Annotated in this window: 214 protein-coding genes, 1 tRNA gene, 1 rRNA gene, 3 pseudogenes and 1 riboswitch (1 of these 220 cut by a window edge); of the genes and pseudogenes, 129 read left to right on the forward strand and 90 right to left on the reverse strand. The window is 64.5% G+C overall.

The features are described 5' to 3' along the window. The 3 genes from rrf to DFR67_RS00015 all read left to right on the forward strand — a co-directional run. Positions 1-88 (forward strand): 5S ribosomal RNA (rrf, locus tag DFR67_RS00005); the annotation flags it as partial. Positions 89-213: 125 nt separating this feature from the next. After that, positions 214-1,743 (forward strand): flavin monoamine oxidase family protein, encoded by a 1,530-nt coding sequence (locus DFR67_RS00010; RefSeq protein WP_245937624.1) that lies wholly within the window; start codon positions 214-216, stop codon positions 1,741-1,743. A 142-nt stretch (positions 1,744-1,885) separates the two neighbouring features. Beyond that, positions 1,886-3,859, forward strand: coding sequence for an HAD-IIA family hydrolase (locus DFR67_RS00015; RefSeq protein WP_110467411.1), 1,974 nt, complete (start codon positions 1,886-1,888; stop codon positions 3,857-3,859). A gap of 2 nt (positions 3,860-3,861) precedes the next feature. On the opposite strand, the gene DFR67_RS00020 is transcribed toward DFR67_RS00015, so the two are convergent. Next, positions 3,862-4,707: a shikimate 5-dehydrogenase gene (locus DFR67_RS00020; protein WP_110467412.1), complete on the reverse strand. Its 846-nt coding sequence runs from the start codon at positions 4,705-4,707 to the stop codon at positions 3,862-3,864. 36 nt (positions 4,708-4,743) lie between these two features. On the opposite strand from DFR67_RS00020, the gene DFR67_RS00025 reads away from it, so the two are divergent. The 16 genes from DFR67_RS00025 to DFR67_RS00100 all read left to right on the forward strand — a co-directional run bounded on the left by DFR67_RS00025 (position 4,744) and on the right by DFR67_RS00100 (position 20,750). Beyond that, the gene (locus DFR67_RS00025; protein WP_245937625.1) at positions 4,744-5,016 is read left to right on the forward strand and encodes a hypothetical protein; all 273 of its coding nucleotides are present in this window, start codon (positions 4,744-4,746) and stop codon (positions 5,014-5,016) included. A 44-nt stretch (positions 5,017-5,060) separates the two neighbouring features. Then, the gene (locus tag DFR67_RS00030; RefSeq protein ID WP_110467413.1) at positions 5,061-5,879 is read left to right on the forward strand and encodes a TlyA family RNA methyltransferase; all 819 of its coding nucleotides are present in this window, start codon (positions 5,061-5,063) and stop codon (positions 5,877-5,879) included. Continuing rightward, positions 5,876-6,865, forward strand: coding sequence for an NAD kinase (locus DFR67_RS00035; RefSeq protein ID WP_281268287.1), 990 nt, complete (start codon positions 5,876-5,878; stop codon positions 6,863-6,865). Before DFR67_RS00030 ends, DFR67_RS00035 begins: the two co-directional genes overlap by 4 nt. Beyond that, complete coding sequence (gene recN / locus DFR67_RS00040) at positions 6,865-8,634, forward strand: DNA repair protein RecN (RefSeq protein ID WP_110467415.1); 1,770 nt, start codon at positions 6,865-6,867, stop codon at positions 8,632-8,634. The genes DFR67_RS00035 and recN overlap by 1 nt, the downstream gene beginning before the upstream one ends. Before the next feature lie 94 nt (positions 8,635-8,728). Then, positions 8,729-9,916: a putative cytokinetic ring protein SteA gene (steA, locus tag DFR67_RS00045; RefSeq protein WP_110467416.1), complete on the forward strand. Its 1,188-nt coding sequence runs from the start codon at positions 8,729-8,731 to the stop codon at positions 9,914-9,916. 27 nt (positions 9,917-9,943) lie between these two features. Continuing rightward, entirely contained in the window at positions 9,944-10,867 is a 924-nt protein-coding gene (locus DFR67_RS00050) for a copper transporter (RefSeq protein WP_110467417.1), read from the forward strand. A 179-nt stretch (positions 10,868-11,046) separates the two neighbouring features. Then, positions 11,047-12,804, forward strand: coding sequence for a CTP synthase (locus DFR67_RS00055; protein ID WP_110467418.1), 1,758 nt, complete (start codon positions 11,047-11,049; stop codon positions 12,802-12,804). After that, positions 12,801-13,430, forward strand: coding sequence for an NUDIX domain-containing protein (locus DFR67_RS00060; RefSeq protein WP_110467419.1), 630 nt, complete (start codon positions 12,801-12,803; stop codon positions 13,428-13,430). The genes DFR67_RS00055 and DFR67_RS00060 overlap by 4 nt, the downstream gene beginning before the upstream one ends. Positions 13,431-13,464: 34 nt before the next feature. Continuing rightward, a complete protein-coding gene (gene xerD / locus DFR67_RS00065) occupies positions 13,465-14,391 on the forward strand; it encodes a site-specific tyrosine recombinase XerD (protein WP_110467823.1) in 927 nt (308 codons plus the stop codon). A 111-nt stretch (positions 14,392-14,502) separates the two neighbouring features. Continuing rightward, on the forward strand, positions 14,503-15,399 hold the full coding sequence (locus tag DFR67_RS00070) for a ParA family protein (RefSeq protein ID WP_110467420.1): 897 nt from the start codon (positions 14,503-14,505) through the stop codon (positions 15,397-15,399). A 3-nt stretch (positions 15,400-15,402) separates the two neighbouring features. Beyond that, complete coding sequence (locus DFR67_RS00075; protein ID WP_110467421.1) at positions 15,403-16,302, forward strand: segregation and condensation protein A; 900 nt, start codon at positions 15,403-15,405, stop codon at positions 16,300-16,302. Further along, on the forward strand, positions 16,289-17,002 hold the full coding sequence (gene scpB, locus DFR67_RS00080; protein ID WP_110467422.1) for an SMC-Scp complex subunit ScpB: 714 nt from the start codon (positions 16,289-16,291) through the stop codon (positions 17,000-17,002). The genes DFR67_RS00075 and scpB overlap by 14 nt, the downstream gene beginning before the upstream one ends. 48 nt (positions 17,003-17,050) lie before the next feature. After that, positions 17,051-18,406, forward strand: a complete 1,356-nt coding sequence (locus DFR67_RS00085) for a pseudouridine synthase (RefSeq protein ID WP_110467423.1) — start codon at positions 17,051-17,053, stop codon at positions 18,404-18,406. An 11-nt stretch (positions 18,407-18,417) separates the two neighbouring features. Beyond that, positions 18,418-19,104, forward strand: coding sequence for a (d)CMP kinase (gene cmk, locus DFR67_RS00090; RefSeq protein WP_211324915.1), 687 nt, complete (start codon positions 18,418-18,420; stop codon positions 19,102-19,104). Continuing rightward, positions 19,101-20,528 carry a ribosome biogenesis GTPase Der gene (gene der / locus DFR67_RS00095; RefSeq protein WP_110467425.1) on the forward strand — a complete coding sequence of 476 codons (1,428 nt, stop codon included), beginning with the start codon at positions 19,101-19,103 and terminating at the stop codon, positions 20,526-20,528. The genes cmk and der overlap by 4 nt, the downstream gene beginning before the upstream one ends. A gap of 148 nt (positions 20,529-20,676) precedes the next feature. Continuing rightward, positions 20,677-20,750: transfer RNA gene (locus DFR67_RS00100), tRNA-Pro, on the forward strand. A gap of 137 nt (positions 20,751-20,887) precedes the next feature. On the opposite strand, the gene DFR67_RS00105 is transcribed toward DFR67_RS00100, so the two are convergent. From DFR67_RS00105 to DFR67_RS00125, 5 genes are all read right to left on the reverse strand, one after another. After that, on the reverse strand, positions 20,888-22,222 hold the full coding sequence (locus DFR67_RS00105) for a flavin monoamine oxidase family protein (RefSeq protein ID WP_110467426.1): 1,335 nt from the start codon (positions 22,220-22,222) through the stop codon (positions 20,888-20,890). 74 nt (positions 22,223-22,296) lie between these two features. Further along, entirely contained in the window at positions 22,297-23,115 is an 819-nt protein-coding gene (locus tag DFR67_RS00110; protein ID WP_110467427.1) for a DNA-formamidopyrimidine glycosylase family protein, read from the reverse strand. A gap of 96 nt (positions 23,116-23,211) precedes the next feature. Then, positions 23,212-23,562: a hypothetical protein gene (locus DFR67_RS00115; RefSeq protein ID WP_110467428.1), complete on the reverse strand. Its 351-nt coding sequence runs from the start codon at positions 23,560-23,562 to the stop codon at positions 23,212-23,214. A gap of 109 nt (positions 23,563-23,671) precedes the next feature. Then, positions 23,672-24,679, reverse strand: a complete 1,008-nt coding sequence (locus DFR67_RS00120; RefSeq protein WP_110467429.1) for a MerR family transcriptional regulator — start codon at positions 24,677-24,679, stop codon at positions 23,672-23,674. Between the two features lie 2 nt (positions 24,680-24,681). Beyond that, positions 24,682-25,359: a HEAT repeat domain-containing protein gene (locus DFR67_RS00125; protein WP_245937626.1), complete on the reverse strand. Its 678-nt coding sequence runs from the start codon at positions 25,357-25,359 to the stop codon at positions 24,682-24,684. Between the two features lie 124 nt (positions 25,360-25,483). On the opposite strand from DFR67_RS00125, the gene DFR67_RS00130 reads away from it, so the two are divergent. The 3 genes from DFR67_RS00130 (at position 25,484) to DFR67_RS00145 (ending at position 28,972) form a co-directional block, all read left to right on the forward strand. Beyond that, on the forward strand, positions 25,484-26,386 hold the full coding sequence (locus tag DFR67_RS00130) for an alpha/beta fold hydrolase (protein WP_110467430.1): 903 nt from the start codon (positions 25,484-25,486) through the stop codon (positions 26,384-26,386). A gap of 94 nt (positions 26,387-26,480) precedes the next feature. Then, complete coding sequence (locus tag DFR67_RS31345) at positions 26,481-28,118, forward strand: hypothetical protein (protein WP_158539861.1); 1,638 nt, start codon at positions 26,481-26,483, stop codon at positions 28,116-28,118. Positions 28,119-28,207: 89 nt separating this feature from the next. After that, positions 28,208-28,972 (forward strand): VOC family protein, encoded by a 765-nt coding sequence (locus DFR67_RS00145; RefSeq protein WP_110467431.1) that lies wholly within the window; start codon positions 28,208-28,210, stop codon positions 28,970-28,972. Positions 28,973-28,982: 10 nt separating this feature from the next. On the opposite strand, the gene DFR67_RS00150 is transcribed toward DFR67_RS00145, so the two are convergent. Beyond that, positions 28,983-30,290 (reverse strand): TerD family protein, encoded by a 1,308-nt coding sequence (locus tag DFR67_RS00150; protein ID WP_110467825.1) that lies wholly within the window; start codon positions 30,288-30,290, stop codon positions 28,983-28,985. Positions 30,291-30,448: 158 nt separating this feature from the next. On the opposite strand from DFR67_RS00150, the gene DFR67_RS00155 reads away from it, so the two are divergent. The 4 genes from DFR67_RS00155 (at position 30,449) to DFR67_RS00170 (ending at position 35,665) form a co-directional block, all read left to right on the forward strand. After that, the gene (locus tag DFR67_RS00155) at positions 30,449-31,123 is read left to right on the forward strand and encodes a response regulator transcription factor (protein ID WP_110467432.1); all 675 of its coding nucleotides are present in this window, start codon (positions 30,449-30,451) and stop codon (positions 31,121-31,123) included. Continuing rightward, positions 31,116-32,477 carry an ATP-binding protein gene (locus tag DFR67_RS00160; RefSeq protein WP_110467433.1) on the forward strand — a complete coding sequence of 454 codons (1,362 nt, stop codon included), beginning with the start codon at positions 31,116-31,118 and terminating at the stop codon, positions 32,475-32,477. The genes DFR67_RS00155 and DFR67_RS00160 overlap by 8 nt, the downstream gene beginning before the upstream one ends. Before the next feature lie 131 nt (positions 32,478-32,608). Beyond that, entirely contained in the window at positions 32,609-33,196 is a 588-nt protein-coding gene (locus DFR67_RS00165; RefSeq protein WP_110467434.1) for a PepSY domain-containing protein, read from the forward strand. 87 nt (positions 33,197-33,283) lie between these two features. Continuing rightward, entirely contained in the window at positions 33,284-35,665 is a 2,382-nt protein-coding gene (locus DFR67_RS00170; RefSeq protein ID WP_110467435.1) for a Tex family protein, read from the forward strand. Between the two features lies 1 nt (position 35,666). Here DFR67_RS00170 and DFR67_RS00175 read toward each other — a convergent pair whose 3' ends face one another. Further along, positions 35,667-36,464 (reverse strand): MBL fold metallo-hydrolase, encoded by a 798-nt coding sequence (locus DFR67_RS00175; protein ID WP_425451221.1) that lies wholly within the window; start codon positions 36,462-36,464, stop codon positions 35,667-35,669. Positions 36,465-36,501: 37 nt separating this feature from the next. Here DFR67_RS00175 and DFR67_RS00180 point away from each other — a divergent pair, with 37 nt between their 5' ends. Then, positions 36,502-38,475 (forward strand): phage holin family protein, encoded by a 1,974-nt coding sequence (locus DFR67_RS00180; protein WP_110467826.1) that lies wholly within the window; start codon positions 36,502-36,504, stop codon positions 38,473-38,475. Positions 38,476-38,483: 8 nt separating this feature from the next. After that, positions 38,484-39,635 (forward strand): endonuclease/exonuclease/phosphatase family protein, encoded by a 1,152-nt coding sequence (locus tag DFR67_RS00185; RefSeq protein ID WP_146240335.1) that lies wholly within the window; start codon positions 38,484-38,486, stop codon positions 39,633-39,635. A 3-nt stretch (positions 39,636-39,638) separates the two neighbouring features. Here DFR67_RS00185 and DFR67_RS00190 read toward each other — a convergent pair whose 3' ends face one another. The 4 genes from DFR67_RS00190 to DFR67_RS31030 are packed head-to-tail and all read right to left on the reverse strand — an operon-like array spanning position 39,639 to position 44,217. After that, positions 39,639-40,460 (reverse strand): hypothetical protein, encoded by an 822-nt coding sequence (locus tag DFR67_RS00190; protein WP_110467438.1) that lies wholly within the window; start codon positions 40,458-40,460, stop codon positions 39,639-39,641. A 7-nt stretch (positions 40,461-40,467) separates the two neighbouring features. Then, the gene (locus tag DFR67_RS00195) at positions 40,468-41,667 is read right to left on the reverse strand and encodes an MBL fold metallo-hydrolase (protein WP_110467439.1); all 1,200 of its coding nucleotides are present in this window, start codon (positions 41,665-41,667) and stop codon (positions 40,468-40,470) included. 13 nt (positions 41,668-41,680) lie between these two features. Further along, a complete protein-coding gene (locus DFR67_RS00200) occupies positions 41,681-42,976 on the reverse strand; it encodes a M23 family metallopeptidase (protein WP_110467440.1) in 1,296 nt (431 codons plus the stop codon). Then, entirely contained in the window at positions 42,973-44,217 is a 1,245-nt protein-coding gene (locus DFR67_RS31030; RefSeq protein ID WP_158539862.1) for an alpha/beta hydrolase family protein, read from the reverse strand. The genes DFR67_RS00200 and DFR67_RS31030 overlap by 4 nt, the downstream gene beginning before the upstream one ends. A 190-nt stretch (positions 44,218-44,407) precedes the next feature. Between DFR67_RS31030 and DFR67_RS00210 the strand changes: the two genes are divergently transcribed. Then, on the forward strand, positions 44,408-47,281 hold the full coding sequence (locus DFR67_RS00210) for an AfsR/SARP family transcriptional regulator (RefSeq protein ID WP_158539863.1): 2,874 nt from the start codon (positions 44,408-44,410) through the stop codon (positions 47,279-47,281). 179 nt (positions 47,282-47,460) lie between these two features. After that, the gene (locus DFR67_RS00215; RefSeq protein ID WP_211324902.1) at positions 47,461-48,633 is read left to right on the forward strand and encodes a serine hydrolase domain-containing protein; all 1,173 of its coding nucleotides are present in this window, start codon (positions 47,461-47,463) and stop codon (positions 48,631-48,633) included. 60 nt (positions 48,634-48,693) lie between these two features. Here the strand turns inward: DFR67_RS00215 and DFR67_RS00220 are convergent, their stop codons facing one another. From DFR67_RS00220 to soxR, 3 genes and pseudogenes are all read right to left on the reverse strand, one after another. Continuing rightward, positions 48,694-49,389, reverse strand: coding sequence for a cation efflux transmembrane domain-containing protein (locus DFR67_RS00220; RefSeq protein ID WP_110467828.1), 696 nt, complete (start codon positions 49,387-49,389; stop codon positions 48,694-48,696). Beyond that, on the reverse strand, positions 49,389-49,718 hold the full coding sequence (locus tag DFR67_RS00225; protein ID WP_110467443.1) for an ArsR/SmtB family transcription factor: 330 nt from the start codon (positions 49,716-49,718) through the stop codon (positions 49,389-49,391). The genes DFR67_RS00220 and DFR67_RS00225 overlap by 1 nt, the downstream gene beginning before the upstream one ends. A gap of 121 nt (positions 49,719-49,839) precedes the next feature. Beyond that, a pseudogene (gene soxR, locus DFR67_RS00230) lies at positions 49,840-50,279 on the reverse strand (redox-sensitive transcriptional activator SoxR). 63 nt (positions 50,280-50,342) lie between these two features. On the opposite strand from soxR, the gene DFR67_RS00235 reads away from it, so the two are divergent. Beyond that, positions 50,343-51,809 carry an MFS transporter gene (locus tag DFR67_RS00235; protein WP_110467444.1) on the forward strand — a complete coding sequence of 489 codons (1,467 nt, stop codon included), beginning with the start codon at positions 50,343-50,345 and terminating at the stop codon, positions 51,807-51,809. 72 nt (positions 51,810-51,881) lie between these two features. Here the strand turns inward: DFR67_RS00235 and DFR67_RS00240 are convergent, their stop codons facing one another. Both DFR67_RS00240 and DFR67_RS00245 read right to left on the reverse strand, forming a co-directional pair. After that, on the reverse strand, positions 51,882-52,703 hold the full coding sequence (locus tag DFR67_RS00240; RefSeq protein ID WP_110467445.1) for an alpha/beta fold hydrolase: 822 nt from the start codon (positions 52,701-52,703) through the stop codon (positions 51,882-51,884). Between the two features lie 198 nt (positions 52,704-52,901). Beyond that, on the reverse strand, positions 52,902-55,322 hold the full coding sequence (locus tag DFR67_RS00245; RefSeq protein WP_110467446.1) for an ATP-dependent Clp protease ATP-binding subunit: 2,421 nt from the start codon (positions 55,320-55,322) through the stop codon (positions 52,902-52,904). 211 nt (positions 55,323-55,533) lie between these two features. On the opposite strand from DFR67_RS00245, the gene DFR67_RS00250 reads away from it, so the two are divergent. The 4 genes from DFR67_RS00250 to DFR67_RS00265 all read left to right on the forward strand — a co-directional run bounded on the left by DFR67_RS00250 (position 55,534) and on the right by DFR67_RS00265 (position 57,819). Beyond that, a complete protein-coding gene (locus DFR67_RS00250; RefSeq protein WP_211324903.1) occupies positions 55,534-55,884 on the forward strand; it encodes a cupin domain-containing protein in 351 nt (116 codons plus the stop codon). Positions 55,885-55,958: 74 nt separating this feature from the next. Next, a complete protein-coding gene (locus DFR67_RS00255; RefSeq protein ID WP_110467447.1) occupies positions 55,959-56,303 on the forward strand; it encodes an ArsR/SmtB family transcription factor in 345 nt (114 codons plus the stop codon). Further along, a complete protein-coding gene (locus tag DFR67_RS00260) occupies positions 56,300-56,770 on the forward strand; it encodes an SRPBCC family protein (protein WP_110467448.1) in 471 nt (156 codons plus the stop codon). The genes DFR67_RS00255 and DFR67_RS00260 overlap by 4 nt, the downstream gene beginning before the upstream one ends. A 62-nt stretch (positions 56,771-56,832) precedes the next feature. Further along, positions 56,833-57,819 carry an LLM class F420-dependent oxidoreductase gene (locus tag DFR67_RS00265; protein ID WP_110467449.1) on the forward strand — a complete coding sequence of 329 codons (987 nt, stop codon included), beginning with the start codon at positions 56,833-56,835 and terminating at the stop codon, positions 57,817-57,819. 16 nt (positions 57,820-57,835) lie between these two features. Here the strand turns inward: DFR67_RS00265 and DFR67_RS00270 are convergent, their stop codons facing one another. Further along, positions 57,836-58,072 carry a hypothetical protein gene (locus DFR67_RS00270; RefSeq protein WP_110467450.1) on the reverse strand — a complete coding sequence of 79 codons (237 nt, stop codon included), beginning with the start codon at positions 58,070-58,072 and terminating at the stop codon, positions 57,836-57,838. A 77-nt stretch (positions 58,073-58,149) separates the two neighbouring features. Here DFR67_RS00270 and DFR67_RS00275 point away from each other — a divergent pair, with 77 nt between their 5' ends. After that, a complete protein-coding gene (locus tag DFR67_RS00275; RefSeq protein ID WP_245937627.1) occupies positions 58,150-58,644 on the forward strand; it encodes a DsbA family protein in 495 nt (164 codons plus the stop codon). A gap of 80 nt (positions 58,645-58,724) precedes the next feature. On the opposite strand, the gene nhaA is transcribed toward DFR67_RS00275, so the two are convergent. Next, positions 58,725-60,035 carry a Na+/H+ antiporter NhaA gene (gene nhaA / locus DFR67_RS00280; RefSeq protein ID WP_245937628.1) on the reverse strand — a complete coding sequence of 437 codons (1,311 nt, stop codon included), beginning with the start codon at positions 60,033-60,035 and terminating at the stop codon, positions 58,725-58,727. Positions 60,036-60,307: 272 nt separating this feature from the next. Between nhaA and DFR67_RS00285 the strand changes: the two genes are divergently transcribed. From DFR67_RS00285 to DFR67_RS00295, 3 genes are read left to right on the forward strand one after another with little or no spacing between them, the layout of a single operon-like run. Further along, on the forward strand, positions 60,308-61,852 hold the full coding sequence (locus DFR67_RS00285) for a carboxylesterase/lipase family protein (protein WP_110467453.1): 1,545 nt from the start codon (positions 60,308-60,310) through the stop codon (positions 61,850-61,852). Between the two features lie 22 nt (positions 61,853-61,874). Continuing rightward, positions 61,875-62,363: a PH domain-containing protein gene (locus tag DFR67_RS00290; RefSeq protein ID WP_110467454.1), complete on the forward strand. Its 489-nt coding sequence runs from the start codon at positions 61,875-61,877 to the stop codon at positions 62,361-62,363. Beyond that, positions 62,360-63,928 carry a PH domain-containing protein gene (locus tag DFR67_RS00295; RefSeq protein ID WP_110467455.1) on the forward strand — a complete coding sequence of 523 codons (1,569 nt, stop codon included), beginning with the start codon at positions 62,360-62,362 and terminating at the stop codon, positions 63,926-63,928. The genes DFR67_RS00290 and DFR67_RS00295 overlap by 4 nt, the downstream gene beginning before the upstream one ends. 24 nt (positions 63,929-63,952) lie before the next feature. On the opposite strand, the gene DFR67_RS00300 is transcribed toward DFR67_RS00295, so the two are convergent. Continuing rightward, on the reverse strand, positions 63,953-64,783 hold the full coding sequence (locus DFR67_RS00300) for an HAD family hydrolase (protein WP_211324904.1): 831 nt from the start codon (positions 64,781-64,783) through the stop codon (positions 63,953-63,955). A 141-nt stretch (positions 64,784-64,924) separates the two neighbouring features. Between DFR67_RS00300 and DFR67_RS00305 the strand changes: the two genes are divergently transcribed. Continuing rightward, positions 64,925-65,893 carry a sterol desaturase family protein gene (locus DFR67_RS00305; protein WP_211324905.1) on the forward strand — a complete coding sequence of 323 codons (969 nt, stop codon included), beginning with the start codon at positions 64,925-64,927 and terminating at the stop codon, positions 65,891-65,893. Positions 65,894-66,011: 118 nt separating this feature from the next. Continuing rightward, positions 66,012-66,302 (forward strand): annotated as a pseudogene (locus DFR67_RS00310) (globin domain-containing protein); the annotation flags it as partial. A 99-nt stretch (positions 66,303-66,401) separates the two neighbouring features. Here DFR67_RS00310 and poxB read toward each other — a convergent pair. Further along, positions 66,402-68,135, reverse strand: coding sequence for a ubiquinone-dependent pyruvate dehydrogenase (gene poxB / locus DFR67_RS00315; protein ID WP_110467457.1), 1,734 nt, complete (start codon positions 68,133-68,135; stop codon positions 66,402-66,404). Positions 68,136-68,230: 95 nt separating this feature from the next. Here poxB and DFR67_RS00320 point away from each other — a divergent pair, with 95 nt between their 5' ends. Continuing rightward, the gene (locus DFR67_RS00320) at positions 68,231-69,739 is read left to right on the forward strand and encodes an ATP-dependent DNA ligase (protein ID WP_110467458.1); all 1,509 of its coding nucleotides are present in this window, start codon (positions 68,231-68,233) and stop codon (positions 69,737-69,739) included. 7 nt (positions 69,740-69,746) lie between these two features. On the opposite strand, the gene DFR67_RS00325 is transcribed toward DFR67_RS00320, so the two are convergent. The 4 genes from DFR67_RS00325 to DFR67_RS00340 all read right to left on the reverse strand — a co-directional run bounded on the left by DFR67_RS00325 (position 69,747) and on the right by DFR67_RS00340 (position 73,353). Beyond that, complete coding sequence (locus DFR67_RS00325; protein ID WP_110467831.1) at positions 69,747-70,388, reverse strand: NAD(P)H-dependent oxidoreductase; 642 nt, start codon at positions 70,386-70,388, stop codon at positions 69,747-69,749. 22 nt (positions 70,389-70,410) lie between these two features. Then, the gene (locus tag DFR67_RS00330; RefSeq protein WP_425451233.1) at positions 70,411-71,625 is read right to left on the reverse strand and encodes a multidrug effflux MFS transporter; all 1,215 of its coding nucleotides are present in this window, start codon (positions 71,623-71,625) and stop codon (positions 70,411-70,413) included. A gap of 95 nt (positions 71,626-71,720) precedes the next feature. Then, complete coding sequence (locus DFR67_RS00335) at positions 71,721-72,473, reverse strand: dienelactone hydrolase family protein (RefSeq protein ID WP_110467459.1); 753 nt, start codon at positions 72,471-72,473, stop codon at positions 71,721-71,723. A 43-nt stretch (positions 72,474-72,516) separates the two neighbouring features. Then, positions 72,517-73,353 carry an alpha/beta fold hydrolase gene (locus tag DFR67_RS00340; protein ID WP_245937630.1) on the reverse strand — a complete coding sequence of 279 codons (837 nt, stop codon included), beginning with the start codon at positions 73,351-73,353 and terminating at the stop codon, positions 72,517-72,519. Positions 73,354-73,425: 72 nt separating this feature from the next. Here DFR67_RS00340 and DFR67_RS00345 point away from each other — a divergent pair, with 72 nt between their 5' ends. The 5 genes from DFR67_RS00345 (at position 73,426) to DFR67_RS00365 (ending at position 78,210) form a co-directional block, all read left to right on the forward strand. Continuing rightward, positions 73,426-74,034, forward strand: a complete 609-nt coding sequence (locus tag DFR67_RS00345; protein WP_110467834.1) for a TetR/AcrR family transcriptional regulator — start codon at positions 73,426-73,428, stop codon at positions 74,032-74,034. A 64-nt stretch (positions 74,035-74,098) separates the two neighbouring features. Beyond that, entirely contained in the window at positions 74,099-75,157 is a 1,059-nt protein-coding gene (locus DFR67_RS00350) for a FecCD family ABC transporter permease (protein ID WP_245937631.1), read from the forward strand. Next, the gene (locus tag DFR67_RS00355; protein ID WP_158539864.1) at positions 75,154-76,245 is read left to right on the forward strand and encodes a FecCD family ABC transporter permease; all 1,092 of its coding nucleotides are present in this window, start codon (positions 75,154-75,156) and stop codon (positions 76,243-76,245) included. Before DFR67_RS00350 ends, DFR67_RS00355 begins: the two co-directional genes overlap by 4 nt. A 25-nt stretch (positions 76,246-76,270) precedes the next feature. Next, positions 76,271-77,140, forward strand: coding sequence for an ABC transporter ATP-binding protein (locus DFR67_RS00360; protein ID WP_110467462.1), 870 nt, complete (start codon positions 76,271-76,273; stop codon positions 77,138-77,140). 47 nt (positions 77,141-77,187) lie between these two features. Continuing rightward, complete coding sequence (locus tag DFR67_RS00365; RefSeq protein ID WP_110467463.1) at positions 77,188-78,210, forward strand: ABC transporter substrate-binding protein; 1,023 nt, start codon at positions 77,188-77,190, stop codon at positions 78,208-78,210. A 60-nt stretch (positions 78,211-78,270) separates the two neighbouring features. Here the strand turns inward: DFR67_RS00365 and DFR67_RS00370 are convergent, their stop codons facing one another. Continuing rightward, positions 78,271-78,633: a YybH family protein gene (locus tag DFR67_RS00370; protein WP_110467464.1), complete on the reverse strand. Its 363-nt coding sequence runs from the start codon at positions 78,631-78,633 to the stop codon at positions 78,271-78,273. 99 nt (positions 78,634-78,732) lie between these two features. Between DFR67_RS00370 and DFR67_RS00375 the strand changes: the two genes are divergently transcribed. From DFR67_RS00375 to DFR67_RS00385, 3 genes are all read left to right on the forward strand, one after another. Continuing rightward, on the forward strand, positions 78,733-79,611 hold the full coding sequence (locus DFR67_RS00375; protein ID WP_110467465.1) for a LysR family transcriptional regulator: 879 nt from the start codon (positions 78,733-78,735) through the stop codon (positions 79,609-79,611). Positions 79,612-79,672: 61 nt separating this feature from the next. Then, the gene (locus DFR67_RS00380) at positions 79,673-80,023 is read left to right on the forward strand and encodes a GntR family transcriptional regulator (protein WP_110467466.1); all 351 of its coding nucleotides are present in this window, start codon (positions 79,673-79,675) and stop codon (positions 80,021-80,023) included. 1 nt (position 80,024) lies between these two features. Further along, positions 80,025-81,023 (forward strand): DUF1648 domain-containing protein, encoded by a 999-nt coding sequence (locus DFR67_RS00385; RefSeq protein WP_110467467.1) that lies wholly within the window; start codon positions 80,025-80,027, stop codon positions 81,021-81,023. A 72-nt stretch (positions 81,024-81,095) separates the two neighbouring features. Here the strand turns inward: DFR67_RS00385 and DFR67_RS00390 are convergent, their stop codons facing one another. Both DFR67_RS00390 and DFR67_RS00395 read right to left on the reverse strand, forming a co-directional pair. Beyond that, the gene (locus DFR67_RS00390) at positions 81,096-83,270 is read right to left on the reverse strand and encodes a glutamine synthetase III family protein (RefSeq protein ID WP_110467468.1); all 2,175 of its coding nucleotides are present in this window, start codon (positions 83,268-83,270) and stop codon (positions 81,096-81,098) included. Between the two features lie 211 nt (positions 83,271-83,481). Further along, entirely contained in the window at positions 83,482-84,021 is a 540-nt protein-coding gene (locus tag DFR67_RS00395; protein WP_110467469.1) for a GNAT family N-acetyltransferase, read from the reverse strand. 110 nt (positions 84,022-84,131) lie between these two features. Here DFR67_RS00395 and fadD8 point away from each other — a divergent pair, with 110 nt between their 5' ends. Beyond that, complete coding sequence (gene fadD8 / locus DFR67_RS00400; protein WP_110467470.1) at positions 84,132-85,757, forward strand: fatty-acid--CoA ligase FadD8; 1,626 nt, start codon at positions 84,132-84,134, stop codon at positions 85,755-85,757. A gap of 7 nt (positions 85,758-85,764) precedes the next feature. On the opposite strand, the gene DFR67_RS00405 is transcribed toward fadD8, so the two are convergent. The 4 genes from DFR67_RS00405 to DFR67_RS00420 all read right to left on the reverse strand — a co-directional run bounded on the left by DFR67_RS00405 (position 85,765) and on the right by DFR67_RS00420 (position 89,109). Further along, entirely contained in the window at positions 85,765-86,367 is a 603-nt protein-coding gene (locus DFR67_RS00405) for an energy-coupling factor transporter transmembrane component T family protein (protein ID WP_110467471.1), read from the reverse strand. Beyond that, positions 86,364-87,062 carry an energy-coupling factor ABC transporter ATP-binding protein gene (locus DFR67_RS00410; protein WP_110467472.1) on the reverse strand — a complete coding sequence of 233 codons (699 nt, stop codon included), beginning with the start codon at positions 87,060-87,062 and terminating at the stop codon, positions 86,364-86,366. The genes DFR67_RS00405 and DFR67_RS00410 overlap by 4 nt, the downstream gene beginning before the upstream one ends. After that, the gene (locus DFR67_RS00415; protein WP_110467473.1) at positions 87,055-87,687 is read right to left on the reverse strand and encodes a biotin transporter BioY; all 633 of its coding nucleotides are present in this window, start codon (positions 87,685-87,687) and stop codon (positions 87,055-87,057) included. The genes DFR67_RS00410 and DFR67_RS00415 overlap by 8 nt, the downstream gene beginning before the upstream one ends. A gap of 222 nt (positions 87,688-87,909) precedes the next feature. Beyond that, on the reverse strand, positions 87,910-89,109 hold the full coding sequence (locus DFR67_RS00420; protein ID WP_110467474.1) for an RtcB family protein: 1,200 nt from the start codon (positions 89,107-89,109) through the stop codon (positions 87,910-87,912). 123 nt (positions 89,110-89,232) lie between these two features. On the opposite strand from DFR67_RS00420, the gene DFR67_RS00425 reads away from it, so the two are divergent. After that, entirely contained in the window at positions 89,233-89,796 is a 564-nt protein-coding gene (locus DFR67_RS00425) for a DUF1990 domain-containing protein (RefSeq protein ID WP_110467835.1), read from the forward strand. Here DFR67_RS00425 and DFR67_RS00430 read toward each other — a convergent pair. Both DFR67_RS00430 and ppk2 read right to left on the reverse strand, forming a co-directional pair. Beyond that, positions 89,789-90,232, reverse strand: a complete 444-nt coding sequence (locus DFR67_RS00430; RefSeq protein WP_110467475.1) for a VOC family protein — start codon at positions 90,230-90,232, stop codon at positions 89,789-89,791. The genes DFR67_RS00425 and DFR67_RS00430 overlap by 8 nt on opposite strands. Positions 90,233-90,266: 34 nt before the next feature. Next, the gene (gene ppk2 / locus DFR67_RS00435) at positions 90,267-91,103 is read right to left on the reverse strand and encodes a polyphosphate kinase 2 (protein WP_110467476.1); all 837 of its coding nucleotides are present in this window, start codon (positions 91,101-91,103) and stop codon (positions 90,267-90,269) included. Between the two features lie 155 nt (positions 91,104-91,258). Here ppk2 and DFR67_RS00440 point away from each other — a divergent pair, with 155 nt between their 5' ends. Both DFR67_RS00440 and DFR67_RS00445 read left to right on the forward strand, forming a co-directional pair. Next, positions 91,259-92,317 (forward strand): LLM class flavin-dependent oxidoreductase, encoded by a 1,059-nt coding sequence (locus tag DFR67_RS00440; protein WP_110467477.1) that lies wholly within the window; start codon positions 91,259-91,261, stop codon positions 92,315-92,317. A 57-nt stretch (positions 92,318-92,374) separates the two neighbouring features. After that, positions 92,375-93,517, forward strand: a complete 1,143-nt coding sequence (locus DFR67_RS00445) for a hypothetical protein (RefSeq protein WP_110467478.1) — start codon at positions 92,375-92,377, stop codon at positions 93,515-93,517. A 39-nt stretch (positions 93,518-93,556) separates the two neighbouring features. Here DFR67_RS00445 and DFR67_RS00450 read toward each other — a convergent pair whose 3' ends face one another. Beyond that, a complete protein-coding gene (locus tag DFR67_RS00450) occupies positions 93,557-95,125 on the reverse strand; it encodes a hypothetical protein (RefSeq protein WP_146240337.1) in 1,569 nt (522 codons plus the stop codon). 177 nt (positions 95,126-95,302) lie between these two features. Between DFR67_RS00450 and secA2 the strand changes: the two genes are divergently transcribed. The 8 genes from secA2 (at position 95,303) to gcvP (ending at position 105,044) form a co-directional block, all read left to right on the forward strand. Further along, on the forward strand, positions 95,303-97,750 hold the full coding sequence (secA2, locus tag DFR67_RS00455; RefSeq protein WP_110467836.1) for an accessory Sec system translocase SecA2: 2,448 nt from the start codon (positions 95,303-95,305) through the stop codon (positions 97,748-97,750). 52 nt (positions 97,751-97,802) lie between these two features. Next, positions 97,803-98,435 carry a CDP-alcohol phosphatidyltransferase family protein gene (locus tag DFR67_RS00460; protein WP_110467480.1) on the forward strand — a complete coding sequence of 211 codons (633 nt, stop codon included), beginning with the start codon at positions 97,803-97,805 and terminating at the stop codon, positions 98,433-98,435. Positions 98,436-98,544: 109 nt separating this feature from the next. Then, complete coding sequence (gene gcvH, locus DFR67_RS00465; protein WP_110467481.1) at positions 98,545-98,949, forward strand: glycine cleavage system protein GcvH; 405 nt, start codon at positions 98,545-98,547, stop codon at positions 98,947-98,949. A 218-nt stretch (positions 98,950-99,167) separates the two neighbouring features. Beyond that, complete coding sequence (gene garA, locus DFR67_RS00470; protein ID WP_342766698.1) at positions 99,168-99,626, forward strand: glycogen accumulation regulator GarA; 459 nt, start codon at positions 99,168-99,170, stop codon at positions 99,624-99,626. Positions 99,627-99,661: 35 nt separating this feature from the next. Beyond that, positions 99,662-100,351 (forward strand): transcriptional regulator FtsR, encoded by a 690-nt coding sequence (gene ftsR / locus DFR67_RS00475; protein WP_110467837.1) that lies wholly within the window; start codon positions 99,662-99,664, stop codon positions 100,349-100,351. A 111-nt stretch (positions 100,352-100,462) separates the two neighbouring features. Continuing rightward, positions 100,463-100,981: a bifunctional nuclease family protein gene (locus tag DFR67_RS00480; protein ID WP_110467483.1), complete on the forward strand. Its 519-nt coding sequence runs from the start codon at positions 100,463-100,465 to the stop codon at positions 100,979-100,981. A gap of 248 nt (positions 100,982-101,229) precedes the next feature. Next, positions 101,230-101,901, forward strand: a complete 672-nt coding sequence (locus DFR67_RS00485) for a MerR family transcriptional regulator (protein ID WP_211324906.1) — start codon at positions 101,230-101,232, stop codon at positions 101,899-101,901. 51 nt (positions 101,902-101,952) lie between these two features. Further along, positions 101,953-102,047, forward strand: a riboswitch (glycine riboswitch). 180 nt (positions 102,048-102,227) lie between these two features. Continuing rightward, the gene (gene gcvP, locus DFR67_RS00490; RefSeq protein ID WP_110467839.1) at positions 102,228-105,044 is read left to right on the forward strand and encodes an aminomethyl-transferring glycine dehydrogenase; all 2,817 of its coding nucleotides are present in this window, start codon (positions 102,228-102,230) and stop codon (positions 105,042-105,044) included. 72 nt (positions 105,045-105,116) lie between these two features. On the opposite strand, the gene DFR67_RS00495 is transcribed toward gcvP, so the two are convergent. The 10 genes from DFR67_RS00495 to DFR67_RS00540 all read right to left on the reverse strand — a co-directional run bounded on the left by DFR67_RS00495 (position 105,117) and on the right by DFR67_RS00540 (position 117,280). Then, positions 105,117-106,289, reverse strand: a complete 1,173-nt coding sequence (locus tag DFR67_RS00495; protein WP_245937632.1) for a substrate-binding domain-containing protein — start codon at positions 106,287-106,289, stop codon at positions 105,117-105,119. 117 nt (positions 106,290-106,406) lie between these two features. Further along, the gene (gene lppU, locus DFR67_RS00500) at positions 106,407-106,973 is read right to left on the reverse strand and encodes an LppU family putative lipoprotein (RefSeq protein WP_110467484.1); all 567 of its coding nucleotides are present in this window, start codon (positions 106,971-106,973) and stop codon (positions 106,407-106,409) included. A 119-nt stretch (positions 106,974-107,092) separates the two neighbouring features. Continuing rightward, complete coding sequence (locus DFR67_RS00505) at positions 107,093-109,276, reverse strand: malate synthase G (RefSeq protein WP_110467485.1); 2,184 nt, start codon at positions 109,274-109,276, stop codon at positions 107,093-107,095. 45 nt (positions 109,277-109,321) lie between these two features. Continuing rightward, positions 109,322-110,287: a 3-methyladenine DNA glycosylase gene (locus DFR67_RS00510; RefSeq protein WP_211324907.1), complete on the reverse strand. Its 966-nt coding sequence runs from the start codon at positions 110,285-110,287 to the stop codon at positions 109,322-109,324. Further along, positions 110,284-111,360: a hemolysin family protein gene (locus DFR67_RS00515; RefSeq protein ID WP_110467486.1), complete on the reverse strand. Its 1,077-nt coding sequence runs from the start codon at positions 111,358-111,360 to the stop codon at positions 110,284-110,286. Before DFR67_RS00515 ends, DFR67_RS00510 begins: the two co-directional genes overlap by 4 nt. Further along, complete coding sequence (locus tag DFR67_RS00520; protein WP_110467487.1) at positions 111,353-112,741, reverse strand: hemolysin family protein; 1,389 nt, start codon at positions 112,739-112,741, stop codon at positions 111,353-111,355. Before DFR67_RS00520 ends, DFR67_RS00515 begins: the two co-directional genes overlap by 8 nt. A gap of 110 nt (positions 112,742-112,851) precedes the next feature. Continuing rightward, positions 112,852-114,294, reverse strand: coding sequence for a GMP reductase (guaB1, locus tag DFR67_RS00525; protein WP_110467488.1), 1,443 nt, complete (start codon positions 114,292-114,294; stop codon positions 112,852-112,854). 105 nt (positions 114,295-114,399) lie between these two features. Continuing rightward, positions 114,400-115,842: an NADP-dependent phosphogluconate dehydrogenase gene (gene gndA / locus DFR67_RS00530; protein WP_110467489.1), complete on the reverse strand. Its 1,443-nt coding sequence runs from the start codon at positions 115,840-115,842 to the stop codon at positions 114,400-114,402. Between the two features lie 65 nt (positions 115,843-115,907). Continuing rightward, positions 115,908-116,855 carry a M56 family metallopeptidase gene (locus DFR67_RS00535; protein WP_110467490.1) on the reverse strand — a complete coding sequence of 316 codons (948 nt, stop codon included), beginning with the start codon at positions 116,853-116,855 and terminating at the stop codon, positions 115,908-115,910. An 8-nt stretch (positions 116,856-116,863) separates the two neighbouring features. Beyond that, a complete protein-coding gene (locus DFR67_RS00540; RefSeq protein ID WP_110467841.1) occupies positions 116,864-117,280 on the reverse strand; it encodes a BlaI/MecI/CopY family transcriptional regulator in 417 nt (138 codons plus the stop codon). 298 nt (positions 117,281-117,578) lie between these two features. Here DFR67_RS00540 and DFR67_RS00545 point away from each other — a divergent pair, with 298 nt between their 5' ends. From DFR67_RS00545 to DFR67_RS00580, 8 genes are all read left to right on the forward strand, one after another. After that, positions 117,579-118,010, forward strand: coding sequence for a PaaI family thioesterase (locus DFR67_RS00545; RefSeq protein ID WP_110467842.1), 432 nt, complete (start codon positions 117,579-117,581; stop codon positions 118,008-118,010). A gap of 7 nt (positions 118,011-118,017) precedes the next feature. Further along, entirely contained in the window at positions 118,018-119,268 is a 1,251-nt protein-coding gene (locus DFR67_RS00550; RefSeq protein WP_110467491.1) for a DUF6986 family protein, read from the forward strand. Positions 119,269-119,385: 117 nt separating this feature from the next. Further along, the gene (locus DFR67_RS00555) at positions 119,386-119,688 is read left to right on the forward strand and encodes an urease subunit gamma (RefSeq protein WP_110467492.1); all 303 of its coding nucleotides are present in this window, start codon (positions 119,386-119,388) and stop codon (positions 119,686-119,688) included. A 31-nt stretch (positions 119,689-119,719) separates the two neighbouring features. Beyond that, complete coding sequence (locus DFR67_RS00560) at positions 119,720-120,028, forward strand: urease subunit beta (protein WP_110467843.1); 309 nt, start codon at positions 119,720-119,722, stop codon at positions 120,026-120,028. 1 nt (position 120,029) lies between these two features. Next, complete coding sequence (locus tag DFR67_RS00565) at positions 120,030-121,751, forward strand: urease subunit alpha (protein ID WP_110467493.1); 1,722 nt, start codon at positions 120,030-120,032, stop codon at positions 121,749-121,751. 74 nt (positions 121,752-121,825) lie between these two features. Then, a complete protein-coding gene (locus DFR67_RS00570; RefSeq protein ID WP_110467494.1) occupies positions 121,826-122,446 on the forward strand; it encodes an urease accessory protein UreF in 621 nt (206 codons plus the stop codon). A gap of 73 nt (positions 122,447-122,519) precedes the next feature. Then, positions 122,520-123,218 (forward strand): urease accessory protein UreG, encoded by a 699-nt coding sequence (gene ureG / locus DFR67_RS00575; RefSeq protein WP_110467495.1) that lies wholly within the window; start codon positions 122,520-122,522, stop codon positions 123,216-123,218. A 13-nt stretch (positions 123,219-123,231) separates the two neighbouring features. Then, a complete protein-coding gene (locus DFR67_RS00580) occupies positions 123,232-123,909 on the forward strand; it encodes an urease accessory protein UreD (RefSeq protein WP_110467496.1) in 678 nt (225 codons plus the stop codon). Positions 123,910-123,969: 60 nt separating this feature from the next. On the opposite strand, the gene DFR67_RS00585 is transcribed toward DFR67_RS00580, so the two are convergent. After that, complete coding sequence (locus tag DFR67_RS00585) at positions 123,970-125,484, reverse strand: NAD(P)/FAD-dependent oxidoreductase (RefSeq protein ID WP_110467497.1); 1,515 nt, start codon at positions 125,482-125,484, stop codon at positions 123,970-123,972. Positions 125,485-125,618: 134 nt separating this feature from the next. Continuing rightward, a complete protein-coding gene (locus DFR67_RS00590) occupies positions 125,619-126,269 on the reverse strand; it encodes a GNAT family N-acetyltransferase (RefSeq protein WP_245937633.1) in 651 nt (216 codons plus the stop codon). Positions 126,270-126,537: 268 nt separating this feature from the next. Here DFR67_RS00590 and DFR67_RS00595 point away from each other — a divergent pair, with 268 nt between their 5' ends. The 4 genes from DFR67_RS00595 to recD all read left to right on the forward strand — a co-directional run bounded on the left by DFR67_RS00595 (position 126,538) and on the right by recD (position 135,498). Continuing rightward, positions 126,538-126,981 carry an acyl-CoA thioesterase gene (locus tag DFR67_RS00595; protein ID WP_110467845.1) on the forward strand — a complete coding sequence of 148 codons (444 nt, stop codon included), beginning with the start codon at positions 126,538-126,540 and terminating at the stop codon, positions 126,979-126,981. A 69-nt stretch (positions 126,982-127,050) separates the two neighbouring features. Beyond that, entirely contained in the window at positions 127,051-130,347 is a 3,297-nt protein-coding gene (recC, locus tag DFR67_RS00600) for an exodeoxyribonuclease V subunit gamma (protein ID WP_110467498.1), read from the forward strand. 7 nt (positions 130,348-130,354) lie between these two features. Beyond that, complete coding sequence (locus DFR67_RS00605) at positions 130,355-133,651, forward strand: UvrD-helicase domain-containing protein (protein WP_110467499.1); 3,297 nt, start codon at positions 130,355-130,357, stop codon at positions 133,649-133,651. After that, the gene (gene recD / locus DFR67_RS00610; RefSeq protein WP_110467500.1) at positions 133,648-135,498 is read left to right on the forward strand and encodes an exodeoxyribonuclease V subunit alpha; all 1,851 of its coding nucleotides are present in this window, start codon (positions 133,648-133,650) and stop codon (positions 135,496-135,498) included. Before DFR67_RS00605 ends, recD begins: the two co-directional genes overlap by 4 nt. Here recD and DFR67_RS00615 read toward each other — a convergent pair. After that, positions 135,491-136,291: a PIG-L family deacetylase gene (locus DFR67_RS00615; RefSeq protein WP_110467501.1), complete on the reverse strand. Its 801-nt coding sequence runs from the start codon at positions 136,289-136,291 to the stop codon at positions 135,491-135,493. The genes recD and DFR67_RS00615 overlap by 8 nt on opposite strands. 133 nt (positions 136,292-136,424) lie before the next feature. On the opposite strand from DFR67_RS00615, the gene DFR67_RS00620 reads away from it, so the two are divergent. From DFR67_RS00620 to DFR67_RS00640, 5 genes are all read left to right on the forward strand, one after another. After that, on the forward strand, positions 136,425-136,667 hold the full coding sequence (locus tag DFR67_RS00620) for a LapA family protein (protein ID WP_110467502.1): 243 nt from the start codon (positions 136,425-136,427) through the stop codon (positions 136,665-136,667). 99 nt (positions 136,668-136,766) lie between these two features. Beyond that, positions 136,767-138,395, forward strand: coding sequence for an alpha/beta hydrolase (locus DFR67_RS00625; RefSeq protein WP_245937634.1), 1,629 nt, complete (start codon positions 136,767-136,769; stop codon positions 138,393-138,395). 57 nt (positions 138,396-138,452) lie between these two features. Next, positions 138,453-139,046 carry a sulfite oxidase-like oxidoreductase gene (locus DFR67_RS00630; protein WP_110467503.1) on the forward strand — a complete coding sequence of 198 codons (594 nt, stop codon included), beginning with the start codon at positions 138,453-138,455 and terminating at the stop codon, positions 139,044-139,046. Continuing rightward, positions 139,043-139,759: an FAD-binding oxidoreductase gene (locus tag DFR67_RS00635; protein ID WP_425451224.1), complete on the forward strand. Its 717-nt coding sequence runs from the start codon at positions 139,043-139,045 to the stop codon at positions 139,757-139,759. The genes DFR67_RS00630 and DFR67_RS00635 overlap by 4 nt, the downstream gene beginning before the upstream one ends. After that, positions 139,756-140,820 (forward strand): threonine aldolase family protein, encoded by a 1,065-nt coding sequence (locus DFR67_RS00640; protein ID WP_110467504.1) that lies wholly within the window; start codon positions 139,756-139,758, stop codon positions 140,818-140,820. The genes DFR67_RS00635 and DFR67_RS00640 overlap by 4 nt, the downstream gene beginning before the upstream one ends. A 9-nt stretch (positions 140,821-140,829) precedes the next feature. Here the strand turns inward: DFR67_RS00640 and DFR67_RS00645 are convergent, their stop codons facing one another. Both DFR67_RS00645 and DFR67_RS00650 read right to left on the reverse strand, forming a co-directional pair. Continuing rightward, positions 140,830-142,170 carry a TIGR01777 family oxidoreductase gene (locus tag DFR67_RS00645; RefSeq protein ID WP_110467505.1) on the reverse strand — a complete coding sequence of 447 codons (1,341 nt, stop codon included), beginning with the start codon at positions 142,168-142,170 and terminating at the stop codon, positions 140,830-140,832. A gap of 53 nt (positions 142,171-142,223) precedes the next feature. Further along, positions 142,224-142,811: a TIGR03086 family metal-binding protein gene (locus DFR67_RS00650; protein WP_110467506.1), complete on the reverse strand. Its 588-nt coding sequence runs from the start codon at positions 142,809-142,811 to the stop codon at positions 142,224-142,226. A gap of 167 nt (positions 142,812-142,978) precedes the next feature. Here DFR67_RS00650 and DFR67_RS00655 point away from each other — a divergent pair, with 167 nt between their 5' ends. Both DFR67_RS00655 and DFR67_RS00660 read left to right on the forward strand, forming a co-directional pair. Beyond that, on the forward strand, positions 142,979-143,815 hold the full coding sequence (locus DFR67_RS00655; RefSeq protein ID WP_158539865.1) for a helix-turn-helix domain-containing protein: 837 nt from the start codon (positions 142,979-142,981) through the stop codon (positions 143,813-143,815). 165 nt (positions 143,816-143,980) lie between these two features. After that, positions 143,981-145,642, forward strand: coding sequence for an FAD-binding dehydrogenase (locus DFR67_RS00660; protein WP_110467508.1), 1,662 nt, complete (start codon positions 143,981-143,983; stop codon positions 145,640-145,642). Between the two features lie 12 nt (positions 145,643-145,654). On the opposite strand, the gene DFR67_RS00665 is transcribed toward DFR67_RS00660, so the two are convergent. Continuing rightward, positions 145,655-146,704, reverse strand: coding sequence for a hypothetical protein (locus tag DFR67_RS00665; RefSeq protein ID WP_245937671.1), 1,050 nt, complete (start codon positions 146,702-146,704; stop codon positions 145,655-145,657). A 142-nt stretch (positions 146,705-146,846) separates the two neighbouring features. Between DFR67_RS00665 and DFR67_RS00670 the strand changes: the two genes are divergently transcribed. From DFR67_RS00670 to DFR67_RS00690, 5 genes are all read left to right on the forward strand, one after another. Further along, positions 146,847-147,596, forward strand: coding sequence for a class I SAM-dependent methyltransferase (locus tag DFR67_RS00670; protein ID WP_245937635.1), 750 nt, complete (start codon positions 146,847-146,849; stop codon positions 147,594-147,596). A gap of 29 nt (positions 147,597-147,625) precedes the next feature. Continuing rightward, entirely contained in the window at positions 147,626-148,087 is a 462-nt protein-coding gene (locus DFR67_RS00675; RefSeq protein ID WP_110467509.1) for a cupin domain-containing protein, read from the forward strand. A 69-nt stretch (positions 148,088-148,156) separates the two neighbouring features. Further along, positions 148,157-148,975: an SDR family NAD(P)-dependent oxidoreductase gene (locus DFR67_RS00680; protein ID WP_110467849.1), complete on the forward strand. Its 819-nt coding sequence runs from the start codon at positions 148,157-148,159 to the stop codon at positions 148,973-148,975. Between the two features lie 39 nt (positions 148,976-149,014). After that, positions 149,015-150,238 (forward strand): acyl-CoA dehydrogenase family protein, encoded by a 1,224-nt coding sequence (locus DFR67_RS00685; RefSeq protein WP_110467510.1) that lies wholly within the window; start codon positions 149,015-149,017, stop codon positions 150,236-150,238. Then, entirely contained in the window at positions 150,235-151,266 is a 1,032-nt protein-coding gene (locus DFR67_RS00690; RefSeq protein ID WP_110467511.1) for a phosphotransferase family protein, read from the forward strand. Before DFR67_RS00685 ends, DFR67_RS00690 begins: the two co-directional genes overlap by 4 nt. A gap of 63 nt (positions 151,267-151,329) precedes the next feature. Here the strand turns inward: DFR67_RS00690 and DFR67_RS00695 are convergent, their stop codons facing one another. Beyond that, on the reverse strand, positions 151,330-152,004 hold the full coding sequence (locus DFR67_RS00695) for a winged helix-turn-helix transcriptional regulator (RefSeq protein ID WP_110467512.1): 675 nt from the start codon (positions 152,002-152,004) through the stop codon (positions 151,330-151,332). Positions 152,005-152,171: 167 nt separating this feature from the next. Between DFR67_RS00695 and DFR67_RS00700 the strand changes: the two genes are divergently transcribed. Further along, positions 152,172-152,993 (forward strand): class I SAM-dependent methyltransferase, encoded by an 822-nt coding sequence (locus DFR67_RS00700; protein ID WP_110467513.1) that lies wholly within the window; start codon positions 152,172-152,174, stop codon positions 152,991-152,993. 17 nt (positions 152,994-153,010) lie between these two features. Here DFR67_RS00700 and DFR67_RS00705 read toward each other — a convergent pair whose 3' ends face one another. From DFR67_RS00705 to DFR67_RS00730, 6 genes are all read right to left on the reverse strand, one after another. Beyond that, positions 153,011-153,973 carry an alpha/beta hydrolase family protein gene (locus tag DFR67_RS00705; protein ID WP_110467514.1) on the reverse strand — a complete coding sequence of 321 codons (963 nt, stop codon included), beginning with the start codon at positions 153,971-153,973 and terminating at the stop codon, positions 153,011-153,013. A 54-nt stretch (positions 153,974-154,027) separates the two neighbouring features. Beyond that, a complete protein-coding gene (locus DFR67_RS00710) occupies positions 154,028-155,182 on the reverse strand; it encodes a polysaccharide deacetylase family protein (RefSeq protein WP_110467515.1) in 1,155 nt (384 codons plus the stop codon). Between the two features lie 234 nt (positions 155,183-155,416). Next, positions 155,417-155,611, reverse strand: coding sequence for a hypothetical protein (locus DFR67_RS00715; RefSeq protein ID WP_084838203.1), 195 nt, complete (start codon positions 155,609-155,611; stop codon positions 155,417-155,419). 74 nt (positions 155,612-155,685) lie between these two features. Continuing rightward, positions 155,686-156,372 carry an HAD family hydrolase gene (locus DFR67_RS00720; protein WP_110467516.1) on the reverse strand — a complete coding sequence of 229 codons (687 nt, stop codon included), beginning with the start codon at positions 156,370-156,372 and terminating at the stop codon, positions 155,686-155,688. Next, positions 156,369-157,097, reverse strand: a complete 729-nt coding sequence (locus DFR67_RS00725; protein WP_211324908.1) for a rhomboid-like protein — start codon at positions 157,095-157,097, stop codon at positions 156,369-156,371. Before DFR67_RS00725 ends, DFR67_RS00720 begins: the two co-directional genes overlap by 4 nt. 18 nt (positions 157,098-157,115) lie before the next feature. Next, positions 157,116-157,733, reverse strand: coding sequence for a TetR/AcrR family transcriptional regulator (locus DFR67_RS00730; protein ID WP_110467517.1), 618 nt, complete (start codon positions 157,731-157,733; stop codon positions 157,116-157,118). Between the two features lie 60 nt (positions 157,734-157,793). Between DFR67_RS00730 and DFR67_RS00735 the strand changes: the two genes are divergently transcribed. After that, entirely contained in the window at positions 157,794-159,026 is a 1,233-nt protein-coding gene (locus DFR67_RS00735; protein ID WP_110467518.1) for an acyl-CoA dehydrogenase family protein, read from the forward strand. Continuing rightward, complete coding sequence (locus DFR67_RS00740; RefSeq protein ID WP_110467519.1) at positions 159,026-160,171, forward strand: acyl-CoA dehydrogenase family protein; 1,146 nt, start codon at positions 159,026-159,028, stop codon at positions 160,169-160,171. The genes DFR67_RS00735 and DFR67_RS00740 overlap by 1 nt, the downstream gene beginning before the upstream one ends. Positions 160,172-160,174: 3 nt before the next feature. On the opposite strand, the gene DFR67_RS00745 is transcribed toward DFR67_RS00740, so the two are convergent. After that, positions 160,175-160,459 (reverse strand): 4a-hydroxytetrahydrobiopterin dehydratase, encoded by a 285-nt coding sequence (locus DFR67_RS00745; RefSeq protein ID WP_110467520.1) that lies wholly within the window; start codon positions 160,457-160,459, stop codon positions 160,175-160,177. A gap of 83 nt (positions 160,460-160,542) precedes the next feature. After that, positions 160,543-161,973 carry an MFS transporter gene (locus DFR67_RS00750; protein ID WP_110467521.1) on the reverse strand — a complete coding sequence of 477 codons (1,431 nt, stop codon included), beginning with the start codon at positions 161,971-161,973 and terminating at the stop codon, positions 160,543-160,545. Positions 161,974-162,094: 121 nt separating this feature from the next. On the opposite strand from DFR67_RS00750, the gene DFR67_RS00755 reads away from it, so the two are divergent. Further along, positions 162,095-163,333, forward strand: coding sequence for a lipase family alpha/beta hydrolase (locus DFR67_RS00755; RefSeq protein WP_110467522.1), 1,239 nt, complete (start codon positions 162,095-162,097; stop codon positions 163,331-163,333). Between the two features lie 3 nt (positions 163,334-163,336). Here the strand turns inward: DFR67_RS00755 and DFR67_RS00760 are convergent, their stop codons facing one another. After that, positions 163,337-164,815, reverse strand: coding sequence for a flavin-containing monooxygenase (locus DFR67_RS00760; RefSeq protein WP_110467523.1), 1,479 nt, complete (start codon positions 164,813-164,815; stop codon positions 163,337-163,339). 94 nt (positions 164,816-164,909) lie between these two features. Here DFR67_RS00760 and DFR67_RS00765 point away from each other — a divergent pair, with 94 nt between their 5' ends. From DFR67_RS00765 to DFR67_RS00780, 4 genes are all read left to right on the forward strand, one after another. Continuing rightward, positions 164,910-166,031 (forward strand): beta-mannosidase, encoded by a 1,122-nt coding sequence (locus tag DFR67_RS00765; protein ID WP_425451225.1) that lies wholly within the window; start codon positions 164,910-164,912, stop codon positions 166,029-166,031. Between the two features lie 53 nt (positions 166,032-166,084). After that, the gene (locus DFR67_RS00770; protein ID WP_110467524.1) at positions 166,085-166,576 is read left to right on the forward strand and encodes an SRPBCC family protein; all 492 of its coding nucleotides are present in this window, start codon (positions 166,085-166,087) and stop codon (positions 166,574-166,576) included. A gap of 118 nt (positions 166,577-166,694) precedes the next feature. Then, complete coding sequence (locus DFR67_RS00775; RefSeq protein WP_110467851.1) at positions 166,695-167,192, forward strand: MarR family winged helix-turn-helix transcriptional regulator; 498 nt, start codon at positions 166,695-166,697, stop codon at positions 167,190-167,192. Beyond that, a complete protein-coding gene (locus DFR67_RS00780; RefSeq protein ID WP_425451226.1) occupies positions 167,185-168,777 on the forward strand; it encodes an MDR family MFS transporter in 1,593 nt (530 codons plus the stop codon). Before DFR67_RS00775 ends, DFR67_RS00780 begins: the two co-directional genes overlap by 8 nt. A gap of 81 nt (positions 168,778-168,858) precedes the next feature. On the opposite strand, the gene DFR67_RS00785 is transcribed toward DFR67_RS00780, so the two are convergent. Beyond that, positions 168,859-169,194 (reverse strand): putative quinol monooxygenase, encoded by a 336-nt coding sequence (locus DFR67_RS00785; RefSeq protein ID WP_342766699.1) that lies wholly within the window; start codon positions 169,192-169,194, stop codon positions 168,859-168,861. A gap of 82 nt (positions 169,195-169,276) precedes the next feature. On the opposite strand from DFR67_RS00785, the gene DFR67_RS00790 reads away from it, so the two are divergent. Beyond that, the gene (locus DFR67_RS00790) at positions 169,277-170,137 is read left to right on the forward strand and encodes an alpha/beta fold hydrolase (protein ID WP_110467525.1); all 861 of its coding nucleotides are present in this window, start codon (positions 169,277-169,279) and stop codon (positions 170,135-170,137) included. 3 nt (positions 170,138-170,140) lie between these two features. Here the strand turns inward: DFR67_RS00790 and DFR67_RS00795 are convergent, their stop codons facing one another. After that, positions 170,141-170,584, reverse strand: coding sequence for a MarR family winged helix-turn-helix transcriptional regulator (locus DFR67_RS00795; RefSeq protein WP_110467526.1), 444 nt, complete (start codon positions 170,582-170,584; stop codon positions 170,141-170,143). A gap of 79 nt (positions 170,585-170,663) precedes the next feature. Between DFR67_RS00795 and DFR67_RS00800 the strand changes: the two genes are divergently transcribed. The 4 genes from DFR67_RS00800 (at position 170,664) to DFR67_RS00815 (ending at position 176,414) form a co-directional block, all read left to right on the forward strand. Beyond that, positions 170,664-171,035: a cupin domain-containing protein gene (locus tag DFR67_RS00800; RefSeq protein ID WP_110467854.1), complete on the forward strand. Its 372-nt coding sequence runs from the start codon at positions 170,664-170,666 to the stop codon at positions 171,033-171,035. A gap of 114 nt (positions 171,036-171,149) precedes the next feature. Continuing rightward, positions 171,150-172,619 (forward strand): FAD-binding oxidoreductase, encoded by a 1,470-nt coding sequence (locus DFR67_RS00805; RefSeq protein WP_110467527.1) that lies wholly within the window; start codon positions 171,150-171,152, stop codon positions 172,617-172,619. Positions 172,620-172,728: 109 nt separating this feature from the next. Then, the gene (locus DFR67_RS00810) at positions 172,729-174,462 is read left to right on the forward strand and encodes an ABC transporter ATP-binding protein (RefSeq protein WP_110467528.1); all 1,734 of its coding nucleotides are present in this window, start codon (positions 172,729-172,731) and stop codon (positions 174,460-174,462) included. Next, positions 174,459-176,414 carry an ABC transporter ATP-binding protein gene (locus tag DFR67_RS00815; RefSeq protein WP_110467529.1) on the forward strand — a complete coding sequence of 652 codons (1,956 nt, stop codon included), beginning with the start codon at positions 174,459-174,461 and terminating at the stop codon, positions 176,412-176,414. The genes DFR67_RS00810 and DFR67_RS00815 overlap by 4 nt, the downstream gene beginning before the upstream one ends. Before the next feature lie 289 nt (positions 176,415-176,703). On the opposite strand, the gene DFR67_RS00825 is transcribed toward DFR67_RS00815, so the two are convergent. The 3 genes from DFR67_RS00825 to DFR67_RS00835 form a co-directional block, all read right to left on the reverse strand. Then, complete coding sequence (locus DFR67_RS00825) at positions 176,704-178,170, reverse strand: alkaline phosphatase D family protein (RefSeq protein ID WP_245937636.1); 1,467 nt, start codon at positions 178,168-178,170, stop codon at positions 176,704-176,706. Between the two features lie 262 nt (positions 178,171-178,432). Continuing rightward, positions 178,433-178,858: an SRPBCC domain-containing protein gene (locus DFR67_RS00830; RefSeq protein ID WP_110467530.1), complete on the reverse strand. Its 426-nt coding sequence runs from the start codon at positions 178,856-178,858 to the stop codon at positions 178,433-178,435. After that, positions 178,855-179,259: a RidA family protein gene (locus DFR67_RS00835; RefSeq protein WP_110467531.1), complete on the reverse strand. Its 405-nt coding sequence runs from the start codon at positions 179,257-179,259 to the stop codon at positions 178,855-178,857. The genes DFR67_RS00830 and DFR67_RS00835 overlap by 4 nt, the downstream gene beginning before the upstream one ends. Before the next feature lie 61 nt (positions 179,260-179,320). Between DFR67_RS00835 and DFR67_RS00840 the strand changes: the two genes are divergently transcribed. Next, a complete protein-coding gene (locus DFR67_RS00840; RefSeq protein WP_110467532.1) occupies positions 179,321-180,265 on the forward strand; it encodes a helix-turn-helix transcriptional regulator in 945 nt (314 codons plus the stop codon). Positions 180,266-180,335: 70 nt separating this feature from the next. On the opposite strand, the gene DFR67_RS00845 is transcribed toward DFR67_RS00840, so the two are convergent. Both DFR67_RS00845 and DFR67_RS00850 read right to left on the reverse strand, forming a co-directional pair. Continuing rightward, positions 180,336-181,361 (reverse strand): LLM class flavin-dependent oxidoreductase, encoded by a 1,026-nt coding sequence (locus tag DFR67_RS00845; protein ID WP_110467533.1) that lies wholly within the window; start codon positions 181,359-181,361, stop codon positions 180,336-180,338. A 2-nt stretch (positions 181,362-181,363) separates the two neighbouring features. Further along, complete coding sequence (locus tag DFR67_RS00850; RefSeq protein WP_110467534.1) at positions 181,364-181,993, reverse strand: TetR/AcrR family transcriptional regulator; 630 nt, start codon at positions 181,991-181,993, stop codon at positions 181,364-181,366. Between the two features lie 69 nt (positions 181,994-182,062). Here DFR67_RS00850 and DFR67_RS00855 point away from each other — a divergent pair, with 69 nt between their 5' ends. From DFR67_RS00855 to DFR67_RS00865, 3 genes are all read left to right on the forward strand, one after another. Then, positions 182,063-183,223 carry a phosphotransferase family protein gene (locus DFR67_RS00855; RefSeq protein ID WP_110467535.1) on the forward strand — a complete coding sequence of 387 codons (1,161 nt, stop codon included), beginning with the start codon at positions 182,063-182,065 and terminating at the stop codon, positions 183,221-183,223. Next, positions 183,220-184,335, forward strand: coding sequence for an Rv3169 family protein (locus DFR67_RS00860; protein ID WP_110467536.1), 1,116 nt, complete (start codon positions 183,220-183,222; stop codon positions 184,333-184,335). The genes DFR67_RS00855 and DFR67_RS00860 overlap by 4 nt, the downstream gene beginning before the upstream one ends. A 74-nt stretch (positions 184,336-184,409) precedes the next feature. Further along, positions 184,410-184,958, forward strand: a complete 549-nt coding sequence (locus DFR67_RS00865; protein WP_110467537.1) for a dihydrofolate reductase family protein — start codon at positions 184,410-184,412, stop codon at positions 184,956-184,958. 2 nt (positions 184,959-184,960) lie between these two features. Here DFR67_RS00865 and DFR67_RS00870 read toward each other — a convergent pair whose 3' ends face one another. Beyond that, entirely contained in the window at positions 184,961-185,431 is a 471-nt protein-coding gene (locus DFR67_RS00870; RefSeq protein WP_110467856.1) for a MarR family winged helix-turn-helix transcriptional regulator, read from the reverse strand. A 114-nt stretch (positions 185,432-185,545) separates the two neighbouring features. Here DFR67_RS00870 and DFR67_RS00875 point away from each other — a divergent pair, with 114 nt between their 5' ends. The 4 genes from DFR67_RS00875 to DFR67_RS00890 all read left to right on the forward strand — a co-directional run bounded on the left by DFR67_RS00875 (position 185,546) and on the right by DFR67_RS00890 (position 188,711). Beyond that, positions 185,546-186,007, forward strand: a complete 462-nt coding sequence (locus tag DFR67_RS00875; RefSeq protein WP_110467538.1) for a DoxX family protein — start codon at positions 185,546-185,548, stop codon at positions 186,005-186,007. An 80-nt stretch (positions 186,008-186,087) separates the two neighbouring features. Further along, the gene (locus DFR67_RS00880) at positions 186,088-187,314 is read left to right on the forward strand and encodes a low temperature requirement protein A (protein WP_110467539.1); all 1,227 of its coding nucleotides are present in this window, start codon (positions 186,088-186,090) and stop codon (positions 187,312-187,314) included. A 53-nt stretch (positions 187,315-187,367) separates the two neighbouring features. Continuing rightward, the gene (locus tag DFR67_RS00885; RefSeq protein WP_245937637.1) at positions 187,368-187,847 is read left to right on the forward strand and encodes a nitroreductase family deazaflavin-dependent oxidoreductase; all 480 of its coding nucleotides are present in this window, start codon (positions 187,368-187,370) and stop codon (positions 187,845-187,847) included. A gap of 18 nt (positions 187,848-187,865) precedes the next feature. Continuing rightward, complete coding sequence (locus DFR67_RS00890; protein ID WP_110467540.1) at positions 187,866-188,711, forward strand: hypothetical protein; 846 nt, start codon at positions 187,866-187,868, stop codon at positions 188,709-188,711. A gap of 97 nt (positions 188,712-188,808) precedes the next feature. On the opposite strand, the gene DFR67_RS00895 is transcribed toward DFR67_RS00890, so the two are convergent. The 6 genes from DFR67_RS00895 to DFR67_RS00920 all read right to left on the reverse strand — a co-directional run bounded on the left by DFR67_RS00895 (position 188,809) and on the right by DFR67_RS00920 (position 194,259). Then, on the reverse strand, positions 188,809-190,020 hold the full coding sequence (locus DFR67_RS00895; protein WP_170135183.1) for a cation:proton antiporter: 1,212 nt from the start codon (positions 190,018-190,020) through the stop codon (positions 188,809-188,811). Positions 190,021-190,116: 96 nt separating this feature from the next. Then, the gene (locus DFR67_RS00900; protein ID WP_110467542.1) at positions 190,117-190,506 is read right to left on the reverse strand and encodes a DUF732 domain-containing protein; all 390 of its coding nucleotides are present in this window, start codon (positions 190,504-190,506) and stop codon (positions 190,117-190,119) included. A gap of 54 nt (positions 190,507-190,560) precedes the next feature. Continuing rightward, positions 190,561-191,934: a hypothetical protein gene (locus DFR67_RS00905; protein ID WP_110467543.1), complete on the reverse strand. Its 1,374-nt coding sequence runs from the start codon at positions 191,932-191,934 to the stop codon at positions 190,561-190,563. A 114-nt stretch (positions 191,935-192,048) separates the two neighbouring features. Next, on the reverse strand, positions 192,049-192,528 hold the full coding sequence (locus DFR67_RS00910) for a carboxymuconolactone decarboxylase family protein (protein ID WP_110467544.1): 480 nt from the start codon (positions 192,526-192,528) through the stop codon (positions 192,049-192,051). After that, the gene (locus DFR67_RS00915; protein WP_110467545.1) at positions 192,525-193,619 is read right to left on the reverse strand and encodes an NAD(P)H-dependent amine dehydrogenase family protein; all 1,095 of its coding nucleotides are present in this window, start codon (positions 193,617-193,619) and stop codon (positions 192,525-192,527) included. The genes DFR67_RS00910 and DFR67_RS00915 overlap by 4 nt, the downstream gene beginning before the upstream one ends. 79 nt (positions 193,620-193,698) lie before the next feature. Continuing rightward, the gene (locus DFR67_RS00920; RefSeq protein WP_110467546.1) at positions 193,699-194,259 is read right to left on the reverse strand and encodes a YdeI/OmpD-associated family protein; all 561 of its coding nucleotides are present in this window, start codon (positions 194,257-194,259) and stop codon (positions 193,699-193,701) included. 136 nt (positions 194,260-194,395) lie between these two features. On the opposite strand from DFR67_RS00920, the gene DFR67_RS00925 reads away from it, so the two are divergent. The 3 genes from DFR67_RS00925 to DFR67_RS00935 all read left to right on the forward strand — a co-directional run bounded on the left by DFR67_RS00925 (position 194,396) and on the right by DFR67_RS00935 (position 196,788). After that, the gene (locus DFR67_RS00925) at positions 194,396-195,346 is read left to right on the forward strand and encodes a helix-turn-helix transcriptional regulator (RefSeq protein WP_110467547.1); all 951 of its coding nucleotides are present in this window, start codon (positions 194,396-194,398) and stop codon (positions 195,344-195,346) included. 245 nt (positions 195,347-195,591) lie between these two features. Beyond that, positions 195,592-196,068 carry a hypothetical protein gene (locus DFR67_RS00930; RefSeq protein WP_146240338.1) on the forward strand — a complete coding sequence of 159 codons (477 nt, stop codon included), beginning with the start codon at positions 195,592-195,594 and terminating at the stop codon, positions 196,066-196,068. Positions 196,069-196,356: 288 nt separating this feature from the next. Then, entirely contained in the window at positions 196,357-196,788 is a 432-nt protein-coding gene (locus tag DFR67_RS00935; protein WP_110467549.1) for a DUF309 domain-containing protein, read from the forward strand. Positions 196,789-196,805: 17 nt separating this feature from the next. On the opposite strand, the gene DFR67_RS00940 is transcribed toward DFR67_RS00935, so the two are convergent. After that, positions 196,806-197,600, reverse strand: a complete 795-nt coding sequence (locus DFR67_RS00940) for a HugZ family pyridoxamine 5'-phosphate oxidase (RefSeq protein ID WP_110467550.1) — start codon at positions 197,598-197,600, stop codon at positions 196,806-196,808. Between the two features lie 43 nt (positions 197,601-197,643). On the opposite strand from DFR67_RS00940, the gene DFR67_RS00945 reads away from it, so the two are divergent. From DFR67_RS00945 to DFR67_RS00970, 6 genes are all read left to right on the forward strand, one after another. After that, entirely contained in the window at positions 197,644-198,330 is a 687-nt protein-coding gene (locus DFR67_RS00945; protein WP_110467551.1) for a VOC family protein, read from the forward strand. A 252-nt stretch (positions 198,331-198,582) separates the two neighbouring features. Beyond that, entirely contained in the window at positions 198,583-199,446 is an 864-nt protein-coding gene (locus tag DFR67_RS00950) for a UbiA family prenyltransferase (protein ID WP_158539866.1), read from the forward strand. A gap of 68 nt (positions 199,447-199,514) precedes the next feature. Next, complete coding sequence (locus tag DFR67_RS00955) at positions 199,515-199,781, forward strand: DUF1905 domain-containing protein (RefSeq protein ID WP_110467553.1); 267 nt, start codon at positions 199,515-199,517, stop codon at positions 199,779-199,781. A 70-nt stretch (positions 199,782-199,851) separates the two neighbouring features. Further along, positions 199,852-200,733 carry a DUF1295 domain-containing protein gene (locus tag DFR67_RS00960; protein WP_245937638.1) on the forward strand — a complete coding sequence of 294 codons (882 nt, stop codon included), beginning with the start codon at positions 199,852-199,854 and terminating at the stop codon, positions 200,731-200,733. Beyond that, positions 200,730-201,890, forward strand: coding sequence for an FAD-dependent oxidoreductase (locus tag DFR67_RS00965; RefSeq protein WP_110467554.1), 1,161 nt, complete (start codon positions 200,730-200,732; stop codon positions 201,888-201,890). The genes DFR67_RS00960 and DFR67_RS00965 overlap by 4 nt, the downstream gene beginning before the upstream one ends. 525 nt (positions 201,891-202,415) lie before the next feature. Next, positions 202,416-202,799 (forward strand): STAS domain-containing protein, encoded by a 384-nt coding sequence (locus DFR67_RS00970; RefSeq protein ID WP_110467555.1) that lies wholly within the window; start codon positions 202,416-202,418, stop codon positions 202,797-202,799. Between the two features lie 9 nt (positions 202,800-202,808). Here the strand turns inward: DFR67_RS00970 and DFR67_RS00975 are convergent, their stop codons facing one another. From DFR67_RS00975 to DFR67_RS01000, 6 genes are all read right to left on the reverse strand, one after another. Beyond that, positions 202,809-203,981 (reverse strand): metallophosphoesterase, encoded by a 1,173-nt coding sequence (locus DFR67_RS00975; RefSeq protein WP_110467556.1) that lies wholly within the window; start codon positions 203,979-203,981, stop codon positions 202,809-202,811. 141 nt (positions 203,982-204,122) lie between these two features. Then, positions 204,123-204,707, reverse strand: a complete 585-nt coding sequence (locus DFR67_RS00980; RefSeq protein WP_110467557.1) for a TetR/AcrR family transcriptional regulator — start codon at positions 204,705-204,707, stop codon at positions 204,123-204,125. A 7-nt stretch (positions 204,708-204,714) separates the two neighbouring features. After that, entirely contained in the window at positions 204,715-205,818 is a 1,104-nt protein-coding gene (locus DFR67_RS00985; protein ID WP_110467558.1) for an NAD(P)-dependent alcohol dehydrogenase, read from the reverse strand. Between the two features lie 106 nt (positions 205,819-205,924). After that, positions 205,925-208,309, reverse strand: coding sequence for an ATP-binding cassette domain-containing protein (locus tag DFR67_RS00990; RefSeq protein WP_110467559.1), 2,385 nt, complete (start codon positions 208,307-208,309; stop codon positions 205,925-205,927). A gap of 156 nt (positions 208,310-208,465) precedes the next feature. Then, positions 208,466-208,876, reverse strand: a complete 411-nt coding sequence (locus DFR67_RS00995; protein ID WP_110467859.1) for a VOC family protein — start codon at positions 208,874-208,876, stop codon at positions 208,466-208,468. Between the two features lie 5 nt (positions 208,877-208,881). Beyond that, entirely contained in the window at positions 208,882-209,331 is a 450-nt protein-coding gene (locus DFR67_RS01000; RefSeq protein WP_110467860.1) for a helix-turn-helix transcriptional regulator, read from the reverse strand. Between the two features lie 323 nt (positions 209,332-209,654). On the opposite strand from DFR67_RS01000, the gene DFR67_RS01005 reads away from it, so the two are divergent. From DFR67_RS01005 to DFR67_RS01015, 3 genes are all read left to right on the forward strand, one after another. Then, positions 209,655-210,356 carry a class I SAM-dependent methyltransferase gene (locus DFR67_RS01005; protein WP_245937639.1) on the forward strand — a complete coding sequence of 234 codons (702 nt, stop codon included), beginning with the start codon at positions 209,655-209,657 and terminating at the stop codon, positions 210,354-210,356. Between the two features lie 74 nt (positions 210,357-210,430). Beyond that, complete coding sequence (locus DFR67_RS01010; RefSeq protein WP_110467561.1) at positions 210,431-211,054, forward strand: FMN-binding negative transcriptional regulator; 624 nt, start codon at positions 210,431-210,433, stop codon at positions 211,052-211,054. 134 nt (positions 211,055-211,188) lie between these two features. After that, positions 211,189-211,572, forward strand: coding sequence for an SRPBCC family protein (locus tag DFR67_RS01015; RefSeq protein ID WP_110467861.1), 384 nt, complete (start codon positions 211,189-211,191; stop codon positions 211,570-211,572). A 40-nt stretch (positions 211,573-211,612) separates the two neighbouring features. Here the strand turns inward: DFR67_RS01015 and DFR67_RS01020 are convergent, their stop codons facing one another. The 5 genes and pseudogenes from DFR67_RS01020 to DFR67_RS01040 all read right to left on the reverse strand — a co-directional run bounded on the left by DFR67_RS01020 (position 211,613) and on the right by DFR67_RS01040 (position 217,211). Further along, entirely contained in the window at positions 211,613-212,596 is a 984-nt protein-coding gene (locus DFR67_RS01020; protein WP_110467562.1) for an ornithine cyclodeaminase family protein, read from the reverse strand. A 26-nt stretch (positions 212,597-212,622) separates the two neighbouring features. Next, positions 212,623-213,549, reverse strand: a complete 927-nt coding sequence (locus tag DFR67_RS01025; RefSeq protein ID WP_110467563.1) for an ABC transporter permease — start codon at positions 213,547-213,549, stop codon at positions 212,623-212,625. Continuing rightward, positions 213,546-214,649 (reverse strand): annotated as a pseudogene (locus DFR67_RS01030) (ABC transporter permease). Before DFR67_RS01030 ends, DFR67_RS01025 begins: the two are co-directional and overlap by 4 nt. 29 nt (positions 214,650-214,678) lie before the next feature. Beyond that, positions 214,679-216,199 (reverse strand): ABC transporter ATP-binding protein, encoded by a 1,521-nt coding sequence (locus DFR67_RS01035; protein ID WP_110467564.1) that lies wholly within the window; start codon positions 216,197-216,199, stop codon positions 214,679-214,681. A gap of 13 nt (positions 216,200-216,212) precedes the next feature. Next, positions 216,213-217,211 (reverse strand): BMP family protein, encoded by a 999-nt coding sequence (locus tag DFR67_RS01040; protein ID WP_245937640.1) that lies wholly within the window; start codon positions 217,209-217,211, stop codon positions 216,213-216,215. A 167-nt stretch (positions 217,212-217,378) separates the two neighbouring features. On the opposite strand from DFR67_RS01040, the gene DFR67_RS01045 reads away from it, so the two are divergent. Then, positions 217,379-218,110: a GntR family transcriptional regulator gene (locus DFR67_RS01045; protein ID WP_245937641.1), complete on the forward strand. Its 732-nt coding sequence runs from the start codon at positions 217,379-217,381 to the stop codon at positions 218,108-218,110. A gap of 20 nt (positions 218,111-218,130) precedes the next feature. Here DFR67_RS01045 and DFR67_RS01050 read toward each other — a convergent pair whose 3' ends face one another. Further along, positions 218,131-218,619: a nucleoside deaminase gene (locus DFR67_RS01050; RefSeq protein ID WP_110467565.1), complete on the reverse strand. Its 489-nt coding sequence runs from the start codon at positions 218,617-218,619 to the stop codon at positions 218,131-218,133. 186 nt (positions 218,620-218,805) lie between these two features. On the opposite strand from DFR67_RS01050, the gene DFR67_RS01055 reads away from it, so the two are divergent. Together DFR67_RS01055 and DFR67_RS01060 are read left to right on the forward strand one after the other, a co-directional pair. Continuing rightward, on the forward strand, positions 218,806-219,231 hold the full coding sequence (locus DFR67_RS01055; protein ID WP_245937672.1) for a DoxX family protein: 426 nt from the start codon (positions 218,806-218,808) through the stop codon (positions 219,229-219,231). A gap of 112 nt (positions 219,232-219,343) precedes the next feature. Further along, a complete protein-coding gene (locus tag DFR67_RS01060) occupies positions 219,344-219,976 on the forward strand; it encodes a dihydrofolate reductase family protein (RefSeq protein ID WP_110467567.1) in 633 nt (210 codons plus the stop codon). Positions 219,977-220,038: 62 nt separating this feature from the next. Here DFR67_RS01060 and DFR67_RS01065 read toward each other — a convergent pair whose 3' ends face one another. After that, positions 220,039-221,223 (reverse strand): serine hydrolase domain-containing protein, encoded by a 1,185-nt coding sequence (locus DFR67_RS01065; RefSeq protein ID WP_110467864.1) that lies wholly within the window; start codon positions 221,221-221,223, stop codon positions 220,039-220,041. A 245-nt stretch (positions 221,224-221,468) separates the two neighbouring features. Here DFR67_RS01065 and DFR67_RS01070 point away from each other — a divergent pair, with 245 nt between their 5' ends. Continuing rightward, on the forward strand, positions 221,469-223,094 hold the full coding sequence (locus DFR67_RS01070) for a long-chain fatty acid--CoA ligase (protein WP_110467865.1): 1,626 nt from the start codon (positions 221,469-221,471) through the stop codon (positions 223,092-223,094). 47 nt (positions 223,095-223,141) lie between these two features. On the opposite strand, the gene DFR67_RS01075 is transcribed toward DFR67_RS01070, so the two are convergent. Beyond that, positions 223,142-223,759, reverse strand: a complete 618-nt coding sequence (locus DFR67_RS01075; RefSeq protein ID WP_110467568.1) for a TetR-like C-terminal domain-containing protein — start codon at positions 223,757-223,759, stop codon at positions 223,142-223,144. Positions 223,760-223,808: 49 nt separating this feature from the next. Between DFR67_RS01075 and DFR67_RS01080 the strand changes: the two genes are divergently transcribed. From DFR67_RS01080 to DFR67_RS01100, 6 genes are all read left to right on the forward strand, one after another. Next, on the forward strand, positions 223,809-224,924 hold the full coding sequence (locus DFR67_RS01080) for an Rv3169 family protein (protein ID WP_110467569.1): 1,116 nt from the start codon (positions 223,809-223,811) through the stop codon (positions 224,922-224,924). Positions 224,925-224,933: 9 nt separating this feature from the next. Next, the gene (locus DFR67_RS01085; protein ID WP_110467570.1) at positions 224,934-225,932 is read left to right on the forward strand and encodes a TIGR03617 family F420-dependent LLM class oxidoreductase; all 999 of its coding nucleotides are present in this window, start codon (positions 224,934-224,936) and stop codon (positions 225,930-225,932) included. Beyond that, a complete protein-coding gene (locus tag DFR67_RS01090; RefSeq protein ID WP_110467571.1) occupies positions 225,929-228,319 on the forward strand; it encodes a PEP/pyruvate-binding domain-containing protein in 2,391 nt (796 codons plus the stop codon). The genes DFR67_RS01085 and DFR67_RS01090 overlap by 4 nt, the downstream gene beginning before the upstream one ends. Positions 228,320-228,447: 128 nt before the next feature. Beyond that, positions 228,448-230,052 (forward strand): fatty-acid--CoA ligase FadD5, encoded by a 1,605-nt coding sequence (gene fadD5, locus DFR67_RS01095; RefSeq protein WP_110467572.1) that lies wholly within the window; start codon positions 228,448-228,450, stop codon positions 230,050-230,052. A 79-nt stretch (positions 230,053-230,131) separates the two neighbouring features. Next, complete coding sequence (locus DFR67_RS30735) at positions 230,132-230,293, forward strand: hypothetical protein (RefSeq protein ID WP_170135184.1); 162 nt, start codon at positions 230,132-230,134, stop codon at positions 230,291-230,293. A 45-nt stretch (positions 230,294-230,338) separates the two neighbouring features. Next, on the forward strand, positions 230,339-230,686 hold the 5' portion of the coding sequence (locus DFR67_RS01100; RefSeq protein ID WP_110467866.1) for a DUF5996 family protein. 540 nt of this gene lie beyond the right edge of the window; the window shows 348 of its 888 coding nt (coding positions 1-348); its start codon is at positions 230,339-230,341; its stop codon lies off the right edge, out of view.

The following is a 230,686-nucleotide window of genomic DNA, read 5'->3' on the forward strand; positions in this document are numbered from 1 at the left end:
CGGTCCCATTCCGAACCCGGAAGCTAAGCCCACCAGCGCCAATGGTACTGCACCCTAATCAGTGTGGGAGAGTAGGACACCGCCGAACACAATTTGCGAATACCCCGTATCCGAAGTCTCGCGACTTCAGATACGGGGTATTTTGCTGTCTCCAGCGCCTCAAGTGGGTCAAACGACCCACTTGATCGGCCGGAAGCGGCTACGATTCCTGCCATGTCGAGTTCGCCGCACAACATCGCTTCACCCATGCTGACTGTGTCGTCCTTGAGTCGTCGCCGACTTCTCGGTGGTGCGGCGATCGGAGCTGCAGGGCTCGCCCTGGGGAGCCGCTTTGTTGGATCCGGCGTCGCGTCGGCCGCGTCAGGAGGCAGCATCGGCGCTCAGACGTATGACACGGTCGTCGTCGGCGGCGGGCTGTCCGGTCTCTCAGCAGCGAAGAAGCTCGCGCAGGCGGGCCGGTCGGTGGTGGTACTCGAGGCACGAGAGCGGGCCGGCGGTCGCGTCCACAACATCTCGACCCCGAAACTCGGTGTGACGCTCGACGCCGGCGCGGAGTTCATCGGTCCGACTCAGACGCACATCGCCGCATTGGCGCAGGAGTACGGCGTCGTCTCCTTGCCGACCTACAACGAAGGCGAGAGTGTCTATTGGAACAGTGGGCGGCGTTCGACGATGCCCGCTGCCCTCGGTCTACCCATCGACCCGGCTTCACCTGAGGCAGCGTTGGCCTTGTCCCAGCTCGAACTCGAACCACTGCTGGGGTTCCCGGTGGGTGAGCCTTGGAAGCATCGAGATGCGGAGTATCTGGATTCGGTGACCTGGCAACAGTGGCTGGAGTCGCGGACGATCTCGCCGACAGCGCGAATGCTCCTGAGCCTGGCCAGTTCTGCCGCGCTGTCGGTGGAGGCGAACGAGTTGTCGGCACTGTACTTCTTCAACTACGTGGCGTCGGCGGGTGACGAGACCAATCCCGGCAGCCTGATTCGCTTACTGAGCACCGCCGGCGGCGCGCAGGAACGCTTGTTCGTCGGTGGCGCTGCCCTCATCCCGTTGCGGATGGCGAATGAACTGGCTGAGCGGGTTGTATACAACGCCCCGGTGCGGTCGATCAACTGGACCGATGAGGTGGTGACAGTTGTCACCGACTCGGGAGTCGTGAAGGCGAAGAAGGTCATCGTTGCCATGTCACCGGCGATCAGCGGCGGCATCGACTACGGCTCGGGTCTCACGCCCGCTCGCGCAGGCCTGCACGCCGGATATCGCATGGGCGCGATCAGCAAGTTCGCCGCCGTGTATCGCGAGCCCTTCTGGCGAAAGAAGGGGATGTCGGGACAGGTCATCGGCAACGGTGAACCCATCGACGTCTGTTTCGAGAACTATGCCGAGGGAAATCACGTACTGATGGGTTTCATCTCCGCCGACTCGATGCGTCGCCTAGATCAGGCACCGGACGAGCAGATCACCGCGGAGTGCACCCAGAACTTCGTCGACTACTTCGGTCCAGAGGCCCGTGACCACGTAGACCACGGCATCTTCAAATGGGACCTGGAACCGTGGTCACAGGGCGGCCCGGTGGCCGTCAGCAGGCCCGGCACGCTGACCCGCTACGGGACTGCGCTGCGAGCTCCCGTCGGCCCGGTGCACTGGGCGGGTACCGAGACCTCTGATTACTGGACCGGCTACATGGATGGCGCGGTCCGATCGGGATACCGGGCGGCGAAAGAAGTACTCGGCGCACGGTAGCGGAGCTCGACCAATTCGCGCGCTGGTGGTTCCGGCGGTTACTCTGGCGGCTGGCCGATCGGCCAGGACAGGCAACTACATAGCGTGAATCCATCGGCTCCGTCAACGGCGTGAGTGGTGCGATCGTGACGAAGAGGCAGACGTGAACGACAGAAACAATCGTGGTGGCAGTGGACGTGGCAACTCGGGCGGTGGACGACCTACTGATCGCCGCGACGGCCCCGGCGGTCGCAATTTCCGCAACGACTCCGACGCGCGCCGTGGTACCGGATCCGCGAACCGCCCGCCTGAGCCTCCACTGCCCGACGATGTCCTCCCGCAGGATCTGGACACGGAGGTTCGCCGCGATCTGCTGAGTCTCGACCGCACCAACGCCGATACGGTCTCACGCCACCTCATCATGACTTTCAAGCTCCTCGACGAGGACCCGGTACTCGCGCTCGAGCACGCCCGCGCTGCTCGTCGCCGGGCCGGCCGTATAGCAATGGTCCGCGAAGCCGCAGGGATTGCCGCGTACACCGCACACGAGTGGGCCGAGGCCTTGTCGGAGTTGCGGGCCGCGCGGCGAATGTCCGGCGGGAACGCCTTGCTGCCGATGATCGCCGACTGCGAGCGTGGGCTCGGACGGCCCGAACGTGCGATCGATGTCGCACGCAGCGAAGAGGGTCGAGCCCTGACAGACGAGGACGCCGCCGAGATGCGGATAGTCGAATCGGGTGCGCGCCTCGACCTCGGAGAATACGACAAGGCGATCGTCACCCTCCAGACCAAGGACCTCGACCCAGCTCGCGTCGGCACGGACGCGGCGCGGTATTTCTACGCGTACGCCGCTGCACTGCTCGCAGCAGGCCGGCGCGAGGACGCGATCACCTGGTTCATGAACGCAGCTTCTGCGGACGACGACGATGTGACCGACGCCGAAGACCGGTTGATGGAATTGGCCGAGCCCGAATCGGCCGCCGGCGAACCCGACAGCGGTCTCGAGGACGAGACCGAACTGCTTGCTCCGGTCCACGCAGAGACCCCGAAGGCAGTGTCCGAGGTCAGCGCGGCGCCTGTCACGCAGAATGCTCCGAAACAGGTTGTGCCGCAGCTGGTACCGGCTGCTCCCGCCGAACCCGGTGCGCGCCTGCGGGACGGATACGATGTGTTGCTTCTCGATCTGGACGGGACCGTGTACGCGGGAAAGAACGAGATCCCCGGAGCGAAGGAAGCACTCGATGCCGGCGAGCAACGCAACTATTATGTGACGAACAATGCGAGCCGTTCTCCCGTCGATGTCGCAGAGCATCTGCAAGAGCTGGGTTTTCGGGCCGAGCCCGATGAGGTCGTGACCAGTGCGCAATCGGCAGCGCGACTGCTGGCCGAACAGCTGCCGATGGGATCGCGTGTCCTGGTAGTGGGAACCGACGCGCTGGTGCACGAGGTCAGATCCGCAGGCCTCGGGGTGACCCGGAGCGCCGACGACCGACCGGCCGCTGTCGTTCAAGGACATTCACCCGAGACGGGCTGGGCGATCCTGTCCGAGGCGGTTCTCGCGATCCGTGCGGGTGCGCTCTGGGTGGCGTGCAATGTCGACGCGACGCTGCCGACGGAGCGCGGTCTCCAGATGGGCAACGGCTCGATGGTGGCCGCCGTCGCGAATGCGACGGGACAGCAACCACAGGTTGCCGGTAAGCCCGCGTCGCCGCTCATGGTCGACGCCGTGAACCGGAGTGGGTCGAAGACGCCGCTCGTGGTGGGAGACCGCCTCGACACCGACATCGAGGGCGCGAACGCCATCGAGGCCGACAGCCTGCTGGTATTGACGGGCGTCAGCACCGTGGTCGATGCCCTCAACGCTCCGGAGGCCCAGCGTCCGACGTTCATCGCGTCGGATCTGCAAGGCCTCAATGCTGCCGCTGACAGTGTCATCGTCGGCCCGCGGCCCGGTTGGCATGTCAGCGTGCTCGACCACACCCTCACGGTCGTGGCCCAGGACGGCGCAGATCCCGCAGCCGTGTTGTACGCCGTACTGCACGAGGCCTGGTCTCGCGAAACCTCGACGAAGTGGGTCATCGAGGCTGCAGAAGAAGGGGCGCAGTCGGCGTTGATGAGCGCCGGCCTGCTGGTCTGATATCAGCTGCGGGAGAACTCGGACGCCGCCGTGATCTGGGCGTCTGAGGGACGCACGCCGGTATAGAGGACGAACTGCTCGGCCGCCTGCAACGCGATCACCTGGGCGCCCGTGATCACCGGGCGGCCGTCGAATGCACTGATGAGTGGGGTTCGGGCGGGCATCGCTACGACATCGAACGCGGCCTTGGCCTCGTCGATGGCGGCAGGCGGAAACGGCAGACCGTCGGCGTCCGGACCTCCGGCCATACCCACCGGAGTCGTATTGACCAGCAGGTCCGGGCGTGCGGCACCCAGCTCGGGTTGCCAGGTGAACCCGTAGCGCTCGGCGAGTGCCCGCCCGGTCTGCTCGTTGCGGGCGATCACCGCGGTGTCGGTGTATCCCTCGTCGCGGAGCGCAGCGACCACTGCCTTGGCCATACCGCCGCTGCCGGAGACAACGACCGAATAGTCCCTCGGCAGGGCGCGCTCTCGCAGCAGGTTCGCCGCCGCTTGATAGTCGGTGTTGTAGGCGTGCAGGATGCCGTCCTCGTTCACGATGGTGTTGACCGAGTCGATGGCCGCTGCCGAGTCGTGCATGACGTCGACGAGTTCGATGACGTCCTCTTTGAACGGCATCGAGATGCCGGCACCTCGAATGCCCAGGGCGCGGATCCCGGCGACCGCTGCGGGAAGATCCGCCGTGCTGAAGGCCTTGTAGACGAAGTCGATCCCGAGCTCGTTGTAGAGGTAATTGTGGAACTTCGTCCCGATGTTGCTCGGTCGTCCCGACAGCGAGATGCACAGCTGGGTGTCGCGTCGTAGAACTCGGGCATCCGGTGCGCCGGCGCCCGCGGTGGTGGAGGTCATCACTAGACGCTAACAATCGACTAGCCTTGGCAGGCAATGAACCAACCTCTGCCCGGACCCCGCCCGACACCCGGTCCGGTCCCCGGACCCCGCCCCACCGCGCCGCTCGACGAGTCGGCCCACACCGTGGATCCCGATGAGATCCGGCGCCAGGTTTCCGAGCTGCTGGAACAGGCCGACGACATCGCGGCAGCGGTCGGGGACACCGCCGACAGTGAGGCGCTCGCGCGCCTGGCCCGTCAGGCCCACCTGCTCGAGAAGGCGCACGCAGTTCTCACCGATGCCCTGGAGAAGGTCGACCGTGCCTGAGTCCGTGCAATCGAGAGGACCGGGCGCGCGACGTCGTCCACGTCATGGCGCGTAGAGCCCGCCTCGACGCCGAGCTGGTGCGCCGCGGCGAAGCGCGGTCGCGGGACCACGCTCGCGAACTCATCGAATCGGGTCGGGTGAAGGTCAATGGCACCGTCGCGAGTAAACCGGCCACCAACGTCGATCTCGGTGCGCCGATCGTGGTGGCCGAGGGCGACGACGAGGGGTGGGCCTCCCGGGGCGCTCACAAGTTGCTCGGCGCCCTCGCTGCATTCGAGCCGCAGGGCGTCAGCGTGGCGGGGCGGCGCTGCCTCGATGCCGGCGCATCGACGGGCGGATTCACCGATGTCCTGCTGCGTCGCGACGCCCAGCAGGTGGTGGCGGTCGACGTCGGGTACGGCCAGCTGATCTGGCGGCTGCAGAACGACGACCGCGTCGAGATCCACGACCGGACCAATGTGCGGAGCCTGACTGCCGACCAGATCGGGGGTCCGGTGGACCTGGTGGTCGCCGACTTGTCGTTCATCTCCCTTAACCTTGTCCTCGAGGCGTTCGCCAACTGTGCGAAGCCCGGCGCAGACCTACTACCGATGGTCAAGCCGCAGTTCGAGGTCGGCAAGGATCGGGTGGGATCGGGGGGTGTGGTGCGCAGCGGTGAGTTGCGGGCCGAAGCGGTGACCGCGGTGGCCGAGACCGCCGCGACCTACGGGCTCGCGACGCTCGGTGCGGTGGCGAGCCCATTGCCCGGCCCTTCCGGCAATGTTGAATACTTTCTCTGGCTGCGGAAACAGCCGGAACCGGCATCGGTGGACGACACTGTGCGGGCAGCGATAGCGGACGCGATCGAGAAAGGGCCCCAGTGACGAACCCAGTGGGTGGCACGGCTTCGACGGCGGGGCATCAGGGACGGGAGTTCCTTGTGGTCGCTCACACCGGCCGGGACAACGTCCACGAGACGATGGCCGTCATCGCGCGGTCATGTGCCGAAGCCGGGATCGCCCTTCGGGTAGTCGATCACGACACGATGCCCAGTCATCCGGGCCCGCAGTATCTGAGCACGGTGTATCCGCTGGATCCGGCGGAGTTGCGCGAGATCGGTGCCGATGTCGCAGTGACGGCAGGGAACGAAACCTCCGCGGCCGGATGTGAGGTGGTCATCGTGCTCGGCGGTGACGGGACCTTCCTGCGCGCCGCCGAGCTCGCCCACCCCGTCGAGGTGCCGGTGCTGGGTATCAACTTGGGTCACATCGGATTTCTGGCCGAAGCAGAAGCAAACCGCGTCGACGAGGTGATGGCCAAGCTCGTCAACCACGACTACGAGGTCGAGGATCGCATGACGCTCGACATCACCGTGCATGTCGACGGACAGGTGGTGGCGAAGAGCTGGGCGCTGAACGAGGCCAGCATCCAGAACTTGTCGCGGCAGGGGGTGTTGGAGCTGATCACCGAGGTGGACGGCCGGCCGGTCTCCGCCTTCGGCGCCGACGGCATCCTGGTGTCCACTCCGACGGGGTCCACCGCGTATGCGTTCTCGGCCGGCGGCCCGGTGATGTGGCCCGACCTCGAGGCGATCCTCTTGGTCCCGTCGAACGCCCATGCCCTGTTCGCCCGGCCCATGGTCACCAGTCCGCGGTCGCTGGTCGCGATCGAGGTCTTGGCCCGCGGACAGGATGCCCTGCTCGCCTGCGACGGCCGCCGCAACATCGAGGTCCCCGCCGGGGGTCGCGTGGAAATCGTCAGAGGCGCAAGACCGGTGCACTGGGTCCGTATCGATTCCGACCCGTTCGCAGACCGATTGGTGCGCAAGTTCGAACTGCCGGTAACCGGTTGGAGGGGAAGGCAACTCTAGTGCTCGAAGAGATCTCGATCAGCGGACTCGGCGTCATCGACAAGGCCGGCGCAGAGTTCCATGAAGGACTGACCGTGCTCACGGGTGAGACAGGTGCGGGCAAGACGATGGTCGTGACGAGTCTGCACCTGCTCTCGGGTGCGCGCGCCGACGCGGGCCGCGTCCGTTCGGGTCAGAGTCGCGCTGTTGTCGAAGGACGTTTCCGGACGACGGGTGCCGATGCCGCGGAGGTGTTGGACGCCTCCGGTGCCGAGCTCGACGAAGACGGCACCGTCATCGCGGTGCGCACCGTGAACGCCGACGGTCGCTCACGTGCACATCTGGGTGGCCGGTCGGTGCCCGTCGGGCTCCTCGGCCAGTTCACCAGTGGACAGCTCGCGATCCACGGACAGAACGACCAACTGCGGCTGCTGCGTTCGGAGCATCAGCGCGACGCGCTGGATCGATTCTCGGCCGAGGCGATCACGAAGCCGCTCAAGACCTATCGCGAGGCGCGCGAGCGCTGGATCACCTTGGCCGACCAACTCCGTGATCGACAGGCCAACTCCCGTGAGATCGCTCAGGAATCGGATCGCCTCAAGTTCGGGCTCGACGAGATCGACAAGGTTGCGCCGCAACCACACGAAGATGAAGAAATCGCCGCGACGGTCCGTCGGCTCAGTGACCTCGAGACCATTCGTACCGCGGCGGTCTCCGCGCTCGACGCGGTCACCGGGGCGGGCCCCGACGCCGATGTCGCGAGTGGTTCATCGGTTCTCGACGGACTGGGTGCGGCGCGGACGATGTTGGAGACCCAAGCCGACGACACGCTGCGGGCCCTGCTGCCTCGGATCGAGGAGGCGCTGACGGTGGTGGGCGACATCGGGGAAGAACTCAGTTCGTTTGTCTCCGGACTGCCGGTCGATGCGGCCGAGTTGGAGCAATTGCTGCAACGCCAAGCCGAGCTCAAGTCCTTGGTGCGTAAGTACGCCCCCGACATCGACGGGGTCATCGGGTGGGCGGACTCGGCGCGGTCCCGGTTGGCCGAGATCGGTGACTCGTCCGAGTCGCTCGACGAGCTCGCGGTCCGCGTCACCGCCGCACGCGAGGACGTCGCCGCCGCGGCCGTGAAACTGACCAAGGTGCGCGTCAAGGCCGCCAAATCGCTTGCTTCCAAGGTGAGTTCGGAACTCACCGGGCTCGCGATGGGGGATGCACAGCTCGAGGTCTCCGTCGTGCCAGACGACTCGGCCGACTCCGGCCGCCGCGCAATCGATATCGACGGCCGTACATTGCATGCTGGTTCACACGGTGTCGACAAGGTCGAATTCGGACTGACCGCACACGCCGGTGCGCAGGCGCGACCGATTGCGAAGTCGGCGTCCGGCGGCGAACTGTCGCGCGTGATGCTTGCGCTCGAAGTCGTACTCGCCGGTCCGGGCGGCGGATCGACGATGGTGTTCGATGAGGTCGACGCGGGGGTCGGTGGCCGGGCGGCCGTCGAGATCGGGCGGCGGCTCGCCAAGTTGGCGCGTGCGCATCAGGTCATCGTCGTCACTCACCTGCCTCAGGTCGCGGCCTTTGCCGACAATCACCTGCTGATCGGGAAACAGACATCGGCCGGCAAGTCCAAGTCGAGCCGCGTGACGAGTTCGGTCGAAGTTCTCGACCGTGACGAGCGGGTGGCGGAACTGGCCCGGATGCTGGCCGGCCTCGGCGATTCCGACACCGGCCGCGCGCATGCGGAGGAGTTGCTGAGTACCGCGGAAAACGAGAAAACCGCCTTCTGACGGAATGACACGGATGTTACTCATGTGACAAAAGTGGCGTGTGTTACGGCGCGCCTCCACCAAAACTGTCGAGTGGTGGTTCAGTGTTTCTCGCATGAAGATGCCTGCCCTGCTGTCACGCACAACCGAAACTCTGCCTGGGATCAGCGGTATCGCCAGGATCGACAAGAACACCAAACGACTCCTTTCCAGAGTCGGCCCCGGGGACATCGTGATCCTCGATGAGGTCGACCTCGACAGGGTCACCGCCGACGCCCTGGTGGCCGCCGACGTCCTGGTGGTGGTCAACGCCTCGCCGTCCATCTCCGGGCGTTACCCGAACCTCGGACCCGAGCTGCTGGTGGCATCGGGCATCACCCTGATCGACGATGTCGGTGTCGAGGTGTTCAAGCGCATCAAGGACGGCGCCAAGATCCGCGCAGACGAGGGCGGCCTGTACACCGGTGAGCGGCGGCTGGCCAAGGGCACCGAACTGGGGGAGCGTGAGATCGCCGACCTCATGATCGACGCCAAGACCGGCCTCGTCGATCATCTGGAAGCGTTCTCGGGCAACACCATCGAGTTCATCCGGAGTGAGTCGCCGCTGCTGATCGACGGCGTCGGCGTACCTGACGTCGACGTGCGCATCGAAGGCCGCCACGTGGTGGTGGTCGCCGATGGCGCCGATCACGTCGCAGATCTCAAACGGCTCAAGCCGTTCATCAAGGAGTATCAGCCGATCATGGTGGGCGTCGACGGAGGCGCCGACACCCTGATGGATCTGGGCTACCGACCGGACCTGATCGTGGGCGACCCCGAAGGTATGAAGTCGGCGACGCTGAAATCCGGCGCGCAGGTGGTGCTGCCCGCCGATCCCGACGGTCACGCCCCGGGCCTCGAACGAATCCAGGACCTGGGGATCGGGGCCATGACGTTCCCCGCCGCCGGTTCGGCAGCCGACCTCGCGCTGCTACTGGTGGACCATCACGAAGCCGCGTTGATCGTCACCGTGGGACACGCCGCGTCGCTCGACGAGTTCTTCGACCGCAGCCTGCGGGAGTCGAACCCGTCGACGTTCCTCACCAGGCTCAAGGTCGGCCCCAAGCTCGTCGATTCCAAGGCTGTTGCCACGCTGTATCGCTCGCGGGTGTCCGGAGCCGCCATAGCTCTGCTGATCCTGGCGGGCCTCGTCGCGTTGATCGTCGCGGTCCTCATGTCCAGTGCCGGGGGCGAGGTCACCGATTGGATCGTCGATCAGTGGAACCGGCTGACCGAGTGGGTCCAGCAGGTCTGGAATGAGTGAGCCCGTCAGGGCTGGATCGGATAAGTAGTGATTTCGCTTCGCCAGCATGCTATTTCGCTGGTCGCGGTGTTCTTGGCTCTTGCTGTGGGTGTGGTGCTGGGATCCGGATTTGTCGCTGACACATTCGGATCGTCCAGCGACGCACAGGACAAGCGTGAGCAAGAATTGCGTGACGAGAATCAGCAGCTGACCAACAACGTCAACGCAGCCAACAACTTCGATACGGCGATCGCGGGTCGTCTGCTCGAGGGCACCTTGCGCGATCGGCCGGTGCTGATCGTCACCACACCCGGTGCCGACGAAGGCGACGTGGCCGCGGTCAAGGAGAATCTCAACAAGTCGGGTGCGGTCTTCAACGGTCAACTCGCTCTCACCGATGAGTTCGTCAGTGACCAGAGCGCCGAGAAGGTCAGGTCGATCATCGACCAATCGATCCCACCGGGCAGCACGCTGCGGACCGAGTTGACCGACTCCGGTGGCCGCACCGGTGACCTGCTCGGTCTGTTGTTGCAGCTGTCGCCTCGAGATGCCGAGCCGCAGGTGTCGGGGAGTGAGACCGACGCCGGGCTCGCCGCCCTCAAGCAGGGCGGCTTCGTCGACTACGCCGACGGTGCCGTATCCCCAGCGCAGCTGGCTATCATCGTGACCGGCAACAAGTTTGCCGAGGATTCGGGCGCACGGGGGCAGGTTGTCGCGCGGTTCGCGGCGGCTTTCTCCGAGCGCGGCGCAGGGACGGTTCTCGTCGGGCGGACCGGTTCTGCCGAGGGCTCGTCGCCGATCGCCGTGGTGCGCGCGGATCCTGCGCTGAACGCACAGGTGTCCACGGTGGACAACGTCGACCAGGCGACCGGCCGGATCACCACGGTGCTCGCCCTGTCCGACGAGTTGGGCGACAAGCACGGCGCGTACGGCACCGGCCCCGGTGCCACCGCGATCGCACCCGAGAGCTGACCGGAGGCGACCACCCGCCGGCGTCACCGGATCGCCGGTGGGTGATCACCCGTGTCAAGGCCGAGAATTCGGCTCAGTGGTGTTACCGTGGAGTCCCGTAGGTAGGCAAGGTTTTCTTGCCTGCGTTGCCGGTGGCGGGTTCCTCCGCCGGCTTCGTCTCCAGCCGAACGGGAGAAGCGTTGCGACCATTACGCCATGTGCGATCAGGCACCAAGCACATATTCGTCACCGGGGGCGTCGCGTCCTCGCTCGGAAAGGGTCTGACGGCCTCCAGCCTCGGCCAGTTGCTCACCTCCCGCGGACTGCGGGTGACGATGCAAAAGCTCGATCCCTATCTCAATGTCGACCCGGGAACGATGAACCCGTTCCAGCACGGTGAGGTGTTCGTCACCGAGGACGGCGCAGAAACCGACCTCGATGTCGGTCACTACGAACGTTTCCTGGACCGTGATCTGTCCGGATTCGCGAATGTCACCACAGGGCAGGTGTATTCGACGGTGATCGCGAAAGAGCGGCGCGGTGAGTACCTCGGCGACACAGTCCAGGTGATCCCGCACATCACCGACGAGATCAAGAACCGGATCCGGGCGATGAGCCAGGCAGACGCCGACGGCGAGATCCCCGATGTGGTGATCACCGAGATCGGCGGCACGGTCGGCGACATCGAATCGCAGCCGTTCATCGAGGCGGCCCGGCAGATCCGGCACGATGTCGGTCGGGACAACGTCTTTTTCCTCCACGTGTCGTTGGTGCCGTATCTGGCGCCATCGGGCGAGCTCAAGACCAAGCCCACCCAGCACTCCGTCGCCGCACTGCGAAACATCGGCATCCAGCCCGATGCCCTGATCCTGCGGTGCGATCGTGACGTGCCCGAACCCCTCAAGAACAAGATCGCGCTGATGTGCGATGTCGAGGTCGAAGGTGTCATCTCGACTCCCGATGCCCCGTCGATCTACGACATCCCCAAGGTGTTGCATTCGGAGCAACTCGACGCCTACGTCGTCCGCAAGCTGGGTCTGCCGTTCCGCGACGTCGACTGGACGGTGTGGGGTGAGCTGCTCAAGCGGGTGCATGAACCGCGCGAAGAGGTCACAATCGCGCTGGTCGGCAAGTACGTCGAACTACCCGATGCCTACCTGTCGGTGACCGAGGCGATCCGGGCCGGCGGGTTTGCCCACCGCGCGCACGTCAAGCTCGTGTGGGTGCAGTCCGACGATTGCATCGAGGACGCCGGGGCTCTGGCAGCACTGGCCCAGGCCGACGGCATCCTCATACCCGGTGGGTTCGGCATCCGCGGTATCGAGGGCAAGGTCGGTGCCATCAGGTACGCCCGCACCCACGGAGTACCGCTGCTCGGGCTGTGTCTCGGTCTGCAGTGCATCGTCATCGACGCGGCCCGCCAGGCCGGCCTCGACGACGCGAGTTCGACGGAGTTCGACCCCGAGACCCCGTTCCCGGTGATCTCGACCATGGCCGACCAGGAGCAGGCAGTGGCCGGCGAAGCCGATCTCGGCGGCTCGATGCGACTCGGCGCCTATCCGGCCAAGCTCATTCGCGGGTCCGTGGTCGCAGGCGCCTATGGATCTGTGGACGTTTCCGAACGGCATCGTCACCGCTTCGAGGTCAACAACAGCTACCGCGACAAGGTCGCCGAAAGCGGTCTGGTCTTCTCCGGCACCTCGCCGGACGGGCACCTCGTCGAGTTCGTCGAATACCCGCGGGAGGTGCACCCGTTCCTGGTGGGCACACAGGCGCATCCTGAGCTGAAGAGCCGGCCTACGCGACCGCATCCGCTGTTCAGTGCGTTCGTGCGGGCGTCCCTGCGCTACAAGGCGGCCGAACGGTTGCCGGTGAACGTGCACGGCGACGACGACAGCGATCCAGACCTCGATGACGTCACCGGCGCCGAAGCCGGTGTCGTGGAGGCCGGGGCTTGAGCGAGCCGCACGAGTTCCGGACCGTGGGTACCGACGTCCGCTACGACGGGGCGATCCTGGCCCTGCGGGTGGACGAGGTCGTGATGCCCGGTGGGCGGACCGCGCACCGTGAGGTCGTCGAACATCACGGCGCGGTGGCCGTCGCCGCGGTCAACGAACGCGACGAGATAGCCCTGGTCTTGCAGTACCGGCATCCGATCGGTCGGCGACTTCTCGAATTGCCCGCCGGTCTCCTCGACGGCGGTCCGGACGAGGCCCCGGTCGAGGCGGCGCGGCGTGAGCTGGTCGAGGAAACCGGATTGGCCGCCGAACACTGGAGCACGCTGGTCGACGTGGCGGTCTCGCCGGGATTCACCGACGAGGCCCTGCGGGTGTATCTGGCGACGGGGATCAGCGCCGCCGACCAACCCGACCGCGAGGACGAGGAAGCGGACATGACCGTGCACTGGGTGCCGATAGGGGATGCGGTGCAGAAAGTGTTCTCCGGGGAAATCGTGAACGCGACCGCGGTTTCCGGGATCCTGGCACTCGTCGCACACAGAGCGGGTTCGGTCCCGCTGCGCGACGTCGACGCGCCCTGGACCGACAAGCCGACGGCATTCGCTGCCCGGCACGCCGGGTCATGAGCTCGACCGGACCGTCGTGAGCTCGACCGGACCGATGACCTTGGCCGACCAGGTGCAGATGTACCTGGATCACCTCGAGGTCGAACGCGGTTCGGCTCGCAACACCCTGCAGTCGTACGCCCGAGATCTGCGCCGGTACCAGGAGTATCTGGCGGATCGGGGCATCGATGCGCTCTCACAGGTGCACGAATCCGACATCAGGGAGTTTTTGGTGGCGCTGCGACGCGGTGACGCAGACAACGACCGCCCACCTCTGGCGGACAGCTCGATTGCACGAACGCTCGTGGCCACCCGGGGTTTTCACAAGTTCGCCGCTGCCGAGGGGATCGTCGTCGCCGACGTCGCCCACGCGGTGGCGCCTCCGAAGGCCCCGCGTCGTCTGCCGAAGAGCCTTCCGGTGGACGAGGTGCTGGCGATTTTGGCCGCGAGCGGGGGTGACGACGTCTCCGACGGACCCAGGGCGTTGCGCGACCGGGCGCTGCTCGAACTGCTCTACAGCTGCGGCGCACGTATCTCCGAGGCAGTCGCCCTCGATGTCGACGACATCGAGACCGACTCACGTTCGGTGCTGCTGCGGGGCAAAGGCGGCAAAGAGCGCATCGTTCCCGTGGGGCGGCCTGCCATCGCCGCCCTCGATGCGTATCTGGTGAGGGGGCGGCCTGCGCTGGTGTCGCGGTTCAATCCTGCGCTGTTCTTGAACACCCGCGGCGGCCGCCTCAGCCGGCAGAGTGCGTGGCAGGTGCTCGTCGACGCGGCGGCGCGCGCAGGATTGGACAAATCGGTCTCGCCGCACACGCTGCGGCACAGTTTCGCGACGCACCTGCTCGACGGCGGGGCGGACGTGCGCGTGGTGCAGGAGCTCCTGGGTCATGCCTCGGTCACCACCACGCAGGTATACACGCTGGTGACAGTCGGAACCATGCGCGAGGTGTACGCGTTGGCGCACCCACGTGCGCGGTAGAACGTCTGGTGACGGTGAGCCTCCACAGTCGCGCCACGCCGACGCACTAGGCTCGCAAGGGTGACAACGCCACAGCCACCTCATCGGCCCGGGCGTGATGCGAATCAGTTGATGATCACCACGCCGCAACGTGGCGATGACGACCATGAACGCGAGAAACCGGGCACCCCCGGCGAGCTCGGCCCAACAGGTCGACCACTGCGCGAGGTACCTGAGCCGACGCCGCTCGACCGGCACGGGCCGGCGACGGTTGTCGCGATCTGCAATCAGAAAGGCGGCGTCGGCAAGACGACGTCGACCATCAACCTCGGTGCCGCGTTGGCCGAGTGTGGCCGCCGAGTGTTGCTCGTGGATCTCGATCCGCAGGGCGCGCTGTCGGCAGGCTTGGGCGTACCGCACCATGAACTGGACTTGACCGTGCACAACATGCTCGTCCCGCCGCAGGTGTCGGCGGATGAGGTGCTGATGCGCACCCGTGTCGACGGTATGGATCTGTTGCCGTCGAACATCGACCTCTCGGCGGCGGAGATCCAGCTCGTCAACGAGGTCGGCCGCGAACACACCCTCGGCCGCGCGTTGCACCCGTTGCTCGACCGCTACGACTACGTGCTGATCGATTGCCAGCCCTCGCTGGGCCTGCTGACCGTCAACGCTCTCGCGTGCGCGGACACCGTCGTCATCCCGATGGAATGTGAGTACTTCAGTCTGCGTGGCCTCGCGCTGTTGAGCGACACGATCGACAAGGTGCGCGATCGCCTCAACCCCCGGCTCAAGCTCGGTGGAATCCTCGTGACCATGTTCGACGCCCGCACCCTGCACTCCCGTGAGGTGATGGCGCGGGTCGTCGAGGTGTTCGGTGACAAGGTCTACGACACGGTGATCAGCCGGACGGTCCGTTTCCCGGAGACCAGCGTTGCGGGTGAGCCGATCACGTCGTGGGCACCGAAGTCGGCCGGGGCCAGGGCATATCGGGCCCTTGCCCGCGAAGTCATCTTTCGCACCCGCTAACCGATGACCGAGACGTCACCACCGGAGCTGGACCCCACCACCCCGTCGACCGCAGCAGACGCCCCGGCGCTCGCGGCCGCGCCGGTGGACGCCCAGGCCGACGACCCGCCCGCGAAGACCGGATTCCAGGTCAAGCTGACGAACTTCGAGGGCCCGTTCGACCTGCTGCTGAACCTCATCGGGCAGCATCGCCTCGACGTCACCGAAGTGGCTCTTCACGAGGTCACCGACGACTTCATCGCCTACACCAAGCTTCTCGGCGCCGAGATGGATCTCGACCAGACCACTCAGTTCCTGGTGGTCGCGGCGACACTGCTCGACCTCAAGGCGGCGCGTCTACTGCCGTCGGGTGAAGTGGAGAACGACGAAGATCTGGCCCTGCTCGAAGCCCGCGACCTGCTCTTCGCGCGACTTCTGCAGTACCGGGCATACAAACAGGTCGCCGTGTTGTTTGCCGAACTCGAAGCCGCGGCGCTACAACGCTATCCGCGAGCCGTCTCGCTGGAGCAACGATTCGAGTCGCTGCTGCCCGAGGTGACCATCGGTGTGTCGCCGGGTGTGTTCGCCGAGGTCGCGGTCGCCGCGATGACGCCCAAACCGGTGCCTCAGGTCGGACTCGGACACCTGCATGTATCAACGGTGTCGGTGCCTGAGCAGGCGTTGCGGATCGGGGAGATCCTCCGCGATGCCGGCGCGGGTGCGTGGGTCAGTTTCACCGACCTGGTGACCGAATGCGACAACGGCCTGGCAGTCGTCGCTCGCTTTCTGGCACTGCTCGAGTTGTACCGGGAACGCGCGGTCGCGTTCGAACAGCCCGAGGCCCTCGGAGCCCTCATGGTCAGCTGGACCGGCGAGCGTGACGAGGCCGCAGTGACAATCGACAAGGCAGATGACTATGGATGAACCGGATACCGAGACCACACCTGCCGACGACCCCGAGATGCTGTTCGACGCGGAGGCCGACACTCTCGACGACGACGAGCTGCGGTCGGCACTCGAGGCGATGCTGCTGGTGACCGACAGTCCCGCGACCACCGACCAGTTCGCCGCGGCGCTCGACGAAAGCCCGGTGCGGGTCGAGGCGATGCTCCGACAGATGACCACCGAACTCAACCAGCGTCGCAGCGGCATCGATCTGCGCTTTGCCGGCGATGGGTGGCGCTACTACACCCGGAACGAGTTCGCGCCCTACGTCGAGCGTCTGCTCCTGGATGGCGCGCGCTCGAAGCTGACGCGTGCGGCCCTGGAGACGCTGGCTGTCGTGGCCTACCGGCAACCCGTCACCCGCTCGCGCATCAGCGCCGTTCGAGGGGTGAACGTGGACGGCGTCATCAGGACCCTGGTGGCCCGTGGGCTCATCAGCGAGGCGGGCACCGATGTCGACTCGGGGGCCGTGATGTACAACACCACGGAACTTTTTCTGGAGCGACTGGGGTTGGCATCGTTGAGCGAACTACCGGATCTGGCGCCCCTTCTGCCGGACGTCGACCTCATCGACGCCCTCGGCGATGAGATAAACGCCGATCCGCGATTCGCCAAACTGGCAGGTAACACGTCAGACTTGAACAACAAAACACACAACATCACCGTCGACGACGACTGATTGCGCAACTGCGGATCAGCTGTTCGACCGGGAATTAGGGATACGAGCATGGCACCCGCTAGCCGAGACGGCAGACCGGACAGAAACAAAGACAAAGGCAAGAGGCGCGGACCGCGTGAGGAAACGAACTCCTCAGGCGATCGCGATCGGAAGCCTTATGGAGACAGAGGCGCCAGAGCCGACAGTCGTGGCGGCAGGCCCGCGCAAGACCGCGGAGGCCGCCCCACGGGCGATCGGCGTGGTGCACCGTCCCGCGATCGCGGTGGTCGGTCATCTGAGGAACGTGGCGGACCCCGGCATGCGGAGCGAGGTGAACGCCGAGGCGAAACTTCTGGCCGTCCCACCGGTGACCGCGGTCGTCCCAGCACTGAGCGTGGTCGTCCCGGCGCCGAGCGTGATCGTCCGAACGGCGATCGCGAACGGCCCGCAGGTGCAGATGCCGGCGGCAGGCCCACCGGTGGCAAGCCGACTGGCAAGCCCACCGGCGGAAAGCCCACAAAAGGCGCCGCCACCGAGCGTTTCCGTAAAGCCCATCGCAAGGGTCCCGGACCCGAGGGCAAACCCAAGTCGGCTCCCGATGTGAAGAGCGGTCAGGTACGGCTCAACAACGCCAAGCCCGCCCGCGACCAGAACCCGCTCGATGTCGGCGGCGACGGAGCGACATACGTCAAGGGCGGCACGCGCCTGCAGAAGGTGCTGGCCCAGTCCGGCGTCGCATCACGTCGTGGCGCCGAAGAGCTGATTGCTGCCGGCCGCGTCGAGGTCGATGGCGAGGTCGTCACCGAGCAGGGCTTGCGTATCGATCCCGAGACCGCTGTGGTCCGTGTCGATGGCGCTCGCGTGGTGGTCAACGAAGAGCATCAGTACCTCGCTCTGAACAAGCCCAAGGGCTGGCAGTCGACGATGGCCGACGAGTTCGGGCGTCCGTGCATCGGTGATCTGGTCGCCGAGCGGGTCATGTCCGGGCAGAGGCTCTTTCACGTCGGCAGGCTCGACGCCGACACCGAGGGACTGATCCTGCTCACCAACGACGGTGAGCTCGCGCATCGCTTGATGCATCCCTCCTTCGAGGTGCCCAAGACCTACATGGCGACTGTCCGTGGTGAGGTCAACCGCAGCTTGGGTCGCACGCTGCGCGAGGGAATCGAACTAGACGACGGACCGGCGAAGGTCGACAAGTTCGCTCTGCTGGACGTGAACGAAGGCATCTCCTTGCTCCGGCTGACGTTGCACGAGGGCCGCAAGCGAATCGTGCGCCGCATGCTCGACGAGACAGGCCATCCGGTGATTCGTCTGGTGCGCACCGACATCGGCGCCGTGAACGTCGGCGAGCAACGTCCCGGCACCCTTCGGGTCATGGGCAACGACGAGATCGGCGCGCTCTACAAGGCGGTGGGAATGTGACGAACCGTGCAGTGATCGCGATCGACGGGCCCGCGGGTACCGGAAAATCGAGTGTGTCGCGCCGAGTGGCAACAGCGTTGGGCGCCAACTACATCGACACCGGTGCGATGTACCGCGTGGCGACGTTGCGCGTTCTGCGTGCCGGGGTCGATCTGGACGACGCAGAGGCGATCGACAACGCGACCGAGGGGTTGACGATCTCGGTCACCAACAGTCCGGTCAAGCAGATCGTCCTCATGGACGGCGAAGACGTGAGCGCAGAGATTCGCGGCGACGACGTCACCCGCGCCGTGTCGGCGGTGTCGGCAGTTCCGGCGGTCCGCACCCGTTTGGTGCAGGCACAGCGGGATCTGGCCCAGAGCGGGCTCAGCGTGCTCGAAGGTCGCGATATCGGAACCGTTGTGTTCCCTGACGCCGAACTGAAGGTGTTCTTGACCGCGTCGCCCGAGGCTCGCGCCCAGCGGCGGCACGATCAGAACACCGCTGCAGGCAGAGACAGTGAGTACGCGACGGTGCTCGAGGACGTGATCCGTCGAGACCATCTGGATTCGACGAGGTCCACCTCGCCGTTGCGAATGGCCGATGATGCCGTGCAGGTCGACACCACCGATCTGGGCATCGAAGAGGTGATCGCCGAGCTGGTCGAGTTGGCGCGTCGCCGCATTCACGTAAACAGCTCGAACGAGGTAAAAGCATGAGTGACAGTTTTGATGGGGCAGGCGTCGGCGACGACGGCCTGTGGACAGACGAATCCGACTGGGACATCAGCGAATTCACCGAGCTGGGCGATGAGGGATCCGCGGTGGCGGTGCCCGTTGTCGCCATCGTCGGGCGCCCCAACGTTGGCAAGTCGTCCCTGGTGAACCGCATCCTCGGACGGCGTGAAGCCGTCGTCGAGGACATCCCGGGCGTGACCCGCGACCGCGTCTCGTACGACGCGTCGTGGGCGGGCAGGCGCTTCATGGTGCAGGACACCGGCGGCTGGGAACCGGACGCCAAGGGTATGGCGCAGTCGGTGGCGAGGCAGGCCGAGGTCGCCATGAAGACCGCCGACGCCATCGTGCTCGTCGTCGATGCAACCGTCGGCGCCACCACCACCGACGAAGCAGTCGCGAAGGTGTTGCGCCGCTCGAAGACCCCGGTGTTGCTGGCGGCCAACAAGGTCGACGACGAACGCATCGAATCCGAAGCCGCCGCGCTGTGGTCGCTGGGTCTGGGGGAGCCGTACTCGGTCTCTGCCGCCCACGGTCGCGGAACCGGTGATCTGCTCGACAAGATCCTCGAGGCGTTGCCCGAGACACCGCGGGAGACAACGCTCACCGGTGGTCCGCGCCGGGTGGCGTTGGTCGGCAAACCGAACGTCGGCAAGAGCTCGTTGATGAACAAGCTCACCGGTGAGGACCGCGCGGTGGTCGACAACGTCGCGGGCACCACCGTCGACCCGGTCGACGAGCTCGTCGAACTCGGCGGGAAGATCTGGAACTTCGTCGACACCGCCGGACTGCGCAAGAAAGTTCAGCAGTCGAGTGGACATGAGTTCTACGCGTCGCTGCGGACGAGGTCGGCGATCGAGGCGGCCGAGGTATCGGTGCTGCTGATCGACGCGTCTGAACCCATCACCGAGCAGGATCAGCGCGTGCTGACGATGATCATCGATGCCGGTCGTGCGTTGGTGATCGCCTTCAACAAATGGGATCTGGTCGATGAGGACCGCCGCATGCAACTCGAAAAAGAGGTCGACCGTGACCTGTCGCGGGTGCCCTGGGCGCGGAAGGTGAACATCTCGGCGCACACCGGCCGGGCGGTTCAGCGGCTCGTACCGGCGCTCGAGACAAGCCTGGCGTCCTGGGACAAGCGGGTCTCCACCGGGCAGCTCAACACCTGGCTCAAGGCCGTCATCGCCGAGACCCCGCCGCCGATGCGTGGCGGTCGGCTGCCACGTGTCCTGTTCGCCACCCAGGCCGCAACACGGCCGCCGACGTTCGTCTTCTTCACCACGGGCTTCCTCGAGGCCGGCTACCGCCGCTTCCTGGAACGCAAACTGCGCGAAGAGTTCAACTTCGACGGGTCGCCGGTGAAGGTGAACGTCCGAGTGCGCGAAAAGCGTGAACGCAAGAAGTAGTGATGTCAGAAGTCGGCCCCGGTCAGAAATGACCGGGGCCGACTGTTTTTCTGTCATCGGCGCGTGCTCGTTAGCTCATCTGCCAGGCGATTTTCGGACCGGGACGACTCTGAGGTAATCTCATGCAGCGGCTCGAAAAGAGCCGCAACGGGCTGTGGCGCAGTTTGGTAGCGTGCTTGACTGGGGGTCAAGTGGTCGCAGGTTCAAATCCTGTCAGCCCGACAGTATGGCCAGGTCGATATAAATCGATCTGGCCATTGTCGTCTCGCGAGGCAGAGCCCGCACAAACCCACTCGCTCCAGGCAAACCCACGTGCAGCAGCACCTGGGTTTGCCTGGACGAGCTGGGTTTGTGGCAACTCAGTCGCTGTGGTCAGCCCACAGCGTGTTGTACGGGACCGGGCGACCCAGAACCTGTTCGGCTGTTCGATGTCCCGACTTCAGGGCGCCGGTCACCGTCGAGGGGTCGTCGGTCCAGGTCGCCGCACCGGCGAGGTACAGCACATCCTCGATCGGGGCCGACAGCGCATCGTGATCGCTGCGATCTGAACCGACCGTCATGTAGGAGTAGGAGCCCCGCGAATAAGGGTCGTCCTGCCAGCGGGTCACGTGCACGAGATCAGGTTCGACGACCCGATCGCCGTACAGCCCCCGGAGCGCCTCGAGGACTGAGTTCGCGATCCGCTCATCCGACCAGGTGCGGGTTTCCTTGGCGCAGGGTCCTGCGGCGAAGGTCAGCAGCATAGGCGCGCCGTGCACGCTGGTCAGGTCGTACCAGGAATGCCACCACCGGCCTGCATCGCCTTGCCTGCGGATGGCGTAGACGTCCTCGTCCCAGAACTTGCGGGGAAACCGCAAGAACACCTTCTCGAACGCGTTCATCTCCAGCCCGCTCAAAGCCCTCGCGTGAGGCTCGGGCATCGGTGGATCGATGACGAAGTCTGGCGACGTCAGCACCCCGATCGGGACGGTGACGACAATCCTTCCCGCGGAGAACGAGCCGTGGGCGGTCTCGGCGGTTCCGCCGTCCGGCGTCCAGCGCACCCGTGTCACCTCATGTTCGAGTCGCACGTCCAGCCCGTCCGCAAGGTGCGCGGCGAGTTGGTCGTAGCCGTCGGGGAACACCACTTCGGCCCCGTCGATGGCATCGTCGTCGAGGCCGTGCGCGTCGAGGTCGTCGAGCCACACACCGAGCTGCTCCTCGGTCCGGTGGCGCAGGAACTCCCGGACGCGCATCGCGCGGTCGTCATCCCACTTCAGTTGGTTGAAGGTCGCTTCCACTGCATCGCCGAACGAGGTGTTCGGCCCAGATGCAGCGACGGTCGACGCGAACTGCTCGTTGAACGAGTAGATGTCCGAGACGAACCGGGCGGCGGCTTCGTCGCTCAGTCGGGCGCCGGTCGGTGAGTAGTAGGCGATCGGTCTCCCATCCGGCTGATAGCTCCCGACGGTGAACTCCGCAGTCCGCATACCGAGAGCGTCGACGGCATCGGCCACCGGGTTGCCGTCGATCCCGTGAATCCAAGACGCGCCGACATCGAGTACACCGTCGTCGCTGCGCGACGTCCAGACCCGGCCACCCACCCGATCACGCGCTTCCAGTACAGCGACCCGCTGTCCCTCGCGGGCGAGGATTCGCGCGACGGTGAGCCCGGCTATCCCTGCACCGACGATCAGTGTGTCGACATCTGTCACGGTCGATCCGATCTATCCGCAGTTCGTGGATGCGGCTCGTAGACGTGCCGCTCATCCCATCGAAGCACGGCTGGTCACGCCTGTTCGCGCGAACACCACCATGTCGTTCGACCGCCGACAGTCCCACGCGACATGGGCGAATCGCATCGAGGGCACGTGGCGTCCGTCTTCCGATACGGGATGATCTCGCCGGTGTGGACGCCGCCCTTCTTGATCGCGGATCGGATGGCGCGGCGCAAGACGACCCGGAGTTGGTCGAGTTCGTCGGTGGTCAGTGTCTTGGCGCGGCGCGACGGTGACAGCTCGCTCTGCCAGAGCACTTCGTCGGCGAGCAGATTACCGATGCCCGCGATGGCTGCCTGATCGAGCAGCCTCGCTTTGAGAGGCGCTCCGCTGGAACCGATGCGGCGCCGGAAGTCATCGCGGGTGATCTCCGCGGCGTCTGGCCCGAGGGCGTCGATATCCGGTTCGAGGCGCACCCTGCCCAGACGCCGTTTGTCGAAGAGTCGGAGCCCGCCTCCGTCGTCGAACGTCATGGCGAAACGCGTCCACTCGGGTTTGTCGGTATCACGTTCACCTACATGCGGATCGCCGCCGCCATACCGCGAGGTCTGCTCTCCGTCGGGTGCGGTGACGATGATTCGCCCGCCCATCCCGAGGTGAATACCGATCGTCGGACCCGGTGTCCCGTCGGCAGTCACGGTTTCGCACCACATCGCTTTGCCGCGGCGGTTGGCCTCGGTGAGCATGCCGCCCTTGAGCGCGTGGGCGATCTCACCCGGCCGGTGTGGGCGGCACTCGAACGTGTCGGTGTCGTCGATGTCGACGATGACTCGATTCAATGCTTTTTCGACGACTTGTCTGGCGTTCTCGACTTCGGGGAGTTCGGGCATTGCTCAGCTGTACCCCGTGCAGCGGCGCACCACGCGCGAATCGTCACCGGTGCAACGCCCGCCGGGCGATCGGTGCACTTTCTGAACTTTCGGGTGTCAGTTGGGCTGCAATCGGCGGAGGCGTTCGCGTAGAGCGAGTGCGGGCTTGCGCCTGCCGGATCGGTGCTTGGACCACGTCCACGGTCGCCCGGACGCGGCCAGTGCGTGGGCAACCGCGTCGAACACCGACACGGAGTCGTGGATTTTCGGGACCGATGTCATCGTGATGCCGGAGCAGCCGCCGAGGTTCGCGATCACGAACTCCCAGACGTCGTGCTCGGGCGGAAATACGACGTGCAGGTGCGATCCCGCCGGCGTCGACTCCACCGCATCCCAGATCTGCCCGAACCATTGATCGTGCGCGCCTGACCTCGTCAGCTGCACGATGGTCACCTGTTCTTCCTGCATGTTGTTCCCTCGGCACACCCAGTAGTGACGCTCGTCACGTCACGTTTCGTCCGTATTGTGCCGTATGCCACACCGAAACGACGAACTTCGGCAATGTCATCGGCTCGTGTCAGGACTTCGCTCGGCCTCGGGCGCTCAGCACCGCTCGTGCGGTCAGGGCGACCACGCGGTCCTCATGGTCGACGAGAGAGGTCAGGGCCAGGTGCGCGGCGGGACCGTGTATCTCCGACAGCGCCTGCGTCAACCTGGACCGGCTGGCCGGATCGCCGGACACGTCGAGTGCTGTCGACAGCATCGCAGTGATCATCTCGGCGATCTTCCCGGAGTGTGCGAGACTGCTCAGCGCTTCGCCGGCCTCCACATCGCGAGCCCCCGCGACCACCGCGTCGATGAGCGCAGGCACCGCACCGATCTGGCCTCTGGATGCCAGTTCGATGGCTGCGCGACTCCGCACGGTGACGTCGGCGTCGGCCAAGGCCTGTTCGAGGAGAAGGGTTGCCTCAACGCCCGGAATTGCAGTGATCGCCAGGACAGCCTGCCGGCGCACTTCGACGTCCGGCGCGTTCACACCGGCGGCGAGCGCGGCGACCCCATCGCCACCCAGTCGCGCCAGCGACCACCGAAGAGCCCCGGAGACGTTGGGGTCGGCCTCGGCGAGCAGTGCCTCCGCGAGGAGCTGAGCGGGCACCGGCCGGTGGTCGGCCGTGCTGAGCACGGCCCGATACCGACGGTCCGGGTGATCAGAACCCAGATCACGCACGAGCTGCACCAAACCCAGCACATCGCTCCATGTGTCCGGGTCTGTCTGGTCGACCTGGCGAAGCCTTGTCAACAACTCCTTCTCACGCTCCAGCCTGTGCTCTGTCTGCTGAATCAGTTCGCCGACAAGCCCTGCAGGGGTGAAGCCGGGATCATCGAGCGCGCGTTGAACATCACGAAGAGACATCCCGAGCGAGCGGAGGCTTTCAACGCGAAAAATTCTGACGATGTCGTCATGGGAATACTCGCGATACCCTCCGTCACTCCGCGCGGTTGGACTCACAAGGCCCAGTGAGTCGTAGTGCCGGAGCATGCGCGCGCTGACGCCTGTTCGCCGCGCCAGTTCGCCGATCAACATTGCTACTCGTCCCGACTCGCGTTGCCCGTGTTGGCAATCCGGCGGGCGTCCTCGGCGGTGATGGTGAACTCGCTGTCGGGGTCGGCCATCAGCCGTTCGGTGGCGTGTGCGTGAGCGCGGATGGCTGGGTCGTTGCTGTTCATCGCGGCGGTCAAGAGCGGATGGATCGCGTCGTCCAGTGCGATCAACGCGCGACTCAGACTGCGCTTGAGGTCGCGATCCCCGCGCCCGAGCTCGGTGATGAGTTCTGCCGCGAGGACTTTTTCTTCACCGTGTGGCACCAGGACAACGGCCGTGCGCCACGCCGTCCGCGCGACCTCGTCGTCGGCGTCATGCATCAGGCTCTTCGGAACCTTCCGCCACAGGTCCTTGTCAGCGAGCTTCGACAAGGTGTGCAGGGATTGACTGCGGGACTGCGGGTTGCCCGAGTACAGCTCGGTGAGCAGTTCCGGGACTGTCAGTTCCGTCGGGTGCCGGATCAAGGCCCAGGTCAGCATGTCGCGGACGAAGAAGTCGGGTTCGATACCGCAGCGCGCGATCAGCGGGTGTACCAGCGTGGGGTCGGGTGTCGTTCCTGCGGCGAGAGCAGCCCGCAGTCGGGTCGACGCGTTGGGTGCGCGGAGGGCATCGATCAGACGTGCCTGCTGATCCGCGTCATGTGGCTTGCTGATGTGAACCACCTCCTTGCCATCAGTCTCGACCTTGTCACAGTGTCAAGGTCAAGTGTTCGTGTGCTATTCGAAGGCCCTGGCGCCTGGTCGCCACTAGGATTCTCACGATCACCCCCCGAACGTAGGACCCACCATGGCAGCTCGCGAACTCGATGACGTGACACCTCGGATCGCCGAGACGGCCGCGGGGCCGGTCGAATACGTCGATCTCGGTGGCGGGCCGCCCATCGTCTTCATCCATGGCTCACCCGGCGGCTGCGACCAGGGTGCGCTGATGACCCAGTTCATGACGTCGAACCACCGCGTCGTCTCGATCTCACGACCCGGATACCTCCGTACGCCCCTGACGGAGCAAAATCGGTCGCCGCAGCAACAAGCAGCTCTGGTGGCGGCGTTGCTGTCCGAGTTGGAGATCGAGCGATTCGCGCTGATGTGCTGGTCGGGCGGGGGACCGGTGACCTATACCTTGGCCGCGCGGTATCCGGAACGCGTCACGGCGGTAGTCGCCGTAGCCGCGGTCAGCACCGAGTTCAACCCTGCGAAGACGATTCGCGGACGGCTCGAACTCGGGGAGGAGAAAATGCTCTTCGGCCGCCTCGGCACGTGGTTCGCCACCACCCTGGCCGAGAGGGCGCCGGCGACGGCAATCACCACACTGTTGTCGGGCGAGGGCGATCTCACGCGGTCGCAGGCGAAACAACTGACGGCTGAGATCATGTCGGACGACATTCAGCGGGCGTTCGCGACCGCACTGTTCGACACGGTGACCGGGCCGCGAAAGCCGGGCTTCGAGAACGACTTCGAACAGTTCAAGCACCTCGATCTGCCTTTGGCCGCGGTGAGCGTCCCGGCACTGTTGGTTCATTCCAGAACCGACGCGGATGTGCCGTATGCGCAAAGCGTTCATGCAGCGGGAGCGATACCGAACTCGCAACTCATCACTGTCGACGTCGGCACGCATCTGTCGGCGTGGTTGGGTCCAGACGCTGCCGACATCCAGTCGGCGATCATCGAGCATTTCAGCGCGCGGGGGTAAAGCGCTGGTCGGAAACAGGCTGCGTGGAACGTTTGTGAGTTAGATTTGCTCCGGGTCGGACCAACTCTGCTGCAGCAGGGCTCAAGGGGGCGGCATGTCCAGAAGTCGTACGGCAGTCATCGGGATCTCTGCGCTGGCCCTCGCCGGCGGATTTCTGCTCTCCCCGAGTACTGCCACTGCCGCACCAACCGCCTCGAATTGTGTGCTGAGCCCAGGGCAAAGTTGCACCTACGCGACTCCGGGTGAGCAGGCGACGGTCGTCGTGCCGGCGGGCGTCACCTCGATCGTCGCGGTGGTCACCGGTGCACAGGGTGGGACACCACTGGACAACCGCGGCCGACCGAACGGCGGTAAAGGCGGCGGCGGCGGCCAAATCGTTGCGCAATTGACCGTCCAGAACGGAGAACAGTTCAAGCTCTACGTGGGTGGTCGTGATCCGCGGGTCGGCTACACCAAAGGTGGCGGTGGCGGTACAGCGCTGGCCGGCCAAAGTGGGGCGTCCGGTGGTGGTTCGAGCGCAATCCTCCGCGGCGATCGTCCACTTGTGGTCGCCGGCGGCGGCGGGGGTGGGGGTGGCCGCGGGAACGGGCCGGGCTCCGAACGAAGTGTTGGTGGCATCGGTGGGTCCGGCGGTGAAAAGGCGGGCAGCGGTTCCAACGGCGAGGGGTCTTTCAGCGAGGGCACACGACGGGCGAAGTTGTTGTGCTATCCGGGCTTCGGCGGCGGCGGGGGCCGGTCAGGAAGCGGTACCGGAGTGGGAGGGTCCGGGTCGGTTCTGAGCGGCGCCGGTGGCGGCGGAGGCGGCGGCTACCGGCACGGCGGTAACGGGGGCTCGGGTGGCGCAGGAAACCTCGGATGTGGAGCAGGCGGCGGGGGCGGTGCCGGCGACTCGTTCGTGGGCAACGGCGCCCGGCCGGTGGCCATCGGTGGCGTGCAGGACAACGGACCCGGATCGATCGTGCTGCATGCCAACTTCACGGCGCAGTCCTTTTCCTGCGTTCGCGGCGAGAGTTCGTGGCGAGTCCCCGGCGGGGTCACCGAGGCCACCGCGATCGTCGTCGGCGCGGAAGGTGGACATCCATCGGACCCGAGCGTTTCAGGTCATCCTGGTTATGGCGCGAGGGTCGAGGGAACGCTGACCGTGACCCCGAATACCGACGTGCGCGTGGTGGTCGGATGCAATGGCAATTCAGGGTCGGGCTACGGAGAGGGAGCGGGCGGGAGCCGCGGGATCGCATTCAGTTCGGCCGCGGACAACGGCGGGGGCGGTGGCGGAGCGTCTGTTGTCTCCGATGTGAACGGCACCCCACTGATCGTCGCGGGTGGCGGTGGCGGTGGCGGGGGCGGCGCCGGCAAGTACACCTACTTCAACGGAACTCGCAACGGCGGCAACGGTGGCTCGGCCGGTTTCGGGCCGGGCAGAGCGGGTGCCCAGGGCGGTCAGCGTGGCGACGCCGACGGCGGCGCGGGGGCCAACGCACCCCGAGATCGCGGCGGCAACGGAGCAAATGGATCCCGCGTTCCCGTGGTCGGCAGCGGTGGTGGGGGCGGTGGAGGTGGTGGCTATCAGCACGGCGGCGACGGGGGACACAGCCCGGGATCGATCGGTGGTGGTGGCGGTGGTGGCGCCGGGGAGTCGTATCACGACGCGGGACGCGTGGCAGGGGAGTCCTATCAGCCGAGTGCCCGCGAGGGTGACGGCTTCATCGTCATCATTCACCGGACAGGCTGAGATGTGAGGCTGCACTGAAACCCGCTGGGCGTCGCGGCTGATCAGGAATCGAGAAGCTTTCGAACAGCGGCAGCAATAGGGTCATTCGCATGACCAACCGGAAGCTGTCACTGGACATCCTGACCCTTGCCGTGCCCACGATCGACGACGCACGCGCTTTCTACACATCGACATACTCACTCGGCGGTACCTCTCTCGACTTGCATGGCGCAGGTCAACTGGACCTCGTCGCTGCAGTGAGTTCAGTTGCGAGCACGGAGTTTCCAGGGCTCGTCGTCAGTTACATCGTCGATCAGCCCAGCGAGGTGGAGTCTCTGCTCGCTGCTGCTGCCGCGGCAGGCGGGGAGGTCCTCAAGCCCGCGAAGAAGGGTTTCTTCGGCGGATTCACCGCAGTCTTCCGCGCACCCGACGGTGCGATCTGGAAGCTCGCCACCGACAAGAAGAAGAATTCGGGCCCGGCAGCCGAGCCCCCGACGCCCACCGAGACCGTCTGCATCCTGGGCGTCGACGACCCGAAAGCGTCGAAGGCGTTCTACACCGCGCTCGGGATGACAGTTGACCGTGACTACGGCAAGAAGTTCATCGACTTCGAGTTCGACGCGGGTACGTCGAGGCTGGGCCTGCTGCGCCGCTCGGAGTTGGCGAAAGATGCGGGTGTATCGGATTCGGGTCGCGGGGGCGGCACGTCGGTGCTGGTGAGCCGACAGCAGTCCCGCGCCGACGTCGACACTCTGCTGGCAGCGGCCACCTCGGCTGGTGGTCAGGTCACCGCCCCGGCTGGAGTCGTCGACGGTGGCTACGCCGGACAGTTCACCGATCCCGACGGCTTCATCTGGAGGGTTGCGTCCAACTGACGGCGAGGGGCTACGGCTGGCACATCCCGCTGTACTTGCTCAGCCCTAGTCCCTTGTTCGCTTTCTTGCTCCGACCTCGCGGACCGTCTTTGGGTGCGCGTACCCACGTGCTCTTGGCGTCGAGGCCCGGCATCTTCTCGCTGCCGATCCGGCTGTAGCGGGTCTCGCCGTCGACGGTGAGTACGCCGTCCTGCACGTCGATGTGGGCCACGGTCGCCCAGAACGAGTTCTTGCTGTTCCCGACATAGACGAGGATCTCATCTGCGTCGGGTCCCGGCAGTCCGTCCTTTCCAGCGCGGCCGTACCTGATGGCGACGCGTGGTTTTCCGAACTTGTCCAGCGCGCCGGCACCGTTGTCAACGCTCTGATAGATGTTGACGAGGAGGTCGCCATTCTCGTTGGGGAGTACGCGAACCTGTTCGGCTGCAGGCTTGTTGCCCTTGCCGGGGCCTTTGCTGTCACCGTAGTGATGCATGTACGGCCAGGTCTTCAGATCACCCTGGTGACCTTTGTCGCCGCTGATGACGACGTACTCGTTGGTCTCCTCGTTGCGGCAGAAGAAGTAGACGTCGAGGTCGCCCGTGCCGTATTTGGTGACCCTGCCGTCGTCAGCGTAGGTGGCGCCTCGACCGTCCCACTCCAGACCCACGGTCAGCACCCAACTGGGGTCGCCTTGCGATTTACGCAGATCGATTCGTGCAGTCTGGCTGGGAGAGTCCTTGGTCAGGGCTACTTTCACCTTGTCGAACGAGATGGACGGCGTCTGCTGGATGGGTGATGGCGGCGCCGGTGCTGTTTGTTCGGCAACCTCCGGAGTCGGCGGGGCGGAGGAGTCGTCGACGTCGATGCCGAACTCGGTGGCAAGTGCCGCCAGTCCTTGGCTGTATCCCTGCCCGATTGCGTCGATCCGCCAGCCGGAGCCGCGACGGTAGAAGGCGACAGCCTGGAGCACTGTCTCGGTGGACAGACCGGTGGGCGCGAATCGGAGATGTTGCGAGTCGCCTGCGATCTCGATCTGTAGTTGTGGCACCGACCCGAAGTCTGTGCTCTGGGCCTCAGTGCTTGCGGTGAGCAAGATCCTCTGGACGTCTGCCGGTACCGCGGTGAGATCGATGGAGATGCTGTCGTCGGAGGTCAGCGCCACACCGGGCGCTTGTGGGTTGTTGAAGAAGACGAAGTCGTTGTCTGACCGCACTTTTCCGCTCGTGTTCAGCAGTACGGCTGCGATGTCCACCAGACCCGGTTGGGTTGAGCGCGTGCGCACGAGGTACCGGCCGTCGGACAAGTCGGTCTTCGAACCCTTGGCTACGTCCAGCACAGATCGAGCCTCATTTCGTGTGTGCATTCCCGCCGACTGTCGACTTCGACCATGGTGGCATATCTGCCGTGGCTGATGATTCAGCTGAGGTTCAGCGATGGTTGACGACACTAGGGTGGAGTACGCGTGTGCGCGCCTGACGTTCTAAGGAGATCGGTATCCGCATCCTCGTGGTCGATGACGAAACCGGATTGCTCAGGGCCATCGCAGCCGGTTTGCAGGCCGAGGGTTTCGCAGTCGACACCGCGACCAACGGCACCGATGGACTGTGGCTGGCGCAAGAGAACGACTATGCGGTGATCGTGCTCGACATCATGCTCCCTGGAATGAACGGCTACCAGATCTGCGCACAGCTGCGGTCCGCGCAGAATTGGACGCCGGTCATCATGCTCACCGCGAAAGATGGTGACCTCGATCAGGTCGAAGCCCTCGACACCGGCGCCGACGACTACCTCACCAAACCGTTCTCGTTTCCGGTGCTGCTTGCGCGGCTGCGTGCCCTGATCCGACGTGGCGGTGGCGAACGCCCCACGGTCCTCACCGTCGGAGATCTGGTGATCGACCCGGCGGCCAAACGGGTGACCCGCGCCGATACCCCGATCGACCTCACCACGCGGGAGTTCAGCGTCCTCGAATTCTTGGCATCCAAGAAGGATGCGGTGGTTTCGAAGTCGGAGATTCTCGGCGCGGTGTGGGACTTCGACTTCGACGGTGACCCGAACATCGTCGAGGTCTACATTCGCCACCTACGCAACAAGATCGACCGGCCATTCGGGCGAACGTCGATCGAGACGATGCGGGGAGCGGGCTACCGGGTGGTCGACGATGCGTGACAAAAAGCGGCCACGGCTGCGGTCGGTACGAGCCCGCATCACGCTCATCGCCACGGCGGTGGTGGCGCTCGCGCTTGTCGTCGGGGGTCTTGCTTTCGTCATGATCCTTTCAGCCACGCTGCGTGACTCCGCCGAATCAGCCGCCAGCAGCGAAGTATCGCGGTTCGAAGCGATCGTGGAGCAAGCCGGGTCCACGACGCAGGCGGCAACTGCGCTCGCGGACCTCGATGGGTATGCGCAACTCGTATCTGCAGGCGAAGTCGTCGGTGCGACCGAGGACCTCGACGACGCCGCACCGCTGGCCACCCGCGACCTCGATGACCCGGCTGCCGTGACAGTCGCCGAGTCCGACGGCGACGAGGGAGAGCGGTTGGTCATCGTCACGAAAGAACTGGATGACGGCACGGTGTTGGTGGCGGGCGTCGACGACGAAACCCGAGCCGATGCCGTCGATGCCACGCGAACCCTGCTCTTCTTCGCGGTGCCGGTCGTTGTGGTCTTCGTCGGGCTGACGTGCTGGATCGTCGTCGGACGTGCGTTGCGGCCGGTCGAGCGGTTGCGCCGGGAAGCCGAACAGGTCACCGCCGCTGATCTGAGCCGGCGGGTCGGCATCCCGGGTTCTGGGGATGAGATCGACCGGTTGGCCTCGACCCTCAACGGCATGCTCGGCAGGCTCGAGACATCGCAGGTGCGCCAGCAGCGTTTCGTCTCGGATGCATCGCACGAATTGCGTTCGCCCATCAGCTCACTGCGGCAGAACGCGGAGGTCGCGTTGTCCTACCCCGGACAGATTCCGCCGGATGAGTTCGCGGCGACGGTGAAAGCCGAGTCCGAGCGAATGGGTGGCTTGGTCGATGGCTTGCTGCTGCTGGCCCGCGCCGATGAAGCCACTTTGCACCTGGCCTTGCGTGAGGTCGATCTCGATGATGTCGCGCTCCGAGAGGTGAGTCGCGTCCGCGCCGATGCGGGTGAGCTGATCATCGACGGGTCAAAGATCGAGGCTGCCCGGATAAACGGGGACGAGGCGATGCTCGGCCGTGCCGTGCGCAATCTGGTCGACAACGCCGTGCGCCACGCACGTGGGCGAGTCGCGGTCTCGACGCATGTGGTCGGAGGCCATGAACCGGTCGCCGTGGTCGTCGTAGAGGACGACGGGGCAGGCGTGCCGGAGGACCAGCGCGAGCGTATCTTCGAACGCTTTGTGCGCATGGATGAATCACGGGCCCGGGACGCCGGCGGCGCAGGCCTGGGGCTGGCGATTGTGGCTGAGATCGTTGCGGCACATGAAGGTTCGGTTCATGTGGTCGACAGCCTGCTCGGCGGAGCGCGATTCGAGATCAGATTGCCCCGCTGAGGGCGGAGCGTGTATTCGTTGCGCCATTGCCCGAGGGGGTTTCGCGACTACTACACGCTGGGCGGCTTCAGGTTGGATTCAGCGACTGCGCGAGAAGGTGATGCCACCACCCCATCGAGAAGGAGCAACACATGCCCAAGAAGACCATCGTCATCGCCGGAGTCGCCAGCGCAGCAGTCCTGGCTCTCGGTGGCACCGGCATCGCTTACGCGGTAACGGACGGCTTCGGGGAATCAGATGACCTGAGCGGCAGCGACCTCGACCGGGCCACCAGTGCGGCCATCGCCGAGGTCGGCGGCGGATCGGTGACCAGCGCCGACAAGGACGACGACGGCGGAGTCACCACCTACGACCTGGACATGGTCGGTTCGGACGGCGTCGAATACGAGATCACCCTGGACGAAGGCTTCAAGGTCGTGAAGGTCGACCGGGATGACGACGATGCCGCGCCGACGAACGGCGAGGAGACCGCGCCTGCCGCGGCGCCCACCCCCGCACCGCCGGTCGCCGCACCGGTGGACCCCGACGATCTTGTCGGCGAAGAACTTCAGCGGGCCTCCGATGCCGCGATCGCAGCTGCCGGCGGCGGAACGGTCACTGACGCAGAACGCAGCGACGACCCCGGGCACGCCTTCGACGTGGAAGTCCGGCTCGCCGATGGCTCCGAGGTGGATGTCGATCTAGACGCGAACTTCGGCGTGTTGTCGGTAGGGCGGTGACCGCTGATCGCAGCACCACTTGGGCGAGATGGCGCCGGTGGCCGCCAGGTCCCGGCGCTGTCGGCGCCCTTGGGTAGGGTTCATCGGGTGAATTCGATCGCAGCTGTGAAGTCCGTGAACGCCCGTATCGCCGAGGAACTGTCTGTTGCAGAATCGCAGGTGGCGGCAACTGTTCGACTGCTCGACGAGGGTTCGACGGTGCCGTTCATCGCGCGATACCGCAAGGAGGTGACGGGCAGTCTCGACGACGCCCAGCTGCGGTTGCTCGACGAGCGGCTGCGCTACCTGAGAGAACTCGACGAGCGCCGCACCGCGGTCCTGGCGTCCATCGAGGAGCAGGGCAAGCTGACGGACGAGCTGAAGGCTGCGCTCAACGCTGCGGAGACCAAGTCGCGGGTCGAGGATATCTATCTCCCGTACAAGCCCAAGCGGCGGACCAAGGCGCAGATCGCACGGGAAAACGGACTCGAACCGCTGGCGGACCGGCTGCTCGCCGACCCGTCGTTGGTGCCGGAGGACGTGGCAGCCGAGTACGTCGCGGGTGAGGTTCCCGATGTGGACAAGGCGCTCGAGGGCGCACGCCACATCTTGATCGAGCGGGTCTCGGAAGACGCAGAGCTCGTCGGTGCAGTACGCGAGAAGTTCTGGGCCGAAGGTGCTCTGCGGACACAACCGCGCACCGAAGAAGTCGGGAAAAGTGCTGCCGCACAGAAGTTCCGTGACTACTTCGACTTCTCCGAACCGCTGGAGAAGATGCCGTCGCATCGCGTGCTCGCCGTGATGCGCGGCGAGAAGGAGGAAGTGCTGTCGCTGAGTCTCGACGCCGGCGAGGACGAGGCCTACCAGGCGATGGTGGCCCAGACGCTGGGCGTCGACACCACTGCGGCCGGCCCGACCACCCCCTGGCTCCTGGGCACCGCCCGGCTGGCGTGGCGAGCAAAACTGATGATCACCGCCACCTTGGACGCCCGAGTGCGCCTGCGCAAGCGTGCTGAAGACGATGCGGTCGCCGTGTTCGCGGAGAACCTTGGCGATCTACTGCTGGCTGCGCCCGCAGGTGCCCGGACCACCCTCGGACTGGACCCGGGCTTCCGAACAGGCGTGAAAGTGGCCGTGGTCGATGGCACGGGCAAGGTGCTCGACACCGCGGTCATCTACCCGCATCAGCCCCAGAAGCAGTGGGATGCCGCCCGAGCGACCCTCGGCGCCCTTGTCGCCCGCCACGGCATCGAGCTGATCGCGGTGGGCAATGGCACGGCCTCCCGCGAGACCGACGCCCTGGCGACCGAATTGATCGCCGACGTTCAGAAGTCCGGTGGCACGCTCACCAAGGCAATGGTCAGCGAGGCCGGCGCCTCGGTGTACTCGGCCTCGGAGTATGCCTCCCGCGAGTTTCCGGACATGGATGTCTCACTGCGCGGCGCGGTCTCCATCGCCCGTCGCCTCCAGGACCCGCTGGCCGAACTCGTGAAGATCGAACCCAAGTCGATCGGTGTCGGTCAATACCAGCACGACGTGACGCCAGGCGTGCTCGCCCGTAGCCTGGACGCCGTCGTCGAGGACGCCGTGAACGCGGTGGGCGTCGACCTCAACACCGCGTCCGTTCCATTGCTCGCCCGCGTCTCCGGGGTGACGACAACGCTGGCCGAAGCCATCGTCGCGCATCGCGACAGCACCGGACCCTTCACGAGCCGCAAGGCCCTCCTGAAAGTTCCGCGTCTGGGACCCAAAGCGTTCGAGCAGTGCGCAGGGTTCTTGCGTATCCGTGAAGGCGACGACCCTCTCGACGCTTCGGGCGTGCATCCGGAGGCATATCCGGTTGTCCGGAAGATCCTGGACCGTTCGGGGGTGTCGTTGGCCGAGCTGATCGGGAACGAACGCACCCTACGGACACTGCGCCCTGCCGAATTCGCTGACGACCGCTTCGGTGTTCCCACAGTCACCGACATCCTTGCCGAACTCGAAAAGCCGGGCCGCGACCCGCGACCCGCGTTCGCGACGGCGACCTTCGCCGCAGGCGTCGAGAAGGTCGCCGACCTCAAGCCCGGCATGGTGCTCGAAGGTGTGGTCACCAACGTCGCCGCGTTTGGCGCGTTCGTGGATGTCGGTGTTCATCAGGACGGTCTGGTGCACGTGTCCGCGATGGCCAACAAGTTCGTTTCCGACCCGCACGAGGTCGTGAAGTCCGGTCAGGTCGTTCGGGTCAAGGTGATGGAGGTCGATGTCGATCGACAGCGAATCGGTCTCTCGCTGCGCCTCGACGATGAACCCGGAGCTGGCAAGGCCAAACCCGAACAGCGGTCGAACAACGCGGGGCAGCGTCCCGGTAAGCGGCCCGACAAGCAGAATCAACCGAACCAGCGCAATCAACCCCGGCGCGACAACAACGCAGGACGTAGAGCAGCCGCCGCGCCAGCCGCGAACGGTTCGCTGGCCCAAGCGCTGCGCGACGCGGGATTCAGTAAGTAACTCACAGGTGGAGCGCGTCGCCGGGGGCGATCTCGGTGGCGCGCACCCCGCCCCGGTCGGCGAGCGCGACGAACTCGCTGCCTGGGCCGAAGAACCGCGAGGGCCTGATCCTGTCGAAGCCGATCGGCCACAACGTGCCGAAGTGAATCGGCACCACATGGCGGGCCGCGACCTGTTGTGCGGCGAGCACCGCTCGTGCCGGATCCATATGCCCCACACCGAGAGTGGGACCCCAGCCACCGACCGGCAGTAGCGCCAGATCGATGTCGGAGGCCCAGTCACCCAGATCGGGATAGAGGTCGGTGTCTCCGGCGAAGTAGGTGCGCCGGTCGCCGGCGATCACATATCCGAGGGCAGACGTCGTCGCCGGGCCGCGGCGCCACCGTCTGCCGTCGTGGTCGGCGGGCACAGCTCGGATGGTGACATTGCCGATCGGTACCTCATCGCCGGCGCGCACCTCGATCAACCGATCGCCGACGGCACGCAGCGACGCCAGGGCATCGGGAGCTCCGGCGGGCACCACGATCGGGACGTCCCGGGACAGCTGACGCAGCGACGGTAGGTGCGTGTGGTCGGCGTGCAGGTGCGAGAGCAGCACCACATCCGGTGCCCGCACGTCCGCGCCGGTGGGGTTCGGGCCGCGTCTTCGTCGCAGATGCGCCACCCGCGAGGTCAGGACAGGGTCGGTCAGCACGACGGTTCCGCGATCTCTGATCAACACGCTCGCGTGCCCGAACCACCGCACAGCGGGTCGCGCGCCGGTGTCGTCTGCGTCGTTGTCCCCGGACATGGCGGTCATGGGCACTACGATTCCAGAGATCAGCAAAGGGGGTGCCATGCACACCACAACCAAAGTCGTCCGGTTGTTCATCGAGTTCGTGGTGTTGTGGCTTTCGTCCGCTGCGGCGATCCTCGTCCTTGACGCCGTGTTCGACGGGATCTCACTGCACTCGGCCGACTTCGGGATACCGGCACTGTCGACCCTGCCGTCCGCACTGGTCGTCGCGCTCGTGTTCGGGGTACTCAGCGCAGTGCTCTGGCCGGCGGTGGTACGGCTGATGTCGTGGGTGGGACCGGCCGTGCTGTTCTTGCTGGTCTTCTTCGCGAGCGGTGCGATCATGTGGTTGACGCTCAACATCGTGCCGATGGCCTCGATCGACAAACCCTGGGATGCCGTCGTGATGGCGGCGCTGCTGTCGCTGTTCAGTTCCTTTGTCGGAGGGGCGATTGCGTCACGCTCGGACACCTCCTACCGGTTGATGCAGGTACGCAGGCAACGGTTCCGATTTCGGCACAGCCCGAGTGGTTCCGGGGCAACACCCGGGCTACTGTGCATCCAGATCGACGGCCTGGGCCACGATGTCCTACGGCGTGCGATCGCCGACGGCGTCACTCCCGGACTCGCCTCGATGGTGCGGCAGACACACTCGCTGATCCCATGGCACACAGACTGGAGCAGCCAGACCGGTGCGAGCCAACTCGGCATACTGCACGGCTCCAACCACAATGTGCCCGCATTCCGGTGGTACGACAAGACATCCGGGAAGATCGCAGTCTTCAGCAATCCCCGGGACAACGAGGATCGCGAAATCGAGCGTGCGGAGATCCCCGGCCTGCTCTCGACCGACGGAGCGAGCCGTGGCAACCTGTTCACCGGCGGCGCAGACGACAACGTTCTGGTCGTGAGCCGGATGCGTGGAGCCCGGGTCGGCGGCGGGGCCGGGTATTCGTCGTACTTCTCCGATCCCTCGAGCACCTTGCGCACCGTGATCCGTATGGGCGCCGAAATACAGCGCGAACTGAGGCAGGCGTGGCACCAGCGTCGTGCCGACGTGCGGCCCCGTGTTCCTCGCGGCGGGTCCTATCCACTGGTGCGGGCTTTCGCGAATGTGCTGGCAACCGACGTCACGGCGGCGGCGGTCGTCCGCGACCTCATTCAGGGCCGCAGCATCATCTACGTCGACCTGATCGGCTACGACGAGGTGTCCCACCATTCCGGCATCTCCCGGCCCGAGACGCTGTCGGTGTTGACCAAGATCGATGAGGTCATCGCGATGCTGCGCAAAGTGATCGAGCAGGCCGACCGGCCCTACCGGGTCGTGGTGCTCTCCGACCACGGACAGAGCCAGGGCGCGACGTTCCTCCAGCGTTACGACGAGAGCCTGGAACAACTCGTCTTGCGGTTGTGCGGTGCCGACGGCCTCGCTTCACCGGCAGACCCCAAGCCGGGAGCCGAGGGGTTCGAATACGCGGCGGCAAGCGTGCGTCCGCCGAAACCGGAGCAGGAGCCCGGCACACCTGCAGGAGTTCCGGTGGTCCTGGGCTCGGGCAATCTGGGACTGGTCAGTTTTCCGTGGTTACCGGGTCGCGCGACGGTCGAGGCCATCGCCGCCGACTGCCCGGGGTTGGTGGACGCCCTGCGCGTCCATCCCGGAATCGGGTTCGTGTTGCTCGCTCGCGCCGAGGGGGGATCGGTGGTACTCGGCGCCGAGGGCTCTGTGGACGTCGACACCGGTGCGGTCGACGGAGTCGACCCCCTCGCGTACTTCGGTCCGGACGCGCTTCAAAAGATCCGCAGGACAGATGCTTTCGATAACGTCGCGGACATCATGGTAGGTGGTTCTTACTGGCCGGAAACGGACGAGGTTGCTGCCTTCGAGGAGCAGGTCGGCTCGCACGGTGGAATGGGCGGACCGCAGAGCACGCCGTTTCTCCTCTACCCTGACGATGTACCCACGCCGCCGCAACCCCTGCATGGTGCCGAGCAAGTGCATGCAGTTCTCGTCGGTTGGCGCGATCGCGACGACTAGGAGTACATGTGGGACCATCCGTCGATAGGAATGTGCACACGGTCTCGGGTTCGCCCGTCGCCAACGGGCCACGACTGCCCACGCTGGACGCGCCCGACCATCAGCCGGCGGGGATCGATCGGGTGGGCGCCGTGGTGCGCACCTACGCAGCGCCTCTCGTCGCAGGTACCGCAGTGGGTGCCATGATCGGCGGCATCACCGGAGTCGGCGGGGGAGCAGGGGCGCTCGCTGGTTCGGCGGCAGGTCTGGTCGGTGGATATATGCGAGGCCGCATCGGGGCCGGGGCTCACGTGCCGACATCCACGGTGGCGCGTCCGGTGGCCGACGAGCGGCTGCGCGTCATGGAGTTCAACGTCCACGGCGGAATGGGCGGACCGGGAAAGTTTTTCGCTACCCCGACGACGTTGGCTCACCTGGCCGACACGATCAGACAACAGAACCCTGACGTAGTGCTGTTGCAGGAACTCGATCACTTCGCCACTCGGTCGAACTACACCGACACACTTCGTCAACTGGCGAAGCGACTGCATGCCGACGGGGCCGTGATGTCGCCGGCCATCGACAAGGGCACCGGGCGACGGGAGGGGACCGGCGTCCTGACGTTCAACGGCAACCTCATCACCGACGCACGGAGTCTGCGCATCGGCGACGTGCTCGGCGACGACTCGGGGCGACGCCTGCGGGCGACCGTCGACGCGTGGGCCGGTGTCGTCACGCCCAGACTCGGCGGACGCAAACTGCCTTTCGGCGGTGTCATCGAGTACCAGCCACGCGTCGCCACCGACGTCATGATCCGCACCGCCGGCCACAACTCGATCAGGGTGTTGTCGGGACATTTCAGTCCGCCACACGACGGTGTCGACGAGCCGCGCCGCCAGGTGGACCCGATAGTCGCGACCCTCGAGACGTGGATGGGCCCGACGATCTTCGGGGCCGATTTCAATGTACGCGACGGTTCGGCCGAATTCGACAGGGAACACGAGGTTTTCGCGGCAGCTGGGATGACCGAGGCGACTGCGGGCGCACCACCCAACAGTGACCGGGTATATGTTTCCGACCACTTCGCCGCCGAAAATCCTCAGAAGTTGGATACGCCCAAAGGCGCGGTTCCGGCCAGTGACCATTCGCCGGTCGTCGTCGAGCTCACACTTCGCACGTGACTCTCATGTCACTGCTGACGCCATCCAGCTGAAGCCCGCAAGCACCGACAAAGCCGGAGGCAGCAACATCGACGGGCACCGGAGTTCCGGGAGCAGCGCGCACACTGCGACGACATCAGCGGCGTCCGGACAACACAGGACACCTCGGAGCCCTTGACGGTGGCGAACGACAGCCACCGCGCGCGGAGCCATCGCGCTCCAGCCCAGCACGAATACCCGAGATGTTCTCAGTGTCAACCAGTTCAGGGCCGCCTCCATCATCGCCGTGTCGGCGTCCACGGAAAGATCGATCACCAGGCAACGCACCCCCACAACACCGGCGGTCGGTGCGAACAGTGCGTAGGCGTCTTCGGCCGACTCCTCGGCCCCGACCGGGATCACGACGTAGGTGCCGCCGGGATCTGCTCGACCGAACAGATAGCCGTCGCAAGGACTCGTGTGCCCCGGCACCACGAGAACTTCACACTCGTCGGGTAGCAACGGCATCGCCGCCCGAAACGCACAGATCTGAGAAGCGCGATTCGTACGCCAGGTCTCGCAGGCCGGATCGGCCCGATAGAAATGCGCTGCCTGGCCGTATGCCCAGGATGCGCACAACAGGGTCCGCCGTGCTCCGGCCACGTCGTCGACGGCCAACCGTTGATCGGCGCGTTCGATGGCGCGGTCGCCTGCGCGGCGCCAGTATCGTTCCCACGACACCACATCACCGGGCGCGACCCGGGCCCCGGCGCCTGCGATGGTGGTGGCGTCGGCGAACCCGTTGGCAGCCACCGACAGTGACCGCAGCAGGAGTCGATCGAAAGTCGGGTCGGAGTGCAGCTGCATCACAAGCTCAGCGAGGACGAAAGGTCGGACGGCCGAGGGCGTCGGTGCCGACCGGATACGCTTCCAGGCGGCAGTGGTTGAGAAGCGTCAACTTCAGAAACGTCGCGAAAACAGGGAACTGCAGGCCGGCCGAGATGGTGATCACGGAGTTCGGCGTGGCCTCCGCGATGAGGACATCGTAGAGGTCATCGACGGACAGCCCACCAGGGTTGCGCTCGATGACGGCATTGACGGCACGAGTGAATTCGACGCCGACGTCAACGATCTGCTGCAGCTGGGCGCGTGCTGCGTCCCCCGAGACGGGCAGCATGGGTTTGTGGCCGGCGCAGAGTTGCTGCAGATGACCTTCGTCGATCATGCGTATCGCCCGTGATGCGGTCTGGGCGGTGTGGTGCGGATTCGAGTCGGTCCAGATCGGCAGTGCAGATGTCTCGTCGGCCAGCATCAGAAATTGACGTGCGGGCAGGAAGAAGACAACCCCACCGGCCGAGTGACCTCCTGATTGCAACACCTGGACCTCGATAGCGCCCGCGTCGTCGGTGAACGACCACCCGGTCCACTCGGTGCTTCCGATCGAGATGGCTTGGGCGGGGCCGAGTTCCTCATAGTCGGTCATGGTGTCGATGCTCAGGCACACCTCGGGATATGTCTGCAGAAGAATGTCCACGACCAAGGAGGGGATGAACGCGCCGAGTGCCCGGCTGATACCGAGGGCAGCGAGCTCTTCCCCCACGCTCGCGACGTCGTCGGAGGTCAACGCCGGCGACGCCCCCAGGGATCGCAGTAGGTCGGCGATCCGATCAGTGTCGAGGTCGAGTCCGGCGAGGTAGTCGAAGTAGGGAATGCCTGACTTGTACATCCTTGCGAAGAAGGCCTCGTAGTCGAGCGCGGGACGCGCCGCACGCGGTATGAAGTGTCGTCGCCGAGCAACGTTGATGGACTGCAACACATGGTTGTTGCCCAGATGATCCACGTGTCCGTGGCTGTTGAGCAACAACACTTCCTCGATCCCGTCGAAACGACCCGCGACGTCGACAATCGCACGGTATTGATCTTCACCGACGCCGCTGTCGAGTAGGTACAGCCGTGGGCCTCGTCGGTAGATGGCGATGGTCGGAAGGTCTGGGTCATCCCACAGGGTGTGGGGATGGTGACCCTCGATGAGAAATAGATCCCCGGTGATCTCGTGAATGGTGCCCGTGGACATCCGCTCGGTCCTCTCAGTTCTCGGGGAAGTTGACGATCGCGAGATTCAGGGGGAGTTGATCGTTGCGGGCCTGTGGCTCAGGGAGTTTGTCCTGCAGGAAATCTCCGGTCAAGTAGTCGTCGGCGGCCATGATCGTTTCCACCGGGACCTGACCGGCATAGTCGAAGTCGTCGAAGACGTAGGGGACCCCGTCGGACCCGAGCAAGGTAGGACCGTTCATGAGCTGAAAATGTAGGTGAGAGGCGTTGGCGTTACCGGTGTTTCCGAGTTTCGCGATGACCTGTCCGTCCTTGACCTTGTCTCCGGGTTTGACCAGTAGTGACCCCTCGATGAGGTGGGCATACATGGCAAAGACGCCGTCGCCGAGATCCAAGACGATGTGATTGCCGTCGACGTTGAGTGCCGTGAGCTTCGCCGCCAGGACGGGATCTTGCGCGGGGAGGACGCCGGGCGCGTTTGCTGCCATGTTGTCGAGGACCGACACCACGGTCGCATCGGCGACCGCGTGGATCTCGGTTCCGTAGTCGACATAGCTCGTGTTCTGGGTCTTGTCGCCGACGTAGAACGCACCGGAGTCGTCAGTACGTTTCCAGTCGATGGCAAATCGCTCGCTGTTGTTCAGCTTGCCGTCGACCGGCAACGTCGAGCCGCGGTGCGGGAACCCGGGTTCGCAGCAACCGTTCAGAGCGATCCAGTTGTCGCCGCGCAGAGGCGGGGAGATGACCCGGGGCGTGCTCGCGGCGAGGTCGATCGGAGTGACCACATAGTCGATCGGAGCGGGCTCGCGTGAGGCGGGGGAGTCGGCTCCGGTGCCCCGTAGGTGGTGCAGAACGGCTTTCGGAACCTCGCTCTGATTGTCGAAGGTGTAGTCGAGGAACAGGACGCGGCTCTCTCGAGGCGGGATGATCGAAGTCTCGAGGCGGCCATGCGGCACGGCCTGCAGACGGTTGCAGTCGCCGTAAGCACAATTCGGGTCGACCAGTGCTGCGCCGGCGAAGCTGGTGATGACCTTCGTAGGGTCGGTTCCGTCCACCACGTCGACCACTTCGATGGTGGCCGGGACCGGAGATGCGTTGGTCAGCTGCAGATCGTAGGCGACGTGGTACTTGCCGTCGGTCCCGAGGAACGGGAAGGTCGGGTCCCCGATCTGGGTCATGGTCACGCTCGTGAACGCTTCCGGCACCACGACGTTGTCGAACGCTGCGGTGTTCGTCGGTGCGGTCTCAGGGTCTTCGCCACTGGTGCACCCCGCGATGACGAGGGTGAGCGCCGCGACCGCGATCACGCCGACGTGGGTACGCCTGATCACTCCTGCCCTCGGCCTGCGAGGACGTCGTCGAGCCAGTCGAAAACGCGCTGTTCGAAAAGGGCGGCTGCACCGGCCTCGTCGTGTTCGCCCGCGCCTTCGGCGTTGGTGAACTCGATATGCCTCTTGTCTGATGTCAGGGCGTCGAACAGCGGTTTCGCGCCTCCGCCCCTCGTGTCGTTCTCGCCCGAGCACAGCAGGGTCGGACATGTGATGTTCTCCGCGTACCCGCGCAACGTGTACCGCTTGGCATCGCGCAGATAGTCGAGCGGGTGTGCCAACCCGTGCGTCAACATGCCGCGGTTCAGGCCGAAGTCGAGTACTGCGTTCTTTGACATCGATTCTGTGAGAACAGTATTGAGAATCTCAGGGTCCCCCGTGTGTAATTGATCACGGTACTCGGGAGGCAACATGAATGCCGCGCCCTCGCCGGGAGCGAACTGGGGGGCGTCCGCGACAAGCGCTGCGACCCGATGGTCGGCCGCCGCGGCACGGGGTGCGAGATAGCCGCCCCAGCTGCGACCGAGAAGGACGATCCCCTGATCATCGACCTCGGGACGCGACTGTAGCCAGTCGATCTGAGGGGTGACCACCGCCTCCCAATCAGGCCGGAACACCAGTCCCTGTTCGATGAGTGCTCCACCCTGACCGGGCCCGTCGATCATCAACACCGCGTATCCGCGGCGCAGTGCTGCTTCACCCCCGGCGAAGTACGACTCCTCCTTGGTGCCGTCGTAGCCACCGATCAGGATCACCGTCGCGAAGGGCCCATCTCCGTCGGGCGTGGCGAAGTAGGCGGGCAGTTCAGTCTCCGCGTACGGTACCGATACTCGTTCGATGTTCCACTCCGAGAGTGCTGCGGCCTGCCAGAAGGACTCGCGCTGCCGCCGGTAGGACTCGACGAAACGCGGGTCCACGGGTGGGCGATAGAAGAACACGCCGCTGGTGCGGTAATACGTCACGGCCCGGAGGAACGCGTCGTGCGCGCTGACCCGGTGGCCGGCAGCCAGACTCTCCTGCGCCGCGGCGTAGATCCGGTCGGCGGTCGCGGTCCACTCGCGATGCCAGCTGTCGTGATCGCCGGCAACAATTCTTCTGGCCGTCACAAAACATTCGCCGATGTCGGCTCCGCCACTGGGAACGGCGTCCAGCGCGCGCAGGAACTGGCCGTCGAACTCGGGCTCGGAGAAAGCGATTCCTCGTAGGTCCACTACTCGGGTGGTGCTGTCGTGTGTCGTCGTCATGGCGTGCGCTCTCTTCCGGTGGACTCGGGCCGTGGCAGGTCTGGAGTGATCGGTCTCCATGGTCTCGGCCGGTGGTCTCACGGCGCTCAAATGCCGACGGATCCCACAGCGAAGACTGCAGTCCATACTTTTGGTTCGTCCTGCTCAGGATCCGGCGACGGAATCGGACATCCCCGGTACTGTTCTGGGGGTGGAGTTTCGGGATCTCGGGTCGCTGCTCATCGAGTCGGACGGGTTGTCGAGGCCTCCAGGCGGGGCTCGTCTGTCGACTGCGCTGGCGGTGTTGTTGGCCCGGGCCGGGGAACCGGTGACCACCGCGACGTTGATCCACGCGATTTGGGGCGACGACGCTCCCGAACGCAGTGTGAAGGTTCTGGAGTCGCACATCTGGCGACTACGGAAGGTCCTCGAACCGGGCCGCGGACCGCGGGGTGCGCCGACCGTCCTGCTCACCGATCAGACCGGATACCGGCTGGCGGTCTCACCGGACAAGATCGACTCGCGGATGTTGGAGAGCGCCAGCGTTTCGATGCGCAGACTGTTGGGCGAGAACAACCTCGCTGAGGCGTTGGCAATCAGTGAGAAGGCACTGTCACGGTGGCGTGGCCCTTACTGCGACGACGTCGCAGACACCGGATGGCTGACCCCGATACGCGCCCGCCTGTCCGACATCCGACTCGACCTCATCGAGTGCCGGGCCGCGGCTCTGCGGGAGGCGGGTCAACCGGAACTGGCAGTAAACGAACTCGCAGCTGTGATCGCCGAGAACCCTCTGAGAGAACGCCTGTGGGTGCACCGAATCCTCGGGCTGTATCAATCCGGCAGACAGGCAGCCGCTTTGGATGCGTTCGAGCACATCCGGCGGGTCCTCGCCGATGAGCTAGGCATCGACCCGGGTCCTGAGCTCACGCAAGTGCATCATCAGATCCTGAATCAGGACGATCAGCTCCGGCCGCGAACCGGTCAGCAAATCGGGAACAGACCGGTCGAGGTGCGATTGCCCAGTCGGCGTTCGACGATCATCGGTCGTGCGGACGATCAAGCAGCGGTGACAGCGTCGCTCGACGCAGCCCACCTGGTGACAGTGCTCGGCCCGGGCGGGGTCGGAAAGACCCGGCTGGCAACGGAGGTCGCATTCAGTGTTCGCAATGACTACCCGGAAGGCGTCTGGTTCGTGGACCTCGCGCCCGTCGACCAACCCGAGTCCGTACCGGCCGTGGTCGCCAACACGCTCGGGCTCCGTCCCGTCGCGGATACGCCGACAACTCAGCTGATCGGCGACCACCTGACGTCGCGGCGACTGCTGATGGTGCTGGACAATTGCGAACACCTACTGGCCGGCGTGGCCGGTTTCGTCGACCAGATACTCGAGGTGAGTGAACGGTCCAAGGTGCTCGCCACCAGCCGGGAGCCGCTGGAGGTGCCCGGTGAGCGGCGGTACCAGCTCGCACCACTCGACGTTCCCACGCCTGACAGCACCCCCGCCGAGTTCAGTGAGTCGGCGGCGGTACAGCTGTTCGTCGACCGGATGGGTGACGCGCTCGATCGCCCCGATCGGAGCGGTCGCGAAGGTGCCACCATTGCCCGGATCTGCGCGGCTGTGGGCGGTCTGCCGCTGGGAATAGAACTGGCTGCGGCCCGCGCGCGCGTCTTCGACCTCGGCGAGATCGCGGACAGTCTCGACGGGGCGCCGGGCCAACTGACGCGTAGTGGGCATGGCGCGAGGCGTCATTCGAACTTGCTCGAGACCGTTGATTGGGGATACCGACTCGCAGGCAATGATGAGCAGATCCTGCACCGGCGACTGGCTGTGCTGCCAGGACCGTTCACACTCGAAGCGGCGGCACGGCTGTGCAGCATCGCCCCGCTGAGTGCTGAGCACGCCCTCGACCTCGTCGGCGGTCTGGTCCACCGATCGATGCTGGTGTCGACACGACCGACCACGCCCGATCGCACGACCTCTTTTGTCCAGTTGGTGCCGATCAGAGCACATGCCGATCGTGAGCTGGCCGAGGCCGAACGCAGGCAGGCCTGTGCGGTGAGAGATCGCTGGGTGGTCGGGCGAATCACAGATTCGCCGGACCCGGGACGAGCAGAACAGTCGGCGTACTACCAGTGGCTCGAGGACAATCAGGCCTCGGTGCGTGCGGTACTGCGTTCAACTCTCGTTGATGCACCTCACGTCGACGGGCTCGCCATGCTGTGGCGATTGATCTTCTTCTGGCACGACCGAGAAGAGACCGTGGAGTTCCTTCGCTGGGCCGAGCTCGCCGACGCTGCCATGGCGCAGATGAGGCCCAATGCGTTCGACGCGGCGGTTGGCCAGGCCGTCACTGGTTGCGCACAGGCGTTGGCTCACAACACCGACGCGGCGGAAAAGGCTTTGGCGCAGGCGATCCCGATCTTGTCGCACCCGCCTGAGGATCGTGTCGCCGACGCCGTCCGAATCCTGCTGGTGGTGTCGGTGTGCGCCTGGACCGGCGACGTCTTCGATTGGGCGCTGAAGGCGGCCTCGTCGGTGCCCGCGCTCGCGGAGCCCGCCGACGAGCACACCGTGTTGGTGGCGCGCAGCATCCTGGCCGCCAGTGCACTCGTCGGGGGAGACGGTGCGACCGCGCTCGCCCAGGCTGACGCAGTGCTGGCCGACAACATCGCTGTCGGCAACAACATGGCCGCTCTGTTTGCCAACGTCACCCACTCGATCGCGGCGAAGTTCTCCGGCGACGGAGTTCTGGGTCTGAAATATTGCGACGAAGTTCTGCGCACGCAGAAGTTGCTCGGCACGCACAACTTCTCCGAGAGCTTCGAGACCCGCGGCAGCCACTTCGCCAACGCCGGTCTGCCCGATGAGGCTGCGCGTAACTACGGGCTCTCGTACGCGCTGAGCATGCGCCAAAGCCGGGAATGGCCCTGGCACCCCGGCACGGATGAACTGCTCGACGAGGTCAGGGCGCACCTCGGTGTCGAGTTCGAACGGCATTGGGACAGCGGGATCCGGATGGGCGAGGTAGACCCTGTCCGGCTCATCGACGACCTCGACCTGCGCGGCGCGATCAGCACATGAAGACCTCATGGGCCGCGAATGCGACCGTCGTCACCTCATCGTTAGATCACGGTGAGACCGCCTCACGGGACTGTTTACTCGTGACACGCGCCAACCCTGGGCACGGCGGACTCGATGAGCGCTCAGTGTCCGATCGGATCGACGACAGCATCACACGCAACTGAGTCGAAGAGGTAGGTATGAAGATCAAGAAACGAGTTCTGGCAGTTGTCACCGCGGTAGCAATCGTCTCCCTGGTGGCGGGCGGGTGTTCGTCATCGAACGACGACGCGGCTGCCTCATCGTCGTCCGCCGCCCCGGCCGTGGCGGCGGACAAGGCCGCGCAGTTTCAACAGGTCCTCGACGACACCCGGGCCAAGGCCGGGTTTCCCGGTGTGATCGCGCAGGTTACCTCGCCGGAGGGAACGTGGACCGGAACGTCGGGAGTCGTCGGGGAAGGCAAGACCGAACCGCCGACCGTCAGCGACAAGACCCGCATCGGTTCGTTGACCAAGACCATGACGGCGACCGTGCTGCTGCAGCTCGTTCAAGAGGGCAAACTGTCGCTCGACACCCCGATCGGTGAGTACGTCCCCGGTCTACCCAACGGCGACCTGGCAACGTTGGCGCAGCTGGCGGACATGACCAGCGGGATTCCGAGTTACACGGAGTCGGACGCAGTCGTGACCAAATACTTCGCGGACCCCGAATATGACTGGCCGCCGCAAGAACTCGTCGACGCCGTGAAACCGCTGCCTGCCGATTTCGCACCGGGGCAGGGGTGGAGTTACTCGAACACCAACTACGTCCTGCTCGGAATGGTGATCGAACAGGTACTCGATCAACCGATTGCCGAGGTCTTCGAGTCGCGACTGTTCAAACCACTCGGCATGTCCGACACGACCTTTGCGGGAGGATCCACCGAGATCGGCGATCCGCACATGGACGGCATGACCAACCAAAATCAGCCTCCCGGCCGGAATGTCGACTCGACGCACTGGAATCCGTCGTTCGCATTCACGGCAGGTGCGGTCATCTCCACCCTCGACGATCTGAAGAAGTGGGGACACGCGTTGTTCACCGGCGACGGCGTCCTCGATGAGGCCACGCAACAGCTGCGTCGCGATTCGATCGTCCGCGACATCCCGCCGAACACTGCCACGTTGGGTTACGGATTCGGCATCGGTGACCGCAACGGCTGGTGGGGTCACGACGGGGACATTCCCGGCTACAACAGTGTCTTGTTCCACAACTACGATGCCGACACCACGATCATCGTGTTGACCAACAGCGACAACACCTTCAGCGTCGACGGAAAAGATGTGTTCCCGGCTCCGGCGGTGTCGGCGGGACTGCAAGCCGCGGTCGGCTAACTGCTTCGGATCGCAGGACTCCCGCGGTGAGGGCAGCACTCTGTGAGGGGCGGCCTGCCGTCAGTCGCAGCAATCGCAATTGTGAGTGGCGGCGGCAAGTGCGGGTTGGTGTGGTGCCGCACAGCAAGTGTCACCCTTCCACGCATTGACGCCCTCCTTCACCGCGATCACCGCGATGACCAGGGCGGCGATGGGGTCAGCCCACGACCATCCGAGCAAGGAATTGAGCAGTAAGCCGACCAGGAGGACGGCTGAGAGATATGTGCACAACAGCGTCTGCTTCGAGTCCGCTACAGCTGACAACGAGCCCAGCTCGTGGCCCGCTCGCCGTTGCAGCCACGACAGGATGGGCATGATGGCCAGGCTCACTGCAGCCAGGGCGATTCCGATGGACGAGTGCTCGGCATCGTCGGTGCCGGTCAATGATCGGATGGCGTCGACGGTTACGTACAGTGCAAGACCGAAGAACGAGAACGCAATGATCCGGAGCGCGACCTTCTCCCGCGATTCGGGGTCCTTGCCGGCGAACTGCCAGGCCACTGCGGCAGCGGAGGAAACCTCGATCACTGAATCCAGGCCGAAACCGATCAGGGCTGTCGATGACACCCTGACCCCTTCGCTGAGCGCGATGACGGCCTCGAGGACGTTGTAGGTGATGGTGGCAGCAACGAACCACTGGATCCGACGTGCGAGGAGCTGCCGCCGAGCCATCGTCATGCGTGGCCGCAGATCAGGCGCACCCGCGCCGGCGGCCATCAGCAGCACCCCTCATCCTGCGCATCCGAACAGCACGCCGGGTCAACCGCCAGAACCAGACCCATCAGATCGTCCAAGGCGCGACCAATGCGTTGATCGGCCAACTCGTACCGAGTTCGGCGCCCCTCGGGAACCGCGACCACCAACCCGCAACCCCGCAGGCAAGCAAGGTGATTCGACAGAATCTGGCGCGACACACCGATCTGCTCCGCCAGGTCGGACGGATACCCCGGGCCCGATCGCAGGCGCAGCAATATCTGGCTGCGGGTCCCATCCGAGAGTGCGTAGCCGAACCGGGCCAGCGCCTCCCGGTGAATCAAGGTCTCCATGTGAGGATGGTACATCCATACCTGAATTCAGGAAAATCTGTACTAAGCGCTGCCGGTCGGCGACTGTGCTGTGATGAAATCGCCGAGGCGTGGCACGGCGCGTTCGGGACGTCCCTCGCAGCTAGATGCGCCGGGCGCCAGGGCCCTCTCGGCCGCGCTCGTCACCCGGGTTGAGGAGATTGCAGGTCTTCAGGGACAGGCACCCACAGCCGATACATCCAGTCAGTTCGTTCTGCATTCGCCCGATTGCTTGTTTGCGCTCCTCCAGGCGTTCATTCCACCCGTGCGAGGTCTTCTGCCAGTCCTTCTTGTTCGGAGTTCGACCGTCGGGCAGCGATGCGAACACCTCCGCGACCTCGGCCAGAGGTATGCCGAACCTGACCGCCAGCTGGATCAACGACACCCGTCGGATCGTGTGTCGTGGAAACTTCCGCATGTTCCCGCGGTACGCACAGCGGGAATGAGACCCAGTGTTTCGTAGTAGCGGACCGCGGAGACGGCAACGCCGGTGCGCGCCGCCACCTGCCCGATCGACAAGAGTTCGTCGCTCTTCCGGATCATTTTGCCTTTCAACGGGTGTGCACTGTTGATCTAGAGTGCACTTGAGATCTTACAGTCGTCACCATGCACCTTCCCAACGACTCTCCATCCGGCACCTGGAGACAACTACTGAGGGGCCCGTACCTCGGCACCGCCACAGTCCTCGCCGGGGGCGTCGCGCTGTACGCGACCAACGTCTACCTCACGACAAGTCTGCTTCCCACTGCCATCGAAGAGATCGGCGGTCAACGGTATTACGCCTGGACGACGACGGTATTCCTCGTCGCGTCGGTGATCTCGTCGATGTTGGTCACCAACCTCCTGACCGCCCGCGGACCACGAGGGGCCTACCTGATCGGCCTCGCAGTCTTCGCAGTCGGCACGGCAGCGTGTTCGGTCAGCCCGACGATGGAACTCTTCCTGGCCGGTCGAATGATCCAGGGGCTGGGAGGGGGCCTTTTGGCAGGGCTCGGTTATGCCGTCATCAACGCCGCTCTCCCGAAACACCTTTGGACGCGCGGCGCGGCACTGGTATCGGCAATGTGGGGGGTCGGCACCTTCGCCGGCCCCGCGATCGGCGGAGTATTCGCGCAACTGAGCATCTGGCGCTGGGCCTTTGGCATTCTGATCATTGCGACGGTCGCCGTCGCTGTCCTTGTCCCCAGCGCACTCCCGCCCCACACAGCCGGCGTCGCCACCGAGACCCCGGTCCCGGCTCTCTCGCTGGCATTGTTGACCGCGGCAGCGGCGATGGTGAGCATTGCCGGCATTCTGTCGAACCTCATGGTCACCGCGGCGATGGTGGGCTCTGCAGTCATGATTCTTGTCGCCTTCGTCGCAGCAGACCGCCGCGCCGCTCACGGCATCCTTCCGCCTTCGACGTTCAGCGGTTCATCGCTCAAATGGGTGTATCTGACCATCGTCGTCCTTGCTGTTGCCTCAACGGCAGAGATGTTCATACCCCTGTTCGGTCAGCGACTCGCCGGCCTGTCACCCATTGCCGCTGGATTCCTCGGTGCGGCACTGGCTTTGGGATGGACTCTGGGTGAAGTGCCGAGCGCATCCGCCACCGCTCCTGGTGTGGTGCGGCGCATCGTTGTCTGCGGACCGATTCTCGTTGCCGTCGGACTGGGCATCATGGCGGCGTTTGTCGCCGATCACGCCGGAGTCGGCGTCCTCATCGCGTGGACCATCGGTTTGCTTGTCGCCGGCGTCGGAATCGGCATCGCCTGGCCGCATCTGGCAGTCGCCGCGATGACCTCGGTCGCCGAACCCGGGGAAGGACCAAGGGCGTCCGCAGCGATCAATACCGTGCAACTCATCGCCAACGCATTCGGCGCTGCCCTGGCCGGCGTGCTGGTCAACATCGGAGAACCGTCAGTGCTGCGATCTGCGCAATTGCTTCTCTTCTCGTTCGCGGCCATCGCGATCATCGGCGCGGCATTCGCAGGTCGCGCCCTTCCACGGCGCCGGACGACAGCCGACAACCGCGAAGCCGGCCTGAGCGGCGTCGCGAACGGCCCACGGCCTGACCGACCAACCCGAGCCTGAAATCCCACGATCACAGACGGACCGCGCGTCATCCGGGCCGGCGAGCGCAGCCGGACCCCGGATGGACGTGGGTCATTTCTTGATGAACTCGAGGATGTCCTTGTCGAGTTCCTGCTGATAGGCGCCGAAGATGCCGTGCGGCGCTCCGGGGTAGACCTTCAGCGTTCCGTCCTTGACGAGGTCGATCGATTTCTTGGCGGCGGCCTCGATCGGAACGATCTGGTCGTCGTCGCCGTGGGCGATGAAAACTGGCACGTCGAGCGCTTTGAGATCTTCGGTGAAATCGGTCTCGGAAAACGCCTTCACGCAGTCATATGCTGCTGCGAGGTTGACGAGCATGCCTTGACGCCAGAAGTCGTCCTTCGCACCCTGCGATACGTTCGATCCCTCGCGGTTGGCTCCGAAGAAGGGCACCGTCAGATCTTGGTAGAACTGCGAGCGGTCGCCGAGGACGCCCGCCCGGATACCGTCGAACGCTTCGATCGGGGTGCCTTCGGGGTTTGCGTCGGACTTCACCATCACCGGTGGCACTGCGCCCGCGGTGATCACCTTGACGACACGACCCTTGCCGTACTGCGCTGCATACCGGACGACCTCGCCGCCGCCGGTCGAGTGGCCGATCACCACGAGGTCTTTCAAGTCGAGCGCCTCGACCAGTTCCGACAGATCTTTGGCGTAGGTGTCCATGTTGTTGCCGTCGTAGGTCTTCGACGAGCGGCCATGCCCGCGCCGATCGTGGGCGACGGCCCGATAGCCGGCGTCGGCGAGGATCTTGAGCTCGGTTTGCCAGGCGTCCGAAGACAGCGGCCAGCCGTGGCTCAACAGAACCGGCTGTCCGGTGCCCTGCTCGGTGTAGTAGATCTCGGTTCCGTCAGAAGTAGTGATGTAAGGCATGTTCTGCTGTTCACCTCAGTGCATATCGGGTGCTGCTCGGATGGCTCGTCGAAATCATTGCGCGAAACCGACTCAGGTAGAGACAACCGTAGGTAAAACTCTCGGCAATTGTCGGCGATCACCGGAACTGAGAACGGCCCATGAACGGCGAGATCCCCGGCTCGGAACCCGAGCCGGGGATCTCGCAAACAGTTTCTATCAGGCGACGACGAGGTCGAGTTCGTCATCGGTGACGCTCACCGACACCTTGCCGCCCTCTGTCAGGATCTCGTCGAGCAACAGATCTGCGATCCGGTCGTCGACAGCGCGCTGGATCGACCGCCGCAACGGCCTGGCGCCGAACTCGGGCTGATGGCCGTGCTCAGCGATCCAGTCCACAGCAGCGGAGCTGAACTCGATCTCGATACCCTTGGCTCCAAGCCGCTTACGGCTGTCGGCCAGGAGTAGGTCAGTGATCTCGTGCAACTGCACGGCGTCGAGCTTACGGAAGATCACGATCTCGTCGATCCGGTTCAGGAACTCAGGCCTCATCGACTCGCGGAGTCGACCCATGATCTTCTCGCGCATCGGCTTCTCGGCCGCCGTGGTGTCGCCGGAGTTGAACCCGAGGCCACCCGACTTGCTCGAGATGATGTCTGATCCCAGGTTGCTGGTCATGATCAGCACCGTGTTCTTGAAGTCGACAGTGCGACCCTGTCCATCGGTCAGCCGCCCGTCGTCGAGGACCTGTAGCAGCGTGTTGAACACGTCCGGGTGCGCCTTCTCGATCTCATCGAGCAAGATGACCGAGTACGGGTTGCGCCGGACCTGTTCGGTCAGCTGGCCGGCCTCGCCGTAACCGACATAGCCGGGAGGCGCTCCGATCAGCCGGCTCACCGTATGGCGTTCGCCGAACTCGCTCATATCGAGTCGCAGCAGCTTCTTCTCGTCGCCGAACAGCGACGTCGCCAAAGCCTTTGCCAGTTCGGTCTTCCCGACGCCGGTGGGTCCGAGGAACAGGAAGCTGCCCACAGGACGATCCGGATCGGCCATTCCGGTGCGGCTGCGGCGCACCGCTCGCGCGATTGCTTTGACCGCATCATCCTGGCCGACGACCCGCTGATGCAGTTCGTCTTCCAGACGGCGTAGTCGTTCCTTCTCCTGCTGGGTCATCTGGCTCGCGGGGATCCCTGTTGCACGAGAGACGACGTCGGCGATGTGCTCGGCGGTCACCTCCGATGCGGATGTCGACGCGTCCGGATTGCCGTCGAGACGGGCCTGCACCGCAGCCGTCTCGTCCCGCAACGACGAAGCCTTCTCGTAGTTCTCCTGCGCGACAGCTTCTTCCTTCGCGGTCTCGAGCGCGGCCAGCTTCTTGCGCAGGGCCTCGGTGTCGATTGCCGGTGAGGCCAGCTGCATCCGTGCCCCCGCCTGGTCGATGAGGTCGATCGCCTTGTCCGGCAGGAAGCGGTCCCCGATGTAGCGCGACGACAGTTCGACCGCGGCAGTGATCGCCTCATCGGTGTATCGGACGCCGTGATGTTCCTCGTAACGACCGCGTAGGCCCGTCAGGATCGCAATGGCATCGTCGATGCTCGGCTCGGGCACCGTCACCGGCTGGAAACGCCGCTCCAGAGCGGGATCCTTCTCGATGTTCTTGCGGTACTCGTCGAGCGTGGTCGCGCCGACGATGTGCAGTTCACCGCGTGCCAGCTTGGGCTTGAGGATGTTCGAGGCGTCCATGGACCCCTCTGCACCTGCACCCGCGCCCGCGATGGTGTGCACCTCGTCGATGAAGACGATCAGTTCGTCCGAGTGCGCGACGATCTCGTCGATGACGCCGTTGAGACGTTCCTCGAAGTCGCCGCGGTAGCGCGTACCCGAGACCATGCTCGACAGATCGAGCTGCACGATGCGTTTGCCGGACAGTCGTTCGGGCACCTCGCCGTCGACGATTCGCTGGGCCAGTCCTTCGACGATGGCGGTCTTGCCGACGCCCGCCTCACCCACGAGGACCGGGTTGTTCTTGGTCCGTCGGGACAAGATCTCGATGGTTTGCGCGATCTCGTCGGCGCGACCGATCACGGGATCGACTCCGCCCGTGCGGGCACGTTCGGTGAGGTCGAAACCATATTTGTCCAGGTTCGGGGTCTCGCTCTGGGTGATCTCGTCGGCCGAGCCGCCCTGCAATGCGGTCTGCAGACGTTCGGGGGTGAGTCCGGCAGCAGCGAGCAACCGGCCTGCCGCCCGGTCCTGGTCTCCGGCGAGTGCGACGAACAAATGTTCGGGGTCGATGTAGGTCGATCCCAGCGCCTGCGCGAGCTGATGCGCTTCGAAGACCGCGGTTCGCACGGCGGCGCTCAATGTGGTGGTGCCGAATCCCGCGGACGGACTTCCGCTGGGAAGGCGCTGCTCGACGGCCGCCGCCACCGCGGCAGGGTCGGCGCCGGCGCGCTGCATGAGACCGCGCGTCGGATCGTTGTCTGCCATGACGTGCAGAACATGGAGTGCATCGAGTTCGGCGTCGCCGCGACCTGCGGCGAACTGTGCCGCCTCCGCGATGAGGTCCTGGGTGGACTTGCTCATCAGACGACTGATGTCGATGCGCCGCGGGCCGTCGGGCCCGAAGAATGCTGCCATTCGGGAAAGCCTCCTGTGAAGAGTTGAGTGCATACGGCTCAATCAACATGAGTGGGGTGCTATCAATTCCCGCGGAGGCTCATTTTCGAGAACATGCTGGCAGGAGTAGGCGTGATTGCACGGCTGCTCGTTGTTGTCGAGCCCGGCCACGTGGACGCCCGCGAGTCGCTAGCGTTGGACCAGCGGGGGCTGACGGAAAGGGATACCAGCAATGGTCGACACCGATTCGAACTTGAATGACTCTGCGGCGAAGCATCTGCAACTGGCTCACGATGATCCGCACGGTCGCAGTGCCGACATCCTCGTCCACGACGGTCCGCTCCGTCAGACCCTGATCGCCATGGTCGGCGGAACAGAGCTCGGCGAGCACAATTCGCCGCCCGCGGCGAGCGTCCTCGTGTTGTCCGGGGCCGTCACCGTCATCGCCGGTGACGATGAGGTGACGTTGCGGGCAGGGGAGTTGCGGGGTCTCAGCCACCATCGACACAGTGTTGCCGCCGTAGAGGACTCCGTGTTCATCCTCACCACGGTGACGGGAACCGGCGAGCCCTCGCGTCGGTAGATCCCACCCGATCGGTGTTGGACCGACCTTTACTTAGCCCTTGCGCTAAGTGTTGACTGCTGATACTTTTCCTTATGGCTCAGTATCAGCAAGAGCAAGAGTTGGACAGCGTTTTCCAGGCGCTCGCAGACCCCACCCGCCGCGCAGTACTGGGCCGTCTCGGGCAGGGGCCCGCGAGCATCAGTGAGCTGGCAAGGCCGTTCGACATGGCCCTGCCGTCTTTCATGAAACACATTCGGCTGCTCGAGGCGAGCGGCTGGATCCGCACGGCCAAGGCCGGGCGGGTGCGCACCTGCGCGATCGAGAAACAGAAGTTCGCGGTCGCCGAGTCATGGCTCACGCAGCAGCGCGCGATCTGGGAGGGCCGGACCGACCGGCTCGAAGCGTTCGTCACCACATCAGAGGAGAACAACCAATGACCATGTCCATCGACACCGACCGTGACCTGATGGTCTCGCGCATCATCCGAGCACCGAGGGCGGTCGTCTGGTCTGCCTGGACGGAGCCCACGAAGTTCGAACGGTGGTGGGTCCCGGCCCCCGCGAAATGCAGGGTCGCAGCAATGGATCTGCGTCCCGGAGGTGCGTTCTCGACCGAGATCAGCGAAGACGGCGGCGACTATGCCGGCCATATCGATGGTTGCTTCCTTGCCGTCGACCATCTCGAACGCATCGTGTTCACCACTGCGCTGGTCGGCGGATGGCGCCCGGCGCCCAATCCGTTCATGACGGCCACCATCACGTTCGCAGAGCATCCAGAGGGCACCGAATACACCGCCACGGCACTCCACAAGGACTCTGCTGATCGAAACATGCACGACGAGATGGGATTTCAGGACGGATGGGGAACCGTCACCCGGCAACTCGCCGAACTCGCCGAGGCCTGAGGGACAGCCGGCCACCGTCGCTGTCCGGGAAACGTCGGTGACCCGAGTCTAGGATCGAGTTCATGCGATTCGGATTGTTTGTTCCTCAGGGTTGGCGTTTGGACCTGGTCGGTATCGACCCCGCAGATCAGTGGGCGGTGATGCGTGACTTCTCGGTGCGGGCCGATCAGGGGGCGTGGGATTCGCTGTGGGTCTACGACCATTTCCACACCGTCCCGGCTCCGACCGAGGAGGCCACACACGAGGCGTGGACCCTGATGTCGGCTCTCGCGGCGTCGACATCGCGGATCAGGCTCGGCCAGATGTGCACGGCGATGAGTTACCGCAACCCGGCGTATCTCGCCAAAGTGGCCGCGACCACCGACCTGATCTCGGGCGGACGAGTTGAGATGGGCATCGGTGGCGGGTGGTACGAGCACGAATGGCGTGCATACGGTTACGGATTCCCGTCCGCCGGAGAGCGTCTGGGCCGCCTCGACGAAGGTGTCCAGATCATGAAGCAGGCCTGGACGACCGGCTCCGCGACGCTCGACGGCAAGCACTACCAGGTCGACGGCGCCATCTGCCGTCCACTTCCGTTGCAGGACGGCGGTATCCCGATCTGGATCGCCGGTGGTGGGGAGAAGGTGACGCTGAAGATCGCCGCGAAGTACGCGCAGTACACCAATTTTGATGGCACCCCCGAGGGCTTCACCCAGAAGTCGGAGATCCTGCGAGCGCATTGCGACACGGTCGGCACCGACTTCGGCGCCATCGTTCGCTCTGCCAACTACAACGTGGCCATCGGGTCAACCGAGGCCGAGGTCGAGCAGCGACTGGCGACCTTGGTGGAGCGTCTGACTCCGCACGTTGGCGCGGAGAAGGCCGAAGCTGCGCTGGGGGCATTCCGTGATCTGCCCGGCGTGGGAACGCCGCAACAGATCATCGAGAAGCTGTCAGTGCTGAAGGACAAGGGAATGTCCTATGGCATCTTCTATTTCCCGGAAGCTGCCTATGACCTCTCGGGCATCGAGCAGTTCGAATCGGAAGTGATGCCCGCGCTGCGCTGATCGACTCGTCGACGGATCAGCCCCGGTCGACCCGATCCCTGAATTGTTCGACCTGTCTGCGAAGACGGTCGATGTCGCCGGTGAGTGCTGCCGCGCGTTCTTCTGTTCGTCTCGCGGCCTCCTCCGACTGTGTATCTGCATCGGGGGAGGCGGCACCGAGTTCACTGATCAGACCGTCCAGCGCTGCCTCGGCGGCAGCAAGCGCCTCGCGAACTCGCTGAATCTCTGCTGCGTCCGATTCCGATGCTGCCATCACACCAGTCTATGGGGATGCGCCCGGATCGGCCGGCGAGCTGCGCCTGTCCGCACGCGCTTTGTGACAATGTACGGGTGAGCGACATCCACCCCGATCGGCATCTCTACGGGAACCCCGATGCGCCTGTCCGCATCGTCGAGTACGGAGATTTCGAATGTCCGTACTGTGGGGCGGCAGCTCCCGTCCTCACCCAGGTGGTGGACGAGTCGAATGGCCGGGTGTGTCTCATCTTTCGGCACTTCCCGCTGTTCGAGGTGCACCCGTTCGCGCTCACCGCAGCGTTGGCGGCGGAGGCTTCCGGGGATCGTTTCTGGAACATGCACGCCGAACTGTTCGCCCACCAGGATCACCTCGACGATTCGCACCTTGCGGAATATGCGTACCGGGCCGGCGTGGTCGACTCGGTGATCGGTCTGGCGGCGCAGCCGTACAAGGCAGCGGTCGAAGCGGATTACAACCGGGGAATCGGTGAAGGCGTTAGGGGAACACCGAGCCTCTTCGTCGATGGTGTCCGGTACACCGGCGACATCGAGCTCGATGCGCTGCGCGCAGCGACTGGCTCGGGGTAAATACGCGCAAACGCGCCGCCTTTACGAGGACGCGACGGTTATATGTGGAGCGTCTTCGTAAATCCGGCGCGTCTATGGCGTCAGCGGAGGGTGGGGTCGATCCACGGCCCGGCAGGCAGGCTCGGTGGGTTGTCGGCGTCGGCGAGGCTGCACAGCGGTAGCCTCTCGCCGAGGTAGCGCAGCAACACCGACCCGAGTATGGCCGCGATGGCTGAGCCGACGAGCACGCCGATCTTGGCATCCTGTTGCAGCACGGGGTCGTCGAAGGCGAGGTCGGTGATGAACAGGGAAATGGTGAACCCGATGCCGGCGAGTACCGCGCCGCCGATGAGATGTCCGTAGCGGACCTGACCGGGCAGATACCCGAGTCCGAACTTCAAGGCCAGTCCCGCGGCAAGCGAGATCCCGACACCGTTGCCGACCACCAACGCCACGATGATGCCGATGGTCACGGATGAACTGGACGCCGCACTCAAGGCATCGGCGTTCAATGCGACACCGGCGTTGGCCAGACCGAACAACGGGACGACCACCAGCGCACTCACCGGGTGCAAGGCATCCTGTAGTCGCTCGTTGGCGGGAACCGTGGCCCGCACGGCTGCCGACGCCAACCTGGCACGGGTGGCGTCCGCACGTTGAATCGCCAGGCGACCGTAGGCGCGAACCCGCTCGCGCTGCTCGGGCTCGACCGCAGCGGTCGGGATGATCACCCCCAAGATCACGCCGGCAAGCGTCGGATGTAGTCCCGATTCGAAGACCGCACACCACAACGCGATGCCCACCAGGATGTAGGGCCGTAGTTTCCACATGCGTGCCCAGCGCATGAACACCAAAACGGCGACCAGCGCGGCGACCACTCCGAGAGCGGCCAGTGACACGTCGTCGGTGTAGAAGATCGCCATGACGGTGATGGCGCCGATGTCGTCGACGATTGCCAGGGTCAGCAGGAAGAGGCGGATCTGATCTGGGCACCGGGGCCCGAACAGGGCCAGGATGCCGAGGAGGAAGGCGGTATCGGTGGAGATCGGGATGCCCCAGCCCGCCGCGGCGGGGCCGGTGGGCTGGAAGGCCAGATAGATCAGGGCGGGCAAGATGAGGCCACCGATCGCGCCGAGCACGGGCACGATCACGGTGCGGCGATCGGTGAGTTCTCCGACCGTGACCTCGCGACTGATCTCCAAGCCGACCACCAGGAAAAAGATCGCCATCGCCGCGTCGTTGACGATGTGCTGGAAGTCGAGGGCCGTCGACCAGGATCCGACCTGCAGCACCACATCGGTGTGCCAGAACGAGGCATATCCGGTTCCGGGAACGTTCGCCCACACCAGGGCCACAACGGTCGCGGCCAGCAGCAGTCCGGCGCTGCCCGACTCCTTGGAGAGAAACTGCATTGCCCGCGGCGATACCGACGTCCTCGACGATGTCAGTCGGGTCGTCGGCCCAGGGCCGATAGAAAGTCCGGGACCGACCGAGGGCGCTTCCGGTCGGCGATCATCACTTGCCACGCCGATCATTGTGCGGCAGTGAGCGGCCCCCGGCACGGTCAGGCCTGTGCTTCGACCGAGACCCGGCGTTTGATCACTCGGAACGCTCACAACGGCTCGGTCGCAGCCATCGTTAGGGTGGCACATACAGCCCACCCTGGTCGGTAGGAGAATCAAAAATGGCAGACGATGGCGGCGTGGAAACCACGAACGGACCGGTGCGCGGACTCGATGACGGGATCACGAAGTCTTGGCGTGGAATTCGATACGCGGCGCCGCCGGTCGGGCCGCTGCGGTGGCGCGCTCCGACGCCACCAGAGCCGTGGACCGACGTCGCTGATGCGACCGTCTTCGGCCCGGTTGCGCCGCAACCGAGCAATCCTGTGATCAGGCTCGGTGAAGGTGCCGTCCACGACGAAGATTGCCTGAGCCTGAACGTCTGGGCGGCAGCGTCGGTCGAGGCGGGCGATGAGAAACCGGTCATGGTCTGGGTGCACGGCGGCGCCTACATCTTCGGGTCGTCGAACCAGCCGCTGTACGACGCCCGTGCCCTGGTGTCTGACGGAGACGTCATCGTGGTCACCATCAACTACCGGCTCGGCGCCCTCGGATTCCTCGATCTGTCGGGATTTCGCACCGACGAACGCCACTTCGACACGAACCTTGCGCTGCGCGACATCATCCTGGCCCTGGAATGGGTCCGGGACAACATCACAGCGTTCGGCGGCGATCCCGACCGGGTGACCTTGTTCGGGGAGTCGGCCGGCGGGTCGATCGTCACGACCATGCTGACGATCCCCGCGGCACGGGGTCTGTTCGCACGTGCGATCGCTCAGAGCGCACCTGCCACGTCGGTCTACGACAGTGCTCGTGCCAAGCGGGTGGCCACGACATTCCTGGAGAAACTCGGCGTCGATGAAGCCGATGTCGGGGTCCTGCAGGATCTGCCGGTCGACCAGATCGTCGCTGCGGGTCTGGCGCTGTTCACCGACGTCCCCGCCACGTCGCCCGGAACGCTCGCATTCGCGCCGACCGTCGATCGCGACCTCTTACCCGATTATCCGCTGGCGGCTTTCCGGGCCGGACAGTCGCATCCGGTGGCGTTGATAATCGGGACGAACAAGGATGAGGCCGCGCTGTTCAAGTGGATGAAGTCGCCGCTGATGCCCATCACCCCCGATGCCATCAGAGCGATGTTCACCGAGATCGCCTCGGAGCAACCCGACTTGAAACTGCCCAGCGAGGCCGAGATCGGTTCCGCCTATTCGGGTATGAAACTGAAGGCGGCCGGTCTCGCGGTCGCCCGGGACATCGGATTCCGTATGCCGACGATCTGGCTTGCCGAAGCCCACAGCGCGGTGGCGCCGGTATATCTCTATCGCTTCGATTGGGCCACACCCATGTTGCGGGCTCTGCGCGTCGGCGCTACCCACGCGACCGAGCTGCCCTACGTGTGGGGCAATCTCGTGATGGGACGCAAAGACATCACGTTCAAGCTCGGCGGCCTGAAGGTGGGCAAGGCGTTGTCGGCGCGTCTGCAGAACCGGTGGGTCTCGTTCGCGGTCGACGGACATCCGCGCGGACTGCCCGGAGATCTGGAATGGTTCCCCTACGAACGCGACCAGCGGGCCACGCTGGTGATCGACCGTCAGGACTCGGTGATCGACGATCTCGACCGAGACCTGCGTGAGGCGTGGGGTGACGACGTCCTGAATTTCCTTTAGCGCTGGACACTATGCTGTGCGGATGGACCGCGAACCCCGGGCACCGCGCAATCGGATCGACCCGCGGTCGCGGTGGTACTGGCTTCTCGAGTGTCTGTGCCTGTTGGCGATCGCGGTGGCCGCTCTGGTCGTCCCGGCGATCATCTGGTCGGGCGTGCGGACAGGTTTTCTGGTCGCCGCTGCGTCGGTGGGCGCGCTGCTGCTGCTGTGGACGGTGACCATGCCGTTCCTGCGCTACCGGGTTCATCGCTGGGAGGCGAGCGATACCGCGGTGTATGCGAAGACCGGATGGTTGTCCCGAGAGTGGAAGGTGGCGCCGCTCTCGCGGATCCAATCGGTCGAGGCCAAACGAAATCCGCTTCATCAGTTCCTCGGATTGTCGCAGGTATCGGTCACCACGGCATCGGCACACGGCGAGATCGTGATCCAGGGTCTCGACAGGGTGGTGGCCGATGATCTGGTGGCCGAACTGACGGTGGCAACAGAAAGCACGGTCGGGGACGCGACATGAGCGACGAACCCGCGCAGGGGTCGCTCGTCTCGCTGGAAGCGCTACCAACCGATGTGCCGTGGCAGCGCCTCGACAGCCGGATGATCGGAGCTGCCCTCACTCGAATGCTGGTCATGGTCGCTCCTGTCGCGTTCGCCTGGGTCATTCTGGGGCAACGGGACTCGTCGTCGTCGTGGACTTTCGTGGCGTTGACCGCGGTGGCGGTTGTTGTCCCGTGCTTCTACATGTTGCGGTACGTCAGGTTTCGGTACCGGATCACCGTCACCGAGTTGCAGATCACTTCGGGGCTGCTCGTCAGACGAGTGCGTAGGGTGCCACTGCACCGCATCCGAACCGTCGACATCACTGCGAAACCGATTCTGCGCTTGTTCTCTCTGGCCATCGTCACCATCGGCACCGGACAGCAGGTGGCAGCGGGGGACTCGGGTCTGCAGCTCGACGCGGTGCGCGCGCCGATCGCCGCCTCGCTGCGGGCCGACCTTCTCGCAGCGGCCGGAAAGGCTGCTGAGCGAACGGAATCCATGGCGGCGGTGGCCGGGACCGACTGCAACTTGACGAAGACATCGCCGCCTACAGTGCTCCGGATCCGCTGGGCGTGGATGCTCTATGCCATCGTCGGCGTGTGGTCGGTGGCCGCTCCCACCGTGATCTTCGGATCCGTCTACCAGGGCATGCAATTCCTCGGTCGCAGCCCCGATACCTATGTCGGGTGGTACTTCTCCGAATATCTGGACCGGGTGTCGTGGGGGCTGTGGCTTCTCACCACGGGCGGCTGCTTTGTGGTGGTGGGCGTCATCGGCGCGGCTGCAGTATTCGTCGAATCGTGGTGGAACTACACGCTTGTGCATGAACAGGGCGGTCGGTTCGTGGCCACCAGGGGCCTGTTGACCACACGCTCCTTCACCGTCGACCAGTCCCGGTTACGCGGGGTGACGGTGGCAGAAGCCTTGACCACCCGAGCCTTGCGCGGTGCGCGGCTGGTGCCCATCCTCACCGGTGTCAGTGCTGACCAGCAGAACAAGGATTCGGGAGTGCTGGTACCCACGACCACCCGCGACATCCCGGTGTCCTTGGCGAACACACTCCTGGGCGAGACGGTTCTCACCGCGGACAGGCTGGCACCGGGATGGCTGCACCGGCATCCGCCTGCGGCCCTGCGGCGCATTCTGTTTCGCTATCAAGCGGCGGCGGTGGTCCTCGCAGCAGGGCTCGTGGCAGCGTGGTGGTGGTGGGACTGGCCGATCTCTCTGGTCGCGATACCGGTCGTCGCGGGTGCATTGCTCGTCCCGGCGGCGCTGGGCAATTACCGTGGCCTGGGTCATCGGGTGGCAGACGGATATCTGTTCAGTCGCCGCGGCTACTTTCTTCGTCGGTTCGATGCCGTCCAGCTGCGAGGGGTCAGCGGCGCTGCAGTACGCCAGTCGGTCCTGCAGCGCAGGCTCGGGTTGGCATCCGTCATCGCCACGACGGCCTCGGGCGAGAAGGCGTACTATGTGGTCGACGTCGGCATCGACGCGGCAACGGAACTCGCGTCCGCCCTCGGTGGGCGTGAGTTCGTCAGTTGAGCGCCGCTCGATCGCGCGCTTGACCTAGGAGACCGCAGCAGCCACAAGGGACTCGAGGAACGTCGCAACGCCGTCGTCGTCGTTGCTGGGCAGTACCTGGTCGGCAACGGCGAGGGCATCGGCACTGGCGTTGGCCGGGCACAGTGCCCGTCCTGCCCAGCCGAGCATCGGGAGGTCGTTGATGGCGTCACCACAGGCAGCGACCTCCGACCGGTCGATGCCCCAGCGGGCGCACAATTGCGCGAGAGCGGTTGCCTTGGAAACCCCGAGCGCGGCCATCTCGAGGTAGGGAGCCCCGGAATGCGTTGGGGTCACGTCAGCCATCCCCGCGGCAGCGACGCGGCGGAAGAGGTTCTCACTGGCCACCTCGGGATGTCTGGCGACGATCTTCACGATGGGTTCGTCGTCGAGCGACGCAGTATCGGACAACTCCATCGTGGCCGGATCTCGGTGGTGGTCGGTGAAACGGCAGAGGACGGCGTATCCGGGGTCGGCTATGAACCGTGTCGGGCCGACAGTCGCAAAGACGGTTCCCGGGACCAGTTGGCGGACCCGGGCGATCGCTGAGTCGGCAACCACGGCCGTGAGTGGCTGGACGTCAACGATGTCCGGTGTGCCGTCGGCGAGATCGATCAGGACCGCGCCGTTTGCTGCCACCGCGATACCGCGGAACCCGCACGCAGTGGCGAGGGAATGCACCGAGTGCTTTGCGCGGGCCGTCGCCCAGACCACGATGATCCCGGCGTCGGCCGCAGCGGTCATCGCAGCGGCTGATCGGGGACTGATCGCGCGGTCGGAGTTCAAGAGTGTGCCGTCGAGGTCGGTGGCAACCAGTCGGATAGTCACCTGCACCATGGTGCCAAGCGCCGTAAGTCGGCGCGAACCAGGCCGCACAAGATTTGCGGTACGCTTACGTACCATCGCCGGGTTACAGTTGAGCCTCGGGTGTAACGTGAGCGAAGCCAGATCGAGGCTGACCTGGGTAAAGGAGTCGATGTGGATGGTGTCGTATCGCTCTTCGGCGCGTTGCCGCAGCCGTTGCGGGATCCCGTCGCGCTGGCAATTCCCTTCTTCCTCCTGCTGCTCGTCATCGAGTCGGCAGCCGCCCGGGTTCTCGAGCGCCGAGAGGGCTTGAACACGGACCTGGAACGACCGCGCCCCGGTGCCTATCGCTCCGCAGACGCCCGGGCGAGCATTTCGATGGGCCTTGTCTCCATCGGGACGATGGCCATCTGGAAAGGGCTGGCGCTACTCGGATACGCTGCGCTGTTCGCCTACGTCGCGCCATGGCAGTTGTCGGCAGACAAGTGGTACACCTGGGTGGTAGCCATCGTGGGCGTAGATGTGCTGTTTTATGCGTATCACCGCACCGCACACCGGGTTCGACTGATCTGGGCGACTCATCAGGCCCACCATTCCAGCGAGTACTTCAATTTCTCCACAGCGCTGCGACAGAAGTGGAACAACAGTGGTGAGATCCTGATGTGGCTGCCTCTGCCCCTGCTGGGAGTGCCACCCTGGATGGTGTTCTTCGCGTTCTCGCTCAGCCTCGTCTACCAGTTCTGGATTCACACCGAACGCATCGGTCACCTGCCGCGTCCGTTCGAGTTCGTCTTCAACACACCGTCACATCATCGCGTCCACCACGGCCGTGACGAGGACTACCTCGACAAGAACTACGGCGGGATCCTGATCATCTGGGATCGCATGTTCGGCACGTTCCAGAAGGAACTGCAGCGACCTCACTACGGACTCACGAAACCGGTCGACACCTTCAACATCTGGCGACTCGAGACCCGCGAGTACGCGGCCATCGCCCGCGACGTCCGCCAGGCGTCGCGATGGAAGGACAAACTGGGTTTCGTCCTGGGGCCTCCTGGCTGGCGGCCTCGCGAGGCTGCGGTGCTGACCCAGCCGCCCGAATCGTTGTCGGGCGGCCTCGCCGAGGCCGGCAACGGGCCGTAGCCTGCGGATCAGCGCACATCGAGCACCCGAGGCTTGTATCGTCGCCGTAACTGCGAGTGCGGGAGGCGCCGCCCATGATCCTGGACCACATCGACGACCAAATCCTGCCGGACATGACATGAGCGACGATCCCGGAGTCGCGTCAGGTGCTCACGTCCCCACGCTGTACGAATGGGCGGGTGGCCGAGAAGCGTTGGAAAAGCTCTTCACGCGTTTCTATGAGATCGTGCCTGCCGACGACCTCCTGGGCCCGCTGTTCGCAGGGATGGATCCGCATCACGCGAAGCATGTTGCGACGTGGGTCGGCGAGGTATTCGGTGGGCCTGCCGACTACACAGCGCATCGCGGGGGTTACGAGAACATGCTTGCGCATCACATCGACAAGGCGATCACCCCGCAGCAGCGGCGGCGCTGGGTTGAATCATCTTGTCGCACAAACCCACTCCCATCAGGCAAACCCACGTGTTGCGGCACCTGGGTTTGCCTGGAACGGCTGGGTTTGGCGGGCCTAGTCGAACAAGCGCCGAAATACGTTGGTGTCGGCCAGATCCAGTATCTCGTCTCCCCGACCGGACAGGATGGTGCGCAGCGCGTAGAGGGTGAACCCCTTCGCCTGGGCGGCCGTCACAGTGGGTGGGATCGAGAGTTCTTGACGCGCGGTGACGACGTCGAGCAAGGCGGGACCGTCGTGGCTCAAGGCTTCGGCGACTGCACCTTCGAGCTTCTCCGGTTCCTCGACCCGTATACCGTGGATGCCGAGTGCGCGCGCGAGTTCCGCAAAGTTCGGATTGTCCAGTTCGGTACCGAAGTTCACGATACCGGCGGCCTTCATCTCGAGTTCGACGAAGTTCAGGGACGAATTGTTGAAGACCACGATCTTGATGGGCAGCTTGCTCTGGCGGATCGTCAGCAATTCCCCGAGCAGCATGGCAAGTCCACCATCGCCGGAAAAGGTGATCACCTGGCGATCGGGAAACGCGGTCTGAGCTCCGATCGCGTGCGGGATGGCATTGGCCATCGAGCCGTGAGCGAACGAACCGACCAGACGACGGCGCCCGTTCATCTTCAGGTATCGAGCTGCCCAGACCACGGGGGAGCCGACATCCGGGATGAAGACGGCGTCGTCTGCAGCGTTCTCGTCCACCAACTTGGCAAGGAACTGCGGATGGATCGGCCGGCGATTGCGGTCATTGGTCGCGAGTGCATCGAGTTCTGTGCGGGTTTTGCGATAATGGGCGACCGACGTCTCGAGATGTGCGGAACTCGCGTGTCTGGTCAGCATCGGTAGCAACGCGTCGATCGTGTCCTTGACGCTGCCGACAAGGCCGACGTCGATCGGGGTCCGCCTACCCAGCTGTTCGCCTCGGATGTCGACCTGGATGACTTTTGCCTTTTCGGGGAGGAACTGCTGGTAGGGGAAGTCGGTGCCCAGCATGAGCAGGGCATCGCATTTCTCCATTGCCCGGTAACCGGAGGCGAATCCGAGTAGACCGGTCATCCCGACGTCGTATGGATTGTCGTATTCGATGAACTCTTTGCCGCGCAGGGCGTGGACGACGGGAGCCTGCAGTGCCTTCGCGACGGCGAGGAGTTGGTCATGCGCGCCCTCGACACCTGCGCCGCCGAGGATCGTGACCCGCTCCGCGGAGTTGAGCACAGCGGCTGCCTCGCGCAACTGATCGTCGTCCGGACGGGTGATGCGTGGGATGTGGCGGATGGGTGCCGACGGACGACGCCCGACACTCTTCTGCAAGAAGATCTCGCCTGGGATGACGACGACGGCCACCCCACGCTTCTCGATGGCGGTGCGCATCGCGATCTCGAGGACTCGGGGCAATTGCTCAGGAACGCTGACGAGTTCGTTGTACACGCTGCACTCGTTGAACAGCTGTTGGGGATGGGTCTCCTGAAAGTACGTGCTCCCGATCTCCGCGGCAGGGATCTGGGCAGCGATGGCCAGCACAGGCACGCGGCTGCGATTGGCGTCGAACAGCCCATTGATGAGATGGAGGTTGCCCGGACCGCAGCTTCCGACGCAGACCGCGAGCTCACCGGTGAGCGCGGCATCGGCCGCGGCGGCGAATGCTGCTGCCTCTTCGTGCCGAACGTGCTTCCACTCGACTGTCCCGGCTCTGCGTATCGCGTCCGTGAAACCGTTGAGGGAGTCGCCGGGCAAGCCGTAAACCCGCTTGACGCCTGAGGAATGCATGATGTCGACAACTGTGTCCGCGATAGTGGCCATGGATCCCAGAGTAGTTGCCTGTCAATGATGTCCGTTTCGATCTGTCCTCATGCGTAGCGGACCTGTGTGTCGGTATCGGCAGATACCGTGGAACGGTGCTTCTCGCAGATGTGGTGTCCACGAGCTCGGCCGTCGGTGCGACGCGGTCTCGCAAGTCGAAGACCGAGTTGCTCGCGGAGTTGATCCGGGCGGCTGAGCCGGGCGACATCGATGTCCTGGTGGCCTGGTTGTCCGGCGAGACCCTTCAAGGGCGTCTAGGGATCGGTTGGCGCACCCTGTCGGCGGCCCGCGCCGGTTCGGCCGATTCCGCGACGTGGACGGTGTCGGCGGTCGATGACATCCTCACCGACTTGGCAGGGACCTCCGGTGCCGGCTCGGTCGCGCGGCGCAAAGAACTGTTGACCAGGTTGATGTCGCGGGCAACGGCTGCCGAACAGGAGTTTCTCGTGAGGCTGCTCACCGGCGAGATCAGACACGGCGCCCTGGAAGGGGTGATGACCGATGCCATCGCCAAGGCAGCCGGGTTGCCGCTCGCAGTGGTCCGGCGGGCATTCATGCTCTCCGGGCGGCTTCCCGCGACGGCCTCGGCGGCGATCCTCGGCGGTGAGGAGGCGCTGGCGAGGTTTCGGCTCGAGGTGGGTCGTCCGGTCCGTCCGATGCTGGCGTCGCCGGCCGCGTCTCTGGCCGACGCCCACGCCGCACTCGGCCCAGACGTCAGCGTCGAATACAAACTCGATGGCGCTCGCATTCAGGTGCATCGCCATGGCGACGATGTGTCGATCTATACCCGGACGTTGAACGAGATCACCGAACGCGTTCCTGAATTGGTCGAGCTGGTCCGAGCGCTGCCGTGTTATTCCGTCGTCTTGGACGGAGAGACCTTGGCGCTGACCGATTCGGGCAGGCCCCGCCCCTTCCAGGAGACGATGAGCCGCTTCGGCGCGAGCTCGGAGCGTGAACTGCTGCTGCAGCCGTACTTCTTCGATTGCATCCACCTCGACGGTGTCGACCTGCTCGACGAGCCGTTGTCGAGTCGGCTCCAGGCGCTGGATCGGGCCGCGCCGGGCCATCGCATTCCGTCGTTGCTACGTCCAGATCTGGCCGAGACCGAGGCGCATCTCGATGACGCATTGGCCGGTGGGCACGAGGGCATCATGATCAAGGCGCTCGACTCGGTGTATGCAGCAGGTCGGCGCGGAAAATCTTGGCAGAAGGTCAAGCCAGAGCACACCCTCGACCTGATCGTGCTCGGCGCCGAATGGGGTTACGGCAGACGCACCGGGTACCTGTCCAACCTTCACCTCGGTGCGCGCGACCCGGATGGCGGCGCACCGATCATGGTGGGCAAGACGTTCAAGGGCCTCACCGACGAGCTACTACGCTGGCAGACAGACGAATTCCCGAAGCACGAGCGTGACCGGGACGACCATACCGTGTACCTGCGGCCCGCGATCGTGGTCGAGGTCGAACTCGATGGCGTCCAGGTCAGCAGTCGCTACCCGGGGAAGGTGGCCCTGAGATTCGCGCGGGTACTGCGGTATCGCCCTGACAAGTCGCCCTCGGAGGCAGACACCCTCGATGCGGTGCTGAACCTGTTGCCCTGATCGGCGGTCAGAACTCTGCCTGTGCGAGTTGCACGATCCGCGCCCGGGTGGCCTGCGCCCCTGCCGTGGCCTGCTCGGTGAGGGGATCGAGGGCTGCGATCCGACCGACGAGCGTGAGGTCGGCGGTGACGACATCGACCTTCATCCCCAGCGAGCCCTCGAGCGTCTTCACCAGTGGAGGGATGGTGTGGTCTAGACCTTCGTCTTTGGTGCCCGGCCCGTAGGTGAGGCCACGCGAGGAGATCAGGACCACCGGTTTGCCGGCGAAGGGCTGGTCCGGGGTGTCGAATGGGGCCGTGGTGCCCAGAACATGGATGTGGTCGATCCACGCCTTGAGCGAGGAAGGAATGGACCAGTTGTACATCGGTACCCCGACCACGACCACGTCGGCCGCGGCGATTTCCGTGATCAGTTCGTTCTGCAGCGCCTCGGCGGCCGGGGACGGCGCCTCACCCTCGACACGGAGCCGGGGTGCGTAATGCAATCCGGCGTTGCTCAGGTGTGGCACCGGTTCGGCATGCAGGTCGCGGTAGACCACAGCCCGATCGGTGCCGGCCGCGAGCCACGTTCGGGCAAACAGCCCGGTCAATTCGCGAGAGGTCGACGAGGTCGTGTCTGCGGATGAGTCGATGTGCAGGAGGGTGGGCATGCAGACCATTGTGCCCAACGTGTCATGCCGCTGCTGCGGCCAGCCTTCTCGCCGATGTGGTCCACACCAACAAAAGGCCTGCCGCCAACCCGATTCCGATGTACAGCCAACCCAGTGGCGCTTGTGAATTCTCCGGCAAGATACCGGCTGCAGCCATTGCCACGCTCACGATGAGATAACACCCGGCGCTGATGATGCCGCCGATCAACCCCAGATTGCGCGAGAACAAACCGAGTCCGAGGCCGTACATCTGGGGACACAGGACACCGCAGCCGGCCAGCGCCAGGCAGGCGCCGAGCGTTATCGCCCACGCGCTGGGTCCGATCGTCGCTGCAGAGATCACCAGGACCAACGCTCCTGCGAGGAACACGACCCACGCCCCGAGCGCGAGCCGCCGCGGCGTGATCCGGACCGCCAGGGCACTGCACGCGAGTTCGCCGATCAGGTTGGCGCCACCGACGATCAGGGCGACGAGTCCATACGCGGCGGGGGAGAAGTCCAGCTGCTCCTGGAAGAGAAACGGACCGACGACACCGAACACCAGCTGTGCTGCGGCCATCAGCCCGAACACCAGGATGAGGCTGACGAACACCCGGTGTCGCAGCGCGCCGGCCAGGACGCTGCCGGTGGCCGCGACGTCGATACGGGTGCGATTGTGGACGGTGAGTGTTTCGGGGAGGGCAACAGCGACCAGTAATCCGACTCCGGCGGCGAGAGCAGCGATCAGGCCGAAGATTGCGCGCCAGGACATATATTGCACCAGAACCCCTCCGAGGGCGGGTGCGAGTACCGGAGCCAGACCCCATGCCGCGCCCAGCAGGCCGGAGATGGACGTCAACCGACTACCTCGAAAGCAGTCCGCGGCAACGGCATACGAGAGCACCATGCACGCGCAGGCGCCGACGCCCTGCAAGAACCTGAGCCCCAGAAGCATCGGCACGTTGCCTGCGATGGCGCAGCCGAGACTCGTCAGGACCACGATCGCCAGGCAGCTGAGCAGGACCTTTTTGCGGCCGTATGCGTCGGCGATGACACCCACCGGGATGAGGGCAAGGCTCATGCCGAGCATGTAGGCGGTGACGGTGTTCTGCATCATGGCGTTCGACGAATCGAAGTCGTTGACCATGTCGGGCAGGGCGGGAGTGTAGATGTCGAGCGGAATCTGGCTGAGCGGCACCACCATCAGGAGTATCGCGACGATACCCCGCGACGGAACTACAGGAGCTGACGCGGTCACTGGCACCACCGGGGATAGTTTGCGGACGTCGCGGTCGATCGCGATCAACGAAATCCTAAGTGGTCAGCGACGCCCGCGCGTGCCGATCGATGCGTTCAGCGGGTCAAGCTCTCCCGGAACAGCCCTTCCAGCGTTTCGAAATGTCGCTCCGCGGCGTCGGCGCGGTAACTGGCGGTGTCAGACATGGTGTACCCGTGTGGTGCTCCGGGATACACCTCTGAGGTGTAGAGCAGCCCGGCCGCGTCGAATGCATCCTCGAGGATCTCGATCTTTTCTGGAGGCATCGACCGGTCGTTGTCGGCGTGCCCGAGGTAGAGCCGAGCGCGGGCGCGCGTTGCCACGACATGCGGGCTGTCGGGGGAATCGGTGACGAGATTGCCGCCGTGAAAGCCTGCCGCCGCCTTCACCTCTTCAGGCCTGGATCCTGCTGTTCGCAGCGCCAGACCCGCGCCCATGCAGTAACCGGTCACGCCGATACCGTCACCGGTGACGTCCGGGAGTTCGAGCAGCCGATCGACGTATTTGTGGACGTCCGCCGTGGCGAGGCCGGACCCCAATGAACGGATTCGGTCCATCGCCCCGCCCATGAACTGCTCCCGATACTCAGGGTCGCCGAGATCGCCTTGCGGCGCCAATTCCTCAGCGCTGCCGTGTCTGTAGAACGCATTCGGAACCATGACGACGAATCCCCACCCGGCGATCCTGTCGGCCATCTCGAACAGCCGCGGTCGCAGCCCCAGCGCGTCCATGTAGAACAGGACACCGGGACGAGCGCTGTCATCCGGGCGGGTTACATAAGCTTCCGCGACACCGTGACCGGCCTCGATTTCGATGGTGCTGCTCAACATGAGGACCAACGCTACCGGCACGGCCGAGGCGCTCGACGACGGGTCACACCGTGTCGGCGGCAACCCCCCGCGCGGTCCAGAATGCGGTGATGGCGGCGACGGTGTCCGCCGGCTGCTCGATGGCCGGAATGACCCGGGCACGCGCGATCGTCACCTCGCGGGCGTCGGCCATGCGTGCTGCGACAGCTCGGGCTTCCTCGGGGGTCCATTCGCCGCGGTCGTCGGTGGTGACGAAGAGCGTGGGGCAGCTGATCTTCTGGGCTGCCCAGGTGAGGTCGGTTCGGTTGAGGATGGCGGTCTCGATTGCTCGGACCATAGCGGTGTTCGACGTCCGGCGCATCGAATCATCCAGTAGGGCAACGGCTTCAGGATCGTTGGCTCGGGTGTCGTCTGTGAACAACGTCTCCACGATCGCTGCGCGAGGTAGGCCTCGGGGACCGAACAGGCGATAGAGGGGCGCCAGGGTTCGCACCTTACGGCGCAGCTTGGTGCCGATGGGATGAGTGGGGGCGCTGATGGCGACCAAGCTTCGGATCGCGGAGACCCGGGTTGCTGCCAGATGCATCCCGACGTGGCCGCCCCAGGCGTTGCCGACCCAGTCCACACCCGACAGATTCAGCCCGGCCAACAGTTCGGAGGCCGCGGCAGAACAACCCGCGATGTCGGTTGCGCCGGCGAGTTCATCGCTACGTCCGGACGATGGCGCGTCTATCAGATAGAGGGTGCGGTACCGGGCGAGTTCTCGGGCGACTCGGTTCCAGCTTGTCGAGTCGACAAACATGCTGTGCCACAGAACGGCCGGAGGTCCGCTGCCGACGACCCGAATGTGCAGGGAGCCGAGCGAGGTGGGGATAAATAGGTGTTTGTCGACGGTGTTCATGGCGGTGTCACTCTCGGTAGGGGATACATTGAAGTTACGCTGAGTAAACTGAAATTGAGCTATGGTGTGCGGATGTCTCGCACATATTCATCCGAACTGCGGACAGCGCGAGCCCGGGCGAACCGGCACTTGGTGGTCGACACGGCGCGACGAATGTTCATCGAAGAGGGCTGGACGGCGACCACGATGGCAAAGGTCGCTACAACCTCAGGCTTGACCCGCCAAACGGTTTATCAACAGTTCGATTCGAAGCTGTCCTTGCTCGATGCCTGCATCGACCATGCGCTATCGGACGGCAGGGAAGTGCCGGTCCGGGAAATGCCCGAGTATCAGCAGATGGGTAAGGGCGACCGGGGTAGTCGAATCGCGGCGGGTGCGCGTTGGCTGAGCGGCGCTCACGAGCGCTCCGCCGAGATCCAGAACGTCCTCGATCAGGCGGCCGTCACCGACAAGCAGGCCGCGGCGCGGTTGGCGATACGGGAGCACACCCGGTGGGCAGAGGTCGAGTGGGCGACCTCGCTGATTCTCGGGAGGGGGCCGACCGAGGAAGTGGTGGACGGAATGTGGGCGCTGACGTCCAGGCGACTGTGGCTGATGGTGGTTCGCGATCGAGGGTGGTCTGCTGAGCGTTGGCGGCTTTGGTTCGTCGCGCAGACCGAGGCGATGCTCGCACCGCACTGACCTGCACGACGCTTAGGCGGGATCCATGTCCCGCGACGTCAAGGTTAGGTTAGGCTACGCACTTGTGTCCCTGTCCGCCGTGTCCGCGCTGTCGCCGCGCGCAGTCGATGAGCCACCCACCGCGCGCGTAGGCCGCAACACTGCGATCCTGTTGGCCCTGGTGCTGGTGCTGCTGATCGTCATGCTCGCAAGCATTGCGTTGGGCTCACGCCCGATTGCCCTCGGTGCCGTCTGGGACGCGTTCACCGGCATGGACCCCACCAGTAATGATCATCTTGTCGTTCGGGACCAACGGGTGCCGCGGACGCTCGTCGGTCTGATGGTCGGCGTCTCGCTCGGCGTGGGCGGTGCGGTGATGCAAGGACTGACCCGCAACCCCCTCGCCGATCCGGGCCTTCTCGGCGTCGACGCCGGTGCATCCCTGTTCGTGGTGCTGGGTATCGGATATCTGGGTGCGGTCGCCGCCGGTCAGTACGTCTGGTTCGCGTTGTTCGGCGCAGCGGTGGCGTCCCTCGCGGTATACGCGATCGGGGCGTCGGGCCGTGAAGGGGTCACGCCCGTCAAACTGGCGTTGGCAGGTGCCGCGTTGTCTGCGGCCTTCACATCGGTGGTGACGGCGTTGCTGCTGCTCGACCCCAAGACCTTCGACAACTACCGGTTCTGGGTGGTCGGATCGTTGAGCGGGCGCGACATGCACACGCTGCTGGTGGTGTTGCCCTTTCTCGTCGTCGGGCTCATCCTCGCCCTCGCGTTGGGCCGCTTTCTCAACGCGCTGGCACTCGGCGACGATGTAGCCCGAGGGCTGGGCCAACGCGTGGGTGCGGCCAGGGGCCTCGGTGCAGTCGTCATCGTGCTGCTGTGCGGCGGCGCGACCGCGGTCGCCGGACCGATCAGTTTCGTGGGACTGACGGTGCCGCACGTGGCCAGGATCTTCGTCGGCGCAGACCATCGATGGATCCTTGCGTATTCGGCTGTGCTAGGGGCGATCTTGATCCTTGCCGCCGACACGGTCGGCCGAGTCGTCGCCCGTCCGGGTGAGATCGAGGTCGGGATCATCACTGCGCTGATCGGCGCTCCGGTGTTCATATTCCTCGTGCGTCGCAGTCGGATGGCTCAACTGTGACGATCATTGGCGGCCCCCGCGCGTCCGCAGTCTTGGGCGACCTGGTCGACATCGGCGTCGATCAGGTGGCAGAGGTTCGTCGCGTTCGCCGGCGCGGGCTGCTCCGCGAGTGCGGCGTCGTGGCCGTCCTCGTGGTTGTGCTCGCCGCGGCGTTCTGTCTGTCGCTGTCCTTGGGTGATCTGTGGATCCCGCTTCCCGACGTCGCGCGGGTGACTCTCGGACTGAGCGCGGATCCGCCGGCGCCGTTCATCGTCGGAGAACTGCGGTACCCCCGGGCGGTCATGGCCGTGATGGTCGGTCTGGCGTTCGGGATGGCCGGCACGATTCTGCAGCAACTGGTCCGAAATCCACTCGCCAGCCCTGACATCATCGGCGTCACGTACGGGGCGAGTGCCACCGCCGTCGTGGCCATCCTCGTCTTCGGGGCAAGCGGCTACGTGCTGTCGATCTGGGCATTGATCGGCGGGTTGGGCGCTGCGGCACTCGTTTACGGACTCGCCTGGCGCCAGGGCGTGACCGGATATCGGATGGTTCTCATCGGCATCGGGGTGGGAGCAGTGGGCGAGAGTCTCACCGCGTATTTCCTCACCCGAGCAAAGCTGTACGAGGCGTCGGTGGCGCTGCGGTGGCTCACCGGCTCACTCAACGAAGCCTCGGAGTCGCGCATGCACCTTCTCGGCTGGTGCCTGCTGGTGTTCGTGCCCATCGCGTTGGTGCTCTCGCGGTGGATCAGGCCACTGCAACTGGGCGATGAGTCGGCACGCGAGTTGGGGCTGCGGGTGGAGACTTCCCGTCTGAGTCTTGTCGTCGCCTCGGTGCTCCTCGCGTCGATTGCCACCGCAGCTGCGGGCCCGGTCGCCTTCGTGGCGCTGATGGCAGGCCCGGTTGCCGGACTGCTCACCGGCAAGAGCGGTGGTGGGTTGATCTCGTCCGGACTGGTGGGGGCACTGCTGGTGGTCATCTCGGACATGGTCGGGCAACACCTGTTCCCGCAGTCGTTGCCGGTCGGTGTGATCACCGGGATCATCGGCGCGCCTTACCTGATCTGGCTGTTGGTCCGGATGAACCGGATCGGCGGTGCCAATTGAATGCCGTGACCCGAGAGGACATCCGGTGACCAAAGACCATGATCTGAGGGTCGAGAGTCTGTCAGTCTCCTACGGCGTGAGCCAGAAGACGCAGCGCGGCGGGGCTCGCTTGGTCGATGACGTCGTCAAAGAGCTGTCGCTGGCCGTTCCTCCGGGGCAGATCACCGCCATCGTGGGCGCCAACGCGTGTGGGAAGTCGACGCTCCTGCGGACCATGGCCCGCCTGCACGCACCTCGCCTCGGACACGTGGTGCTCGACGGAAAGGCGGTGCACGGCCTGCCGACCAAAGAGGTGGCCGCCATCCTTGGATTGCTCCCACAGTCACCGATTGCCCCGGATCAGATCAAGGTCGCCGATCTCGTTGCCCGGGGCCGGTATCCGCATCAGGGCTGGTTCAGGACCTGGACGGCGCGCGATGAGGAAGCGGTCACTGCCGCGCTGGTGGCTACTGGAACGCTAGACCTCGCGAACCGGCATGTCGATGAGATCTCCGGTGGTCAACGGCAGCGTGTGTGGATCGCGATGACCCTTGCCCAAGAGACCGACATCCTGCTGCTCGACGAACCGACGACCTTCCTCGACATGAGTCATCAGGTCGAGGTGCTCGATCTGATCACCGATCTGAATCGGAGCATCGGCACCACGGTGGTGGTGGTCCTGCACGACCTCAATCTTGCTGCACGCTACGCGGACACGCTGGTGGCGATGCGAAAAGGGCAGATCGTCGCTGTCGGTCCGCCCGCGGACGTCGTCACGCCACAGGTGATCTCGCAGGTCTTCGACATGGACGTCCAGGTCGGCCTCGATCCCGTCGCGGGAAGCCCTGTCGTCTATCCCATCGGGCGCCACCATGCGCCCTCGTTCACGACGTCACAAATAGAGGAGAAAAGATGATCAGGTCACGATCGCGTTCTGCGCGCGACTCACGACGAGGTGTGCGGATGTTCAGTGCGGTTGTTGCACTGACGCTCTCGGCGGGGGTGCTCGCCGCGTGTTCGTCCGATGAGTCGGACTCGGCGGGTCCGTCGAGTTCGGGTACGTCGGCTCCGACCGATGCTTTCCCGATCACCGTGGAGCACGAGTTCGGTTCGACGACCATAGAATCCGAACCGAAGCGAGTCGTCAGCGTCGGGTACACCGAGCAGGACATTCTCCTCCAGCTCGGGGTGCAGCCGGTTGCGGTCACCGAATGGTACGGCGAGCAGCCCGACGCCACCTGGCCGTGGGCCCACGACCTGCTCGGCGACGACAAACCGGAAGTGCTCTCGGTCTCCGACGGGTTCGAGTACGAGAAGATCGCCGGGTTGAATCCCGACCTGATCATCGGCACGAATGCCGGTATGACGCAAGACGATTACGCGAAGCTCGAGCAGATCGCCCCCACTGTCGGCAGCGTCAAGGGCGCCGCGTCGTACTTTTCGAACTGGCAGGCCCAGACGAGACTGATCGCCGATGCGGTCGGCCGTTCTGCTGCCGGTGAGCAGGCCGTCACCGAGGTGGAGGACGCGTACGCGAAAGCGCGCGCAGACCACCCGGACTTCGAGGGCAAGACCTCGACGTTCACGCAGGGTGAACCATACGACGGGTCTCTGTACACCTACCCGGCAGGCTTGAACACAGACTTCTTCACCGAGCTCGGATTCGTCATGAAGCCCGGTTTGGAGAAGTTCGTGCCCGAGCCCGACAGCCAGGCGCTGATCTCAGCAGAGAACACCGATCTCATCGATGCTGATGTCGCCCTGTTCGCGACCGAGACCCAGGAGGGCTTCGATGCCCTGATGAAGTTCGGTACGGTCGCAAACCTGAACGCGGTCAAGGCGAAGCGCGCGGTGTTCACCGACGCGACCCTGTCCGGCGCGATCTACTTCCTGACACCGCTCAGCCAGATGTACGTCATCGAGAAACTCGTGCCGCTCCTCGACGCCGCGGTCAAGGGTGAATCCAAGCAGAGTTTCCCGAGCTAGCCTGCGCGGTGCGCCCGTGAAAGACGGTCCGTCGTCCCGACCGGGGCGGCGGGCCGTCTGCTACACGGGCGGCACGAACTCGGGTTGGTCCAGAACCCGAAGCCAGCTCCCGTCAGTTTGGCGGCGAACGACCTGGGCGCGGGCCCCGGAACCGTCCCGCGGGGGTGTCGACGTCAGCGCGATGTCGCCGCTGACCAACGTCGGTAGTGGTTCTTCCGCCTCGAAGTGTGGGCCGTGCGACAACACCTCTTCCCACAACTCCTGAATGGCTTGGCGCCCAATGGTCTGGCTGCCCGGCGGATACGCCATGACGGCATCCTTCGCATACAGCAGGGCCACACCTTCGGCGTCGCCCGCGTTGGAGCGTTCGACGAACAGTCGGGTCAGGTCTTCGGGACGTCGGGCGATTTCGCGGTCGGTCATCGTGGTTCCTGTCGTTGTCGGATTAGGTGACTTCGACCCTTCCGCGCGCAGATCCAGAAGTCCAACAGATTGTTCTTCTGACAACTAGAATCATCGCTCATGGAGTTGCGTCAGCTCGAATACCTGATCGCGGTCGCCGAGGAGGCCAACTTCACCAGGGCCGCAGAACGGGTGCGGATCAGCCAGTCGGGCGTCAGCGCTCAGATCAGGCAACTCGAACGCGAACTCGGGTGTGAGCTGTTCGATCGATCCAGCCGGGTGGCGCGGTTGACCGCGGCGGGGGAGGCCGCGCTGGGGCCGGCCCGGGCGGCGGTGAATGCGGCGACCCGCCTGCGCCAAGCGGTCGACGACGTCAACGGGCTCATCCGAGGGCGGCTGACTGTCGGCATGGTCACCGGCTGCACGATCGCCCCACTGTTCGAAGGGCTCGAGAAATTTCATCGACAGCATCCCCGAGTCGCATTGACGTTGCAGGAGGCGTCGTCCGACCATATGGTCGAGCAACTCCGGGCCGGAACGTTGGACATTGCGCTGATAGGTGCTTCAGGCGCACCACCTGTAGGCCTGGAATCGTTGACCATAGTCAGTGAAGGCCTGTGCGTCCTGGTGCCACACGGGCATCGATGGGCGAGCAGATCGCACATCGCGGTGGGGGATCTGGGTGGTGAGCCCATCGTGTCGATGCCACGCGGCACCGGCATCCGGGCGGCGTTCGACGGTGCTTGCTCTGCTGCAGGTGTGTCTCCGTCGATCGGCCTCGAGGCGACGTCTGCAGAGGCGATCGCAGACCTGGCGTCCCGAGGTTTGGGGGCTGCAGTGCTGAGTGAATCGATGTCCACGGACTTTGCCGAGACTCTGGTGGCGTTGCGAGTAGACAAGGTTCCGCAGCAGGCGCTGCTGTTGCTCGTGTGGGCGTCGTCATCGAACCCTGCCGTGCGCGTGCTGGTTTCGTGTCTCAGAGAGGTGTTCGCGCTGTGAAGTGCAACCCAGGGCATGTGAGCTTATTGTTCTATTGCAACTAGAACTATAGGGTGGACGCATGCTGGTACGGATCGATCCGACGCTGCCCCAGCCACTGTTCGAGCAACTGGCCGCAGCGATTCGCGGTGCGATCGTTCGCGGCGACATCGTTGCGGGGGAGCGACTCCCTGGTGCTCGGGAGCTGGCGGCATCGCTCGGTGTCAACGTCCACACTGTGCTGCACGGCTATCAGGAACTGCGTGACCAGGGGTTGGTGGAGTTGCGCCGCGGTCGCGGCGCCGTGGTCACGAGCACCGCCGTGCCGGAAGAGGCGGACCTTCGGTCGGCGATCGTTGCGGTGCAGAGCGCCGGGCGAAAGCTCGGTCTCGGAGGCGACGATCTGTCGACAATGATTCGGGAAGGATATTGAGATGGGGATGTCCCCGGAACGATCCGAGCGGCCCACCGCATTTCTCGTCGGAATCGCGTTGGCGGTTCCCCTGCTGGCGACGATAGTCGGGTTGGTGCTGCTCGGCACGTGGTGGCATCAGCTCCCTGATCCACTTGCCAGTCATTGGGGCGCTGGTGGCGCAGCCGACGGATTCACCTCGCGCACTGCGGTCCTCGCTGCGATTCCGTTGATCGGCGCAGTGTTCGCACTGGTTGCGGCTGTGCTGATTCGGGTGACGGACGACCCGACCACGTGTGCGTACGTCGTCTCCGGGACAGCGGGCATCAGCACGTTCCTCTACGTGTTGATCCTCGCTGCAGTCGGAGTGCAGCGAGGGGTCACCGCGACGGATTCACGTTTTCCGGGATGGTGGGCCGCGATCGCTGCGGGCATCGCCGTGGTGTCGGCGGCAACTGCGTACCTGTTGACACCTCGGTGGTCGGCGACCGGTGAGGCGTCGCAGCCCACCAGTGCCGTGCCGTTGCCCGTGGGCGCCACCGAGCGGGTGGTGTGGACGAGATCGGTCCTGTCCGGCGGGGCCTTCGAGGCGCTCACCGTCTCCGGGGTGCTCGTGGTCGCAGTCGGAGCGGTGCTCACCAACCAGTGGTGGATGCTCAGCGTGGCGGGCATCATCGTGCTGATCTTCGTGGTGCTTCGGGGGATGCGGGTCACGGTCGACGCCGAGGGGCTGAGCGTCAGAAGTGTGGTGCGTTGGCCTCGCGTCGAGATCCCGGTCTCCGACATCGCCGCGGCACAGGTCGTCGAGGTCAAGGCGGTGAAGGACTTCGGCGGCTACGGCTATCGGCTGGGATTCCGTGGAGAGCTCAAGGGAGTCAAAGGGTTCGTCCTACGATCCGGCGAGGGAATCCTCGTCGACCGGATCAGTGGTGCTCGCGAGATAGTCGTCGTAGATGACGCGAAAACGGCCGTGCGACTGTTGGAGACCTACCGCCTTCGTGGCGACTCTGCCGCTGCCTGACCGGGTGGCCGACGAATGACAGACGCCGCCGGCACGAGATGCCGGCGGCGTCTGATTATCGAAGGCACCGACTTACAGGATGTAGAGCATCTCCTGGTAGGTCGGGAGCGGCCAGAGATCGTCCGCCACAATGGCTTCGAGCTCGTCGGCAGCGGTTCGCACAGCAGCCATGGCGGGCAGGAGCGTGTCGCGGGCGAACAGAGCTTCTTCTGGTGCCCCTTCGATGTGCTCACCCAAGGCAGATTTGAGCGCGGCCAACGCAGTGGTCAACGCCGACATCGGCTCGCTCACCATCGAGAGCAGGGTGGTGTCGGGTTCGAGCCCGGCACCCTTGAGGGCGGTGACGTTCGTGGCGATCTCCGTCTGGTAGCGCACCGCGGCCGGCATGACGAGGGTCGACCCGATCTCGAGGGTCAGTTTGGCCTCGACGGCGATCGTCAGGATGTACTGTTCCAGGCCGATCTCGTAGCGACTGTGCATCTCGCGATCGTTGAAGACGCCGTACTTGGAGAACAACTCGATCGACTTCTCCGTGATGAGCTCCGGAAGAGCGTCGACAGTCGTCTTCAGGTTGGGCAGTCCGCGGGATTCCGCCTCGATGGGCCAGGTGTCGGAGTAGCCGTCGCCGTTGAATACGACTGCGCCGTGCTCGGTGATGATGTCGGTGAGCAGATGCTGGACGGCCGTGTCGAACTCGACACCTTCCTTCACCGCTTCCTCGAGAACGGTGGCGCAGTAGTCCAGCGAGTCGGCCATGATCGTGTTCAGGACGACCATCGGTTCACTGACGGTCTGCATCGAGCCCGGTGCGCGGAACTCGAAGCGGTTGCCGGTGAAGGCGAACGAGCTCGTGCGGTTGCGGTCGCCGGGGTCGGTCGGCAGCACCGGGAGCGTGTCGACCCCGATGATCATGGTGCCCTTGCCTTTCGACGATGTCGCCGCACCTTTCGCGATTTGATCGAAGACGTCGGCCAACTGTTCGCCGAGGAAGATCGAGACGATCGCAGGCGGGGCCTCGTTGGCGCCGAGGCGATGATCGTTCGTGGCCGATGCGACCGAGACACGCAGGAGACCGGCGTGCAGATGCACCGCGCGGATGACTGCGGCGCAGAACACCAGGAACTGGGCATTCTCGTGGGGAGTGTCGCCGGGGACGAGCAGGCTGCCGAATTTGTCGTTACCGAACGAGAAGTTGACGTGTTTGCCCGAGCCGTTGACGCCTTCGAAGGGCTTCTCGTGGAAGAGGCATTCCATACCGTGCTTCTTGGCCACGGTTTTGAAGGTGGTCATCAGGAGTTGCTGATGGTCGGCGGCGATGTTGCCGCGCTCGAACATCGGCGCGATCTCGAACTGTCCTGGTGCGACCTCGTTGTGACGGGTCTTCGCAGGTATGCCGAGCTTGAAAAGTTCTCGCTCGGTGTCCATCATGAAGCCGAGCACACGCTCGGGGACGGCGCCGAAGTAGTGGTCGTCGAACTCCTGGCCTTTCGGCGGTTTGGTACCGAAAAGCGTTCGCCCGGCGTTCAGCAAGTCCGGACGCGCGAGGAAGAAATGACGGTCGACCAGGAAGTACTCCTGCTCCGGTCCACAGAAAGCAACGATGTGGCCGGGATTGGCGTGGCCGAACAGTTTCAGAACACGCTCGGCGTGCTTGCCCATCGCCTGCTGGGAACGCAGCATCGGGGTCTTGTGATCGAGTGCTTCACCGGTCATCGAGACGAACACCGTCGGGATGCACAGGGTGTTGCCGTTCGGATTCTCGAGAATGTAGGCAGGGCTGGTCACGTCCCAGCCGGTGTAACCGCGCGCCTCGAAGGTGTTGCGGAGCCCGCCGTTGGGGAAACTCGATGCGTCGGGCTCGCCCTGGATCAGGGTCTTTCCCTGGAACTCGGCCATCGTCGACCCATCACTCGCAGGCTCCAGAAAGCTGTCATGCTTTTCGGCGGTCAGACCGGTCAGAGGGTAGAAAACGTGAGCGTAATGGGTGGCGCCCTTCTCCAGCGCCCAATCCTTCATCGCCGACGCGACGGCGTCGGCGACGGCAGGGTCGAGTTTGCTGCCCTTTTCGATCGTCGTGATGACCGATTTGAAGACGTTCTTCGGCAGCCGCTTCATCATCACGGACTTGTTGAAGACGTTCTCGCCAAAGATGTCTCCCGGCGCCTCGGTGATGTCGAAGCTGACGGGTGGCGGGATGTACGCCTCGACTGCGGTGATGGCGGCGAGCCGGATGTTGTTACCACTCATTTATCTCATTACCCTTCAGGCGCGGGTCCTGCACTTGTCCTGCAAGCCCTGACCTGCGAACTCTACGAATCGGCGGTAACCGACTTGTTTCGTTGCAGTGACGATGAGAAGCGATGTGGGTCGAGTGTTTCGAATTGGTTGCCTGCCGCCGGCAATTGTCCGTTTTGACGTCCAATACGGCCCGCGCCGACTGCGTGTCGTCGGTGTCAGGTCACCGTCCCGACGGCCGATCGATGCGGAACACATGGTGCTGGCCGTCGTCGATGGGGTTGTCGGGTTTGAGATATCCGGTCGCTATCTGAGTGAAACCGGCGGCCAGGAGCGCGCGCCACGAGGCCGGGTTCGCAACCGCGACGGGGACGACGACGGCGGTGGAGGCGGGGTAGTCGTCCCAGCACTTGTCGACCATCTCCTTGATCATCGCCGTGCCGAGGCCGTGCCCCGTGAACCGCGTCTCGCCGATGAAATAGTCGATCGACAAAGCCCCGTCGGGGACCTCGACGAGCGTTTCCATCTCGGCCTGATCGTCGGGGTAATCGGAGAACCGGTACCGCTGGATGAAGCCGATCGGGTCCGGTTCGTGGATGACGATGAAGTCCTCTGACGCCTCCGTCCCATCGAAGCTACCGGCGAAATCGCGTTCGATCGCTTCATGAGAGGTGTCGTGGAACCAGAACCTCGCGACATGAAGATTCTGGAGCCAGGTCTGGATGAGTGGGAGATCCTCGCGGGTGGTGCGGCGGAACTGCATCTCATCAGCTTCGGCCCCCGCACATGGCCGGGTCAACAGGTAAAAGGCCCGTGAACACGCGTTGAGTCCGAAGACTTCCGCAAATCTGTAACACGTTCTAGTCTGGCGTCATGACTGTTTCTGCGGACACGACCTCTGAATTCGATCACCTGCGAGGCGATATCCATCTCGGACACCTGATGGTGGCCTCGCTCAAGCGGCATCACAACGATCCGGTGCTCTTTCTCGGCGACACCACGCTGACCGGCGGGCAGATGGCGGAGCAGATCAGCCGCTACATCCAGGCCTTCGAGTCCATGGGGGCCGGATCCGGCAGCGCGGTAGGGCTGCTCGCCCTCAATCGCCCCGAGGTCCTGATGGTGATCGGTGCGGGACAGACCCAAGGGTGGCGCCGCAGCGCCCTGCACCCGATGGGATCTCTCGACGATCACGCGTACGTTCTGTCGGACGCGAAGATCAGCACCCTCGTCATAGATCCGGTGCCCATGTTCGTAGAGCGGGCCGTTGCACTCCTCGAACGCGTCGACAGTCTCAAACAGGTGCTCACCCTCGGGCCGGTGCCCGCTGAGTTGGCCGACGTCGGCCGAGATGTGATCGCCGAGGCCAACAGGTACGAGTCGATGCCACTGGTCGCCGCTGACCTCCCGCCCGATCACGTCGTGTCCATCACCTACACCGGCGGCACCACAGGCAAGCCCAAGGGTGTCATCGGTACCGCTCGGGCGATGGCCACGATGACCCAGATCCAGCTGTCGGAGTGGGAGTGGCCCGAGCACCCTCGCTTCCTGATGTGCACCCCGCTCTCGCATGCCGGGGCTGCGTTCTTCGTACCGACCCTGATGAAGGGCGGCTCGATGGTGGTGCTGTCCAAGTTCGACCCCGCCGAGGTCCTGCGCACAATCGAAGAGCAGAAGATCACGGCGACGATGCTGGTGCCGTCCATGCTGTACGCACTGATGGACCACCCGGATTCCCGTACACGCGATCTCTCGTCGCTCGAGACCGTCTACTACGGAGCTTCGGCGATCAATCCCGTGCGGTTGGCCGAAGCGATCGAGCGGTTCGGACCGATATTCGCTCAGTACTACGGCCAATCCGAGGCGCCGATGGTGATCACGTACCTGCCCAAGGGCGCACACGATCCCCAGCGGTTGTCGAGTTGTGGACGGCCGTCGGCGTTCCTGCGCACGGCGCTCCTCGGGGAGGACGGCACGCCGGTGGCGGTGGGCGAGCCAGGCGAGATCTGCGTCGCCGGGCCGCTACTGGCAGGTGGGTATTGGGGTCTTCCCGAGGCGACCGCCGAAACGTTCAAAGACGGGTGGTTGCGCACCGGTGACGTGGCCCGGGAAGACGAAGACGGTTTCTGGTTCATCGTCGACCGGACCAAGGACATGATCGTCACCGGCGGTTTCAACGTTTTCCCACGCGAGGTCGAAGATGTTGTCGCCGAACATCCGTCGGTGGCACAGGTCGGTGTCATCGGCGTGCCCGACGAGAAGTGGGGTGAGGCCGTGACCGCCATCGTCGTGCTGCGCTCGGACGCACCAAGTGATGATGAATCCGTCGCGACGATGATCTCCGAAATCCAGAGTGCGGTGAAGGAACGCAAGGGTTCGGTCCAGTCGCCGAAGCAGATCATCATTGCCGAGTGCCTACCGCTGACGGCGCTGGGTAAGCCGGACAAGAAGTCGTTGCGCAAGCAGTACTGGAGTGACAGCGACCGATCGGTCGGTTGAGTGGCGGTCAGTCCAGCCCGCGTGCGGTGAGAGACTCGGCGAATCCGTCCGCGGCGTGCAGGGTGGCGATCACCGCAGGTGCCACCACGACGCGAGGGGAGAACCGAAGCCCGCGAGCACGGCGGGCCTCGTCGACCTGCGCGATGATCTCGACCATCAACGGAATCGCACGGATGGCCAGCGCCATGGCGAGCGCGATCTGACTCGGCTTGATGCCGACACGGGACAACGGGGTCAACATCGTTGTCAGTGCCGCGAGCATGGCCGTGGTCTTCGTGGTCAGGGTCACCACGGCCGCGAGGGCGACCGACAACACGAGCACGCCGCACACGACGACAGCCCTGGACCAATCGGTGAAGATGATCTGGAATACGAAAACGAAGCCGACCACCCACACCAGCGGTCGCAGTTGCTGCAGGGCTGCCCGTGGACCGATCGCGGCCAATCCATAGACGCCGATGACAGCGAATGCCGCGAGCGCGAGGCGCACCGGGTTGGTGACGAACAGGGCCATGACGAGGATGGTGACGGCGAGCAGTACCAGCTTCACGCCCGCGGGCAGCCTGTGCACGATGGATCGGCCGGGCCGGTAGATCCCCAGGACGCTCACGACATCAACTCGCGGTATGCGGCGATTGCGTGACCCGGTGGCCCATCGCAGTGGACCGCGCCGTCGTCGATGACTATGACCCGGTCGAAATCGCTCAGCAACTCGAGGTCATGGGAGACCACGATCAGCTGCTTGTCGATCGTGGCGAAGGTATCGCGCAGCATGGTCGTGTTCCGCAGGTCGAGCAACGTCGTCGGTTCGTCGGCGACGATCACCGCAGGATCGGTGACCAGGACCGAAGCCAGTGCCAGAAGTTGTTTCTGTCCGCCCGACAGTCGATGAGCAGGATGATCGGCGTGCTCGTGCAGACCGAACCTCTCCAGCGTCTGCGCAACTCTGTGTTCGCGTTCTGCGCGAGACAATGCAGTGCGAGAGAGCGACAGCTCCACGTCTTCGGCCACCGTGGGCATGATTATCTGTCGATCGGGGTCGGTGAAGACGAAGCCCACGATCTTTCTCACCTCGCGTGCCCGACGCCGGGTCGAAACCCCGTTCACCCACACCGATCCGCGGTCGGGAATCACCAGACCGTTCACCATCCGCGCGAGTGTCGACTTACCGCTACCGTTGGATCCGACGATGCCGATCCGCCGCTCGGTCAGGGTCAGAGACACATCGCGAACGACGGTCCTGTCGCCGAACGCGTGGCCGACACCTTCGAAGACCACACCCGACTGGGAACGCTCGTCAGTCATGCACCGCGGGGCCGCGCCGCAATCTCAAAGGGGCAATCAATCCGGGGTAACCACGGTGGACCTGGCGGGCCACCAGCGCGGTGATCACTGCCTTCGCCACGTCGCCCGCGACGTAGATGCCATTGGTCGACAACGCGCCCCACCAACTGAGATCGGTGCGGAGCAACAACCCGATCGTCCCGAACAGGTAGATGACCCCCATACCGCCGACGATGTTGATCACGATGCCCCATATCACCCGGTACCGCGGCATCATCGTGGCCGTCAGGATGCCGATCACGACGACAGCGGGTAGCCAGCCGACGAAGAAGCCGGCAGTAGGTGAGGTCAGGGAGACCAGCCCGGTGCGACCACCGGCCAAGATGGGGAGTCCCGCGATGGCGAGCAGAGAGAAGATGATGACCGCGAGCCCACCCTTACGCCACCCGAGGATTGCTCCCGCGAGCATCACGCCAAGAGTTTGCAGTGTGATCGGCACACCACTGGGCCCGATGGTGATCGTGCCCGGCAGTCCCAGCGCTGCGATCAGCGCGGCGAACACCGCTGCCTGCGTCAGGTCGCCGACACCGATCGCCCAGCGCGCTCGTGCTGTCGGATTCTCATGCACATATTCCGTGGAAGACATTCCAGTCACCTCTACCCATCTTTTCCAGTGGGATTATGTCTCGCCCGGGTGCGATTCCGAGAATCGGGAGGCGCAGGCGAACGCGCGCGGCTGTCGTCCGTCGAAGGAATGACCACTGTGGGGCATCCGGTCCCGGATGCCCCACACTTGCTACGCGGGCGTTCAGCCCTTGACCGATCAGTTCAGCCCTTGACCGATCAGTTCAGCCCTTGACCGATCAGTTCAGCCCTTTACACAGACCACCTGACGCAGATGTGCGACCACCTCGACGAGGTCGGTCTGCGCCGCGATCACGGAGTCGATGTCCTTGTAGGCCGCTGGGATCTCATCGACTACACCTGCGTCCTTCCGAGATTCGACGCCGACGGTCTGTTCGGCGAGATCTTCGGCGGTGAACATCTTCCGTGCCTTGTTCCGGCTCATCCGACGCCCCGCGCCGTGCGAGGCGGAGTAGAACGACTGTGCCGAACCGAGCCCACGCACCACGTACGATCCGGTGCCCATCGAACCCGGGATCAACCCCATGTCGCCCGAGCCGGCGCGTATCGCGCCCTTACGGGTCACGAGCAGCTCCAACCCGTCGATGTGTTCGGTGGCGACGTAGTTGTGGTGGCACGAGATCGGCTCGTCGAATACCACCGCGCGAGATGGGAACGACTCGCGCACGGCTGCGCACACCATTTCCAGCATCACCCGACGGTTGCGCGCCGCGTACTCCTGGGCCCAGGTCAGATCGCGGCGGTAGGCGTCCATCTCGGGGGTGCCGGTAACGAACACCGCGAGATCGCGATCAGGGAGATCGGCATTGTGGGGGAGTCCTGCCGCGACCTTCATGTGGCGATCCGCGAGCTCCTTGCCGATGTTGCGGGAACCGGAATGCAGCATCACCCAGACCGCGTCGTCACCGTCGGCGACGCAGATCTCGATGAAGTGGTTGCCTCCACCGAGGGTGCCGATCTGCTTCTGCGCACGCGTGTCGAGCTGCTGCACCCCACGATCGAGTTCACTGAAGCGAGACCAGAAGTCGCCCCAACCGCCGCCGACTTCCAGCTCGCGGAGGTTGACCGGACGCTTGTGCGAGTGAAAGCCCACCGGGACCTTCGCCTCGATCGCAGACCGCATCGCGGAGAGATCATCCGGCAGGTCGGACGCCACGAGATCGGTTCGCACAGCTGCCATTCCACATCCGATGTCGACTCCTACGGCGGCGGGGCAGATGGCGTCCCGCATGGCGATCACCGATCCGACGGTGGCCCCCTTGCCCACGTGGACGTCGGGCATCACCCGCACCCCGTGCACCCATGGCAACTGCGACACCCGGCGGAGTTGATCTGCGGCCTCGTGCTCGATGGTCTCTTCGTCGGCCCACAGCAGGGTCGAGGCGGAGGCGCCGGAAAGGGCAACGGGGAAGCGGGAATTCATGACAACTTTCCTTGATCGAAGGCTTGTGCCATCAATGGATGACTATCTGAAATTATGTGGGTCGACGCCCCTGTGTCCACCGATTTGTTCGGTCGCGCGGGTGCCCGGTCGTACGATGGGACCATGGGAGTACGCACTGTGGAACCACTGACCACGGCCGAAGTCGACGGCCTCCGCGGCGTGGCGTATTCGTACCCGGAGGTGGGAGCCACCGCTACCGAGCGGCCTGACGGATACCACTACCTTCGTCGGGAGCGGGTGATCGGATACGGCCGATCGGTGTTTCGCGCGAGTGGTGCCGACGTGCTGCAGTGGCAGATCCAGTTGCGCAGCGGTTTCACCGTGAACGCTTCAGCGAACGTGGTCGTCGAAGGTGCGAGCGCGCTGCTCGGGATCGGTGTCGGCCGCCTTCGGCTCAGGGCGCCTGTTCGAGTCGTGTATGTGATCGACGAAGAACGCCGACAGGGTTTCGCCTACGGCACGCTGCCGGGGCATCCGGAGTCCGGCGAGGAATTGTTCTGCGTGGAGCACCGAGCCGATGACTCGGTGGTGTTGGTGATCGCTGCGTTCTCGAAGCCGCAGTCGATGCCTGCGAAGGCTGCCGGACCGATCGGCCGGGTGGGCCAGCGACTGATCACCGCCAGGTACCTGCGGGCGGTCGGCGAGCGTCGAGGCGTCATCAGCTGAAACTCACCACGCCGGCTGCGTCGACCTGCCAGCCCGGGTTGTGCGCGATTTCCCAGATGATGCCGTTCGGGTCCATGACATGTCCGTGGAATGTCCCGCCGAACGCGCTGTCCGTTGCCGGTTTGAGTACACGGCCGCCGGCAGCGACCATGGCCTCCATCACGACCCCGACGTCGCCGCGATCGCTGACGTTGTGAGCCAACGTGATACCACGGGCGGAGGCGCTGTGCAGCTCGGCCGGCACGTCATCGCCGAGGTCCTCGGCGAACTTCGCACTGTCGAAGAAGCCCAGGGTCATCCGCGGTGCGATCTGGAAGAAGATGATCTCGCCAGGGACGTCGAGCAACGGCGTCCAATCCAGCCCGTCCCGGTAGAACCTCCGAACAGCTTCCAGATCCAAGGTCGAGAACGTGAGGAAGTTGATTTCTTGCTGCATACCCTCACTGTAGGAGCCGGCCTCGCGGCCGGGGTCAGTTCTCCGGGTCTCCGAGCAGGTCCGCCACGTGGTTCGGTACGTACGTGGACAGGCTCCTGGAGGGCCGCTTATACGTCCCGGTGTCGATCGGACGTTCCGGCAATTCCACGGGGGGCTTCGTGACCTCGGTGTAGTCGATCGTCGACAGCAGGTGCGACATCATGTTCAGCCGTGCATGTTTCTTGACGTCCGATTCGACGACGTACCAGGGGCTGTTCGGCGTATCGGTGTGCACCATCATCTCGTCCTTCGCGCGGGAATAGTCTTCCCACCGGTAGACGGACTCGAGGTCCATCGGGCTGAGTTTCCATTGCCGCACAGGATCATTCAGTCGCGAACGAAAGCGACGCAGCTGTTCCCCGTCTGATACCGAGAACCAATACTTACGCAAGATGATGCCATCATCGAGCAACATCTGCTCGAACACCGGTGTCTGCCGCAGGAACAGTGAATGTTCCTGGGGGGTACAGAAACCCATCACCTTTTCGACCCCGGCTCGGTTGTACCACGAGCGGTCGAACAGCACCATCTCGCCGGGAGCCGGCAGGTGCGCGATATATCGCTGGTAGTACCACTGACCGCGTTCTCGATCGGTCGGCGCCGGTAGGGCGACAGTACGAACCACCCGGGGTGACAGATACTCGGTGATCCGCTTGATCACGCCGCCCTTGCCTGCCGCGTCCCGGCCCTCGAAGATCACGACGACCCTCGCCTTGGAGTCCTTCACCCATTCCTGCAGTTTCACGAGTTCGGTCTGGAGACGGAAAATCTCCGCCTCGTACACATCCTTCGGGAGTTTCGCAGGCTTCTTCTTGCCGTGGCTCTTGCTCATGGAGGGAGCCTACTGGCTCGACCTGGCGGAGGCAGGGATTCCCGCACGTCGCACATCGCCAGAGGTCGAGCTCGGAGCGATGATGACGCGGGAACAATATCGGACCGCGCATAGTTTTGCGGAAGTCACGACCGGAACGAAGGAAAGAGGCCGCAATGGGCAAGCCCGACGGACAGTTCGACATCGAACTCGGTCTCGACACGTTCGGTGACCGCACGGCTGCGCCCGACGGCACGCTGGAGTCTTACGACCAGGTGATCAGGGATGTCATCGACGAAGGAGTGCTCGCCGACGAGGTGGGACTCGACTTCTTCGGCGTCGGAGAGCATCACCGGGCCGACTTCGCGGTGTCGGCGCCGGAAGTCGTACTGGCCGCCATCGCAGCCAGGACGGAAACCATAGCGTTGGGCACCGCGGTGACCGTGCTGAGTTCGGACGACCCGATCAGGGTCTACCAGAGGTTCGCGACCCTGGATGCGATCTCGCATGGCCGCGCCGAGGTCATCTTGGGCCGCGGCTCGTTCACCGAGTCATTCCCGCTCTTCGGATACGACCTCGGACAGTACGAAGAGCTGTTCAGCGAGAAGTTGGATCTGTTCAGCGCACTGAGAACGGAAGGTCCCATCGAGTGGACGGGGACGATCAGGCCGCCCTTGCAGGGTGAACAGGTGTATCCCAAGACGGCAGCAGGGTCGGTCAAGACCTGGATCGGTGTGGGCGGTTCGCCGGAGTCGGTGGTGCGGGCCGCCCGCTACGGGATTCCGTTGATGTTGGCGATCATCGGCGGTGAACCGGCGCGATTCCAACCGTTCGTGGATCTCTACCATCGTGCCCTATCCGAGTTCGGACAGCCGACTCTTCCCGTGGGCATGCACTCGCCCGGACACGTTGCGGACTCCGACGAGCAGGCGCGCGATGAACTCTGGCCGCACTATCGCGACCAGATGACCGCGATCGGCCGTGAGCGCGGATGGCCTGCGACGACGAGGGGACAGTTCGAGCAGGCCGCAGGACCGAACGGGTCGCTCTACGTGGGGTCTCCGGAAACTGTCGCCGACAAGATAATCCGGAACGTCACAGCGGTCGGCGTCAACAGGTTCGACCTGAAATACGGCAATGGCACCCTGGGACATGAGACCAAGATGCGCAGCATCGAGCTCTACGGCGCCAAGGTCGCTCCGATCGTCCGGGAAGCCTTCGCCTCCAGACGGTAAAGTCCGCGTCAGATTGTTGCCGCCCGTCGGGCGCGGCACGGGGCAAGAGGAGAACACGTGGCGAACAACTCCGGTCCGGTATCGGTGACGTCACGAACGGAGTACCGCAGGCCCCTGCACGAGCGCCTGGCCATGGTGGCCAGTGCACTCGCCATGGCCGCTTTGCTCGAGCTGGTCGTCTTGACGATTGTCGACACCGATCCGCTGGTGACCGGTTTGGTGACGATTGCCACGCTGGGCGCGAGTCTGTTGATCGCCGCCTACGGCCGGGTGATCGACCTTCCCGCGGTGACCATCACCGTCGATGACGAGATGGTGCACTTCGGAAACGAGTTGGCGATCCACTCGTTTCCCCTCGCAGATCTGCTATCCGTGAAACAGAGCACCGAGCTGTCGAGCGACACCTCGATGGCCCGATCTTCTCGCTCCGATCAATTCCGGGTGCAGGGCTGTCGGTACCTGCAACTGCGCTTCTCCGATGATCCGGACCGTGAGTGGCAGGTCGCGACCATCGAGTCCGATCCTGCCGCCGCCGAAGTCGTTTCGCGACTGCGCGCGCAGCAGCCGAAGAAGCGGAAGGTGTCTGTCGGCAGGGTCGTGGGGGACCTGGTGAAGCCGGCGCAGGCAGAACCCGACTATGAACCCACACAACCCCAGCCCGATCGCCAGGCGCCGCGGATCGCCAACGCCGGAAGTGCCGAAGCCGCGGAGCGGCTGTGGCAGGCCGCCGTACGGCAGCACGAGGCAGTGCTGATCGACTATGCGCAATACGAACTCGAACCCGAACTGCTGCTGCGATTTCCGGCCGTCACAGATGTCTCGGTCGACACCGTGGCGCGCTTTCATACCGCGCTCAGCCGTGCACAAGACCTGCGCACCGAGCGGTTCCCTGTCGATGTCGATCGCGCGGACGAGTACCAGCAGGCGGTCATGGCTGCACGCAAGGCGTGGGTCGATTGTGAGAAGTACGGGCGTGCAGTCGGCTCCGGGCTCCTCGATGTCACCGACCAGCGGGAGTTGACCACCGCGCTGTCATTGCTGGAGAACGCGCGGCACGCACAAGGAGCGCAACAGGCCGACTACCTCGACCGCATCCACCACATCGTCACCGATCTCGCGGATCGGGGGAGTCTGCACCCGCAGCAGCAAGCGATCGACGAGATCGAAGCCGGCCGTCGTCGGGCGCTCGAAGCGGAGTAGTCGAGTTCCCGGCCGTGGTCAGTCTGTCTTGATGAACCGTCAGTCTGTCTTGATGAACCGACCGCTCAAGTCGTAATAGTCGATCGGACTGTCCGGTCCGACCTCCACCATGATCACCGTCTGGTACTCGTCGACGACATACGTGCTCGAGGTCTGGATGTCGACGCGGTTGCGGTCGAAGGCATCTACCGAGTGCCGGCGCATCGCATCGTCGCGAACGGCGTCGAAAGTCTGCGCCGAGACGTCGTCGAACGCGACCGCGCCGTCGGAATAGTCCCGGGAGTTGGTCCCCGTGGTCGTGAATTTCGTGAAAAAGCCCGGCACGATCTCGACACTGCCCGTCCTGTTCGGTTCGGTGAAGTCCATCAAGATCCCGCCGGAGTTCTGCAGAGCACCGGCCCGCATGGTGGGCGTGCCGGACTGCGTGCCGCGAATCTCGAAACGCGTGAACAGGGGCTGGGTTCGGGACAGTCCGGTCTGAGCGATTGCCACCGCTGCCTGATCCATCGCCAGTCTGAAGTCGCCGGGGTCGAACCACGCCGCGATCTTGCCGCTGGTGTCTGCTTGGACCGTCTCTTCGTGTTCGTAGGTGTCGCCGAACTCGGCTGTCGCCAGGACCGGCTGGTCGTTCGCGGCCCGCGCGATCTTCATGGACTCGAATTGACGTGACTCGGATGGCAGGGCGGCCGACATCTGATCGATGATCGAATTGATCTGCATCGGAGCGACAGCAGCGAGGGAAAAGGCCTTTGCTGCTCGGTCCGTGGTCGAGGTGCGGTCGGGTTCGTACCATTCGCCGGACGATTCCGAGTACCAGATGTAGAGGCTTTCTCCCGTGGAGGGATCGAGGACGTACGCGCGGTCGTTCCCGTTTTCCTCGAGTTCAAGGCTGAGCACGTTTTGGGTGGCTGACGGGCCCAGGTTCGAGATCTGATTCATGAGTTGGTACATCCGCGTCTGATAGTCCTCACTCGGACCATCGTCACTCGAGTAGGAGCCGGTCTCCGTCGACGGAAATGACACCGAGAAGTGCCAGCCACCTCCGACGCCGAGGAACAGCGCGGCGGCCACCGCGATGGTGATGAGGGGGTAGACGAGCGTGGACTTCGGGGGGTTGTCGCCGAACTCCGGCTCGGGCTCCGGCTTTCCGCCGCCCTGATAGGGCAACGACTCCGGGGGACGCGGTGGGATGAACGACGACGGCAGCCGTGTGTCGGCGTTGGTCAGCAGATTCGCGACCATGCCTTTGGGCATCGCAGAGAGCCACCGCGTCCGGAATTCGGTGTCGTTCGGTGGCGCAATGGTGGCTGTCACCAGGGTCGGCTGCACATTCGACGCATCGAGACTCGAGCGGGTCACGGCTTCGATGGACACCGGGATCTGCTGCGGCGAGTGGCCACCTTGAAGCAAGCCGTCGATACGGCGCGGCCGGGGAGCGGCGAACACCGCAGCAATCCCCAGTGGCACGCCCAGCCCCAGAGCGACGCCCCAGTGGTTGTAAGCGCCGAGACCTACCGCGCACCCCAACAGGACGCCGGCGAACACCGATCGGATCGCAAAGCGAAACCCCGGTGAGCGCGACGGACCAGACCCGCGTTTCGAACCCATGGCCACCTCCGGATGGCATCCTATTGGCTCACGTGACCTGCGCGGAAGTGGACGGAGCTTGCGGTGGTCTGCCGGTCGCCGCGTACGGTAACGCGCGGACGTGTGCCGCGTACGGTGGAGCACGGCAGTTTTCGATGTAACCGCGTTTTTGCAGTATGGATGAGGGAGTACGGCTCGGTGGGAAAGCTCACGAACAACATGTGGCGGCTACTGGGAGCGCAGTCCTCGCGAAACCAGTCGAAATCCTTGGCACTCCTGAAGAAGGCCGTCACGTTCGACGACTGGGCGAAGGAGCTGGAGGACAAAGAGTTCGCCGCCGCTGCCGAGAAACTCGACATCACCGACCCCGAAGGAGATGACCGCGCCCGATTCTTGGCCCTCGTTCGCGAGGCCGGCGATCGGACGCTCGACATGCGTCCCTTCGACGTCCAGCTGCAGGGAGCACTTCGCCTCCTCGAAGGCGACATCATCGAGATGGCCACCGGAGAGGGCAAGACATTGGCCGGGGCCATCGCCGCCGTCGGCTTCGTCTTGCAGGGTCACCGTGTGCATGTCATCTCTGTGAACGACTATCTCGCCACCCGCGACGCCGAGTGGATGAAGCCCCTGTTCGACCATTTCGGCATCGTGTCCGCGGCGGTCTCGGAAAACTCGACCCGCGCGGAACGCAAAGCGGCGTATGACGCCGACATCACCTACGGTTCGGTCAACGAGATCGGCTTCGACGTGTTGCGCGACCAACTCGTCACGCGAGCCGACGACCTGGTCTCACCCAAGCCCGACGTGGCCATCATCGATGAAGCCGACTCGGTACTCGTCGACGAGGCACTGGTACCGCTCATCCTGGCCGGCGCCACCGTCGGAGAGATCCCGGACAAGCCGATCCACGACGCTGTTTCCCGGCTGAAGAAGATCCACTACGAGATCGACGCCGAGGGACGGAACGTCTACCTCACCGACGAGGGAGCCGCCTACATCGAGGCCGAACTCGGTGGCATCAACCTGTACGACGAAGAGCACGTCGGCACGACGCTGGTGCATGTGAACGTGGCCATGCACGCGCATATCCTCGTCGAGCGCGATGTCCACTACATCGTCCGCGACGGCGGTGTCCACCTGATCAACGCCTCGCGTGGCCGGGTGGCCCAGTTGCAGCGGTGGCCTGATGGTTTGCAAGCCGCGGTGGAGCTGAAAGAAGGCCTGGCGCAAACGGATTCCGGCGAGGTCATCGACACGATCACCGTGCAGGCGCTCATCGGCCGCTACCCGAAGGTCTGCGGCATGACCGGCACCGCTCTGGCCGCCGGTGAGCAGTTGCGGCAGTTCTACCAGCTCGCGGTATCGCAGATCCCGCCCAACACGAAGAACGTCCGCATCGACGAGGTCGACCGGGTCTTCGACAACAAGTCCAACAAGGCCGACGCCGTCGTCGAGTTCGTCAAAGAGGTGCACGAGACCGGCCAGCCGGTGCTGATCGGTACCCACGATGTCGCCGAGTCCGAGGAGCTCGCGCATCTGCTCGGACGCGCCGGGGTGACCTCGGTTGTCCTCAACGCCAAGAACGACGCCGAGGAAGCCAAGATCATCGCCGAGGCCGGGGCCAAAGGTGCGGTCACGGTGTCCACGCAGATGGCCGGTCGCGGTACCGACATCAAACTCGGTGGTTCGAAGGGGCAGAAGGATGGCGAGTCGACCTCCGAACGTGACGAGGTCGTGGAACTCGGTGGCCTCTGTGTCGTCGGCACTGGTCGGCATGACACCGAACGGCTCGACAACCAACTACGCGGCCGAGCGGGGCGGCAGGGCGATCCCGGACGGTCGGTCTTCTTCTCCAGCGCGGAAGACCCGGTCGTCACCCGGAACCTGACCCTCAAACGCGACCCGGTCAGTTCATCCGAGGACGGTTCGCTGGGGTCCAAGGGCGTCGACCTGATCGAGCAGGCGCAACGGGTCGCCGAGGGCGTCATGCTCGAACTCCATGCCAATACCTGGCGCTACAACCAATTGGTCAATCAACAGCGCGAGATCGTCGTCAGGCGCCGGACCGAATTGCTGACCACCGATGCCGCTCTCACCGAGCTCAGGGAGTCGGAGAACAAGCGCTACCTCGAGCTGATCGGCGAAGGTGCGGTCGATACCGAATCGAAGACCGACAAGACCGACGAGACCGACAAGACCGACAAAGACGCGGACGCGGATACGGCGGACGAGGCCTCAGAGGCGGACACGAACTCCGCGAGTGCGAAGGCCGAGCCCCTTCCTGTCGACGTTCTCGAGCAGGCGGCACGCGAGATCATGCTGTTCCACCTCGACCGTGCCTGGGCCGACCACCTGGCGTTCGTCTCCGACGTGCGTGCGAGCATCCACCTGCGTTCGCTGGGTCGCGAGTCGCCGCTCGACGAGTTCCACAAATTGATCCTCGAAGAGTTCGGGAAGTTGCCCGGCGACGCGGTCGAGAATGCGCGTAAGACATTCAGGGAGGCAACCATCACGGCGGACGGTGTCGACCTCGAGCAGGCCGATCTGCGCCGGTCGACGACCACGTGGACCTACATGGTCCACGACAGTCCGTTCTCTTCCGGCGGTGCGAAAGCGCTACAGGGCATCATCGGCATCTTCCGGTAGTCGGTCCGCGCCGTATCCCTTTCGGCGCGGGTGATGTGACAGGCTGTTCGGCATGGAGGAGACCGACTCGAACCCGATTGTGGAGTCGGATCGGGTATTGACCGTCCCCAATCTGCTCAGCGCGCTCAGGCTTGCGCTTGTCCCGGTGTTCTTATGGGTGCTGTTGGTCGAAGAGGCCGACGGCTGGGCGTTCGCGATCCTGTTCTTCTCCGGGCTCTCGGATTGGGCCGACGGCAAGATCGCACGCCTACTCGACCAGTCGTCGAAACTCGGGGCATTGCTCGACCCGGCGGCCGACAGGCTCTACATGCTGGTGGTGCCTGTCGGACTGGCTGTACGGGGGATCGTCCCGTGGTGGCTGGTGGGCCTTCTCGTGGGCCGCGATGTGCTCTTGCTGGCCACTGCACCACTGCTGCGCTCCCGGGGGATCACAGCTTTGCCGACGATCTACGTCGGCAAGGCGGCGACCTTTGCCCTGATGTACGGATTCCCGATGATCCTTGCCGGGCAACTCGATTCGGTCATCGGCGACATCTTCTATCCGTGCGGTTGGGCCTTCATGATCTGGGGCACGGCGATGTACTTGTGGTCGTTCGTGTTGTATTGGATACAGGCCATACTCGTGGTGCGTACCCTTCCGCCCATCAGGAAATCGGACCGTTCGGCGAACAGTTCGGCCCGATGAGGGCAGTGGACCGGATGCGCTAAATTTTCCCTTCAACTCCCGCTGCAGTTTCTCTTCAACCCAGTGCCGGGGCCACGACGGCCGTAGCGCAAGACGGAAGGCGACAAACGTGACCGAAAAGCAGACTCCCGAGGATCTGCGGTACACCACAGAACACGAGTGGGTGCAGCAGGTGTCCGAGCGCACCGTGCGGGTCGGTATCACCGACTATGCGCAGGATCAGCTGGGCGACGTGGTCTTCGTGCAACTTCCGGCCATCGACGATCCGGTGGTGATCGGTGAGTCGTTTGCGGAGGTCGAATCGACCAAGAGTGTTTCCGACATCTTCGGCCCCCTCGCAGGTGTGGTCTCAGCGATCAACGACGACCTCGAGGCAAGTCCTGACCTGGTGAACTCGGAGCCCTACGGACTCGGCTGGCTGGTCGAGATCACTGTGGATTCCAGCACCGACCTCGACGAGGTGCTCGGCGAGATGCTCGACGCCGCCGGGTACGGCGAAGTCACTGCCGGATAAGATAAGCCGCGTTGCCGGTTGCACACACTGTATGCAGCCGGTTTATGTATCTGTGGACGGTTGCAGGGTACGGTCTAGGTCACGGGTAATGCCCCAATCCACTCGATGAGGCCGAATCCGGCGGATCGATCGTCAGACCGCCGAAGCCGCTGCAATCACCGTGGAACGACAAGGTCCCAATCGGTGGCCGCGGGGACAATTACGAAGAAGGAGAATTGGTGAGCGACAACGAGAAGGACTTCGAGGCTCCGGTAGAGACCACCTCGGTCTTCCGGGCCGATTTCATCAAGGAGATGGAGTCGACCGGTGGTTCGACCGCCGAGGCCGCGAACAGTGGCGTCGAACGCCTGTCGGCCGGTACGGCACTGCTGGTGGTCAAGCGTGGCCCCAATGCCGGATCGCGATTCCTGCTCGACCAGGCCACCACCTCGGCCGGTCGGCACCCGGACAGCGACATCTTCCTCGACGACGTCACGGTGAGCCGGCGCCACGCCGAGTTCCGCTTGGGCGACAACGATTTCCAGGTCGTCGATGTCGGCAGCCTCAACGGCACCTATGTCAATCGTGAACCTGTCGACTCGGCAGTGCTCGCGAACGGCGACGAGGTCCAGATCGGCAAGTTCCGGCTTGTCTTCCTGACCGGACCCAGTGGTGACGAAGGCTCCTCGAACGCGTGACCTCACCGTCGGCGGGGCAGCAATCTGAAGGATCGATGTCTATTGGCTCGGTTCTGGATCAGTTGCGCGGCGAATTCCCGGACGTGACCATCTCCAAGATCAGATTCTTGGAGTCCGAGGGTCTGATCACCCCGGAACGATCACCGTCCGGGTATCGCCGGTTCAGCCGTGCCGATTGTGAGCGTCTTCGTTTCGTCTTGACGGCGCAGCGTGATCGATATTTACCGCTCAAAGTGATCAAGGAGCAACTGGAGGAGATCGATCGCGGCGCCGCCTCGGAGGCACAGCCAGGCACCCGCTTGCTGTCGTCGGCGAAGAACTGGGTTGCCCCGGCAACCGACTTCTCGCACAACGGTGGGGGCAGGCTCAGTCGAGACACCCTCATCGAACGAACCGGTGTGGATGCCGCGTTTGTCACAGAACTGTGTGACAACGGGCTTCTCGTGGCCGGCGCGCGCGGCTTCTTCGACGAGGACGCGGTGCGGCTGGTGACGGCCGCCGCGGCTCTGGCGAATTTCGGGGTGCAGGCGCGTCATCTGCGCGCGTTCAAGGTGTCCGCAGACCGCGAGGCCGGGTTGGTCGCGCAGATCGCCAGTCCCATCGCCAAGGGAAAAGGGACCGGCGCGCGCGACCGGGCAGAGGAGATGGTGCGTGAGATAGCGGCGCTGTCGGTCACCCTGCACACCCAGTTGGTCAAGCAGGCCGTCCGCGAAGTTCTCGACTGAACAGCAACCGATGGAGCCGGGTGAACATTCTCGCTCGTGGGCCGGGCCGCCTTGCCATAGGATTGGAAGCGGTGAGCATTCGCCCGCAGAACCGTTGGGAGGGCCGATCACATGAGTGAAATGCGCGTTGTAGGTATTCGTGTGGAACCGCCGCAGAGCCAGCCGGTCCTCCTGCTGCAGGAGACGTCCGGCGAGCGATACCTGCCCATCTGGATCGGGCAGAGTGAGGCCGCCTCGATTGCTCTGCGCCAAAAGGGTGTTGAGCCGCCCAGACCCTTGACCCACGATCTGATCGTCAATTTGATCAGCGCACTCGGTCATGAGCTCGTCGAGGTCCGGATCGTCGACATGCAAGAAGGCACCTTCTACGCCGACCTCGTGTTCGCGGGGGATCTGCGGATCTCAGCGCGGCCGTCGGATTCGATCGCGATTGCGATCCGGGCAGAGGTGCCCATCTACGCCGAAGAATCGGTACTCGCCGAGGCGGGCCTGCTGATGCCTGCCGACGATGCGGAGGAGTCCGACGACGACGAGCCGGCAGCTGAGGTCAAAGAGGACGAGGTCGAGAAGTTCAAGGAGTTCCTCGACTCTGTGTCCCCGGACGACTTCAAGGCCACCGGCGGCGCTTGACCCGGTCGGTCTGGTTCGCCGTTACGGTCACGGAATGGAAACCACCGGGTCACGAATCGCCTAAAGCTCGAGTTTAGGTTCAGGGTTGTGGCGAGTCGCGTTGATCGGCGGGTCCGGGCGCCATACCGTCTTCTCAGACCGCGAAAATTGCGGTGATGTGATTTTGACCGGTCAGAGCGAGTAAAGTTGGCACGTCGGCGCCAGGACGTTGCTCAGACGGTCACCGACCAGCACGCGAGGAGATCCCAGTGGGCGATCAGCCACACGACGGACAACACGGGGCCCACGGGGCGCACAACGGGGCCCACGGGTCGGACGACGTCGAGCACGAGACGGCCCAGCCGTCACGGCCGGACGTGCCCACCCAGGGATCATTGGTCGACATCGCGCCGGGACTCTTCCCGAACGACACGGTGCCCGACGAACTCGTCGGCTACCGCGTGCCCAGTGCCTGCCAGATCGCCGGCATCACCTACCGCCAACTCGACTACTGGGCGCGCACCTCGCTGGTGGTGCCGTCCATTCGTGGGGCGGCCGGATCGGGTAGCCAGCGCCTTTACTCCTTCAAAGACATCCTGGTCCTCAAGATCGTCAAGCGTCTTCTGGACACCGGTATCTCACTGCAGAACATCCGGGTCGCCGTCGACCATCTCCGGCAACGTGGTGTCGAGGACTTGGCCCGCATCACCCTGTTCTCTGACGGCACCACCGTGTACGAGTGCACGTCGGCCGAAGAGGTCGTCGACCTGCTGCAGGGCGGTCAGGGCGTATTCGGCATCGCGGTCAGCGGTGCGATGCGCGAGCTCAGCGGCACGATCGCCGACTTCCCGGCCGAACGGGCCGACGGCGGGGTCACCGAAACCGCTCCCGAAGACGAACTGGCATCGCGGCGCAAGAACCGCGCCCGCCGCACCGGCTGAGCGCCCTGCCCAGGCAGGGGTCGCCGCGATCGGTCTAGACTGGCCGTGCGTCGCAGCGACCCGGGAGAGAGCCACACCAGATGTGGCCGCCGAAGGAGCAATACCTCTCCGTCAAACTCTCAGGCATCAAGGACCGTGTCGTCGTCGGCGTCTCTGGAGAGTGACGGCTTTGCCGTCCGCCCATGGTGAAAGGCCGCGACCGAGCGGCTGAATCTCTCAGGCGTCCACCACGAGGTGGATAGGACAGAGGGGGAGGACCGGCGTCCGGCCGCAGGCCGGCACTACACATGGTCGACCGCTGGTCGGCCATTGCGGAGGTCCTACCCATGACAGGCACGTCCTTCACCACTCGCCACATCGGTCCCGACGGAGCCGAACTCGAACGCATTCTCGCACTGGTCGGCGCGGCATCACTCGATGATCTGGCCACCCAGGTGGTGCCTGCCGGAATCCTCGACAGTCCCGACGACAACGGACTCGACGCGTTGCCACCTGCCGCGTCCGAGCACGAAGCCCTCGCCGAACTCGCCGAACTCGCCGCCCAGAACACCGTGGCCACCTCGATGATCGGGCTCGGCTATTACGACACGCTGACCCCGCCGGTGCTCGTGCGCAACATTCTCGAGAACCCGGCCTGGTACACCGCCTACACGCCCTATCAGCCCGAGATCAGCCAAGGCCGGCTCGAAGCACTGCTCAATTTCCAGACAATGGTGTCGGATCTGACCGGGATGGAGATCGCCGGAGCCTCCATGCTCGACGAGGCCACCGCAGCAGCCGAGGCGATGACCCTCCTGCGACGTGCGGGCAAGAGCAAGTCACCACGTTTCGTCGTCGACGTCGACGTGTTCCCCCAGACCGCGGCCGTGATCGCCACCCGCGCCGAACCGCTGGGGATCGAGGTGGTCAGCGCTGATCTCTCACAGGGGTTGCCCGACGGCGAGTTCTTCGGGGTTCTCGCGCAGACACCGGCCGCATCAGGCCGGATCGTGGACTGCGCAGCGATCATCGACAGTGCCCACGAGCGCGGCGCGTTGGTGGCGATCGGTGCAGATCTGTTGGCGATGACCCTCATCACCCCGCCCGGAGAACTCGGTGCGGACGTCTGCTTCGGCACCACACAGCGGTTCGGCGTCCCCATGGGATTCGGTGGTCCTCATGCCGGCTACCTGGCGGTGCACTCCAAACACGCCCGCCAGTTGCCCGGCCGCCTCGTCGGGGTCTCCAAAGACGTCGACGGCAACCTCGCATACCGTCTCTCGTTGCAGACCCGGGAACAGCACATCCGCCGAGAGAAGGCGACCAGCAACATCTGCACGGCGCAGGTGCTGCTGGCCATCATCGCCGCCATGTACGCGAGTTATCACGGTGCCGACGGCCTCAGGGACATCGCGCGGCGAGTTCACGGGCACGCGCAGCGTATCGGCGCGGCACTGGGGGATTCGCTTGTCCACGCGGAGTACTTCGACACCGTCCTGGCGCGGGTGCCCGGCCGGGGACCCGCGGTCGTTGCCGCCGCCAAAGATCGCGGTGTCAACCTGCGTCTGGTCGATGACGACCACGTCGCAGTCGCCTGCGATGAGGCGACCACTGATACCCATGTCGACGCGGTGCTCGAAGCGTTCGCGGTAGATGCGGTCCCGTCCGGCGCTTCGCGCATCGCCTCGCGGAGCTCCGAGTTCCTGACCCACCCGGCGTTCAACCGGTACCGCACAGAGACCGCGATGATGCGGTACCTGCGCACCCTCGCCGACAAGGACATCGCGTTGGATCGCAGCATGATCCCTCTCGGGTCGTGCACCATGAAACTCAACGCCGCCGCGGAGATGGAGGCCATCACCTGGCCGACCATCTCGCGGCTGCATCCCTTCGCCCCGGCCGCCGACGTGCGCGGGATGCGCACGATCATCTCGACTCTCGAGGACTGGCTGGTGGCGATCACCGGCTACGACCGGGTGAGTGTGCAGCCGAACGCGGGGTCGCAAGGTGAATATGCGGGACTGCTCGCAATCCGCGAGTACCACCGCAGCCGGGGAGATCTGGATCGCACGGTCTGCCTGATCCCATCCAGCGCCCATGGCACCAATGCCGCGTCGGCCGTCATGGCCGGGATGCGGGTGGTGGTCGTGGCGTGCCGCGACAACGGTGATGTGGACGTCGACGACCTGCGTGCGAAGATCGACGCGCACGCCGGCGAGCTCGCCGCGATCATGATCACCTATCCCTCGACGCACGGCGTCTTCGAACACGAGATCGGCGACATCTGCGCTGCGGTTCACGATGCGGGCGGACAGGTCTACGTCGACGGTGCGAACCTCAACGCTCTGGTCGGGGTCGCCCGGCCGGGCCGGTTCGGCGGAGACGTCAGTCACCTGAACCTCCACAAGACCTTCTGCATCCCGCACGGTGGGGGAGGCCCGGGCGTCGGACCCATCGGCGTACGGGAACATCTCGCGCCGTTCCTGCCGGGACACCCGCTGGCCGATGAACTACCAGGCAAGCTGACCATCTCGGCGGCGCCCTACGGATCGGCGTCCATCCTGCCGATCACCTACGCCTATATCCGGATGATGGGCGCGGCCGGACTTCGTGAGGCGACCTTGACCGCGATCGCATCAGCCAACTACATCGCCGCGCGCCTGCGTGATTCCTACCCGGTGCTCTACACGGGCGCGGGCGATCGCGTGGCCCACGAGTGCATCATCGACCTCCGGCCGCTGACCAAGAGCACCGGCGTCACCATCGACGATGTCGCAAAGCGTCTGGCAGACTACGGTTTCCATGCTCCTACGATGAGCTTCCCGGTGGCGGGCACGTTGATGATCGAACCCACCGAGAGCGAGAATCTCGACGAGATAGACGCCTTCTGCGATGCGATGGTCGCGATCCGCGCGGAGATCGCAAAGGTCGCGGCTGGTGAATGGACGGTGGACGACAACCCCATGCGCGGGGCACCGCACACGGCCGAGTGCCTGGTCGGCGAGTGGGATCACGCATATGACCGGCTCGTCGCCGTCTACCCGAACGGATTGCCGTCTGCGGGTGGCCGAGCAAAGGTATGGCCCGGGGTGCGCCGGATCGACGGTGTCTACGGTGACCGCAACCTGGTGTGCAGCTGTCCGCCGGTTGAGGCGTTCGCCTGACCGCCTCCGATGATGGGTCGTTCTGGCGAACAAATGCCCAGGTGGGCAACGCCATAACGACCCATCATCGGATCAGCGGCGGGTCAGCACCTCGGTGATCGAGTTCTGGGCAGGCGCGGAGGGCGCCGGCATCGGGGACGGCGTCACCGGAAAGGTGACCGCCGCCGTCGCGGGTGGAAGCCGTCCGCCGCCACGGAATCCCAATTCGGTGATCGTCGACATCTGTTCGGGTGCATGCACGTAGTTGATGAAGTCGTTCACCGCATCGCGTGCGGCGACATCCACCTGATCGCCTCGCAGCGTGACCACCGGAAAATCTGCCATCGGTGTCGGACCGGTCGGTAGGAATGCCACCACACCCGGGTCGGCGTCATCCTTGGTCTGCAGGTAGAGCTGTTGCTCTGTGATCGGCACCGCGTGGAGTGTGCCCGCAGCGGGATCGGTCTGCTTCATCAGCATCTGAACGCCGCTTTCGGCGGTACCCAGGTCGGTCGGGGGAGCTTCGGACTTCATCCTCGTCAACGTCGAGGACACCAATGGCGACGCAGCGTCCTCCGGCGACAGCGCGCCGCTGGTCGTGCGTGAGATCTGAGCCGCGATGGCCTGTGCGGCGAGCAACGTCGCGTCCGTTTGCGGCCCGATGGGCATTGCCATCTGCAGCGGTCCCCATCCCTGCAGGCCCAAACGATCCATCGCGGCGTCAGAACGTTGCAAGGTCGGCAGGTCGATCCAGCCGACGTTGCCGTCCATCGCGTCTTCGGCTTCGGTGGAGATGGCCAGCACCACCGGACTGGACACCAATGACGCCGAATCGCCGTCGACGATGCTCGGATTCGCCGCCGTGAGCTGCGAACTCCACACGGACGACTGCGGAATCCATGCAGCTGGATACTGGCCGCGGGATGCGGCATCCCAGGTTCCGGTGAGGCCGTCGAGCGTGACCTTGGCGTCGGCCGGACGCACGTCGATCGTGATGCAGCGGTCCCTGGCGACAGGGTCGGTGGCGTTGTACTCGTCGGCCACGGTCGTGAGCGGGGCGGCCAGAGCCGGGTCGCTGATGATCGACACCGCGAGATCACCCTCCACACAGCGCCCCGCCGCGTCCTGGCCCTGCTTGCTGATCCGATCGCCGAGCAGCGACCACAGAAAGCCGAGGATGATCAGGATGACGATCAGTGCGACGATGACCAGCAGCCCGCGACTGATACCTCTGCTGCCGCCGGCCCTGCGATGTACGCCCACCACACCTCGATTCCCCGTTTACGACTCGACCCCGGATCAGCATCACCCCTGCCTGCGGTGAATCGCGACCGGCAGGAAGACGCACGCTGGTGCGAAGTCTATGCGGTCGCGGTGCCGAGGTCAGGCGGCAGGCGCTGTGCAGACGACCTTCTGCCGCTCGTCATAGGTGTAGTAGGTCTCGGTGCCCTCCGGGCACTCGTTCTCGTCGACTGTGCCGGTGAGGACGGCGAGTACCTTCTCGCCGGCGGGATCGGTGCACGGCACCTGGACCGTACTGTCCGATCCCGTTCCCATCTCGAAGCACTTGCCTTCGACCCAGTCGACGTCGAGGCACAAGACGCCGGTGGTGGTGCCGCCCAGTTCCTCGTAATAGGTCTGGTCGATATCCGTCGCGCAGTCGGCCTCCTGGGCAACCTTCGCGACGATCACATAGTGGGAGTCTGTGGTACCGCACGTCGCGGTGTCGATCTCGGCGTCGAGCATGGTGCCGCCCAAGGTGACACAGTCTCCGACCTCGGCGTCGATTTCGGAGATCTCGCCGCTGTCCTCGGCGGTTGCCGGCGTGGTCGGGGATTCGGACGCAGTCGTAGGGGTACTGGAAGCTGCAATGGCCGAACCTTCCTGATCGCTCCCGCAGCCGGCAACGACCGCGATGAGCAGGACCGCACCGAACATGAACACCGTCACTTGCCGGATTGTTGAACGCACAGTGCTCGACCTCCGAAATGCCTTGTGACCCGGACGGAGTGCCCGGGCCACAAGGAAATTAGCAGATCAGCGCGCTGATGTGATGCTCTGATCGATTGTCAGGCGTTCGCAGCCTTGTACTCGCGGCGGCGGCGGTGCAGGATCGGTTCGGTGTAGCCGTTGGGCTGTTTCCCGCCTTCGATGATGAGCTCTTTGGCTGCCTGGAACGCGATGTTCGAGGTGAAGTCGGGAGCCATCGGACGGTAGGTGGGGTCGCCGGCGTTCTGCTTGTCGACCACCGGTGCCATGCGTTCGAGCGAGGCGATGACGTCGGATTCGGTGACGATGCCGTGATGGAGCCAGTTGGCCAGCAGCTGACTCGAGATGCGCAGGGTGGCGCGGTCTTCCATGAGCGCGACGTCGTGGATGTCGGGGACCTTGGAGCAGCCGACACCGTGATCGATCCACCGCACGACGTAGCCCAGGATGGATTGGCAGTTGTTGTCGAGCTCTTCGCGCTTGTCCTCGTCGGTCCAGTCGGTGCGGGGTGCGAGGGGGATGGTCAGGATGTCCTCGACCGAGGCGGGGTCGCGTTTGGCGATCTCGTCCTGGCGTTCGAACACGTCGACCTGGTGGTAGTGCAGCGCGTGCAGGGTCGCGGCGGTCGGTGAGGGGACCCAGGCGGTGTTGGCGCCGGCCTTCGGGTGGCCGATCTTCTGCTCGAGCATGTCGGCCATCAGGTCGGGCATCGCCCACATACCCTTGCCGATCTGCGCTTTGTGCTGCAGCCCGGCGTGTAGGCCGGTGTCGACGTTGAAGTCCTCGTAGGCCTTGATCCAGGTCTGCGACTTCATCTCGCCCTTGCGGACGACGGCGCCGGCTTCCATGGAGGTGTGGATTTCGTCGCCGGTGCGGTCGAGGAAGCCGGTGTTGATGAACACCACGCGGTCGGCGGCGGCCTTGATGCAGGCCTTGAGGTTGATGGTGGTGCGGCGCTCCTCGTCCATGATGCCCACCTTGAGGGTGTTCGTCGGCAGACCCAGGACCTGCTCGACACGGCCGAACAACTCCACGGTGAACGCCACCTCGTCGGGGCCGTGCATCTTCGGCTTCACGATGTAGATCGATCCGGTGCGCGAGTTCTGCCGACCGTCGGTCTTGAGTCCGTGGCTGCCGATCAGCGAGGTGAACAGGGCGTCGAGGATGCCTTCGGGGACCTCGTCGCCGTCTGCGGTGATGATGGCGTCGTTGGTCATCAGATGGCCGACGTTGCGCACGAACAGCAGCGAACGGCCGTGCAGGGTCAGCTCGGATCCGTCGGGGGCGGTGTAGCGGCGGTCGTCGTTGAGGACGCGGGTGAAGGTCTTGCCGCCTTTGGTGACCTCTTCGGCGAGGTCGCCCTTGTTCAGGCCGAGCCAGTTGCGGTAGCCGGTGACCTTGTCCTCGGCGTCGACAGCGGCGACCGAATCCTCGAAGTCCATGATCGTGGTGATCGCCGATTCGACGAGCACGTCTTTGACCCCGGCAGCGTCGGTTGAGCCGATGGGGGAGTCGGAGTCGATCGAGATCTCCAGGTGCAGACCGTTGTGGCGCAAGAGGATCCCGGTCGGCGTGGCGGGGTCGCCGGTGTAGCCGGCGAACGCTGCCGGGTCGGCGAAGCCCGTGTTCGAACCGTCGGCGAGGGTGACCTGGACCTGACCGTCGACAACGGCATAGGCGGTGGCGCCCGAGTGCTTGCCGGATTCCAGCGGTACGGCGGTGTCGAGGAAATCCTTGGCAAAGGCGATGACCTTGTCGCCGCGGACCTTGTTGTACGACGTGCCCTTCTCGGCGCCGTCTTCTTCGGAGATGACGTCGGTGCCGTACAGCGCGTCGTACAGCGAACCCCACCGGGCATTGGAGGCGTTCAGCGCGAAGCGGGCGTTGAGGACCGGGACCACGAGCTGGGGTCCGGCGGTGCTGGTGATCTCGGTGTCGACGCCGGTGGTGGCGATCTGGAAGTCGGCGGGGACCTCGGTGAGGTAGCCGATTTCGGTGAGGAATGCCTGGTAGGCGGCGTGATCGAAGTCGGTGGGTCCGTTCGACGGGTGTTCGCGGTGCCAGGTGTCGATCTTGGCCTGGAGGTCGTCGCGGATCGCGAGGAGTTCACGGTTGCGCGGCGCGAGGTCGTTGATCACGGCCGCGGCGCCTGCCCAGAACGCGTCCTGCTCTACGCCGGTGCCGGGGAGAGCCTCGTTGTTGATGAAGTCATACAGAACCGACGCAACCTGCAAGCCGCCGTCGACGGTGACGCGCTGAGCCATTACCGGCCTCACTCTCTCTTGATCCAGGGCAATTCGGCCCCTATGTTACTTGGCGGTAGCTATACCTCGGGCTTCGGGCTGCAGGCCACTGGCCCGCTGGTCAGGGGTGATCTGTCCCAGTGGCCGGGGCGTGACCGGCAGGCTGTTGCAGGCCTCGATCAGCCGGGTACGTAGTTGCTGGGACCGACCGCTGAGTGCGGTCTGCCGGCGAACGTAGTCTGCGCGTCCTGAAGCGTCCTCGATGCGGATCGGGTCGAGCGCGAACTCGGACAGGTCGTAAGGACTCGCCCGCATGTCCAGCTCACGGAAATCGAGCGCGAGGGCGAACGCGTCGGCCACCAACTCGGCAGGGAGCAGCGGCGACAACTTGTGTGCCCACTTGTACAGATCCATTCCGGCGTGGATGCACCCCGGTTGTTCGTCGCCGACCTGGGTGTCGCGGCCCAGGACGGTGAGATTGAGCGGCCGGGCGGGTTCGGTGAAGAATCGGTAGGCGTCGAAGTGCGTGCATCGCAGCGGCAACGAGCGGACCACCTCGTCCGTTGCTGCGGCGCTCAGCCGTAGTGGAACCCCGGCATGCCGGACCTCGTCCGGGGTTGCGCGGAAGACCATGGCCCATTCGTGGAGGCCGAAGCAATTGAATCTCGCCGGTCGGTCCCGACTCGTGGTGAGCAGGTCGATGACGAAGTCGACTGTTCTGCGGCGTTTGTGCAGGTGCTCGGCACTCACGGTCACCCTGTCGCCGATCACAGTGTACCCGGCGTAGGCGGCATATTCACGCGCAGCGCGGCCGGTGAGCGCCGCACCATGACCGGGATGCCATCGCCGCAGTTGAGCGGGACGAAAACTGTAGTACGTGAACAAGAATCCCCACACCGGATGGGTCACGTCGGTATCGCCGAGAGTCGGCGGGTGCGTGCGGAGCAGGCCGTCGATGCGGTCGCGGTGCGCCTGCGCCGCCGCCAGCCACACCGCTTCGGTCAGCGGTTGCAGGGTCGCGGCGGCGGTCACACCCGGTGGGTTTCGTCTCGAACGGTGCCCACGAACTCCTCGACCAGATCTTCGAGGGCCACGACTGCGACGGTGCGGCCGTTGTCGTCGACGACGGCGGCCAGGTGAGAGCTGGTCCGGCGCATGGCTGCGGTGGCTTCGTCGAGCGGCGTCCGGTCGGCCAGGACCGGCAACGGATGGATCTTGTCCACCCCGATGATGCTGTCGGGACCCACCTCTTCGTCGAGGATTTCGTCCAGCACGTCTTTGAGATGCAGGTAGCCGGTGTAAGTGCCATCGGTACCGCGGACCGGATACCGGGAGAACCCCGTGTCGGTGACCGCCTGCTCGATCGACCCCAGCGTGGGCCCCACACGACCCGTCGTCCCGTCCTTTGTGACCTGCACGCTGCGGAGTTCACTGAGGGGGATCGCGACCTCGACGACAGTCCGTCCGGATGTCTGCAACGCTCGGGTGAGGCGGGCATGCTCTTCCTGATCGATCAGACCCTCCTGGCGGGACTCGCCGATCATCTCGGACAGCTCGTTGGCCGAGACGGTTGCGTCGAGTTCATCCTTGGGTTCGACGCGCATGAGCCGCAAGGAGACGTTCGCGGCCCAGTTGTAGAACGCGATGAGCGGGCGGGCCAACTTGATGAACAGCAGATGCGCAGGTACCAGCAGCATCGCGGAGCGTTCCGGACCTGCCAGTGCGATGTTCTTCGGAACCATCTCGCCGAGCAAGATGTGGAGCACCACAACCAGCGACAACGCCAGTGCGAACGAGATCGGGTGCAGCAGACCGTCGGGCACATGGGCGAGATGAAGTGGCTTCTCGATGAGGTGGGCCACCGCGGGTTCGCCGACTCGGCCGAGCAGGATCGAACAGATCGTGATGCCCAGCTGAGCTGCCGCCAGCATGAGTGACAGGTGTTCGCCTGCTTCGATCACCGTGCGTGCACGGCGTTTTCCCTGTTCTTCGAGTGCCTCGAGCCGGTCGCGCCGAGCCGAGATCAGGGAGAATTCGGCACCGACGAAAAAGGCGTTTCCGGCGAGCAGGAACACCGTCAGGACAACTCCGAGAAGATCACCCATGGGAGACCTCCGCGCCGGTGTCGGTGATGGGGGTCAGAGCGACCACGTCGATACGCCGGCCTTCCATTCGCACCACGCGAGCCTGCCAGCGCTGCTCTGGCTCGGTGTTCGACCTGTCGTCGTCCTCCTCGGATGCGGTGACCCGCTCCGGCAGTTCGACGACGTCCCCCTCGGCGGCGATCCGGCCGAGTTCGAACATCAGCAGCCCTCCGAGGGTGTCGAATTGACCTTCCGGCGCGCGATAGCCGATCGCATCGTGGAGTTCGTCGATGCGCAACAATCCGTTGCAGATGTATCCGTCGCCGTCACGCTGGACGTCCGCCTGTTCGTCATCGTGCTCGTCGGTCACGTCGCCGACGATCTCCTCGATGAGATCCTCGGTCGTCACGATGCCGGCGGTTCCGCCGTATTCGTCGACGACGACCGCGACCTGCAGACCGTCCGCACGGATCTGTTCCATCAACGAGTCGCCGTCGAGGCTCGCCGGCACCACCGGCACATCGCGGGCGAGCGAGCCCAGCTCGGTCGTGGCGCGATCGGCCATGGCGACCGTGAACGCCTGCTTCACGTGGACGACTCCGACGATGTTGTCGAGATCGCCGCCGTCGAGGATGGGGAACCGCGAGTACCCGGTTCGCGACGACGCGATGATCAGGTCCCGGACGGTGTCGTGGACGTCGAGCGACTCGACCGTGACACGCGGACTCATCAGGTCTTCCGCGGTGCGCTCACCGAACTGCAGTGAGCGGTCGACCAGTGCCGCGGTCCCGGGGTCGAGGGCGCCGTGCCTGGCCGAGTTGCGCACCAGAGAACCCAGCTCCTGCGGCGAACGAGCCGATCGCAACTCCTCTGCCGGTTCGACGCCGACTCTCCGGACTATCCAGTTAGCGGTTCCGTTGAGGGAATTGATGAGCCAGCGGAACGTGGCCGAGAACAGGCTCATGGGTCCCGCAGTGGCGCGCGCGGTCGGTAGAGGTTTCGCGATCGCGAGGTTTTTCGGGATCAGTTCGCCGAGGATCATCGACAACGAGGTCGCGATGACGAGGGCCAAGATCAGCGAGATGGCGCTGGTCACACCGTCCGGCAGGCCTGCAGCGTCGAAGGCAGGCGCGAACAGTTGCGCCAGCACCGGTTCGGCTATGTACCCGGTCACCAGGGTGGTGATGGTGATGCCGAGTTGGGCGCCCGACAGCTGGAACGACAGCGTTCGGTGCGCTTTCCTGACCTGCTTCGAGCGCAGATCGCCCCGGGTGCGGTAGTCGTTTTCCACCGTCGATCGTTCCAACGCCGTCAGCGAGAACTCGGCGGCCACGAAGAGCGCCGTACCGAGCGTGAGGGCGATGAATCCGAGGAGACTGGCGACGAGAATGAGTGCTTGCATCACCGATCACCACGGGTGACGTCCAGCGGTGCCGCGGGCACCAATCGAGCCTCCAAATTTTCGTCGAACCCGGCCGGAGATCGGGCCCGGGATACAGCGAGCTTAACGGGTCACCAGCCGGTGGGCAGTGGCCGTCCTTCCGCGAACCCCGCTGCCGACTGCACACCGAGTACCGCTTTCTGGTGCAACTCGTCCAGTGAGCGGGCGCCGGCGTAGGTCGCCGTGGACCGGACACCGGAGCAGATGTGGTCGATGAGATCCTCGACACCGGGCCGTTCGGGGTCGAGCGCGATGCGTGAACTCGAGATGCCTTCCTCGAACAATGCCTTCCGCGCACGGTCGAACGCGCTGTCGGTGGCGGTGCGCGCGGCGACGGCCCGCTTGGACGCCATCCCGAAACTCTCCTTGTACGGCTTGCCCGCGCGGTCCCACTTGAGGTCACCGGGGCTCTCGTACGTACCGGCGAACCAGGAACCGATCATGACGTTCGACGCGCCGGCGGCGACGGCCAGGGCAACGTCGCGAGGATGACGCACACCACCGTCAGCCCACACGTGTGCACCGCTGTCTCGTGCCGCCGAGGCACATTCGGCAACCGCCGAGAACTGTGGCCGCCCGACGCCGGTCATCATCCGTGTCGTACACATCGCGCCTGGGCCGACGCCTACCTTGACGATGTTCGCACCGGCGGAGATCAGGTCTTTGGTGCCCTGGGCGGACACGACGTTTCCCGCACAGAGCGGAACGCCCAGACCTGCGTCGGCGATCTGTTCCAGCGCGGTGAGCATCTTCTCCTGATGCCCGTGGGCGGTGTCCACCACGAGCAGGTCTGCGCCGGCTTCCACGAGCGCCGCCGCCTTGGCTCGGACATCGCCGTTGATCCCGACCGCGGCCGCGACACGCAGGCTCCCGCTGTCGTCGATGTTGGGTTGGTAGATCCCTGCGCGGACCGCGCCGACCCGCGTCAGGACTCCGGCCATTGATCCGTCTGCATTGGTCAGCACCGCGAGGTCGGTGTGCGCGCCGTCGAGGAGTTCGAAGATCTCACGCGGTGGGGTACCGACGGGCGCTGTCACGACGTTGGTGTCGAGGACATCGGTGAGACGTGCGAAACGATCGACATCGGTGCAGGCAGCTTCGGTGACCACACCGATGGGAGTGACAGCGTCGGTGTCGAGGACGACGACGGCGCCGTGCGCGCGTTTCGGCAGCAGCGCGAGGGCGTCGGAGACAGCGGCGTCGCCGCCGAGAACGACCGGTGTGTCGGCCACCAGGTGCCGGCCCTTCACGAACGAGATCATCTCGGCAGCTGCGTTGATCGGCAGATCCTGGGGGAGTACGACCAACCCACCCCGGCGCGCCACGGTCTCGGCCATCCGGCGGCCTGCAACTGCCGTCATGTTCGCGACAACCAGTGGGATCGTGGTCCCGGACCCATCCACCGATGACAGATCTACATCGAATCGGGAGGTGATATCGGTGCGACCGGGCACCAGGAATACGTCGTCGTAGGTGAGGTCGTGACTCGGGAAATGATCATCAAGGAATCGCACGTGAGTCGATTCTACGCCGACGAACCTCCAGCAATCGAAAAAGTGCCCTTGTGGCGAACAAACCCGCAGGTCAGCTCATCCACAAGGGCACATCATCGGACTGGGTCAGGCCTCGATCTCCGTGCGGCCTTCGCCCCACAGGGTGTGGAACGTGCCCTCTTTGTCGACGCGCTGGTAGGTGTGCGCGCCGAAGAAATCGCGCAGGCCCTGGGTCAGGGCGGCGGGTAGCCGGTCGGCGCGCAGGGCGTCGTAGTACGACAGCGAGGAGGCGAATGCCGGCACCGGGATGCCCATCGTGGTCGCGGTCGCCACCACGCGGCGCCAGCTGTCGACTGCGTTCTCGACGGCTTCGCGGAAATACGGCGCGAGCAGCAAACTCGGTAGCTCAGGGTTCTCGGCGTAGGCGTCGCGGATGCGGTTGAGGAACTTGGCCCGGATGATGCAGCCGCCGCGCCAGATGGTCGCGAGGTCGCCGGGATGGAGATCCCAGTCGTATTCGGTGCTGCCGGCCGCGATCTGATCGAAGCCCTGGGCATAGGCGACCACCTTCGAGGCGTAGAGGGCCTTGTTGATGTCGTCGACGAACGCCTTCGTGTCGGTGGGGGATGCGGCGAGTGTTCCCGACGCCAGGCCCTTGGCCTGCTTACGCTGGTCGGTCGCGCTGGAGAGGGCCCGCGCGAACACGGCTTCGGCGATACCGGTGGTCGGGATCCCGAGGTCGAGTGCGGACTTGACGGTCCAGCGCCCGGTGCCCTTCTGGCCTGCGGCGTCGACGATCACGTCGACGAGCGGCTTACCGGTCTCGGCGTCGATCTGACTGAGTACCTCGGCGGTGATCTCGACGAGGTAGCTGTCCAGGTCGCCGGAGTTCCACTCCCTGAACACGTCGGCGATCTCGGCGACGGGCAGGTCGAGGGCTTTGCGCATGAGGTCATAGGCCTCGCCGATGAGCTGCATGTCGGCGTACTCGATGCCGTTGTGCACCATCTTCACGAAGTGTCCGGCACCGTTCGGGCCGATGTGGGTGCAGCACGGCTCACCGTCGACGTGCGCCGAGATGGACTCGAGCAGCGGCCCGAGTGATTCGTACGATTCTTTCGGGCCACCGGGCATGATCGACGGCCCGTTGAGGGCGCCCTCTTCGCCGCCGGAGATGCCGGCGCCGACGAAGTTCAGACCCCGCTTGGACATCGCGGCCTCGCGGCGGATCGTATCGGTGTACAGCGAGTTGCCGCCATCGATGATGATGTCGCCCTCTTCCATCAGCGATGCGAGTTCTTCGATGACCGCGTCGGTGGGGTCGCCTGCCTTGACCATGATCAGCACCCGCCGCGGCTTCTGGAGCGCGCCGACGAACTCTTCCATCGTCTCGGTGCGAACGAAATCGCCGTCCGTCCCGTGCTTCTCGATGAGGGTGTCGGTCTTGGCGATGCTGCGGTTGTGCAGCGCCACCGTGTGGCCGTGGCGGGCGAAGTTACGGGCGATGTTGGAACCCATCACCGCGAGGCCGGTGACACCGATCTGGGCGCGGGCAGCAGTTTCAGTCATGGGTACACCCTATGACGAAGCTCTCGCAGACGCGGACCATGGTCTCACGCCACCCTCCGAGGGCGTCAGTTGTCGATGAGGCGGTGCAGTTCGGTGAGCCACGGCACGGCGACCGCGATGGTGGGTACGACCAGGATGGCAGCGGCGGCCACATATGCGCCGAGGCTGATGGCCGTGGTCGAGCGGGTGTCGGACAGGCGCTGGACGCGCGCGAGGGTGCTCGGACCACCGATGGCCATGGCGCCGCGCGGTGCCACCGAGTCGGCGCAGGCGACGAGGGCCCGGCCGAGCTGGGTGTGCCCCGAGGCACGCACGGCGGTGTCGTCTGCGAGTAGTTCAACGAGCAGCTGCACGGCACCGAGGGCGGAGCGGCTTCGGACGAAACGGGGGAAGGCTTCGTGCACTGCGATGAACGCCTCGAGAATCAGATCATGGCGGGCGCGCAGATGCGCGCGCTCGTGACTGATGACGGCTTCCAGTTCGTCGCGACTGAGCCGGGCTACTGTGCCCTCACTCAGCACCACTCGCTGACGTAGTCCGGGTAGGCAATAGGCCATCGGCTGATCGACCTCGAGCATGCGGACGTCGCGGGCGTTGAGCAGGTCACTCGACGACGACCGATCCATCCGGTCGAGCAGGTCGATGAGCTGGCGGTGAGCCGAACGCCGGGCACGGGTGCGCATGCCGACGCGGATGACGGTGTAGAACAAGCGGGCACCGATGAGCAGGGTCAGCAGGAACACCGCGACGTAGATGCTCCAGAGGACGATTCCCAGGCTGGCCACCTCTTTGAGCGGATCGGTGGTGGGGCGGCCCTGTGCGTCGGGCACGAGGAGGTTCGCGGCGATCGCGAGTCCGCAACTGAACGCGGACAGCACGGCTGCGATCGCGATCGACTGCCACAACGCCATTGCTGCCCTGGGTGCCCGAAGTGGCCACTGTGCTCTCGCGAGCCAGCCCGGAGCCGGCCCCACGAGGATCAGAGCGACGATCCCGAACACTAACGCGGTCAAGACAAATCCTACGGATCGGTGATGCGGTGTGGCGCGCGATGTGTTCCACGTGCCGATTCCAGTTCGTCGAGAGCGCGCCGCAGAGCATCTGCCTCGTCGGCGCCGACGCGTCCCACAAATGATACGAGTGCTGCCTGCCGTGAACCCGCCTCATCGGCCTCGCTGAGGGCGTCCACCATCAGACTCGCCACGAGGTGTTCCCGTGGATGTGTCGCCGAGTACCGGTGGGCGCGATCGTCGCGCAACTGGGTCACGAGGTTCTTCTTGGCCAAACGCTGCAGGACGGTCATCACGGTCGTATATGCCAGTTCGCGGTCAGCGGACAGTGCGGCGTGGACCTGACGCACCGTCAGCGGTTCGTCGGACGACCACAAATTGTCCATCACCGCTCGCTCGAGCTCACCCAACCCGTTCATTCTTCTCACTTTACGTTTCTTCTCATCAAACACCTCAACGCGCATCGCCATTGGTTTTCTTCCGAAGTAGTTGACAGGTTGGTAAGGCTAGCCTACATTCATACATACGCGGACCGAGTGAGTGTCCTGAGGGCTGCAGAGACCCCCGGTCCACGCCACAGCAGGCCCCACCGATCAGGTGGGGCCTGCTGAGTCTTCCGGGTAGGTCCGCCGACGAGCCCGGTCCGCGTCGCGCACCGACCTTTGACAAACTGTGAGTTCGTCGGCGACCCGATGGGTTCGCCAGCTCACAGAGGAGTTCCGACCGGTGACCGAGAAAATCGATGTCAGCAACAGCGATGCGAGCGACTGGACCGCGCGGGGTTTCGACGCCGAACTCGGTCTGCAGTACGCAGAGGTGACCCCCGATGCCGTCCGGGCCGAATTCACCGTGACCGACAAGCTCCTGCAGCCGTTCGGGATCGTGCACGGCGGTGTCTACTGTGCGGTGATCGAATCGGTGGCGAGCATCTCCGGCCAGGTCTGGTTGGTGGCCAACGTCACCCCTGATGGCCACGTCGTAGGGGTGAACAACAGCACCGACTTCCTGCGCGCCGTGCAGACAGGCCACATGACTGCACAGTCCAAGCCCATCCACCGCGGCCGCCGTCAGCAGTTGTGGGAGGTCGACATCAGCGATGAGAACGGCAAACTGATCGCTCAGGGCCGCGTCCGGCTGCAAAATATCACCGAGAGCTGATCCGGCCATGTCTGCCGATGATCGGACCGTTGGTATCAGCGCACCCGCACGAGCGCGGATCGATGCCGTGCTCGGGGCCATCGACGCAGAACTCGATCGCGATTTCCCCGGGGATCGTCCGGAGAAGCAGCCGGCGCACACGGCGTACGTCAGCGCCGCAGACGTCGACGTCGAGACCCCCGCCCGCTGGGGCCGGCAAGGCCTGCAGATCGCCGACGGCGCCGCCGCGACGCTGGCCGAACTCGACCCACTGGGAGTGTTGCCGCTCGTCAGAGCGCAGTTGGCTCACCATCCGATCGAAGACCTGAGAATCGACCTCGAAGACGGATACGGCTGGCGTGACAACGACGTCGAGGACGGCCATGCCCGCGCCGCCGGACAGGTGCTCGCCGCATGGGCGGCAGGCCATCCGGCAGCACCCAGGGTGTTCGGCGTGCGATGCAAGGGACTCGGTGCCACCGAACGGCAGCGCGGACTGCGGTCACTCGAATTGGTACTCGACGGCGCAGGCGGAATCCCGCGGGGCTTCGTGTTCACGGTGCCCAAGCTGCGTGCCGCGGGGCAGGTCGATGCCGTGGTCATGATCTGTGAGGAGCTCGAGCGGGCGCATGGGCTCGCCGCCGGGACGTTGCGATTCGAACTGCAGATCGAGAGTCCACAGGCCGTTCTCGGAGCCGACGGCGGGGCGACAGTGGCGCAGGCCATCCATCGCGGTGGCACCAGGGTGACCGGATTACACTACGGGACATACGATTACAGTGCTGCCTGCGGCATTGTCTCCGCGCAGCAGTCGTTGGAACATCCGGTGGCTGATCACGCGAAGGCGGTGATGTTGGTCGCCGCCGCCCAGACCGGTGTCTGGGTCAGCGATGGCTCCACCCAGATCGCGCCGATCGGTGACCAAGCAGTGGTCGACGCTGCGCTGCGACGCCACCATCGGTTGGTGACCCGCAGTCTGGAGCGTGGGATCTATCAGGGCTGGGACATGCATCCGGGGCATCTGGTGACCCGCTGGCTGGCGGTCTACTCGTTCTTCCGCGCGGCAATGCCCTCGGCGGCGGAACGACTACAGGGATACTTCGATCGTCAGAGTTCGGAGTTCGTGGACGAGCCGGCCACCGCCCAGTCACTGGCCCTGGTGATCCTGCGTGGCCTCGCGGCGGGCGCCTTCACCGAGGCGGACGTCCTTGAAGTCGGCGAACGATGCTCCGAGCAAGCCCTGGCGGAACTGCGGGCACACGGCGGTGTGCTCGGCTGAGCCGGATCCACGGACGGTGCTCCGCAATCGTTACGCCGCGCCGTGACGCGGTGTGCGTGGCAGTATGAATCAGTCGGGCCTTGAGACGGTCGACAGTGGAGAACCGAGGAGGGCACCGTGCGTCTGTCGCCGCATGAGCAAGAGCGACTGATGATCTCGTACGCAGCCGAATTGGCCAGGCGTCGGCAAGGGCGAGGGCTCATCCTCAACCACCCTGAATCGGTTGCGATCATCACCGATCACATCCTCGAAGGTGCCCGCGATGGACGTTCGGTTGCCGAACTGATGTCGTCGGGTCGAGAGGTGCTCGCCCGCTCCGACGTGATGGAGGGGGTGCCGGAAATGCTGCACGACGTCCAGGTCGAGGCGACGTTCCCCGACGGCACCAAACTCGTCACCGTGCACAACCCGATCTCGTGATAGGAGTGCGGGCCTGATGTCCGATGCCGGTCTGATACCTGGTGAAATCCTTTGCGCTGCAGGGGAGATAGTGCTCAACGAAGGTGCCGAGATCACCGAGATCTCGGTGGTGAACACCGGTGACCGGCCAGTTCAGGTCGGCAGCCACGTGCACTTCGTCCAATCCAACGCGGCTCTCGATTTCGATCGAGAACGCGCGTACGGTCAACGCCTGAACATCCCGGCCGGCACCGCGGTCCGGTTCGAGCCCGGTATACCCGCCACGGTCGCGCTGGTCCCGATCGGTGGCACGCGTGAAGTGTATGGAATCTCCCTGACGCCCCCGGGAAAGTTGGACTGACATGGCATCACTGAGTCGCGAGCGATACGCAGAGCTCTTCGGCCCCACCGTCGGCGATCGAATCCGGCTGGCGGACACCAATCTTCTGATCGAGGTCACCGACGATCTCTCCGGCGGTCCCGGCAAGGCCGGCGAGGAGGCCGTGTTCGGCGGAGGGAAGGTCATCCGCGAGTCGATGGGCCAGGGGCGGGCCACCCGGGCCGAAGGGTCGCCGGACACCGTCATCACGGGGATCGTGATCCTCGACCACTGGGGGATCATCAAGGCCGACCTCGGGATCCGTGACGGCCGTATCGTTGCGCTCGGCAAGGCAGGCAACCCCGACACCATGGACGGGGTCCACCCGGACCTGGTCATCGGGCCGTCCACCGAGATCATCGCCGGCAACGGCAAGATCGTCACCGCCGGTGGTATCGACTGCCACGTCCACTTCATCTGCCCCCAGATCATGGACGAGGCACTCGGCAACGGGATCACCACCCTGATCGGTGGCGGAACCGGGCCTGCCGAGGGCAGCAAGGCGACGACGGTGACACCGGGTGCGTGGCACCTCGCGTCGATGCTGCAGGCCACTGACCACTGGCCGCTGAACATCGCGTTGCTGGGCAAGGGAAACACGGTGAATCCCGCCTCCATGCACGAACAATTACTCGCCGGGGCTTCGGGCTTCAAACTCCACGAGGATTGGGGGAGTACGCCGGCCGCCATCGATGCCTGCCTGCGGGTGGCCGACGAAACCGGCGTTCAGGTGGCGCTGCACTCGGACACCCTCAACGAGGCCGGATTCGTCGAACAAACCCTGGGAGCCATTGCCGGACGCGGCATCCACGCGTACCACACCGAGGGTGCAGGCGGCGGCCACGCACCGGACATCATCACGGTGGCGGGGTATGCGAATGTGCTGCCGAGTTCGACGAACCCGACCCGCCCGCACACGGTGAACACACTGGACGAGCACCTGGACATGTTGATGGTCTGTCATCACCTCAATCCCAGTGTGCCCGAGGATCTGGCGTTCGCGGAGAGCCGGATCAGGCCGTCGACGATTGCCGCGGAGGATCTTCTGCACGATATCGGAGCGATCTCGATGATCGGATCCGATGCGCAGGCGATGGGTCGGATCGGCGAAGTGGTGTTGCGGACGTGGCAGACGGCGCACGTGATGAAAGCCCGCCGCGGTGGGTTGGCCGGCGACGGCGCCGCCGACAATCAGCGAGCACAGCGCTACGTGGCGAAATACACCATCTGCCCGGCCATTGCACACGGACTCGATGACGAGATCGGGTCGATCGAGGTCGGCAAACTGGCCGACCTCGTGCTGTGGGAGCCCGCGTTCTTCGGTATTCGTGCGCACGCTGTCATCAAAGGCGGTGCTATCGCGTGGGCGGCGATGGGCGACGCCAACGCCTCCATCCCGACTCCGCAGCCGTCGTTGCCACGCCCGATGTTCGGTGCCTCGCCCCGACTAGCCGCCGCGACCTCGTTGAGTTTCGTTGCGCAGCAGGCTCTGGACGACGGGTTGGCGGATCGGCTGGGACTCGACCGGCGCCTGTCTGCGGTGAAGAACGTGCGTCGCGTGGGCAAGTCGGACATGCCGAACAACGACGCTCAACCCGAGATCACCGTGGACCCGGACAGTTTCACGGTGACCATCGATGGCGAGGTGTGGGATCAGCAGCCTGCAACCTCACTGCCGATGGCCCAGCGCTACTTCATGTTCTGATGTCGGTCGCTTCCACACCGGCTGCAGGACAGGCGTTTTCTCGTGGGCCCGCAACCTCGGCAGGGAATCTGGCGATGCTGTTGACCCTCGCCGACTCCCGGCTCCCGGTAGGGGGGCACGTCCATTCCGGTGGGCTGGAGGAAGCGATCAGCGGTGGCGCCGTCCGAGACCTCCCCACGCTGCGTGAGTTCTTGGTCCGCAGGGTCCGGACCAGCGGACTCGTGGCGGCGTCGATCGCCGCCGCCGTGGTCGACGGACGACTCGATGTGAGCGCCGCAGAGGTCGAGGCCGACGCCCGTACGCCATCGGCCGCCGCCCGCCGAGCGTCGAGAGCCCAGGGTCGGGGCATGCTGCGGCTCGGCAAAAAGATTTTCCCGCAGCACGATTGGAGCGTGCACCCGTCTCGACCCCACCTGCCGGTCGTGGCGGGCGCGGTGGCGCGAGCGGCAGGCCTCGACCCGCACCAGAGCGCGCTGGTGTTGATCTATACGACGATGACCGGCTCTGCAACAGCCGGTCAGCGGCTCTTGGCACTCGACCCCGGGGATGTGGCGCTGCTGGGGGTCGAACTGACGCCATTGTGCGAGAGCACCGCTGCGGCGGCGACCGCTGACCTCGCCGACATGTCCGACCCGCTGCTCGACGTACTCGCGCAGCGCCACGAGCTGCGTCCCATGCCGTTGTTCGCCTCGTGAGGAGGCCGGCCTACACACCTGAAGTATCGACAAGCCGCAACAAGCACGAAGAAAAAAGCAGAGGAGCAGGGCCATGCCACCACACCTGATCGACGGACAACCGCACGTCCACGACCACTCGCGTCCCACAAGGGCCCGCACACCGGGTGAGGCGTTGCGGATCGGGATCGGTGGCCCGGTCGGGTCGGGCAAGACGGCGCTGGTCGCGGCCCTGTGCCGGCAGCTGCGTGAAGAGTTGTCCATCGCCGTGTTGACGAACGACATCTACACCACCGAAGACGCAGACTTCCTGCGTCGCAACGCCGTATTGCCCGATGAGCGCATCACGGCGGTACAGACCGGTGGTTGCCCACACACCGCGATCCGCGACGACATCACCGCAAATCTGGACGCGATCGACGATCTGGTGGAGGCGAACCCTCCGCTCGATCTCATCCTCGTCGAATCGGGCGGTGACAACCTCACCGCGACCTTCTCGACCGGCCTCATCGATGCGCAGATCTTCGTGGTCGATGTCGCGGGCGGTGACAAGGTGCCCCGCAAAGGCGGGCCCGGGGTCACGTTCTCCGACCTGCTCGTGGTCAACAAGACCGATCTGGCTCCGATGGTCGGAGCAGACCTGCAGGTCATGCGTGACGATGCTGCGAAGGTCCGCGAAGGGCGGCCGACAGTGCTGATCTCATTGACCGACGATCCTGCCGCAACGGACGTGTTGGGATGGGTCAGAGAGCAGCTGGCGTCGATCGCCGCCGAGACCACGAGCAAGGCCTGAGCTCCGACACCCGATGCACACCGAACTCCACCTGGTGGCAGTCGAGGGGCGGTCACCGCGAATCCGGGCGTCGGGCGGCATCGCCGTCCGGCAGACCGGGGTGGACACCCTGCACATGATCTCGAGCGCTGCGACTCCTCTCGGCGGCGACCTCATCGAGATCCACGTCGAGGTCGGCCCCGGCGCCCACCTCAACCTGCACAGCGTCGCGGCAGCCGTGGCCCTGCCGGGGCCGCAGGATCCCCGCTCCGAGTTGCGCTGGCACATCACCGTCGCAGCCGGAGCCGGACTGGTGATCGATCCGCTACCGACAATCGTCGCGGCGCACGCTGTCCACCACTCCGAGACCGTGATCGACGTTGCCGAGTCGGGGACGATCCGGGTGTCGGAACGGGTGCAGATCGGCCGATTCAGCGAACACCTCGGGCGATGGAGCGGTCGGGTCCGTGCGGACGTCGGGGGCGTTCCCGCGGTGCGGCACCAGCTCAGTATCGGCAGGCCGGACCATGATCAACTGGGAGGGCCGTCAGTCCTGCTCAGCGAGTTCAGGTTTCCGGATGACCGGCCGGACGCGGTTCATCCGCGCGCCAACGCAGCCCGACTGGGCCTCGCGGTCGGTGGGTCTCTGACCACGGTGCTGTCCGGCACCCTGAACGACGCCGAGCAGTGGGCCGGCGACCTCGCAGTCTGAACCATCTGCAGCCGTTCTGCCCCGGCCGTTCACATCCCGGCCGTTTCAGCTCTCAGTTGTTCAGCTCGCAGCCGGTTTGGACTTCGCCTCCGCGTCGGAATCCTCCGCCTCGGCCTTGCGCACCTTCGGCGTCGGATCGGAGAGCACGGGCTTGCCACTCGGTGTCTCGGCGACATCGTCGGGGAGCAGTTCACCGGCCTCTTTCCGGCGATCCAGATCGATCTGCGCGAGGTGATCCAGGGCGTTGCGGGCCAGAACCTGTTGCTCGGTGATCGTCAGCTGTGAGCGCCCCTTGGTCAGGAATGCGAACGACCAGTCGACGATGGTGTTGAGGCGGCTGCGGAACCCGACGATGTAGACCAGATGCAGTAGCAGCCATCCGAGCCATGCGAAAAACCCCTCGGTTTCGAGGTTCTTCTTGAAGCCGGGCACGGGCACCGACATGACCGCGCTGAATTTCGAGATCGTCGCCATCGAGCCCTTGTCCCAGTACTTGAACGGCTCGCGATCCTCGGGGCGCGCGCCCTTGAGTTCGGCCTTGATGGCGTCCGCGGCGTACCGGCCACCCTGGATTGCGCCCTGGGCCATTCCCGGGACGTCCTCGACCGACATCATGTCGCCGACAACGAAGACGTTCGGGTTGCCCGGTATCGACAGATCGGGGAGTACTTTGACCCGGCCCGCGCGGTCCAGCTCGACTCCGCTCTGTTCGGCGAGCTGTTTGCCCAGCGGGCTCGCGGCGACACCGGCCGACCACACCTTGCACTGCGATTCGATCCGGCGAGTACTGCCGTCCTTTTCCTTGACCAGGAGTCCGTCGTAGTCGAGGTCGACGACCATCGCGTTGAGCTGGATCTCGACGCCCATGCTCTCGAGCCGCTTGGCGGCCTTGCCGCCGAGGTTCGGTCCCATCGGGGGCAACACCGCGGGTGCGGCGTCGAGCAGGATGACCTTCGCTTCCGTGGAGTCGATGTTGCGGAAGGTCCCCTTGAGGGTCTTGTCGCTCATCTCGGCGATCTGACCGGCCAGTTCGACGCCGGTGGGACCGGCGCCGACGACGACGAACGTCAAGAGCCGGGCGCGTTCCTCCGGATCATCGGAGAGCTCGGCCTGCTCGAACGCACCGAGGATACGGCCCCGCAGCTCGAGGGCGTCGTCGATGGTCTTCATGCCGGGGGCGAACTGGGCGAAGTGATCGTTGCCGAAATACGACTGATCGGCACCGGCCGCGATGATGAGGCTGTCGAACGGCGTCTCGGTGATCCGTTCGAGCAGCCGGGAGGTGACCACCTTCTTCTCGAGGTCGATGGACTCCACGTTGCCCATCAGCACCTGCGCGTTCGCCTGTTTACGCAGGATCACGCGGGTGGCCGGGGCGATCTCACCCTCGGAGATGATGCCCGTTGCGACCTGGTAGAGCATCGGCTGGAACAGGTGGTGGGTGGTTCGCGCGATCAAAGTGACGTCGACGTCGGCCTTTCTCAGGCGCTGGGTGGAGAACAGACCTCCGAAGCCGGAGCCGATCACCACCACCCGGTGCCGGGTCGAACCTGCGGTCTTGTCACTCATGACCATCTCCTGTCAGTTTGCGGATTTTGCGGCCGGGATCTCCAGGGCGTGTGGGATCCGCACCTTGCTAACGGTAGTCAATGAGCGGCGTTTGGTCGCGGCAAGGTGGTCTTTGCCGCGCCGAGTGTGGTCAGGAGAAATCAGGCGATCATGTCGGTACTGGTATGCGCCGCCCAAGCCCACGGGAACTCGTTTGCGTCCCAATAACTTTTGAGTATTTCGTACTCGACTTCGCCGCGTTGCGCGCCCGCGATGCTGGTGTCTGCGCAGTCATGAAGGCGGGCGAGTCGCAGGCCTGATTTTTCCATCACCCGGCGCGATGCGGTGTTGACCGCCATGGTCCCGGCGAAGATGCGACTGATGTTCAACTCCGTGAAAGAGAGCTGGACCAGCGCACGGGCGCCCTCGGTGGCCAGTCCACGGCCCCACATGGCGCGTCGCAGCCGGTAGCTCAGCTCGAACTCGGACTCGCGGGAATGCCGAGGTGCGCGCAGACCGAACCAGCCGACGAAGCTGGCGGCCTCGGGATTGGGATGCCCGACGGACCTCGCCGCCACCAGGTCGAGGCGGTCGAGTGCGACCCAGACGCCGGCACCCCCTCGGTGACGGGCTTCCGCGACGGCGCGGGGGATGACCCACTCTTCGATGACCTCACGCGGCGTGGCGATGCCACCTGTGACGTATCGCATCACCGCAGGGTCGCTGTCGAGGTCGACCAGGTGGTCGGAATCGGAGACGGCAACCGGGCGCAGGACCAGTCGGTCGGTCTCGATGATCAACGAACTCCCCATTCCCCAGACCGCCTTCTGCCCAGACCGCCTTCTGCCCAGACCGCCTTGTGGCCGGACCGCCTTCTCCGAGAACGTGCTGGCGGACTGCTGTGCGCATACTACGGTCTGGCGGCCGCCGACGGCGGATATTCATATCAGAGTGTCGGGTGTACACCTCTGAGGTCCTCGTACTGAGGGTACGGCCTGTGGCAGTGTGCATCGAACGGGTTCTGGCGAGATGAGAGTCCCCTGCAGCGTCGCGGAGATCGGTGCCGATAGGGTCGGAGCGATGAACGAGCGCCCGTCCGCACCAGCCGAGGTCGCCCTGCATCTGCGCTGGGGCGACATGGACATCAACAAGCACGTGAACAACGTCCAGTTCGCGAGGTTGTTCGAAGAGGCTCGGGTCCGCACGATGTCGGAGTGGTTCGCAGGCCGACCGTGGGGGACCGGTGCATTCCACATCGCCCGCCAGGAGATCGAGTTCGTCGCTCCTCTGTTCTATTCCACCGAACCGGCGCTGGCGAGGGTATGGATCAGCCGGGTCGGGACGTCGTCCTTCGACTTCGGTGCCCAGCTGTGCGATCACGCGGGCAATCTCAAGGCCCTGTGTGAAACGACCGGTGTGACAGTGGATTCGGAGACCGGAGCTTCGCATCCGATCCCGGATGAGGTGCGCGACTTCTTGACGACGAGACTCGCCGATCCCGTTCCGTTCCGCCGCCGGGCCTGAGGCTGCCACGACTCGGTCGTGTCATGACCGCGTGATATACCGGCGTGAGGACCGGAAGGGGACCCCAGCGTGCTGACACTGCATCGCGCGGAACGCACCAGCACATTGGTGACAGCGCTTGCCGAGGTTCTGGCGACCCCGATGCCAGACCCGTTCGCCGCAGAGATCGTCGCCGTGCCCGCCCGAGGCGTGGAGCGATGGCTGACCCAGCAATTGTCGGCAGCACTGGGTACCACCGCGCCCGATTCCGGAGACGGCATCGCTGCGAACATCGAATTCATCTCGCCGGCCGGCCTGATCGACAAGGTGATCGCCGGTGTCGGCGGCGGTCGATCAGCCCCGAGCAGGTCCGGCAGGTCCGATGACGACCCGTGGTCGGCAGGTCGCATGCTCTGGACCCTGTTGTCGGTGATCGACGAGGCCGCCGACGATCCGGTGTGCGCCATTCTCGCGCGGCATCTCGGACGCTCGGGTCCTGACGGTGGCAGACCGGGCTTTCGCATCGGACGACGCTACGGCACAGCCGAGCACCTCACCCAGCTGTTCCGGGGGTACGCCACCCACCGTCCGCAGATGATCGTCGACTGGGCAGGTGGCGCCGACACGGATGGCAGCGATCAGCCGCTGGGTCCGGAGCTGCTCTGGCAGCCGCATCTGTGGCGTCTGCTCCGTGCCCGCATCGACAGCCCCAGTCCACCCGAGCGGCTCGACGATGTCTGCGCCCTGCTGCGCGAGCAACCGGCCCTGGTGGATCTGCCACCGCGGATCGCACTGTTCGGCGCGACAAGACTCAGCACCGAGCAGCTGCGTATCCTCTCCGCACTCGGAGCCCATCGCAGCGTGAATGTGTTCCTGCCACACGCGAGTCCGGCGCTGTGGGACACGGTGAAAAGCCATCCCGTCGTGCGACGACGCGCAGACATGTCCGTCGGCGACGTGGCACATCCCCTGCTCGCGTCGCTGTCGAGGGAGGTACGCGAACTGCAGATGCGGCTCAGCCCCTTCATCGACGACGATGTCCACCATCCGGTGGGTCCACCCGCCCACACACACCTGGCGCTGCTCCAGGCGGCGCTGCGTGAGGATCGGGCCGCGGCCGCGGCGGCGAGCCCCGACGGCACCGTCGAGGTGCATTCATGTCACGGCGCGGCCCGCCAGGTCGAGGTCCTACGTGAGCTCGTCCTGCACCTGTTCCAGGACGACACCACGCTCGATCCCCGCGATGTGATCATCATGTGTCCCGACGTGGAGACCTACGCTCCGCTGATCAGGGCGGCGTTCGGTCAGACGACCCACCTGCACCCAGGCCATGAACTACGGGTCCGGTTGGCCGATCGGGCTCTGCGCCAGACCAATCCGCTGCTCGAGGTGATGTCGGAGCTCCTGGCGCTCGCCGGCGGAAGAGTCAAGGCCAGCGAGGTCCTCGGTCTGGCCGAAAGTGTGCCGGTGCGCGCTCGATTCGAGTTCAGCGATGACGATCTCGAGCGTCTCCGTGAATGGACCGCCGAGTCGGGCGCCCGGTGGGGGATCAACGACAACCAGCGGAAACCGTTCGGGCTCGGCGGTTTTGCGCAGAACACCTTCAGTGCCGGTCTCGACCGGATCCTCCTCGGCGTCGTCGCAGATGAGACCGAATTGAGCTGGCTGGGCACAGCGCTGCCCCTCGACGACGTGGACAGCGCCGATGTTGATCTGGCGGGCCGGTTCGCCGAGTTCGTGAGTCGGCTCGATGCTGCGCTGGCCACGCTGCGCGGTCCGCGACCGGCAGCCGAATGGTCGCAGAACATCACTGACGCAATGGATCTGCTCACCGCAGTGCGTCCTTCGGACAGCTGGCAGCGTGGACAGGCCCATCAGGAGGTGGCCGCCGCGACCGAACACGGTGCAGAGGTGATCGTACGACTGGCCGATATCCGGGCGATGCTCGCCCGGCGCTTGGCGGGCCGCCCGACGAGAGCGAACTTCCGCACGGGGGAGCTCACCGTGTGCACGATGGTTCCGATGCGGGCGGTACCGCATCGGGTGGTGATCCTGCTCGGGCTCGACGACGAGAGTTATCCCCGCGCCGGAGGGGTCAACGGTGACGACATCATGGCCGCGGACCCGTGGGTGGGCGAGCGCGACATCCGCAGCGAAGACCGGCAATTGCTACTCGATGCGACCATGTCGGCGATGGACCGACTGATCGTGCTCTACACCGGAAATGATCCGGTCACGGGGTTGCGCCGGCCGCCTGCGGTGCCGGTGGGAGAACTGATGGATGCGGCAAACGGGATGCTTGCGTCCGGATCCGTGCTGACCGTACATCCTTTGCACGCCTTCGATCCCGCGAATTTCGTGGTGCCCGAGCCATTCAGTTTCGATCGGTCGGCGCTCGCGGGCGCCCGCGCCACCCGAGGTGTTCAGGTGGCCGCACCCGACTTCCTGCCGGATCTGCTGCCACCTCGGGTCGAGGACGTCGAACTGGCCGACCTGATCGCCTTTGTCGAGCACCCGATGCGGGCTTTCTGTCGGCAGCGACTCGGCCTCTATCTGCCCGGCGACGACGAGGAGCTCGACGACGTGCTCAGCGCGGAGATCGGGGGCCTCGACAAGTGGTCCATCGGCGACCGGATGCTGGCGGCTCGTCTGGCCGGGGTGGACGCGGCGGCGCTGCGAGCCGGTGAACTGCGGCGCGGCACCTTGCCTCCGTTCCGCCTCGGCGGCGAGGTGTTCCGCGGGATATCCGACGACGTGGAAGCGCTGGTCGGTGCGGCCGCACCGCTGTACGAGGGCAGCGCGGAATCGATCGATGTGACAGTCGATCTGACCGGCGGCAGACGTCTGACCGGCACGGTGACCGGGGTCCACGATGCGGTGTTGGTACGCACAATCTTCTCGCGCGTGGCCGCCAAGCATCGGGTCGCGGCGTGGGTGAATCTGCTGGCGCTGGCGGCCACGGAGTCGCGAGACTGGTCTGCCGCAGTCGTCGGGCGGGCCCGTTTCGGGAACCGGCTGCAGCGTTCTGCACTGACGCCGCCGGCCAACCCCGGCGAAATCTTGCAACAGTTGGTGGACCTGCGTGATCGTGGGCTGCGTGCCCCGCTGCCATTGCCCACCGCAGCCGGCGCCGAATACGCCGCACGAAGGCACCGAGGGGACGACGATGCACTGGCGCTCGACGCCGCAGAGAAGAGCTTCGACAACCAGTACGGAGGAGAAGCGCAGGACCTGTATGTCCAGTACCTGTTCGGCGGCGATCTGACCGCCATCGCGGCCGAGGAACCCGACGCCACGGAGGCAGCATGGGACGGGATGCCGACCCGGTTCGCGGCAGCGGCAGTCCGGCTGTGGAGCCCGCTCCTGGGCGCCGAGAGGGTGAACTGAGCACGTGATGCAGAGTCGGATAGTCCCTGTCACCTTCGACGTCACGGGACCGCTGCCCTCGGGTACGACGGTGCTCGAGGCCAGCGCCGGCACCGGAAAGACTTACGCGATCGTCGGTCTCGCGGCCCGGCACGTGGCGGCCGGGGTCCCGCTGTCAGAGCTGCTGCTGGTCACGTTCAGCCGGTTTGCGACCGCCGAACTACGGGAGCGAACCCGCCTGCGGTTCGGGGGGTTGGTCGCCGCGTTGTCCGATCCGGAGACGGCGGCGCGCTCCGACGACCCACTGGCCGCGATGCTCGCGAGAGGCGCGCCCGACGAGGTCGCGGTCCGCCGGGCACATCTGGTGGCAGCGCTGTCGGATTTCGACGCCGCGACCATCGCCACCACTCACACGTTCTGCAGCAGGATGCTCGACGGTCTGGGCATCGCCGGAGATTTCGAGAACGACATCACCCTCGTCGAGGATGTGGGTGACCTGATCACCGAGGTCACCGACGATCTCTATCTGAAGAAGTACAGCGGCAGCGACGGTGTGCCGTTCAGCGTGCGCGACGCGCATGCCTTCAGCCGGGCGGCGGTCTTCCAGCGGCAGGCCCGGCTGGCTCCTGACGCCGATCCGGGCAGCGACGAATACTTCCGCGTGGAGTTCGCCGAGCAGGTGCGTGCCGAGGTGGAACGGCGCAAGCGGATGACCAACATCCGCGACTACGACGACCTGCAGACCCTACTGCGCGACACGCTGATCGATCCGGTGCACGGCCCGCAAGCCTGTGCGCGTGTCCGCAGTCGTTTCCGGGTGGTGCTCGTGGACGAGTTCCAGGACACGGATCCGGTGCAGTGGGAGATCTTCAAGTCGGCGTTCCATGGCCACACTGATCTCGTGCTGGTCGGTGATCCGAAGCAGTCCATCTACGCTTTTCGTGGTGCGGAGGTGTTCAGTTACCTGGAGGCTGTGCGAGCGGCCGACAATCACCAGGTGCTGCCGACCAACTGGCGCAGCGATGCCGGTCTGGTCGAGGCGCTCGATCACGTGTACGGCAATGCGGCACTGGGCAGTCCGGAGATCGTCGTGCACCACGTCGACGCGACCACGACGGACTCGCGATTGCCGTCGGTGGCCCCGTTGCGTCTGCGGTACCTCAAGAGAAGTGGCCACGGGCCGTTGAGCAAAGCCGGGTTCCCGGTACTCGACAGGCTGCGGCGCGCGGTCGCCGAGGATGTGGCGGCCGACCTGACCGGATTGCTCAACGCCCGCCCAGATCTCATCGTCGATGGTCGAGCGCGGCCCCTTGCTCCCGGTGACATCGCAGTCCTGGTGCGAAACCACAAGCATCTGAGCATGATTCAGACTGCTTTGGACGAGGCGGGCGTGCCATCGGTGCTGGCCGGGGGGACCAGCGTCTACAGCACGCAGGGCGCTCGGGACTGGTTGTGGCTGTTGCAGGCAATGGAGCAGCCCAGCCGGTCAGCCCGCGTCCGACTCGCGGCCCTGACACCTCTGCTGGGCTGGACGGCCACCGAACTGGACACAGGAGGCGATGAGCTCACCGCCGATGTCAGCACCCTCGTCCGGGAACTCGTATCGGTTTATCAGACCTCGGGTTTTGCGGCGGTGTACGAACAGCTTTCCGGTCGCCGGGATATCGCCGGCCGGATCCTTTCGGTCGCCGGGGGCGAGCGCAGACTCACCGACCTCACCCATGTTGCGCAACTGTGCAATCGGGCCGTCGTAGAGCGCGGTCTGGGACTGACGGCTCTGGTGCGCTGGCTTCAAGAGCTGATCTCCGACCCGACCATCGGAAACCAGGGGGACCAGAGCCGTCGTCTGGACAGCGACGCAGAAGCGGTGCAGCTGCTGACGGTGCACCGCAGCAAAGGGCTCGAGTTCCCCGTCGTCTATGTCCCGTACGGCTGGGATGCCGCCCGCAACCCCACGCCCGCCACCCTCGTGATGCACGATGAGGCCGGCGAACGAGTGCTCGATGTCGGAGGCAAGGACGCACCCGGATACCGGGCGAGACGCGAGGCGTCGGGCTCAGAGGACGACGGTGAGGAGTTGCGTCTGCTGTACGTCGCCCTGACCCGGGCCGGATCCGCTGTGGTGATGTGGTGGGCTCCCGGCGGCCCGACGAGGTCATCACCGCTGCACCGTCTCCTGTTCAGCCGCGACCGGACGACACCGGACCCCAGACCCGCGGTTCCCGACGATGCAGCTGCCGCGCGGCGACTCATGGAATGGGGGGAGTCGGCCGGCGCCGGTGTTCGGGTCGAACCGGCTCGCACCGATGGGCTGCAGGTCCCGCAGTGGGATGACCGCTCGGCGCCCGACGGGGAACTCCACGCTGCCCGTTTCGACCGTCGGATCGACCACACGTGGCGGCGGACCTCGTATTCGGCGCTGATCGCCGGGTCGCCACATCAGGGACCGGTCGCCAGTGAACCCGAGTACTCGGAGAAGACCGACGAGCAGACGGTCGAGCCCCTTGCCGAGCCGGTGGATGACGGGCCAGGGGAGCTGATGCATCCGTCGCTGATGAACTCCCTCCCGTTCGGCGCCGCGTTCGGAACTCTTGTTCACGAGGTCCTCGAACTGGTCGACACCGACGCCGACGATCTGGCGGGCGAAGTGCGGTCCAGGTGTTCAGAAGCGGTGCGCTCTCGCCTGGTCGACATCGACATCGACGCACTGTCCACAGCCCTGCTCGCCGTGTTGGCCACCCCGCTCGGCAAGGCTCAGGTGACGCTTGCCGAGATATCGTCGTCGAATCGGTTGCCGGAGTTGAATTTCGAACTGCCGCTGGGATCAGGGGCGGAAGCGACCCTGCGGGAAGTCAGTGATCTGATGCAGCGCTTTCTGCCCCCCGATGATCTACTCGCCGACTACCCCGAGCAGCTACGTCGGATACCTGCGCCTCCGCTGCGCGGCTTTCTCACCGGCAGCATAGATGCCGTTCTTCGACTGCCAGGGAACTCCTTCGTGGTCGTCGACTACAAAACAAATCGCACCGCCCGAGGCGATCTCAGCTGCCTCGACTACACACCCGAGTTGATGGCACGGGAGATGGTCCACTCGCACTACCCTCTGCAGGCACTGTTGTATTCGGTTGCGTTACATCGTTACCTGCGTTGGCGGTTGCCGGATTACTCTCCGCGCACGCACCTCGGTGGCGTGCAGTACCACTTCGTCCGGGCGATGATCGGGCCACAAACTCCGTCCGGGTGCGGCGTATTCGAGTGGAACCCACCCGCCGAACTCATCGTCGCCACCTCGGATCTGATCGCGGGAAGGGCCCTGACACCGTGAGTATCGAGCCCGACAACCGGATCGTGCAACGGGCACATCCTGCGCTGGTGCCGTTCAATCTGGCCGGCGTGCTCAGCGCCGCCGACATCCACGTTGCGCAAACCCTCGCGACGTTGAGCAGAACCGAGATCGAACCCACGGTGCTGTTGGCCGCAGCACTCGCAGTGCGGGCGGTGAGGCTGGGGTCGGTCTGTGTCGAGGTCGACCGCCTGTCCGAGGTCGCCGTCGACACCGAAGAGTTCGGAATCGATCTCTCGACGCTGCCATGGCCGGATCCCGCCGAGGTCGTCGCCGCACTGACAAAGAGTCCGTTCTTGATGGGCGCCGACTCGGGGCCCTTGCGCCCACTGCATCTGGCCAAGACCCCCGAGGGTCCGCTGCTTTACCTGCGCCGGTATTTCCTACAGGAACAGCGCATCCGCGAGTTGCTCGACGAACGCGCCCGGAGTCATCCGTCGGTCGAGGTAGGCAAACTCACCACCGGGCTGGCGCGGCACTTCCCGGATGCCGCGCCGGATCGGCAGCGTGTTGCCGCGGCGCTGGCGACCGCGGGCTGGACGACGGTGATCGCAGGCGGACCGGGAACCGGAAAGACCCACACCGTCGCCCGGGTGCTGGCCCTGATGTTCGACGAGTACGGCCCTCAGCTCCGGGTGGCGCTGGCCGCTCCGACCGGACGGGCCGCGGCGCAGCTGGAAGAATCCGTACGGTCGCAGGCGGGAGCCCTGGGTCTGCCCGAGCACCTGACGGCGACCACCCTGCACCGACTGCTCGGCTGGAAACCCGGTAATCGCAGTAGGTTTGCCCACGACGCGAACAACCGACTACCGCATGATCTGGTGGTGGTCGACGAAACCTCCATGGTGTCGCTGACGATGATGTCCCGGCTTCTCGATGCTCTTCGTCCGCACAGCCGCCTCGTACTGGTCGGCGATCCCGACCAGTTGGCTTCGGTCGACGCCGGCGCGGTATTGGCCGACCTCGTGGCCAGGCCGGTATCGCAGCCGATCCATCCGGTTCTCGAAGAAGTACTGGCCCCTGACCTGGTGGAAGATGCGGCCGATGACGACGCACTCACGACAGACGAGCGTGATCGGCTCGGCGGCGGCGTCATTCGGCTCACCAAGGTGCGCCGGTTCGGTGAACAGATCAAGCGTCTGGCTTCCGCCGTGCGCGAGGGCGATTCGGATCTGGTGATCGAACTCCTCGGCGCCGGTCATCCTGAGTTCGAGCTCGTGGACCCCGACGATCTCACCGGTGTCCGCGATGAGACCGTCACCGCCGCGGCTCGCCTCGGCGAGGCCGCAGCCGCCGGCGACCCCCGGTCTGCGCTCGAGGGTCTGCAGACGCACCGACTCCTGTGCGCCCACCGCGAAGGCTCTTCCGGCGTCGAGTTCTGGTCGCGTCTGGCCATGGAGTGGATCGACGCTCCCGCCGATGCCCTCGATGCGGGCAGTTGGTACCCCGGGCAACCGCTGCTCGTGACCGCGAATGACTACGACACGGGAATCTTCAATGGTGACACCGGTGTGGTGGTGAGGACCGAGGGCCGTCTGATGGTGGCCTTCGCCCGCGGATCCAGTTGGAAGCTGCTGCATCCGTCGCAACTGGTGGCGGCTGTCCCCGTGTACGCCATGACCATTCATCGCAGTCAGGGTTCGCAGTACGAGTCGGTGTCCGTGGTCATCCCGCCGGAGCGATCGGCGCTGCTGACCCGTGAACTGCTCTACACCGCGATCACGCGAGCGAGTCGTCACGTCAGGTTGATCGGGACCGAAGCGGCGGTCAGGGCGGGAGTTGATCGCAAGGTGCTGCGGGCCAGTGGGCTCCGGACGCAGGTCAGCTGAGTCCGGGTTCTCGCTCGTCATCGCCGAACGCGAGAGCGTCGACCGCGTCGGCATCGGCCGTCAACGGCATCCGCAGGAACCACTCGTTGCGCAGGACCTGCCGCCGGGTCTCCTCTGGCAATCCCGCGAGCATGGTCATCGCGCCGCCTCTGGCGATCTCACTGCGGTGCGCGCACAGCGCCTGCCACTTGATGTCCAGCCAGGGCTCCACATCGACGGTGGTGTCGACGGCCTCGTCGGGGACACCGGGCAAGGGGCCTTCGAGCCCCGATGACTGCTTCATGACCGCAGGCCACAGCACCTTCGAGATCGATAGTGGCATCGTCGCGAGGTACATCGCTTTCGTGCGCCAAGGTTTCCCGGTTTCCGGGTACAGCTGCGGATAGGCGGCTGCCCCGACCGCGGCCAGGGTCACCCGGTGGGCTTGTACGTGATCGGGGTGCCCGTAGATCCCGAGTGGGTCGTAGGTCAACACGGTATCGGGCCGAAACCTGCGAATGTGCGCCACGAGCGCCCCGACAGCCTCGTCGAACGGTGCATCGCAGAACGCTGCTCGACCCGGCGCCGAATCGGCGAAAGCGCGGTCGCCGTAGCCGAGTAGCTGCGGGGTTCCCGCGCCGAGCAGTTCGAGTGATTCTCCGAGCTCTGCCGACCGCATCGTGCCGTCGGCCCACGTGCAGGTGACCACGGCGGTACGGCCCCCGAGTTGTGCGCAACGGGCAAGAACGCCGCCAGTCCACAGTGCTTCGTCGTCGGGATGCGCGTGGACGCAGAGCAGACTTGGATGCGGCATCGTTTCAGCGTAGTCGGGGCGAGTGCACCGACTACCAAAACGGGCAGCGGTGCTGACCAACCCCTGCTCAACCCCCGCGTGGGGCTGAGAAATTCTTCGATCGTGCGATACGGAGTCGGACTAGAGTCACCCCATGACCCAAAGCTCCCGCCGTACGACGAATGTGTTCGCCAAGATCTCGCCCGCCGGCTGGGCGGCGCTGGCACTGTCGGTCATCGCAGTCATCTTCGTACTGCAGAATCGGCGTTCGACGAGCATCCAACTGTTCTGGATCACCGTCGATTCTCCGCTGTGGTTCACGCTGCTGGCCGTGTTCGCGGTCGGTTGGTTGGTCGGGGTGCTGACCATGCGCGGGCGCGCGAAGCGCAACACCTGACCTCGCCGACGGAGTCCTGTCGCACCCAGCGTTGTTACTGTCAGCGGTCTTGCCTGTGAAAAAATTGGAGGCGCAGTGACTTCTCTGTGGAATCGATGTGTGCCGAAGCGCTACGTCTTCGGTGGTCTCGTGCTCGCGACCATCTCGTTGTGGCTGTCGTTGACCCCGTCGCTGCTGCCGCGCGGATGGTTGTTCCAAGGTGTGGTCAGCGGAGCATCGGCCGCGATCGGATACGGCGTCGGCGTACTCGGGTCGATGCTCGTCCGATATGTCGTCGGCCGGGAGGCCCCTGCCGCCGTCAAGCGTAATGCCTGGCGGGCGCTGGCGGGCGCCGCTGCGGTCGGCACGATCGTCGGTCTTGTCTGGTTCGGATCGTGGCAGAGCGAGTTGCGCGAGCTGATGGATACCGAGCCGTTCCCGGTTGTCGGATATCCGTTGGTCGTGGTGCTGGCCGCGGTGATCTTCGTGGCTCTGGTAGCCCTCGGCCGATCCCTGGTGCGGCTGACCAGGGCCGTGGCGCGGCAACTGGCGCGCCTGGTCCCTCCGCGTGTGTCCGGGGTGGTTGCCGCGACGCTGGTTGTGATCCTGATCATCGGTGTGCTGAACGGCGTCGTCACGCGGGTGGTGATGTCAAGCCTGAACGACACTTTCGCCGCGATGAACAAGGAGACCGATCCCGACACCGATCCCCCGGACAACAGCTATCGGTCCGGGGGGCCCGATTCGCTGATCGGCTGGGAGTCGCTGGGACGTCAGGGCCGCATCTTCGTGGCAAACGGACCGACGACCTCCGAACTCACGGCATTCAACGGAACCCCTGCGACAGAACCGATCCGCGCGTACGCCGGTCTCGCATCTGCGGAAGGCTATCGGCCGGAGGCCGAGCTCGCCGTGGACGATCTCGAGCGGGCGGGTGGCTTCGAACGAGATGTGCTGGCGGTGGGAACCACCACCGGGACCGGATGGATCAACGAGAGCACAGTCAGCGCACTGGAGTATCTGTACAACGGAAACTCGGCGATCGTGTCGATGCAGTACTCCTACCTACCGAGTCCGATCTCGTTCCTCGTCGATCAGGACCGGGCTCGTCAGGCGGGGCAGGCTCTGTTCGAATCGGTCTATGCACGATGGCACTTGTTGCCGGAACAGACGCGGCCCAAGTTGGTCGTCTTCGGTGAGAGTCTCGGTTCGTTCGGTGGAGAAAGCGCCTTCACCAGCATCGAGGATCTTGCCGCACGCGCCGACGGTGCGCTCTTCGTCGGGCCGACCTACACGAACGCGGTGTGGCAACAGGCCACCGCCAATCGCGACGACGGGTCGCCGCAGTGGCTTCCCGTCTATGGCGAGGGCGACACAGCTCGATTCGTCGCTCGTGCCGATGACCTCGACCGTCCGGGCACCGAGTGGCCCGCCCCGCGTGTGGTGTACCTGCAGCACCCGTCGGATCCGATCACATGGTGGTCACCCGATCTGGCATTCCGCAAACCGGATTGGCTTTCGGAAGCACGGGGATACGACGTTCTGGACAGTGTCCGCTGGATTCCGGTGGTCACTTTCCTGCAGGTCTCGGCGGACATGGTCGATTCCAACAACGTCCCCGATGGTCACGGGCACACGTTCCACGCCGACATCGCGAACTCGTGGGCGTCGATCCTGCAACCTGCGGGATGGACGGACGCCGACACCCAGCGGTTGCGGCAGGTGCTGACCGATCAACAGGCCGAATGAGCCGAACAGTCGCCAGTAGAGGCTGCGGACCGCACCGAGTCAGAGCACACTGGAGAAATGGCGATCATCAACAAAGGGTTCGGCGCCCGGCGCCGGCAGCACGACGACCGGATCCCGCCGGGGCAGTACCTCACCAATGACTTTCCCGTTTTGTCGGCCGGGCCGACCCCGTCGATATCACTGTCGGAGTGGACGTTAGGAATCGAAGTTCCCGGCAGACAGGCCCGCCGCTGGACGTGGGACGAGTTCATGGCACTGCCTCAAGAAGACATCACCGTCGACATCCACTGCGTGACAGCCTGGTCGAAACTCGGCACGAGCTGGCGTGGGGTCTCACTCGACGTGCTGCTCGGAGAAGACGTCGATCCTGACGGGTTCGTGATGGCGCATTCCTACGGCGGGTACACCACGAACGTGCCCCTCGAGGACGTACTCGACGGCAAAGCGTGGATCGCGCACACCTTCGATGGTGAGCCACTCGATCCCGAGCACGGTGGACCGGCCCGCCTGCTGATCCCGCACCTGTATTTCTGGAAGTCGGCGAAGTGGGTGGAGCATCTGAAGGTGATGGACTCGGATGTGCCAGGCTTCTGGGAGACCAACGGATATCACAATCACGGCGATCCCTGGAAAGAGGAACGATATTGGTGAACGGGTGGCGGCCGGCGACGGTCGTCGCGGCCTCGATGGAGACACCGACGGCGCGGACTCTGCAACTGCACGTGCCCGAACGTGGCAGGGTGCTTCCGGGCCAGCACATCGACATCCGCCTGACCGCCGAGGACGGCTATCAAGCGGTCAGGTCGTATTCGGTGGCCGCTGCATCGGGTGACGACCTTCTCGAGACGACCATCGAGGAGCTCGCCGACGGTGAGGTGTCACCGTACTTGATCAATGATCTCGAGGTCGGTGATCGAGTCGAGATCCGCGGACCCATCGGCCGGTGGTTCACCTGGCACGCAACGGATCCGGCTCCGGTGCAACTGATCGCGGGTGGCTCCGGTGTGGTGCCCCTGATGTCGATGATCCGGGCCCGCGAGACCGCTCGATCGCAGATTCCGTTCCGTCTGCTCTATTCGCTGCGAACTCCCGAATCCCGTTACTACGGCGCCGAACTGGACAGTCTCGCAGGCGCACAGCGGTTGGGGGTCGACTACTTCTACACGCGGCAGGCACCACCTGGGTCGGCCAGACCCGCCGGCAGACCCGATGTCGGGGAGTTCGCCGCACGGGTGATCCCGGCGGATCGCACCCCCGAGATCAGGGTCTGTGGACCCACAGCGTTCGTCGAGCAATACGCGCAGTGGCTGCTCGATCTCGGGTACCCGGCCGCGACCATTCGGACGGAGAGGTTCGGGGGATGACGCTGCACGACACGTCCTGGCGCGCTTTTGCCTCTGACAACTACGCGGGAGTGTTACCGGAGGTGCTCGCGGCACTGGGCGAAGCCAACGGAGGTCACCAGTCGTCGTACGGCGACGACGTGTACACCGACGCCCTGCGGGCGGTGATCCGCCGCGAGTTCGGCGCACGCGCCCAGATCTTCCCGGTGTTCAACGGCACCGCCGCCAACGTCGTCTCCCTGACCTCCATGATGCCGCGCTGGGGTGCGGCCATCGTGGCGGAGTCGGCGCATGTCCAGAACGACGAGGGCGGCGCACCGGAACGGGTGAGCGGCTTGAAGCTGATGACCGTTTCGGCCCCTGGCGGCAAGCTCACCCCGGAGTCCATCGCGACGCAGGCCTGGGGGTGGGGCGATGTACAGCGCGCGCAGCCGCTTGCGGTCAGCATCACCCAGGCCACCGAACTCGGCACGGTGTACACGGCGGATGAGATCAAGGCGATCTGCGATTTCGCGCATGCCCACGAGATGACCGTGCACATCGATGGCGCCCGGCTGTGGAATGCTGCCGCAGCGCTTGACATGTCGTTCGGCGAGTTCACGTCTGCTGTCGGCGTGGATGTGGTGAGTCTGGGCGGCACCAAAGCCGGGGCATTGGGGGCAGAAGCGGTGGTCATCCTCAATCCGGAGCTGGCGGAAGGTATGGCGTACCTGCGAAAGCTCAGTATGCAGCTGGCGAGCAAGATGAGGTTCATCTCGGCGCAGCTCCTGGCATTGTTCTCCGATGGTGCCGGTATTTCCGCTGCGGCGCACGCCAATTCGATGGCGTCGCGTCTGCGCACTCAGCTCGAGGGCACCCCGGGCCTGTCGTTCACCCAACCGACCGACGCGAATGCGGTGTTCGCGATTCTCGATCCTGCCGTGGCCGACAGAATCCGCGAAACCTGGAAGTTCTACAACTGGGACGACTTCACCGGTGAGGTGCGGTGGATGTGTTCTTTCGACACCACCGAGTCCGACGTCGACGAGTTCGCGTCGACCATCCGATGTGAACTCACGGCAGAATCCGGGTCGAAGACGTAGATCGCCAACTCACTGCTTGTCGGGGTCACCGCCGAGCTGGTGACGCAGCGTTTCGCCGACGTCAGGCATCCGGAACCGGTGGCCCAGATCAGACAATCGTTCGGGGACCACGTGCTGATTGGCCAGTGCGAGTTCTCGTGCACCCTGTGATCCGAGGATGAGCTGGGGGCCCACCGAGGGAACAGGCAAGACGGCCGGGCGATGGACGGCCGAGGCCAACGCCGCGGTGTACTCGGAGTTGCGCACCGCATTCGGCGCGACAGCGTTGATCGGGCCGACCACCCGTTCGTCGACGATGGCGCGGTAGTAGATGTCGATCAGATCGTCGATCCCGATCCAGGACAGCCACTGCTCTCCATCGCCGAGTCGGCCGCCCAGACCCAGTGTGAACAGCGGGCGCATCAGGCGAAGCGTGCCTCCGGCCGCGGCCTGGACGATACCCGTGCGCACGTGCACCACGCGGCCACCCGGCGCCGCAGCAGCTGCCGCTTCCCAGTCCACGACGACGTCGGCCAGGAATCCGTCACCCCGCGAGGAACTCTCGTGGAGGACCTCGTCACCGCGGTCATATCCGTAGAATCCGATGGCCGAGGCACTGATGAATGCCGGCGTGGGATCTGCCGCCGCCGCGATCCGCGCCAATGCCGCGGTCGGTTCGATTCTGCTCTCGCGGACGGCCTTCCTGTGTGCATCGTTGAAACGCCCGGCGATCGACTCGCCGGCCAGATGAACCACGGCATCTACCCCGTCGAACAGATCCGGAGCGGGGTTCTCGGGATCCCACCGACGTTCGTCTGGACCCCGGGGATCGCGCCGGACCAGCGCGATCACCCGATGACCACCGGTGGTCAGCAAAGCACTGAGCGGAGCTCCGACCAATCCCGACGATCCGGTGATGGCAACGGTCAGCGGGTCGCTCCGCAAGGATTTCGCCCAGGCGTGGGTCGCGAGGTCGTCGGCGAGTTGGCGATGCCGATAGCGGAACATCGATCGCAGCAACGCTGCCGGCACGGGGGTGTTGACCGTGTCGGTGACGCGGGTCGAATCGGAGTCGACCTCGGAGAACCCGTGATGGTGGGTCCAGGTCATCATGGTCTTCAGCGGCCACGAGTCGAGTTTGTCCACGAACTGGTTCGGCGGGTGGAACCTGGAGGCCTGATGCTTGGCCTCCCACTTGAGGCCGCCCGGGAATGCCAGTATCGCCGTACCGTCTTCGAGTGAGTCTGCTTCCTGCACCAACGACGGCGGCCCCCACGGCGGTGCGAGGCGAGTGAACGCTCCGGGGCGACCGTGCCAGGCGAATACCTCGTCGATGGGAGCGGGGACGATGCTGGAATGCGTGATACCCATGAGCCCACGCTACGCAGGTCGGTGACACGGGTCGCGTTCACGGCCCGTAGAGCTCAGGTCCAGTACGGATCGCGACCGAGTAGCCCCAGGATGCGGTCTTGGCGTGGTGCGTCTGCCGATACCTCGACGACGGGTCCGAACACCACGATTCCGGGCCCGAAGGCCCCTGGTTGGCGCATGATGTCCGGGATCTGTTGCGCCCCTTGCCACTGATCCTCGAGTTCATCCGGGTCGATCGAATAGTCGAGACCCAGCGCTCGGGCCAGATCCCAGGTGTGGATCACCAGGTCGGCGCTCGCCACCGTATCGACATGGGCAGCGAACGTCGACGGTCCCATCGGGGTCTGCACGGCGAGACCTACGACGGCCGGGTCGCGGAGTGCGCGCTCGATGTCGGCTCGGGCGCTGTTGAACGCACCCAGTGGATCCTCCGAGGCAGCGGGAGCAGGCGTCAACCCGGTGGGCGTGGAAGCGAACATGGCAGCGTGCATGTCCACAGCGTGCTGCACGACATCTGCAGCATTCCAGTCGGCGCAGGGGGAGGGGGCCGACCAGCGGCCGGGCGCGGCACCGGAGATGACGTCGGCAAAGCGCCCTGCACGACGTGAATACCTGGCGAGGACTTCCTGATCGTCAGCCATCGACTCAAACTCCCATCATGTCTTGGGCGAGCGTAGGCCGCCGCTCAGCGGATCCGGACGAGAACGACGAATCGGTGCACGTATGTGTTGTCATATCGTCGCTCGACCATCGCGCGGAGAACCAGACCATACTGGACATCAGACCATCACGGAGGGCGGGAAGCGGCATGAACAATGTCGATCACTTCGGACCGGCGCCTACTGCGCCCAGGGGCGAGCTTCGGCCCGGCCGCGGTGGGGTGCGAGTGACCAGGGTGGCTGTGCCGCCGAGCGATCTGCTTCGGCACGTCTGGTGTGCGCAGTGGGATCTCGACACTCCCGCCCTGCAGCCAGTGCTCGAACACCCCGGCGGGAACGTCGTGGTCGAACCCGATCGCGCGGCGCTCTATTGCGTCAGCCAAGGGACGTCAGAACGCAAACTCGAGGCGACCGGGTGGGCAGCGGGTGTACTGCTGCGCCCGGCAGCGATCACCATCATGACCGGGCGCTCCATGGCGAGGGGTTCGTCCAGGGGGCCTGCGCTACCTATCGGAGAACCGCTGCCCATCCCTGGCGATGACGGCATGAGCCGACGGATCAGGGCGGTCATGACAGCACCCGAGGTCACGGGTCGCGAATTCGACATTGTCGCGAACCTCTACGACCAGTGGGCGCAGCAGTGGTCGGTCGACGACGAAGGGTTGCTGATCAACAAGATCATCGATGCAGTCGAGGACGAGAACGGTCCTCGGCGGGTGGCAGACCTCGCGGCCATGGTCAACATGTCGACAAGGGCCCTTCAACGCCTGACGATTCACCGCACAGGTCTGAGCCCGAAGTGGCTGATCCAACGCCGCCGGCTGCAAGACGCCGCGATGGCGTTACGTCACGGCCACACGGCCATCGCCGATGTGGCCGCGCAGTTGGGGTACGCCGATCAGGCTCACCTCGCCCGGGAGTTCAAGGCCGTCATCGGACAGTCACCGACGGATTATGTCGCCGCAGTGAGGTTCGTGGACAACTGACCGATGGTCAGACCCGGCGACCGACCCTCGAGAGCCCCCTGATTGCCCACGACCTCGTGAATCGGAAAACATCTGTAGTCGGACGTTTTGGGCGCTCTGTTCCCTATGCTCGTGCAGGAGGCGGGACCAGGCCGTCTGCGCGCGCGAGGAACAGGGAGTTACGCCATGTCGGAACAGGTGGACGTGATCGTCGTCGGTGGGGGACTCGCAGGGTTGGTGGCCGCCCACGAGTTGGTCAAAGCGGGGCGGAGAGTGGCCATTGTCGACCAGGAGAACGAGCAGAACCTCGGCGGTCAGGCGTTCTGGTCTCTCGGAGGGCTGTTTCTCGTCGACACGCCGGAGCAGCGCAGACTCGGAATCAAGGATTCGGTGGAGTTGGCACGACAGGATTGGTTTTCCTCCGCCGGATTCGATCGCGACCGCGAGGATCACTGGCCTCGCCAGTGGGCGCAGGCCTATGTCGACTTCGCGGCCGGCGAGAAGCGGTCGTATCTGCACGACCTGGGTCTGAAGGTGATGGCCACCGTCGGGTGGGCCGAACGCGGAGCCGGAGCTGCAGGTGGTCACGGGAACTCCGTACCCCGCTTCCACATCACGTGGGGGACCGGACCAGAGGTGGTCCGGGTGTTCCGCGAACCTGTGCTGGAGGGCGCCAGCAGAGGTTTGGTGACCTTCCACTACCGCCATCAGGTCGACGACATCATCGTCGAGAACGGCGCCGCGGTGGGCGTGCGTGGCACGGTGCTGGTCCCGTCCACGCAGCGGCGCGGCGCGGAATCGACGCGTGAGGCGGCCGGCGAGTTCGAGATGAGGGCGCAGGCCGTGGTCGTCACGGCCGGCGGTATCGGTGGAAATCTCGAGCTGATCAAGAAGAACTGGCCCACCGAGCGTCTCGGTCCGGCACCGGCACACATGATCAGCGGGGTGCCCGCACACGTCGACGGGCGAATGCTGGGGATCACCGAAAGTGCAGGCGGCAACATAGTGAACCGGGATCGGATGTGGCACTACACAGAAGGGATCAAGAACTGGGATCCGATCTGGCCGAACCACGCCATCCGCATCATTCCCGGACCATCGTCGCTGTGGCTGGATGCGACCGGCAAAAGGCTTCCGGTACCGAACTTCCCGGGATTCGACTCGCTCGGAACGCTCGGGACCATCACCAGGGGTGGCCACGACTTCACGTGGTTCATCCTCACGCAGGCGATCATCGAGAAGGAGTTCGCGCTCTCTGGGTCCGAGCAGAACCCCGACTTCACCGGCAAGGACGTCAAACTGCTCCTGCAGCGCGTGAAAAAGGGCGCCACCGGGCCTGTGGAGGCCTTCAAGTCGAATGGTGTCGACTTCGTCGTGCGTGACAACCTGCGAGACCTCGTCGCAGGGATGAACGAGATCACGACGGGCCCCGCACTCGACTTCGAACAGATCGAGGCCGAGGTGGTGGCCCGCGATCGGCAACTGGAGAACAAGTACACCAAGGACATGCAGATCATGGCGATCCGCAATGCCCGAAGTTATCTGAGTGACAAGATCATCCGCGTGGCAAAACCGCACCGCCTGCAAGATCCGAAGTACGGCCCGATGATCGCGGTCAGGCTGCACCTGGTGACGAGGAAGACGCTGGGTGGTCTCGAGACCAACCTCGACTCGCAGGTGATCCGCCCTGACGGCAGCGCATTCGACGGCCTGTACGCAGCAGGTGAGATCGCCGGCTTCGGAGGAGGCGGAGTGCACGGGTACAACGCGCTCGAGGGGACATTTCTCGGCGGCTGCATCTTCTCGGGCCGCGCTGCCGGCCGGGCACTCGCCCGCGACCTCGGGTGACTGCAGACCGAGTCAGTGGGCAGGCGCAGGAGCTTTGGCCTCGGCTTCGTGCGCAGCCTCGGCGGCAACGGCTTCAGCGTGTGCTCGAGGTCGGGCCTCACGGATGCGTACGTCTATCTGGTAGGAGATGATGGCGAGCGCGAAGAGTCCGACGGTGAGGTTGAGGAGTGCGCCGAATCCCTCGGTCGCGAAGTCGACGAGGGCGTTGAGCATCGCAAACGTCAGGGCTCCATACCGCAGCAATTGCAGCGGCCAGATCCTGGCGGTGCGGTTGCGCGCGATCATCGCAGGTAGTGAGAATGCCAGCGTGATCGCGGCGCTGGCTATCAGGATATAAGCTGCCACACCCGCTCCTGCCAGTTCTACCTGGAGTCCGTTGTCCGCGTAGTACGGGTTGTCGAGCCAGATGCCTACGACACCCGACACGAGAGCGGCGAAAGAGATGACGACGAGGGACCAGCCGACGATCGGTAACCAGCGTGGGCTACGAAAGAATGAGGGGATCAGCCGAGGGGCCCACTGCTGGAGGGCGTACAACCGCGCCGACGCTGACGGAGCGCCGATCAGAAGGTCCCGAACATGCTGAGCGGTATCAGGATCGGCACCCTTTTCCTCCGCACGCTCGACCAGCCGCAGACCCAGTTCACGTCGATGTGGTTGTAGCCCGCGCGCGACCCCGTCCGCAGCCATCGCGGCTGCTGTCGCGAGCTCTTCGTGGGCGCTCAGCGGCCGAACTTCGCGCATGATCCGGCCCAGGATCAGAACGACCACCACGAGTACGTACATGATCTCGGCGGAGGGTCCGTAGAAGTAGTCGTTGTCTTTGGTGACGAACTTGCCTACCTCGTCGAGAAAGAGCCCAAAGCCGATGCCGCCGAACACAACACAGAACAGTCGAGCGCCGTACCCGAGCATCCACCAACTCACCAGCAGCGCCAGCATCATGAGCGCGCCGCCGTACAGGGCATGCGCGATGTGCAGGGTGCCGCCACCCACCTGCGGGTAGTCGGTCGCCCACAGGTAGCCCCTGGTGACGAGAATCGTGGCGATCGCAATGATCATGAAGGCTTCTGCCGAACTGGTACCGATCGCGTTGCGGGTGAACGGCCCGAGTCGGTGCGGCCGTGTGCCGGACGGTGTCACATCACTCCTTGACGCAGGCAGAGCTGTTGCCCCACGGTGAATGAAGTGTACTGGGATCGTCATGTCGGATGATCGCTTCGGGCCGACATCGGCGCAACGACGGAACACCGAACCGGGGAAGGAGATCGTCATGGGCAGCCGGTTCGACGCGAACTTCTGGGACGAACGATATGGCAGCACCGACCGGGTGTGGAGCGGAAAGCCTACGGCGCTGCTCCAGTCGGAGGTGGGAGCCTTGACCGCAGGCGATGCGGTAGAACTGGGTTGCGGCGAAGGTGCCGACGCCGTCTGGCTGGCGCGCCAGGGCTGGCAGGTGGATGCGGTGGACTTCTCCGCGGTCGCGTTGTCGCGGGTCGCCGAGTTCGCCTCGCACGCCGGTCCGGAGGTCGCAGCCCGCATCAGGACCATCGAGGCCGACCTCTTCGATTGGGAGCCGCGCGAGCATCACTACGATCTCGTGTGCGCTCAATACCTGCACGTTCCCTCGGAACTACGCTCTCGCCTGGTCCGCAGGGCCTCGGCAGCAGTGCGGCCGGGCGGGCACCTGTTGTGGATCGGTCACGACCGGTCAGATCTGCAGACGGGTGTCGCCAGGCCCGGGCACCCTGACCTCTACTTCACCGCCGAAGAGATCCTTGCGTGTGTCGACTCCACCGACTGGTCTGTGCAGACCAACCGGGTGATCGCTCGCGACGGCGTCGACAGGGCGGGTGCGCCCGCGACCGTCCACGATGTCGTTGTCCGTCTGAATTGTCATGCGACGAGGCCGGGCCCGGTCGATGGCGGCGAGCTTTCGCCGGAAAACCGGTGAGCTGCACGGTTGCCCTATACGCTCGGCAAATGAGAAAAATCGTGAGTGCTGTCGCGGCGGTTGCCGCAGTGTCTGCCGGATTGATGTTTCCGGCGACCGCGCAGGCCACCCCCGGTGAGGGCATCAGCGGAGTGACGTTGCTGGACATCGAGATCCCTGCCGAGTTGCTGCCGTTCGTCCCTGACGGGGCTCACGTGGTCGCGAAGCAGATCACGATTGCCCCGGGTGGCACCACGGGCTGGCATTACCACGATGGTCCGGTGCTGGGCATCGTGCAGGCCGGGACGCTGACGCATCCGGGGTCGGACTGCAAGCCGGTCGTCTACGACACCGGGGCATTCATCAACGAACCCAGCGGGAAGTCGAACACGCATGTCGGGCGCAACCTCGACAAGAAGGTCCCGGTGATCCTGGACGTCGTGTATCTCGAACCGATCGGCGCGCCGCTCTTCGAGGACGTCACGCCGGCACCGGCGTGCGACAAGACGTAGAGGTTCGGCCGGAAACTCGTTTCGCCACCTTGAGCCTGGAGGCTCGGCCGACCCCCTACCATCGGTGTGGTGCAGATCGCTGAGAAAGTCGCCGTAGTCACCGGAGGGGGAGCCGGTATCGGCGCCGCCCTCGCCCATGCGCTGGCAGAGGCCGGCGCCGCCGTACTGGTCGCCGACCTCGATGAGCAATCGGCGATCTCGGTGGCCGCAGAGATCACGGCGCGCGGATCCGCGAAAGCAATATCGCTCGGCGGGGACGTCTCGGATCCTGCTGTGCTGGAGCAGATCATCAGCCTTGCCGAAGCCGAACTCGGTCCGGTCGACATCTTCTTCGCAAACGCCGGAACCACCGCCGGCCTCGGACTCGACACCCCGGATTCGCAGTGGGACGTGGCTCTGGGTGTCAATGTACTGGCCCACGTGCGTGCCGCTCGACTGCTGGTTCCCAAGTGGATAGAGCGCGGGGGCGGATATTTCGTGTCGACCGCGTCCGCAGCAGGTCTGCTCACCCAGATCGGGTCCGCAACCTACTCGGTCTCCAAGCACGCGGCGGTCGGATTCGCGGAGTGGTTGTCGGTCACCTACGGAGATCAAGGGGTCGCCGTCAGTTGCCTGTGCCCGATGGGCGTCGAGACCAAGCTCCTGCGCTCGGGCTTCGAGACGGATCAACCCGGTGCCTCCGTGGCCGCGAGTGCAGTCACCGGCGCCGGGGCAGTATTGAGCCCGGAGCAGGTCGCGACCGCCGTCCTCGCCGCGATGGCAGAAGAGAAGTTCCTGATTCTGCCGCACCCGGAGGTGCTCGACTTCTACCGTAACAAGGGGTCGGACTACGACCGCTGGATAGGCGGCATGCGCCGCTACCAGCGACACTTGATGTCGGACTCGTGATCTTTCGCTCCACAATTCAACGAAAGCTGGTTACCTTCAATGGATTTCGCCTTCTCGCCGCGCTGCTTGGAGTTTCAGGATCGTCTGGTCGGGTTCATGGATGCTCACGTCTACCCGGCCGAGGCCACCTACGCCCAGCAGATGGCGGAATCGGGTGACCCACATTTTGATCCACCGATCATCGAGGAACTCAAAGCGGAAGCGAAGTCCAGGGGTCTGTGGAATCTCTTCCATCCCAACCCGCAGTACGGCGCAGGCCTGACGAACTCCGAGTACGCGCCGCTGGCCGAGATCATGGGCCGCAGCGCGGGTTTGGCCCCGGAAGCCACCAATTGCTCGGCACCGGACACCGGCAACATGGAGGTGTTCTCCCTGTTCGGCACCGACGAGCACAAGGAGCGCTACCTGCAGCCCCTGCTCGACGGCACCATCCGATCGGCGTTCGCGATGACCGAACCGGACGTGGCCAGTTCCGACGCGACGAACATCCAGATGTCGATGGTCCGCGACGGTGATGACTGGGTGCTGAACGGCCGGAAGTGGTGGACTTCGGGGGCGTTGCACCCCAACTGCAAGGTTCTCATCGTCATGGGCAAGACCGATCCGGATGCCGCGGCGCACGCGCAGCAGTCGATGATGGTCGTTCCGATCGATGCCCCCGGCGTGCAGTTGGTCCGAAATCTACCCGTCTTCGGTTACCAGGATCGCGAAGGGCACGCCGAGGTGGTATTCGAGAATGTGCGTGTACCGGACGCCGACGTCCTTGCCGGCGCGGGGTCCGGTTTCATGATCGGGCAGGCCCGGCTCGGCCCTGGACGCATCCATCACTGCATGCGCGCGATCGGAATGGCAGAGCGCGCACTCGAATTGCTGTGTGAGCGTGCGTCCTCGCGCGTTGCGTTCGGCAAGCCGCTCGCCGCGCAGGCGAACATCGCGGATTGGGTCGCCGAGGCGCGTATCGAGATCGAGATGACCCGGTTGCTCACCCTCAAGGCGGCGTGGCTGATGGACACGGTCGGGAACAAGCAGGCACGCACGGAGATCGCCGCGATCAAGGTCGCTGCTCCCAACATGGCGCTGAAGATCGTCGACCGTGCCATCCAGGTGCACGGCGGTGGCGGCGTCTCGGACGACTTCCCGCTCGCCAGCATGTACGCGCACCTTCGCACACTGCGGCTGGCGGACGGCCCCGACGAGGTACACAAACGCACCATCGCGCGGCAAGAACTCGGGCGATACCGCAAAACCGGGAAATCGGCATGAACGCCCCGGTCGGGATCGACACCGAGGCGGTCACCAACTGGATCGTCGGCCTGGGATTGTCTGCCCAGCCGCCATTGTCGTTCCAGCGCATCGGAAATGGTCAATCGAACCTGACGTTCCTGGTCTCCGACCCCGGTGGCAACAAGTGGGTGTTGCGTAGACCGCCGCTGGGCGCGTTGCTCGCGTCCGCGCACGACGTACTGCGCGAGCATCGCATCATGTCTGCACTCCGGAACACACCTGTCCCGGTGCCGGACATGATCGCCACCACCGATGACCCCGACATCACCGATGCCCCTTTGGTTTTGATGAGCTACATCGACGGCGCGGTCATCGATGACCGTGCCGTCGCCGAAACACTGACCGAAGATCATAGGCGCCGCATCGGGCTGTCGCTGCCGAAAGCTCTCGGAACCATTCATGCGATCGATCTCGAGTCCGTCGGGCTGGGCGACCTGGCGAGCCACAAACCGTACGCCGCCAGGCTGCTGAAACGGTGGACAGGCCAGTGGGAGAAGTCGAAAACCCGTGACGTCGAGGCGGTCACGCGGGTCGCTCAGGCACTCGCAGACCATGCTCCCGAGCAGAAAGAACTGACCCTTGTGCACGGGGATTACCACCTGAGCAACGTGATCACATCAACCTCTGACGGCGACGTGATCGGGGTCGTGGACTGGGAGCTGTGCACTCTTGGCGACCCACTGGCCGACCTGGGAAATCTGTTGGCATTCTGGCCGGAATCCACCGACCCGGTTGCGGCCTTGTCGACGGTTCCGACGTTGCCCGGATTCCCATCCAGGGCGCAGGTGATCGACGCATATGCGGTCGCAACAGGACGCGACGTGAGTGCGGCGGGGTACTGGCACACCATGGGCCTGTGGCGGCTGACGATCATCGCCGAAGGCATCCTGCGGCGATTGCTGAACGACCCGCGTAACGCCTCACGAGACGGCGGTCCCACCGCCGCGTTGATCGACAATCTCTCCGAGCGCACGTTGCAGGTCGGATCCGAAGCGGGCCTCCTGTAGGGCGGTCTTTCCGAGCGCACGCTGCAGGTCGGTTCCGAAGCGGGCCTCCTGTAAGTCAGGACCTCACACAGGCCGCGGGATCTGCGCCATGCGTCCCTGTCCGAGCCACTCGGGCACTCTCGTACGAACACCTCGACCGGCGGTGATCTGCACATCACCGCCGCGTAAGGCGACGGCCCAACTGACGTCTCCGCGCCAGATGGCGGTCAGCTCGCGAAGGCTCGAGGTCACCGTCGCGGCGACGTCGAAGCCCGGGTCGTAGTCGCAGATGTCGGCGTCACCATCGGAGACCACCAGCCACCACCTCGACACCGCAGACTCGACTCCGCGGAGCTCAAAGGTGACGACCGTCCGCGAGCGTGGCCATTGCTCGATGTCGAGGTTGCGACGCATATCCCACATCAGTAGATGGGGATCGAGGTCGTCATCGCCCAATCCACCGATCCACCGCACGCCCCAGGCGTTCAGCGCCTCGACGACCGTCGAGAGTTCGCGTCCGCTGTCGGTCAGCTCGTAGCGGGTACGCCCGCCGTCCACCTGTCGGTCGATCACACCGGCCCGTTCGAGTGTCCGGAGGCGTTTCGACAGCAGTGCCGGTGACATTTTGGGAACACCGCGCCGCAACTCGTTGAAATGGCAACTGCCGGCGAGTAACTCGCGCACCACCAACAGAGTCCAACGCTCGTCGAGCACTTCCATGGCCTTGGCGACAGGGCAGAACTGACCGTATCCGGACATAGCGACTCCTAGGATCCTCACCCAGTACACACCCCCACGGGGTGTAGGACCAGTACAGATGCGAAAGCGACGACAGTACAGATCCAGCACTGTTTCTCATGCGTCCGAACGCGGATGCTTGAAACAGGGTCGGCCGCCCGGCCACCGCTGAGGGTAGGAGAACGCTCATGACGAACAAGACTGCGGATCTGGCCAGCGATCTGAAGGTCCGGCATCGCGCCATGTGGGCTTCGGGTGACTACCCTGCGGTGGCAACACAGGTGATAGCAGGGCTGGGACCGACACTGGTCGAGGCAGTCGGGGTGCGTGCCGGCGAGGTCGTCCTCGACATCGCGGCGGGAAGCGGAAACGCATCGATACCGGCAGCCAAGAAGGGTGCGGAGGTGGTGGCATCCGACCTCACCCCGGAATTGTTCGACGTGGGACGCCAACTCGCCGCAGAAGAGCGTGTCGAACTCAGCTGGCGAGAAGCCGATGCCGAATCTCTACCTTTCGCAGACAGCAGCTTCGACGTCGTCATGTCGTGCGTGGGAGTGATGTTTGCGCCGCATCATCAGGAGTCGGCCGACGAGCTGATCCGCGTATGCCGACCCGGCGGGCGCATCGGGCTGATCAACTGGACGCCGACAGGTTTCATCGGTCGCATGTTCGCCACGATGAAACCGTACGCGCCCGCCCCTCCGCCCGGAGCGCAGCCGCCACCGTTATGGGGCAACGAGGAGCATCTGGGCACCCTGTTCGCCGACCGGATCAGTGAGTTGTCCACCACGCGCCAGACCCTCGAGGTCGACCGCTTCGAGTCCGGCGAGGAATTCAGAGACTTCTTCAAAGCCACCTACGGGCCGACTATCGCCGTGTACCGAAACATCAGCGGTGATGCCGAGGCGACCGGGTCACTCGATCAGGCGCTGGCAGCTCTGGCCGATGACGCCCTCTCCGACGGGGTCATGAAGTGGGAGTACCTCATGGTCACCGGTGTCGTCCGGTAGCCGGTCACGGCCGCACGTCACTCGTCGAGTTCTGTTGCGCTCTTACCCGACGCATCGGTGATGATGTCGATGACCTGGCGATAGACAGGCTTGGTCGAGGTCACGATCGAACCGTGATCCTCACCGTCGAGCAAGATGACCTTGCCGGTGCCGTTCTGCTTCTCGACCGCATCGACGTATCGCTGTGACAGCGACGGCAACACCACCGTGTCCGCCGTTCCGTGCACGGCGATGACCGGTGTGCCGGGGTCGATGTTCTGAATCGGATCGACGGACGTGTAGCGGTCCGGCACCTGCGACGGCGTCCCTCCGAGTGCGGTGACGATGCGATCGTCGCCGTTCTTGACCGCCTGCACCATGTCGAGGGGGCCTGCAAGCGAGATGACCTTGGTGGGCCGGAACTTCGGGTTGCTCCCGACTTCGTCGGAGTCCAGTTTGTGCCGCGTGCCGCCCCACACGGCGAGTTGTGCGCCGGCGCTGTGGCCGACGACGAGTGCGTCGGTGGTCTCGAGTTGGGGAAACTTCTTGTCGATCGCGACGACGTTGTCTAGCGCCTGCGAGACGTCCTCGAATGTGGTCGGCCACCCGCCTCCGGAACCCACACGCCGGTATTCGATGTTGTAGACCGCCATGCCCTTGGCGGCGAGATCTCGCGCGAAGGGGTCGAACAAGTTGGCGCCGAGCTGCGCTTGCCAAGCGCCGCCGTGGATCAACACCACCAGCGGAATCGAATCGACGTTCTGTTGCCCCGCGGGGAGATAGAGATCGCCCCAGTTCTGTTCAGGGTCTGTCCCGTCGAGGGTCGGGTAATCGATGCGCTGCACCGTGACCTCGGACAGCGAGGTCACCTTCGCGTCGTCCTGCACGGACGCCGAGGTGGTCACCTCCGACGAGGCCCCGCCCTCGTCCGTGCAACTCGCGAGAAGGAGGACACCGACGGCGGCGAGAATTGTGAACACGTGGGTATTGCGTTGTCGCATCTGTCTCTTTCAGAAGTCGTGAGTTGTCGTGCCGTGGTCTGCGGCCGACGGTGTCTAACTGTTGGCGTCGACCGCCACGGCGGGCATGTCTTCCCAGACACCGAGGATCTGCGGATCCTGCATCTCCATCCAGGCGATCACATCCTGGTAGGTCGCACAGATGGTTTCTGGTTTCACGCAGACCTCGCTCATGAAGTCGGCGGTGGCCGGGTTGAACGCATTGCCACTCCAGTCGTTGAAGTGGTTGGCGATGACCAGCGGCGCCCGGTTGCCCTCGTATGCGCGCCGGAACATGTAGTCGTAGGACTCCTTTACGATCTTTCTGATCTCGGGAGCCTTACTCGGGGTGTCCTTCGCTTCGTTGAAGGTGTACCAGTAGTTGTAGTCCAGCGCGGTTTGGCGATGCTGAAGCGGTGGCGACCAGGTGTAGGGGACCGGGAACTCCCAGATGCTGCCGACTTTCGTCGGCCAGTAGATGCCGGGTTGGCGTGCCGCCTTGGACGAATCCCACGTCATGTCGTGGTCTCCCAACGCAGGGAACAACTCGCCCATGCCGCCCTCCAAGCAGGGCGTACGGCCTCCCTTGACGACATCCGGACCGAACGCAAGGTCTGGGGCATCAGGAAGGTTGTTGATGGTCTTCCAGTCGGTCATCAACCGGAAGAACTGGTCGAGTTCATGATTCCACTCGGCCGTGCTCCAGTCCTTTCCCGGATTCTTCGTCCCGGCGCAGAAGTGGCCGACGTAGTGGGTGCCCATCTCGTGGCCGTCGTACCAGGTGCGGTTGAGGTACTCGACCTGCTCGACGACCTCAGCCTTCGAGCCGCCGAACGCCAGAGAGGATTCGCCGGGGTTGTAACCGGGGCCCTGGTATTCCTTCTTGTGGTCGTCGGCGAGGAAGTACAACCCGGTCATCAAGGCGGTGAAACGAGCGTCGGCGTCCTTGGCTGTCTCCAGGAACAGATCCCAGTTCTCGGAGACTCCGACACCATCGAAGGAGAACAGGACGAATTGAGGTGGCTTTTCTCCGGAGGCCAGCGCCTTCAACGGAACATTGCTCGCGGTCCGCTGAGGGCCGGAATCATCCTTCTTGTCCGGCGGGGGATCCGAGGTCTCGATGGTCTGGTTGGCCTGGGTGATTCCCAAAAGAACTTCGGGCCTTTCGGCGCCGCAGGCGGCGAGCGTGGCCGCAGCCAGCGCCATCACCATCCCGCGCACCGCATTGCGCCGACGACGTCGGGATAGCAACTGTTTGACCCTTTCGGCAGCCAGGCCGGGCCAAACGCCGCCCTGTGCTCGCCGAAAGCTTAACAAACGAAAGCGAAATCCGGCGGCAGTGACATGGGGTTTCGTGCGGACTCGCGCAGTACGAAAACCGAAGGGAGAACGCCGGCGGCGCCAATGCCGACCATCAGGTCGGTGTTGGCGCCGCCGTGGACTTGTTCAGTCGCGTGAGCGTGTTCCGTCGGTCTGATCGAACATCTTCCAGTTTCCGTCCGAGTTCACTTCCATCCGGTAACCGAGTTCTCCGGAGGGAACCTCTTTCTCGGCGAACCAGTGGTATGCATCCTCGGCATTGTTGAAGTCTTTGGTGTCGATAACTTCTTCATCGGGATTGAGTACTCGATACTGAGTCATCACGGCCTTTCGTTCATCTCCCCGAGAGCGGTGCGCCTCGGAGTCTGCCCAGGGGTACCCGGCACCCGGGCGCGTTACACATCGGGCCGGAGGTATCGCCCGCTGACATCGATGACGGTCTCGGTGAGCCGGTCCAGGTCGGTGACGACCGCGTCGGCGATCGTCGGATCATCGCTTTCGCCGAGGCGGTTGACCCACACCCGTGGAATACCGAGCGCTGCTGCCGGAACCATGTCGTGGAAATAGCTTTGCGCGACGTGTACCCAGTTCCCGGGTCGGGCGTCGAAGGTGTCGGCGAACCGCCGGAAGTGCCGGTGATCGGGTTTGTAGGCGCCCACGTCCTCGGCTGTGACGATTGCATCCACCGGTGACTGCAGTCGGCGCTGGGCCGCGCCGATGATGTCGCGATCACAGTTGGTCAGTAGAGCCACGCGCCATCCGGCGTCTCGGAGTCGCTGTAGTTCTGCCGCGGTGTCATCGAATGCCGGCCAATAGGGGATCGACGCCGCCAGTACGTCCGCGTCGTCGGGGAGTAGGGTCAGTCCGGCGTCATTCGCAGTGCGCCGCAATGATTCGGTGAGAACCTCGCGGTATCGCAACGCCGGTGTCTCGGCTTGAACGGCAGGTTCGTGCCGGTTGAACGTCTCGAGCAACTCCTGGCCGCGTCCGGGAAAGATCAGGTCGATCCCGGTGGCGATCCCGTGTCGCCAGTCGATCAGGGTTCCGTAACAATCAAAGGTGGCCCAACGGATTTCGGTCACGGTTCATTCTCCTCTGTCGGTGTTGACCCTACCGCCGGAGATTGTCGGGTGCCGCGCGTCAGACGACGACCCAGCGAGGTCGAAGGCGGCCACTGGACCTGAGGGATGGCTCTCACCAGCGGGTAGCAGGCCAATCCGATCAGCAGCGAGCTGAGGTGGCCGATACCGGTGAAGGTCAGGTTCGACGCCAGCGGCGCAGCGAACAGGCCGAGCATCCCGGCAAGGTAGACCCATCGCCACGGTCGCGCGATGTGGTAGGTCAGCACACCGACGATCCCGGCCAGGAAGTAGCTGACCCCGATGTCTCGGACGTTGACCAGTGACTCCGACGCCCGGTCGTGCTCGATGGCCCAATACAGCACACCCTCGCTGACAAACGTGGCGCACACGTGGGCGATCAAGCCGACGGTGAGCCACAGTCGAGTACCCAGCCAACGTTCGGCAGGGACGTGGAAGATGCAGTACAGCAACAGGTACGGCAGCCAATAGTATCCATCGAGCCAGAAGAGGCTGGTGATCAGGACATGTACCGGATCGTCTCCGAGGTGGCGAATGTTCGTCGACTGCGCGCCCAGGATCATCTGCAGACGTTCGGGTGTCACCGAATGCTGGATGATGGTGGTCACCAGCAATATCGTCAGCCAGACGAACGTCCCCGGCGCGGTCCGTACGTAGATCGACAACCTCGAGTCCCAGAGGCGGCTACCGACGTGCCGTTCGCTCACGCAGGGCCCGGTCGCTCGTCAACGGACTTGGGGGCCACCCGGTAATGGTAGGGGAGAACACGCACCTGCGACGAGAAGTCTGACCATCGCGGTCGCCTTGTCCGGTTGCGGAGGCTCTCCGGTGATCATGTCGCTCCAGATGAACGACTCGCCAACGCGGACAATCGCATACGCCAGGTCGTTCACATCGGTGTGGGAACGGATCTCTGGAATGAGGCACAGTCTGTCGACGGTCCACTCGATGAGTCTGCCCTGAACGACACTGTATCGGGAGGTCAACACTCTCAGTGCGTACTCGGGATCGTCGGCGACGAACCGCTCGAGCGGTTCGTAGGTGCGCACCAATTCCGCCATTCGACCGAAGTTCTCGACGAAGTGCCCGGCATCGACACCCGACCTTTTCGCCTCCACCCGATCGATGGCCTCGATGAGAATTCGCCACACCACCTCGCCGAGGATCACCTCGCGTCCCGACCACCACCGGTAGACCGTGGCGCGTCCGATCCCCAACTCCCGGGCCAGTCGGCCGACGTCCACCCGTCGTCCGGCCCGGAACCAGTCGTACGCCAGATCGATGACATCGCTCTGCGCCACGCGGACCCGCCCTGGCGGACTGTTGACGGCCTCATGAGACATAAGTAGATTTTGTCTCTGACCGATCGATCGGTCAATCGGGGCCACACCCAGGGAGTGCACATGGATTTGGACTGGTCAGCGGACGACTTGGCGTTCCGAGACGAAGTCAGATCGTTTCTCGACCAGAAACTGACACCGGATCTACGGCGCGCCGGCCGGTTGATGACGAGTGTCTACTCGGACCACGAGGCCAGCATGGAGTGGCAGCGCATTCTCCACGAACGCGGGTGGGCTGCACCGGCGTGGCCCGTCGAACACGGCGGCTGCGACTGGAGCCTGACCCAGCACTACATCTTCAGCCGTGAATCGATTCTCGCCGGCGCTCCTTCGCTGTCGCCGATGGGGATCAGGATGGTCTCGCATGCGATCACCGCATTCGGGACCGAGGAACAGAAGAACTACTTCCTTCCGGGAATCCTCACCGGCGAGGTGTTCTTCTGTCAGGGCTACTCGGAACCGGAAGCGGGATCGGACCTGGCGTCGCTGTCGATGGCCGCGGTCGACGACGGCGACCACCTCGTCTGCACCGGCAGCAAGATCTGGACCACCCATGCGACCGAGGCCAATTGGATGTTCGCGCTGGTCCGGACCTCGCGTCAGGAGAAGAAGCAGGTCGGGATCACTTTTGTCCTCATCGACATGACGTCCCCGGGTATCGAGGTGCGTCCGTTGGTGATGACCTCCGGTGAGCAGGTCCAGAACCAGGTCTTCTTCGACCAGGTCCGGGTACCCAAGGCGAACGTGCTCGGCAAGATCGACGACGGCTGGACGGTCGCGAAATATCTGCTCGTCTTCGAACGCGGTGGAGGTGCGGCTGCGCCTGCGCTGCAGGTGATGGCCGAGTCGCTGGCCGGTGCGGCGGCCGAACAACCGGGTCCGGGAGGCGGCGCATTGATCGACGATCCGGCGTTCGCGAACAAACTCGCGGAGGCGAGGATCCGTACCAAGGTGCTCGAGATCCTGGAGTACCGGACCCTCGCTGCGATGGCCGCGGGCAAGAACCCCGGCCCGGCGTCGTCGATGCTCAAAGTGCTTGCCACCGAACTGAGCCAGAAGCTGACCGAGCTGACGCTCGAGGCCGCGGGTCCCCGCGGCAGGGTTTATCAACCGCACGCCGCGTCACCGGGTGGCCCCATCGCCGAGTTCACCGCCCCGGCTGACGGGTACGTCAGCGGGGAGCCGTGGGAGGCCGTGGCGCCGTTGCGATACTTCAATGATCGCGCGGGCTCGATCTACGCCGGCAGCAACGAGATTCAGCGAAACATACTCGCCAAAGCAGCATTGGGGCTCTGATGGACTTCACTTTGACCAAAGAACAGGAACTCTTGCGCGACGGACTCGCGAAGTTCCTGGCGAATCGCTACGACCTCGCCACCAGTCGTGCTTCGGCGAAGACGGGTGCGGGCTGGCAGCCGAAGATCTGGCACAGCTTCGCAGAAGAGCTCGGCATCCTCGGCGCCACCCTTCCCGAATCCGACGGGGGGATCGGTGGTGGCCCTGTTGAACTGATGATCGTCACCGAAGCGCTGGGACATGCACTCGTGGTCGAGCCGTTCATCGACACAGTGGTTTTCGGTGCCGGGCTGCTGCACCGCGGCGGCGGCGAGCGGGCCGCAGCTGTGCTGGAGCAGATCATCGCGGGTGAGGCCGTCACTGCATTCGCCGCGATCGAGCCGTCATCGGGCTACAACTATTCCGACGTCACCACCACCGCCCGCAAAGACGGCGACTCCTGGATCATCAACGGCAGCAAAGAAGTTGTCAGCAGCGCACCGCTGGCGAACCACCTACTCGTGACGGCCCGCACCGACGGTGACCGGCGCGATACCGACGGCATCTCACTGTTTCTCGTCGACTTCGACTCCTCCGCACCGGCAGATGGCCTGACGGTCCAGTCGTACCGCACCATCGATGACCGGCAGGCGTCGGACGTGACGTTCACCGACGTCCGAGTTCCTGCCGACGCACTGATCGGTGCGGAAGGGCGGGCGTGGGATTCGATCGATCGCGCCGTCGACGAGGCGACCGCCGCCGTCGCGTCCGAAGCGGTCGGGCTGATGCGAAAGGTGTTGACCGACACCGTCGAATACGCGAAGCAGCGTCAACAGTTCGGTCAGGCCATCGGGAGTTTCCAGGCGCTACAGCATCGAATGGTCGACATGTACATGGAGCTGGAGCAGTCGACGGCGGCGGTGTACCTTGCCGTTCTCAACCTCGATGGCGACCGCCTCGATCGGGCGCTGGCCGTGTCCGCCGCCAAAGCGACGATCGGTCGTTCGGCGCGCTTCATCGGCCAGAATGCGGTGCAGTTGCACGGCGGTATGGGAATGACCGAGGAGTTGGCGATCGGACACTACTTCAAGCGGCTGACGGCGATCGAGTACGAGTTCGGCTCCGCCGATCAGCACATCGCCAGGTACGCCGCACTGACCAGGTGAGCGCTAGGGCTCCAGATCGTCGATCTGGTGAGCCAATTGGGTGTCCTTGCCGGTGAGTCCACCGTCGGAGTGTGTGCTCAAGGTGAAGGTGACCTTGCGCCATCGGATGTCGATGTCCGGGTGGTGGTCGGCCGCTTCGGCGACGTCGGCCACCCGGACTACGAATGCGATGGCTGCCGGGAAATCGGGGCAGTCGACCGTTCGGGTCAGGGAATCTCCCTCGCGGGTCCAGCTCGGCAGGTCGGCAAGGGCCTGATTGATCTCGGATTCGTTCAACAGGTGGGCCATTCACCCCATTTTTCCACCCCACCCCCCGAAAGTGGGTTGTTTTGGTGAAGCTGACCTGGGGTTATGTTCGCCAGAACGACCCATCATCGGGGTGGCGCGGTGACCCGATCACAGCACGCAGCCGCTGCATCCGGGGTGACCCGGTCGGGATGGTGCTCGCGGTTCCGTATCCCGACCGCCGAGACGATGCCGCCGGCGATGAACAGCACGGCCGTCACCAGCGCGACACGGCGAAAGCCCTCGTAGTCGAGCTGACCACCCACCACGATTCCGGTGCAGGCCACGGCCACCAGACCGGCGACCCTGGAGATCGCGTTGTTGATTGCGGAGCCGATCCCGCTTTGTTCCCGGTCGACGGCGGCGAGTATCGCCGAGGTGAGCGGCGTGACGGTGACGGAGAGGCCGATGCCGAACAGGACGAGCCCCGGGAACATCTGGGTCCAGAAGTTGAACCCTGGTCCCGCTGCCAGCATCAGCAGGTAACCGATCCCGGCGATGATCGGTCCGGCCGCCATGAACAGGTGTGGTCCGTGCTTTCCTGCGAGTACGCCGACGGGGCGGGCGATGAGGAACGACAGCACGGGCACGGGAAGGGTTGCCAGGCCCGCCTCCAGCGCGGAGAACCCGACGACCTCTTGCAGGAACAGGGCGACCGCCAGCATCCCCATCGACACCCCCGCATAGATGAACGTGGTGGCCAGGTTCCCGACCCCGAAGTTCCTGACCGCGAACATCCGCAACGGGATCATCGGGTGGTCGGTGTGGGTTTCGCGCCACCCCAGCCCGAGAATGCAGGCGACCCCGACGCCCAGGGCGACGGTGACAACGGGTTCGGAGAACCCCAGTCTCTGCCCTTCGATCAGTGCGTAGACGGTCCCTGCCAAGCCCGCGGCCGCGAGCACCGCGCCGGGCACATCGATACGGGGTCGGTTCGTAGGCCGCGGCGGTTCGACGAGCCGCTGGGACAGCAGCAACGTGACGGCAACCGGGACCACATTGACCGCAAAGATCCAGCGCCAGTTCAAGGTGTCCACCAGGACTCCACCGAGCAATGGGCCTACGACAAAAGCCGTTCCCGTCCACGCGGTCCAGGTGCCGATCGCCTTGGGCTGCTCGTCGGGTCCGACGCCAGAGTTGATCAGGGCGAGCGAGCTCGGAACCAGTAGCGCCGCACCGACCCCTTGCAGGCCACGGGCGATGATGAGAAACCCTGCGCTCGGGGCAAGAGTGCATGCGAGCGAGGCGAGTCCGAACACGATCAGTCCGATACGTAGTACCGGCAGTCGTCCGAACGCATCAGATATCGCTCCGGCGACGAGTATCAACGCCCCGAGTGTGAGCAGGTAGGCGTCGACGACCCACTGCTGGGTGGCAAGTCCGCCGCCGAGGTCCCCGGAGATCGCGGGCAGCGCCAGGTTGACCACCGAACCATCCAGAAACGCGACGAACGACGCGAGGATCGCCACGACCATCACGAGCGTCGTCGAGGACCGTCTCGCCGGGGCAGTACTCATGAAACGACGGTAGCCCGAGACGGGCACTCAGACTCGTTCTGCAGTTGTTCGGCCACGCCGGTTACGGGCTTGCGAGTCGTCCAGTACGCCGATCTGAGTGTACGACTGTACACTCAGATGCATGGTTGCTGTGACAGAGATGCATCGGGACGCCGACCCGGATGAGATCCGAGCCCTCGCGGAACTCGCATTCATCGAGGTCGGCAAGGCGACGCGCGGAATCGGCGCGATGCATCGGGCCATCGCCGATCGGGTGTTCTCCACGGTCCGGTTGGGAGTGGGCGGGTTTGCCGCGCCGACGCAGCTGATGCACGACGCCATTGCGGAGGGAACGTACCGGTCGATCGCCGCCGGTTGTTCGGTTGCAGCCGAGGTTGCGTCGCGGACGATAGACGGACACGGTTCGACGTTGTCCCAGACCAAACGGGGTGCGGTCGCGCTGGGCGCCTTGACGGGCTTGATCGGAGACGCCCTGGCCGATGCACACTCACCACTGGCCCAACAGATGTCAGTGCGGATCGACGGCAAGGCCTGCAGCCTGGACCGCGAGTCCTTGGCACACGACCATCCCGATGCGACACCGGATCTCGTCTTCTTCCTCCACGGACTGATGGAAACGGAGTTCGCCTGGGAAATCGGTGGCATCCCGACCTACGGAAGTCGCTTGGCGAACGATCTGGAGTGCACAGACCTGCAGATTCGTTACAACACCGGCAAGCACATCTCGGAGAACGGTGCGGAATTGGCGCTGCTCATCACCGAGGTGGCGGCGAACTGGCCGGTTCCGGTGGATCAGATCGTGCTCGTGGGGCACTCGATGGGGGGTCTGGTGGCGCGCAGTGCGTGTCATCAAGCCGCTCTCGCGGGCCAGGAGTGGGCAACCAAGGTGCGCCACATCGTCTGTCTTGGTTCGCCGCATCTGGGCGCGCCACTGGCCCGGACCGTTCACCTGGCGACGGCTGCACTGCGACGCATACCCGAGTCACGGCCCCTGGGAAATCTGCTCCATCGCCGCAGCGGCGGAATTCGTGATCTGCACGCCGGGTCACTCGTGGACGAGGACTGGCGCGATCGTGATCTGGACGCACTGCGTCAGGCGGCGATCTCCGAGGTGCCGTTACACACCGGCGCCCAGCACAGTTTCGTGTCAGCGACCATCACGAGGAGTCCGAGCCACCCCCTCGGCCGGGTGATCGGAGACGGCCTCGTCCTCCACGGCAGTGCAGGTGGCCGAGATCGGCGCCGCAACATCGGCTTCGCCGACGATGCCGGCATGCATCTCGCCTCGGCGCACCACTTCACCCTTCTCAACAGCGACTCCGTCTACACGTGGTTGGTGCGACGTCTGACAGGGTCCTGAGGGTCAGGCTTCCGCCGGCGCCGAACGTTTCGCCGCGAACTCGACGGCCTCGTCTGCCACGGATCCCCGCCGCAGCGTGAGGACGTCACGGTAGTAGTTCATCCTCAACTTCCACGGGGCGCGCGAACCCTGGTGAGGAAAAGTGTTCACCGAGCGCAGTACGTAGCCGGCGGCGAAATCGAGGAATGGTTCTTCGTCCACCGATGGGTCTCTTGTCGCGACCACACTGCCGTACCCGTGGGTGTCCATGTGCTCGAGTAGTCGACAGATGTAGTCGCACACCAGATCTGCTTTCAAGGTCCAGGATGCGTTGGTGTAGCCGACGATGTAGCCGAAGTTCGGGATGCCGCTCAGCATCAAACCCTTGTAGGTCATCGTCTCGGGGAGGACGATCTCTTCGCCATCGACGACGAAGGTCAGGCCGCCGAGCGCCAGTAGGTTGAGTCCGGTGGCGGTCACGATGATGTCGGCAGTCAGCTTCTGTCCCGATGTCAGGTCGATCCCACCGGGGGTGAAAGTGGCAATCGTGTCCGTTGCCATCGACACCGATCCGCGGCGGATCGCCCGGAACAGGTCGCTGTTCGGGACGAGGCACAGCCGCTGATCCCACGGGTTGTACTTCGGGTTGAAGTGGGTGTCGACGTCGACGTCCGGCAGTTGGCGCACCTGCATGTCGCGGATGCGGGCGCGCATGAAGTTCGGGAAGCGCCTGCACAGCTGATACAGCGCGGTCGACACCGCAATGGCCTTCCCACGCGAGACCGAGTAGGCGATGGACGGTGGGAGCCAGCGCCGCAGCCGGTTCGCGAGTGCATCCTTGGCCGGGACCGAGATGATGTAGGACGGCGATCGCTGCAGCAGGGTCACGTGCGCCGCGTCCGCGGCCATCGACGGAGCAAGCGTGACGGCGGTGGCCCCGCTGCCGATGATCAGGACTTTCTTGCCGGAATAGTCGAGGTCATCGGGCCAGTGCTGTGGGTGGACGAGGGTGCCCTCGAACTCGTCGACGCCGGGAAAGTCTGGTGTGTAGCCCTCGTCATATCGGTAATAGCCGCTGCACGACATGACGAAGTTCGCGGATACCGACGATGTTTCACCTGTGTCGGTGTGTTCGACAGTCACGGTCCAGGTCTGTGTCCTACTCGACCATTCGGCTCGATTCGCCCGGCGGTTGTACCGGATGTCATGGTCGACTCCATACTCGGCGGCGGTGTCGCGGACGTACTGCAGGATTGACGGGCCGTCCGCGATGGCGTTGTCGTCCGACCACGGGCGGAAGCGATACCCGAGGGTGAACATGTCGGAGTCCGACCTGATCCCGGGGTAACGGAACAGGTCCCACGTCCCTCCTGAGGCCGCTCTGGCCTCGAGAATGGCGACGCTTCGGGTGGGGAACTTCTCTCGGATGTGGCAGGCGGCACCGATACCGGACAGACCGGCACCGATGATCAGGACGTCGACATGGTCAGGGGTGTTCGGCACGAGTACGAGCTTATGCGAGGGCCAACTGAACCCCTCGTGAGTTCGAGTGTGCGAACATGATCGTCACGGTCATGGGCCGGGCGAAGGGCAGACAATGAAGAGTTCCACAGGTCTACGAGTGGGTACGACGGTGCTCGCGATCCTCCTGATGATCGGGGCGAATCTGGCGGGCTCGAGTACGGCCGGCGCCGACCCGGGGCCGGCGCGAGTGCAGGCAACACCGACCGGACTCACGCTCGACGGAGGTGACTGGTGGCCGAGTGGGTTCAACGCCTATCAGCTGGCGACGGACTGGTCGGTCAACGCCGGATGTGGCGCCATGGTCGATCTCGACGACTATTTCGGCTCTCTGGAGCCGCAATCGCTGACCCGCTTCAACGCCTTCGCGCGACTGGCCGTAAACAAATACACCGGACAACTCGACTTCGGGCCGATGGATGCGGTGTTTGCGGCCGCGGCCCGGCACGATCAGCTCCTCGTGCCGGTGCTCACGGCCGGGGACGGCGCCTGCGAAGACGAGGCCTTCAAGGACCGCCAGTGGTACCAGGACGGCTGGGAAACCGCTGTTCCGGTGGGCTCGCCGGTCCGATTTGATCAATGGGTGTCCACTGCGGTCAATCGGTGGAAGTCGTCCCCGGCGCTTGCCGGATGGGAATTGGTCGGAGAACCGGAGCCTGGTCTCTGTTCTGCCGGCGGCTGCTCCTGGCAGACGCGAAGTTGTCCGGCCGACTCCGGTGCTGTGCTGCGCACCTTCTTCGACGAGGCCGGAGCGCTGATACGCGGCATCGATTCTGCGACTCCGATCTGGGCCGGACTCATCGGAGGCGGTCAGTGCGGGTCCGCAGGAGACGACTATCGGCTGGTCAATGCCTCTCCCGGCGTGGACGTCCTCGAGTACCACGACTACGGATCGGACGCGGTTCCCCTTCCTGGCGACGTGTGGAACGGTTTGCAAACGCGTATCTGGCAAGCACAAGTTCTCGATAAACCGCTGGTGGTGACCGAGATCGGGCAGAACGCCGGATCCTGCGGCTCGGTGCAAGGGCGCGCAGACGACTTCGAGACGAAGGTGGCCGGACAACGGTCTGCGGGAACGGCAGGAGCTTTGTTCTGGGCGTTTGTACCCGATCCACGACCGGCGGAGTGCACCTTCGACATCGGGCCAGACGACCCGGTCTTCGACCTCGTGGAGGACCTCAACACGGTCTCGCCCTGACCTCTGCGGCGTAGATCTCGTTTGTTGCCGGGTCTGAGCGGTTAGCCTGCGGTATGACCACTGACCGTTTGGACGCCACGCGCGTCATCGATGCCAGCCCGGCGGACATCTTTGCGGTGTTGACCGATCCGCAGGGCCACGTTGCCATCGACGCGTCCGGGATGTTGATGGACGCCACCGGCGACCGGGTGTCGGCGGCGGGCGACACATTCGTGGTCCACATGGACCGAGAGGCCCTGGGTGACGTACCCCTGGGGAAGTACGACGTCACCGTGACCATCGCATCGTTCGTTCCGGATCGGGAAATCTCCTGGACAATTCTGGGCCGCGTCCGTCCGCAGATCGGTCACGTGTACGGATACCGTCTCGAGCCTGCCGACAACGGTGCGACAACGGTCACGTCGTTCTACGACTGGTCCGAAATCCACGAAGAGTGGCGCGCCAGGGGAATCTTTCCGGTGATCGCGGAGGATGCTCTACGCGGCACTTTGGGCATTCTTGACCGGACGGTGCGGCGGGGATATCCGCTGGCAGCGGCCAGGTAAGCGAAAGCCCGCCGGTTCGCGGGAATACCTGACAGCGTCACTTAGTTGATTAGCGCATGTAACTAATATATAGTTGCGTAGCGCAATCAATCAATTATGTGGAAGCGAGGTGGCGTTCATGTCGGTGTCACCGGAAACGGCACAGGAACTCATCGAGGATCTGCACCTCGTCGGCCGCGTGCTCCGCGGAGCGTTGCTGTCGCCCGACCACAGCGACCTTCATCCCGGCGGACTCGGCGTGCTGGTCGCGCTTGCCGGCAGGGGACATTGCCGCCAGAACGAGTTGGCGGCCGACCTCTGCATCAGCCAGTCAGCGCTGAGCAGACACATCACCGACCTGGTCAACGCAGGGTACGCCGGCCGACGACCCGATCCCGGAGACGGCCGCGCGACCCAGGTGGAGGTCACCGATGAGGGGTTGGCGCTGCTCGCACGGACCAGGGCCGCAATGGCTCTGGAACTGCAGGCCGTGCTCGCCGACTGGACCGAGTCCGACGCCCGCGCCGCACACCGCACCATCCACAAACTCAAGCAGTCATTGACAAAGCACGTGCACCGCTCAGCCGAGCCGGAACACGTGTCGCCTCTCAAAGAAAGTCAGGAAGTACATGTCTAGTTCAACAATGGTGGTGGAAAAGCGTGATCCTCTGGCGATGACCCACCGCCAAATTCTGGAGTCCATGGTCGGACTGCTCGCCGCGCTGTTCACGGCACTGTTGAGCACGACGATCGTGGCCACGGCGTTGCCGACGATCATCGGCGACCTCAAGGGTTCGCAAACCGCGTATGCCTGGGTCATCACCACGGCACTCCTGGCGAACGCCGCGTCGACACCCATCTGGGGCAAGCTTGCCGACATCTTCAACAAAAAGGTGCTGGTGCAGTCGGCCATCGTGATCTTCGTGGTCGGCTCGATCATCGCAGGATTCGCGCACAACGTGCCGATCCTGCTGGCGGCCCGCGTGATCCAGGGCGTCGGCATGGGCGGGCTGACCGCGCTGGTGGTGGCCATCATCGGCAGCATCGTCTCACCGCGGGAACGCGGTCGCTACTCGGGCTACATGGGCGCCACCATGGCGGTGTCGATGTCGGGTGGACCGATCCTCGGAGGCGTGATCGTCGACAGCCCCCTTGGCTGGCGCTGGTGCTTCTTCGTGTGCGTGCCGTTGGCTGTCATCGCCCTGTTCCTGCTGCAGAAGACCCTCAAGATCAAGACCGAACGTCAGAAGGACGTCTCGATCGACTGGCTCGGCGCCACCCTCATGACCGCAGGCATCTCGGTTCTGCTGATCTGGGTCTCCTTCGCGGGCAAGGCCGGATACTACGGCTGGATGTCCAAGGAATCGGCACTCTACGTCGCCGGCGGCCTACTGCTGCTCATCGCGACAGTGTTCGTCGAATCGAAGGTCAAGTCGCCGATCATCCCGCTCAAGATCGTCACCGAGCGCACGACGGGGCTGGCGATCATCGCCTCCATCGCCGTCGGCATGGGAATGTTCGGATCCACCACGTTCCTGGGCCAGTACTTCCAGACCGCACGTGGCTACTCACCGACGATTGCAGGTGTCCTGTCGATCCCGCTGGTGGTCGGCATGCTGATCGCCTCTGTCGGGTCAGGTCAATTGATCAGCCGCTTCGGTAAGTGGAAGCCGTTCGTGATCACCGGTGCAACGCTCCTCATCCTCGGTTTCGGAATGCTGGGAACCATCGACCACGCGACCAACCTGTGGCTCGTCGGTGCATTCACCCTGGTCGTCGGACTCGGCGTCGGCATGCTGATGCAGAACCTGGTCCTCGTCGTCCAGAACACCGTCAGCGTCCACAACATCGGGGCCGCTTCGAGCAACGTCGCCTTCTTCCGCACGTTCGGCGGCGCCATCGGAGTGTCCGTTCTCGGTTCTGTACTGGCCACGCGCGTGGCCGAGCTGTCCTCGGGTGGCCTGGCGAAACTAGGGATCACCGGTTCATCATCAGGCGGCAACCTCGACATCGGTGCGTTGCCCGCGCCTGTGCAGGAGATCATCCGTGCGTCGTACGGAGACGCGACCGGCCGGATCTTCTTGATCGCTGCGGCCGCCGCCGTGGTGGCGCTGATCGCGGTCGCATTCCTGCCGAACCGACCCCTGCGCCGGACCATCGACATCGAGCCAGACCTCGATCCGATGAAGTCAGAGTCGGAGAAAGCACCCGTGTCGGTCTAAACCTGGCACGCAGACAGCACTCGCGAAGACGCCCCACGGACACGTGGGGCGTCTTCGTGCGGGTGGGCCACGGGGTGATCGCTACAGGCGGATCTCTCGGTCGCAGATGTACTCGCGGACGTCGGCGCCGAGTATCTGTGCGTTCTGCTCGTCGTCGGTTCCACTGCCCCGGAAGGTGTCCAGCTCGGTCCTTCCCCTCCACCGTTCGTACACGTTGATCCGCCCGGCTTCGAGCGGATCGGCCGAGAGGTGGAAGTCGAGGCAGCCCGGCGTCGAGCGGGCTGACGAGATCACTTCCCGGCAATGGTCGAGATAGGCGCTGCGGTGTTCCGGCGCGACGTTCAGGGAGCCGGCGACGATGATCATGGAAACCTCTTCGGTCGGGGTGAGTGCTCTGCGTGGGTAGACCTCCGTCACAGGTGGATCTCATCGTCGCGTTGGAGCGCGTAGGTTGAAGCCCGACCGGCGGGACCAGATGACGACAGGGGAGTGACGTCACATGAGCGAGTTCAGTCAGATGGATCTACACGGCGATCTTGTCGCCTACCGCGACGAAGGCAGCGGGCCAGTGCTGCTGTTGATCCACGGTATGGCGGGAAGTTCGCGGACCTGGGACGCCGTACTGCCCGAGCTGGCGAAGAAGTACCGGGTCATCGCGCCCGATCTGCCGGGCCACGGGCTCTCCGCCAAACCTCGTGGTGACTACTCGCTCGGTGCGTTCGCCGCGTTCCTGCGCGACCTGTTGCGGGAGCTGGAGGTCGAGACGGCCACCATCGTCGGGCAATCGCTCGGCGGCGGTGTCGCGATGCAGTTCACCTACCAACATCCCGAATACTGTGAACGACTCATCCTCATCGGCAGCGGCGGTCTCGGCCCCGACGTGAACTGGACACTGCGGCTCCTGTCGGCCCCAGGTGCCGAATTGGTGCTACCCATAATCGCGCCCCGGCCTGTGCTGGACGTGGGCAACAAGATCCGGTCGTGGCTGAGTTCCGCGGGCGTGCAATCGCCGCGAGCCGACGAGACCTGGCGCTCGTACTCGTCGCTGGCGGATCGGGAGACCCGGCAAGCGTTCCTGCGCACCCTCCGGTCCGTGGTCGACTACCGCGGTCAGGCCGTATCCGCAATGAATCGGCTCTATCTCAACTCGGAGATGCCAACGCTGCTGATCTGGGGAGATCACGACAAGATCATCCCGGTTGCGCACGGCTACGCGGCGCACGAGGCGATTCCGGGCAGTCGCCTCGAGGTCCTGGAGGGTATCGGTCACTATCCACACGCGGAGGCGCCGGCTGCCGTGGTGGCGATCATCGACGACTTCCTTGATGTGGCGGCGGCGCAAATGCGCAAGTTGAGCTGATCGTCACCAGTTGGGGCGCAATCGGCCGGGAGTGCCGAGGGTGTTGACGGCAGAGGTGAGCGAGTCGAACTCCGCGCCGGAGAGCTTGTCGCGCCACGTGCCGACGTGCTGCTCAGCAGACTCTCTGGCCGCGGATGTCGCCGATCGGCCTCGCGTCGTCAGGCTCACCAGTTGGGCCCGCCCATCAGAGGGGTCCATTTCTCTGACGAGGTAGCCACGCTCGACGAGGTATGAGATCAATTGGGCTGCAGCCTGTTTCGTGATCTCCAGTTGGCCTGCAAGCGTAGATGCGGTCGCCGGTCCCTGCGCCAATGCGGTGAAGACGAAACCATGGACCGGGCGGATGTCGGCGAACCCCCGCTCTGCCATCCCGGCCTGGATGCCATCGACCAACTGCGTCGACAAGCGAAGCACGCTCGTCGCGGTCTGCCAATCATCGTCGTTCACGTAATGGAGTATGCCATGGACAGACAAGCTGCTTGTCTATATAGTCAAGCCACTTGTCTATTTCTTTCAGGAGGTTCCCATGCCCATCATCCGACCGCACGATGCGGAACTGTTCACCGCGCACGGCAGCACATTCGCCTCGTACGTCAGTCAGACACGAGGTGCACGCGAGCTGTGCGCGTGGAGATTGACGGTGCCCGCCGGACAGACCGGAGTGGCTCACCGCCCCAGCAACGAGGAAGTTCTCCTGGTGCTCGAGGGTTCGCTGTCGGTATCCCTGAATGGGTTGGTCGAGGAGGCCGGTGTCGGAGACGTCATCGTCATTCCCTCGAATTCCGAGGTCAAAATCGATGGCGGCGAAACCGATTCGACCGCTTGGGTGACAACCACATCGGGATTGCAGGCGACGACAGCCGACGGCGCCGTCCTCTCGCCCCCGTGGGCTCGGTGACAAAGCCCGGCGTCCCGGGCGTCCGCGAAGCCCGTTCATTCATTCCAACGATGCCTGCCCGCCATCGTCGCTAGGCTTCCGGTAGTCGTCGGGCGATCAAAGGACACATCGGTTATGACACCTGGCGAGCAGCCTCAGCCCGGGCACCTCACACGGCGGCGCCTCCTGCAGGGAACACTCGCCGGTGGAATCGCAGCCGCCGTCACCGTTGGTGCCGGCTTCGCCTCGGCCGCTCCCCGTGCCGCCGATTGGACGGCGCTTGCCGGGTCGATCACCGGCCAGGTGATCCTTCCTGCGCAGAGAGCAGCCTTCGCATCGGCGAAGCAGATATTCAACACCAGATTCGATGGCTCGACGCCGGTTGCCGTCGTGGTGCCGCGGAGCGTGGCGGATGTCCAGCTGGCAATGGCGTTCGCGGTCAAACACGGCCTGAAGATCGCGGGCCGCAGCGGCGGTCACTCGTACACCGGGGCTTCGGCTGCGAACCGCACCATGGTGCTGGACCTGCGCAGGCTCGACGGTCAGATCAGCTACGACGCCGGGTCCGGGCTCGCGACGGTCTTGCCTGCGACCACCCTGTACAACGTCGCGAACAGCCTTGCGCAGCAGGGCCGATCGATCCCCGTCGGAACGTGCCCGACGGTCGGCGCCGCCGGATTGACGATGGGAGGCGGCCTCGGCGTCGATTCCCGGCAGTACGGGCTCACCTGCGACTCTCTCGCCGCGGCAACCGTGGTGTTGCCGAGCGGGCAGGCGGTCACCGCGGCACCCGGCAGCAACGACGACCTCTTCTGGGCGCTTCGGGGCGGCGGGGGCGGAAACTTCGGCATCGTCACCTCCCTGACCTATCGCACCGCGCCGGTGACGGGCAAAGACATCGTGACGCTCAGCTATCCGTCGGCGTCCGCCGCTGCGGTCATCTCCGGCTGGCGGCGGTGGCTTCCTACCGCCGAACGATCGGCATGGGCGAACGTCAACATCGGTTCGGACCGCCGGGGCGGCGTCACCTGTTCGCTCCTGCTGGTCTGCGCGACCGGTGCCGGACGCCGGATCGCCGCTGATATCACGGCCGCAGTGGGAGCCAATCCAACCGGCGCCGATTACCTGACGCTCGACGCCATGGGAGCCTTCCTCCGGTTGGCCGGTGGTGCAACCGCGCCCAGGCACGGATTCGTCGCCGGCTCGGACATCGTCGGTCAGATCACGGATGCGGTTGCCGCGAGCATTGTCACGGCGGTGCGCAATCGCTCCAGGGCAGGCGGCGCAGGCCTGGTGATCATCGATCCGCTCGACGGTGCCATCGGCGATGTCGCCGCGGGCGCCACGGCCTTTCCTTGGCGAACACACGCGGCGAGTCTGCAGTGGTTCACCGACATCCCGCCCGGCGGCTCGTACTCGTCCGCGACCTCGTGGGTGGCGAGCGCACACAGCACGATCGGTCGGGCTTCGTCCGGTGCATACGTGAACTACATCGAAGCCGGTGTCGCACCGTCGAGATACTTCGGGGCCAATCTGACGCGACTGCGCACGATTCGACAGAAATACGACCCGGCGCGGATCCTGTATTCAGGTCTCGACATCTGATCGGGTTGCGGCGTGGCGAAGCGGGCATAACCGGCACTGCCGGCCGGTGAGCAAAAACGGCGCGCGCTACTCCCATTTCGGTTGCTAACGTCAACTATGTGACTGCCCCATGCTGATACGTCTGCTCCGCACCTACATGGGGCGGTATCGCCGCGAACTGCTCGGGGTTGTGGTCTTGCAACTCGTCGCGACCGCAGCGATGCTGTACCTGCCGACCCTCAACGCCGACATCATCGACAACGGCGTGGCGCAGGGCGACACGTCCTACATCCTTCACATCGGATTCTGGATGCTGGTCGTCTCGCTGGTCCAGGTGATCGGGTCGATCTCCTCGATGTACTTCGGCGCTCGCGCAGCACTCGGGGCGGGCCGCGACATCCGGCACGACCTGTTGCACCGCGTGGACAGCTTCTCTGCGCGTGAGGTCGGTGTGTTCGGTGCCCCGTCGCTGATCACCCGCACCACCAACGATGTGCAGCAAGTGCAGATGCTCGGGGTGATGGCCTGCACGATTCTCGTGACGGCCCCGATCATGTGTATCGGAGGGATCGTCCTGGGCATCGGTGTCGGCGGCACACTCGCCTGGGTACTCGTGGTCGCCGTGCCGATTCTCGGTGTCACGATGGCCGTGATCATCTATCGGATGATGCCCGGGTTCCGGGCCATGCAGGCGCGCATCGACATCGTCAATCGGGTGCTGCGTGAGCAGATCACGGGTATTCGGGTCGTTCGGGCGTTCGTTCGCGAGCGCCATGAACGCCAGCGGTTCGAACGGGCGAACGACGATCTCACCGACGCCGCCCTGCGGGTGGGCAGACTGCTCGCGCTGATGTTTCCGTCGGTGCTGCTGATCAGCAACGTGACCATCGTGTTCATCATCTGGTTCGGCGGCCACCTCATCGAAGACGGCAAGGTCGAGATCGGGGCGTTGACCGCGATGATCGCGTACGTGATGCAGATCCTGATGGCCGTCATGATGGCGTCGTTCCTCGCGATGATGGCACCTCGCGCATCCGTGTGTGCCGAGCGAATCTACGAGGTCCTGGACACCGAGACCTCGGTGGTGCAGGCCGACAAGCCCGCGGTGCTGTCCGGGGCTGATGCAACGGTCGAGATGCGAGCCGCGCGTTTCCAGTATCCGGGCGCCGATGACCCGGTGTTGCGCGACATCAGCTTTCGTGCCGAACCGGGCACGACCACCGCGATCGTGGGCTCGACGGGATCGGGAAAGACCACCCTGGTCGCGTTATTGCCCCGGTTGATCGACGTCACGGGAGGAGCGGTTCTGATCGGCGGCACCGACATCCGCGAACTCGATCCCGCCGTTCTACGGGGCGAGATCGGTTTCGTACCGCAGAAGCCATACCTGTTCTCTGGCACGATCGCCTCGAACCTGCGATACGGAAAGCCTGACGCCACCGAGGACGAGATGTGGGAGGCGCTCACCGTCGCGCAGGCCGCAGACTTCGTGAGGGCGATGCCAGATCAGTTGCAGACCCCGGTCGCCCAGGGCGGAACGACGGTGTCCGGCGGGCAACGGCAGCGACTCGCCATCGCCCGGGCGCTGATCAGGAAACCGAACATCTACCTGTTCGATGATTCGTTCTCGGCGCTGGATCTGCACACCGATGCCCGCCTCCGTGCCGCATTGCGTCCGGCCACCAGTCGGGCGTGCGTCATCATCGTCGCGCAGCGGATCACCACAATCGCCGACGCCGATCAGATAGTCGTCCTGGACTGTGGTGCTGTCGTCGGTATCGGCACCCACGAGGAACTGTTGTCGACGTGCCCGACGTATGCCGAGATCGTCGAATCGCAGCTGTCGGTGGAGGGACGGGCATGACGCGGCCGGGAGGGGGAGCGCCACCGAGCGGTGCGGTGCCGGGCGAGAAGGCCCGCGCGTTCGGTCCGTCGGTGAAACGGTTGGTGACCCTGCTGTCGAACCGGCGCGGTGCGCTGATCCTGGTGCTGCTCTGTGCGGTGGTGGCCGTCATCCTCAACGCCGTCGGGCCCCTGATCCTCGGCCACGCCACAGACCTCATCTTCAACGGTGTGGTCGGCGACCGACTGCCGGCCGGCGACACCAAAGACCAAGCCGTCACCGGCCTGCGGCAGCAGGGTGACAACACCTTTGCCGACATGGTCTCGTCGATGGACGTGACACCCGGTGTCGGTATCGACTTCGACGAGGTCGGGCGGGTACTGATCTTCGTGCTGGTTCTCTACGCCGGATCGGCCGTGCTGAGCTGGCTCATGGGCCGCCTCCTCAACGTCATCACCCAGCGCACCGTCCGGGACATGCGGGCGGAGGTCGAGAACAAGATCCACCGGCTCCCACTGAGTTACTTCGACGGCACCCAACGCGGCGATCTGCTGAGTCGGGTGACCAATGATCTCGACAACGTCTCGCAGAGCCTGCAGCAGACCATTGCGCAGTTGTTGAACTCGGTACTGACGGTCATCGCGATCCTGGTGATGATGGTCTACATCTCGCCCCTGTTGTCACTGATCGCGATCGTCACCATTCCGCTGGCCGTTGTCGTGACAGCTCAGGTCGCCAAACGATCGAAGCCGCATTTTCTGGCGCAGTGGTCGAGTACCGGGCGGCTCAACGGTCAGGTCGAAGAAGCGTTCACCGGGCACGAAGTGATCAAGGCGTTCGGCATGCAGGCCGACGTGGAGGCGCGTTTCGACGAGCGTAACGAGAAACTGTACGAATCGAGCTGGCGCGCCCAGTTCATCTCCGGGATCATCATGCCGGCCATCATGTTTCTCGGGAACCTGAACTACGTGGCGGTGGCCGTTGTCGGCGGCCTGCGGGTGGCGTCGGGCTCGTTGAGTCTCGGCGACGTGCAGGCTTTCATCCAGTACTCACGGCAGTTCACCCAGCCTCTCACTCAGATCGGCTCCATGTTCAACCTGATGCAGAGTGGGGTGGCGTCGGCCGAACGGATCTTCGACATACTCGACGCGAAGGAGGAGGTGCCCGATCCGCACTTCCCCCGAAGTCCGGAATCGAACAAGGGACTCATCACCTTCGACGACGTCTCTTTCCGATACCATCCGGATCGCCCACTGATCGAACAGCTTTCGTTGGTGGCGAAGCCCGGGCACATGGTTGCCATCGTCGGGCCGACCGGTGCAGGCAAGACGACGCTGGTGAACCTGATCATGCGGTTCTATGATCTCGACTCCGGGACGATCAGCCTCGACGGCGTCGATACCTCGACGATGACCCGCGACGATCTCCGGGAACGCACCGGCATGGTGCTGCAGGACTCCTGGCTGTTCGGTGGGTCGATTCGGGACAACATCGCCTACGGCGACCCCGAGGCGGACGACGAGGCGATTCTGGAGGCCGCGCGCATCAGTCATGTCGACCACTTCGTCAGGATCCTCCCGAACGGCTACGACACGGTCATCGATGAGGAAGGCGGCGGTGTCAGCGCAGGCGAAAAGCAGCTCATCACCATCGCCAGGGCGTTCCTGGCCAAGCCGACCCTGCTGATCCTCGACGAGGCGACGAGTTCGGTGGACACCAGAACCGAGCTGTTGATTCAGAAGGCGATGACCGCGCTGCGCACCGACCGGACGAGTTTTGTCATCGCCCACAGGCTTTCGACGGTCCGGGACGCCGACACCATCATCGTGATGGAGTCCGGCCGAATCGTGGAGCAGGGCTCGCACGATGAATTGCTCGACAACCACGGCCCGTACTACCGCCTGTACAACAGCCAGTTCAGCGGGCCGATGGATTCGGACGAACTCGGTGACCCCGAGTTCTCCACGAGCTGACCTTCGCGTCCGCTTCGGAGGGCACCCGCTATTGCGTTCGAGACTGCGGCTGCGCAGAGGTCTACTCGGCCGATGGCTTCGTAGCGGCAGTCTCGTTTGCTACAGGGCAGGTGTGAAGGAATGATGTTCGTGCGCAAGCGGCCAACACGGTGGCGAGATCGCCGCGGTGGACGGCATGGGCCCACGTTTCGACCAGGGTGCGGATCTGCGCTGCATCAGTGTGCATCGGTTGTCCTTTCGTCACAACCAATACAGACTTCGTGGGCGGCCATGACTCATCGCCCGGTGGTCAGCCGATCCCGATCTCCGGCCGTCCGGCAGGAATCGTGACAGTGGCGCGGCGGTGTAGTGGGGCTTGTGGGTCTGCGATCGTGTCGGCGACGCGGAACTCTGCCTGCCAATCCTGGTGGGTGAGCCGGTTCAACACGTATCCACGCTGCGCATTTCCGAACTTGACGTGAGGTGACGCCGCTTTCAGCAACCGGTCGCTGTCATCACTGTCGGCGCCGTCGCCTCCGGACGAGATCGACGTCCCCGCGAGTTCGACACCCACCGTCGGTGCCGGGCGCGTATAGCTCGACCTGAGCTCGGACGCGACTGATCGATGGATGTCACCGACTATCGACACCAGGTTGTCGACGCCGCGGGTACGCGCCCCGTCGAGTACCCGGGCACGTGAGGCCTCGTAACCGCTCCAACCATCCATGCTCACCGCGCGGTCCCCGTTCTTGGTACGCGCGAGGTCGGCGAGCGTCGTCTGATGGGCCAGGACGTTCCAGCGGGTACCGCTCGATGCGAGACCGTCGAGCAGCCACTGTTCTTGGGCCGCCCCGGTGATCGTGCGGTCGGCGCGGGCCGACAGGTCGTTCTGTGGGCCGTCGGTATCGCCATTGACCTGATCACTGCGGTATTGACGGGTGTCGAGCACGCTGAATTGAGCGACGTCGCCGAACGTGAAGCGCCGGTAGATCCGCATGTCCGCGCCGTTCGGCCGGAGCTCGGCGCGGACCGGGGTGTTCTCCCACCACGCCTTGAAGGCGGCAGCCCGGCGGTAGAGGAAGTCGGGCACGGGTGCCTGATCCTCACAAATCGCTGCCGCCCAGTTGTTCTCGACCTCGTGATCGTCCATGGTGACGATGAACGGCAACATCCGATGCGCCTGCTGCAGGTGTGGATCGAGCTTGTACAGTGCGTACCGCTCGCGGTAATCGTCGAGGGTCGTCATCTCGGAGAGCGCTGACTGTGGCATCGCGGTGGTGTTTCGTTGTCCGCCGCGGGTGGGTATCGCCTTCTCGTATACGTAATCGCCGAGGTGGAAGACAACGTCGGGCGCGGACCTCGCCATGTCGGCATACGCGTTGAAGAATCCGTCACCCCAAGATTGGCACGAGGCCCAGGCGAACGTCATGGACGCTGTGGTGCCCAATGCCGAAGGTGCCGTTCGGGTACGACCGACATCGGAGATGTGCCCCGCTGCGCGGAAGCGGTAAAAGTAGTCGGTCGATGGCTCCAGCCCCCGCACGTCGACATGGATGCTGTGGCCGTCTGCGGATGTCGCCACCTCGATTCCGCGCCGCAGGATCTGGCGAAAAGTACTGTCGCGGGCCAGCTCCCATTCTACTGGCACGGGTATGTCTGTCATGCCACCGTGCGGCGCCAGCGGCGCGGAGGCCAGCCGGGTCCACAGGACGACCGCGTCGGGGAGCGGGTCGCCCGACGCCACGCCCAACGTGAACGGATGATCACCGTGATTCATCGGCGCAGGATAGGCGGCAGGAGCCTCGATGAGGCCCGGAGTGAAGGCCAGCGCGCTTGCGACCCCTGTCCAGGTGAGGAACCTGCGTCGAGAGATTCCGGATCGAAGTGTCTTGTCGGGACTGATTCGAAGCGTGTTCGGCACAGGCGCAGCAGATCAGCGTGACCTGTCATCGCCGAGACATCGCGGTGAAGGTCAACCAAAAGCTGATCGACGACCGGATGTCATCACAGGTCATCGGTGATGGGCGACCCGCCGGTGATCAGCTGCCCTCGGCGTCCAGCCCGGAAACGACTGCCGTCATCACAGCACGCCAGTGTGTCCGCTGCTGTTCGCGTTCGTCGGCGTCGACGAGGCGTTCCTGATGGAAGCGGATGACGGTCTTGTGGTCACCCTCCGGTGTAACCGTCACCTGGACGATGGTCTCGTGGTCCCAATCCCTGGGCTGCCAGGTGAGCCGGATTCGTTCCTCACTGTGAAAGCTCCTCGTCTCGCCTGTGGTCCCATCGGCGGTCTCGTACTGCAGGCCTCGTTCATGTCGGAGTCGGACGCCGTGGCCGAGCCACACCGCGGTCCCGGCGTCGGAGGTCAAGAAGTCCCAAACCTCTTCGAGTGGGTGACCGACCGTCTTCGAGACGCCGATCTGCCAACCAGCATCTCGGGTATGCCCGGTCTGCCTGTTCGTCACCGCTGCACCGCGGCCACAGCGGCCAACTCGACCAGCGCGCCCGGTACTCCCAGTGCAGGCACCATTGCCGCGGTGATCAGTGGCGGGTCGCTGTTGGGATCGAGCGATTGGGCCGCAACAGCGTATCCGGCGGTCAGGTCGATGCCATCGACTGCGTAGAGCGTCAGGCTGACGACGTCGGACATGTCCGCGCCTGCCGCCGCCAAGGCGGTCTTCAGGTTGGCCATCACCTGAGCGGTCTGGGCGCCGATGTCATCTCCGCCCACGAGTGCCCCGTTCGCGTCGACCGCGTTCTGGCCCCCGACGAGGATGGTCGTGGCACCCGGTGGGATGACTGCGACGTGACTGAATGCGGGACTGTTGATCAGCCCCTCGGGTTTGAGCAGCTTGATGGTTTCCATGTTCTGACCGTAAACGAATACCCTGCCCAGAGTTGTCAGGGTTTGACATCATATTTGAACAATGTCTACTCCCACCGGCCGCCGTCTGCAGGCGTTGGCAATCTTGCAGTCCAACCCGGGTATCAGCGCGGGTAGGCTCGCCGAGCGACTGAACGTCACCGAGCGCACCGCGAGGCGCGACGTCGAACACCTCCGAGAAATCGGCTACCGAATCGATGCCGAAGCCGGCCGATTCGGCGGCTACACCTTGTCGTCGGGAGCAGCGAGTCCACCGCTGGTTCTTGACGCCGACGAGTCCCTTGCGGTGGCTCTCGGATTGCATTCCTCGGTCGGGGTCGGTGGTTTGGCGCCCGCGGCGGTCACCGCGCTCGCCAAACTGACCGAGACGATGCCCGCGCGGCTGCGCGGGCGTTTCGAAGCGGTGGCCGCGGCCGAGGCCGTCGACGGCGATGAGGTTCGATCCGCCGATGCGGGGGTTCTGGTCGCCCTGGCGCTGGCCTGCCGCGCGCAGGAGGGCGTGCGATTCCGGCATCGCCGGCGATCTGACGAGCCGGGCCGCGCGCGCGATGTCCAGCCCGGGCAGTTGGTCCGGGCGGGCGGGCGCTGGTATCTGGTCGGCCATGAGCGGGGGAGCGAGCGGTGGCGTGCCTACGCCCTGGACCGGATCGCAGACGTCAGGCCGTTGGGAACCAAGTTCTCGACGCCGCCTCAGCCGCCTGATGCCGCAGCGTTCGTCGCCGACAGCGTTGCGCACGGATGGCGCCACAGAATCCGTGTACGCGTGTACCTGTCGGGGGAGGAGATCAGAAAGCTGGTCCGTCCATCTGTCGCCTCTGTCACCGACGAGGGCGACGACTGCATCCTCTCGCTCGGAGCGGACGATCTCGACTGGGCGGCGCGGTGGCTGGTCTACCTCAACGTCGACTTCGATGTACTCGAGCCTGCGGAACTCGCCGACCGATTACACTCCCTCGGTTCCTGGATCGCTGCCCGCTACACGGGGTGACGAGCGCATCTTGTCCGGTCACCGGCACACGATGAACCACGTGGCTGCGGCTGCACCGTATTGTTCTGTATCAGTTGGATTTTGGTGTCCACCCGAGCTTGGGCCCGAGATGGGTGGCCATGTCAGTGATGATTTGGAGATAGTCGGCCTCGTCGAAGGAGAACGGCAACGCGAAGGCGACCTCCTGGACTCGCAGAAAACCCGCGTGGGAGTAGAGAATGTCGGCGATCTCCTCAGACGATCCCACCACGTCGGGCGCGAACACCATTTGGCGTGGACCTTGCGGCGACAATGTGCGATCGAAGCGGGCGGCCGCATACTCCTTGTACTTCTTGATCTGTTCCGGGGTCGCGGAATCCGTGGGGATCACCACCAATCCCTGTGAGACGCGGGCATTTCCAGGATGGGGATGATTGGCCCGATACGCGTCGATGTGTTCGGCCTGGATCGTGGCGAAGTCGCGCGAGTCGGTTCCCTCGGTGTTCACCACCGAACTGGTCAAATAGTTGAGGCCCTGTTGTCCGGCCCAGATCGCTGAAGAGAGCATGCCGCCGTACCAGAGCCGGTCGATCAATCCGGGTGACTGTGGTTGGACGATTCTGGAGAATTGCTCGATCCCGATCGTCCCTTCGAAGTCGCTGACCGGCACCCCTCGAATGTTGTCCATGAGGCGAAGGACTCGATCTTTGCTGAAGTTCTCCAGCTCGTGCGACTCCGGGTACAGCTTTGTCTTGAAGTCGTCGTACCGCATCGGGGTGCCCACTGACACACCTGGATTGATCCTGCCGCCCGAGAGCAGGTCGACGGTCGCGAGGTCTTCGGCCAACCGGAGGGGGTTCTCGAGCCCCAGCGGAATGACCGCGGTACCCAGCTCGATCCGCTTGGTGCGCTGGGTGGCGGCGGCCATCACCGCGACCGGCGACGAGATCCCGTACTGCAGGTGCCGATGCCGAAGCCAGACGCTGTCGAACCCGAGTTCTTCGGCCAGTTCGATGGTGCGCAGCATCTCCTCGTGGCCGGTACGCGGATCCGCGGGGTCGAAACGTCCGATGGTGAGAAAACCGAGCTTGGCGAGACTCTGACCTGGCTGTGGCACGTTCAACCTCCGGCGCGCGTCGAATCCGGCTGGCCCGCGATTCCATGTAAGACGATAGCCGTCGTCTGATCGACCCAGTCCTCGTCGAGGTCTTCGTCCGGCCGGATCAGCAATCGCAGGATGGTGCTGCCGCCGATGACCTCGAGGAGGCGGTCCGGGTCGATGCCTGCCCTGACCTCACCACGCTCCACGGCGCGGTGGAGCCGAAGCCGCATCGCCGCGAAGACACCGTCTTGGAAGCGTTGCATGACAAGCTCGTTGAGCTTCGGATCGGCGCCGACCTCGCCGAGGAGCCCAGGTAGCGCGGCCCGGGTGACCGGATCCGTGAAGATCGACCGGGACCCCGCGACGAGTGCTCGGATGTCCGTTGCCACATCGCCGGACTCGGGGATCAACGCGGTCACCGGGGCGGGAAACGCGGCCTCGTGGACCAGGTGAGCCTTGCTCGACCATCGCCGGTACAGAGCGGTTTTCGTGGTGCCCGCCCGCTCGGCGACGGCGGAGAGCGTCAGAGCTGAGTACCCGATCGAGACGAGTAGTTCTGCGGTGGCCCGCAGGATCGCTTCATCGATGCTGCGGTCGCGCGGTCGCCCGGCGGGGGCCTTGTCATCACTGGGGGTCTCTGCTTTCATTACGCTACCAACCGTATCGTAATCTGCGTCACACTTTCTACGTGGCGTGCAAGCTCCCGGAGGGGCATAGTGGCCACTGAACAATCCCTTGCCGACATGAGACTCCAACGTTCGAGTCGAGATGTCACCAGTACACCAGACCGGCTCGCGGCATGGCTGTCGACGGTGTTGCCCGACGGCGTCATCCCAGACGTCGTGGTGGACAGTGGCATCGACTCGAACGGCATGTCGTCGGAGACCATCGTGCTCGCTGCCACCTGGGACGACGGTGGGGAGGCGAAAACCCACCGTTTTGTCGCGCGAGTCACCCCGGCGGCCGAGGACATCCCGGTCTTCCCTACCTACCGGTTGGACCACCAGTTCGAGGTGATGCGGTTGGTCGGCGAGTTGACCGGTATCCCTGTGCCTCAGGTGCACTGGATGGAACCGACAGGTGACGTGCTGGGAACCCCGTTCTTCCTCATGGACCACGTCGAGGGCTTCGTACCGCCCGATGTGTTGCCCTATACGTTCGGTGACAACTGGTTCTACGATGCGCACGCCGAACGGCAACGCAGACTGCAAGATGCCACGGTCGAGATACTCGCGGAGCTGCACTCCATTCCGAACGCGTCCGAGACCTTCGCCTTCCTGGGCGATGGCGAGGGTGATACAGCCCTGCGCCGCAACGTCAACTGGTGCAAGTCCTGGTATGAGTTCGCGGTCCCGGGCATCGGCAGATCGCCGTTGCTGGACCGCGCGTTCGAGTGGTTGGACGACAACTGGCCTACGGCAGCCGACTCGGCTGAGCCGGTTCTGCTCTGGGGTGACGCGCGACTCGGCAACACGATCTATCGAGATTTCGAACCGGTGGGGGTCCTCGACTGGGAGATGACCGCACTCGGGCCGCGCGAGCTCGATCTGGCCTGGATGATCTTCGCTCATCAGGTTTTTCAACACATCACGACGCTGATGGGGCTGCCAGGAATGCCTGATCTCCTCCGTGAGCAGGACGTCGTCGCGAAGTACACAGAACTGACCGGTGTCGATGTCGGCGATCTGAGCTGGTTCTACGCATACGCCGCGGTGATCTGGGGTTGTGTGTTCATGCGCACCGGCGCGCGGCAGGTGCACTTCGGCGAGATCGAGATGCCCGATGAGGTCGACGGATTGTTCCACCACCGGGCGCTGCTCGAAAAACTCATCGACGGCGACACGCTTTTCACGACATCCGAAGGAGGCGCCAAGTGATCGGTCCGCTGGACGAGTATCCCATCCACCAGACACCGCTACCGATCGGACTCGTGGACTCGAGCGACAGGAACTTCTACGACCGTTGCTATTTCAACGCCCATGACCGCACGGGCGATGTCTTCGTCATCACCGGTGCCGGGTACTACCCCAACCTGGGTACCAAAGATGCGTTCGTCCTGGTGCGCCGCGGCGACGTGCAGACAGCGGTACACCTTGGTGACGCCATTGATTCTGATCGACTCAACCAACACGTGAACGGGTATCGCATCGAAGTCGTCGAGCCGCTGCGCCGGCTCCGTATCGTGCTGGAGGAGACCGAGGGCATCGCGATGGACATGACCTGGGAGGGGTCGTTCGACGTCGTGCAAGAGCAGCCGCACATCATGCGGACCGGATCTCGGATCACGCTGCAGGCCCAGCGCTTCGCGCAGGTCGGCACCTGGAGTGGTGTGGTGACCGTCGATGGCAGTGACATTGCGGTCGACCCGTCTACTTGGGTCGGAACCCGCGATCGATCCTGGGGCATACGCCCGGTGGGGGAGGCCGAACCCGCCGGACGGCCGGCGGATCCACCGTTCGAGGGTATGTGGTGGCTCTACGTGCCGCTGCGTTTCGCAGAGTTCGCGATCGTTCTCATCATGCAGGAGGACCCGACTGGTTTCCGGATCCTCAATGACTGCACGCGCGTCTGGAAAGACGGCCGGGTCGAACAACTGGGCTGGCCGAGAGTGAGAATCCGGTACGTCCCCGGTACTCGGACGCCGACCGGCGCGACCATCGACTGCACGACTGCCGACGGTTCACCGCTCACCCTGGAGGTCGAATCACGGCTCGCGGTGCCGATCCACCTCGGTGGCGGCTACGGCGGTGACCCCGACTGGATTCACGGGACCTGGAAGGGTGAGAAGTTCACCGAACGAGTGACTTATGACGTCACCGATGAGTCGAACGCGGGACGTGTCATGTTCGGTGTGATCGATCACGTCGGACGCGCCGTGTGCCACGGACCCGGAGCCGAGGGCGTTGAAGGTTTCGGATTGTTCGAGCATGGCGCGCTGGGCAGACACGACCCGTCGGGGTTCGTCGATTGGTTCACGCTGGCCCCGTGACCGACCGGTGAGAAGTGGAGCGCTCTGCGGTCTACCTCTGTGATGGTCGCCGCAACCGATCGAAGAGGAGAAAAATGCGCACGCTCGCAATCACGCAGAACATGACCTTGGACGGATCGATCGAGATGCTCACCGGCTGGTTTGATCCGACCGTGGACGACCCCGATCTGTTGGATGAGTCGCATCGCCAGGATGCCGAGGCCGACGCACTGCTGGTGGGGCGGCAGACCTTTGTCGACTTCCGCGGCTATTGGCCTGCCCAGGTCGATGACCGCACCGGTGTCACCGACTACCTGGACAACGTCCAGAAGTACGTCGTGTCGTCCACCCTGACCGACCCCGAGTGGCAGAATTCGACGATCCTGTCCGGGGACCCGGTGTCCGCAGTCCGTCTTCTCAAAGCGCAGCCGGGCAAGGACATCGTGCTGACCGGAAGCATCAGCCTCGGGCACACGCTCATCGAGGCGGGCCTGGTCGACGAGTTCCGATTGTTCGTGTACCCCGTGGTGCAGGGCAGAGGCCGTCGATTGTTCCCCGAGGGCCGGGAGGCATCCAACCTGACGCTGCTCCAATCGCGGGCGTTCCGGTGCGGTGTGACACTGATGCGCTACGCGGTGAGCTGACCTCAGCGTGCGCCGGGTTTCGGCTCGTTGATCCGTTTGCCGATGGCGGCGAGCTGACGTATCTGCGCCCGGCTCAGCCTGTCGACGACCAGGTTCCGCACGTTCGCGGCATAGCCGGGCGCCGTCGCAACGACCTTCTCCCAACCGGCCTGCGTAAGTGAAGCATTCGTGAAACGACCGTCATCCGGGCAGGGCCTGCGCTGCACCCAGTCGCGTTTCTCGAGCCTCGTGACGACATGTGAGAGGCGCGAGAGCGATCCGTTCGCGAGTTCGGCGAGGGCGCTCATCCGAAGTGTCCGGTCGGGCGCCTCGGAAAGCGATGCGAGGACCTCATATTCGAAATGGGTCAGCTGTGCATCACGGAGGAGCTGCGCGTCCAGGGCGTGGGGTAGCCGCGACAGCAGGATCGCCACCTGGATCCAGGCGTCCATTTCTTCGTCGTCGAGCCAATTCGGCTCGGGCTCGTTGCGCATCGCTGCAGTGTAATACCGGGCACGACGGCAGATCATTCATTTGACGCTTCAAGTGAACAACCCTACGATTCACTTGATTCATCAAGTAAATCTACAAGTGAGGGCTATCGAGACATGAACAACCCCATCATCCGAAGCACCGGAATCCTGATCGCGCGCATCGGTCTCGGAATCGTGTTCTTGGCGCACGGCTTGCAGAAAATCAACACGTACGGCTTCTCCGGCACCAAGGCGAGCTTCGAAGGAATGGACGTTCCGCTGGCCCCGGTGTCGGCATTTGCTGTCACCTGGCTCGAAATCCTCGGCGGCATCGCGCTGATCGCAGGGCTGCTGACCCCGATCGTGGGCATACTCTTCTTCCTCGACATGCTGGGCGCATACTTCTTCGCGCACATCGACGCCGGCCTGTGGGTCTCCGATGGTGGCTACGAGCTCGTGCTGGCTCTGGGCGCAGGTGCGCTGCTGCTCGCAGTGGTGGGCGCAGGGCGATTCAGCGTTGATGCCGTGCTCGGCACCAAGGTCGGCTGGCTCGCTGCCGACGGCCCCCGGACGCGGGAGACCGTCAACGCCGGCTGACGCGAGAGTGCTGGTCAGTGGTTGAAGCGCCCGATTTATGGGTATGAGGCCAGGATGCACCGACCAAGCACGATCTCGTAGTGGCGCCTGACGGCGAGAGGGCTCAGCCCAGCGACCGCGACGACAATGCAGGGGGTCAGCGGACCCCGCTGAACGAGCCGCCGCGGCTCCGGACGGACGACAACCGGGCCGCGAGCCGGTTGGAGCTCTTCTACGACCTGGCCTACGTGCTGGTCATCCACCAGATCGCAATCGCGTTCAACAAGGACCTCACGTGGCACGGTGCCGCAGTGTTCGCAGGGCTGTTCGCCATCACGTGGTGGTCGTGGGTGACGATGACCCTGTACGCCAACCGCTTCGACACCAACGACGTGATCTACCGGGTCCTCAAACTCGGTGCGACGTTCGCGGTGGCCGTCATGGCCGCCAGTGCCGGGTCGATCCCGTCGTCCGGGGTCGCCGCGTTCACCGTGGGATACGTGGCGACGCGGGTGGTCCTGGCCGTCCTGTACGCGCGGGCATGGGTGCACATCATCGACTCGCGCCCCACCATCAACCTCTATTTCGCGACGACGTTGTTCAGCTCCGTGCTCTGGACGGCATCGTTGTTCACCCCCGCTCCGGTGACCTATGGATTGTGGGCGGCGGGGATTCTGATCGAGGCGGCCGCGCCCATCGCAGCGACCCGCTGGGGCCCGGACGTCCCCCTGCATCTCGACCACTTGCCGGAACGTTTCGGCCTGTTCGTGATCTTGGTCCTCGGCGAATCGGTGTCCGCGATCGTCCTGGGCATGCACGATACGCACTGGGCGTTGTCCTCGGTCGTCGTGGCGGGCCTCGGCTTCACGATCGCTGCCGCGCTGTGGTGGATGTACTTCGACATCGGGGGAGCCGAGGCGAAAACCCTGCTGCAGGCAGATGACGATGCCCACAGCAGCGGCCGCGCAGACTCCTACATCTACGGGCACCTTCCGCTGACCCTGGGGGCGGCGCTGCTCGGCGTGGGAATCGAGCAGTATGTGCTGCACCCGGTAGGAGAGCTGACGGCCGGCGGCCGTTGGGCGTTGTGCGGCGGGCTCGCGCTGTTCGTCGCCGGCGTCTGCATGGTGCTGGCAGGCAGCGCGCAGTCCTGGCGGGCCGTGTTCCCATGGCCGGCCATCGCGATCCCTGCCGTCGTGGTCGTCGGTTTCGTCGACAACGCGATCCCGTTCACCTCCGCGATCTTCCTGGCGATCGGATCGATCGTGGCCGTGGTCACCGGCATCGTCCGGCGACGTCAGAGCGCCATGAAAACCACCGAGACCTGATCGATCGACACACTGATGGCGTGAGGACCGGGCGGAGTGGGTAGCCTGACCCGGTGGGCATGCTGACGCCGCTGGCGGTCAAGATAGGTGCGGTCTCGTGGATGCCGAAAATGCTCCCGATCATCGAGAAGTGCGATGTACGGTTGCAAGGCCTGACCAAGGGGCGGCTGAGCGTTCTGGACATCGCCGGCCTTCCCAACATCGTCTTACGGGTACCTGGTCGCAAAACCGGGAACGTGCGGTCGACTCCCTTGCTGTGTGTCCCGCAGAACGGTGGCTGGTTGATCGCCGGTTCGTATTTCGGCAATCCCAAGTTGCCCACCTGGGTACTCAACCTCCGCGCGTGCGAGACGGCAGAAGTCATCTATCGCGGGAAGACGCTGTCCGTCGGTTGGCGTGAGATCACCGGGACCGAAAGGGATCAGGCCTGGCAGACTCTGCTGGCCACGTGGCCGAACTTCGCCATCTACGAGCAGCGCACCGAGCGACTGATCCCCGTCTTCTTCTTGGCCCCCGGTCCCTCGAAGTCGTAGACCGGGCGGAACCGGACGGTGGACATCGACGAGGTGGCCGACGAACTGTACGGCTTGGATCCGGGCGAATTCGTGAGGGTTCGTACCGCTCACGTGAAAGAAGCCCGGGCACAGGGTGATCGAAGCCTCGCCAAAGAGATCTCGCAACTCCGCAAGCCGACCGTGGTCGCTTGGATGGTGAACATGCTCGCCCGAGAGCATTCCGAGGACGTGGAGAATCTGCTCGAACTCGGTGCGGCGCTGCGTGATGCCCAACGCCACCTTGCCGGGGACGACCTTCGCGCACTGACGACACAGCGGCAAAAGGTGGTTCGCGCGATGGCGCGCCAGGCCGGCGATCTCGCCGCCGACCACGGCCAGGCCGCCAGTGAGAACGCTCTCCGAGAAGTCGGACAGTCATTGCACGCCGCCTTGGCCGACCCCGACATCGCCGAGCAGGTGCGAGCCGGTCGACTGGTGACCGCTGTCAGCTACAGCGGTATGGGTCCTGCGGGCATGGCAGTGGTCGGGGGCGGCACGCGAAAGTCCACAGCACCGCCCGTGCGAAAGAAAGCTCCGAGCGCAGAGGAGCGCAAAGCAGCACGCGATGAGGTCGCCGCGGCCGAACAGGCCGAGCGGGACGCAGAGTCGGCGCTCGCGTCGGCTCGGGCGGATGCCGAGAAGGCCGCGGGCACAGTGACTGCAGCGGACACACGCATAGAGGAACTACGGGGCCAGCTGGCGCAGGCCGAGCAAGAGCGTCAATTCGCCGTGCGGGCAGAGCAAGCTGCCGTCGAGCAGGTCGACGCGGCGGACAGCGAGCTCGAGCAAGCACGCGAGCGGGTCACGAAGAGCCGCGTTCAGCTCGAATCTCTTGGTAGATGACGCCGTCGTGCCGCGAAGGTCAGTCCATCACCGGTGATCCGATGCGGCGAATGCGCCGGCAGCAACCGACAGATGAGTAGCAGCCGCCGCAACGACACTACGTAGTTCGTCCCGGGGCCGAATGTCGTTCGTACCACTGGGCGACCAACGTCGAACCGATGCCGTGGATCACCACGCTGCCGAGTACCGTCACCGTCATCGCATACAGGGTGTCGTTGGCGATCTCCCCGTCGAGCGCGTTGTAGGCAAGCAGGCCGAACACGATGGATGCGGTGCCGCGAGGACCCAACATGCCGATCACCAGTCGATCGGTGCGGCTCAGTGTCGTGCCCAGCAGAGACATATACACCGGCACGATTCTCAGGACGGTGAGTGCTGCAAGTGCAAGCACGATGATCTGCCAGACGAATCCGAACTCGAGCACCAGGACAGCGGTGCAGCCGAAGACAAACCACATCGCCAGTGCGGCGAGCACACTCGCATCATCGACAAGACTGAGCTCCGACTCGGTCGGCTGCGTCGACCGTGCCGCCTTGTAGGCGATTCCGCAGATGAAGGCGGCAACAAAACCGTTGCCGTGCAACTCGGTTGCCAGACCGTAAGCCAGCAAGGGAAAGATGACCAGGCTGATACGGATCGATTGCTGGGTCGCAAAGCCCCGTGCCATCGAATGGTTGGTCAGCCAGGCGGCGACGACACCGACAACACCTCCGGCGAGAATCGCGTAGAACGCCGAGGGCACAGCCGTTTCCAGGGCGTCGGCCGGACCCTCTGCATGAGAGTGATCGCCGGCGAGAGTCAGCGCGAATATGAAGAGGGGGGCAACGATGCCATCGTTGTAGCCGCTCTCGATGTTGAGGACGTTGCGCACCCGTACCGGTATTCGTTGGTCCCTGACCATGGATGAGGTGGGTGCGAGATCAATCGGGATGGCGATACACGCGATGAGCAGCAGGACCCCGATGGACAGGCTCGGCAGCAAAGCCGCTCCGGCCAGCAGGGCTGCGCCGATCGACAAGGGCATCGCGATGAGCAGCAGTCTGACCGAGGTTCGTCGTTCGCCCGCGAAGTACCCGCCCTTGACCTCGGTGGCGTCGACGAACAGTAGAACCGCCAGAATCAGTTCCACAACCTTCTCGGCGGCAACGGTGTTGAGCGTCTGGCCGATGTCGTTGCGGGTGCCGAGACCGATGGCGATACCTGCGGTGACCATCAGCAGTGGTCCCGAAATCCGTAGCCGCGCCAAACGCCCGGCGACGAGCGACCAACCCACGATCACGACCAAGGCGATGAGTACGGACGTGGTCACGATGGTGACCGATCCCGGCGGGTGCTTGTCAGCTCGCCGCTGTGTTTGCGTCGCCCTTGAGCACCTGACGATCGTATACGCGGACGCGCAGGTGGATCAGTTGCCGGCAAGCTTGGCCGAGTTGCTCGTGCAGTACAGAGGAACACCGATGTTGATCAGGGTCCGCGACTTGGAGTCATCGAGACCGGTCTCGTCGGCGATCTTGGTGACAGTGTCATTGAGGCTGGTGCCGTTCGACAGTTCGTCGCACGCCATCTGTGCAGCGGCGATCTGATCTTCCCGGCTCCCGAAAGTGGCGTTCTGCGATTCCAGCGCCTGAATGTAACCGTTGTCCTTCACGTCGCCGGCTGCGGTGGATGCGTTGTCGACGAGCTGTTCGGCACTACTGCGGGCCTGGTCAGTGGCGTTCTGGACGTCTTCGCTGCTACACGCGCCCACGAACACCACACTGCTGAGGAATGCGATCAGTGCCACCAGCTTTTTCATGTCAATCCCGTTTCGTCGTCGAGTACTGATGAGAACGATATGCGATCGACGAAACTAGTCACCCTGACCTGCCGAACTGGGGACCGACGCGTCGGCGCTCGACGCGGATTTCGGCTGGTGGTAGCCGATTGCGGGCCTGGCGACCAGTTCGATCGCCAGGAGCGCGAGTGCGGCGATGACGATCGTCACCATGACCACGAGCCCTGAAGGATAGTTCCAGAAGACGAGCACGAGGATTGCCACTGCGACCACTGCAACTCGCAGCGGTATCCGGAACTTCGCCGCTGCGGATTCGACGGGACGCGGAACTCTTCCCGCGGCATTGCCTCTGGCCGCGTTCAAGCCGCGGCCAAACGCCCCACGCACCGCCGTTGCGGACCCGGATGACCCGGAGAGATACCCGATCGCCGCGATGACCACGGCGAGCACGGCGACGGCTCGCAGCATGGTGCGCAACGGTACGAGGATGGTGTCGATGAGGACCTCCGCGGCGGCAGGGGAGAGCACGCCGGGGGGAACCGCATCTAGATAGAGCGACCGCCCGACGCTGATCGCGACAGCCAGCAATGCCATGGCGACAGCGAGTGCGATCCCGAGAAGGGAGAACGCTTTTTTCCGGGATCCCCTGGGGGCGGCCCAGATCGCGGCAGCACCCACCAACAACGTCAGGAAGGGGAGAATTGTCGACGCCTTGTCCAGTGCGGACACCGCCCGCTGCGCCTTGACCAGATCGGGGGACCTGAAGATGATGAAAGACTTGTCGATGTCGGGGATCTTGTCGGCAAAGGAGAACCCGCGGTCTCGCAATGCGTTTCGTACGTTGTCGATGATCGGACCGAGTTCGATGCTCACGGTGCCGTCGTCGTCGATCTCGATCGCATCGTTGGTCTCGCCCGTCAGTACCGCGGCGAGTCGTTGGTGGGCTCGCTTGTTGGCCTGGATCCAGAGCGTCTCGAATTGATCGGACCTCACCAGCGCGGTGACCGCCTGCCGGATGAACGACTGTGCCTGCGAGGTGAGCACCGGGGCGAGGCCGATGACGGCCGGCGGCACGTTGGGCGCGTTCTCGGTCAGCGCGGTCAATGCCTCTTTGGTGACATTCGCTATGTCGCCGCGCGCCATGATCTCCGCGGTGATCTGGTCGGCCAGCTCGTCCTGTAAGACAGCGTTTCCTGCGAGCGGTGTCACCGTTGCGACGTAGCGATCGGTGTCGAGCACTTCGCTGCGTGCGAAGCGCGCCAGCACAGCTGAGAAGGCCAACACCGCAACCAATACCAGCAGCAACCCGGTCGCCGTCCACCTCAGGCCGCGTCTGTGGATCACCGCATCCCCGGGCGCACCCCGATTCTCCGTGAGTTCGCGGCGGAGACGTTCGAGCTCGGCGCGCTCGGTTTCCTTCAACGGTTCGTCGGCGTCAGGAACCACCATCGGTCGGCCTCATCTCGTAGAGCGGATGCGCCACCCCTGGGCAACCGCTCATGAACCTTGACCCAGGACTATCGCCTGCGCATCATCCGCATCGGATGAGCAAGGGCCCTCCCATCAATGGCCGGGCAGCACGCAGATCGAGTCGATCCCGAGTACGTGATTGAGACGACCGAACGCCAGCCACGATCCCAGGCACATACTCAGTTCGACGATGTGGTTCTGGCTGTACTCGGCAGTCATCCGGGACCAGAAATCTTCGTCGAGGCCGTGGTGGTCGAGTGCGTAGCGTTCGGCGTACTCGGCGGCGAGTCGAGTGCGTTCATCGAAGGCGTCGGTGGTCCGCCAGTTCCGTACCGCTTCATCGAAGGTCGACTCGACTTTCTCTCCGTCGCGTTCGGTTCGCCAGTCCTGACAAAAGACACACCCGTTGATCTGCGCGATCCGCAGGCGTGCGGCCTCGAATTCGCGGAGGCCGAGTGTGCTGTCGGAGTAGACCTTCAGGGAGAAGTTCGCGGCGGCTCCGCCGATGCCCGGGACCATTTCGCCCCAGACATAATTGATGGGATCTTTGCCCTCGGGAACGTCGATGATCATGCCGGTGCCATCCTCGTGAGTTTGCCGACCGCCGGGACGAGCGGTACGTCGAGTGCGTCATACAGTCCTGGCCTGGCTTCGCGGAGCCAGCCGATGGCGTTGACCAGCCGCCCGACCGCGGTGGCGTTGCCCCCTGCCGCTCTGTTGCCACCCTCGTCTGTCGCTTCGACGGAGATCTCGATACGAGGGCGGCCCTCGATGATCACCTTGTGGGCGCCGTCTCCACCGTCGGGCGGCACGGGCCAGTCAGGTGCACACGACGGATGGATCCGGGTGACGTGCTCGATGACGATCAGCGGTTCACCGCCGACGATCCCTTGTACCTCGAACCGAACCGCGCCCTGTGTGCCGGCGTCGAACGTGCCCATGTGCTCTGTGTCTACGGTCGTCTCGAGAGGGCGGCGCAGCAGTGTCTCGCGGATCTCGTCGATGTCGACGCCCAGCGCGCGGGCGATCAGCCGGATCTGTCCACCCCACACCATGGTGGGAACGGACGGTGCCACCATCGGTGGTTCGTAGTCCATCGGTTGGCCCATCCCGATGAGGTAGCGCACGGAATCAGGTTGGTCATAGGTGGTGTAGTCGAAGATTTCCTGGCAGCGCACCTGCTCGATCGTCGATGCGAGACCGCTGGCGAGGATGGGCAAGATGTCGTTGCCCCAGCCGGGGTCGATACCGGATACGAACAGCGAACCACCGCCATCGGCGATCGCTGCGAGGACCGGGTCTCGTAGCTCCGGTGGCGCGGAGGTGGGGTCGTACAACGCGTAGAGGGATGGACTGACCACGATGGCACCGGCGCGGATGGCGCGGGTGATATCGGTCAGTGCCTCCTCGGGGCGGATATCGCCGGATGCCGCGTAGACAACGGCGTCGGCGACAGCCAGTGCCTGCGAGATGTCGTCGGTGGCCGAGACTCCGAGCGTTCGGCCCACATCGCCCAGATCACCGGCGTCGCGCCCGACCTTCGCGGGGTCGTGGACGATGACGCCGGTGAGGTCGAGATCCGGATGGGCGTCGATCGCGCGAATCGCTGCGCGGCCGACGTTTCCGGTGCCCCAGACCACTGCTCGAACCGAAGGTGAAGTCATCACCCGACGATATAGAACACGTTCTTGTTTTTCCGGAAGTCTCGATTATCGGACTACCGCATGCGGTCGCCTCGGGAGTTCACTGATTGGCCCGAATATTGATCGCCGCCAGGTCGACCGTCCTGGAGATGCGACGGTTGCGGGTCTCGGGCCGTTTGGCGCTTGCGATCCATTCGACGATCAGCCGTCGCGCCGAGGGTGGGAAGCCCTCGAAATGCTCGCGGGCGGGTTGATTACCGCGCAGCGCTCGGTGCAGGTCGTCTTCGCTGGTAGCGATCATGTCGGCGGTCAGCGCCTGCCACCTTCCGTTTGCCTTGGCGATGTCGATCGCCGTCTGTCCGTACTCGGTCATCAGGCCCGCATCGATCAGGTGCTGGGCACGTTCACGATTGAGCGCACTCCAACTGCTTCGTGCGCTTCGCGGGGTGAATCTCAGCTGCGAACTGTGCGCACCGTGCCTGCGATGCAGACCGTCGATCCATCCGAAGCACAACGCCTGTTCGATGGCTTCGTGGTAACGCATGCCGGCGTTGACACTACTTTTGTGATGGATGACGAGCCAGATCTCGGTGGCCGAATCTCCGTTGTCGATGAGCCAGCGGCGCCAGTCCTCGGCGGTCCGGAGGTCGACGATCTCCATCTCACGCGCCCACTCGATCGACCGGACTGACGGTGGTGAGTTCTCGCAACATGATCTGTCCTTTCTTTGGGGTCAGGACTCATCCTCCCGGTCAAAGTGCTCATCAAATGAGCACTTTGTTTGCGAGACTTGGATCATGCGCGCCGACCGCCTTGTTGCCACCCTTCTGCTGATGCAGAACCGCGGGCGGGTGACAGCTGCGGAGGTCGCATCCGAACTCGACGTGTCCGTCGCGACCGCCCGGCGAGATCTGGAAGCACTCTCGAGCGCGGGTGTCCCGGTGTACCCGCAATCAGGTCGTGGTGGCGGCTGGTCCTTGGTGGGCGGTGCCCGTACGGACCTGACGGGTCTGTCGGCCTCCGAAGCGCAGGCACTGTTCCTACTCGTCGGTCCGGCCGCCGCGGCGTCCGAGGACGCGAGGGCAGCCATGCGCAAATTGGTTCGCGCACTACCGCACACCTTCCGCGCCGCTGCGCAGGCTGCCGCGGAGGCAACCATGGTCGACAGCGCAGGCTGGGGAGAGCGGCGCCGGAACCGGCCCGCAGAGGTGACCGCTCTTCAGGCTGCGGTGGTCAGCCGACAACAGGTCAGACTCACGTACCGCGCCGGCGGCGACTCCACGACCGTGCGGATGATCGACCCGTGGGGGCTGGTCGACAAGGACGGCAGCTGGTACCTCCTGGCAGGTACCGAACGCGGACAGCGAACGTTCCGGGTCGATCGCATCGTCGAGGCCGAGGTGACCGACCGGCCGGCGCAGCGACCCGTCGATTTCGACCTCGCCGCGGCGTGGGAAGCGGTGGTGGTCGACATGGAGGGACGTCGATCGAAAACGTGGGCGACCGTGCTGACCGATCGGCAATTCGTACCGATCCTGCACGATCAGTTCGGCCGTCACTGTGAGGTGGTGGCTGAACTCGACGATGATCGGTCGAAGGTTCGCCTCGGGGCGCCGACGCCGCTGGACATCGCCCGCAACCTTGCCGGGTGGGGTGTGGCGGTCGAAGTCCTGGAGCCATCCGACGTCCGCGCGGAACTCGACCGGATAGGCGGAGAGCTCGTCAACGGAACAAAAAACGGCACGTGATTCTTCAGCCGGTTCCGTTTCGCGAATTGCTCTCACGATAAGGAACACGTTCTCCTTTCGAACGTATTCCGAGTTACGGCGGATGGGCTATTATTCCGGGGAAGGAACAATTGCCCAACTCGGCGGCGGGTACGGCCTTTATCGGAAGGTCGAAATACGTCCTGAACAATTGCAGTCCGTTGAATGGGTGACAGACATGGGGCGTGGAGCATGATTGGCTGGCCGGCGTTGGGGGGACGACATTGATGAGATCAGATTCAGGAGCAATCGAATTGATCGCCGCCCTGCGCCGATGTCAGGCGGCGGGCGATTCTGACGCTCTCTACTTCTGCGCGGCGTGGTTGCACGGATGCGGTATCCCTGCCGCGAATTCTGCATTGGCGTCCCTGGTGGATGGCGACGGTCTGGACACCGAGGCCATCGACTCCGCGTTACGCCAGTTGGCCCGGCAACGGTTCGATGAGCTGGCTCAATGGTGCATCGAGACGGCGGGTGTGCTCAACGGAGGGATGCCTCGGGACCCCTCGGCGTGGCTACCCGGGCTCACCTACGCGCTTCGTCGAGACGATGTGCCATTGAGTGCGGGGGTTCATCGGGTAGCGCTGGCGGACATGGCCCTGCTGACGTGTTCAGATGCCGTGCTGTCGCGGAATTCAGTGCATATTCGCGCTTATCAGACGGTGCGAGGCGAATTACTGGCCCGTGCCGCTGCGCGAAACTGATTAATTGGGTCAAATGACCCAGTTGCGCGGCTGTCGCCGGGCTGGCCGATGCCCTCCCTGATAACGCAACGCGGGTTCTTCGCGATAGTGATTGCCAACTCTGTCAGCGTGAACATTTGTGTGAAAACCGACTGTATCCGTATCCATTCAGCTATCGGTCGGGCGGCAGAACCTGCGAATCGCGGCGTTCGATGTTTCATCCGCCAACACGCGCGCGTGGTGTTGCGGTCGGGCGATGCCACCGGCATGTGCGGGGCATGAGTACGGTATGCGCGGAGAGGAGCCACGATGGGAACCAGAGACCGCGACGACGATGGCAAGGCCCGGCAGGCGCGCCCGCGGGACGCACTCGGCCGCCCGCTGCCCTACGGCGCCACGGGCGTCGAACCGGTCTCGGAAGTACCCATGCCGCCCGAGCAGACGCTGGAAGTGGCGCGAGAGTTGGTGTGCGCCGGCCGCCCTTTCTCCGCGCACGAGATTCTCGAAGTTCGCTGGAAAACCGGACCGGACGGCGAGCGTCCACTGTGGCAGGGACTCGCGCAACTGTGCGTCGCCCTCACGCACGCGGCGCGCGGCAACGCGGTCGGTGCCGACCGTCTCCTCGGCCGAGGAGCACGACACCTCGCCGAATATGGCAAGTCGTCAGGACCGCTCTACGGACTCGACGTGGACGCGGTCGTCGCTGCAGCACGAGCGCGGATCGGCGCCGGGCCGCAGTGAGGCGCCGCGGGCCGGCCTCAGGCCCGCGCTCGGCGCGCCAGATCAACTGTCGCCGAACGCAATTCCGACAGCGCGTTGATCGGTTCGGAGTAGCCGACGCGGGTGTAGGCGATGCCCCGAGGAGTGTGGACCCGCAGATCAAGTCCGTAGCGATCGGCGCCGGTGCATACGGCCGACGTCGTGTCCGGGAAGCCGCCAAGTGTCTGCGCCATCGCCAGCAGTGAATCGGCATGGTCGTCGTTGAGGTGGACGATTGCCCCCGCCGCCCCAGGTGACACCGGATCTGGTGCGGCCGACGAGTAGTCGGCGGCAGTCGCGGAATCCATGCGTCCGTAGCCGCCGACCCAACGCACCCTGTCCACTCGAAGCACCCAAACCGAGAAATCACTGAAGTCGATGTAGTACTTCGCCGCTGGAACCCCCGCCAGATGGGCTTGGCGAGCCGCAGCCAGCTCATCGCCGGTCGGTCGTTCAACGTGCCCGGCGAGGGTGATCCTGGCACTGGCGAGAGGATCGGCCTCGGCGTTCGGGGCGACGATGGCGATACTGGCGCGGCCGTCTCCTGCCAGATTCCGGCCATGCTCGGCCATGTGCGAGACGCACAGGACAGGTGAGCCCCCAAGCAGGCCGTAGGTGATGAAGGACGCCCATGGCGATCCATCCGACGTCAGGCTCGCGAGAGTGCCGATATTGGTCGATCCGGCTATCGTCCGCGCCTCTTCGGCAGCTGAAGGCCGTCTCGCGTCGACGACCTCGGTCAGAGGCGGTGGAACGGATGGGGCATCGCCGGGGTCGCCATGATCGAGAGACATGGTCGAAACGGTACTCGACACGTGATGCGTGGTTCGATGAGTCATGACTGATCAGGCGAAGACAGCCCTGGGATCGTCGGTTCTCGAGGTCGCCTGCGATGACCCTGAAGTGTCCGAGGTGGCCTACCGGCTGCTGCTGGAAAGCGATCTGCAGGTGCGCAACGGATCGGTCGAGTTGGCCCGTACCACAGGGCCGCACCGGGCTTTCTTTGCCGTCGAGGATCATGTCGCGACGACCAAACTCCTGCGTCGCCGAGGACTGGAACTCGACGAGGTGACCCCGACGCGGACGGCATGTGTTGGTGTTCCATCGGTAGGTGTGGTGGCGATGTCGGAGTTTCCACGCCGGCCGGTCGTCGGGGACATCGAGTCGATCGACCATCTCGTCTTCAACGCTGTGAACAGAGACGCCGCCGTCGCTTTGTTCGCCGGCTCGCTTGGGCTCGACTTCCGGCTGGAGCAGCGCATCCACGACGGGATCCACCAGCTGTTCTTCCGCAGCACAGAGGTGGTGGTAGAAGTTGTGATCGGCGCACCCGACTCGGACCCGGACGCCCCGGCGACGCTGTGGGGAATCGCATGGCGATCGCGCGACATCGCTGCCACCCATCGGCGACTGTCGGACGGGGGAATGGCCTTGAGCGAGATTCGCATCGGCCGCAAGCCCGGCACCAGCGTGTTCACGATCCGGGAACCCGCCTTCTGCCTTCCAACGCTGGTGCTTGGTTGAACCGGGCGCGACCCGAGTGCGGCCGGGCGTACGTCAGGTGTGGCTGACTGCCGGGTGCGCACCCGACATCTGCAATGCAGCGGTCACGCCAACGGCCCGCACCACGAGTAAACTCACGCGCGTCTGTAGGCGGTGCAGTGCACACCTGCCGTGGTACGGCGCACTCGGCGCGGAACTCGACTTCGATACGGGGAGCGAATGTTGCGGTTTGAAGGGAGTCCGGTGCGGGAAGCGACGCCCCGTTGGAGCCTGATGCGGGAAGTTGCAATCACGGTCCGGCTCAATGCAGACAACGTCTGGGTTGCCAGTCTGCCACCGCTGCTGTTCACCCTCACTGCAGCGCTGCGTTTCGAACTGTCTGGATTCGATCTCGCCGTCGCAATGGTCCAAGGCGTGGTGTGGTCGCTGTTGTTCATCTACACCTTCGACACGGCCAACCAGGCGGGTGGTTCGCAGGAGGACCACACCAACAAACCGTACCGCCCCATTCCTTCGGGTCTGGTCACGCCCGAAGGCATGTGGCGCCGGAGCTACGTCGGCGCCGTGCTGTTCCTGACGTTGTCGGCATTCCTGAGCCCGGTCACCTGTGTTGCGGCGATCGTGTGGGTGGCAACGGTTCAGGTGACGCATCACCTCCTCCAGCCCCGGCACTACCGGTACTGGAAGCCGGTGACCACCTGGATCGGAGCCGTCGCGCAACTCGCGGGAGCATGGGCGATTGCTCATCCGCTCGATCAGACCGGCTGGTACTGGACGCTGGTCGTGGCGACGATGTTCATCATCCCGCTGCCGATCGAAGATGTGAGGGACATGCCAGGAGATGAACTGTCCGGGCGCGTGACCTTTCCCCTCCGGTACGGGGCCGCGCCTGTGCGACGGTGGTTTGTGGTGATGATGACGCTGTGGCCACTTCTGGCGTGGCTCGTCTTGTTCCGCGAGAGCGACGCGTCGACCACGGCGATCGTGACGGCCACCGCAGCAATGGCTGCCCTGTGCTGGCCGGCAGCTGTTCTGACGGGATTGCGGGACACTTATCAGCGCAATCGTCTGGCGTACAAGTTGTACAGCTTTGTCCATGTCCTTCTCGTGGTCTGCGCCCTGTTGCTGTTGTCCTGACCGGCGACCGATGAGTTCCGGGATCTCGGGTTGTCAGACTGAAGACAAGATCTACGTCGGAGGTCACCATGCTCGACAAGACGTTCACAGAGACGCTGCGGAAGAGCCCGAACAAGGGCGGTTGGACCTACGTCGTGTGGCCGGAGTCGGCGGCGTTCTTCGGGACCCGTGGCTTGGTGAAGGTGCGCGGAACCGTCGACGGTCACCCGTTCACGAGTTCGTTCATGGCACTGGGGGATGGCCGGCACAAGCTGCCGATCCGAGCCGACCTCCGTACCGCACTGGGCAAGGAGGCCGGTGCGACGGTGACGGTGCATCTGACCGAGAGGTTGTGACGACCCGGCGGTGAGCAGGCCTGGTGAACCTACCTCGGGCAACGCCGCCGAACTGGCAGTATCTGCAGTCGTGAGTAGAAGTGCTTCTTTCGTCCGTGTCGGTGCGGCGTATGTGGCCGCCCTCGGCGTTGCCGCCGTATGGCTGACCATGGGCCCTGACACGACCTGGCTCTGGCTCGATACCCTCATCGCAGACCTGTTGGCCACGCTGGTGATCTTCGGTTTCAGTCGGGCGTACAAGAATTCGAGTTTCTACGACGCGTACTGGAGCGTCGTTCCACCGGCACTGCTGATTTATTGGTGGGTGGCGGGTGATGCCGGCCTCGGCGAGGTCCACTGCTGGTTGATCTTCATCGTGGTCGGCGCCTGGGCCGTCCGGCTCACCGGGAACTGGGCCTACGCCTTTCCCGGTCTGCACCATGAGGATTGGCGGTACGGCATGCTCCGCGCCCGTGCGGGGCGTTGGGAGTTCGTCACCGACCTGGTTGCCATCCATGTCATCCCCACCTTGCAGGTGTTCCTCGGGATGGTCCCGGTCTATGTGGCCGTCACCCGAACAGGCGACCAGCTGCTCTGGCTCTCGACCATCGCGTTCGTGGTCGGGATCTGTGCCGTGGTCCTCGAGTACGTCGCCGACGGGCAGATGCATCGGTTCGTCCGCGATCGCCGCCCCGGACAGGTGATGGATCAGGGCCTGTGGAGCTGGTCTCGTCACCCCAACTACTTCGGCGAGTTCGGTTTCTGGTTCTCGTTGGCGATCTTCGGGGTGGCAGCGGCACCTGCCGACGTGTGGTGGCTGTTCGCGGGCGCCGCCGCGATGCTGGCAATGTTCCTGGGGGCCAGCATTCCGATGATGGAAGAACGCAGTCTCGAGCGGCGGCCGGACTACCAGTCGGTGATCGACCGGGTATCACGGTTCGTACCCTGGCCTCCGCACAAGGTGACTGTGTGAGCCGGCCGCGCGTTGTCGTCGCGGGCCTGGGCGACACAGGAATCCTCACTGCGATACACCTGGCGCGGCACACCGATGTCGTGGGGATCTCGGTCAAGACTGGTCTCGTCAGCGGTCAAGAACTGGGGATGAGGTTGTCTCGCCCCGCTGACTGGAGCCGCGACTACTGGACGTCGTTCGAGCGTTTCCGTGGACTCGATCGGATACGAACAATGCACGGTGAACTGACCGGGGTGGATCTGGCGGCCCACACCGTCGAAGTCCGGAATCTCGACGGCTCCGAGTCCCACGTCGAGTACGACACCCTGGTCATCTCGACCGGGGTGACGAACGGGTTCTGGCGCCGCCCGACGATGCAGTCATCATCGGAGATCGAGACAGATCTTCGCAGCGCGCACGACCAACTGGCTGCCGCCGAAACCGTGATCGTGGTCGGAGGCGGGGCGGCTGCGGTGAGCAGCGCGGCCAATCTGGCCGCCCGGTGGCCCGCCAAGCGGGTCGACCTGTACTTCCCGGGCGACCGAGCACTACCGCGGCACCACCCGCGGGTGTGGCGACAGGTGCGGCGCCGGCTCGAGCAGGTCGGAGTGAGCTGTCACCCGGGCCACCGGGCTGTGGTGTGGCCCCATCATGCGGACGCCGGCAGCGGTTCGGTCGCCGATCACCTGACAAGAGGGACGGTGGCGTGGACAACAGGGCAGAATCCGGCGGCGGCCGACGCGGTGCTCTGGGCGATCGGCCGAGTCGTTCCCAACACGGGTTGGCTTCCTGAAGAGGTCCTCGACGAGGGGGGATTCGTCCGAGTCTCGGACGATCTGCGAGTGCTGGGTCAGCAGCATGTCTTCGCAATCGGAGATGTCGCAGCGACCGACGAGTTCAGGACATCTGCCCGGAATCGAGCCGACAAGCTATTGGCGAAGAACATCCGAGCGGACCTCGACGGTCGACGGCTTCGCGCTTATCGCCCACAACAGAAGCTCTGGGGCTCTGTGCTCGGCATGCAGTCCGACGGGCTGGAGGTTTTTGCACCCAGTGGGCACAGGGTCAGGTTTCCGTCATGGTCGGTCGAGCGGGTTGTGCAACCGCTGATAGTGCGACGGATCATGTACGGAGGAGTGAGACCACGGGGCACAGGGGCGGGACTAAACCTGCCATGACACTGCGCCGGGCGGCGTCATGGCAGGCGATGGTGCCGGGACAGTGACTTCGGATGCCGTGTGGCATCGAATATCAGCTCGACCCGGCGATTGTCACGGCAATCCGGCCAGGAAGAAGCTCAGCACTTCGACAGCCCATGGATTCGAGTTGAGAAAACCTTCGATGGCGACGTCTATCGGAGACACTTCGGAAGACCCACTTTCCTCATCTGATGTTCGGCGGACTCACAACATACCAGTGAGTAACTTCCCGCTGGACGATCAGCAGCCCCTGAACGCACCGCGATCGGATACCGATTGAATGTCCGATTCGGCAATCGCCGAGTCGCCTGTGGGGCGATCGGGTGCGGGAACGCCAGGCAGCGCGTCCGTTATTGATCTGTTACCTGATGTCACGGTTGCGCGCCGAATGCGACCAATGGATTGTGTTGTCCGCCTGCGCTTCTTAAGGTTCGAACCAAGACCCTGTCACAACGCGGCGGAGTACTTGCTCAAGTTTCAGCGTCAACCCCGAAGGGCCGAACCATGACGAGCGATTTGTTGCCCACCAACGCCGATTCCCGCCAGACGGCTTCCTTCCATCCGGCGAAATGGGCCTTCTCGGTGTCCGTCGACGCCGTCACCGACCGACACGCGCTGGTACGTGTGCACGGGGACGTCGACATGCTGACCTCGCCGCGACTACTTGCCTGCATCAACGATGCCATCGTCGGCTACTCCGAGGTCACTGTTGACCTCTCGGATGTCAACTTCTTCTCGTGCGCGGCCGCGGAGATCATCCTGGCCGCTTACACGCGTCGGCCGGAGGGGTTCCGCATCCTGGCACCGTCCCGAGCTGCTCGCCGGGTGCTCGACCTGTTCGAGAACGACCGCCTGTTCTACGACATCGGTCTCGAGTCGCGGCCGTGACCCGAGCTGTCACTCGGGGCGGATGAGCGTCAGAATCGTGATCTCCGGGGGCGCGCCGACCCGGACCGGTGGGCCCCAGGCCCCGGCGCCGCGCGTGGTGTACAGCACGGTGTTGCCGACGCGATCAAGGCCCTGAACCGAAGGTTGTTGCAGGGGAACGAGGTACCGGATCGGCCACATCTGGCCACCATGGGTGTGGCCCGACAGTTGCAGATCGATTCCGAGATCAGACGCTTCGAAGGCCTGCCGGGGCTCGTGAGCGAGCAAGAGAGCAAACGTATTCGGATCTCGACCGGCGAGCGCGGCGGGCAGATCCGGCTCATACGGCTCGGGTGACGAATAGTCGTGGATGCCGACCAGGTCGATGGTCGCACCGTCCCGGTCGATCGGCACGCGTTCGTTCCGAAGCGTACGTACGCCCAGCCGGTCCCACACATCCAGCCAGCGGCCACCGTCATCGGCATAGAACTCGTGGTTTCCGCTGACACCGAACACCCCCAGCGGTGCGGCGAGATCTGCCAGCGGTTCGAGATCGGCGGCGACTTTCGCGACGGTGCCATCGATCAGGTCCCCGGCGATCACGATGAGATCGGGTCGCTGCTCGTTGACCTGATCGACGACGCGCTGGGTGAATTCGCGACCGCGGGTGGGCCCCACATGGAGATCGGAGATGAGGGCGACACGCAGGCCCTCGAACTCGGGTGGCAGACGGCGCAGCGGAACCCGGACTCTGACGATGCGTGGCCGCGCCGCCTCCACCACGCCATACGCGGCGGTGCCTATCGCACCGACCGCGACCACCGCCGTGGCGGCCTGCAGCACACGCCGCCGACTCGGTCCGGTGGGCTCGAGCTCGGGTGCGTCGGTGGATCCCTTCCGTCGACGCATCCACCGCACGAGCCGGGTGAGGAGAGAGGCCACAGCGATGAGGAGCAGACCGAGGATGAGGTAGAACACCGCAGCCAGCCAGACCATGCCCACGAAGCCGGGAATACGAGCCCAGCCGGGATCGAAGACCTCGCCGCTGCCGATGCCGACGATGACCAGCGCCCACAGTACGACGAGTGCCGCGTCGACGATGATGGACCACGGTCGCCTGAGGCCGGGGGCACGTACGAGACGCCGGTGCAGCCAGAATGTCACGAGGGCCAGGACGGCACCGAACATCAACAACCGCGTCATGAAACCAGAATCTTCGGGACCGTCATTGGATCCATGGTGGCAGAAACGAGCGCGAAGACCCGATTCGGCAGTTCAGCCGGTCGCTGACCGCGTGAGCATGCTGCTCGCGGCATTCGCACGATGAGGAGAGGCGGGTTCGTCTCACACCGGTCTCGGCCACCAGGGAGGCATCTGGTCTCGAACAGAGTCCGCCCATCGGACTTCGTCCTCGTCCTCGTCCTCACCACAGACCCACGCTTCCATCGACGCGGTGAGTCCGCCCGCGGCGAAAGGAATCGCCACGTCCGCATCGACACCGGCTGCCACGCCATGCGAGATCCAGATAGCCAGAGCGACTCGGAGCCGGCGGTCGAACATGTCTGTCAACGCCCGTCGCAGCGAGGACGACCCGTTCGACAGAAAGGCTGCTCGGAACAAGTCCCGGTCCCGAGTGGCGACCCCGTACGCGGAGATCAGGGTCTTCTGGAACTCCACAGCGACCTCGCTGATCGAGAGCCCCGTCAGGTCCGGTATCTCGAGGGGTTCCTCGACGGCCTCGACGAGCATTGCCGTGAGCAGCTCGCCCACGCTGGAATAGTGCGTGTAGAAACTGGTGCGTTGCACGCCCGCGGCGCGACACAGTTCGCTGACCGAGAGCTCGTCCAGCGGAGCGCCGATGACGCATTGGCGCAACGCAGCGCGCAGGTCTTCGACGGTGCGTACGGTGCGCGGATCGCGAGCAGCCATCAGAAGGTCACGGCATGGTCAGCACGGCCTTGACCGTGACGCCCGATTGAGTGTCGGCAATGGCCTGGTCGATGTCGTCGAATGCGTACCGCGTGATGAGCTCATCGAAAGGGAACCTGCCTGCACGGTACAAAGCGATCAACTCAGGGATGAAGACCTGCGGGACCGAATCACCCTCGATGCCACCGACCAGCGTCTTACCGGCTCCCGAGACCAAACCGAGTGGCATCACGGCATCTGGTTTGGGGACTCCCAGCAATGCGATGGTCGCCCCGAAGCGGGTGGAGTTGATCGCATCGGCGACCACCGACGGAATCGCGGTCGTGTCGATCGCGTATCCCGCACCTCCGCCTGTGATCGCATGGATCGTTGTGACGACATCCTCCGAGGAACCGTTGACAGTGTGGGTGGCACCCAGCTTCGTCGCGAATTCGAGGCGCTGATCGAGGACGTCGACGGCGATGATCGTGGTGGCGCCGGCAATCCGCGCGGCCATGATCGCGGACAGCCCCACGGCCCCGGCCCCGGTCACGACAACGCTGGCCCCAGCGGGGACATCGAGTGTATTCAGGACCGTTCCGGCTCCGGTCTGGATGCCGCAGCCGAGAGGTCCGACGATGTCGAGGGGCACATCCTCCGGGATCTTGACAGCATTGTGGGCGCTGACAATTGCGTGGGTCGCAAAAGAGGACTGTCCGAAGAACGATCCCCGGATCACTTCGCCGTCCGTGCCCTCGATCGTGGTGGTTCCGTTCTCACGGACACCGGCGACGTTCAGCAGCAGAAAGTTCGCGCAGTATGCCGCCCGGCCGGTGAGACAGTTGTCGCAGTGACCACAGGCGGCAAAAGAGAGCCCGACGTGATCGCCGACCCCGAACCCGGTGACCGCGGCGCCGACCTGTTCCACGACGCCTGCACCTTCGTGTCCGAGAACCATCGGCAGAGCGGCCGGTATGTGACCGTGAACAACCGCGAGGTCGGTGTGACAGAGTCCTGTCGCCACGATCTTCACCAAGATCTCGGTGGGTTCGAGTTCGTCGAGCACCACCTCTTCGAATGTGAACGGGGAATCGACGTTACGCAGGACCGCAGCGTTGGCGGAGGTGGTCATAGAGATCTGCCTTTCGGAGAGCGGCGTCGCAACACCGCGACCACATCACTGTAGACCCACTTTCTGACAGGTGTCGGAAAATCGGGAAGCACACACAACGGGTCGATCAGTTCCCGACATACGCCGCGAGATGCTGCCCGGTCAGCGTCGATCTGTCGGCGACGAGATCGGCAGGCGTGCCCTCGAAGACGATTCGACCACCGTCATGGCCGGCTCCGGGACCGAGGTCGATGATCCAATCGGCATGCGCCATGACGGCCTGGTGATGTTCGATGACGATCACCGACTTGCCGGACTCGACGAGACGATCAAGCAGCCCGAGGAGGTTCTCGACATCGGCGAGGTGCAGGCCGGTCGTCGGTTCATCGAGAACGTAGACCTCGCCCTTACCTGCCATCTGGGTTGCCAGTTTGATTCGTTGCCGTTCGCCACCGGACAGTGTCGTGAGAGGTTGACCTAGTTTGATGTACCCGAGGCCAACGTCGGCTAGACGTTCCAGGATTTTGTGCGCGGCAGGTAGTTTCGCTTCGCCATCGCCGAAGAACTCTGCGGCCTCGGCCACGGACATCCCGAGCACCTCGCTGATGTCGCGACCACCGAAGGTGAACTCCAGTACGGCCGCCTGAAACCGCTTGCCGTCGCACTCCTCGCACCGGCTCGCCACCCCGGCCATCATGGCGAGGTCGGAGTAGATGACCCCTGCGCCGTTACACGTGGGGCAGGCGCCCTCGGAGTTGGCACTGAACAGTGCCGGCTTGACCCCATTCGCTTTCGCGAAGGCCTTGCGAATCGGCTCCAGCAACCCCGTGTAGGTGGCAGGGTTGCTGCGGCGCGAGCCTTTGATCGGCGTCTGATCGACTGACACCACCTCATCCAGGCCGGTCACGGAACCCTGGATCAGCGAGCTCTTGCCCGATCCCGCGACGCCGGTCAGCACGACCAGAACGCCGAGCGGGATGTCCACGTCGACGTCCTGCAGGTTGTGGGAGTCGGCGCCGCGTACCTTCAGGGCGCCCGAGTGCTCGCGGACCGCTTCCTTCAGCGCGGCCCGGTCATCGAGGTGATGCCCGGTCAAGGTGTCGCTGGCCCTCAGGCCCTCCACCGTGCCTTCGAACATCACCTCACCGCCTTCGGAGCCCGCACGGGGTCCCAGGTCGACGACATGGTCGCCGATCGCGATCGTTTCCGGCTTGTGCTCGACCACCAACACCGTGTTGCCCTTGTCGCGCAGCCGAAGCAGGAGATTGTTCATCCGCTCTATATCGTGCGGATGCAACCCGATGGTCGGTTCGTCGAACACGTACGTCACATCGGTCAAGGACGACCCGAGGTGCCGGATCATCTTGGTGCGCTGCGCTTCACCACCCGAGAGGGTGCCCGAGGGCCGATCGAGCGAAAGATATCCCAAGCCGATCTCCACAAAGGAGTCGAGCGTCTGCTGCAGTGTGGACAGCAATCCGGCCACCGACGGTTCGTCCAACCCGCGCACCCACTGCGCAAGATCGCTGATCTGCATGGCGCATGCGTCGGCAATGCTGACCTTGTCGATCTTCGACGATCGGGCCGCCTCGCTCAGCCTCGTGCCGGCACAGTCCGGACACGTCGCGAATGTGACCGCGCGTTCTACGAATGCCCGGATATGGGGCTGCATCGCGTCGACGTCTTTCGAGAGGAAAGACTTCTGGATCTGCGGGATGAGACCTGAATAGGTCAGATTGATGCCGTCCACCTTGATCTTGGTGGGCTCGCGATAGAGCAGATCGTTCAATTGCTTTTTCGTGAACTTCGCGATCGGCTTGTCCGGGTCGAAATATCCGCACCCACGGTAGATGCGCCCATACCATCCCTCCATGCTGTAACCCGGGATGGTGATCGCGCTTTCGTTGAGCGATTTACTCGAGTCATACAGCGCGGTGAGGTCGATATCGGAGACTGAACCCCGCCCCTCGCAACGCGGACACATACCACCGGTGATGCTGAACTCTCGACGTTCTTTCGTCTCACGACCACCACGTTCGATGGTGACAGCACCGGCGCCCGAGATCGATGCAACGTTGAAGGAATACGCCTGCGGCGACCCGATGTGTGGTTTGCCCAGGCGGCTGAACAGGATTCTCAGCATTGCATTGGCGTCGGTGGCCGTGCCGACGGTCGAGCGCGGATCGGACCCCATCCGTTGCTGATCGACGATGATCGCCGTCGTCAGACCGTCCATCACATCGACTTCGGGGCGCGCGAGCGTGGGCATGAATCCCTGGACGAACGCACTGTAGGTCTCATTGATCATGCGCTGCGACTCGGCGGCGATGGTGCTGAACACGAGCGAACTCTTTCCGGATCCGGACACGCCGGTGAACACCGTCAGCCGCCGCTTCGGTATCTCGACGCTGATGTCCTTCAAATTGTTGACGCGTGCGCCCTGAACCCGGATCAGGTCGTGGGTGTCGGCAATGTGCTGGGAAGACTGTCGCGAAACTTTTCTGGTGGCCATGTGGCTACGGTCTCCAAATCGTCGGCAGGGCCGCGAACAACGAACCCTGAAGGTGGCGGCTGGCTTGATCTAACCAGCACGGGAGGGCTACCCGGCCAACTCGACCGATCACGGTGCCGACCCGCTGAAGAGGAAGACTCTCGAGCGAGTGAGAACTCAGCGCTTTTCTTGGATACGAATCATGTTGCCTGCAGGATCGCGCAGTGCACAGTCGCGAACACCGTACGGCTGCGCTGTCGGCTCCTGGACGATCTCGGTGCCTCCCGCCTGCAGCTTCTCGAAGGTGTCGTCGAGGTCGGTGGTGGACAGCAAGATGCTGCCGTACGTACCTTTCGCCATCATCTCCTCGATGGTGCGGCGTTCGGCGTCGGTGGTGCCGGGATCGGCGGCGGGTGGGTGCAGCACGATGGACACGTCGGGCTGACCAACCGGACCGACTGTGAGCCAACGCAAGCCGTTGTAGCCCACGTCGTTGCGTAGTTCGAAGCCGAGCGTGTCTCGATAGAAGGAGAGGGCGGCCTCTGGGTCGTTCTGCGGCAGGAAACTGGAGTGGATGCTGATGTTCATGACGGTCACGTTAGTTGCGGCGACGAGACCGGCGCTTCTCGATTCCTGATCGGTCTCGTCACCTGTTTCGCCACGCACGACGGCATTCCGGCAGTGGCGAGGGCCGCGTCGCGCCGATACACGCTGGGCGGGACCCCGACCAGCTCTGTGAATCGGGTACTGAACGTGCCGAGAGATGAGCAACCGACCGTGAAGCACACTTCGGTGACACTGAGGTCGCCGCGGCGCAGCAACGCCATCGCCCGCTCGATTCGCCTGGTCATCAGATATGCGTATGGCGACTCTCCGTACGCACGCTTGAACTCGCGACTGAGGTGGCCGGCCGACATGTTCACACCGCGGGCCAGCGCCTCGACGTCGAGGGGTTGGGCATGTTCGCGATCGATCCGGTCGCGAACGCGGCGAAGCAGCGCGAGGTCACGCAGGTGCTGAGCGTCGGCGGGTCTGCTGGTCACCTGACTGATCGTGCCATCTGACACCGATCGAAGACCAGTACCGAACGCTCAGCGGCCCTGAAGGCAAACACCGAGACGTAAAATGTGGAAGGCAAAACGTCGCCAAATGAGTTTCTGGAAACTCCGGTGGGGCAGATATGCCTGGTCCCAGGTTGATATGCAATAGTTGACGACGAAGGCGGGAAACGCCGACGCAATATGGCGGGTACCAATACGGTGAATCGGTCGAGGCGGCGCGTCATTTAGATTGGGCGACACCGAATCGGACAAGTGGGATGGGTGGGGGATCAGGCATGGTTAATTTCTCATGGCCGATAACACGAGTGAAGCAAACTCGATATGGACATTCGGTTGAATCGCGACAACGTGACGACGATCCCGGTTCACCGAATTCGATAGTCGACCTGAAGACCTGGAATGCCGAGTCGGCCCCCGATGCGGATCGGTGGAACTACAACACCCACTATTACCGGCTGACCGACAAGGCGATGAAGCCCGGCGCCCAGTCCATCTTGGACTTCGGGTGCGGGGAGGGGATGCTCGCTCGACGACTGAGGTGTGGTTACCCCCACGTTGTGGGTATCGACCCTGATGAGAGCAGTATTCGAGCAGCTCGAGAGCAATCGGGCGACGACATCGATTACATCTGCGGGGACGCGCTCGAGTATCCGTTCGAACCCGAGTCTTTTGACGCGGTCGTGTCCGTGGCAGTACTTCACCACATCGATGCTGAACGGGGACTCAAACGTATGGCTGAGCTCGTCAAACCGGGCGGCACCGTAATAGTCGTCGGCTGCGCGAGCAGTGAACGACCACGCGATTTGATCAGCGACCTCACGTCGACCGCGGTAGCGCTCGTAGTTCTCAGTCGACATAAATTATGGAAGCACCCTTGTCCGGTTGTCTGGCCGCCACCGATCACCTACCGGGAAATGAAACGGCTCGCGCAGGAACTGTTACCGGGGTCGAAATATCGGCGACACCTGTTGTTTCGGTATTCGATCTCTTGGACCAAACCGCTCTGAAAAGAATTGGCGCAAAATACCGCTGTCGGCGTCAACTCTGGTGGCTCGAGTGCGTCCGTTATATTTGTCGGGTGATGTACATCCCGCGCAAGTTTGCGTTGTCCGAGGCCGACACCGACGAGGCGTTGACCCGGGCAGGCTTTGCACACCTGGTGACTCCCGGCGTCGACGGGCTCCAGGTGACACCGCTGCCCCTGCTGTACGACAGGGCCAACCACTCGCTCGTGGGGCACCTCGCCAGGGCGAATCCGCATTGGCGCGGCGTCGGTCAAGGTGTCGAATCGGTGGCGATCTTCAGCGGTCCGCAGAGCTACATCTCGCCGAACAACTACGCAACGAAGGCGGAGACGGGGAAAGTCGTCCCCACGTGGAATTACGAGGTACTCAACGTCTATGGCCAGGTCGTCGTACACGACGACCTGGCCTGGCTGCGTGAGCACGTCTCCGCGCTCACCGATACCCATGAACGCGATCTGCCCGCGTCGTGGCAGGTGTCGGATGCGCCGATCGAGTTCACCGAGGGACAACTCAAAGCCATTGTGGGTGTGCAATTGGTGATCGACCGGGTGGAGGGCAAAGCGAAGATGTCGCAGAACCAACCAGTGCGCAATCGCGCGGGAGTGGTCGAGGGCTTGAAAAGCTCCGGCCGCCCCGACCAGGATGTCGTTGCGCGGCGGGTGGCGCACTTCGACCGGTGATCAAACGGCAGACGGCAGGAGCTAATCAAGCGCATTGCTCGAACAAGGGGCCGATGCTGCGGTATCGGTGGCCGCGTTTGGACGATCGCCGCGTTGGCTATGGCTGCCACATGTACCTGCGATTTCGTCATCGAATGCCGTCTGTCGAGCTCTCGATAGCGGCGCCTGCCTCCGCTGTGTGGGACGTGCTGGTGGACCTGCAGGCCTGGCCCGAGTGGGGTCCCACGGTCTCTGGCGCCGAGCTCGATGGACCGGGACCGTTGGCTCTGGGCGCTCGAGGCAAGGTGTGGACGCCCGTCGGTGTGCCGCTTCCGTTTGTCATCGATGATTTCGTCGATGGGCGATCGTGGAGCTGGCGGGTTGCGGGTGTGTCTGCCACTCGGCATGAAGTGATACCGACGCGCACGGGCTGTGTCTTGAGCTTCGGTGTTCCCGTGTGGGCGCCCGCCTACCTGGCCATCATGGCCGTCGCGATGCCGCGCATCGCAAGGATGGCGGCAGATCGCGAGACGGATTGATGGACTTTCGTTGTTGCGTCGCCCACACAGGAAATCGGCCTCAGACGTTCAGCAGCACTGACGAGCCGGCGCCCTGTGCTGTGGCCGCATCCACCAGTGTGCGTGCCGTCACCAGGTCCTGAAGGCCGATCCCGACGGAGTTGAACAGGGTCACCTCGTCGCGCGAGCGCCGACCAGGCCGAGGGGAAATGATGACGTCACCGAGTTCGACGCCGACATCGCCGGCAGCCAGATGCCCTTCGGCGATGGCCAGCAGCACATCTCCCGATTTGCTCAATGCGGTTGCCGTGCTGTCCACGATCAAACGTGCATTCCCCATACCCGGTCCGTCGATCTCGCGATGGTCTGGCCGCGGCGGTGCGCCCACGGCGTTGAGATGGAGCCCGGGGTGGAACCACGCACCTTCGACGATCGGGGTATGCGATGGGGTGAGGGTGCACACGACGTCGGCTGAGGAGACAACACTCCGCGGCGACTCGGCGTTTTCGATCTGGAGATCGAGATCTGTTGTGCGTTGCCGAAATTGGTCAATGGTCGCGGTCGACCGTGACCACACGAGCACCTTCTCGATGGGTCGGATGGCACAGATCGCACGAGCGTGCTCGACGGCAAGTGTGCCCGCGCCGATCAAACCCAGGGTGGAAGATTCCTCGCGGGCAAGGTGCGCGGTTGCCACCGCGCTCGCGGCTGCCGTGCGGATGGCGGTGATCAGTCTGCCGTCGAGAACTGCCTCACACTCGCCGGTCCGTGCCGACATCAACAGAATTGTCGAGCGTTGACCGGGTAGTCCGCGTGCGACGTTGTTCGGCATGTCCGACAACATCTTGACGACTCCGGCGCCCGATCGGCGAGAGGTGGCGACCATGGGCAGGGCAGTCCCGCCGTCGATCAGAGGCAGTTGTGAGGGTGCGGGGTTGACCGCATCGCCGGTACTGAGGTCGACGTGGGCCTGTTCGACGGCTCGATAGACAGAAGTGCGGTCGATCAGGGCATCGATATCGGAGTGGGTGAGTATCAGAGTCATGACTGTGCCTTAGTGGTGAGTAGAGATCAGGAGCGGCCGGCGTATGGAACGGTGAGGCAGGACGGTGCCCGTCTGCCTCCGACGACACCACTGATGGCGACGATGGCGATGAGGTAAGGCAGCATCACGAGTACGGCAAAGGGAATATCGACTCCCACCGCAGGTAGGGCGAACTGCAACGCTCGAGCGACGCCGAAAAACAGGCACGCCCAGACGATGCCCAGTACCTTCCAGCGGCCGGCGATGACTGCGACCACGGCCAGGTAACCGAGACCGGCGGTCATGTTCTCGCTGAACGACTGCACCTCGGACAATGCCAGCTGTGCCCCGGCGAGGCCACCGGTGGCGGAAGCGAGCAGCACACACAGTGCGCGGATCTTGTTGACTGACAATCCGGTCCAGCCGGCGGAGACAGCATCTTCGCCGACGGCGTCCACCCTGACACCCGCCATGGTCTGTCTCGAGAAAACCACGGCGATGGAGATCACGATGGCCACGCACACATAACCGAGCAGGGACTGCCCGAACAACGCGGGCCCCACGACGGGGATATCGGTCAGGACGGGTATGTCGACGCCGGAGAACCCGGCTACGCCCTGCCCCTTCCCGCCATCGAGCAGGATCCTCGCACCGTACGTGGTCAGTCCCAGCGCCAGGGCATTGCTTGCGATACCGACGACGATCTGATCGGCGCGGAACCGCACGGTGAGCAGCGCCTGCACCACACCGAAGACCAGGGTTGCGAAGACGCCAGCAAACACACCGAGGATTGCCGACTCGGTTGCAGCCGAGGCCAGGACACTGGCGAAGGCGCCGGTCAGCATCATGCCCTCCATGCTGAGGTTGAGCACCCCGGCCCGTTCACTGGTCGACTCGCCGGTGGCGGCAACGATCAGCAGGATCGCGAAAGCAACACCGCTGGTGAAGATCTGGGTGAGCATGTCGATGTTCATAGGTGCGCCTCTTCAGGGGCTTCGGTGAGGGCAGGGGTAGATCTGGCCCGCGGTGGTCTCGTTCGCGCGGTCGTGGTCCACAACGTCGCCCCGGCAATGAGGATGATCAGCACGCTTTGCACCACGGTGACGGTGGCTGACGGGACGCCCGCAGCCAGTTGCAGATTGATGCCACCGGCAACCAGAAAGCCCAGAAACACCGAGACCGCCGCGACGGCGGCCATCGACCCGCGGGCCAGCAGTCCGACCACCAGGCCGGTGAAGCCGAAACCCGAGGAGAACCCTTCCGCGAGCACGAACGGCGCCGAGGTCACGAGTATGCCGCCGGCCAGGCCGGAGAATCCACCTGCCGTCGCGAGACCGAGGAAACGCACCCGGCCGACGCCGATCCCGAGCCGGGCCGAAGCGCTCGGTGACAGGCCGACCGACCGTAGTCGCAGACCGATCGAGCTGTGGCGCAGCACGATTCCGACCACGGTGAGCGCGAGGAGGGCGAGGACTATCGCGACCGTTGCGGGAGATCTCGTCAGACCCAGCAACGGCAGGTGGCTCGACTCGTTCAGCGATTCTTACTGGGGGAGTGTCTCGGACGAGGTGACGGGCTGCCGCAGCAACGCCGGCTCTTGAACCATCAGGACCACCAGTGCCAGCCCGACGAAGTTCAGCAGCAGCGTGGTGATGATCTCGCTGGTTCCGCGACGGATGTAGAGCCAGGCCGCGATGGCTGCCCAGCAACCGCCGGCAAGCACGGCCGCAAGGAGGGCGAGTGCGACACCGATCCAGACCGGCATCGACCCGGGCACACTGACGCCCACCGCGGTTGCAGCGATACCTCCGAGGCACATCTGGCCTTCGCCGCCGACGTTGACCAAACCGGCGCGGTAGGCAACGGTGAATCCGGCCGCGATGAACATGATGATCGCCGCATTGTTCAACGACGTTCCGATCGCGAAGGGGGAGCCGAGGGTCCCCTCGATGAGTGCATCGATCACCTCGCCGGGTCCCGCTCCCGCACCGGCCGCCAGCGCCAACCCGACAGCAGAGGCGAGGAGAAGGGCCACGGCTGCAACCGACAGCGGATTGCGCAGCCGGTCGCGCATTGCCCTGCGGCCAGGTCTGTTCAGCGCCTTCACGCGGCGACTCCCATCATCAATTCACCGATCGCGCTCGAGGCCGTCGGTGATCCGGCATCGACCGAGCCACGAATGCTGCCCCGGTAGGCGACCACGACGCGCGAGCACAGAGCGATGAGTTCATCGACCTCGCTGGAGATCACCAGTACCGCCGCACCGGTGGCAGCAGCGTCGCGTAGACGCTCGAGGACAGACGACACCGCTCCGACATCGAGTCCTCGCGTGGGCTGCGCCGCGACCACGATACGTAGACCCGGAGTCGACAGTTCTCTGGCGAGAACGACTTTCTGCTGATTTCCGCCCGACAAGGTCGCTACGGGGGCGTCGGGCCCGTCGGCACGAATCGAGAACTCGGATATCGCCTCCGTGGCATCGTCTTTCATCTGCCGACGATTCAGTAGGCCCCAGCGCCGATAGGAGTGGAGCCGCGCGAGCGCCATGTTCTCGGCAATGGAGAGTTCAGGGATCACGCCCTCGGCATGACGGTCCTCTGGAATGACTCCGACGCCTGCGGTGGTGCGCTGGGCCGGTGTCAGCCCCGTGATGTCAGCGCCGTCGAGGTATACCGAACCGCTGTCCGCTCCGATCGAACCGGCCAGTATCGCGGCCAGTTCCGATTGACCGTTGCCTTCTACACCCGCTATGCCGACGATTTCGCCAGGACGCACGGCCAGGTTGACGTCTGCCAGCGCGATGCTGCCGTCCGACCTGGTCAGGTTGATTCCCTCGATGGTCAGACAGGCAGCATCGGTGGTAGGTCGCGGCGGCGGGGCCTGCGCTGCATCGACCGGTTGGGCACCGCCCAACATCAGGTCCAGCAAGGTGCGCAGCGGTGTCTGAGACAGTCGCCCGCCACCGGCGACCGAACCGTCACGCAGCACCGTCGCCGAGTCGGCCGCTCGGCTCACCTCGCCTAGCTTGTGGGTGATGAGGACCACCGATTTCCCGTCCGCCGCGAGGGCGGCACAGGTTCCGATCAGCGAGTCGATCTCTGCGGGGTCCAGAACGGCGGTTGGTTCGTCGAGCAGGATCAGCGACGGCTCCCGAAGCAGGGCCTTGACTATTTCGACACGCTGCCGGGCACCGATCGGCAGCTCGCTCACCCGAGCCGCGGTGTCGACCGTCAGCCCGTAAGAATCGGCAATTCGCTCGAGGCCGCGCTTGACAGCGCCGCGGGGTGGACGAAGGCCATTCCGCCCGAGTAACAAATTGTCCTCGACGGTCATGGTGGGAATGAGGGAGAAGTGCTGGTGGACCATCGCGACGCCGGCGTCCAAGGCAGCTGCGGGCGTTCTCGGACTGTATTTTCGACCGCTTATGGTCATCGAGCCCCGGTCAGGAGCCACAGAGCCGTAGACCACATTGCACAGTGTCGATTTTCCCGCGCCGTTCTCTCCGAGGATGCAGTGCACGGATCCGCGCTCGACCGTCATGGTGATTCCATCGAGCGCCCGGACGTTGCCGTACGACTTACCTATCCCGTCGAGGGTCAGCAGAGGCGAGGTTGCAGTTGTCATCGTCTGTCCCGAGTCAGTACGGCTCGACGGCGCCGGACACCAGCGCAGCCTCCGCATCGGTCAGGGCTTTGGTGACCGCGGGGTCGGCGGAGCATGGGATGAAATCACTGCCGCCTTTGTCCGTGGTGAAACCGAATGGCACCTGTGCTGCGGTCCAGGTGTCGGCCAGGGTCGAGGTGACGGCGTATTCGATCTCGGTACCGATATCGGTGCGCACGAAACCTGCGTAGACGGTATTGGCGCAATCGCCCGGAATCGGCCCGCCAACCATGCGATTGCCTGAATCGCGGCCCGCTTGCTCGATGCCCTGCTTGCCGAGATTGACGATTTGTCCGAGGACGTCGGCACCGCCCGCGTAGGCGGTCCCGGCGGCCTGTTTCGCCTTGGCCGGGTCGTTGAAGTCGCCCACATACTGCGGATTGAGAACCTTGACATCAGGTCGGGCGAACGTCGCCCCATTGGCGAAGGCTCTGGCGGCGTTGACGATCGCAGGCAGTTCGACGCCTCCGACGAATCCGACTGCGCCACTGGTTGACGATGCAGCCGCCACTGCCCCGGAAAGGAACTCGGCTTCCGCCTGTTGCGGGTCGTAGTACGCGAGATTGTCCATCGGCTCGGCATCGGATGGACCACCGATTTCCACGAACTTGACGTCGGGGAACTGCGGTGCAACCTTCCGCACATCAGCGTCGGTCTGCCCGCCTACGGAGATGACGAGCTCGTTCTCGGACGCGAAGCGCTGCAAAGCCTGCTGGTAGTCGGCAGGCGAGACCTGCTCCACATAACTGAGTTCGACCCGGTCGCCGAGCGTCTTCTCGAGCTGTTGGTAGCCGAGGTAGCCCGACTCCATGAAACCGGTGTCGGTGATGGAACCGGGGAAGAAGACACCGACGGAGAGACTTCCGCCGTCGGTGTCCGCACCGGAGGTGCCGCAGGCCGACAGTCCCATCGTCATGATTGCTGCTGCTGCGAGCGCCAAGGGCACCCGCGGCATGGTGTTTCGTGTCTTCATGGTTTTCTCCTGTCGCCCACCGCCGGGTTAGCGGTATACCGTTAGAAGAAGGTTGCGGGAGAAGTGTTTCCATCCGATTACGGTCCCGTTAGTTATTGGTATACCGCTCCAGGGTCCGAGGTTAGACTCGAGGAAACTGACAGAACCTGTGAAGAGGAGCTCGACTCGTGACGGTGGCAGAGGGACTGGACGATCCCACGCAAGATCGAAAGTCTCTGCGTCAGCACGCCTATGAGGAGCTCAGGCAGCAAATCGTCGATCTGCGGTTGGCGCCCGGGTCCCGGTTGGTGGAGCGAGACCTGGCGGCTGAACTGGATGTGTCCCGGATTCCCCTACGCGAAGCCTTGCAGTTGTTACAGCAGGACGGGTTGGTGGTGCTCGTTCCCAGGCAAGGCGCAATAGTGTCACCGTTCGGCGAGAACGACGTGCGCGATCTGTTCGACGTCCGCGAAAGTCTGGAGGTGCTCGCCGCGAAACTCGCAGCCGAGCGCGCCGATGTCGACGGACTGGCTCGGTTGTCCGATCAACTCGAAGCGGCGCGGTCGGCCACTGCGCGTAAGGACCGTCCGGCAATCGCCCTCGCGAACGCTCGGTTTCATCGAATGATCGTCGATCTCGCGGCGAATCCGCTCCTCGAGTCTCTGTTGCGTCCGCTCGAAGCGCGCACCCAATGGCTGTTTCATCTGACCAAAGACCGTGACGCGGGCCGCCAGTGTCAGGAGCACGAGGAGATACTCGCTGCCATTGCCGCTCATGATCCCGAGCGCGCAGCCGAATCAGCTTTCCACCACGTGCATTCGGGTCGTGCTGCGAGTCTCACCATGGCAGCCGAGTGGTCGAGCGGAGCCTTCGATCCCGTCGAAGCGACCAAGACCCGCCGACGTACCCGGGCGACCTGACGAACGCTCTGCGGAGTGAGTCAGTTGGCGGTGGAGTTGAACTTCTCCAGGTGCAGCGCTTTCATCTCTGCTTCGAGAACATCGGCGGGTCCATCTACCGGTAGGTTCGGCGCGACTGTGTTGATCGACAGGCCTGCAACCGGAGATGGTGGAGCGCCCCATTCGTGGAGCCAGGTGGAAAGCTGAGTCGACGACACCGCGTAGACGATCCGTCCGAGGCCCACCCACGCATGAGCTGCGCTGCACATGGGGCAGTGCTCTCCCGAGGTGTAGACGACCGCACCGGCACGATCTTCGGGCTCCATGTTGCCGACAGCCCACAATGAGATCGCAAGTTCTGGATGCCGGGTGTTGTCACCGTCTTTGACTCGATTGCGATCTTCGAACAGCGTCCGACCGGAACTGTCGACCAATACCGAGCCGAACGGCTCGTCGCCCGCAATCAACGCTTCGCGTGCCAGCTCGACGCATCGGCGCAGGTATTCGATATCCCCATCAGAAACACTCACAGCGCGAGCCTACGACACACAGGCGCACGTGAGTCCCTGATGCCCGTTTGGTCCGTTGCCCCAGTGACCAACCCGGCTTCCGGCGCTGAGAAGTCGCTCGTACGCCTAGGCTGGAATCCGACATCACGTCACTCCTGAAGATGCGTGGGGAATCCAATGAACACCAGAGAAAATGTCGTGGCACTCATGACGTCGAAGTCGCCCGCAGCGGACTCCACCCCGCGCACGTTCGCCAGGGTGGTCCTCGGTTCTGCGATGGTCTTCGCGGGGGTGGGTCACCTGACCTTCGCGCGGCAGGACTTTCAGGCTCAGGTGCCCGACTTCGTTCCGCTCGATCCAGATGTGACCGTCCTCGCCTCCGGGGTGGTGGAGATCGCTCTCGGATCGTCGCTCATCCTGCTCAAGAGCCGTCGCGCCGCGATCGGGCTCGTGCTTGCCCTGTTCTTCGTCGCGGTCTTTCCCGGGAACATCGCGCAATGGGTCAATCATCGCGACGCGTTCGGGCTCGACACCGATCAAGCCCGCGCCACGCGACTGATCTTTCAGCCTGTCCTCATCGCTTGGGCCCTGTGGTCGACAGGTGCCTGGGACGCCTTACGTGGACGTCGGTAGGCGCACTGGCTGAACTCGAATCCCGTGCCTGGTCGCCGTCGGCGATTACTTTGCGACCCTCTGCCGGTCAATATCTCCGACCACCAACAACCGAACTCATCGGAGGCACGCCATGGGGCTCATCCACATCGAGATGTTCGCAACGCTCGACCTCGTCGGTCAGGCGCCCGGAGGTCCGGAGGAGGACCCAGCAGACTTTCCGTTCGGTGGCTGGCAGGCGCCCCTGATCGACGAACACACCGGAGCGCAGGTGGCTGCCTCGTATGAGGGCACGGATGCGCTTCTGCTGGGGCGACGGACGTATGACATCTTCGCCGGCTACTGGCCGTATCAGGAGGGTGGTCAGGACAACAGCATCGCCACCATCTTCAACAGCGTCCCGAAGTATGTGGCGTCCCGAGGCACACCCGACCTGTCATGGGATGGCAGCACGCAACTCGGTGCTGATCTGGCGGGCGCGGTGCGCGAGATCCGGGAGCGGCACGAGAACATCAAGGTGGTCGGAAGTCTCGACCTGGTACAGACCCTGCTCCGTGAGAAACTCTTCGACCGTCTGGATCTGTGGGTACATCCGATCGTGCTCGGAGTCGGTAAGAAGGTCTTCGACGGCGGTGCCGTACCTACCAATCTGAGTCTGCTCGAGCCGCCGACCGCGTCGTCGGCCGGCATCGTGTTATTGCGGTACGCGCTCGGCGACGGTGTCCCTGCAACAGGAGACATGACCGTCGATCGCGGCGACGAATGACCGATCGCCTGGGCGGGTCACCGGCCGCGCGACGGGCTGACGGTCGGCGTGCTCGAAGGGGATCAGGGGACAGGCGGCGGATTGCCGGGTAGTAGGGACGCGCCGATGGCAGTGCCGATCGGCACTGCGTTGTTGGTCTCCGCGTTCGCCGTCGGCCCGAGTGTTGCGTACACGATGATCGTGGTCTTGGACTCTTTCTCGTAGAGCGCAACCCCGTTGTACCCACCGAATGACGGATTCATGAACAGCCAGCTGTCGAGGTGAACCGTTCCGAAGGCGAAGAACTTCTCCGTCGTCAGGGGACCCAATCCTGCAGTCGAGGGTGCCATCATCTCCTGGAAAGCGTTGTCGGAAAGCACTTCACCGGTAGCCAACGCGCGAATCCAGCGAGCGATGTCAGACACCGTCGAGTTCGTGTTCCCACTGTTGAGGAACGCAGTCGGATTCCAGAATGCCGAGTCCTCGAAGAGGCCGCGCTCATTGGTATAGCCGTGCAGGATCGGCTCGGTCATCTGAGGCGTCAGCATCACGGCGCTCGCATCCATCTCGAGAGGAGTAAAGATCCGCTCCTTGAGCAGGTCACCCAGCGGCTTACCGGCCGCCCTCTCGAGCACAACGCCGAGCAGACACAGATCACTGTGCGAGTACGCGAAGCTCGTTCCGGGTTCGAACAGTGGTGGACGAGCGTTCGCCAGGTCGAAGATCTCTTGAGCTGTGAATCCCTTGATCGGGTTGGCGTAGAAAATCTTCAGGAAGTCAGGGTTGGTGACGTAATCCGAGATGCCAGTTGTGCTGTTGGCGAGCATCCTGGGGGTGATCAGGTCTGCACGTGGGAAATCGGGTACCCATTTGGCGATCGGTTCGTCCAGGCTGAGCGTCCCGGCGTCGGCGAGCTGCAGCAGAACCGTCGACAGCATCGGTTCCATCGGCTGACCCACTCGCAGTTGCATATCCGGTTCCGCTGGTACACCGATCGGGGAGTCGCCCGCCGCGTCGACAACGACCGCCTCATCGTCGCGCCACACGCCGAACACAACTCCCGTCAAATCGAGTTCGGTGAGCTTTGCGCGCACGATATCGACAATCTTGCCGGCTTCTGCACGCACGGCAGTGGAGCTCGGAGAGGACGCTTCTCGGGTGCCGGGGGTGTTGTCACCGGATCCGCAGGAGAGGCTCGCGGAAGCGATGACAGCGCCGAGCGCGATGGTCAGGCCTCGGTGAAGCCGACCAGGAGTCGACACAACCATGAGCTCCGTCCCTTCGTGCACATCGCCGATTGGTGGAGTCGACGCTCGCGTGCGAGGTCAGCTCGACGAGGTCATCCTACGTTTCGACAAGGCTTCGTATTCCACTTTCGATCGCAAATCCACACCGGGGTGCCGCGCCCGGCGAATTCAGCCAAAGAGGAATCTGGGCGTTCTCGACTCACACCGACATGAAGTTGGTGGAATGGACCCGAAGTAATCACACACCTGGCGGATCGGGAAAAATCATGCTGAGCACCATGCAAGACGCACCACTGTCGATCAGTCAGATCCTGCGGCAAGGGAGTACGGTTCACGGCGAGGCGACGGTGTCGACGTGGACCGATGCCGGACCGGAAGTTCGCACATATGCGGAGGTCGGTCGGCGCTGCGGAGCGCTGGCGCATGCGCTCCGCGGACTCGGTGTCACCGGCGACGAGCGCGTGGGGACCTTCATGTGGAACAACGCCGAACACTTGGAGTGCTACCTCGCCATTCCGTCGATGGGCGCGGTCCTGCACACCCTCAACATCAGACTGTTCCCCGAGCAGTTGATCCACGTCGTCAACCACGCCGACGATCACGTGATCGTCGTCGATCCGTCGTTGATCCCGCTTCTCGAACCGCATCTTCCCAAACTCTCCAATGTTCGACATGTCATCGTGACGGGTTCGTCGACCGCGGAAATCACAGTGCCGGAGGGGGTGCAGGTCCACGCCTATGAATTGTTGCTCGCCGAGCAATCGACGGAGTTCGCGTGGCCCGACGTCGATGAGCGCAGTGGTGCGGCGATGTGTTACACCTCGGGCACCACGGGGGACCCGAAAGGGGTTGTCTATTCCCATCGTTCGATCTACTTGCACTCGATGCAGGTGTGCATGAGCGATGGTCCGAACCTCCGGCAAGGAGACCGGGCGCTTGCCGTGGTGCCACAGTTCCATGCCATGGCGTGGGGACTGCCCTATGCCGCCTTCATGATCGGCGCTTCGTTGATCATGCCCGATCGTTTTCTGCAGCCTGAGCCGTTGGCCGCGATAATCGACTCGGAGAAGCCGACTCTGGCTGCTGCAGTGCCGACGATCTGGCAGGGTCTGCACCTCTATCTCGAGCAGCATCCTCAAGACATCTCGTTCATGAGGGAAGTACTGGTCGGTGGCTCGGCCGTGCCGCCCTCGCTGATGCACTCCTTCGAGAAAGACCATCAGGTGACGGTGCTCCACGCCTGGGGGATGACCGAGACATCACCACTCGGCTCGGTGGCGCGTCCACCCGCGGGCGTCTCCGGTGACGAGATGTGGCGATACCGATACTCGCAAGGCAGGTTCCCCGCCTCGGTCCAGGCACGTCTGGTATCCGACGACGGCACCACATTGCCTCACGACGGACGGACCGTCGGCGAACTCGAGGTCCGGGGGCCCTGGATCGCGGGTTCCTATTACGGAGTCGACACCCCTGACAAGTTCGACCACGGTTGGCTGAGAACAGGTGACGTCGGTTCCATCACCCCGGACGGATACCTCACGCTCACCGACCGCACCAAAGACATCATCAAGTCCGGTGGCGAATGGATCTCGTCGGTGGACCTCGAGAATGCGGTGATGGGACACCCGGCGGTCGCAGAAGCCGCGGTGATCGGTGTCCCGGACGAGAAGTGGGATGAACGTCCGCTGGTGGCCGTGGTTTTACGCAGCGACGCCGGCGACGTCACCGTTGACCAACTCAAGGAGTACCTTTCCGACAAGGTTGCAGGTTGGCAGCTGCCCGAAAACTGGGCGTTGATCGACGAAGTGCCGAAAACCAGCGTCGGCAAGTTCGACAAGAAGCGTTTGCGCGCGTCCTACCGGGACGGAGACCTGACGGTTCTGCACGCGTAGCCCGAAAGTGGCCCCTCGTGCCAACTTCCCTTTGGCAACGGCCGAGTTCAGTTACCGTCGCGCGTCTTCTCGGCGGGCCAGCGTTCGGTGATCATTTCGGTCATCTCGTCCACCCACGTATCGTCCAACGCGGCGTCCCGGCGGATGAGAATGCGGAAAATCGCAGTGCCGGCGACCACTTCGGCGAGCATGGGCAGATAATCATCATCGCGACGCTCCTGCCCGAACCGAGACTCGAATGCCGTCAGGTTTCCGCCCAACCGGGCGATCATCAGAGTGTGCAGTTCGGGATCTGCCACCGTATCCGCGATCAGACCTGGGAGGGCCAACCTCACCTCGGGTCTGTCGAAGATGATCCGGACGGTCTCGACCAAACCTCGGATCTCCGCCCGGATGTCACCAGAATCGTTCGGCGTGGGGATCGACTCGGCGAACAGCACGGCTTCGTGAACGAGTTGGGCTTTACCGGACCACCGCCGGTAGATGGCAGCCGTGGTGGTACCGGCGCGCGCGGCGATCGCCGACAACGACAACGCGGAATAACCCGTCTGGAGAATCAACTCGCGGGTGGCCGTGATGATCGCGGCGTCGATCCTGCCGTCTCGTGGCCGACCCGGCGCCGACTGCGCTGACCTCTTGCCTTCGTTGCGGCTTTCTGCTGTCATGACAACAGCATAGTTCCAATACAACGTGCATCGTATTTGAGGGAGATCTGTGAACCTGAGCCCGCTCGACGAGTATCCGATCCATCAGACGCCTGCACCGCTGTCCTGGCCGGCCACCTCCGATCGGAACTTCTATGACCGGTCGTACTTCAATGTGCTCGACCGAGAAGGTCGTTTCATGGCGCTGACAGGGATCGGGTACTACCCGCGCCTCGGCGTCAAAGATGCGTACTTCGTTGTTCGTCGTGGAGACACGCAGACCGCGGTGCACCTGAGCGACGCCATCGATGACGACCGCCTCCACCAGAACGTGGGAGGTTACAGTCTCGATATCATAGAACCCTTGCAGCAGATACACCTGACACTGGCCAAAACTGAGGGTATCTCCGCAGATCTCACCTGGCGCGGCCTGTTTCCTGCCGCTTTGGAGAAGCCGCACGAGATGCTCACCGAGCGACGAGTGACGTTGCAGGCAAGCCGATTCGCACAGGTCGGGTCGTGGCAGGGCTGGATCGACGTGGACGGCGAACGCTTGGATGTCGATCACGACACCAGTGTGGCCAGCCGCGATCGATCGTGGGGGATCCGACCGGTCGGTGAACCCGAGCCGACCGGGCGCCCGGATGCCGCTTTCCGTGGAATGTGGTGGGTCTACCTTCCACTCGCGTTCGACGACTACCAGCTGTTCTTGATCCTGCAAGAAGATCCTGACGGCCATCGCAGCCTGTACGACTGCACACGGCGTTGGAGAGATGGCCGTGTCGAACAACTCGACGGAGTACGCGTGAGCATCGACTACACCCCCGGAACACGCATTCCGCGGGGAGCCCATGTCGAGTTCATGAACAGGGCTGGAGACCAGATCACGTTGGACGTCGAATCGAAGTTGTTTGCGCCCATCGCCTTCGGGTCGGGCTATGGCGGTGACTCCTCGTGGGCGCACGGGAGCTGGAAAGGCGGACCGTTCGCCGAACGTGTCAGCTTCGACCTGACGGATCCCGAGGTGATGGCCCGGGCGCCGTTCAGCCTCATCGACCATGTCGGTGCGGCGGTGTGCACCGAAGCCGACGGAACGGTCCGCAAGGGTGCGGGATTGTTCGAGCACGGCGTGATCGGTCCGCACCACCCGTCGGGATTTTCCGACTGGACCGACGTGGCGAAGTAGGCACCCGAGATGAAGATCATGACAGCGCTGTTCGGGCCCACCGACGCAGTCGAACGGGCGCAGCTGCTCAAGGAAGCCGGCGCATCCGGCGTGTTCACCTTCGAAGGTCCGTTCGACGTCTTCACCCCTCTGGTGCTGGCTTCGTCCGTGAGCGGTCTCGACGTGATGTCGAACGTCGCGATCGCGTTTCCCCGCAACCCGATTCAGCTCGCGCACCAGGCCAATGACCTGCAACTGCTGAGCGAAGGTCGCTTCATCCTGGGGCTGGGCACGCAGGTACGTGCGCAGATCGAGAAGCGATACGGCGCCGAGTTCGATCGTCCCGTAGCCCGGATGAAGGAGATGGTGGGCGCGCTGCGAGCCATCTTCGCGACCTGGAACGACGGGGAACGGCTGGACTTTCGCGGCGAGTTCTACCGGCACACCTTGATGACGCCGACCTTCGTTCCCGGGCCGAACCCCTTCGGCCCACCCCCGATCTATCTCGGAGCCCTCGGCCCTCGGCTGACCGCAGCCACCGCCGAAGTGGCCGACGGCCTGTTGGTGATGCCTTTCGGTTCCAAGCGGTTACTCCACGAGACGACGCTGCCTGCTGTCCGCAACGGACTGGCTGCTGCCGGTCGCTCCGAGAAGGACTTCGAGGTGATTCCCGAGGTCATCGTGTCGGTCGGCACCGGGCGGGACGATGACCACGCCTCGACCCGGATGCTGCTGGCGTTCTACGGTTCCACTCCGGCATACCGGCCGGTGCTCGACGCCCACGGCTGGGGTGATCTGCAACCTGAACTGAACGCCATGTCCAAGCAGGGCAGATGGAAAGAGATGGCCGGCTTGATCGACGACGAGATCCTGCACACCATCGCCGCATGCGGAACGCCGGCCGAGGTCGCGTCGCACATCCGTGACCGTGTCGACGGGGTATCGGACCGGATCTGCCTCTACCAACCCAGCCCCATCGAGGTCGGGGCGTTGGCCGAGATAGTGGACGCGTTGAAAGGATCTTCATGACACTGACAACGGTCGAATTCGACGATGTCACCGACGACCGCTACGGCGGCAAAGCGGCCGGACTCGCCGCTTTGCGTCGTCTGGGCCTTCCTGTGCCGGTGGGTTTCGTCATCGCCGACGCGTCAGCCGATGTCGATGCACGCGAAGCAGGGGAGTGCTTCTCGCGGATGGCCGCCCGCGGAGCAACCCCGGTGGCGGTCAGGTCATCGGCACTCGGGGAAGACGGTGACGATCAGTCCTTTGCCGGGCAGTACGACTCCGTGCTGGGAGTCGACTCCGTCGATGACTTCGTAGCAGCCGTGCACACCTGCGCCGACTCCGTGCATTCACGACGCGCCTCGTCGTACAGCGGACAACCCACTGCCACCATGCATTTGGTGGTGCAACGCATGGTGGACGCGCGCGCCGCCGGCGTCGTGTTCACCGCCGATCCGGCCACCGGTCGGCGCGACCTCATGGTCATCGACGCCATTGCGGGCCTCGGCGAAGCGCTCGTCGACGGAACTGCATCGCCAGACCATCTGCTCCTCGATCGCGAGGGCAACCCCGCCGTGCGGGAGGTCGGGGAAGTTCCGGTTTTGGCGCCCGACGAGATCGCGAATATACGGTCCGGTGCGCTGCGCGCTGCGGAACAGTGGGGCAGGCCCATGGATCTCGAGTGGGCAATCGACCGATCCGGAACATTGTGGTGGCTGCAGGCCCGGCCGATCACCACCCTTCCCGGGGATTTGAACGAGATGGATTCACCCCTCGCGGGCGAGGACCACGTTTACACGCGCTGCAATATCGGCGAGATGATGCCGGGAGCATTCTGCCCCTTGACCGCGTCGGTCTCCGGTTTCGCAATCGACTATGCGATGCAGATGACTCAGGTGGTGGCGCGCGCTCAGGACAAATATGAGAAGCCATGGCTGCAGGTCGGCTATTTCCAGGGACACATGTTCTTGAACATGACCGAGGGGACAGGTCTGAGTTCTGGTCTCCTCGGCAATTCGCTGGAGCAGTTCTCCATCTCGATCTGTGGTCGGGTAGTCGAGGAGTTGAAGCCCAAACCACCGAAACCGCTCGTTTCCAAGCTGATCAATACGGTGCGGCTCAGTACATACGCGTTGTCGGCAGGCCCTGCGATCCGGCGACTGCACGATCAGATCGCCGATTTTCGAATCCCGTCCAGTGACGATGCGCGGGTTGTGCTCCGTGAGCTGGAATCTGGTGTTGAACAGTATTGCGACATCACACTGACACATGTGCGGTCGTCGTCGCGCGCGGCGGTTGCCGCCAACATCCTCGAGAGCGTGCTGATGAGGCAGGCAGTCAAGAACGGGCATGGCGAGGACGAGGGCAGAGCAGAGGCGACCAAGCTGATGGCCGGTGCCTCCGACGTCGAAAGCGCGCTCATGCTCGAGGAACTCGACTCAGTGGTGCACACCATTGTCTCCGACGGTGTGGCCACCAGTGACTTCCTGGCGGCCGAGCCGGGTGTTGCGGTCACTCATCTGCGGGCCAGCGGAAATGCCGCGGGGACCGCCGTGAGGCAGTTCCTGGAACGTCACGGCCACCGGGGGTACCGGGAATTGTGTATGCGGGACCCGTCGTGGGCCGAGGATCCGGAGGGCCTCGGTGCGATGATGCAGGTGATGGTGCGCTCTACAGTTCATCGGGCCGATCGGGAACCGGTGAACACCGTCGTCCAGACGTCCACCTCCTCCTCGATCAAATTCCTGGCCCGCTTGGCGCAGGGTGGTGCACGCGGGCGTGAGGAAACGAAATCGAAGATGGCGCTGATGGCGCACTCCCTCAAATTGGGCTATCGCCATCTGGGGGAGGTGCTTGCGAAGGTCGGGCGACTGCCCGATGCAGATCTGGTGTTCTTTTTCGACCGTTCGGAACTGCACCGTGTTGTCGGGTCAGACGATGTCGCATCACTCGTCGCGAGCGCGCAAAAGCGTCGGGAAGCGTTGGCATTCCAGAACAGTCTCGAGTTCGATGATGTGTCCGTGGGGCGGCCGGTCCCGCTCATCGCGCGACCACACGGAGATGTCACCGATGGAGAGATCATCGGCAGACCCGCGAGCCGTGGCTCCGTAGAAGGCGTGGTGCGCGTCGCGAAATCGATTGTGGACGCTCGGGATGTGCAGCCCGGCGAGATCCTCGTCGCACCGGTCACCGACGTCGGCTGGACCCCGTACTTCACCGTCATCGCCGCGCTGGTCACCGATATCGGTAGCTCGGTGTCCCACGGTGCGGTGGTCGCGCGGGAATTCGGCCTTCCCTGCGTCGTCAACACCTTGGTGGCCACGCAGACGCTGAAAACCGGTGACCGAGTCCGAGTGGACGGCGACCGAGGAGTGGTCACCCGTCTCGACCGCGCTGAGTCGTTGCACTGATCGTTCTTTCAATCGTGCACCACGCGTGATCAGATTCGCAGGCGCACTACGTCCGAAGGCTCTACAGTGAGACCGAGGTCACAGCCAGGGCTGGACCGCCACGTCCAACAACACCAGGGGACACGCCAATGACAGTCGCGGCCGACTCGACCAGCGGACTTCTCGATGAGCCGATGCGCTCGAGCCGGAACACTTGGAACACACAGGTGAGACGACATGCACTGATGGCACCGGACGACATTGCTGTGAAGTATCTCGGCGCCGCAACAACCTGGCGCGAGCTCGATAATCGGGCGCACCGATTTGCTGCGGCACTGCAGCACCGTGGCGTCGGATTCGGTGACCGAATCCTGATGGCACTGCTCAATCGAACCGAATACATCGAGGCGGTCCTCGGTGCGAACCTGATCGGTGCGATCCCTGTTCCGGTCAACATTCGCATGAGTCCGGCCGAGGTGGGTTACCTCGTCGAGGACAGTGGCGCCACCGTCATTCTCACCGAACGACTGCTTGCGCCGCTGGCAGACGCAGTGCGAGCGTCCACGGGTGCCATCGACACCACCATCGTCGTCGACGCCGGCGATGTCGATGATCACCTCGACTACGAAGCGTTCATCACCGCAGATCCTGGGGATCTCACAGAAGTCGATATCCCTGAAGACACCGTTGCACTCATCATGTACACCTCGGGAACCACAGGAAAACCGAAGGGCGCCATGTTGACCCACGCCAACTTGCAGTCGCAGGCGATGACGACGATCAACGCCTCTAATGGTCAACCGGGCGACATCGCATCCGTTGTGCCCCCGATCTTCCACATCGCCGGCATCGCCGCTTTTGCCCCGGTGTTCTATCGCGGCATCCGCGCGGTCATCCATCCACTCGGCGCGTTCGACCCCGACGCCATGCTCGACACGTTGGAGCAGGAGGGCACAACATCGGTGTTCATGGTGCCTGCACAGTGGCAGGCGGTCTGCGAGGCACAACGTGCCAGGCCGCGCGACCTCAAGCTGCGGACAATCAGTTGGGGAGCGGCGCCTGCACCCGACACCGTGCTCCAGGCGATGAACGAACTCTTCCCCGAGGCGCTCAACATGACTGCATTCGGACAGACCGAGATGTCCCCGGTGACAACTCTTCTCGAAGGGCAAGACGCCATCCGAAAGATCGGATCGATCGGCAAAGTGGTGCCGGCGGTGACTGCCCGTATCGTCGATCCACTGATGGAGGACGTCCAGCCAGGAGAGGTCGGTGAAATCGTCTACCGTGGGCCCAATCTGATGAAGGGCTACTGGCGGAATCCGCAGGCCACGGCAGAAGCGTTCCGAGGGGGCTGGTTTCACTCAGGCGATCTGGTGCGGCAAGACGACGAGGGCTTTCTCTATGTCGTCGACCGCGCCAAAGACATGATCATCTCCGGTGGCGAGAACATCTACTGTGCCGAGGTCGAGAACGTCCTCTACAGCCATCCCGCCATCGCCGAAGCCGCCATCATCGGCCGGGCGGACCCGAAATGGGGTGAAGTACCGATCGCGGTCGTGGTTCTGGCTGACGGAGTCGACGCTCTTACCATCGACGACCTCGGCCCGCACCTCAACGAGAACCTGGCGCGCTTCAAGCACCCCAAAGATCTCGTCGTTGTCGACGAACTACCGCGCAACCCTGGCGGCAAAGTCGTCAAACCCAAACTCCGCGAGGCGTACGGCAGTAAAGACGCCGGTCTGATGCACTGACCTTCGCCTGCTTGGTCGACAAGGGGGAGCAAACCCCAGCCTGGGGTTGAGGGCCGACGTTTTGGGGTATGGCGCATCTATGACAGACAAGAGGACCGACCCGCACACCGAAGACACCGGCGCCGGACGTGAGGGTGCGGACTCCGATGTACAGTCCGATCCGGCTGAAGGCGAGAAGTCCGGCGATTGGACCGGCGAAGGCGGGGCGACCGAGGACGGACCCGCCACCGACATCGACTGACGCGAGTTTCGTACGCGTCGACAAGACGTCGTGGATCATGGGCTCATGGGAACGCAACACGACGCTTGGCCTGCACTTCCGTTGGATTCGTGGATCGACACCAGAGACACGGTTCATCTGTGGACGCAGATCGTCGGCAAGACGCGCATGGCGCTCGGACCGGCGATCAACCACTGGTGGGGAGTCCCGCTGTATGTGGACGCACGGGGACTGACCACGTCTTTGATGGTCGCAGGCAACCGCGGGCTCGAGATTCGCTTCGACTTCGTCGAGCACGAGTTGCACATTGTCGTGACCGACGGCAGCACCCGTCGAATGAAGCTCGAACCGCGGACTGTTGCCGACTTCTACGCCGAGTACACGCGCCACTTGGCCGACCTGGGCTTCGACATT

It is taken from the genome of Williamsia limnetica, assembly GCF_003217475.1.
In the GTDB taxonomy this organism is placed as follows: Bacteria; Actinomycetota; Actinomycetes; order Mycobacteriales; family Mycobacteriaceae; genus Williamsia; species Williamsia limnetica.

What these genes read in the sequence shown, in the direction of transcription:
- DFR67_RS00585 (WP_110467497.1), bottom strand. Translation starts at nt 125,484, where the DNA reads ATGGTCATGAGTGACAAGACCGCAGGTTCGACCCGGCACCGGGTGGTG.
- DFR67_RS01075 (WP_110467568.1), bottom strand. Translation starts at nt 223,759, where the DNA reads ATGACAGCAGAAAGCCGCAACGAAGGCAAGAGGTCAGCGCAGTCGGCG.
- DFR67_RS00750 (WP_110467521.1), bottom strand. Translation starts at nt 161,973, where the DNA reads ATGAGTACTGCCCCGGCGAGACGGTCCTCGACGACGCTCGTGATGGTC.
- DFR67_RS00685 (WP_110467510.1), top strand. Translation starts at nt 149,015, where the DNA reads ATGGATTTCGCCTTCTCGCCGCGCTGCTTGGAGTTTCAGGATCGTCTG.
- DFR67_RS00825 (WP_245937636.1), bottom strand. Translation starts at nt 178,170, where the DNA reads ATGAATCACGGTGATCATCCGTTCACGTTGGGCGTGGCGTCGGGCGAC.
- DFR67_RS00790 (WP_110467525.1), top strand. Translation starts at nt 169,277, where the DNA reads ATGAGCGAGTTCAGTCAGATGGATCTACACGGCGATCTTGTCGCCTAC.
- DFR67_RS00735 (WP_110467518.1), top strand. Translation starts at nt 157,794, where the DNA reads ATGGATTTGGACTGGTCAGCGGACGACTTGGCGTTCCGAGACGAAGTC.
- DFR67_RS00345 (WP_110467834.1), top strand. Translation starts at nt 73,426, where the DNA reads ATGTCTCGCACATATTCATCCGAACTGCGGACAGCGCGAGCCCGGGCG.
- nhaA (WP_245937628.1), bottom strand. Translation starts at nt 60,035, where the DNA reads ATGCAGTTTCTCTCCAAGGAGTCGGGCAGCGCCGGACTGCTGCTGGCC.
- DFR67_RS00915 (WP_110467545.1), bottom strand. Translation starts at nt 193,619, where the DNA reads ATGACTTCACCTTCGGTTCGAGCAGTGGTCTGGGGCACCGGAAACGTC.
- DFR67_RS00250 (WP_211324903.1), top strand. Translation starts at nt 55,534, where the DNA reads ATGGTCGACACCGATTCGAACTTGAATGACTCTGCGGCGAAGCATCTG.
- DFR67_RS00415 (WP_110467473.1), bottom strand. Translation starts at nt 87,687, where the DNA reads ATGTCTTCCACGGAATATGTGCATGAGAATCCGACAGCACGAGCGCGC.
- DFR67_RS01090 (WP_110467571.1), top strand. Translation starts at nt 225,929, where the DNA reads ATGACACTGACAACGGTCGAATTCGACGATGTCACCGACGACCGCTAC.
- DFR67_RS00565 (WP_110467493.1), top strand. Translation starts at nt 120,030, where the DNA reads ATGGCATCACTGAGTCGCGAGCGATACGCAGAGCTCTTCGGCCCCACC.
- DFR67_RS00390 (WP_110467468.1), bottom strand. Translation starts at nt 83,270, where the DNA reads ATGAGTGGTAACAACATCCGGCTCGCCGCCATCACCGCAGTCGAGGCG.
- DFR67_RS31345 (WP_158539861.1), top strand. Translation starts at nt 26,481, where the DNA reads ATGTCCAGAAGTCGTACGGCAGTCATCGGGATCTCTGCGCTGGCCCTC.
- DFR67_RS00120 (WP_110467429.1), bottom strand. Translation starts at nt 24,679, where the DNA reads ATGTTGATCGGCGAACTGGCGCGGCGAACAGGCGTCAGCGCGCGCATG.
- DFR67_RS00295 (WP_110467455.1), top strand. Translation starts at nt 62,360, where the DNA reads ATGAGCGACGAACCCGCGCAGGGGTCGCTCGTCTCGCTGGAAGCGCTA.
- DFR67_RS00875 (WP_110467538.1), top strand. Translation starts at nt 185,546, where the DNA reads ATGAACAACCCCATCATCCGAAGCACCGGAATCCTGATCGCGCGCATC.
- DFR67_RS00020 (WP_110467412.1), bottom strand. Translation starts at nt 4,707, where the DNA reads ATGACCTCCACCACCGCGGGCGCCGGCGCACCGGATGCCCGAGTTCTA.
- DFR67_RS01015 (WP_110467861.1), top strand. Translation starts at nt 211,189, where the DNA reads ATGCCGTCTGTCGAGCTCTCGATAGCGGCGCCTGCCTCCGCTGTGTGG.
- ftsR (WP_110467837.1), top strand. Translation starts at nt 99,662, where the DNA reads ATGTCTATTGGCTCGGTTCTGGATCAGTTGCGCGGCGAATTCCCGGAC.
- DFR67_RS00705 (WP_110467514.1), bottom strand. Translation starts at nt 153,973, where the DNA reads ATGCGACAACGCAATACCCACGTGTTCACAATTCTCGCCGCCGTCGGT.
- DFR67_RS01055 (WP_245937672.1), top strand. Translation starts at nt 218,806, where the DNA reads ATGACGTCGAAGTCGCCCGCAGCGGACTCCACCCCGCGCACGTTCGCC.
- DFR67_RS00930 (WP_146240338.1), top strand. Translation starts at nt 195,592, where the DNA reads ATGAGATCAGATTCAGGAGCAATCGAATTGATCGCCGCCCTGCGCCGA.
- DFR67_RS30735 (WP_170135184.1), top strand. Translation starts at nt 230,132, where the DNA reads ATGACAGACAAGAGGACCGACCCGCACACCGAAGACACCGGCGCCGGA.
- DFR67_RS00505 (WP_110467485.1), bottom strand. Translation starts at nt 109,276, where the DNA reads ATGGCTCAGCGCGTCACCGTCGACGGCGGCTTGCAGGTTGCGTCGGTT.
- DFR67_RS00975 (WP_110467556.1), bottom strand. Translation starts at nt 203,981, where the DNA reads ATGACGCGGTTGTTGATGTTCGGTGCCGTCCTGGCCCTCGTGACATTC.
- DFR67_RS00215 (WP_211324902.1), top strand. Translation starts at nt 47,461, where the DNA reads ATGAAGATCAAGAAACGAGTTCTGGCAGTTGTCACCGCGGTAGCAATC.
- DFR67_RS00730 (WP_110467517.1), bottom strand. Translation starts at nt 157,733, where the DNA reads ATGTCTCATGAGGCCGTCAACAGTCCGCCAGGGCGGGTCCGCGTGGCG.
- DFR67_RS00550 (WP_110467491.1), top strand. Translation starts at nt 118,018, where the DNA reads ATGTCTGCCGATGATCGGACCGTTGGTATCAGCGCACCCGCACGAGCG.
- DFR67_RS00595 (WP_110467845.1), top strand. Translation starts at nt 126,538, where the DNA reads ATGAACGAGCGCCCGTCCGCACCAGCCGAGGTCGCCCTGCATCTGCGC.
- DFR67_RS00700 (WP_110467513.1), top strand. Translation starts at nt 152,172, where the DNA reads ATGACGAACAAGACTGCGGATCTGGCCAGCGATCTGAAGGTCCGGCAT.
- DFR67_RS00175 (WP_425451221.1), bottom strand. Translation starts at nt 36,464, where the DNA reads ATGACCGCCATGTCCGGGGACAACGACGCAGACGACACCGGCGCGCGA.
- DFR67_RS00270 (WP_110467450.1), bottom strand. Translation starts at nt 58,072, where the DNA reads ATGGCAGCATCGGAATCGGACGCAGCAGAGATTCAGCGAGTTCGCGAG.
- DFR67_RS00815 (WP_110467529.1), top strand. Translation starts at nt 174,459, where the DNA reads ATGACGCGGCCGGGAGGGGGAGCGCCACCGAGCGGTGCGGTGCCGGGC.
- DFR67_RS00375 (WP_110467465.1), top strand. Translation starts at nt 78,733, where the DNA reads ATGGAGTTGCGTCAGCTCGAATACCTGATCGCGGTCGCCGAGGAGGCC.
- DFR67_RS31030 (WP_158539862.1), bottom strand. Translation starts at nt 44,217, where the DNA reads ATGACGACGACACACGACAGCACCACCCGAGTAGTGGACCTACGAGGA.
- DFR67_RS00075 (WP_110467421.1), top strand. Translation starts at nt 15,403, where the DNA reads ATGACCGAGACGTCACCACCGGAGCTGGACCCCACCACCCCGTCGACC.
- fadD5 (WP_110467572.1), top strand. Translation starts at nt 228,448, where the DNA reads ATGACAGTCGCGGCCGACTCGACCAGCGGACTTCTCGATGAGCCGATG.
- DFR67_RS00420 (WP_110467474.1), bottom strand. Translation starts at nt 89,109, where the DNA reads ATGAATTCCCGCTTCCCCGTTGCCCTTTCCGGCGCCTCCGCCTCGACC.
- DFR67_RS00160 (WP_110467433.1), top strand. Translation starts at nt 31,116, where the DNA reads ATGCGTGACAAAAAGCGGCCACGGCTGCGGTCGGTACGAGCCCGCATC.
- DFR67_RS00380 (WP_110467466.1), top strand. Translation starts at nt 79,673, where the DNA reads ATGCTGGTACGGATCGATCCGACGCTGCCCCAGCCACTGTTCGAGCAA.
- DFR67_RS00225 (WP_110467443.1), bottom strand. Translation starts at nt 49,718, where the DNA reads ATGGAGACCTTGATTCACCGGGAGGCGCTGGCCCGGTTCGGCTACGCA.
- DFR67_RS00220 (WP_110467828.1), bottom strand. Translation starts at nt 49,389, where the DNA reads ATGGCCGCCGGCGCGGGTGCGCCTGATCTGCGGCCACGCATGACGATG.
- DFR67_RS00690 (WP_110467511.1), top strand. Translation starts at nt 150,235, where the DNA reads ATGAACGCCCCGGTCGGGATCGACACCGAGGCGGTCACCAACTGGATC.
- DFR67_RS00770 (WP_110467524.1), top strand. Translation starts at nt 166,085, where the DNA reads ATGACCACTGACCGTTTGGACGCCACGCGCGTCATCGATGCCAGCCCG.
- DFR67_RS00695 (WP_110467512.1), bottom strand. Translation starts at nt 152,004, where the DNA reads ATGTCCGGATACGGTCAGTTCTGCCCTGTCGCCAAGGCCATGGAAGTG.
- DFR67_RS01060 (WP_110467567.1), top strand. Translation starts at nt 219,344, where the DNA reads ATGGGGCTCATCCACATCGAGATGTTCGCAACGCTCGACCTCGTCGGT.
- der (WP_110467425.1), top strand. Translation starts at nt 19,101, where the DNA reads ATGAGTGACAGTTTTGATGGGGCAGGCGTCGGCGACGACGGCCTGTGG.
- DFR67_RS00180 (WP_110467826.1), top strand. Translation starts at nt 36,502, where the DNA reads ATGCACACCACAACCAAAGTCGTCCGGTTGTTCATCGAGTTCGTGGTG.
- DFR67_RS00570 (WP_110467494.1), top strand. Translation starts at nt 121,826, where the DNA reads ATGCTGTTGACCCTCGCCGACTCCCGGCTCCCGGTAGGGGGGCACGTC.
- DFR67_RS00670 (WP_245937635.1), top strand. Translation starts at nt 146,847, where the DNA reads ATGTCGGATGATCGCTTCGGGCCGACATCGGCGCAACGACGGAACACC.
- DFR67_RS00675 (WP_110467509.1), top strand. Translation starts at nt 147,626, where the DNA reads ATGAGAAAAATCGTGAGTGCTGTCGCGGCGGTTGCCGCAGTGTCTGCC.
- DFR67_RS00115 (WP_110467428.1), bottom strand. Translation starts at nt 23,562, where the DNA reads ATGCAGGAAGAACAGGTGACCATCGTGCAGCTGACGAGGTCAGGCGCG.
- DFR67_RS00615 (WP_110467501.1), bottom strand. Translation starts at nt 136,291, where the DNA reads ATGCCGCATCCAAGTCTGCTCTGCGTCCACGCGCATCCCGACGACGAA.
- DFR67_RS00260 (WP_110467448.1), top strand. Translation starts at nt 56,300, where the DNA reads ATGACCATGTCCATCGACACCGACCGTGACCTGATGGTCTCGCGCATC.
- DFR67_RS00240 (WP_110467445.1), bottom strand. Translation starts at nt 52,703, where the DNA reads ATGCCTTACATCACTACTTCTGACGGAACCGAGATCTACTACACCGAG.
- DFR67_RS00630 (WP_110467503.1), top strand. Translation starts at nt 138,453, where the DNA reads ATGGCGATCATCAACAAAGGGTTCGGCGCCCGGCGCCGGCAGCACGAC.
- DFR67_RS00590 (WP_245937633.1), bottom strand. Translation starts at nt 126,269, where the DNA reads ATGGGGAGTTCGTTGATCATCGAGACCGACCGACTGGTCCTGCGCCCG.
- DFR67_RS00195 (WP_110467439.1), bottom strand. Translation starts at nt 41,667, where the DNA reads ATGTCCACGGGCACCATTCACGAGATCACCGGGGATCTATTTCTCATC.
- DFR67_RS00945 (WP_110467551.1), top strand. Translation starts at nt 197,644, where the DNA reads ATGACTGATCAGGCGAAGACAGCCCTGGGATCGTCGGTTCTCGAGGTC.
- ppk2 (WP_110467476.1), bottom strand. Translation starts at nt 91,103, where the DNA reads ATGAGCAAGAGCCACGGCAAGAAGAAGCCTGCGAAACTCCCGAAGGAT.
- DFR67_RS00925 (WP_110467547.1), top strand. Translation starts at nt 194,396, where the DNA reads ATGCGCGCCGACCGCCTTGTTGCCACCCTTCTGCTGATGCAGAACCGC.
- steA (WP_110467416.1), top strand. Translation starts at nt 8,729, where the DNA reads ATGAAGATGCCTGCCCTGCTGTCACGCACAACCGAAACTCTGCCTGGG.
- DFR67_RS00430 (WP_110467475.1), bottom strand. Translation starts at nt 90,232, where the DNA reads ATGCAGCAAGAAATCAACTTCCTCACGTTCTCGACCTTGGATCTGGAA.
- DFR67_RS00645 (WP_110467505.1), bottom strand. Translation starts at nt 142,170, where the DNA reads ATGGGTATCACGCATTCCAGCATCGTCCCCGCTCCCATCGACGAGGTA.
- DFR67_RS00165 (WP_110467434.1), top strand. Translation starts at nt 32,609, where the DNA reads ATGCCCAAGAAGACCATCGTCATCGCCGGAGTCGCCAGCGCAGCAGTC.
- DFR67_RS00515 (WP_110467486.1), bottom strand. Translation starts at nt 111,360, where the DNA reads ATGGGTGATCTTCTCGGAGTTGTCCTGACGGTGTTCCTGCTCGCCGGA.
- DFR67_RS00255 (WP_110467447.1), top strand. Translation starts at nt 55,959, where the DNA reads ATGGCTCAGTATCAGCAAGAGCAAGAGTTGGACAGCGTTTTCCAGGCG.
- DFR67_RS00870 (WP_110467856.1), bottom strand. Translation starts at nt 185,431, where the DNA reads ATGCGCAACGAGCCCGAGCCGAATTGGCTCGACGACGAAGAAATGGAC.
- DFR67_RS00620 (WP_110467502.1), top strand. Translation starts at nt 136,425, where the DNA reads ATGACCCAAAGCTCCCGCCGTACGACGAATGTGTTCGCCAAGATCTCG.
- poxB (WP_110467457.1), bottom strand. Translation starts at nt 68,135, where the DNA reads ATGGCCACTATCGCGGACACAGTTGTCGACATCATGCATTCCTCAGGC.
- DFR67_RS00920 (WP_110467546.1), bottom strand. Translation starts at nt 194,259, where the DNA reads ATGGAGATCGTCGACCTCCGGACCGCCGAGGACTGGCGCCGCTGGCTC.
- DFR67_RS00775 (WP_110467851.1), top strand. Translation starts at nt 166,695, where the DNA reads ATGTCGGTGTCACCGGAAACGGCACAGGAACTCATCGAGGATCTGCAC.
- DFR67_RS00660 (WP_110467508.1), top strand. Translation starts at nt 143,981, where the DNA reads ATGTCGGAACAGGTGGACGTGATCGTCGTCGGTGGGGGACTCGCAGGG.
- DFR67_RS00970 (WP_110467555.1), top strand. Translation starts at nt 202,416, where the DNA reads ATGACGAGCGATTTGTTGCCCACCAACGCCGATTCCCGCCAGACGGCT.
- DFR67_RS00745 (WP_110467520.1), bottom strand. Translation starts at nt 160,459, where the DNA reads ATGGCCCACCTGTTGAACGAATCCGAGATCAATCAGGCCCTTGCCGAC.
- DFR67_RS00605 (WP_110467499.1), top strand. Translation starts at nt 130,355, where the DNA reads ATGCAGAGTCGGATAGTCCCTGTCACCTTCGACGTCACGGGACCGCTG.
- DFR67_RS00030 (WP_110467413.1), top strand. Translation starts at nt 5,061, where the DNA reads ATGGCGCGTAGAGCCCGCCTCGACGCCGAGCTGGTGCGCCGCGGCGAA.
- DFR67_RS00025 (WP_245937625.1), top strand. Translation starts at nt 4,744, where the DNA reads ATGAACCAACCTCTGCCCGGACCCCGCCCGACACCCGGTCCGGTCCCC.
- DFR67_RS00395 (WP_110467469.1), bottom strand. Translation starts at nt 84,021, where the DNA reads ATGCAGTTCCGCCGCACCACCCGCGAGGATCTCCCACTCATCCAGACC.
- DFR67_RS00805 (WP_110467527.1), top strand. Translation starts at nt 171,150, where the DNA reads ATGACACCTGGCGAGCAGCCTCAGCCCGGGCACCTCACACGGCGGCGC.
- DFR67_RS00385 (WP_110467467.1), top strand. Translation starts at nt 80,025, where the DNA reads ATGGGGATGTCCCCGGAACGATCCGAGCGGCCCACCGCATTTCTCGTC.
- DFR67_RS00665 (WP_245937671.1), bottom strand. Translation starts at nt 146,704, where the DNA reads ATGATCATTGCGATCGCCACGATTCTCGTCACCAGGGGCTACCTGTGG.
- DFR67_RS00460 (WP_110467480.1), top strand. Translation starts at nt 97,803, where the DNA reads ATGGAGGAGACCGACTCGAACCCGATTGTGGAGTCGGATCGGGTATTG.
- DFR67_RS00740 (WP_110467519.1), top strand. Translation starts at nt 159,026, where the DNA reads ATGGACTTCACTTTGACCAAAGAACAGGAACTCTTGCGCGACGGACTC.
- DFR67_RS00335 (WP_110467459.1), bottom strand. Translation starts at nt 72,473, where the DNA reads ATGTTGAGCAGCACCATCGAAATCGAGGCCGGTCACGGTGTCGCGGAA.
- DFR67_RS00480 (WP_110467483.1), top strand. Translation starts at nt 100,463, where the DNA reads ATGAGTGAAATGCGCGTTGTAGGTATTCGTGTGGAACCGCCGCAGAGC.
- DFR67_RS01070 (WP_110467865.1), top strand. Translation starts at nt 221,469, where the DNA reads ATGCTGAGCACCATGCAAGACGCACCACTGTCGATCAGTCAGATCCTG.
- DFR67_RS00780 (WP_425451226.1), top strand. Translation starts at nt 167,185, where the DNA reads ATGTCTAGTTCAACAATGGTGGTGGAAAAGCGTGATCCTCTGGCGATG.
- DFR67_RS00365 (WP_110467463.1), top strand. Translation starts at nt 77,188, where the DNA reads ATGTTCAGTGCGGTTGTTGCACTGACGCTCTCGGCGGGGGTGCTCGCC.
- DFR67_RS00010 (WP_245937624.1), top strand. Translation starts at nt 214, where the DNA reads ATGTCGAGTTCGCCGCACAACATCGCTTCACCCATGCTGACTGTGTCG.
- DFR67_RS00640 (WP_110467504.1), top strand. Translation starts at nt 139,756, where the DNA reads ATGACGCTGCACGACACGTCCTGGCGCGCTTTTGCCTCTGACAACTAC.
- DFR67_RS00085 (WP_110467423.1), top strand. Translation starts at nt 17,051, where the DNA reads ATGGCACCCGCTAGCCGAGACGGCAGACCGGACAGAAACAAAGACAAA.
- fadD8 (WP_110467470.1), top strand. Translation starts at nt 84,132, where the DNA reads ATGACTGTTTCTGCGGACACGACCTCTGAATTCGATCACCTGCGAGGC.
- ureG (WP_110467495.1), top strand. Translation starts at nt 122,520, where the DNA reads ATGCCACCACACCTGATCGACGGACAACCGCACGTCCACGACCACTCG.
- DFR67_RS00810 (WP_110467528.1), top strand. Translation starts at nt 172,729, where the DNA reads ATGCTGATACGTCTGCTCCGCACCTACATGGGGCGGTATCGCCGCGAA.
- DFR67_RS00245 (WP_110467446.1), bottom strand. Translation starts at nt 55,322, where the DNA reads ATGGCAGCATTCTTCGGGCCCGACGGCCCGCGGCGCATCGACATCAGT.
- DFR67_RS00840 (WP_110467532.1), top strand. Translation starts at nt 179,321, where the DNA reads ATGTCTACTCCCACCGGCCGCCGTCTGCAGGCGTTGGCAATCTTGCAG.
- DFR67_RS00410 (WP_110467472.1), bottom strand. Translation starts at nt 87,062, where the DNA reads ATGACTGACGAGCGTTCCCAGTCGGGTGTGGTCTTCGAAGGTGTCGGC.
- DFR67_RS00130 (WP_110467430.1), top strand. Translation starts at nt 25,484, where the DNA reads ATGGCAGCTCGCGAACTCGATGACGTGACACCTCGGATCGCCGAGACG.
- DFR67_RS00190 (WP_110467438.1), bottom strand. Translation starts at nt 40,460, where the DNA reads ATGCAGCTGCACTCCGACCCGACTTTCGATCGACTCCTGCTGCGGTCA.
- DFR67_RS00340 (WP_245937630.1), bottom strand. Translation starts at nt 73,353, where the DNA reads ATGAACACCGTCGACAAACACCTATTTATCCCCACCTCGCTCGGCTCC.
- xerD (WP_110467823.1), top strand. Translation starts at nt 13,465, where the DNA reads ATGACCTTGGCCGACCAGGTGCAGATGTACCTGGATCACCTCGAGGTC.
- DFR67_RS01020 (WP_110467562.1), bottom strand. Translation starts at nt 212,596, where the DNA reads ATGACTCTGATACTCACCCACTCCGATATCGATGCCCTGATCGACCGC.
- DFR67_RS00990 (WP_110467559.1), bottom strand. Translation starts at nt 208,309, where the DNA reads ATGGCCACCAGAAAAGTTTCGCGACAGTCTTCCCAGCACATTGCCGAC.
- DFR67_RS00765 (WP_425451225.1), top strand. Translation starts at nt 164,910, where the DNA reads ATGAAGAGTTCCACAGGTCTACGAGTGGGTACGACGGTGCTCGCGATC.
- DFR67_RS00290 (WP_110467454.1), top strand. Translation starts at nt 61,875, where the DNA reads ATGGACCGCGAACCCCGGGCACCGCGCAATCGGATCGACCCGCGGTCG.
- DFR67_RS00985 (WP_110467558.1), bottom strand. Translation starts at nt 205,818, where the DNA reads ATGACCACCTCCGCCAACGCTGCGGTCCTGCGTAACGTCGATTCCCCG.
- DFR67_RS00955 (WP_110467553.1), top strand. Translation starts at nt 199,515, where the DNA reads ATGCTCGACAAGACGTTCACAGAGACGCTGCGGAAGAGCCCGAACAAG.
- DFR67_RS00865 (WP_110467537.1), top strand. Translation starts at nt 184,410, where the DNA reads ATGCGCACGCTCGCAATCACGCAGAACATGACCTTGGACGGATCGATC.
- DFR67_RS00905 (WP_110467543.1), bottom strand. Translation starts at nt 191,934, where the DNA reads ATGGTGGTTCCTGACGCCGACGAACCGTTGAAGGAAACCGAGCGCGCC.
- scpB (WP_110467422.1), top strand. Translation starts at nt 16,289, where the DNA reads ATGACTATGGATGAACCGGATACCGAGACCACACCTGCCGACGACCCC.
- DFR67_RS00850 (WP_110467534.1), bottom strand. Translation starts at nt 181,993, where the DNA reads ATGAAAGCAGAGACCCCCAGTGATGACAAGGCCCCCGCCGGGCGACCG.
- DFR67_RS00800 (WP_110467854.1), top strand. Translation starts at nt 170,664, where the DNA reads ATGCCCATCATCCGACCGCACGATGCGGAACTGTTCACCGCGCACGGC.
- DFR67_RS00265 (WP_110467449.1), top strand. Translation starts at nt 56,833, where the DNA reads ATGCGATTCGGATTGTTTGTTCCTCAGGGTTGGCGTTTGGACCTGGTC.
- DFR67_RS00300 (WP_211324904.1), bottom strand. Translation starts at nt 64,783, where the DNA reads ATGGTGCAGGTGACTATCCGACTGGTTGCCACCGACCTCGACGGCACA.
- DFR67_RS00755 (WP_110467522.1), top strand. Translation starts at nt 162,095, where the DNA reads ATGGTTGCTGTGACAGAGATGCATCGGGACGCCGACCCGGATGAGATC.
- DFR67_RS01040 (WP_245937640.1), bottom strand. Translation starts at nt 217,211, where the DNA reads ATGAAGACACGAAACACCATGCCGCGGGTGCCCTTGGCGCTCGCAGCA.
- DFR67_RS00940 (WP_110467550.1), bottom strand. Translation starts at nt 197,600, where the DNA reads ATGTCTCTCGATCATGGCGACCCCGGCGATGCCCCATCCGTTCCACCG.
- DFR67_RS00900 (WP_110467542.1), bottom strand. Translation starts at nt 190,506, where the DNA reads ATGAAAAAGCTGGTGGCACTGATCGCATTCCTCAGCAGTGTGGTGTTC.
- DFR67_RS01065 (WP_110467864.1), bottom strand. Translation starts at nt 221,223, where the DNA reads ATGGTTGTGTCGACTCCTGGTCGGCTTCACCGAGGCCTGACCATCGCG.
- DFR67_RS00655 (WP_158539865.1), top strand. Translation starts at nt 142,979, where the DNA reads ATGAACAATGTCGATCACTTCGGACCGGCGCCTACTGCGCCCAGGGGC.
- DFR67_RS00285 (WP_110467453.1), top strand. Translation starts at nt 60,308, where the DNA reads ATGGCAGACGATGGCGGCGTGGAAACCACGAACGGACCGGTGCGCGGA.
- DFR67_RS01035 (WP_110467564.1), bottom strand. Translation starts at nt 216,199, where the DNA reads ATGACAACTGCAACCTCGCCTCTGCTGACCCTCGACGGGATAGGTAAG.
- DFR67_RS00950 (WP_158539866.1), top strand. Translation starts at nt 198,583, where the DNA reads ATGCGGGAAGTTGCAATCACGGTCCGGCTCAATGCAGACAACGTCTGG.
- DFR67_RS00450 (WP_146240337.1), bottom strand. Translation starts at nt 95,125, where the DNA reads ATGGGTTCGAAACGCGGGTCTGGTCCGTCGCGCTCACCGGGGTTTCGC.
- DFR67_RS00980 (WP_110467557.1), bottom strand. Translation starts at nt 204,707, where the DNA reads ATGGCTGCTCGCGATCCGCGCACCGTACGCACCGTCGAAGACCTGCGC.
- DFR67_RS00710 (WP_110467515.1), bottom strand. Translation starts at nt 155,182, where the DNA reads ATGGTGATGGCGCTGGCTGCGGCCACGCTCGCCGCCTGCGGCGCCGAA.
- gcvP (WP_110467839.1), top strand. Translation starts at nt 102,228, where the DNA reads ATGACAGGCACGTCCTTCACCACTCGCCACATCGGTCCCGACGGAGCC.
- DFR67_RS00835 (WP_110467531.1), bottom strand. Translation starts at nt 179,259, where the DNA reads ATGGAAACCATCAAGCTGCTCAAACCCGAGGGGCTGATCAACAGTCCC.
- DFR67_RS00715 (WP_084838203.1), bottom strand. Translation starts at nt 155,611, where the DNA reads ATGACTCAGTATCGAGTACTCAATCCCGATGAAGAAGTTATCGACACC.
- DFR67_RS00910 (WP_110467544.1), bottom strand. Translation starts at nt 192,528, where the DNA reads ATGATCATCGACGTTCCCGAGGGCAAAGATCCCATCAATTATGTCTGG.
- DFR67_RS00235 (WP_110467444.1), top strand. Translation starts at nt 50,343, where the DNA reads ATGCACCTTCCCAACGACTCTCCATCCGGCACCTGGAGACAACTACTG.
- DFR67_RS00145 (WP_110467431.1), top strand. Translation starts at nt 28,208, where the DNA reads ATGACCAACCGGAAGCTGTCACTGGACATCCTGACCCTTGCCGTGCCC.
- DFR67_RS00520 (WP_110467487.1), bottom strand. Translation starts at nt 112,741, where the DNA reads ATGCAAGCACTCATTCTCGTCGCCAGTCTCCTCGGATTCATCGCCCTC.
- DFR67_RS00440 (WP_110467477.1), top strand. Translation starts at nt 91,259, where the DNA reads ATGGGCAAGCCCGACGGACAGTTCGACATCGAACTCGGTCTCGACACG.
- DFR67_RS00935 (WP_110467549.1), top strand. Translation starts at nt 196,357, where the DNA reads ATGGGAACCAGAGACCGCGACGACGATGGCAAGGCCCGGCAGGCGCGC.
- DFR67_RS01010 (WP_110467561.1), top strand. Translation starts at nt 210,431, where the DNA reads ATGTACATCCCGCGCAAGTTTGCGTTGTCCGAGGCCGACACCGACGAG.
- DFR67_RS00070 (WP_110467420.1), top strand. Translation starts at nt 14,503, where the DNA reads ATGATCACCACGCCGCAACGTGGCGATGACGACCATGAACGCGAGAAA.
- DFR67_RS00110 (WP_110467427.1), bottom strand. Translation starts at nt 23,115, where the DNA reads ATGCCCGAACTCCCCGAAGTCGAGAACGCCAGACAAGTCGTCGAAAAA.
- DFR67_RS01085 (WP_110467570.1), top strand. Translation starts at nt 224,934, where the DNA reads ATGAAGATCATGACAGCGCTGTTCGGGCCCACCGACGCAGTCGAACGG.
- DFR67_RS00325 (WP_110467831.1), bottom strand. Translation starts at nt 70,388, where the DNA reads ATGCCCACCCTCCTGCACATCGACTCATCCGCAGACACGACCTCGTCG.
- DFR67_RS00995 (WP_110467859.1), bottom strand. Translation starts at nt 208,876, where the DNA reads ATGAACATCAGCATCCACTCCAGTTTCCTGCCGCAGAACGACCCAGAG.
- DFR67_RS01025 (WP_110467563.1), bottom strand. Translation starts at nt 213,549, where the DNA reads ATGAACATCGACATGCTCACCCAGATCTTCACCAGCGGTGTTGCTTTC.
- DFR67_RS00370 (WP_110467464.1), bottom strand. Translation starts at nt 78,633, where the DNA reads ATGACCGACCGCGAAATCGCCCGACGTCCCGAAGACCTGACCCGACTG.
- DFR67_RS00650 (WP_110467506.1), bottom strand. Translation starts at nt 142,811, where the DNA reads ATGGCTGACGATCAGGAAGTCCTCGCCAGGTATTCACGTCGTGCAGGG.
- gndA (WP_110467489.1), bottom strand. Translation starts at nt 115,842, where the DNA reads ATGACTGAAACTGCTGCCCGCGCCCAGATCGGTGTCACCGGCCTCGCG.
- DFR67_RS00425 (WP_110467835.1), top strand. Translation starts at nt 89,233, where the DNA reads ATGGGAGTACGCACTGTGGAACCACTGACCACGGCCGAAGTCGACGGC.
- DFR67_RS00580 (WP_110467496.1), top strand. Translation starts at nt 123,232, where the DNA reads ATGCACACCGAACTCCACCTGGTGGCAGTCGAGGGGCGGTCACCGCGA.